This window comes from Stappia sediminis, assembly GCF_009826895.1.
In the GTDB taxonomy this organism is placed as follows: Bacteria; Pseudomonadota; Alphaproteobacteria; order Rhizobiales; family Stappiaceae; genus Hongsoonwoonella; species Hongsoonwoonella sediminis.
In genome coordinates, this window is the sequence record NZ_WUMV01000006.1 from 54954 (window position 1) to 285639 (window position 230686).

Genomic DNA, 230686 nt, shown 5'->3' on the forward strand with positions numbered 1-230686 from the left:
TTTGCGCTTACAAGGCCTGAAAGGCGCAAACGCGCAAGTGAACGGCACTGTTGCGAAGTCATGATAATCTTGCGGCTGAACCGGAGATCCGCGGTTATCCCCTTCCCTCATTTCAAGATTTCGTCATGAGCCTGTTTTCACCCTTGCTGTCGCGCCTGCGCTCGCTACTTCTGCCATCTCAAGCATCGTATTCCCCACGAGGAGGCACCATGAACGACACACAAAATACGCCGAAAGTCGTCAAGTCCGACGAGGAATGGCGCGAGATCCTGTCTCCCGATCAGTACCGCATCCTGCGCCAGTCCGGCACGGAGCGGCCCTTTACCGGTCCCTTCCTGGATAACCACAAGCCCGGACTTTATTCCTGCGCGGGCTGCGGACAGGAGCTTTTCCGCTCCAACGCGAAGTTCGATTCGCATTGCGGCTGGCCGAGCTTCTTCGAACCCGCCTCGTCCGAGGCGATGGTGGAACTGCGCGACACCTCCCACGGCATGATCCGCACCGAAATCCGCTGCTCGGGCTGCGACGGACATCTGGGCCACGTCTTCCCGGACGGCCCGAGGCCGACGGGCATGCGCTACTGCATCAACGGTCACGCGCTCACCTTCGACCAGGACGGCTGATCCGACGGCGGCCAGTCCGACCATCCAAAGCGCCGGCACACCTGCCGGCGCTTTTCTTTTTGCCGAACTGGTTCTTCAATTTCGCGGTGGAGTACGGAAACTCGGGGCCGAATTCCTTGACAGCCGGCGTGGGTTGTCGGACGTTCCTCAGCCCGATTGATTTTGTCCGACAATTTACCGGCATTTCTTGCACTTCGGAGACTGTCTTGTCCGTTCAAGCGCATGCCCCTGCGCCGCAGGCGCCCCTCGTCGATGGTCCCTATGCCTGGTTCCGCCTGGCGGTGGCAATCCTTCTGTCGACGGTCGGCAGTGTGGGCATGTGGGCCGTGGTGGTTGTGCTGCCTTCGGTCCAGGCCGAGTTCGGGGTGGAGCGGGCGGAAGCCTCCCTTCCCTACACCGCGACGATGATCGGCTTTGCGCTCGGCAACCTCGTCATGGGCCGCTGGGTGGACCGTTTAGGCATCATGCCGCCATTGATCGGCGCGGCCTTCGCGCTTGGCGCGGGCTTCATGCTCGCCTCGGTGAGCGGCGATATCTGGCAGTTCGCGATCATCCAGGGCGTGCTCATCGGCATCGGCACCGCCGCGACATTCGGCCCGCTGATCGCCGATGTCTCGCACTGGTTCCACAAGCGCCGCGGCATCGCGGTCGCCGCGACCGCCTGCGGCAATTACCTGGCCGGCGCCATCTGGCCGACGCTCATTCAGTGGGGCATGGTCGAGGGTGGCTGGCGTTACAGCTATTTCGGCATCGGCGTCGCCTGTATCGTCCTTATGGTGCCGCTCGCCCTGCTCCTGCGCCGCCGCCTGCCGGAAGAAGAGATCGACATTTCGCCGAGCGGCGCCGTCCGCCTCAACCCCGTCGCGTCGATATCCTTTTCCCCGCGCACGCTTCAAATGATGCTCGCTATCGCAGGCATCGGCTGCTGCGTGGCCATGTCCATGCCGCAGGTCCATATCGTGGCGCTCTGTGTAGACCTTGGCTACGGTGTCGCGCGCGGTGCGGAAATGCTGTCGCTGATGCTTGCCGGCGGCATCGTCAGCCGGCTCATCTCCGGCGTCCTTGCCGACAGGATAGGCGGCGTAAAGACGCTGCTTCTCGGCTCCGTGCTGCAGTGCCTTGCCCTTTTCGCCTATCTCCCGTTCGACGGTCTGGTCTCGCTCTATATCGTGTCGCTGGTCTTCGGCCTTGCGCAAGGCGGCATCGTGCCGAGCTACGCCATCATCGTGCGCGAGTATCTGCCGGCGCGCGAAGCGGGACAAAGGGTTGGCTTCGTCATCATGGCGACGATCTTCGGCATGGCGCTCGGTGGCTGGCTGTCTGGCCTGATCTATGACCTGACGGGCTCTTATGAGGCCGCTTTCTTCAACGGCATCGCCTGGAATTTCCTGAATATCGGCATCATGGCGTTTCTGCTTTTCAACACCCGCAAGCCGCGCGCCGCCATGGCCTGACAGGGGCCCGGCCACCTTCACAATCCCTCGCTCCGGTCGCGCACGGCTTGCCTAAGGCGGGTGGAATCCCTAATTCGGGTTCATGCTCGACAGGAAAGATATCCCCCGCGCGGAAAAGCGCCCCGTAACCGCCGAATATCACGGCATCCCCAAAACCGACGATTACGCGTGGCTACGCGCCGAAAACTGGCAGGAGGTCATGCGCGACCCCGCCGTTCTCGATGCCGATATCCGCGCTTATCTGGAGGCCGAGAACGCCTGGCTCGACGCCGGCATGGCGGACACGCAAACGCTTCAGGAAACCCTCTTCGCCGAGATGAAGGGCCGTATCAAGGAGGACGACAGCTCCGTTCCCTCACCCGACGGTCCTTTTGCCTACGCCATCCGCTACGTGGAAGGCGGCCAGCACCCCAGGCTCGTGCGCACGCCCCGCGACGGCGGAGATGAGGCCGTCATGATCGACGGCGACAGGGAAGCGGAAGGCAAGGCCTACTTCCGGCTTGCCGGTGCCATGCATTCACCCGACCATTCGAAGCTCGCCTGGGCCTATGACGACAAGGGATCGGAGTTCTTCACGCTCAGGATCCGCGATGTTGCGACCGGCGAAGACCTCGCGGATGTGATCGAGGATACGGGCGGCGGCGGTGTCTGGTCCGCGGACGGGCGCTACGTCTTCTACATCCGTCTCGACGAGAACCACCGCCCGTCGAAGCTCTTCCGCCACGAAGTCGGCACCGGCACGGATAGTGACGTACTCGTCTTCGAGGAGCCCGACGCCGGCTTCTTCATGGGGGTCGGAAAGACGCAATCGGGCCGCTTCATCGTCATCGACAGCCACGACCACGAAACCTCGGAAATCCGCCTCATCCCGGCGGACGATCCGACGGCGGAGCCCCGCCTTGTCGCCCCGCGCGTCCAGGCAGAGGAATATTCGCTCGACGACAATGGCGACACGCTCTTCATCCTGACGAATTCGGGCGATGCGGAAGATTTCCGGATCGTCACCGCCCCCCTTGGCGATCCGTCGCGCGAAAACTGGACCGATCTCGTCGCCCACAAACAGGGCCGGCTGATCCTTTCCATGACGCTTTACAAGGATCACATGGTGCGCCTTGAGCGCGAGGATGGCTTGCCGCGTATCGTCATCCGCCATCTTGCGGACGGTGTGGAACACGCGATCGCCTTCGACGAGGAAGCCTATTCGCTGGGCGTTTCCGACGGTTACGAATTCGACACGACGTCGATCCGCTTCACCTATTCGTCCATGACGACGCCCTCGCGCGTCTACGATTATGACGTGAAAACCCGCGAACGCGTGCTTCGCAAGGAGCAGGAGGTTCCCTCCGGCCACGAACCGGGCAACTATGTCACCCGGCGCGTGCATGCGCCCGCCGCCGATGGCGAAACGGTGCCGGTTTCCCTGCTCTACCGCAAGGATACCCCGCTGGACGGATCGGCTCCCTGCCTTCTATACGGCTACGGCTCCTACGGCATCTCGATCCCGGCGAGCTTCAATACCAACTGCCTGTCGCTCGTCGACCGTGGCTTCGTCTACGCCATCGCGCATATTCGCGGCGGCAAGGACAAGGGCTACCGCTGGTATGCCGACGGCCGGCGGGAGAAGAAGAAGAACACCTTCACCGATTTCATCGCCGCAGCCGACTATCTGGCGAAGGAAAACTTCACCTCCCCGGACAGGATCGTGGCACAGGGCGGGTCCGCCGGCGGCATGTTGATGGGCGCTGTCGCCAATATGGCGCCGGAGAAATTCGGCGGCCTCATCGCCGAGGTTCCCTTCGTCGATGTGCTAGACACCATGCTCGACGACACGCTTCCCCTCACCCCGCCGGAGTGGCCGGAATGGGGCAATCCGATCACCGACAAGGCGGCGTTCGAGTATATCGCCAACTATTCGCCTTACGACAACGTGAGCGCAAAGGCCTATCCGGCGATCCTCGCCGTCGGTGGGTTGACGGACCCGCGCGTGACCTATTGGGAACCGGCGAAATGGGTGGCGAAGCTGCGTGAACTCAAGACCAACGACACGCCGCTTTACCTGAAGACCAACATGGAGGCCGGCCACGGCGGCGCATCCGGGCGCTTCGACCGGCTGAAGGAAGTCGCCCTGAATTACGCCTTCGCGTTAAAGGTCGCCGACAGGGCCTGAGGCCGCGGCCAATCCGGCGGCGCGGCGGCTGCGTAGATCGAATGACGAACAATTGGAGGTCGTTCGATGATACCGCTCCGCCGCGCCGCTCTTGCCTTTCTTGCCTGCTTCTTCGTTCTTGCCGCGTCCGGTGAAGCGGCTTTTTCTTCCGCCGGGCCGCTGAAGCTTGAGGAGTTCTTTCGCGGCAAGACCGTCGGCAAGGGCGTTTTCGAAAGCCGTTTTGCAGGTGTCAGGCGCGAATTCACGGTCGTCACGACCGGCACCTGGAACCCGAAAACCTTCACCCTGCGCCTGCGGGAGGATTTCCGTTACGCCGATGGCGAGCGCGACACCAAGGTCTGGTTCTTCCAGAAGGTTGCTCAAGACCGCTATATCGGCCAGCGCTCGGACGTATTGAGTCCGACGAACGTTCGCACCGTCGGCAACGATCTCAAGTTTTCCTACGCAGCCGAGGTAGAAACGAGGGACGGGCCGGTGGCGCTGCGTTTCAACGACACGCTGACGCGCGTGAAACCGGGCGTGGTCCGCAATACGGCACGTGTCGTCAAATACGGTCTCACCATCGGCACCGTCGACCTTACATTCCGCAAGGCGCGATAACAGCGGCCACTTGCGCCTTCAAAAGGTCTCTGTTCGGGCCTTCAGGCGCTCTTGCAGGTCTTGATGCCCAAAATCTTGTAGGCCGGGCACCAGCCGATCAGGGCGGTTACAATCGGCACGAGGCCGATCCAGCCGATCCAGTTCCATGCGGATCCCGCCGGCCCGAACACCGCTAAAAGCACCAGTGCAATCCCTGCGACCATACGGATTATACGGTCGGTCGAGCCCATGTTGGTCGTCATCGAGAAGTCTCCGTGCACACTGAAGTTTTCGGCCGGCGATCCGGCTCGTTTATTGGTTTCATTATTATGAAAATAATGCGTGTTTGTCGCTGATCCAGATCAAACCTAAACACGCCAGCCGGCACGACACGAGCGTCTCACCTGACGTAATATTTGCGCCCCATACGCGATCCGGCGCATGGCGGAATATGCGCAAAGCACTTACGATGATATTGATCGCCGTGAATCAAACGACCGCTTCGAGGTTCATCATGTTCCGCGTAATCGCAGCCGCTTCCGCCCTGTCGCTCGCCCTCGCCACTGCCGGCTGCAACTCGGCGAACCCTCCGACGACCGTGGGAGGAGTTCTCGACTACATTCTCTTCGCGCCGACTTATGACGCAAATTACGTGCCCCAAACCTACGGCACGCCATATGACTGCAAGACGGCCGCAGCGACCTACGGCGGGGCAAACGTCTGGCGCGGAAATATCGGCGGAAAGAAATTCGATTTCGACAAGAGCCGTTCCGTCGGGCGCGAAGGCTGCTTCCAGACGCGCGCCGAATGCGAGGCCTTCCTGACCCTGATGGAAGGCTATATCGATCAGGTCATGGGCCGCACTTGCACAAAGGGCTACGGTTGACGCTTTGGAAATACAGGTCGAATCGGCACGATTTCCATCGTCCTTAACAGAAGCTGGAAACGTCAGATCGCTTTTTTCGTGTATTAACACGTTTTTTATCAGCCGTGATCAACTCTTTAAGTGAAAGCTTGAGAGAGGTGGTCCGCCATGCATGCATTCCTGCCCGGCTTCGTCCGTAACAGCGTCGCAAGACAGTTGATCCTGCCTGTACCGATCATCGCACTTGTCGGACTTGCCGCCGTCTGGCTTTTCCTGCCCTACATGATCGACCGCAATACGCAGGAAGACGCGGTGCGAAATGCAATCCAGACCGCAAACCAGTTCAAGACGATACGCGGCTACTACACGAAGAACGTGATTTCCAAGGTGCTGGACAACGGCGGCGTCAGCCCGTCCATCGACCACAAGGCGGAAAGCGACGGCATACCTCTTCCGGCAACCTTCATCCACGATATCAGCGAGTTGCTGGCCGAGGAAAACACCCGCATCCGCCTTTACAGCCCGTATCCCTTCCCGAACCGAAGCGACCGTAAACTCGACGGTTTCCAGCAGGAAGCCTGGGCAGCCCTCGAGAAAGACCCGGACGCGGTTTTCTCCCGCGAAGAAATTCGTGACGGACAGCACTTCCTGCGGGTCGGCATCGGCGACAAGATGGTCGCGGACGCTTGCGTGAATTGCCACAACTCCCACCCCGACACGCCGAAAGCGGACTGGAAGCTGGGCGACCTTCGCGGGATCCTCGAAATCGAGACGCTCATCGACGGTCAGCTTGCCAATGGCGCCATGCTCGGCAAACTGGTCATCGGCGGCACGGTCCTCGGCTCTCTTGTCCTTATCCTTGTGACCGCGTTCGTGGTTCGCGGCTTCACGGGGCCTCTGGGGCGGATGACCGCTTCGATGCGCTCGCTTGCCGGCGGCGATCTTGAGGCGGAGATCCCCGCCAGGGAACGGGCGGACGAGCTTGGCTCCATGGCCGCCGCGCTCGAAGTCTTCAAGGAGAACGCTCGGGAGCGTTCGCGCCTGATGGAGGAAAGCGAAGCCGCCAAGGTTCTTGAAGCCGGCAAGGCATCGTCGATGGCCAGCGCGATCGGCGACTTCGAGGCGACGACGAAGGACGTTGTCGACGGCGTCTTCGCCACTTCCGAGCAGCTTCGGGAAGCGGCATCGTCCCTTGCCACGCTTGCCGATGAGGCCGGCGCATTGTCGCAGACGATCGGCCAGTCCACCAGGAACGCGTCGGACGGCGTGATCACCGTATCGAGCGCGGCGGATGAGCTTGCCGCCTCCATGGGCGAGATCAATCGCCAGATCAACCAGTCGACGCAGATAACGGAGTCCGCCGGCGAGCAGGTGTCGAAGACGATCCAACAGGTCGAGGCGCTCGTCTCCTCCGCCAATCGCATCGGCGAGGTCGTCACCCTGATTTCGGAAATCGCGGAGCAGACGAACCTGCTCGCGCTCAACGCGACGATCGAATCCGCGCGCGCCGGCGAGGCCGGCAAGGGCTTCGCGGTGGTCGCGAACGAGGTCAAGCAACTCGCGGGGCAGACGGCGAACGCCACGCAGGAAATCAGCGCACAGGTCGCGCAGATCCAGAAGGCGACCGGCGATGCCGCCTCCTCCATCCATGAGATCGGCAGGACGATAGGCTCCATCCGCGAGGCTTCCGGCGCTGTTGCGACCGCCACGCATCAGCAAAGTGCTGCAACCCAGGAAATCGCCTCCAGCATCGCTCACGTAGCCGAAGGCACCAGGGAAGTGGACCAGGGCGTTGCGGGTATCGGCAAATCGACAAGCGGTATCCAGTCGTCCACCGAGCTGGTGGCGAATTCGGCGGAGGAACTTTTCAGGAAATCCGAGCAATTGCGCGGCCAGGTCACGAGCTTCCTGGATGTGGTTCGTAATGGCCGTAAGCAGGATGCTGCCTGAGGCGCAAGCCCAGGCGCCAAAAAAAGGCGGGCCATCAGGCCCGCCTTTTGCATTTCGCTCTCGTTTCGCCGGCCTTACGACGCGGCCTGCAAAAGCTCGTCGACGTATTCCCAGTTGACGAGGCTGTCGAACCAGGCCTCCAGATACTTCGGGCGCGCGTTGCGGTAGTCGATGTAGTAGGAGTGCTCCCACACATCGCAGCCCAGAAGCGGGGCTGCGCCATGCACCAGCGGGTTTTCGCCGTTCGGCGTCTTCATGACGACGAGCTTGCCGTCCTTCAGCGCCAGCCATGCCCAGCCGGAGCCGAACTGTGTAACGCCGGCGTTGATGAAGTCGGCGCGGAACTTGTCGAAACCGCCGAGGTCGGAGTCGATCTTCGAAGCCAGCCCGCCGGGCAGCGACTTGCCGCCGCCGTTCGGCTTCATCCATTTCCAGAAGTGGATGTGGTTGTAGTGCTGGCCGGCGTTGTTGAAGAGCCCGGCGTTCTTGCCGTAGCTTTCCTTGACGACGTCCTCGAGCGACTTGCCCTCAAGGCCGCTGTCCTTCAGCAGGTTGTTGCCGTTGGTGACATAGGCCTGATGGTGCTTGTCGTGGTGGTACTCCAGCGTCTCGGCCGACATATACGGCCCGAGCGCGTCATAAGCATAGGGAAGATCGGGAAGTTCGAAAGCCATCGGACGCCTCCTGTTATGGTCTCATGAAAAATTCGCGAGACTTCCGTCTCGTGGGGGAACCTTCAAGCGCGAACATAAGGGCCTCGCCACTCTACGGCAATGCCCGCGGATCGGAATTTGGAAATATTTTTCTTGTTATTTTCCGGCTTCGGTGCTTCACCCTTTGAACGCTTGAAAACCGCATTATGTTCCGGCCCGTCAGGGAGAAATGTCCAACATGAAGCCAGCCCCGGGATCGCCCGTTCTGCTTGCCCTGGCCGGCTTTCTGGCGCTGGCGACTGCCATGGGCATCGGCCGCTTCGCGCTGACACCGATCCTGCCCTTCATGATCGAGGGCATTCCCCTTTCGACCGCCGATGCCGGCTTCATCGCATCGGCCAATTATCTTGGCTATCTCATCGGCGCGCTTGGCGCTTCCGCGCTCCCTTCATTTGGCGACGGGCGTGGCTGGTTCTTCTTAGGGCTCGTGCTCACCGTGCTTCTAGCCGCCGGCATGGGGGTGAGTGGAGACCTGACCTACCTTGCGGTGGACCGTTTCATCGCAGGCCTTGCAAGCGCGCTTGTTCTCGTCTTCTCCGCAACGCTCATCATCGAGCCGGTGACGCGGATGGGCCGGCCGGAGCTTGTCGCCGTCCAGTTCGGGGGTGTCGGCTTCGGCATCATGCTTTCGGCCGGGCTCGTCGGCTTGCTTGGGGCGCATCAGGCCGGCTGGGACACGATGTGGTTGCTGAGCGGCGCGCTCGCGCTTGTCGCCGTTGCGCTGATCGCATTCCTCGTTCCCGCGCGGGAAAAAGCAGCACCATCCCCCGCTCGCCCGGTTGATACCGCGAACGGCAGGCACCGCTCGGCCCTTTTGAAGCTCACGCTCGCCTATGGGCTTTTCGGCTTCGGCTACATCATCACAGGCACGTTTTTGACGACCATCCTGCGCGGATCGTCGCACCTTCGCCACCTTGAAGCACCGGTCTGGGCGATGGTCGGTTTCGCGGCCTCCTTCTCGCTCTGGTTCTGGGGCAGGGTCGCCGCCCGCATCGGCAACTCGCGCGCTTTCGCGATCGCCTGCATGGTGGAGGCCGTCGCCGTGCTGCTCACGGTGGTAAGTGCCGCGCCCCTTGCCTTCTTTGTCGCCGCTTTCCTGTTCGGCGGCACATTCGTCGGCATCACCGGCGTCGGCCTTGTCGAGGCGCGGCGCATGTCACGCGCAAACCCCGCGCGCTCCTTCGGGCTGATGACGTCGTCTTTCGGCCTCGGCCAGGCGCTCGGCCCGACGGCCGCCGGCATAGGCGCGGAAATGACCGGAAGCTTCGCCCTTCCCTCGCTCGCCGCCGTGGCGACGCTGGTCGTCGCCACGTTGCTTACGTTCAATCTGCCGAGGGATTGAAACTGTCTGAGACGATCAACGGGTTTGAAGCTGTCTTGCGGAAAACATCGATATACGAAGAACGTCATCCCGGTCCGCGTGCGCTTTGGCGCATCGCGAGAACCGGGATCCAGCGCATCTGCTGCGCGCAAGCGCACTTAAAATCTGTTTCGTACGGGCTTCGCCCGCAACTGATTTCTGGCCCCCCGATCAGGCCGAGGGCAGGCCCCGGATCGGCGCTCGGCTTCGCCTCACTGGTCCGGGGTGAGGCCAATATCCGCTCCAAAGTGTAAGTCTCCTCACCCGTGGGCGAATTCCCAATAAAGTTCGCGGGCGCGCGCGGCGAAGGGGCCCGGCTGCAGGTCGCGTGTCTCGATCCGGTTGATCGGCACCACCTTGTTGTAGTTGCCGGTGGAGAAGATCTCGTCGGCCTCCTGGAACTCGCGGTAAGAGAGCGTGCGCTCCACCACCTCCACGCCGGACTTGCGCAAAAGCCCGATGATCCGCTGGCGCGTGATCCCGTTCAGGAAGGTTCCGTTCGGAGCTGGCGTATGCACCACCCCGTCCTTCGCCATGAAGACGTTGGAGGTCGTCAGTTCCGCGACATTTCCCAGCATGTCGAGCACGATGGCATTGTCGAAGCCGCGCGCCTTTGCCTCGACGATGGCGCGCGCGTTGTTCGGATAAAGGCAGCCCGCCTTGGCGTTCACCGGCATGCATTCCATCGTCGGACGGCGGAACGGCGACAGCGTGACGCTCATCGACGCGTCCTTGGGCGCGATCGCCGCCTCGAACAGGCACAGGCAAAAGCGCGTCGTCTCCGGATCGCCGGCGATGGTGCCGATGCCGTCTCCTTCCGCCCAGTACATCGGCTTGATGTAAACGGGCGTGCCGGGGCCGAATTTGCCAAGGCCCTCGCTCGTCAGTTCCATCATCTCGCCGACGGATTTCGTCGCTTTCAGGCCGAGTGCAACGGCGGAATCGTTCACGCGCTGGCAGTGCAGGTCGAGGTCGGGCGTCACGCCCTCAAAGGCCCTTGCGCCGTCGAAAACGCTCGATCCGAGCCATGCGGCATGGGTGCGCGGGCCCATGATAGGCGGATTGCCCTCATGCCACGCGCCGTCGAACCAGGTCCATGTCGTCGACCACTCGGCCATTTCCTTCTCCCGAATATTTTTTGGTGAATTTCTGCGATCGAACGCTGTTAGCGCTTCAAGGTCAAGCCTTTGCTACATCGGATGAAAAATCCGGAATGAATATACCGCTAGACAATTATGTTCCTGTTATGTTCACATACATGGAGCGACAACCGGAAAAATTTTCCCGCAGAGCTCACATCGCCAAAGGTGCATCCCATGGAACAGAGAATTTCGCTCATCACCCTCGGCGTCGACGATATGGCCGAGGCGAGGCGCTTCTTCGAAGACGGCCTCGGCTGGCGCCCCACGCCTTTCGACAGTGACGAGGTGGCCTTTTATCAGGCCGGTTCCTGCGTGCTCGGTCTCTTCGGGCGCGAGGATCTTGCGAAGGATGCCGGAGTCTCGCCAGAAGGGTCCGGGTTCGCTCCGTTTTCCGTTGCCTGGAACGGCCGCAGCGAGGCGGAGGTCGATGCTGCCTTCGCCAAAGCCGTCGATGCAGGAGCGGAAGTCGTGAAACGCCCGGAAAAGGTCTTCTGGGGCGGATATTCAGGCTATGTGCGCATACCCGGCGGCCACCTCCTGGAGATTGCCTACAACCCCTTCTGGGAGATGGGCGAAGACGGCTCGATCAGGCTTCCCCCGCCTTCTGAAAGCTGAGGGCGAAGCGGCCAACGCCTTTCAGTCCGGTTGACGGCGCGCGCGCTTGGCTGTTTTCTCTGCGGCGAGTTCTTGCGAGAAACAACAAGAGGCGCACCATGGCCCTTTCCCCTTCAAAGCCCATTTCCGTTTATGTGTTCGATGCTTACGGCACGCTGTTCGATGTGCATGCCGCCGTGCGCAAGAACGCGGAAGGGCTCGGGCCCGATGCCCAGCGCCTGTCGGAACTTTGGCGGCAGAAGCAGCTCGAATATTCCTGGATCCGGGCGATGATGAACCGGTATCAGGATTTCTGGACCTTGACCGAGCAGGCGCTCGACACGGCCTTCGCCATGGTCGGCACGGCGGACAAGTCGATGCGCCAGACGCTGCTTGACGCCTATTGGCAGCTCGACTGCTATCCGGAAGTGCCCATCGTCCTGAAAGGCTTGAAGGACCGGGGCGCCAAACTCGCGATTCTTTCGAACGGCAGCCCCGCCATGCTGGAAGGTGCCGTAAAGGCCGCCGGCCTCGATGAGGTTTTCGACGCCGTCCTGTCGGTGGATGCGCTGAAGACCTACAAGACCAACATGGAGGTCTACGAGATGGCGACGACGGAGTTCCGCGTCTTTCCCGAAGCCATCTCCTTCCAGTCTTCCAACCGGTGGGACGTGGCAGGCGCGACCGCCTTCGGCTTCCGCACGGTCTGGATCAACCGTACCGGCAATCCGGATGAATATTCCGACCTTGCACCCGCCGCCGTGCTGCAGGACCTGAACGGCCTGCTGACGCTGGCGTGATCTCTCACGTCTCTTCGCGCTTGATCCATTTGGGCGTTTTCGGCGGCTCATAGGCCTCGAAGGCGTCGATCATGCGCCTCGGGTCGTTTTCGACCAGAAGCATTGCGTGCATTTCCGGCTTCACGAATTCCTGCGTCACCGTATGGCGCAGGAAAGCGAGCAGGTTGTCGTAATAGCCGCCGATATTGAGCAGCCCACAGGGCTTTTCGTGATAGCCGAGCTGGCCCCACGTCCAGACCTCGAAAAGCTCTTCCATCGTACCCGTCCCGCCCGGAAGCGAGACGAAAGCGTCGGAAAGGTCGGCCATCAGCGCCTTGCGTTCGTGCATGGAGCCGACGACATGAAGCTCGGCAAGCCCTTCGTGCGCCAGCTCCTTTTCCTGCAAGGCCTTCGGGAGAACGCCGATGACTTCGCCACCCTGGGCGACGGCGGCGTCGGCCACCGCCCCCATCAGCCCGACCTTCGCCCCGCCGTAGACGAGCCTGCGGCCCGAGGCGGCGATTTCCCGCCCCATGGCTTCGGCTGCTGACTTGTACTCGTCGGAGCGGCCGAAGCTTGAGCCGCAGAACACGCAAATGGAACGCATGGACGCCGTCATCCCTTCGAAAGCTCGTCAAGCACCCGCGCCCATGAGCGGATGCCGCCGTGGAAGCTTGAAAGGTTGTACTTCTCGTTCGGCGAATGCACCTGGTCGTCGTCGAGGCCGAAGCCGATGAGAAGCGAATCCATGCCGAGCATGGTCTTGAAATCGCCGACGATCGGGATCGAGCCGCCGCAGCCGATCAGCGCGGCCTCCGCGTTCCATTCGTCCGTTAGCACCTTGCGCGCCTTGGTCAGTGCCGGGCTGTCGAAGGCAAGGCGGATCGCCGGGCTGCCGCCGTGCTCGGCGAATTCGACGGAACAATCCGCCGGTATCTTCGAACGCACATAGGCGCGGAATGCTTCGCGGATCTTTTCAGGCTCCTGGTCGCCGACAAGACGGAAGGAGATCTTTGCCTGCGCCTTGGACGGGATCACGGTCTTGAAGCCGGCCCCCGTATAGCCGCCCCACATGCCGTTGACCTCGCAGGTCGGCCGCGTCCAGATGTGCTCAAGCGCGGTACGGTCGCTCTCGCCGGCAGGGTCGGCAAGGTCCACGCCGCCGAGGAACGCCGAGTGGTCGAATCCGAGCTTGTCCCACAGCGCCTTCACGTCGTCGGGCATTTCGATGACGCCGTCATAGAAGCCGGGCAGCGTCACCCGGCCTTCGCTGTCGTGCAGGCCGGCGATGATTTCGGCCAGCACATGGTTCGGGTTGCGCGCCGCCCCGCCGAACATGCCGGAATGCAGGTCCTTGTCGGCGGCCGTCACGGTAATTTCCTCACCCACGAGGCCGCGCAGCATGGTAGTGATCGCGGGCGTCTTTGCGTCCCACATGCCTGTGTCGCATACGAGCGCGAGGTCGCAGGAAAGCTCCTCGCTGTTCGCTTCAAGGAACGGATGAAGCGACGGAGAACCGGACTCCTCCTCGCCCTCCAGCAGCACGGAGACATTGATCGGCAGGTCCCCGGTCTCCGCGATCCACGCGCGCGCGGCTTCCAGGAACGTCATGAGCTGGCCCTTGTCGTCCGCCGCACCGCGCGCGACGATCACCTTGCTTCCGTCAGGACGCGTCACGATGCGCGGCGCGAACGGGTCTTCTTCCCATAGTTCGATCGGATCGACGGGCTGCACGTCGTAGTGACCGTAGAAGAGCACATGCGGGCCGGGCTTGCTCTCGCCGGCGCGGTGTCCGACGACCATCGGGTGGCCTTCGGTGTCGCGCACGCTTGCCGAAATACCGAAGTCGCTCATCTCGCGCGCCAGCCAGTCGGCGGCGGCGCGGCAGTCCCCCTTGAAGGCCGGATCGGTCGAAATGCTCTTGATCTTTACGAGGTCGAACAGGCGCTCAACGCTTTTGTCGAGGTTTGCATCGATGCGGGCAAGGACGTTGTCGAGGCGGGACATATGAAACTCCGGGATGCGAATGAATTGCGCTCAATTGGCCATAAGTCGCATGGCGCGGCAAGGCCTCTTCTTGCCGCGGCGATGCCGTCATCGGCCGGTATGGCGAAAGCGTACGCGGTGGAACGCAGCGTCATCCTGTATTTGCGGTCCGCCGTTCAAAACCCACGCTTGATCGAGCCCAGGATCCCGCGCGCGAGCGCCCTCCCGAGCTGGGTTCCGACCGAGCGCGCGATCGACTTCACCGCCGCGTCGAATGTCGTGTCCCGGTTCGAGCGTCTGCCCGAGCTCCGGCTCTTCGGCTGCGGGCGGTCGTCGCGCCCGAAGTCCGGCAGGCGGAAACCGGTTCGCGAATATTCGGGCTCGCGCCCGCCTTCTCGCTCCGCTTCCTCCTGCATGCGCTGAAGCTCTTCCTTGCGCGCCTGCTCCTCGGCGCGCCGGGCCAGAACCTCCTGAGCCGAATCGCGGTCGACAGGCTCGTCGTATCGCCGCCCCACCGGGCTTTCGGCCAGGATCGTCGCGCGCTCGCCCTCGTCGATCGGCCCGAGGCGGGATGACGGCGGGCGGATCAGCGTACGCTGGACGATTGAAGGCACCCCCTTTTTCTCAAGCGTGGAGACCAGCGCCTCGCCGACGCCGAGTTCGGTGATCACCCGTTCCGTGTCGAGATCCGGGTTGGGGCGGAAGGTTTCGGCGGCCGCGCGCACGGCCTTCTGCTCGCGCGGGGTGAATGCGCGCAGCGCGTGCTGGATGCGGTTGCCGAGTTGCGAGAGAACGGTATCGGGCACATCCAGCGGGTTTTGGGTGACGAAATAGACGCCCACCCCCTTGGATCGGATGAGGCGCACCACCTGCTCCACCTTTTCAAGAAGCGCTTTCGGCGCCTCGTCGAACAGAAGATGCGCTTCATCGAAGAAGAACACGAGCTTCGGCTTCTCCGGGTCGCCGACTTCGGGAAGTTCCTCGAAAAGCTCCGACAAGAGCCAGAGCAGGAAGGTCGCGTAAAGGCGTGGCGCGCCCATCAGTCTGTCGGCGGCAAGCACGTTGACCACGCCGCGCCCGTCTCGGGCCACCCTCATCAGGTCTCGGATGTCGAGCGCAGGCTCGCCGAAGAATTCCTCCCCTCCCTGGCGTTCGAGCACCAGAAGCTGACGCTGGATCGCCCCGACGGAGGCCTTGGACACATTGCCGTAGAGTTTCGAAAGTTCCGAGGCGCGTTCGGCGACATGGGCAAGCAGGGCCTGCAGGTCATTCAGGTCGAGAAGCAGAAGCCCCTCGTCGTCGGCCAGTTCGAAAGCGACGTTGAGCACGCCCTCCTGCGTGTCGTTCAGGTCCATCAGCCTTGCCAGCAGCAGCGGCCCCATCTCCGAAACGGTGGTGCGCACGGGATGCCCCTTTTCGCCGAAAAGGTCCCAGAACACGGCCGGAAATGCATCGAAGGCATATTCCTTGTCGAAACCGATGGTTTCCGCGCGCTTCAGCAGGAAATCCTTCGCCTCGCCCTTCGCGGCGATGCCGGAAAGGTCCCCTTTCACATCGGCGCAGAACACGGGAACGCCGGCTTGCGAAAATCCTTCGGCGAGGATTTGCAGGCTCACGGTCTTTCCGGTGCCCGTGGCACCGGTGATCAGCCCGTGCCGGTTGGCGAGCTTGAGCGTAAGATATTCGGGCTTGCCCGATGCACCGAGGAAAATACCGTCATCCGCCAAAACCATCGCCCACCTGCCGTTGTTCCTGAACGCATCCTAGAATATCAGTTTATCGACTAACGTAGAGTTTCACCATTTCGATGCGTTTTTCATAAGCTTATATCGGTTGCGAACTATGGATATGTGTTGTCAGATATCCTTATGTCCTAACTGAAAGCGAGTCTTGAAAAATGGACGCTCTAGTATCCGGCGTCGCGAGTGCCGCAAAAATCGAAGTCTCACGCGCCCGCAAGGCGGTTGCCATTCTCCTGATGATCCTGAACCGGGACGGACCGCGCGATGCGACCAGACAACTCATCGATGCCTTGCCGGGAGGCCGCTCGCTGATCGCTTCCCAGGGCGAAAGCGGCGCCAGTTCCTATTGGGGCGGCTTTTCCGATGTTACCAGCGGCGGCATGGGCGTGATGGGCGCTCTTGGCGAAATGACCGAAGCCGGCCTCGACATGGGCCAGGTTCAGATCGTGACGCGGGAAGTCATCGCCTACGCACGCAAGCGTGCCGGCGATGAGATCGTCGACCAGGTCGTCGACGGTATCCCGGGCTTGAGAAAATTCACATAGGCAACCGGATCGTCCCTGCGCCTTCGCGCTGCGGGACCAGCCAGGAGGAAGCGCATGTCTTATTCAATCGCCGAGATCGAGGGCATCGGCCCGGCTTATGCGGAAAAGCTGCAGGCGGTCGGCATCCGCACGACCGATGCCTATCTCGAGCGCGCCAGGGACCCGAAGGGGCGCAAGGCGCTGGCGGAAGAAACGGGTATAGACGACAAGCGCATCCTGAAATGGGCGAATATGGCCGATCTCATGCGCATCAAGGGTGTGGGCGAGGAATATTCGGAATTGCTTGAGGCAGCCGGCGTCGACACCGTGAAGGAACTCAGGAACCGGAATGCGGAGAACCTTGCGGCGAAGATGCGCGAGGTGAACGAGACGAAGAAGCTCGTCCGCCAGGTTCCAGCCGATTCGGCCGTGGCCGGCTGGGTGGAGCAGGCCAAGAAACTGCCGCCCATGATGACCTACTGACCAGAGCGCTTTCCACGAAAGCGGGATCGCTTTTTCGATAGGAATTCGCTCAAGGGTCATGGACCCATAAAATCGACGGATGGCGGAGCGATGCGGGCGGCGCGCGATCGGACCGCCCGTTTTCTCCTGCTCACATGTTGATCTGGCCGTAGCGCAGCGCTTCCACCACCGTATGCGTCTTGTTGGACGCATTGAGCTTGACGCTCGCGTTTTGCAGGTGCGCATGCACGGTCCGCTGCGAAATATCGAGAAGCTCCGCAATTTCATTGGCCGTCTTGCCGAGCGCGGTAAGCTCGAGGACGCGGCGTTCGCGCGTTGAAAGTTCGCCGGGGCGCTGGTTGGAAATGCATCCCATCTCGATCAGGCGGCGGAACGCGGTCCCGCAGACGATCGAGAGATTGGCGAGGTCGACACTGGTGCAGCGCAAGGCCCCTCCGGCGCCAAGCACAAGCGCCTGAAAGGGGTGGATTTCGCAAATCGGAACGACCACCATCTGCGTTCCGGGGCGCGCGGCGCCGCATAGCTCGGAATGTTCGGCATCGCCCTCGGGGATATCCCAGATGAAGGGCCGGCTGCGCATGAGCCCCATCGTGAGCGCGCCGTCGTTTGCCGAAAGCGTGGCTGCCTCGATGCCGCCATTGCGCTCGTCCGGCCAGCGGAAACGCTGCACGAGGTTGTCGATCGGCCGGTTGGGCATGGGCAGCCCGGTTATGAGGATATGCGTTGCCCCGAGTCTCCGCAGATACGCCTCGACCACGTCAAGAACATGACGGCGCGTTTCAGCTTCCGTAATTGCCGATATCTTCCCCTGAATATTGATGCTTTCCATGGTTAATTCCTGCCCCTGCCACAAAAGCGGCGACCGCTACCCAGCCAAACCATACGGCTATTCGAGAGAGTTGCCGTCGCCATACTGACGAAAATTCCAAAGTCAAATCTTCCAAGCGGATGATAGCCCATTAGTTTTTCTATTTCTACTTGTAAATATCGTTAATTACCACTCTTTCACATCTCGCCCCGGAGATTCCGCTACGAAAGGCTTTAAACGATTCGACGAAGCACCGGATCTTAGTCGGAAAATCTCCTCCCGTCCCCAACGCAAGCAAGAACAATGCGACGGCAGCCGTTCTCTGTCCTGTCGATAACCCATCCTTCATCCTCGCCATCCGCATAGCTTGCCTATCGTGAGCCCGCGCTCCTATAACCGGATCAGGAGACCGATCATGGCCGAATTCGAACTGGACCTGCCGCCTGAGTTCCTGACCGCCAGCCGCGAAGACTGGCAGGCCGCCGTCGAGCGGGCGCTCAAGGGAGCGTCTTTCGAGCGGCTTCGCTCGCACACCTACGACGGATTGGTGATCGAGCCGCTTTACGGCCGGGAGCGCGATGCCCCTGCTCTAAAGGCAAGGCAGGCGGGCCTTCCCTGGAGGGTCGTGCAGCGCGTCGATCATCCCGAATCCGGAGAAGCCAATGCGCTTCTGCTGCAGGATCTGGAAGGCGGAGCCACAGGTATCGAGCTTGTCTTTTCGTCCTCCGCGCGCGCTCGCGGCTGCGGCCTTTCCGCCGACAATGTGGAAAGGCTCGACAAGGTGCTGGATGGCGTCCTTCTCGATCTCGCCGAGTTTCGCATCGATGCGGGCTATGAAACGACTGCGGCGCTTGCCCTCTTCCTGGCGTTGGCGGAAAGGCGCGGCGTCGCGCCTTCGGCGCTGAAGCTCGTCGGCACGTCGGACTATGTCGGCAAGCTCGCCCTCACCGGCGTTTTGCGCAATCCTCCTTCCGTGCTGCGCCCGCGCCTTGGCGATCTTGGGCATTTCGCGCGCGGCCACGGGCTCGATATGCCGGTCGTTCATTGCGACGGGCGCGTGTGGCATGACGGCGGCGCGTCGAAGGCGCAGGAGCTTGCCTATGTATTCGCAACGGCGATCCACTATCTTCGCGACCTGGATGCCTGCGGCATAGCGGCGGAAGATCTTGCGGGCATGATCGGCTTCACGCTTGCCGCCGATACCGATCAGGTCGGCACCATCGCCAAGGCGCGCGCCGCCCGCCGGATGTGGGCGCGCCTGCTCGAGGCGAGCAACCTGCCGCAAAGGCCGATGCATCTTCACATGCAGACGTCCTGGCGGATGATGAGCCGGCGGGACCCCTGGGTAAATCTTCTGCGGACCACCATCGCGTCGTTTTCGGCCGGCATCGGCGGCGCCGACAGCGTCACCGCACTGCCCTTTTCCTCCGCACTTGGATTGCCGGACGCCTTCGCAAGGCGGATTGCCCGCAACACCCAGTCGATCCTGCTTGAGGAATCGAACCTTCACCGGGTCTGCGACCCGAGCGCGGGGTCCGGCGCCATCGAGGCGCGCACCTCAGACCTTGCAGAAGCCGCGTGGCGCCTCATGCAGGATATCGAGCGCGGCGGCGGCATCGTCGAAGCGCTCAGGTCCGGCAAGGCGCAAGGGGCGATCGGCGAGGTGCGCGATGCGCGCGCGCGCGACATCGCGACCCGGCGCTACCGCATCACCGGCACGAGTGCCTTCCCGGATATCCACGAAAAGCCCGTTTCCGTGCTCGCCGCCAGGCCCGATGACGTAAGCGAGGCGGGCCAGCACGTGGAACTTCGCGCACCCGGCAAGGGCGAACTCATGCGGGCCTTGCTCGACGCCGCGCGCAAGGGCGCTTCGCTTGCGGATATTCTTGTCTCGCGCAAGCGCGGCGAGGCCGTCACTGCCGAAGCGATTCTCCCTCACCGGGATGCGGAACCGTTCGAGGCGCTGCGCGACGCGGCTGACGAGGCGAAAGTACGGCCCGCCGTGTTCCTTGCGACGCTTGGCCGCCTGTCCGAGTTCACGGCGCGCGCCACCTGGGCCAAGAACTTCTTCGAGGTCGGCGGCATCGAAGCGCAAGGCTCGGAACAGTACGACGATATCGCCGCCGCCGTCGCCGCATGGAAGGCGGCCGGTTCTCCCCTCGTCTGCCTTTGCTCCTCGGATCGCACCTATGAGACACTCGCCGAAGAAGCCGTGAAGGCGTTCCGCGAGGCTGGCGCGGGAAAGGTCTACATGGCGGGCCGCCCCGGTGAATCGGAGCGCCGCAAGGCGCTTTCGAATGCCGGCGTGGAGACGTTCCTTTATGAAGGCTGCGATGCGCTCGCCCTGCTGCGCGCAGCCCATGAACACCTCGGCCTTGGCCCCGCGGCCAGCCGCAAGGACGCTTGAGAGGAAGGGTAGATGAGCCGTATCCCGGACTTCTCGAAGATCGATTTCAAACCTGCCGGAGAACGTGCCGTGGCTGGCGATGCCGCGCCGTGGGAAACGCCGGAAGGGATCACGGTCAAGCCCGTCTACGGCGGGGAGGACACGGCTGCTCTTGCCCATATCGACACATGGCCCGGCCTGCCGCCGTTCCTGCGCGGTCCTTATCCGACCATGTACGTCCAGCAGCCCTGGACGGTGCGCCAGTACGCCGGATTTTCGACGGCTGAGGATTCCAACGCCTTTTACCGGCGCAATCTCGCGGCAGGCCAGAAGGGGCTATCGGTCGCCTTCGACCTTGCCACCCACCGCGGCTATGACAGCGACCATCCGCGCGTTGCGGGCGACGTCGGCATGGCCGGAGTCGCAATCGATTCCATCTTCGACATGCGCACGCTTTTTTCGGGCATTCCGCTCGACAGGATGAGCGTGTCGATGACCATGAACGGCGCTGTCCTGCCCGTCATGGCGCTTTATATCGCGGCGGCCGAAGAACAGGGCGTTTCGCAGGAACAGCTTTCCGGGACCATCCAGAACGACATCCTCAAGGAGTTCATGGTCCGAAACACCTACATCTATCCGCCGCAGCCTTCGATGCGGATCATCTCCGACATTTTCGCCTACACCTCCTCGCATATGCCGAAGTTCAATTCGATCTCGATCTCCGGCTATCACATGCAGGAAGCGGGCGCGACGGCGGACCTTGAGCTTGCCTACACCATTGCCGACGGCATCGAATACGCGCGCGCCGGTGTCGCGGCCGGCCTCGGGATCGATGCCTTCGCCCCCCGCCTGTCCTTCTTCTGGGCGATTGGCATGAACTTCTTCATGGAGGTGGCGAAGCTTCGCGCCGCGCGCCTCATCTGGGCGAAGCTCATGAAGGAGAATTTTGCGCCGGAGAACGCAAAGTCGCTGTCGCTGCGCACGCACTCGCAAACCTCCGGCTGGTCGCTGACCGCGCAGGACGTTTACAACAACGTCGCCAGAACCTGCGTGGAAGCCATGGCGGCAACCCAGGGCCACACCCAGTCGCTGCACACCAACGCGCTTGACGAGGCGCTTGCCCTGCCTAGCGATTTTTCCGCCCGCATTGCCCGCAACACGCAGCTTTTCCTGCAGCAGGAATCGGAGACGACGAAGACGATCGATATCTGGGGCGGCTCGCACTATGTAGAGCGGCTGACCGCCGACCTCGCCGAAAAGGCGCTCGCCCATATCGCCGAGGTCGAGGGGCTCGGCGGCATGGCGAAAGCGATCGAGAAGGGCGTGCCGAAGCTTCGCATCGAGGAGGCCGCCGCCAAGACCCAGGCGCGCATCGACGGCGGTTCGCAGACGGTCGTCGGCGTCAACAGGTACCGGCCCGAGACCGAAGACATGATCGACGTCCTGAAAGTCGACAATGCCGAGGTTCGCGCAAGGCAGATCGAAAAGCTTCAAAGTCTCAAGGCGGAGCGAGACGAGAAAGAGACGCAAGCCGCGCTCGATGCGCTTCGCCAGGGTGCCGCGTCGAACGGCAACCTGCTCGACCTCAGCATCAAGGCGGCGCGCGCGAAGGCGACCGTCGGCGAGATCAGCCAGGCGATGGAAGACGTCTTCGGGCGTCACAAGGCCGAGATCAAGACGATCTCCGGCGTCTACAAGCGGGAGGCCGGCACCATGTCCGACCAGATCGCCAGGCTTCACAAGCTTGTCGAGACCTTTGAGGAAAACGAAGGCCGCAGGCCCCGCATCCTTGTCGCCAAAATGGGACAGGACGGTCACGACCGCGGCCAGAAGGTGATCGCCTCGGCCTTCGCCGACCTCGGCTTCGACGTCGACATCGGCCCGCTTTTCGCGACGCCTGAGGAGGCCGCCCGCCAGGCGGTCGAAAACGACGTTCACATCGTCGGCGTGTCGTCGCTCGCCGCCGGTCACCTCACCCTCGTTCCGGCGTTGAAGAAGGCTCTGGAGGATCAAGGCCGCGGGGATATCATGATCGTCGTCGGTGGGGTTATCCCCCCTCAGGATTTCGATGCGCTGCACAAGGCAGGCGCATCGGCTATCTTCCCGCCCGGCACCGTGATCGCCAAGGCGGCGGAGGACCTGATCGCCGAACTCAACCGCACTCTCGGACATGACCCTGCGGAAGCCGCGGAGTAATTCGATCGGACAAAAAAAGCGGCCGTGGAGTTCGCTCCACGGCCGCTTTCGCATTCTGAGTTACCTTTTTCGGCAGCTTTGGAAGCCGGTTTGCCGCGTTTGGAATTACCCTCGCCGCCTGCCGGCACCTGTCAGAAGCGGTATTTCGCCTCCGCGATCAGGCCGTAGCGTTCGCTCGTCACTTCTGTTTTGGAGGACTTCAAAAGCGGAAATACCGTCGAGGCGGCATAGGTCGTCGGCACTTCTCCGCTGTTGAACCACCAGTATCGCCCGCCGGCACCGATGGTAAAATTCTCCGTCACGTCGTAGGTCAGTATCCCTTCGGCCTGAAAACCATAGGCGCCCGTACCGTCACTCACGACATTTGGCGCAGGCCCGAGGGCCGGCGCCTGGTATATAATGGTGGCTTCCGCATCGTAATACCCGGCCGGTATGGCCACGGCTTCCCCTTGGAAGTAAAATCCGTTTCCAATGTCTGCATCGACACCAAGGCCCAGTCGAAAAAGGTGCCAATTCGCATCGATATCATAGGCTTTTCTTGAATCGGGGTAGGGTGAGCATTTCGAAACGCCCTGTTGAACGGGATTGCACCTCAGTCCGTCTGCCACGTAGTTCTCGTTGACGTATTGATACCCGGCGAAGGCCGTCGTTTTCACGCGCCCTCCCCAGAAATCTCCCCAATGCACGCCTGCATCGATATTGGCGTAGCTGATCGTCCCGTCACCGCCATCCGATGAGCTGTCCTAGATCGACTGACTCGTAAAGGAATCGTAGTCGACCTCGCGAAAATCACCGCCCGTAAGCACCCCCAATGCCGCGGCACCTTTCAGGAAAGCCCCGGAATCGTCGTCCTGAAGCGTGAAAAACACTTCCGCCGACGCGGAATCGGACTGGGTGAAATCATAATCTGCCAGGGTCGCCCCGGCCCCGCTTTTCAGTTTTTGCCTCAGTTCGGAGCGGCTGATCCACGTCCTCACGCCGATGCTTCCCCTCAGCGCCGTCGTTTCTTCAAGGAACAGCTCCCGTTCCTGGCCCAGGACCGGCAGACCTCTCAAATCATCGGCTGCCCTGGTTTCTCCGGTGTGTGCAATTACGGCCAGCGCTAGGCCGGAGATATGAACGATGGGTCTCATGGATTGCCCCTTGGAAACCAATTGAGGTTGCAACTTAAGAGTGATTTTGCCTGATCATTTCTTGTTAAGGTTAATGCAATGTAAATGCGATTGCATTTATTCAATCAGTAGTAGTTCTTTTGCTGATTTCTACACCTGACCCTTGTTGAAGGCCACTTCCCCTACGAATGCACCTTTGCTATTCGGTGCGGGAAATTGAACGAACGGTCAAAGGACGATTCATGCGCCGCACTGCCGCCGCTCTTGTGCTCATGCTCGCATTCGCGACTGCATCCTGTTCCTCCGCATTCGATGATGGCCCGGTACTTTCCTCGCGAAATCAAGGCGCGACCCTTGTGGAGATTTCGCGCGAGAGCGTGGGCGGCATCGACGGATCGACCGCTTATTCGGCGCGGGCGATCGAGGCTGCCCTGCCCGGCTTTACGACCGAAGGCCTGCAGTCGGCCACCGAAACGAACACCGAATGGGTGACCGGAGCATTCGATGCGGAAGGCTTTCAGATCCTTCAGGTCTACAAGGGAAGTAACGGAAAGATACGTGAGGTTCACGGTGTCAGTGACCGGCTGAAGGGCCCGAACGGCGAGCGGATCGGCATGAGTTTCGCCCAGTCCGGCATCAGCCGTTCGAATTGCCGCGTCGGGCGCGACCTGTGGCGGGGGATGGCGATCTGCCCGGCTCGCGGGGCGGAGAATGTCAGCCTGCTCTTTGCCATTTCGCAATACGACGGGCCTTACGACAGGCTTGCGCCGAACTCCGAACTCAAGCAGGCGGAACTTCAGCGCATCGTCTGGACACCGCCTGGAAATTGAATTTGCCCCTGCGTCTCCAATAATCATTTCCGCGAATGGCAACGGTGACCCGGCCCGCATTTTCCGATAATCGATAGGCATGATGCCGAATCCGACCGCCAGCCGCCGCGATATCGATATCGAAGCTCTTGCCGAAAAGCTCCGGCAGGGAGACAGGGCGTCCCTTGCCCGGGCCATCACCCTGGTCGAATCGCGCAAGGAGGCGCATCGGGCAAAGGCGCGCGAGCTTTTGCAGCTCCTCCTTCCCGAAACGGGAAACGCGCTGCGTGTCGGCATTACGGGCGTTCCGGGTGTGGGAAAATCGACCACGATAGACACGCTCGGCTCCAATCTGACGGCGGCGGGACACAAGATCGCGGTACTTGCCGTCGATCCGTCCTCGACGCGCACGGGCGGCTCCATCCTTGGCGACAAGACCCGCATGGCCCGTCTTTCGGTCGATGAGAACGCCTTCATCCGCCCCTCCCCGTCCTCCGGCACGCTTGGCGGCGTCGCCTCGAAAACGCGCGAAACCATGCTTTTGTGCGAGGCTGCCGGCTTCGATGTAATCCTTGTCGAAACCGTCGGTATCGGCCAGTCGGAGACGACGGTCGCCGATATGGTCGATTTCTTTCTCGTGCTCATGCTCCCCGGTGCGGGCGACGAACTGCAGGGCATCAAGAAGGGCGTTCTGGAAATCGCCGACATGATCGCGGTCAACAAGGCAGAGGGCGAGGGCGAGATCCGCGCCCGGTCGGCGGCAGCGGACTATCGCGGTGCTCTTCATATTCTGGCCCCACGGTCTCCGACATGGTCGCCCCCGGTGATCACCGTCTCGGGCCTTGCCAACCAGGGCCTGGACGAGCTTTGGGAAAAGATCGAGCTATACCGCGACAAGATGACCGCGAGCGGCGAATTGCAGGAAAAGCGCGCCCGCCAGCAAGTGGCCTGGATGTGGTCGATGTTGGAGGAGCGCCTTCTCGAAGCGCTCAAATCCCACCCTGAGGTCAAGGCACGGCTGGGATCGATCGAGACGGCGGTGGCCAAGGGCGATCTTGCGGCCTCCGTCGCCGTTGAAGAACTATCCGCGCTTTTCGGCCTGAAGACCTGAGTCCCTGTTCAAGCGCTTGTTTTCCCGGACAATTCGTCCTTGTGCTCTTTCATGAAGTGCCGCAGGACCGCCAGAAGATCCTTGGCATGAGCCTTGTCGCCCCTTGCCATGGCCTCGCGGATATCGTCCTCGATCATCTGCCTGATTTTCTGCGGCCCCTTCTTGCGGTGCAGGAGATAGGTGCCAAGCGCCGCCGCAACGACCTCGGGAATGTGCTCATGCTCGGCCAGCGCCAGAATTTCAGCCTCGTCCAGGCCGCTCATGGCGATGCAGTCTTCGATGCTGATCATGGGCGTCCCCCTCCGCTATTTCCGTAACGTAAATTTAGCCGGCACGGCGACCGTAACCATGACACGGATCAAGTTGGACGGGGATATGTTTCGAAGTGGGACATGATTTTCGGCATGGCTCTTGCGACGAAAGGGTCGATCGACCACCGCCGAGGGCCACATGCGCCACGACGATACATCGAACGGCCATCAGGGCCTGAACCTCACCCGCCGGGGATTATTTCTCGGCGCCGCTGTGCTTGCCGCCGCGAGACCCGCTTCCGCCGCGACGAAGGTCGCGGACCTTCGCGGCACCATTGACGGTGCGGAATTCGGCCTGAGGCCCGGCGCGATCGATGACCAGAGCGCGCTGATGCAGTCGGCGATCGACAAGGCGGCCGCGCGTGGCCGCGCGCTGTTCATTCCGGGCGGACGCTACCCTGTTGCCAACCTCAATCTCCCCTCCGGCGCAAGACTCGTCGGCTTGCCGGGACAAACGCACTTCGTCTATCAGGGCGGCGGCGGACATCTCGTCTATTCGGAAAACAGTGAAAACGTCGGTGTCGACGGGATTCACTTTGACGGTGCCAACAAGTCGCTCGGCGAATACACGCCGGGCCTGCTTCATTTCTCCAACGTCAAGCGGCTTTCCATCCAGGAATGCGATGTCACGGGAAGCGTGAAGAACGGGATCGCGCTCGACCGGTCTTCCGGCCGGATCAACGCGAACAATATCTCCGGCAGCGCCGAGGCCGGCATCCGCTCCATCGAAGCGTCGAGCCTTTCGATCACCGACAATGCCGTGACGGATTGCGCCAACGGTGGCATCCTCGTCTACCGATGGCAGGAGGGCGAGGACGGGACGATCGTTACCGGCAACCGGGTGGAACGCATCGCCGCGCATGCGGGCGGCACCGGGCAATACGGCAACGGCATCAACGTGTTCCGCGCGCATGGGGTGATCGTTTCCAACAACCGCCTGGCGGATTGCGCCTTTTCGGCAATCCGCTCCAACGCCGGATCGAACGTGACGATCCAGGCCAACTCCTGCCTGAGGTCAGGCGAAACGGCGATCTATTCGGAATTCGGTTTTGAAGGGGCGATCGTCTCCGACAACATCGTCGACGGCGCGACGATGGGGATATCGATCGCGAACTTCAAGGAAGGCGGCAGGCTCGCAGTCTGCTCCGGCAATCTTATCCGCAATCTCAAGACGCAAGCCCCTTATCCGCAGGAAGTCCAGGGCTTCGGCATCGGGATCAGTGTGGAAGCCGACACGAGCGTGACCGGAAACGTGATCGAAAACGCTCCCCTTTTCGGGATGATGCTCGGCTGGGGGCCGTATCTTCGCGACGTCATCGCCAGCCAGAACGTGATCCGGAATTGCGGCACGGGCATTGCCGTTTCCGTCGTCGAGGAGGCCGGTCCCGCCATGATCGTCGACAACATGATCGGCGGGGCGAAGAACGGCGCGATCGTCGGCTATCGCTGGCGCGAGGCCGCGACGGGCGACCTCGCCGGCGAAGGAGCCAGGCGGTTCGCCCATCTCGACGTGCGCGGCAATCGCGTGCGCGCCTGAACGATCACATTCGCCCCAGAAATCCGGAAAATTCCTCGACCGGAAGGATGTCCCCGACATGGGCGCCGCGACGGTCGGAAATCTCGGGACGAAGAAGGCGCTGCAGCCCTTTCGCCTCGTCCTCGTCCTGTTCCACGAGAGCGTCCACGATCGCCGCCATCATGACTTCCGAAGCACGCGTCGCGCCGTCGTCGCACTTGAGCGCGATGCCGAGGCCAAGTTCCGGGATCGAGGCGCAGAAAACGCCCTCGGCTCCAGTTTTCGCGTAAACGCGATCTCCGAAAACCGTCATGATATTGGTGCAGAAACGCTCGGTTCCCGCCACCATGTAGGGGTTATCGACGTTGGCGTCGTAAAGCGCTTCGACCGCCGCCGCACGGCCCGGTTCAAGCCCCTCGCCCGTTCCGAACCTTGCAAAGGCATGGGCGAGATTGCGCAAGGGCACGGCATAGGTCGGGATGGAGCAGCCGTCGGTTCCGCATACGTCCTGGCCGAGAACGGCTCCCGTCATGCTTTCCACCGCGGCCTTGATTTCAAGCTGAACCGGGTGATCGGGCAGGACATAACCCTTTGTCGGCACGCCCATCACCTTGGCAAGGCCCAGGAACCCCGCGTGCTTGCCGGAGCAGTTGTTATGGATCGGGCACGGCATTTCGTCGGCCCGGTGCAAAACGGCGACATCCTCCATGCGCGCGGGCCACTGCGGCCCGCATTCAAGGGAATCTTCCTCGAGCCCGGCCTTCAAAAGCATGACGCGGGCGGCATTCACGTGCCGCTCCTCGCCATTATGGGAGGAACAGGCAAGCGCCAGTTCCGGCGCCTCTAAACCCAGAGCTTCGGCCGCACCCGATTCCACAAGCGGCAGCGCCTGCAGCGCCTTGATGGCGGAACGAGGGTAGACGGGACGTGCGATATCGCCGATGGAGGCGACGATATTTCCCTCAGGATCAACCACCGCGAACGCGCCTCGATGCCTGCTTTCGACAAGGGGGCCACGCGTGACTTCCACAAGAACCGGATTATCCATCAATGACTCCAAATGCGCATGATCTGCGCCCTTACCCCGTGTATTTTCCGACCCAGCCGGACAGCCGTTCCAACGCCCCGTCGATCACCTCGTCGCGCTTGCAAAAGCAGAAACGGATAAAATCGCTCGGCGCATCGGCGATATAAAAGGCCGAGACGGGAACCGCCGCCACGCCCGCTTCCTCGACCATGCGTTTGCAGACCTCGACATCGCCGCCCTCAAGCCCAAGCGCGGTGATGTCGCATGTCGCGAAGTAGGTTCCCTCGCACGGCAGCACGCCGAAGCCGATTTCCTTCAGCCCCTTCACGATCCGGTCGCGTTTTTCCTGCATTTCAGAAGCAAGGCCGGTGAAATAGCCGTCCTCCTTGCCAAGCCCGTAGGCAACGGCCTTTTGAAGATTCGGCGGGGTCGTGAAGGTAACAAACTGATGCGCCTTGGCGATCGGGTCGAGCAGCTTCGGGCTTGCCGTGATGTAACCGACCTTCCATCCGGTAAGCGAGAAGGTCTTGCCGGCGGAGCCTATCTTCACCGAACGATCGCGCATGCCGGGGTAGCTCATCAGCGGCCTGTGCCGCCGCCCGTCGAAAAGAAGATGCTCGTAGACCTCGTCGCAGATCGCGAAGACATCGTATTCCCGGCACATCGCTGCGATTTCGCCAAGTTCCTCCTCGGAAAACACCTTGCCGGCCGGGTTCATCGGGTTGTTGAGAAGCACGGCCTTGGTGTTTTCGGTAAAGGCGGCGCGGAAGGCGTCGATATCGAGGCGCCATTCCGGCGGGGTAACCCGCACCCTGACGGGGATGCCCCCGGCACGCTTCACCAGCGGCAGGTAGCAATCGTACAGGGGCTCGATGAGGATGACCTCGTCGCCCGGCTCCAGAAGCGCCATCAGCGTATCGGCCAACGCTTCCGTCGCGCCGGAAGTCACCATCACCTCGCTCGTCCAGTCGATGTCGAGGTCGTAGAACCGCTTCTCGTGGTCGGCCACCGCGCGGCGCAGGTCAGGCAGCCCCAGCATCGGCGGATACTGGTTGGGTCCGGCCATCAGCGCTTCGGCGGCCGCGCGGCGCACATCTTCGGGCCCGTCCACGTCCGGGAAGCCCTGGCCGAGGTTGATAGCATTCGCCGCGATCGCCATGCGCGACATCGTCTCGAACACGGTCGTCGCAAGACCGGTGAATACAGGATTGGTTGGCTTCATGCCCGCCGGCTTCCTCCGCGCTTCCACGCTTTTTACAAAGCCCTGGTTAGTTTATCGCTTTTTAGTCCTTTGCAATCGCGCCGTCGAGAACGAAACACCCGCACCAGCGGGAGTGTTCAACGCGCCATTTTCGAGTCAATCGCGCGGAATGTGACCCCGGTCACAGGGAAGATCGCACAGAGCGCCTATGTTGGGATCATCGGGATCAACCAACGGATCGCCAGCGGCGGTCGCCGGATCCAAAGGGGCAAAACAAATGTTCAGGAAAACGACGATCGCCGATGCCACCTCAATCCGCGGCTATTGCGCAGGCGCATCCCATGATGAGCGTTCCGACCGGTCCCGTTGCCGGGTGAACCGCTTCCGCGAATGGGACCCCTTGCGCCGCCGCTGGATACTCTATCGCGAGCGCGCCTGCTACTGACGCCTCGCTCAAAGATCGGCCCGGTCCCGTTCGCCTCAACCTGCTCACGAACGGGCTTCGCGAAGCCGATCCGCAGACCCCCGGCAAGTTGCGTACCGCCGGGGGTCTGTGGTTTCTGGAGTCCGCCAAACGGCTGGTTCAAAAAACTACCAATCCATCCGGCACGACTTCACTTTCGCCTGACCCCGCTTCCCCTTCCGTCGAGGATCCCGAGATCTCTTTTCAGGTGATCGGAAGCGCTACGCGGGTCGAGCAAGGGCCGGCGCCGCATTCCTTGTCTGGTCAGCATTCGCCAGAACCGAGCTATCAAACCAGGCGTCGCTTTCTTCCCGGCAAGATCGGGCATGCACGCACACTCGTCCATCGATGGATGCCTCCAGTTGATGCGTCTTCAGTCCATGTGCGCTATATTTTCCTTGATTTCCAATCGAATGAGCGGCCTCATACATAAGGATTTTTTATTCATATGCCCTCCACCCTTCCTCCTCTCGCCGCTCTTCGCGCGTTCGAGGCCGCCGCCCGTCACCAAAGCTTCACCCGCGCGGGCGAGGAACTGGGCATGACCCAGGCGGCGGTGAGCTATCAGATCAAGGTGCTTGAGGACCGGCTGGGCGCGCCGCTGTTTCATCGCCGCCCAAGGCAGGTCACGTTGACGGAGACCGGACAAAGGCTCGCGCCGGAGATCTCCAGGGCATTCGCGATCCTTGCCGACGCATTCACCGAAGCGCGCGGCGTCGTGGAAGGCACGCTGACGATCAGCACCATGCACACGTTCGCCGCGCATTGGCTGGTGCAGCGGCTGGGAGCTTTTCAGCTACAAAACCCCTCGCTGGCGGTGCGGCTCGATCCATCTTCCGATCTGGCGGATTTTTCACGCGACCCGATCGATGTCGCAATCCGCTCGGGTGACGGCAAGTGGCCGGGTTTGATATCCCATCTCATCATGAAAGCCGACTTTACACCGATGTTGAACCCCGGCCTTGCCGAACGCCAAGGCGGATTAAATGCGCCTAATGATCTGCTAAGCCTGCCGATCCTGGATCCGAGCGATCCGTGGTGGCCGAAGTGGTTTGCAGCGGCTGGCGTAGACGCGGAAGAAAGGCTTTCGCGCCAGCGTGGCAGCTACTACACAGTCCAGACGCTTGAAGCTGGCGCGGCAATAGCGGGCACCGGTGTTGCGATACTCACGCCTGCCTTCTACAAGGCGGAATTGGCCTCGGGCAGGCTCGTCCAGCCATTCGATCTCGTCGCCGAGGACGGGCGGGGATACTGGCTCGTCTACCCCGAAACTCGCACCAATTCTCCGAAAATCCGGGCATTCCGGGACTGGATCCTGTCCGAAGCCACAGCTTCAGCCGACTGATTGCAGGAATGGCCCGGCGGGGCCGGTTCCATAAAATAACGCACGGTTCAACTATTGTTGACCCGACGTTGTTTCGCTTTCCGATCGTCATACTTGCCGTTTATGAAATGGCGAGACGCATGCTCGCCGGCCTTTGGGATGCCGGACGGGAATGGTGTGTTGCGAGAGCGAATATCGGTTCCCCGCGCCGCTTGCGTCTCCGGCAAGGTCGTGGATTCAGCCGGTTCGCTTTCCGACACGGGCGACAAAACGGGAGCGACGATCGATGGCAAGCCCCACCGCAATGAAAGCCGATACGGCCCTTCAGGAGTTTCCTGCCGAGCGGCTTTTCGAAACGCGCAAGCAAAGCCTCCGGTTGACGGAGAACCTTTCGGACGCGGATCAGACCGTCCAGTCGATGGACGACGCAAGCCCCGCCAAATGGCATCTCGCGCATACGACATGGTTCTTCGAGGCGTTCATACTGCGCGACCACGCACCCGGATATCAGCCCTATTCCGACGATTTCTTCTACCTCTTCAATTCCTATTACGAGAATGAAGGCGAGCGTCACCCGCGCCCCTTCCGTGGCATGATCACCCGGCCCAGCGCTTCCGAGGTGCGCGACTACCGCGCCCACGTCGACGAGGCGCTGGAAAAGCTCGTAGCCACGGCGGACGAAGGTCTGACGGAAAAACTCGCGCCGCTCGTTGAACTCGGCATCAATCACGAGCAGCAGCATCAGGAACTTCTGCTGACGGATATTCTGCATCTCTTCGCGCAGAACCCGCTCTACCCCTCCTATTCGGTGACCGAGCCGAAGACCGCGCCACACGAGGCTACCGGCGATACGTGGTCGTCCTTCGACGGCGGGATACGGCGCGTCGGTCACGACGGGGCGGGATTTTTCTACGACAACGAAGGTCCGGCGCATGATGCGCTCATCCGCCCGTTCCGCCTTGCCGACAGGCTGGTGACGAACCGCGACTGGCTGGAGTTCATGGCCGACGGCGCTTACTCCATCGCCACGCTCTGGCTTTCCGACGGCTGGGCGAGCGTCAATCGCGAAGGCTGGCGCGCGCCGCTTTACTGGCGCGAACGCGAAGATGGCTGGCACCAGATGTCGCTTTACGGCCTGCGCCCGATCGACCCTGACGCACCTGTCTGCCATGTCAGCTACTACGAGGCGGAGGCTTTCGCCCGCTGGGCCGGAAAGCGCCTGCCGACGGAAACAGAGTGGGAAGTCGCCACCGAAGGCCTGAGCCCGCGCGGCAATACAGTCGGCACCGGCGCGCTGCGTGCGCTACCGGCAGGCCATCCCCTTGGCGGCGAGCGTCAGATGTTTGGCGACCTCTGGGAATGGACGGCTTCCGCCTACAGCCCCTATCCCGGCTTCAGGCCGGCGGAAGGCGCCGTCGGCGAATACAACGGCAAGTTCATGATCAGCCAGATGGTGCTGCGCGGCGGCTCCTGCGCCACGCCCGAAGGCCATATCCGCGCGACGTACCGCAATTTCTTCTACCCCCACCACCGCTGGCAGTTCATGGGCCTGCGGCTTGCGGAGGATGCGTAAGACCATGTCCGTCGTCATGCTGAAAGACCGAGCGGCAGCCTTTGAGGCGATCGACGGCGTTGAGGAGGGCGGCTTTCGCGACGCCGTCCTGCGCGGCCTCGCGCTTCCGCACAAGATGATCCCGAGTCGCTTCTTCTACGACGAGCGGGGCTCCGCGCTTTTCGAGGATATAACCCGCCTTGAGGCCTATTATCCAACGCGCTCGGAAATGGCTATTTTCGAAGGTCATGGTGCGGATATCGCGGCACATTTGCCCGAAACCCGCGCGCTCGTCGAATTCGGATCGGGTTCGAGCCTCAAGATCCGCGCGATGCTGAAGGCGATGCCGCAGCTGACCCACTACGCGCCGATCGACATCTCCGGGGAAATGCTCACCCGGGAGGCGCAAGCCCTTTCCGCGGATTTTCCCGATCTTGAAGTGGTACCGATCCATGCGGACTTCATGAGTCCGGTCGAACTCCCGAAGGAATTGAGGGAGATCGGCAAGCTTGCCTTCTTCCCCGGCTCAACCATCGGCAACCTGGAACCCTACGAAGCGCTGGAGTTCCTTGCCCGCGTGCGTGACACCGTCGGCACCGGCGGGCACCTTCTGATCGGCGTCGACCGGAAGAAGGACACCGAAACGCTGGTCCGCGCCTATGACGACCCTGAAGGCGTGACGGCGGCCTTCAACCTCAACCTGCTTGCGCGCGCGAACCGCGAGCTCGAAGCGGATTTCGACCTCTCGGGCTTTGCCCATGAGGCGCGCTACAACGCGGATCGCGGCCGCATCGAAATGCATTTGAAAAGCCTGAAGGAACAAGCCGTTTCAATCGGCGCCTGTCGTTTCGATTTTACCGAAGGCGAGACAATCCACACGGAAAATTCCTACAAATACGCCCCGGATGAATTCCGCCTGTTGGCAAGGGCGGCACGTTTCGAACCGGTCGCGACCTGGACGGATGCGAACGAACGGTTCGCGGTGTACCTCCTTCAGAGCGAGGGCTGAACCACGAATATATCCCGCCAAATCTGAGCCGGATTTGGCGGGATATGCTCAAGAGATTGACCCTGGAGTGCTTTCTTGTCGACCGGATAGTCTCATTCGGTCGGAAAGCGTTGCAGTATTTTATTTTCCAACATCACGCCTCATCGACGGGCAGCGTGACCCGCGCCGAAAGCCCCCTGCCCTTGCCGTTTTCCAGCTCCAGCGTTCCGCCGTGTGCATGGACGATCGATCGGGCGATCGAAAGACCGAGCCCGATGCCGCCGGTTTCCTCGCTGCGCGACTCCTCGAGCCTGACGAAGGGTTCGAAGACATCCTTCAGTTTGTCCTGCGGAATGCCCGGACCCTCGTCGGATATGACGATGACCGCGGCATGATCGCCCGCGGACAGCGAAACCCGCGCTTTTTCGCCGTAACGCACGGCATTGTCGACAAGGTTACGCAGGGCTCTGCGCAGGCTGTCAGGGCGGCACGAAAGCACGATGCGTTCATCCGGCGGGTCGAATTGCACATCCGCTCCCATATCCCTGTAGTCCTGCGCGATCGCATCGAGATACTCGCCAAGGTCCACCTTCGAGGGCGGTTCGTTCGCCGCTTCGTCGCGCGCGAAAGCAAGGGTCGCCTCCGTCATGCGCTGCATCTCGTCGAGCGTGGCGATAATGCGCTCCCGGTTCTCCTCGTCCTCGATGAATTCCGCGCGTATCCGCAGCGACGTGATCGGCGTCCTGAGATCATGACTGATCGCCGCCAGCATCTTGGTACGGTCCTTCACGAAGCGCGTCAGCCGCTCCTGCATGACGTTGAAGGCCGCAACGGTGCCCCTCACTTCGGACGGGCCGGTTTCCGGCAACCGTTCCACATCCTCGCCGCGGCCCAGCCGGTCGGCGGCGCCGGCAAGATCCCGCAACGGGCGCGTGAGCCTGCGGACCGTCAGCGCGACGACGATGATGATCGCCAGCGCCATCACCCCGATAGACGCCAGCACCGGCATGAACGATCGTTGCGGCAGCCTGAACCTGCCGGCAAGGTTGAGCCACTGCCCGCCGGCCAGTTCCACCGAAACGTTCAGGCTAAGCGCCTCCCGCCAACGGCGTTCGGGAGAATACCATCGCCGGCGCGGGCGATCCCCGCCCCTCCCTTCCGCGGGCCTTTCGACACGCGCTTCATCGCCGACATCCCGCTCCGCCGGCCGTTCCGCCCGCTCACCCTCGCCGTTTCCTCCTTCGGGGGGGGCTCCGGCCTGCTCACCATCGTCGCCATCATGACCGCGCCGGCCTTCCGGCCGCCCTCCCTCGCGATCGCGCGGAGGCCGCGGCATGTGAATGCGGGACACATTGGCGAAGATTCTACGGCCTTCGCCGAGTTCATCGTACATGTAGCCCAGCAGCTGCCGGTCGGCCCAGCCTTCGCCGCTTTTCCCGAGCGCCGGAGCGTTGGAGATCCAGTAGCGCAGGAACGGGCTGGAAACCGTTTCGGTCAACCGTTCCTGAAGATCGGATGGCGCAGCCTCCAGCAGTTCGACCAGAGATGCCGTGCGCTGGGCAATGCCGACGCGCGCCTGGGCGACCAGTGCACCATGGCGTTCACCGGCGAATATCCACAGGCTGACGAATTGCGAGATGACGAGAGCGGCCAGCAGGAGCGCGATCAGCTGGCCACCCAGGCTTTTCGGCCAGAGTTTCATTCGCCCGCTTCCCTGACCTCGGCCGTGAACGTGTAACCCCCGCCCCAGACTGTCTTGATCAGCTCGGGAGATTTCGGATCGCGCTCGATTTTCCGGCGCAGGCGGCTTACCTGGTTGTCTATCGACCTGTCGAAGATATTCGGCGTGCGCCCCGATGTGAGATCGAGCAACTGATCGCGCGAAAGCACCATCTGCGGGCGTTTGAGCAGCGCGACCAGAAGCTGGTATTCGCCCGTTGAGAGGGCGACCGACACGCCGTCCTCGCCGATGAGCTGGCGTTTCGACACGTCGAGCGTCCATCTGTCGAAGGCGAGTTTTCCCGATTCCACCGGATCGCGCTCCTTCGGCACGAGCGATGTTCGCCGAAGGACGGCGCGGATACGGGCCAGAAGCTCGCGCGGGTTGAACGGCTTGGTGACATAGTCGTCGGCGCCGATTTCAAGCCCCACGACGCGGTCCGTATCCTCCGCCATGGCGGTCAGCATGATCACCGGCGTCGAACTGGTTTCCACCAGATGGCGGCAGAGCGAAAGCCCATCCTCGCCCGGCATCATGATATCGAGCACAACGAGATCGATCGCCGCCGCCTTCAGGACCTTTCGCGCCTGGGCGGCGCTTTCGGCAGCCGTTGCTCGCATTCCGTTCTTGACGAGATAGCGCGCCAGCGTCTCGCGGATGTCCCGGTGGTCGTCGACGACAAGGATATGCGGGTTCGGTTCGCTCATGTCCGTCGATTTCGCTTTTTGAATTGATTCGTCTTTCAATGAAGTAATCGGACTCGCGCCCCAATTGGACGGTAAATTGTATCAGGATGTAACAAGAGCGCTTTTCAGCAACCCTTGCGACACAATCGTGCCCTTCAAGGTGAATTTCTGCGACAAACTACGCGTATCTCTGATGCGGTGAATTTGAAATACGCCCAGGAGAATTTACGATGAAAATCTTCAAGACCTTGACGATCGCCCTTCTTACGACGGCCGTCGTCGGCGCGGCGGCATTGCCTGCGGCTGCCGGTCGCGGCGAAGGCCGGGGCTGGCGGGGCGACAGCCACCACGGCTTGTATCATCGCGGCGAACGCCGCGGAGAACGCCATCACGGCGGAAGGCGTGGCGAAGGGCATCATGGCGGCATGGAATACGCCATGATGTTCATGGAACGCTTCGATACGAATTCGGACGGCAAGGTCACGCAGGACGAGATCGATGCGGTCGTCGCCGAGCGTTTCGCATCGGCGGACGGCAATGGTGATGGCGGCATCGACCTGGCGGAATTCAAGGCCGCCTACGCCGAGGAATTCGCGTTGCGCAAGGTCCGCGAGTTCCAGCGGCTCGACCGCGATGGCGACGGCAACGTCACGGAAGAAGAATTCAGCCGCCGGACCGGACGCCGTTTCGACCGCCTGGACCGCAACGATGACGACGTCCTTGACCGCCGTCGCCGTGGTGGAGATGGAGAACGCGGCGAGATGCGCGGGCGGCGCGGCGGAGATGGAGAGCGCGGCGAGATGCACGGGCGGCGCGGAGGAGACGGCGAGCGAGGCGAAAGGCGCCGACTGCGCGGCGGCATGTTCGAGGAGTTGGACACCGACGGCGACGGCAGCATTTCGCGCGAGGAGTTCACCGCCAGAACCGCCGGGCGATTTGCTTCCGCCGACACGGACAACAACGGCTCCATCACCCTTGAGGAATTCGGGGCCATCTGGCTCGATCGCGCCGACAGGCGGATGGTGCGCGCCTTCCAGCGCTTCGACCGCGACGGCGATCTGAAGATCAGCAGGCAAGAAGCCGACCGTTTCTTCGGCAACCTCGTGGCCCGGATGGACCGCAACGGGGACGGTGCGCTTTCCATCGCCGACCACCCGAGGGGTGATCGCGGCGACCGTCACCACCGCTGGAGAGAACGAGACGGCGACCGGCCGGTTGAAGGCGCAAGCCCTGAGGAGGCAGGCCCCGAAAGCGGCGAAGGCCCGGCGGAAGTCGAGCGCGAAGGCGAAAACTGATTCGCCGCGAGGTCGGCGTTCGAAAGGTGGCGGGCGACCGCCGCCTTTTGCGTTCTCGCCGCATTTGGCGATGCCTGGAAGAGCTTGAAGTATTGTCGAAATCGCTCACGGCGGAAAAAAATTCATAAACATCAAATTTCCTCTTGATCATGACGCCAATATACGCCATCTCCGTCTTGCCCAAATTCGCACGTGCCCGTGGTCGTCCATGAATTGTGTGGCAGCCGCTTGGTCCAACCCGGAGACGGTTCCGGCAAGGCGGCAAAACCGGACGGCTTAAAGCAACGACGTAAGAGGGCTTTTTTGGTCTCTGCCGGGGTCTCCAACCTCCGGGGTTACTGAAGAGGCACTTGTTACATCCTTGCCGGCCGTGCGGTTCGGGGCTCCCGATCCAATCCAAGGCATCACACGCGGGAAGCGATTCCGGCGATAGCCGTTTTGCGCACCCGTTCGCGTTGACGCGATATGAGCCGCCGTCTCCACAGCGGGGGAGGTCTCGTATCCGTTTGCGCGCCCTGCGACGTGAACTTGAACGGGAGCAACCCGATGACTGAGCGTATCCGCGAATTCCTCCGTACCCGACGAGACGAAGGCCCCTGCGTCGTCGTCGATCTCGATGTCGTGCGCGACAACTATCAGGCGTTCGCGCATTCGCTGCCCGATACCCGCGTGTTCTATGCGGTCAAGGCGAATCCCGCGCCCGAGATCCTGAACCTCCTGGCCGAGTTGGGCTCCTGCTTCGACTGCGCGTCCACGCAGGAGATCGAGATGGCGCTTGCGACCGGCGCCGGGCCGGAGCGCATCTCCTTCGGCAACACGATCAAGAAGGAGCGCGACATTGCCCGCGCATACGAACTTGGCGTGCGCCTTTTCGCCGTCGACTGCGAGGCGGAAGTGGAAAAGATCGCCCGCGTGGCGCCGCGCGCGCGCGTCTTCTGCCGCATCCTGTGCGACGGCGCCGGCGCCGACTGGCCGCTTTCGCGCAAGTTCGGCTGCGCGCCGGAAATGGCGCCGCGCGTACTTGAACATGCCCACACCCTCGGCCTGGTCGCCTATGGCGTCTCGTTCCACGTCGGCTCGCAGCAGGGCAATGTCGACGCATGGGATTCCGCGCTTGCTTCGGCTTCCGGCATCTTCCGCGAATTGGCCGAGCGTGGCATCCAGCTTTCCATGGTCAACATGGGCGGCGGTTTTCCGGCGAAATACCTGAAGGAAATGCCGGGCGTACCGTCCTACGGCGATGCGATCTTCCGCGCCCTCACCCGTCATTTCGGCAACCGCCTGCCGGAGACGATCATCGAGCCCGGCCGCGGCATGGTCGGCAACGCCGGCGTGATCGAGGCAGAGGTCGTCCTTATCTCGAAGAAGTCCGACGACGACGAGATGCGCTGGGTCTATCTCGACATCGGCAAGTTCAACGGCCTTGCGGAGACGATGGACGAAGCGATCCGCTATCCGATCCGTACCGAGCGCGACCATGACCGCAAGGAAGCTTGCGTGCTGGCCGGTCCGACTTGCGACAGCGTCGACGTGCTCTACGAGAAGGAGCCGTATGAGCTTCCCGTTTCGCTCTCGATTGGCGACAAGGTGCTGATCGAGGCATGCGGCGCCTATACGACGACCTACTCGTCCGTCGCGTTCAACGGCTTTCCGCCACTCACCTCCTACGTGATTTGAGGAGGCCGCCATGATCGAAATTCGCGACGAGGCGCTGTGGGATCACGACGCCCGCGAGGAACTGCTTGACCGGGCGTTTGGCCTGTCCCGCTTCGAAAAGACGTCGGAGCGGCTGCGCGAAGGCCGTGTGCCCGCAATCGCGCTCAGTGCTTTCAGGCATGATGGTGACGGCAGGGAAACCCTTGTCGCCTCCGTCCGTCTGTGGAACGCTGAAACCGCTGACGGCCGCCCCGTGCTCCTGCTCGGGCCGCTCGCCGTCGACGAGAGCTGCCGCGGATTCGGCATTGGCGCGCGGCTTATGCGCACCGCGCTGAACAGGGCCGCCGTTGCAGGCCATTCGGCGGTCGTCCTGGTCGGGGATGCGCCCTATTACGGCCGTTTCGGCTTCTCGTCGGCTTTGACGCTTGGGCTCGACCTGCCGGGTCCCGTCGAGCGCGAGCGTTTCCTCGCGCTGGAGCTTGCCGAGGGTGCCCTTGACGGTGCGATGGGTTGCCTTTGCCCAACCGGCCTGTTGGGCGATGCCTCCGTCGCCGCCAGCGACGAAGATTTCGACGCGCTTTTCGTTCGGCCCTGGCCGCCCGCGCGTTGATATCGCCGACTTCGCATTAGAATTGCCGTGAGAACTCTCGGCCATAGAAAAAGAAGGATCGATCCATGACCGAAGAGATCGCCAGCAAGCCCGCCGCAACCGCCAAGACGAAGGCTGCGGAAAAGAAAGCAGCGGCAGGTTCCGCCGCTGCGAAGCATCCCGTCCACGCAACGATCACCGGGCCGATCGTCATGATCGGCTTCGGCTCCATTGGCAAGGGCACGCTTCCGCTCATCGAACGGCATTTCGACTACGACAAGAACCGCTTCACGGTTATCGACCCGGTGGATGCCGACCGCAAGCTCGTGGACGATCGCGGCTATCGCTTCGAGAAAGTGGAAATCACGCGCGAGAACTATCGCGACGTGCTCACGCCCCTGCTGACGGAGGGCGAGGGTCAGGGATTTTGCGTCAATCTTTCGGTCGACACCTCCTCGCTCGATATCATGAAGCTCTGCCGCGAGCTTGGCGTGCTCTACATCGACACGGTGGTCGAGCCGTGGCTCGGGTTTTACTTCGACCATGACGCCGGCATGGAAGCGCGCACGAACTATGCGCTGCGCGAAACCGTGCGCCGGGAAAAGCGCAAGAACCGGGGCGGCACGACCGCCGTTTCCTGCTGCGGCGCGAACCCCGGCATGGTCTCCTGGTTCGTGAAGAAGGCGTTGGTCGATATCGCCACCGATACCGGCCTAAAGTTCGAGGAACCGACCACCCGCAAGGACTGGGCCAAGCTCATGAAGAAGGTGGGTGTCAAAGGCATCCACATCGCCGAGCGAGACACCCAGCGCGCGAAGAAACCGAAGCCGATGGGCGTCTTCTGGAACACCTGGTCGGTCGAGGGCTTTCTGTCGGAAGGCTTCCAGCCCGCCGAACTCGGCTGGGGAACGCATGAGATGTGGAAGCCGAAGAACGCACGCAAGCACAAGAAGGGCTGCAAGGCGGCGATTTTCCTGGAGCAGCCGGGCGCCAACACGCGCGTGCGCACCTGGTGCCCGACGCCGGGCGCTCAGTTCGGCTTCCTTGTCACGCACAACGAGTCGATCTCGATTGCCGACTATTTCACGGTCGAAAAAGACGGCAAGGCCGTCTATCGCCCGACCTGCCACTACGCCTACCACCCGGCGAACGACGCGGTGCTTTCCCTGCATGAGCTTTTCGGTGCGGCCGGCAAAATCCAGGAAGAGCTTCACGTGCTCGATGAAAGCGAAATCGCCGACGGTATCGATGAGCTTGGCGTACTTCTTTATGGCCACGAGAAAAACGCCTATTGGTATGGCTCGCAGCTTTCCGTGGAAGAGACCCGCGACCTTGCGCCCTACCAGAATGCCACCGGCCTTCAGGTAACCTCCGCCGTGCTTGCCGGCATGGTCTGGGCGCTGGAAAACCCCGAAGCCGGCATCGTCGAGACCGACGAGATGGATTACAAGCGTTGCCTTGAAATCCAGATGCCTTACCTCGGCCCGGTGAAAGGCTATTACACCGACTGGACGCCGCTTGACGACCGTCCGGGCTTCTTCCCCGAAGACCTGGATACGGACGATCCCTGGCAGTTCCGCAATATCCTCGTGCGTTGAAATCAGGAAGGGCGGCCCGATCGGCCGCCCTTTTTTGTTTGACGGGAAAGACCCGCCCCGCCAGCGCTTATCAACGATCCACGGTATCGACCTGCAGATAGGCTTGCGGAGTTTTGCCTGCCACTCCTTGCAGGATGCCGTAGGAGGCGGACAACGCCTTCAACGCGGAATAGACCAGCCGCTCGGAATCCTTCCGGCTCGCCGGAAGCGTCAGTGCCGCCGCAAGAGCGAGTATCGACGCTTTGACCGTGTTCAAGGCAACCTTTGGAAGATACCTGCGGATCGATGCCCATCTGCCGAACCGCCGCCGATGGATCGAAACGTTGTTCGCGGATATTCGCTGCTGCCTGGCCAGCTGAGAACGCTTGGTAAGACGGGGCTCGATCACTTTTTCATAGACCACCGCGTCCGCCACCCAGCGGATGGAGGCCCCGCGATCCGACACGCGATAGAAATATTCGGAATCTTCGCCGCCGGAAAAGCGCATTTGCTCCCGAAACCGGATAGCCATGCCATCGGGTGCAAAAACCGAACGCCGAATGAGCGTATTGTTGGTTGCCGCGGTCTTGAGAACGTCGCCCGTTCTTCGGGGAGTATCGAGATCCCCGTCGTACCAATGCGGGCGCGATGTCTCGTAGGTGAAAGCCACGGGGCCGGTTAGCACATCGGCGTCGAAGCGCTTCGCCGCCTCCATCATGGCGCTCAGCCAATTCGGGTCGATACGCTCATCATCGTCGACGAAACCCAGCCAGTCGACGGACTTCCCGAGCGCGATATCGATTGCCATGTTCCGTGCAAACGGAATTCCGATCTCACGCTGAAGATAATATTCAACGGAGATATCTCCTGTTTGCGAAGTCGTGGACACTTCCGCCTTGCTGTATTCGCCATCATCGTTCTCGATAACAGCGACTTCCAACTCAACGCCTGGCACACTAGTCATCGCCGCGAAGGATGAAAGACATTCTCGTAATTGAAGTCGCCTTTGCCGCGTACAAACGGCAACAAGTATTTTCATTTTTTACTATACGTTACTATTTTTATGACAAACTACATTATTTACTTATTTTTGATTCTTCAATTGAGATTTGATTCTATCACCTCCTGTTGAATGGCAGTTTTATACAATCTATTTCAAATATATTACTTACGTAGCGTGATGTCTTTAAATCCGGAAACAGGACCGGCGCTCCCAGCCAAAAAATGAAAAAGCCCGACAATGCCGGGCTTTCGCAATCACTCGGTTCCGTCAGGACGGTCAGCCACTGGCTGCCGCCTTCACCTCCAGCCGGCGGCGGTGCAGCACAGGCTCGGTATAGCCCGAAGGCTGCTCGCGCCCCTTGAAGACGAGGTCGCAAGCCGCCTTGAAGGCGATCGAACCGCCAAAATCCTCCGCCATCGGCCTGTAGGCCGGATCGCCGGCGTTCTGGCCGTCGACGACCTTCGCCATGCGCTTCATCGTCTCCATGACCTGCTCCCTGGAGCAGACACCGTGATGCAGCCAGTTGGCGATGTGCTGGGAGGAGATGCGCAGCGTCGCCCGGTCTTCCATCAGGCCGACGTCGTTGATGTCCGGCACCTTCGAGCAACCGACACCCTGGTCGACCCAGCGCACGACATAGCCAAGAATTCCTTGCGCGTTGTTGTCGAGTTCGGCCTGGATTTCCTCCTCCGTCCAGTTCGGGCGCTCGGCGACCGGGATCGAGAGGATGTCATCAAGCTTGGCCCGCCCGCGCGACTTCAACTCCTCCTGCCGCGCCTTCACATCCACCTTGTGGTAGTGCAGCGCATGCAGGGTCGCCGCCGTCGGTGAGGGAACCCAGGCGGTGTTGGCGCCGGCCATCGGGTGCCCGATCTTCTGCTCCAGCATCGCGTTCATCAGGTCCGGCATCGCCCACATGCCCTTGCCGATCTGCGCATGGCCCGGCAGGCCGCACTCAAGGCCGATGTCGACATTCTGGTTCTCGTAGGCCTGAATCCAGGCTGCTCCCTTCATGTCGCCCTTGCGGATCATCGCTCCGGCTTCCATGGAGGTGTGGATCTCGTCGCCCGTACGGTCGAGGAAACCGGTATTGATGAAGAAGACGCGGGCCGATGCCTCCCGGATACACTCCTTGAGGTTGACCGTGGTTCGCCGCTCCTCGTCCATGATGCCCATTTTCAGCGTGTTTTGCGAAAGGCCCAGCGCCTTTTCCACGCGCGCGAACAGCTTGTTGGCGAAGGCGACTTCTTCCGGCCCGTGCATCTTCGGCTTGACGATATAGACCGAGCCAGCGCGGCTGTTCTTCCGGTTCCCGCCCCCGTTCGCACCGCCTGTGCCGACGTCATGCATGGCAATCGCCGACGTGACCATGCAGTCGAGGATGCCTTCCGGCACTTCGTTGCCTTCGGCGTCCAGGACGGCCGGATTGGTCATCAGGTGGCCGACGTTGCGAACCAGCATCAGCGAACGGCCATGCAGAGCGATTTCGCCCTTGCCGTCGGCGGCTGTGTAGATACGGTCCGGGTTGAGCGTGCGCTCCACCGTCTTGCCGCCCTTTTCGAACGCCTCCTTGAGGTCGCCCTTTACAAGGCCAAGCCAGTTTCGATAGGCGAGAACCTTGTCCTCGGCATCGACGGCGGCAACCGAATCCTCGCAGTCCATGATGGTGGAAAGTGCTGCTTCGACGATGACATCGGCAATCCCCGCCTTGTCCGTCCTGCCGACCGGCGTCGTCGGATCGATCACGATCTCCAGATGCAGCCCGTTCTGCCGCAGGAGCACCGCATCGGGTTTATCCGGGGATCCCTTGTAACCGACGAACTGGGCCGGGTCCTTGAGCACCGTCTTGCCGTCGGGAAGCGAGACCGCAAGTTGTCCGTCCAGGACGACGATCGCCCCGACCTCTTCCCAAACACCGGTTTCCAACGGCACGCTCTCGTTCAGCACCTTGCGGGCATAGGCGATCACCTCAGCCCCGCGCGCCTGATCGTATCCGCCCGCCTTCGGCAGCGAGCCCATGGCGTCGGTGCCGTAAAGCGCATCGTAGAGCGAGCCCCAGCGCGCGTTCGCCGCGTTGAGCGCGTAACGCGCGTTCATGATGGGCACGACGAGTTGCGGACCGGCGATCGACGCGATTTCGGGGTCGACATCGGCGGTCGTGACCTTGAACGCGCCGCCTTCGTCCCGCAGGTAGCCAATGTCTTTCAAAAAGGCCTTGTAGGCATCGAGATCGACCGGTCCGGAATTCTCCCGGTGCCATGTGTCGATCTTCATCTGAAGATCGTCGCGCTTTTCGAGGAGCCGCCGGTTTTCCGGCGCCAGATCGCCAACGATCGCCGCAAATGCGCTCCAGAAGGCGCCCGCTTCAACGCCGGTTCCTGGAAGTACCTCTGTTTCCAAGAACTTATGAAGTTCTGCTGCGACCTTCAGTCCCGCGACTTCGACCCGATCCATGATTTCGACAACTCCTTGATCCAACGCGAACAACGAACGGTTCGGCACAGCGAAGAACCAAACCATTCGATACCGTATTTTGGCGGGAAACTGTCAAAATCAACAGAGCCTGGTCAATACGTCATAAATAGAAATCACTTTTTCCGTTTTGGAATTACTCAAGGTCGGACCCCGCAGTTGCAAGGCCCAGCCCCCTTCATGCGCATCGCGAATGCCTGCCCCTCGATTGATCATACGAATATCCGCCGCTATAGACGGCAGGAAGAAGGCTGACGCCACCTGCCAGATCGAACGTCTTTTACCGCCCGCCCCGGCAATTCGGATATTTCATGATCGCCTTACTGAATTCCCAGCCTGTCCTGCTCCTGACACTGACAGCCCTGCTCTGGGCCGGCAATACGATCGCGGGCCGCCTTGCGGTCGGCGAGGTGTCGCCCTTCGCTGTAGTGCTGTTGCGCTGGGTCATCGTCGCCGGGCTTCTGGTTGTTATCTACGGACGTCAGGTCGTGGCGGAATGGGCGACGCTCAAGCGCCACCTCATTCTCATCGTGCTGTCGGCCACTTTCGGCTTTACGGCGTTCAATTCGCTTTTTTATCTGGCCGCACATTCCACAACCGCCCTGAACCTCGGCATCATCCAGGGCTCGATGCCCATGTTCGTGCTCCTGGGCGCGCTGATTTTCTACCGCACGCCAATAACCCCGCTACAGATGGCCGGCGTTCTGATCACGATTTTCGGAGTGGTCTATATTTCCTCGCGCGGAGAGCTATCGCGCCTTGCGGAGCTTGAGATCAACCCCGGCGACGGTCTCATGATCGTCGCCTGCTTCTTCTATTCGGCCTATGCGGTCACGCTCAGGAACCGGCCGAAGGTTCCGGGCATCGTCTTCTTCACCGTACTGGCAGTCGTTGCCGCAGTAACTTCGGTTCCCGCTGTCCTGGTCGAGGCGTCAAACGGCAGTCTGCAATGGCCAACGGCAATGGGCTGGGCCGTCGTCGCCTATATAGCGCTTGGTCCCTCTTTCATCTCGCAAATCTTCTTCATGCGCGCCATCGAGCTGATAGGCCCTGGCCGCGCTGGCGTGTTCATCAACCTGGTGCCGATCTTTTCCTCGATCATGGCCGTATTGCTGCTGTCGGAACCCTTCAGGGCGTATCACGCGGTCGCACTTGCGCTGGTGCTTGCCGGCATCTGGCTCTCGGAACGCAAATCGTCGGAAAAAGCCAAACAAGGCTGAATTCAAAATTCCTGATGAGCCAGAGCGCATCCCGCCGGATCCCGACCGGAATTGACGGCTGGGACGTGCTCAAGGTATTGATATTGGAGCAATTTCCAAGCACGAAAGCGTTTGCGCTTTCATGGAATGCGCCCTGGGAACCCGAGCGTCCAGGCTTATTTTCGCCTTGCGCTTGCCGCTAAGTCATTGGATGACGGTGCAATGGAAGCACCACTGATCATAGCGGCGGTCGCCGGCCTGCTGGTGGTTATCAGCCTGATTCAGCCGCTTGCGGCCCGCCTCGGGCTTGCACCTTCGGTTCTGCTTGCCGTCGTGGGTGTCGCCATTGGCACGGTCGCGACCCAGCTTCTGTTCACGACCAAAACGGACGCCTTCAACGAGATCGCCCGGATATTCGTCTTTCTACCAGTCGATTCCCAGACGATCCTCTTCACATTCCTGCCGATCCTGCTTTTCCAGACGACGCTCACGCTCGACGTGCGCCGGATGGCGGAAGACGCCGGTGTGATCTTCGTTCTCGCGGTCGTGGCCGTCCTGATCGCAACGGCCTTCATCGGTGTTGCGCTTTACCCGCTTGCCGGGGTGCCGCTGGTCGCTTGCCTATTGCTGGGCGCAATCGTCGCCACGACCGATCCTGTCGCCGTTGTCGCCATTTTTCGCGACATCGGCGCTCCGGCTCGCCTCGGCCGGCTGGTGGAAGGCGAAAGCCTGCTCAACGACGCCGCCGCGATCGCCGTCTTCGCGATCCTGTTCGGAATTCTCACCGGCACGGAATCCCGCCAGCCTGCCATGGCTTTCCTCGCCTTCGTCAACGATTTCGTCGGCGGCATGCTTCTGGGTTATCTCGGCGGGCAGCTCTTGGTGCGCCTCTTTCCGCTGGTACGCGAGCACCGCCTGGCACATGTGACGCTGAGCGTCGCCTTCCCCTACCTCATCTACATTTTCGCCGACCAGTTTGCGGGCGTCTCTGGCGTCGTGGCCGTGGTCGCCGCCGGGATGGTTATCAACGTCATGGGGCCATCCCGCATTACGCCGGACGGCTGGAGCTATCTCCAGGATGTTTGGGAGCAGATCGCCTTTTGGGCCTCATCGCTGATTTTCGTTATCGCCTCCATCGTCGTTCCGCGCCTGATGGTGGATATGACATGGTTCGACGTCGCTCTCGTCGGCGTGGTGATCCTTGCCGCGCTCGCTGCCAGGGCGGTCGTACTCTTCGGCGTTCTGCCGTTCTTGAGCGTATTGCGCATCAGCCAGCCGGTATCGACACCCTACAAGGTCGTCATGCTTTGGGGCGGGATGCGCGGCGCCGTAACACTGACACTGGCCCTCGGCATTACCGAGCACGTGTCTCTTGCCCCGGCCATCAAGAGCTTCATCACGGTCGGCGCGACCGGCTTCACGTTCTTTACGCTGCTCGTCTACGGCACGACGCTGAAGCCGCTGATCCGCGTTCTGAAACTCGACAGGCTATCGCCGATTGACGCCGCGCTCAGGAACCAGGTGCTGGCGCTTGCGCTCGAAGATGTCCGCGAAGGCGTATCGCAGGCGGCAGGAGCGTATCGTATTGCGCCATCAATTGCCGAGACGGTCGCAAGTCCCTATCACACCCGCGCGGAAACCGCCGCGCAGGCCAACGAGTTGGCGGAAGGCGTTCTCGACCGCGACCGTATTACGCTTGGCCTCGTCGCGGTGACAAACCGTGAGCGGGAAGCGGTACTTCGCCATTTCCGCGAGCGAACAGCCTCGACCCAGTCCGTACAGACACTCGTGGCCCAAATCGGCCGGCTGGGCGATCGGGCGCGCGCCGGCGGGCGGCTCGAATACAACCGTGCCGCACGCCAGATTCTCGCCTTCCCCTTAAGCTTTCGCCTGGCGCAGGCGATCCATCGATGGTTCAAGCGGGACCGCTGGCTCGCCGGCCTCATCGCCGACCGCTATGAAACGCTGCTGCTGAGCCACATCGTGCTAAGCGAGATCGCGGAGTTCATTCCGCAGAAGATATCGCCCCTTCTTGGAGCTCGTGTCGGCGAAATCCTTGGCGAAATCATCGACCAGCGCATGGAAGCGACCGCACTCGCGCTCAAGGCGGTGCGTTTGCAGTATCCCGACTATGCCGACCGGCTGGACCAGCGCTTCCTGAAGAAGGCGGCCCTGCGCCTCGAGGAAAACACCTATCGCTCTCTTTTGCAGCAAAACGTCATCGGTGCCGAACTGCACAACGACCTGCAGAACGCAGTGAGCGAAGCGCGCGAGGAAGCGGACCGGCGCCCCCGCCTCGACCTCGGGCTCAATACCGAAACACTAGCCGCACAGCTGCCGTTCTTCTCCGATCTTCCGCCTGACCAAATCAGGGCGATTACAAAGCTCATGCGCCCGCGTTTCGCGGTGCCGGGCGAAGTGCTGATCCGTAAGGGAGAGAGGGGAGATGCGGCCTACTTCATCTCTTCAGGCGCCGTGGAAGTGAAAACACAGTCCATGAGCATCCCGCTCGGGCGAGGCGAGGTTTTCGGTGAAATCGCCCTTATCAAGGGCACGCCGCGCACCGCCGATGTGGTTGCGCTCGGCTATTGCCGGCTGCTCGTCCTTTCCACCCATGACTTCAAGCAGCTCCTGTCCGGAGATGAACATCTACGGACCCACATCGATGCCGTCGTCAATGAACGCCTGTCGATGAACGAGGATCGAACGGACAGTCGCCAATTCGGCGAAGAGCCGGATGAAGAAGGAAAATCCATTGCCGCTTCGGGCCACGATTGATGGCTCGCGAAGCGGCTTATTTCCCGTTTTCGCGCCTTGGCTGCCGATCCGTCGTCTCTTCCTGCGTCTGGAGCCTGCGATAGATCGTGGAGGGGCTCACCTTCAGGGCCGCTGCCGCCTTGGGAATGCTGCCTCCGCACCGGTCGATCGCACGCTCTATCGCCGTGCGTATCACGAGGTCGAGCGGAAGGATCGCGCTCTCCCGGCGCTCCGCTTCCGGCCCCGACGCTTCCGCGGCGGATGACGGCGCTTGCGAGGAAGAAATCCGGCCGACAGAAGCGCCCGCCGATCCCGCGCCTGCAAGGGCGCGCAGCTCTCCCGGCAACATCGACAATTCCAGCCGATCCGCATCGTTCAACACCACGGCCGTGCGTATGACATTTTGAAGCTGGCGCACGTTGCCGGGCCACGAATAACTCAGGAACGCGGCTTCGACGTCGGAAGAAAGCTCCTTGAAACGCTTGCCGTCTTCCAGTGCGAATTCGTTCAGGAACTTGTGTGCGATGAGCAGTACATCATCGTCACGCTCACGCAAGGGCGGAAGCTCCACCGGAACCACATGCAGACGGTAGTAAAGATCCTCGCGAAACCGCCCGCTCGCCACCTCCTGCAAGGGATCGCGGTTGGAGGCGCAGACGATGCGCACATCGGCGGAGCGGGCATGGTCTTCCCCGACCCGCCGGATGCTGCGTTCCTGAAGAAAGCGCAGCATCTTCGATTGCAGCGCGAGGTCCATCTCGCAGACCTCATCCAGAAAAAGCGTGCCGCCATCGGCGCTCAATACCGCGCCCTTTCGCTCCGAAACGGCGCCGGTAAACGCGCCGCGGGCATGGCCGAAAATTTCGCTCTCCAGCAGGTCGCGCGGTATGGCGGCACAATTGAGCGTGATGAACGGGCCGCCACGCCGCTTGCCGAGATCGTGGAGTGCGCGCGCGCAAAGCTCTTTTCCCGTCCCGCTCTCGCCGGTGAGGAACACGGTCGCATCCGTCGGTGCCGCATTTTGAAGGACGCGATAGATCGTCTGCATGGCGAAGGAACGACCGATCAAGCCCTGGAACCGGTCCCTGTCGAATGCTTCGCCGATTTCCTCGATACGATCGCTGAGCTTGCGATGCTTGATCGCATTCGTCACCGTCACTCTGAGCCGGTCGGCCGAAAAGGGCTTCATGATGAAGTCGAATGCGCCCTTGCGCATGGCCTCGACCGCCAGATTGACCGATGCCTGCCCGGTAATGACGACGACTTCCGCCGCGACGCCATCCGCCTTGATCCTGCCGAGCAACTCAAGACCATCCATATCCGGCAGCTTCACATCAAGCACGATGACATCCGGCGCCGGGCCCGACAGGGCGGATAGCGCCCCGGCGGCCGTTCCGGCTATTTCGATTTCCACGGCCTCCGCCTCCAGATAACCGGCATAGGTTGCCGCGAGGGATACCGTGTCTTCAACAAGCAAGACTTTCGCGCGTGCCGTTGCCATGCGGGCTGTTGCTCTCGTCAATTTCACTTCCAGGGCGATTCCCGGTTGGAATAGATTGGCCTGAAGGTTCCAGGAGACCGAGATCGCGATCCCCAAGACCTTCCCGCCCGCTGCCTGGCGTTGTATGGGCCGAACGCTCCCACTCTTCAAGGCCAAGCATCGCACCTATGCCCGACCCTGCCTATTCCCAATTCGGGAGCTGTTCAGCTCGCAAGAGTTGCCACGTCGCGATAGTTATCAGAAGACAAAAGAGAAAATAACGAAGAAATAACGATGGATTTACGCCACATAAAAAGTATTCACACTAATATAACGTTCACTTGACGGGCATTGTGCCGGTATCTCACTCAAGAATTCAAGAGGTGTCGAACATGCACAGCGCATCGACCAAGCAATCTCTTTCCTCTTTTATTGCCCGTTATAACGCTAAAAAGCGTTCCGAAAAGGCTACGGGCTTCGGGGAAACCACAACACCTCCACTCGTCCCGGAAGAAATATACGTGGGAGTGGAAAAAGCCGACGGCAGCGGCGAGATCGACGAAGCTCGTACCAAACGCCTGTTCGCCGCCCTGACGAAGAAGATCGAGCGAACACGCTTTCCCTTTGCCGACAATATAGGCCACATCAATCCGCATATTCCGGCCGGCTACACGTATCTTGCGCAATTCATCGCCCACGACCTGACAATCAACAGCGGGCTCGACGAGGGTCTTGAACCGGATACAAAACCTATAAACCTGCGCAGCCACCCGCTTCATCTTGATTGTCTTTACGGATACGGGCCATCGATCGAGCCCGCCTGCTACGAACTTTTCACCAGGCGGCCTCTCCCGCAGCGCATCGGCTGGCCGAGGACGCGTTTTCGCCTCGACGGCATGTCGGATGATAATTTCATGAGGCCGGCGGACCCAGCACGCCATCCGCGGCGCGATATCGGCCGCCTGGTCGAGCCGCGAGGCGCGAACACCGCGGGGATTGCGTTGATAGCGGACCTGCGTAACGACGACAATGCCGTGATTTCGCAGCTTACCGCTCTTCTTCAGCTCGCTCACAACACCGCGATGGACAAACTGGAAGGGGGAAAGGACCCGGCAACGCCGGAAGCAAGCTTCCGCAACTTTTCCAAGGTCCGCAGCGCCCTCACCTGCGTTTACCGGCAAATCATAAGCCAGGATCTTTTGCCGCGCCTCCTGAACGGCGAGGTGGTCGCGCATTATGAAGCGAACGACAGCCCGTTTTTCGACACGCGCGATGGGGACGATTTCGTTACGCCCGAATTCGCGCATGCCGCCTACCGTGCCGGACACGCGATGGTCCGCGAATCCTACTTCTTCAACAGCGAACCGCCGGTCGAGCATAACTTGATGGACGTCCTGCGGCGCAATTCGGAACGCAACCCGCCGAAAACACCGCACAATCGCGACTGGATCATCGCATGGTCCTATTTCTTCGACCTCGGCATTCGCGAGGCCCGCGCCTCCGGCCGGCTGGAACCGCGTTTCGAAACGCCGCTGCATGACGACACGCTTTTTCCCGCGATGGAGGAAAACGAGCCCGCCGGGCTTGCCTATCGCGACCTCGTCAGGAGCGCGACGACGAGCGTGCGAAAGATCGACACCCTTGCCGAACAGATCGCCTACCGCCAGCCGGAGCTCGCTGCCGCAAGTCCCTGGATCAACTCGCCGGCCATCAGGCAGGAGGCGATGCGCCGTTGGATCGAAGCCGATACGACGGTCGACCTTGGCGAGTTGAAGGAAGAAGCGATCAGCAACCCTCCGCCGATGGTCTACTTCCTCGTAGAGGCCGCAGCCGCCGAGGACGGCTTTCGCCTAGGCCCGCTCGGCTCGGTCGTTTTGGCCGAAACCTTCTATCGCGCGCTATCGCACCGCCGCTCCGTTCCATTTGACGAAAGGGAGCCGCGCGAAGACGCCGAGAAGATATTCGGCATGCCCACACCCGCGAGCATGCCAGACCTGATCCGTTGGGTGGACGAGAACATGTCATTGGAAGACAAGACATTTCTCGAAGCGGATATTCCATTGATCTAATTTCGAGCCACCCGCAACATTGAAGGAGACTATTTGATGACCAAGCAACTCGAACGCATTCAGATTTTCGACCATAAGGCCTTCGGGCGCCTGATCGCAGATTACGCCACCGGCAGGAAACCCTGGCCCGCTTCGATCGAGGAATTCAGGGCGGAGGTCGAAGGCCCGAATATCGCGAAAATTCCCAGCCACATGAAGGCCATCCAAGTGGTGCAGCCGTCGGACGAAATCTTCTTCCTGCGCTTGCCGCCGAAGACACTCTTCTCGCAATCGCTGGAACGTTACGCGGCGAACGATGCGAACGGAACCACCGAGCCCTATCCGGCGCCCCCCTTCTATTCCGACATGGTTTGCCGGGAAGAGCGCCTGACGCATACCGACTTCTTCCTGAGCCGCGTTGCCGACTACACGATCTCCGTTTGCTCTTAAGCGCCGGAACCCGTCTGAAAGACTTGCCCCCGGATCGTGGATCCGGGGGCTTTTTCTTGCGCTCAACTTCAGTTCGCGATCAGGCTGCCGCGTGCCGCGAACGGAGGAAAGTCCATCCCGGCCAGCCTGAGCCCTTCGCGAAGCCTTTGCCAGCCTTCCCTGTCGTTCAACGGGAAACACTGACCAAGCCAATGCGCGATCTCTTCACGGGTGGGTTCGTCTGCTCCGGTCCAGCGTGACACCAGATAACTTTCCATCGTCGAAAGGCATTTTCGAGCTCCCTGCAGATCGCCCGTGTGGGCAAGGGCAGCGATGTACCACGCCTCGACCCCCGGATAGCCGGCGCTGAAATGCGGAAACGCTTCGAGCACGGCTCCATAGTCGCCGCACAGGAACATGACGCCGATAAAGTAGCTCCAGTAGATCGGCGAGGTCAGCATGCCGGCATCATGAAGTTGCCTTGCCAGCACCGTCGCTTCTTCCCGGCGACCGTAAAACGCGAAAGCATGCGCCACCGAAAGCACCGTCCAAGGATCATTGTTATTGAGATCGAGCGCAAGGCGATGCTGCTCCTCCGCCGCCTCGTAGTTTCCCTGTAGCGCGAGCGTCCAGCCGGCGCACAGATAAGCTCGCGAATCGAACGGATCCAACCCTATCGCCGTACGGGCAAGTTCCGTGGCGCGGGCTATATTCTGCGCGGTGCGCGGCTGTCCGGGAAAGATTATGTGGCGGGAGTTCAGGATTTGCGCAAGCGTGCAATATGCCGGCCCGAACTGGGGATCCTGCTCGATGATCGCCTCGAGGATCGCCTGAGCCCGGTGAGAATCCTCCAGCTTCCAGGTGTAGTGCAGTTGCTGACCCTTGAGCAGGCGGTCATAGGACATCAATGATGCGACCGGCACCTTGGAAAGCTGCGCGAGACGCTCGGCCGAAATATTGACGTTCATCGCCATGGCGATATTGCTGACCAGTTGACCTTGCAGCTCGAAGAATTGAGCCGCATCGAGCTTGAAATCCCGGCCCCAGATGTAGGCGTTGGACCGTGAATTTCGCACGGCGACCGAAATGGAAGCCTGCTCCCGGGAACTGACGCTGCTGATCGATACCTTGTAGACGGGGGTTCCCGAACGCACGAGTTCCTCGGTTTCAGCTTCCACGACCGACCATTCACGAAAGCGGACCAGACGGGAGATTAGATCGTGCCGAAAGACCTGCGCCATGCGAATACTGCGCGCGGGTTCATCAAGTTGGAGAACCTGCTCGACAATGATGACCGGCCATACCTCGCCCGGCCAGGGCGAGATCCTTTGCGCTCCGCCTGCCTGGGAGACGGCGGGCTTTTCCCTTTCGGCGAAACCTGCCTCCGCACGGCCCGCGGCTTCCGTCGATTGCGGGTATCTTTCCAGCTTGATGTTTACGACAAGCGCCTGTGTCCGCTCGGAAGGCTGCGTATCGAATTCCTCGTCGAGAACACGCCAGAGGTCTTCATATGCCCTAACCGCACCGGCAAAGTCTCCCGAGGCCGCGCGCGCGTTCATCAAGGCCCGGCAGGCCGGCTCATGCGTGGGATCCAGGTTAAGAAGAGCTATCGCCGCGTCCTGGTTCGAGGCCTGGTCACGCGCCCCGTTCAAACGGTCCTCAAGCGATGTGCGCAACCGGTCCTGGAGGTGCTGACGCCTGACCCGAAGCCAGCCGATGAAGCTTTCCTCGTTCAGCGCCTCGAAACCTTCAAGCAAGCGATCGGGAAGGCGTTTCTCGTTCAACAGGGATGGCGGTGTCTTCTCACCTTTGGCAAGCTCGTCCAGCAGGGCGTCGACATCCGTCGCGACACGCGTCTTGTCGAGATAAATGGTGAGTTTATCGGGATGAAGGCCTTCGAAACCTGCCGCTTCCAGCTCTCGTCTCAGAATAAGCAGCGTCTGACGCAGCGACGAGCGCGCCCGGTCTTCCGAACTTTCACCCCAGAGCAACCCCGCCGCCATTTCGCGCGTGAGGCGTCCGTCGGTCGTCAGGCACATATAGGAAAGCAGCGCCTCGGCCTTGCGGGAACGGAACCTCAGCGCGTGTCCGGCAACGGTGAATCCCGGCAAACCGAACAGCGTGGCCTGAAGCTCCGCACCTCCGCCTGCCAGTCCAGCCCCGTTGCGTTCGTCCCTGGGCACCTTGTTCTCCGGTAATGCCATTTCAGTAGAGCTCAACCCGGTCTCCGGGTATTTCGTCCGTAGCGGCCAGTGTTCGTTGATGGGACAGGCGCTTCGAAATCAGTTCGGACGGATCCGGCTGCAGCCCGGAAACAATCGCCCGCGCGACCGGAATATCGAAATCGGATCGGGTCAAGTCTATAACGCGAACCGCATGTCCGCGACTGTCAAGGCGCGTTGCGAGAAGATTGAGGCGCACGGCCTGATCGTCATTGGCCGAAGACACCGTTTCGTAAGGTGAAATGCGGGTCGGCTGAAGGTTGACCCAATCACTTCGCACCATCGCTGCACGGGCAATATGCTTGCGATCCGTCTCGTTCAGTCCTTGATCCCCCCGTTCCGCCCGCTTAGCCGCGACGACCCGGTCGGCAAGCTCGATCTGTAGCAGTTCCTCAATGGCGCCGCGCAGCGCCTCCTCCATCGATCCGCCTGCCGCAAATCCATAAGCCACTTTTGTCCCGGCAGGTTCCGATGAAAGTGCGGCCGCGACCGGAATGCCAAGGTCGTTCGTCAGGTTCAAGAACCAGGAACACCTGTCATCGCGACCGTTGCGGTAGCGTTTGAGCAGTTCGGCGACGCCGCTTGCGGCCAATGTTTCCAGAGTGATAGCGCCTGGACGCCGTCCCCCCTTCCACCAAAGCGCGACCGCGTCGCGTTCCACCCATTCCAGGATAGCCCTGTACGCCGCATCTTCGCGGCTGCGGCCAGCGGCAACGCCGATCCCCATGAGATATGGCAACCCGTTGGGCCTGCGCCCGGGCGTCCTGCGCCAGCAAAGATCTGCCGGAGCAGCGTCTTTCGCCCCCTGCGGCAATCGGACGGTTTCCACCCAGTCCAACGCTTTGCCGCATTCGCCCCCGCGCAATTCATGAAACTCGCAGCCGTCGACCCCATCCGCATCAATACCGCCACGCTCGATAGCGTGAACGCGCGGATCGTCCGGCATCTCGAATTGGCTCACGAATTCACATGCTTCCGCCACACAAGCGCGAAACGCCGCGAGCCGGGTGAGACCGACCCCGGAAACGGAGGTGCCTGCATCCACTTTGGTGCCATAGGCCAAAGTGGACACTGAAGCACCAAAACAAGAAAGGCCCGGTGCATCGGGCGCCGGCAGTTCGAAAACACGATCGAGGCCGGCCGCAAATCGCAGGAGCTTCGCAAGGTCGCGCTTGTCCGCTCCCTCGAGAGCCGGCGTCGCGCCGAGCCATTTCAAAAAGTCCGCCCCCGGGCCGCCAGCCTCCGGAAAATTGGCGCTGCTAACAAGATCGGCCGCGGAAACAAGCGTTTGCCTTGCTTCCGATTGCATGGTCATGTGCTGACATCCCCTTCCACCCCATTCAACAATTGCGACGCGATAGCAGGTGACGTCAAGTGCAACCGGGCACGCTTTTTCGTAGATAACGCTGCGTATTCCCCTGCTGATATGACCAATTTCCGAAAAAAGCCTACCTTTCTTGCCTGATGCAATGGCCGCAGAGAAAATCACGCAAAAATAACGCGATTTTTGATGTCATTCACCTGTCGTTTTTTCCGATTGAGCGAAATTCCGCAGAGGAGCGACACTGGGGGGACAATTAAAATCACCGGTTGTGATGAATTTCCAGTTGAACGCCGACTTGTAAGCGTACTGGGTGCCTGGAGAAGAACGGTCGAGGCGCGCATTGGAGGATTCGCGAAACCGATCTTTGCTGCCGTTCAACTCCGCACTTGCGAAGCCACGGTGGGTATCGCCCGTCGGAAACGCACGTGACCCAACTTGACCGGGTCCCGCGCCGGCCCGGTTCCCTTTGGGTATCACCATCTTCTTGAATGCCAATGGCTCAGGAAAACAGACCGGTTCGATATTGCAGTTATGTTCCGAAAATCACTGCTTCCAAGATATTCGCGCAAACCTGTTGGCGCGAGCCGGGATTTAAGCACCAAGTCCTATTAAAGGTCTTTTAAAAAATTGGCCATCCATACGTTTCATTCGCGTGGGTCGTATGGATGGCCTTTTATTTTTTGCTGCGTAATCAATCAAGGCGTTTCTTCATCACACTCGAACAAACAACTTGTGATCTCTGTGGTGGACTCGAAACCGCCGGCTTCCCTTCAACATTTCCGGCACTATTTCAAGACAGCTTTTGTCAATTCGCTCTGGCGAGCTTATGAACGGTCCAGTCTATGCTTCGCATCAGGGATCCAGCGAATTGAATTCCATACCACCGATCGATCTTGCCGATCTCAGGGTGTTGGTGGCCTTGGCCGATTTTCGTCATTTCGCCAAAGCAGCAGATGCCTGCAACCTGTCCCAGCCCGCTCTTTCCGCACGCATCCGAAAAATGGAGCATGCCCTGAAAACACCGCTCGTGGAGCGAAGCAGGCGCTTCGAAGGATTCACGGCTGCCGGCGAGCGAGTGCTCGCGCGCGCCAGGCAGCTTCTGAACGATGTCGACGGACTGGTGCAGGATGCCAAATCCGGCGAGACGCTGAGCGGGCTCCTTCGTATCGGCGTTATTCCGACCGCAACGCCGCTCGCCGGCCGGCTTGCCTCCTCGCTTTCCACCGTTCACCCGAACATTCGCCTGCGCGCATCCAGCCTGTCTTCGCGCGCGATCGAACAGGGGCTGAAGGAATTCGCGCTCGATGCCGGCATTACCTATCTCAACACCGAGCCCAATCCTGACATGAAGACACTCCCTCTCGCGAGAGAGCGATACTGTCTTGTCGGCACGGCCCAGCTTCCGGGGAACGGCACGATACCCTTGGACTGGAAAGACCTTGCGGGTGTCCCCCTCGCGCTCATGACGCCGGACATGCAGAACAGGCGCATTCTCAATCGCGCGTTTGCAGCCGCAGGCGTCGAGCCGAACGTCGGCTTCGAAGCCAACAGTTTCCTCGCGATCGTGAGCCGGGCAAGCGCAGGCGATGTCGCGGCGATCCTTCCCCGGACGATGGCCGACATGGTCTGCATGGACGGACTGGCGCGGCGCGATCTCGCGGAGCTTGCCGCACCGCCGGTTATCGGCCTGATCGCGGCACGGCGCGTACCGCTTTTGCCCCTCGTCGCGGCACTCTGGTCTCACGCTGCCGCCTGCATCGCCGAATCCGACCTTGCGTCTGATAACCCGACATGATCGAGTGATCGGCAAATACGATTTGCCATTTGGTTACTTAAAGATTTTTTTGGCTTCCGGCCAATTCGGGAGGATCGAAGGCAATGCTTGGAGGCAGCCGGGCGGACATCATAAAGAAGTCGTCGCGTCCGAAGGGACGGCAATTGAGCGAGGACGCGGTCGAGGACGTGCGCGACCTCCTCGGCGATGAGCCGCTCCGACGCGATCTGTTGATCGAATATTTGCACCGCATTCAGGACCGTCACGGCCAATTAAGCGCGGCTCACCTTAAGGCGCTCGCGATGGAAATGCGCCTTTCGGAGGCGGAGGTCTTCGAAGTGGCAAGCTTCTATCATCACTTCGATATAGTGAAGGATGACGAGCAAGCGCCGGCTCCCGTAACGGTGAGGGTATGCGACTCGCTTTCCTGCGAACTGGCAGGTGCCGACGAGCTTGTCGCAGCACTGGAGGCCGGCTGCGACCCGGCCAACGTGCGCATCGTGCGCGCGCCGTGCCAGGGGCGCTGCGCGGAAGCGCCGTCAGCTTGCGTCGGCCAGCGCGAGGTCGGCTATGCGACCGCCGATGCCATCGGCCAGATCATTGAAGACAACGCGACCGGCGCGGTCGTTCCCGGCTACATCGACCTTGAACAATACCGCGCTGAGGGCGGCTATTCGCTTTACGGGGCCTGCCTGAAAGGCGAGCGTACGCCGGAAGAGCTTATCGATATGCTGTCTGACGCCGGGCTGCGCGGGCTGGGAGGAGCAGGCTTTCCCGCCGGCAAAAAGTGGCAGATCGTTCGTTCCTTCGACGGGCCGCGCCTGATGACCGTGAACGGTGACGAGGGCGAACCAGGCACATTCAAGGATCGCTACTATCTTGAGCGCGATCCGCACCGAACGCTCGAAGGAGCGCTTATCGCCGCATGGGCGGTGGAGGCGGAGCGCATCTATATCTACATGCGCGACGAATATCAGGGCGTCCTGGAAATCCTGAGGCGCGAGGTCGAGGCGCTCACCGAAGCCGGGCTTTGCGATCTCTGCCCGATCGAGATTCGCCGCGGCGCTGGCGCCTATATCTGTGGCGAGGAAAGCGCCATGATCGAATCGATCGAAGGCAAGCGCGGCCTGCCCCGCCATCGTCCGCCGTACATTGCAGAGGTTGGCCTGTTCGGCCGTCCGACGCTCAATCACAATGTTGAAACGCTCCACTGGATAAGGACGATCGCGGAAAAAGGGCCCGGCTGGTTCGCGGATCAGGGCAAGGAAGGTCACAAGGGCCTGCGCTCTTTTTCCGTTTCGGGCCGGGTTGCCGAACCGGGCGTGAAAATCGTTCCCGCCGGCACGTCGGTCGATGAACTGATCGAGGCTTGCGGCGGCATGGCGGAAGGCCATGAATTCCGTGCGTTCCTGCCCGGCGGCGCATCCGGAGGCATCTTTCCGGCATCCATGGGCGATCTGCCGCTCGACTTCGGAACTTTCGAACCGCACGGCGGCTTCGTTGGCTCCCACGCGGTGGTGATCCTTTCCGACAAGGACGATCTCAAGAAGGCCGCGCTCAATCTGTTGCGTTTCTTCAAGCACGAAAGCTGCGGTCAATGTACGCCCTGCCGCGCCGGCACTGAGAAAATGGTCGCCATGCTCGAGGCGGACAATTGGGACGACGGCCTTCTCGCCGACCTGGAGCAGGTCATGCGCGATGCCTCGATCTGCGGACTTGGCCAGGCCGCGTCGAACCCAGTTCGTTCGGTTCTCAAGATAATGCAGAAGGAAGCAGGCCGATGAGCGACAAGATCCGCTTTACGCTCGATGGCCGCGAGGTCGAGGCGAACCCCGGCGAAAGCATCTGGGAAGTCGCCAAGCGCGAGGGAATCGCGATTCCCCATCTCTGCCACAAGGACGCGCCGGGCTACCGCTCCGACGGCAATTGCCGCGCCTGTATGGTGGAGATCGCGGGTGAACGCGTTCTTGCCGCCTCCTGCCAGAGGAAAGCTGCCGAAGGCCTGAACGTCACCACGGCGAGCGAACGTGCTTCGAAGGCGCGCGAGATGGTGTTCGAACTTCTGATCGCCGACATGCCACAGAAGGATACCGCGCCGGATCCTGAAGCCGACTTCTGGAAATGGTCCGACCGCGTAGGCGTTGCCGGTTCTCGCTATTCGAGCCGATTTGGCGAGGCTGATACTGCCGGGTCCGACCGCGAACATGGCCTGATCCTGCGTGAAACGCGGATCGACGCGAGCCATCCGGCGATCGCCGTCAATCTCGACGCCTGTATCGCCTGCGGACTTTGCGAGCGCGCCTGCCGCGAGGTTCAGGTCAATGACGTCATTGGCATGGGCTTCCGGGGCGGGGAAACGCGCCCGATATTCGATCTTTCCGACCCGATGGGCGCTTCGACCTGCGTTGCCTGCGGGGAATGCGTTCAGGCCTGTCCGACGGGAGCGCTCTTCGAAAAAAGTCTGATGGACAATGATGCGCGAAAGCGCGCGATCTACCCCGACAAGGTGGTGGATACACTCTGCCCGTTCTGCGGCGTCGGTTGCCAGACGCGCGTCTATGTCAAGGATGACGAGATCGTTCAGGTGGATGGGCGCAACGGTCCGGCGAACGAAAACCGGCTTTGCGTAAAGGGCCGCTTCGGTTTCGACTACGTGCGCCATCCCCAACGGCTGACAAAGCCGCTGATCCGCCGTGACGATGCGCCAAAGGACGGCGCAATGATGCTGAACCCGGCAAACCCGTGGGAGGTATTTCGCGAGGCAAGCTGGGAAGAAGCGCTGGATCATGCCGCCCTCGGCCTGTCGAAAACGATCAATAGTCGCGGCGGGAGCGCCCTTGCCGGCTTTGGCTCGGCAAAGGGTTCCAACGAAGAAGCCTATCTTTTCCAGAAACTCGTGCGCCAGGGTTTCGGCACCAACAATGTCGACCACTGCACGCGGCTATGCCATGCCTCGTCCGTCGCCGCCCTGATGGAAGGGGTGGGATCCGGCGCTGTTTCCGCACCGTTCAACGCGGCGGATGAAGCCGACTGCATGATCGTCATCGGCGCAAGACCCGCGCAGAACCATCCCGTTGCCGCAACCTATTTCAAGCAGGCCGCCAAGCGTGGCGCGACCCTGATCGTCATGGATCCGCGCGGCCAGAACCTGATGCGTCATGCGAAATACGGCCTTCAATTCAAGCCGGGCACCGATGTCGCGATGCTCAACGCGATGATCCACACGATCATCGAGGAAAATCTCTACGACGAGCAATACATCCAGGCGAATGTGGAGGGTTTCGAGGCGCTGAAGGAGAAGGTCAAGGATTTCTCCCCCGAAGCCATGGCCGCCGTCTGCGGCATCGAAGCGGATACGTTGCGCTCCGTCGCCCGGGAATATGCGACAAGCCCGCGGTCCATCATCTTCTGGGGAATGGGCGTTTCGCAGCATGTCCACGGAACGGACAATGCCCGCTGCCTGATCGCGCTTGCGCTGATCACCGGACAGGTGGGGCGTCCCGGAACGGGCCTTCACCCCTTGCGCGGGCAGAACAACGTGCAAGGCGCGTCCGATGCGGGGCTCATTCCCATGGTCTTTCCGGACTACAAGTCCGTGGAAGATGCTGATATCCGGGCGAAATACGAGGATGCCTGGGGCCGGACGCTCGATCCGGCACGAGGTCTGACCGTCGTTGAAATCATGGATGCGATCCATGAAGGCAAGATCAGCGCCATGTATATCATGGGCGAAAACCCCGCCATGTCCGATCCCGACCAGATTCACGCCCGCGAGGCCTTGGCCAAGCTCGATCATCTGGTCGTGCAGGATATCTTCCTCACGGAAACCGCCTGGCATGCCGATGTGGTGCTGCCGGCTTCCGCCCATGCGGAAAAGACAGGCACCTTCACGAATACGAATCGACAGGTGCAACTTGGCCGTCCGGCGCTCGACCTTCCGGGCGAAGCGCGCCAGGACTGGGAACTGATCGTGGAGATCGCCAGGCGGATCGGGCTTGACTGGAACTATGCCGATGTCGGCGAAGTCTACACCGAGATGGCGTCGATGATGCCCTCGCTCGACCATATCTCCTGGGAGCGGCTGCTCAGGGAAGAATGCGTCACCTATCCGGCGACCTCGGACGACGGTCCAGGGACGGAAATCCTGTTTGCACGGGGCTTCCCGACAAAATCAGGCAAGGGAAAGATCGTTCCGGCCGACCTGCTCCCGCCGGACGAAGTCCCCGATGACACATATCCGCTGGTATTGACCACGGGACGCTTGCTCGAACATTGGCACACCGGCGCGATGACACGGCGCTCCGCAATGCTGTCGGCGATAGAGCCGGAAGCGATTGCCGTCATGAACCCGCACGAAATCCGCAAGCAGGATTTGCGGGCGGGCGAACCTGTCACGGTCACCACACGGCGCGGCTCGATCACCGCTCTCCTGCGCGAAGACCGGGAGGTCGCGGACGGGATGGTGTTCGTTCCCTTCTGCTTCGTTGAAGCGCCGGCCAACCGATTGACAAACCCGCAGCTTGACCCCTTCGGCAAGATACCGGAATTCAAATTTTGCGCGGTTCGCGTCGATCAGTTGAAGGCGGAAGCGGCGGAATAGTCTATAAGCGACCGTAGTCAGTTTAGCCCGTGACCGGGCGGGATCACTCCGGCCGGTCACGGTTTCGATGCTCAATCAAGCGTGAATGAGATCTTCGCATTGATGCGATAGGTCTTGATCTGGTTGGCGTCGACGGACGCTTCGAAATTCTTGATGTAGATCGATTTGATGCCGCGTACCGTTTTCGCCGCATCCGAAACCGCGTTTTGCGCGGCGTCTTCCCAGCTCTTGTTGGATTCGGCAAGAACTTCGATCACCTTCAGCATGGACATGGCGCTCTCCTTTCGAGTGTCCCCCGGCCCTGCTCTGCGACTTTACCTTCGTCATCCAGTTCCAAACGCTGATCGTAACTGTGCAAGGTTCTGTTCGGCAACAGCGCGCCGTGACAGATCTCAAAATCCGCTTCGGCGCAACTGCGCCAAGGAGCACAAATCCACTCGCTAAAATTTCGTCACGCGACGGCTCTAATAAGTTAAATCTAATGGCAACCAGATCGAATTCAGCGGAAAAATGATGCAATCGCCACGAACTAGCGGAAAATCCGGCTTTGCAAAGATCTTGTTTTTTTCATTGCTTGTAGGGTTTCTTGCGTCCTTTTCATTGCCGGGCGTCGCGCACGCCCAACTCCTGCCCACCCAGTCATCCAGCGAACAAGAGCAGGATGTGAGTGACGGCGAGGTCATGCAGCAATTCATTGACGTGCTGCGGGACGACCAGAAACGTCAGGTCCTGATAGAGAGCCTGGAAGCCGCGACCAGCGGAGATACGGCAAAGGACGCCGGGCCAACAAAGATCGAGGAAGTGCCGCTGACGTTCGGCCGGAAGATCGCCGACTATACCCAGCAAGCCTCCGAAACCGCGCTCGCACAGGCACATTCCTTCTGGCAGCACCTGAAGGGCGCACCGGCAGCGCTTTCCGCGCTCGACAGCGACCAGATCGGCGTGATCCTCGATGCGCTGAAAGACCTTGCCCTTGTCATCATCACGACCTACGCGATCTTCATCGCCCTCAGGACTTTGGCAAAGCGCATTTACCAGTCGATCGGCCGGGTAGCCTCGTCCTACGATGCTTTGAAGACACTCGCGCTCGCGCTGGGATCGACTGTCATAGACATTGGCGTCGTCATCCTTGCCTGGGCGGGCGGTTATCTGATCACGCTTCTGTTTTTCGGCGAATTCGGCTCGATCGGCATCCGACAGACGCTCTACCTGAATGCGTTCCTGATCGTCGAACTCATCAAGGTTGCACTTCGCTTCGTGCTGTCGCCGACGACCGGCGACCTTCGCCTCATTCCCGTCGGCGATGCGGCCGCAAGAACCATGACGCGTGGATTTACCGCCATCATCTCCATTCTCGGTTACGGGCAACTGCTCGTCGTGCCGATCTTCAACCAGAATGTCTCCTTCGCGGCCGGGCGTGCCGTCTCGGTGCTGCTTGCGCTCGCCGCAATAAGTGTCGCGGCAACGATGACCCTTCGTTTCCGCCGCGAGGTAACCGCTTGGCTCATCGAGAAATCCGAAGGCATGGTGCGAAGCGGTTTCCTGCGCGCGCTCGCCAGGCGCTGGCATTGGGGGGCACTCGCCTATCTTGCGTTTCTGGCCGCGATCGTGCTCGCCCAACCGGGCGGCGTGTTGATCCCGGTGCTATACGCCAGCTTTCAGGTGCTTGCGGGCTTCATCGTAGGCTTTGCCCTTTCGGGCTGGATAGCCGGAACAGTCAGCCGCGGCATAGAGCTTCCGCAATCGCTTAACGAGCGCCTGCCGCTCCTCGAGCGCCGGCTGAACACTTTCATCCCCCAGGCGCTGACCGTACTGAGGTTCATGATCCTGATCGGCGTCACCGTGTTCGCCCTTCACACCATCGGCCTTATCGATGCGACCGGCTGGCTGCAATCCCAGATCGGCGTGCGTGCGACCTCCGCGCTTGTTACCGTGGCGATGATCCTGATCGTGGCTTTTGCCGTCTGGCTGGCGTTGTCCTCCTGGGTGGACTACCGCACCAATCCGGAGTTCGGCACTGTACCGTCGGCACGGGAACAGACGCTTCTCACGTTGCTCAAGAACGCGGCGACAATCGCCATTATCGTGATGACGCTGATGTTCGCCCTTTCGGAGATCGGCATCAACATCGCGCCCCTCATCGCTTCGGCCGGCGTTCTCGGCCTTGCGATCGGTTTCGGTGCGCAGAAACTGGTGCAGGACATCATCACCGGTGTTTTCATCCAGCTCGACAACGCAATCAACGTGGGCGACGTCATAACCGTCGGCGGCATGACCGGCACCGTGGAGAAGCTTTCGGTCCGTGCGGTTGGCCTGCGAGACGTGCATGGCTCCTATCACATCATTCCCTTCTCCTCGGTGGATATGGTGACGAACTTCATGCGAGATTATGCCTACCATGTCTGCGACATGGGGGTTGCCTACCGCGAGGACCACGACGAGGCGCGTCAGGCGATGTTCGACGCTTTCGAAATATTGCGCGACGACCGGGAATATTCTCACGAAGTGCTGGGCGACATGGAATGGTTCGGTGTGCAGGCCCTTGGTGACAGCGCCGTCGTCCTTCGGTCGCGCATAAAGACGCGGCCTGGCAAGCAATGGGCGATCGGCCGCGCCTACAACGGGATCCTGAAGAAGGTTTTCGACGAACGCGGTATCGAGATCCCCTTCCCGCATCAGACGATCTATTTTGGCGAGGACAAAAAGGGCAAGGCTCCGCCGGCGCACATTCGCTTTTCCGAAGAAAACGCCGAGGCAAGATTACCGGAAAAGGAAGGAAGCGCGTCCGGCACAATCAAGGAACCCCGCGTGGAGGATGCATCGCCCGCGGAAGAGGATGCGCATCAATAGCGATAAGGCGCTCCGCCTGTTTTTTGGGCATATCGAGCCAAAATTATGCAAATCGCACGTACAGGTGCTGCAGATCCCCGCGCCTGCATCGGGAATTCGGAACGGATAGCTTGAACTCGCAGCGGTAGCTTGGAACCGGCAAGAAATTTGCTCAACATGCCCCGGGTTGAGGATAATAAGCGGGAACACCGCGACAGATCGGGGAGCGCATGCAGCAAGCGGCCATCAAAATCGCCGGAGAACAGGCACCTGAAGAACGGGACACGGCAGCGACGGCCGTGCCCGCGCTTCAGCGCGCTTTTGGCGAGGCGCGCATCTCCTTTAAGAAGCGGGGGGAACGAAGCGCTCTTGGGGAGCTTTATCAGGCGGGCTGCTGCAAGGTGCGCCTGCCGCGCATCGGTAACGCCGGGCCTGAGGCCGTTCTCATCAACACGTCCGGTGGCCTGACCGATGGCGACAGGTATTCCGTGGACGCGAGCTGGCAAACATCCTCTCACGCGACGATCACGACACAGGCATGCGAACGGATCTACCGCGCCCGGCAAGGAAATGCGGAAGTCGTCAACACCTTGCGCGTCGCGGATCAAGCCATCGCGCACTGGCTCCCCCAGGAGACGATCCTGTTCGACGGTGGCCGGCTGACACGCCAAGCAACCGTCCATCTGCAAGGTTCCGCCCGTTTCCTGGGGCTCGAGGCGTTTATCCTCGGACGGCCCGCCATGGGCGAGAGGGTACGTTCCGGGCGCTTCAGCGACAGCTGGCGAATTGAACGCGATGGCGAGCTTTTGTTTATCGACCGTATTTCCCTTTGCGGAGATATCGAGGCAAAGCTCGACCGGCCGGGGTGCGGAAACGGAGCCCGCGCCTTCGCGACGCTTCTTTACGCAGGGCCGGACAGCGAAGCGAAATGCGCGTTGCTGCGCGATATCCATCCCGGTTCGAGCATTACATTCGGCTGCACAGATCTTGATGGCGTCGTCCTTGCCCGCTTCCTGGCGCCGGACGGACAGTCTCTGCGGTCGGCGCTCAGGCCTGTGTTGGAGAAGCTGCGTGGCGGCGAAGGCTTGCCGCGCGTCTGGATGACATGAATAGATTGAAGGAAAGAGGCGAACGATGAACCTCACCCCCCGGGAAAAGGACAAGCTTCTGGTCAGCATGGCCGCCATGGTCGCCCGCCGCAGGCTGGAGCGGGGCGTCAAGCTGAACCATCCCGAAGCCATCGCGCTTATTACCGATTTCGTGGTGGAAGGCGCGCGCGATGGACGTTCCGTCGCCGACCTCATGGCCGATGGCGCGAAGGTCATTACCCGTGCTCAGGTGATGGAAGGCGTTGCGGAAATGATCCACGACGTTCAGGTCGAGGCGACCTTTCCCGATGGCACGAAGCTCGTCACCGTCCACGAGCCGATCAGATAGGAGCGTGTCATGATCCCCGGCGAAATCATCACGGCAAGCGGCGAAATCGAGCTTAACGCAGGCCAGCCGACCGTAACCCTGTCGGTCGCCAACACCGGCGACCGTCCGGTTCAGGTCGGCAGCCACTACCATTTTTACGAGACCAATCCGGCACTCGATTTCGACCGCGAGAAGGCGCGCGGCATGCGCCTCGACATCGCCGCCGGCACCGCCGTCCGCTTCGAGCCCGGCCAGACGCGCGACGTCACGCTGGTTCCGGTCGCCGGAGCGCGCACCATCTACGGCTTCAACGCCAGGGTCATGGGGGAACTCGACTGATGCCGGCACGCATTTCCCGCGACACTTATGCCGCAATGTATGGCCCGACCGTCGGCGACAAGGTTCGACTTGCCGATACGGAACTTTTCATCGAGGTTGAAAAAGACCTGACAACCTACGGCGAGGAAGTGAAATTCGGCGGCGGCAAGGTCATTCGTGACGGCATGGGCCAGAGCCAGCTTTCGCGCTCGGATGGCGCTGTCGACACGGTGATTACCAACGCGCTGATCGTCGATCACACCGGCATCTACAAGGCCGACGTCGGCCTCAAGAACGGACGCATCGCCGGTATCGGCAAGGCAGGCAACCCCGACACGCAGCCGGGGGTGGACATCATCGTCGGCCCAGGCACGGAGGCCATAGCCGGCGAAGGCAAGATCCTGACCGCCGGCGGGTTCGATGCGCATATCCACTTCATTTGCCCGCAGCAGATCGACGAGGCGCTTTATTCCGGCGTCACCACGATGCTTGGCGGCGGAACGGGCCCCGCGACCGGCACCAACGCGACCACCTGCACTCCCGGCCCCTGGCATATCTCGCGCATGCTGGAGGCTGCCGAAGCTTTCCCGATGAACCTTGCCTTTGCCGGCAAGGGCAATGCATCGCTGCCCGATGGCCTTCTGGAGCAGGTCAGGGCCGGTGCCTGCGCGCTCAAGCTGCACGAGGACTGGGGCACGACGCCGGCGGCCATCGACAATTGCCTTTCCGTTGCCGACGATACCGGCGTTCAGGTGATGATCCACACCGACACGCTGAACGAGTCCGGCTTTGTCGAAAACACCGTCGCCGCCTTCAGGAACCGGACGATCCACGCCTTTCATACCGAAGGAGCGGGCGGCGGCCATGCGCCAGACATCATCAAGGTCTGCGGCGAGGCGAACGTTCTTCCCTCCTCCACCAATCCGACGCGGCCCTATACCGTAAACACGGTCGACGAACATCTCGACATGCTGATGGTCTGCCACCATCTCGACCCGTCGATCCCGGAAGATATCGCCTTTGCCGAAAGCCGCATCCGCAAGGAAACGATCGCGGCGGAGGATATCCTGCACGACATCGGCGCCTTTTCGATCATCGCGTCGGACAGCCAGGCGATGGGCCGCGTTGGCGAGGTGCTGATCCGTACATGGCAGACGGCGGACAAGATGAAGCGGCAGCGTGGGCCTCTGCCGGATGAAACCGGCGACAACGACAATTTCCGCGTCCGCCGCTACATCGCCAAATACACGATCAACCCTGCCATTGCCCACGGTATGTCGGCGCACATCGGCTCCGTCGAAACCGGCAAGCTCGCAGATCTGGTTTTATGGTCGCCGGCCTTCTTCGGCGTAAAGCCCGATCTCGTCCTCAAGATGGGCTCTATCGCCGCCGCACCGATGGGCGATCCGAACGCGTCGATCCCCACGCCTCAGCCCGTTCACTACCGGCCGATGTTCGCAAGCTTCGGCAAGATGCTCACGCGCAGCCGTGTCAGCTTCGTCTCGCAAGCGGCTGTCGAGGCGGGCATCGCCGAAAAGCTCGGCCTTGAGAGCGAGGTTCTGGCCGTGGACAACACGCGATCGGTGACGAAACGCGACATGGTGTTGAACGACAGCCTGCCGAAGATCGAAGTCGATCCGGAAACATATGAAGTGCGCGCGGACGGCGAATTGCTTACTTGCGAGCCGGCAGCCGTCCTGCCTATGGCGCAGAGATATTTTCTGTTTTAAGGACCGTGAAGTGCCAATTGATATTCAAATTGCCAATGCATCATTCAACCGTTGGGAGGATGTATATCGCCTCCTTATGGAAAACTTTGCCTATATGGCAGAACGCATCGACCCACCCTCTTCCCTCCTCGCGATGAGCGTGGAAGACATTGCCGCGAAGGCCCGTGACGAAAAGCTTCTGCTGGCGATGGATGGACCTCAAGTCGTCGGCTGCGCATTTCTGCGTTTCGATCCAGCGTCAGCCTACATTGGCAAGGTCGCGGTAGATGCCTCCAGGCGCGGCCGGGGTATCACGCGCCGGTTGTTTGCTCTTGCAGAGAAACTGGCGCGCGAACGTGGCCTTGACGCGATCGAACTGCAGACCCGCATCGAGTTGACCGAAAACCACGCGGCGTTCGCGAAACTGGGCTTCGATATCGTGGGCGAGACGGCGCATGAAGGTTTCGATCGACCGACAAGCATAACCATGCGTCGCTCCCTTGCGGCGGAGACCACGGCATGATCCGCGCGACAGCCATCATCAGCCATGTTCATCAAACCGATGACACGATTACGCTCGATGAACATGCCCGATTTCGCCGCCGCATCGCAATGACATCCGACAATGGCATCGAATTCCTGCTCGATCTACCGGAGGCGACGCTGCTTCGTCATGGCGACGGTTTGAAGCTCGATGACGGACGCATCATCGAGGTACGCGCCGTTCCCGAGCCGCTTCTGGAGGTGCGCGGTTCATCTCCCTTGCACCTCCTGCAGCTTGCCTGGCACCTCGGCAACCGGCACCTGGAAGCGCAGATCGAGGAAAACCGCATCCTGATCCGCCGCGACCATGTGATCGCCGACATGCTTGAAAAGCTTGGCGCGACAACGGCGGAAGTCGTCGAACCGTTCGACCCGGAAGGCGGTGCCTATGCCGGCGGTCATGGTCACGGCCACTCCCATCACCACGGGCACGGCCATGACCACTGACGCCGCTCTCTACCGCCTGCTCACCTGGCTCTCGCCGTCCTATCCCGTCGGCGCCTTCGCCTACAGCCAGGGGCTGGAAAGCGCGATTGCCGACGGTGGCGTACGGAACGCGGACGCCGTCAGGTGCTGGCTTCTCGACGGACTGGAGTTCGGCGCGCTCTGGAGCGACGCAGTGATCTTCGCCCGCAGCCATGAAGCATCGATAGCCGGCGACCGGGATGCGCTTCTCGAGATCAACACCTTCGCCCGCGCCTTTCAGCCAACGCGCGAGTTGCGCCTCGAAACGCTCGCCCAGGGCCGCGCCTTTATGGAAGTCACCTCGAAGGCATGGAACTGCGAGCTTTTGGCCTTTCTTTCCGGATTGAAGCGGGAAATCGCCTATCCGGTCGCCGTGGCAAGTGCCGCCGCCGGGCACTGGGTGGCTTGCGAAGCAGCACTCGACGCGTGGCTTCATGCTGCCGTTTCCACTCTCGTCTCGGCGGCGATCCGCCTCGTGCCGCTTGGCCAGACGGAAGGGCAATGCATTATCGCCGCGCTTGAGGCCGAGCTGCACAAAACCAGGAACCGCGCAGTCGATACACCGCTCGATATGCTCTCAACGGCTTGTCTTTCCATGGAAATCGCATCAATGAACCACGAAACGCAGGATACGAGGCTCTTCCGCTCATGACTTCGCAGCATGGCCCCCTTCGCGTCGGCATCGGCGGCCCGGTCGGCTCCGGCAAGACCACCCTCACCCAGCGCCTTTGCGAGGCGATGCGCGGCCGGTTCTCGCTCGGCGTCGTCACCAACGACATCTACACCCGAGAAGACGCCCTTTACCTTGCCCGCCATCAGGCGCTTTCGGAAGACCGTATCATCGGCGTGGAAACCGGCGGCTGCCCACATACCGCGATCCGCGAGGATGCTTCCATCAACCTGGCCGCAATCGCCGATCTCACCCGCCGCCACCCCGATCTCGACATGGTCTTCATCGAATCCGGGGGCGACAATCTCGCTGCGACTTTCTCCCCGGAACTGGCGGACCTGTCGATTTACGTGATCAGCGTCTGTCAGGGCGAGGATATTCCGCGAAAAGGGGGGCCGGGCATCACAAGGTCCGATCTTCTCATCATCAACAAGGCGGATCTTGCGCCTCATGTCGGCGTCGATCTTGAGGCGATGGCGCAGGACGCCGAAGCATCCCGCAAAGGCGGGCAATTCATCTTCACCGACCTGAAGCGCGGCGAACGCGTCGGTGAGATAATCGACTTCATCGTCCGGCACGGTGGCCTCGTCGCGCATGAACCGGCGAATTGATGGCACCGCACCGATTTTCCTTCACCAGTAGCCCTGCCCTCACCGCGCGGGCTATCGTCGCCGCAGGATTCTGATGCGCGACGATTCGGGGACGGGTGATGGCGAAAAGGTTGAGGGTAGCGGTTCTATTCGGCGGACGCTCGCATGAGCACGAGGTATCGCTCCTTTCGGCCCGCAATGTTGTCGCAAGCCTTGATCCTTCGAAATACGAGGTCGTGCCGATCGCGGTAACCCGTTCCGGTCGCTGGATTCCGGTGGGTTTCGACGCCCGGAAATTTCCCGAAAAATCCCCCGAAGACGGCGACGAAATGTGCCTGCTTCCCGGTGGAAACGGAAGGACCCTTCTGGTTCCTCGCGGTGGAACGCCAAGCGAGGTGCCGCCGATCGATATCCTTTTCCCGGTCCTGCATGGCCTTCATGGTGAGGACGGTACGATACAAGGTGCTGCGGAAGTCGCCGGCGTTCCCCTCGCCGGTTGCGGTCTTGCGGGTTCGGCATGCGCGATCGACAAGGATATCGCCAAGCGACTCTTGCGCGAGGCGGGATTGCCGGTGGCAAGGTCGGTTACGATCCGATCCGGCGAGAAACCGTCGTTCGAAGAGATTGCCGGAGCACTCGGGACGCCCGTGTTTCTTAAGCCCGCGCGGCAGGGCTCATCCGTCGGCGTTGCCAAGGCAAGCACGGCGGAAGAGTTCAAAAACGCACTGGCGGAGGCATTCCGTTGCGACAGAAAAGTACTTGCAGAAGAGTTCGTCCAGGGCCGGGAGATCGAATTCGGCGTTCTCGAAAAGCCCGACGGGTCTGTCCTTGTCTCGCTTCCTGGCGAGATCGCTCCCGCCGATACGCATCGTTTCTACACCTACGAGGCAAAATACGTTGATGCAAAAGGCGCAATCCTGAATGCGCCGGCCGATCTTCCAGGTGAAGTGACAGAAAGGCTCCAGTCTGCCGCACTCTCGGCCTTCACGGCTCTTGAGTGCGACGGCATGGCCCGTGTCGATTTCTTCGTGCGGCCGGATATGAGCTTCGTCGTCAACGAGGTCAACACGATCCCGGGCTTTACCGACATCAGCATGTACGCAAGGGCCTTCGCCGCGAGCGGGGTTTCCTATCCGGAAATCCTCGATCACCTGATCGAATTCGGCCTTGCGCGGGCGGAAAAAACTATAGTTGTCCCTCGACCGGCAGAACCCCGATGAAGCCCGTCAACGCACGTTGCCCGAAGCTGGTATTCGGGTCATTGGTAAACTGCGCGACTTGTCCATCTATCTCCGTCGTCCAGACGATATTTCCGTCTTCATCCAGTTCGAGCCGATAGCTGTTTCCCGGTGTAACGCCTTCGTTCATGAAGGCCGTCAGTTGCCGCGCCAGTTTGGGACTTTCCACATAAAGCCCGATTTCGGTATTCAGGTTGGCCGATCGCGGATCGAGATTGAAACTTCCTATGAAAACAGACTCTCCGTCGAAAACGGTAGCCTTCGTATGCAGCGCCGCTTTCGACTCGCCTGACAGCAACGTCTGCTGAACCTTTGCAGAATCAGCCCGCACCTCAAAAAGCTCCACCCCCGCCTGAAGAAGTGGCTTTCGGTATTTCGAATAGCCGGCATGAACCGCGACAACATCATTCGAACTAAGCGAGTTGGTGAGAATGCGAACCTTCACGCCGCGTTCGCTCAATTGCGCCAATGCTTCCGTCCCGCGCTCCCGGGGGACGAAATAGGCGTTCTCCATAAGAAGTTCCTTGTCGACCGTCTGAAGCTTTCCAGCCAGGGCCTTTATGATCTTGCCGTGCTCCTCGCGCGCGGCGAAATCGGCTGGATCATCCCAGACCACATATGTCGGCGCCCATACAAAACGCTTCGCTATATCACCGATGCTTCGCCGCCATACCGCAGATTCTTCGTTGACAGGATGAGGATATCCTTCCGTATCGATGGTCTCGGCCAACGTTTGCCGGGCGGTTTTCAGATCTTCCTCGCTGAAGGGACGATCGACCAGAGCAGCGATCGGGATCGACCATTCGCTATTCCAGAAATAATCGAAAACCGCGGATGCATCGCGAACGACCGGACCGGCGGCGGCAATATCCAGATCCCTGTAATTCGCCTCTTCCGAAACGTCGAAATAATGATCGCCGATATTCCGCCCGCCGAGCAAAGCCAGCGCATTGTCGGCAATCATCAACTTGTTATGCATGCGATGATTGAGGCGCTCGAAATCGCCAAGGAATTCGAACGCCCTGACGCCGCGATTGGCAAACGGATTGAACAAACGGATCTCGATATTCGGGTGGGCGTCCAGCGCCGCCACGGCGTCGTCGCGGCCGTAGGCGCTGATATCGTCGACCAGCAGGCGCACGCGAACGCCGCGATCCGCGCTATCGAGAAGCTCCTGCGCCAGCAGACGCCCGCTCTGATCCGCATCCCAGATGTAATATTGAAGATCCAGGCTGCGCTCAGCCAGTTCGGACATCGCGACCCTTGCGGTGAAGGCGTTCCGCCCCGCGATCACAAGGGTCGTGCCTGACTTTCCGGGGTTGTTCCGTTCCTCTGCCCGGAAAAGCCGCCCCAGATACGTTTCGCCATAGGAAGAAAAAGCCGACGTCTCCGTTCGCGGATAATCGAAATTGCTCGTTGCACAGGCAGCGAGGAACACCGTCAAGGAGCAAATGCCGGCTACGGCGGCGAGTAAGGTTTTGCGCATGGCCCGGATCTGTGAAGTGTCTAGATCAAGACACCTTACTTTCGAAAAACCAAAGCCGCAAAAACTCTATGAGCAGGCGCGCTAATTTCGGAAAGATCGATCCGAAGACACCGGGACAAGTATGCTTAGCCGATAATTGCTTGCCGGATGGCTGGGGCGGCAGGATTCGAACCTGCGCATGCCGGTACCAAAAACCGGTGCCTTACCGCTTGGCTACGCCCCATCGCGGAATGAACGCCTGTATAGCGAGCGGCCCGCGCCCATGCAAGTGGGCCGTCAGTGCGTCGCCTTCGACGATCCACAACCTCTCCGTCCGCTTCGACGTAACGAGTGTGATCGTCATCCACAACCGCGCGAAAAAAGCATGACGGGCAGGGTTGCTAAGGTGAATGGCGGGTGATATTAGACCGCCTCACGACGCGAGCGGAAGCTTCATGGATTGCCATGAAATCAAGCCCCGTGGCGCCAATGTCGGAGTGTAGCGCAGCCTGGTAGCGCACCTCGTTCGGGACGAGGGGGTCGCAGGTTCGAATCCTGCCACTCCGACCATTAAAATCAATTTGCTTATCTAATTTCCACTTCCCTGTTCTGGCTTGCACACCAATTCCACATCGTTTCGATCATGGAACGGGCAGTCGATCCAGGCAGTTCGCCGAATTTTCTGGATTAAGGTCTTCAAGCGCGGCAAAAAATCTCCCTCGATAGCATTCGCATTGGCGGGCAGTACCCCGAATCCGGAGCCTGCCGTTTCCAGTCGAATGACCGGTATTTGATCAAGCTGTCTCCGATGTCCGCGTTCCTTGGAAACGCCCAAGGCAATATTGGCGGATTATCCGTTCAGGTCGAGCGTTGTCCCGCCATGCGCTTTCCAGATAGCTACGAGGTTTGCCAAGGCCTTGTCGGGTGGCGGGCTTGCTCCCTTCTCCACCAGGCCGACTTCCGACAGAAATGCATTCAGGTTCTTCATCGATGTCAGGTGCGACTCCAATGAAGTTCCCGCATCATCGACCTTCGCGCGATAATCGTCATCGCTTTCATAAGTCGTCCAATCGCAGGTCTGCAGAGTGGTTTGTGCGATCATCACCCTTTCAGGGTGGAGAAGATGCATCATGTCCAGACCGAAGAAAGGCTCGATCCGTGGGCAGCCGAGCGTCTTTTCCTGTTCCGCTTCGACGCCCGCCCTCAACGGAACGCCTTGCAGGGCCATATAGGCTTTCTTCGCCCTGTCCCGCCCCGGTCCGTCCAGGTCCTGTGGCAGGCCCTGGGTAACGGTGGTGACCCACTCGCCGACGGTTATCACCAGCTTGGGCCTGGCGACGTCAATCTCGCGCACGAGATTGCGCTTCCAGCACACATCGGCAGCGGAATAGACCTTGGTGTAGGACTCTTCCACCTGAATGTCCGTCCAGCCAAGAGCCCGGTACGCGTCCACGTTTTGCTGGTGAAAGAGATAGCATTTGATCAGATTGGTCATCCAGACGGATGTCTGAGGCCCAAGACCGGCAGGATCCATGTAGTGGCGCGCGAAATATGTGCCCGATGCGACGGCGCGTACCTTGTAGCCGTCGAAATAGGACGCATCCTGCATGGGCGCCCATATGTCCGCGATCGGAACGAAGAACTGGTTGCCGTCGGGCCCGCCATCGCCCTCGTCAAAACCGATGGGCGTATTTCCCTTCCCCCGCGCCGTGAAACGCGCTGTCGGATAGTCGCCGATGACCATCAGGCCGCCGACGTCCGTCTGCACCGGAACAACAGGCATGCAGGGCACGCGCGCCGCCTGGGGTTCGCCGGGCGGCACCAGCACTTCGGCATGGTAGTAGGGGTGAAGCTTCGGAACGGGACAGCGCCCGTCCCGGCAAGGGCCGATGTAATCGAGTACCTCGCGCACGTCCGCCGCCATGGGCGGATACATCCACCCCGCTTCTCCCGGCGCGAGATCGGAAGCCGCTTCCGGAGGGGCTTTCTTTGCATCCGTCATGATCTACGCCACCTTTCTCATGAACCGCCGCAGGTTGTCGTAAAGTTCCTCCAGGGTCTGCGCCCCTTCGGAAATGGCGCTCGCGGTCATTTGCAGGTCGCGGTCGGCCAGATGTCCGCGGCCGGCCGTTTCGATAAGGCGGCGCGCCACCGACCGGTGCAGGTCGTGCACACCGGTCGTACGCGGCATCTCTCCGTTCGCCGGATGGTCCTTGTCGTAGGGCGGCGTGAAGCTCGGCGAACTGCTGCGCGCCGCGACGGCCCTGATCGCGCTTTCGAATGTCGGGGCATGATGCGTTCGTTCGCCCAGGCCCCATCGGGCCTTGGGAATGCCGAACCAGTGAAGCAGCGTCGCCAGAAAGGATGTGGCGCAGAACGCGGTATCCGTCTCGCTGCGAAACAGCGTCTTTTCCTCGATCATGGGCGAGACGAGGATGGTTGGGACCCTGACCCCCATGATATCGAAATGGAAGCCGTCGTTCACATCGTTCGGCCAGGGGTTCCTGGCTCTTGGCGGCGGAACGTGATCGAAAATTCCCCCGTGCTCGTCGAAGGTGATGACCAGCAGGGTTTCGTTCCAGTGGGGCCCGGCCTTCAACGCCTCGTAGATGTCGTTGAGGGTCCTTTCGCCGGGCACGAGATCCGCGCCGGGGTGATAGGAGGTCGTGCCCGTCTTTGCGATCCATACCGGCTCCAGGAAGCTGAAGGCCGGCAGGTTGCCCGTGCGGGCATCTTCCTTGAAGCGGGCGAGCGGCGCCACGTATTCGGACGTCGTTCCCGCTTTTCGGGCCGCGTCGACCTCGGCATCGACCGTCGGGATCTGCCCGCGCAGGAACAGGTGATAGGTGAAGACGAAGTCCATCCACTCCGTTGAATTGTAGATTTTCCAGTCGGTTATTCCGTTCGACCAGAGCACCTTCCAGATCGACGGACGGTGCGTTGATGACGCCCAGTTCTTGTATTCCGCCCCGTTCTGGAAATTGTTGAGCATGCCGAGCGAAGATCCGCCGACTGAAAAGGCGCGGTTGACGTCCGTACCTCCCGGCATGGAGCAGAACCATTCGTCGGAAATGGCGAAATGCTTGGCCAACCCGTTCAGCACCGGAACCTGGGTGGGCGTATAGGTCTGCATGACCTCCGGATAGCCATTGTTGACGACGAAGCCGCCCATGTTTGGCGTTTCGCCTTTCTCGTAGCCTTCCATATTCTCGAAAAACATCTGACGCATCACGTCGGAGTTCTCGTGATACGGATCTTCGGGCAAAAGCTCGAGATTGAAGTCGTCGCCGAGCTGGCCGTGTTTGTATAGCGACAGGTGAACCGGCTCGCCCTTGTCGTTGACGTTGGAGAATTCCTCGCTCGCCCCCATGAACGGCTGCTTGTTGCGGCCGATGATATGGGCCGGCTTGTCGTTCTTGCTGTATAGCCAGCCGCAGATATGATCGAACGACCGGTTTTCGACCATGTAGTAGACGACGTGCTTTATCTTGGAACGCATGTAGTCGAGCGAGCCTGGTATTGCCGCAACTTGCGTACTCGCCTTGTGACGTGGCTGGAATCCGGTCAGCACGGTTTCCCCGGTAATCGCTTCAGGCAATGTCCCTGAAGCGATCGGGCGGTCACCCAACGGATTCGGCGAGTCCGGATCGAATTGCCACAGCCGGTATTTTCGGCTTGCCTGCTCCCATTCCAGAACCTTGTCGCCGACCGGAACGAGATCGTGGCCCTCGCCGATATCCTTCCAGATCCCTTTTTGAAGGATGGGCTGCTTCAGGGGCTGCTTGCCCTGGGGGTCGAAGCTCCACAGCGCGTAGGCACCGGTCGCCGGGGCCCAGTCGATAACGTAGTCACGCAAGGGGATCAGCCTGTGCCCCAGTTCGATCAACCCGAACGAGCTTTCCGGGCACACAGGCTCGGGCAAGGGATCGGGGCTCTTCGGATCGAAGTTCCATAGCCGGAAAGTGCCTCGGCCGGGGTTGGGGATCCACGCCAGAACGAAGCTGCCGAAGGGTACGAATTGCATGACATTGGCGTCCAGATGCCGCTTGTAGCGATCGCCGAAATGGCCGAAGTCGAGGCGCCCGCGCGTGAATTTCTGGGCGCTCCAGTACCAGGCGCTCACCGGCCTGTCGCCGAGCGGCGTTTTGCTTGTCGGATCGAATTCCCAAAGCTTGTAGACCAGCGTGTTCGCGACATCCGCGCTCGGCCCCCATTCGAGGATGTAGTTGCCGACAGGCGTAATGCGATGACCGTCGCCGAACTTCTGATCGGCATCGATTTCGACTTCCTCCAGCAGATGTCCCGCATCCGGATCGATGCGCCAGAGCCCGAAGGTTTCTGTGCCGGGTTTCCGGCTTACTACGAAATCGGCGGATTGCGGGCTCATCGACATCATCCTCCTTGTTGTGGTCAGCGGGTCGAAAACAGGTGCCTGGGGGCATGCCGTTGCAGCCTGTTTCTCATTCTCCAGCGATAGCGTGCCGCAGAGATAATTGTCGTGCACCAGAGGCAGTTTGCGCGAAAGGCGCGCGGCCGATACCGAAGGCCCGGGGTCCAGACCCTAATTCAAACGCCGAAGATCCTGCCGAACGTCGCCGCATATTCTTCCCTTGCCGTATCGATCAGCGGCTCGCCATGGCCGCAGAAGACATGGCGGAAGGGAAGCTCCTTCAGCCTTGCGAAATCATCCGCGCCCGGCTCGGCGGCCTGAAGCCACACAGGCCCGACGTTCGCACGGGTGAAAAAGCCCATTTTCGTCATGAGTTCGGCCGTCTCGCCGCTGAAGAACTCGTCCGGCGCAAGGTAGTTTTGCAATGCATCGCAGGCGATCAGCACTCCGTCGTGCCGTTGGAGATGCACGATCGCTTCCGGAACCCTGGTCGTCTTGAAGACGAACAGCGAGGCATCGGCTACCGGAAGGTCGCCGCCTTCCACCAATTGCCGATCCGCCGGAACGCCTTCCTGCCCGGCGCCCGGCTGGGCCCAGTAGCTTGCGGAATAGCGGTCGCGGTAGAAGGCGTCGTCCAGGCCGTGCAGTCCTCCCACCTGGACGACATTCGCCACATCGCCCAGGGCGTCGAGCGCCGCAAGGCCCTCGTCGTCAAGACGGACGGCGTTGAAAAGCGTGAGCTGCCGACCGTCGCGAACCACGGTCATATTGCGGCTGAATTGCCAGTGAAAATCCTGGAAATGCCATTGCCGGCTACCTTTGACGAAGAATATGTCCGGCAGAACCTCAACAATGGGACCATGCGGCAGAGCAGGAGCATGACGGCTATCAACATGCGACATCGATAAACTCCCTCGTCTGCCGGGCTCAGCTTGTCACTTCACGCCCTTTATCGCAAGAAGCGGCATCATTACGTAGTAAATTGCCGACATATTCGTATTCCTGTGAAAATGCATGCAGGTAATCCGTAAGGTACTGCCGTTGCCATTGCGTGAGCCTGCCGGCGGCCACGTCATCCAGTGTTTCCGAACCGTCCGACGTGTCGAGACGCCTGAGGTGAAAAAGCGTGACATCCCTACCGCCGAACCAGTCCCAGAGGATGCGGTGTCGCGGGCGGCAGGAACTCATGTCGAAAACCGCGCCAGCCAGTGCAGTCATCTTCGGGCGGGAAGCCAGATCCTTCTCCGAAAAATTCGGCGCTCCCTGTCGTGGTGGGCGCCACATGGGCAGGCCAGGCGGCGGCAGAACCTCCAGGCCGGCCAGGTTTTCCAGATATTCGCTATCCACGCCGGCCGCCTTGGCGCCCCGCATCAGGATATTCAGATAACGCCGTGTCGGCAGGCAGCCGTCATTTATGGAGTCCGGGAGGCCTACATAGGCAAGCGCCTCCGCCCGACCGTCAGCTGTCTCGACGAGAACCTCCTTGCGGTCATACCCGATGCCATAGGCCTCCACCTTGTCGAGAGCGCGCAAATCGCTCTGCCTGCATAGATGCAGGACTCCTTCCACACGGTCGGAAGGGTTGCCCGTCGCAACGATGTTCCCCATTCCGCCTTCATGCGGGAAGAAATGCTCCACATTGAAGTGGAGGCGCCACCCCCTCAGCGAAGCGCGCTGGGAACGCAGGGGCTCGACGCCCTTGGCGCGCATCGACACCAGATCCATATTGGAGCCATAGCCGAAATATGGGATCAAAGCTTCGCCCCCGGGAGATACTGCTTCTTAAGAAAACCATGCATCTTCATCTTTTACTACCGTAGAGTTGCATGCAATAATCGGTTTCTTATTTCTGGCGATATGAGGCTTCGATGGATTCCGTCATTGCCGGGTACGATGTCGCCGAGCATCTGGAAGAATTCTTCGCCAGTTCGCTTTCGCTGGGCGTAAACCGTTCGGATGGCGCTGTTGCGCTGATAAAATCCCTGACCGCCCCATATCCGCGCAACGAGGATATCGCGCGCCTCAAGCGTGAATTTCAGGTGCTCGACAAATTGCGCGGCACCGCGGGCGTGATCGATGTAAGCGGGCTCGAGATTGGCTCAAGCGGCCTGCCCGCCATCCTGATGAAGCCTTTCGGGCGCCCTCTGTCCCATTTGATGAGGCAGCATGGCGGCAAGCCATGGCCGGTCGATAAGACGATAGAAATTGCAATCAGCCTGGTGCGGGCCCTTGAGGCGGTCCATGCGCGCGACGTCGTTCATAAGAACCTGTCTCCTCAGAATATCCTACTCGATGAAAAAACAAGCGAGGTGAGACTGCTGAATTTCGAGATCGCCTCGGAGCTCACGCGTGAACGGCAGGGCATAAAGGTTTCGAAGCGCCTCGAAGGCTCCGTGCCATATATTTCTCCGGAACAGACGGGGCGAATGAACCGCGATCTCGACTATCGCTCGGACTATTACTCGCTTGGCGTCGTTCTCTATGAGCTCCTCACCGGCCGCTTGCCGTTCGAGGCGTCGGGAACCCTGGAGTGGATACACGCGCACATCAGCAAGGTTCCTCCTCCGCCCCGGCACGGCGAGGATGAATTGCCGGTGCCACTTGCGGGCATCGTGCTGAAACTGCTCTCCAAAAGCCCGGATGACCGGTATCAGAGCAGCTACGGGTTGCTGGCGGACCTTCAGGAATGCCGGCGGCAACTCAAGGCCAGCGGCGCAATCGTTTATTTTCCGCTCGCGGCGCACGATCTGTCCGAACAGTTCCGGATCCCCCAGGTGCTATTCGGTCGCGAGGCCGAGGTCGCGAAGCTGTTGGAGCTGTTTGAACAGGTTGCGCATGGGTCGACGGAAATCTGCCTCATTTCCGGGTATTCCGGGGTTGGCAAGTCGTCGCTCGTCGCGGAGATGAACAAGCCGCTCGTCAGAACGCGCGGCTATATCGTTCAGGGCAAGTTCGATCAATTCGGCAGGAACACGCCTTACGCCGCCATTTCTTCAGCGCTTGCGGGTCTTGTCGATCAGTTGATCGCCGAGCCTGCGGAGCGGCTCGAAAACTGGCGTGAAGCCATAGTCGCAGCACTTGGCGCCAATGCGCGCGTGCTGATCGATATCGTTCCGGATCTTGAAAAGATAACGGGTCCCCAGCCGCCGGTGCCCGAACTTCCCCCAGCCGAGACCCAAAACAGGCTGCAGATCGTATTCCTGAATTTCATCAAGATGATGGCCCGGCCCGACCGGCCTCTCGTCATTTTCCTCGATGACCTTCAATGGGCGGACGGCCCAACGCTATCGCTTCTTCAGCGCCTGGCGACTTCGCGCGACACCGGGCATCTCTTCATCATCGGCGCCTACCGTTCCAATGAAGTGGAAAGCGGCCACCTGCTCCTGCTTACGCTTGAGGAGATTGCGAAAGTACGCCCCCCGCATGAACTGGCGATCGAACCGCTCGGACCGGAGGCCGTCGGCCAGCTCGTGGCCGATGCCCTCAAGACGACGCCCGAAGAGGCGGCCTCGCTCTCCGGCCTGATATTCCGGAAAACGGAAGGAAATCCCTTCTTCGTCATCGAGCTTCTCAAATCGTTGGAAGAAGAAAGGCTGATCCGCTTCGACCGCGCAAGGGGCAAATGGACATGGGACATCGAGGAAGTCGCCCAGGCGGCCATAAGCGAAAGCATTGTGGACTTCATGCTGGAAAGCCTCAAGAAGCTCCCAGATGAAACGCGCAATGCACTTCAGCTCGCAGCCTGCATAGGCAGCTTGTTCGATCTTCGAACGCTTTCCGTGATCTATGAGCGCCCGATGGCAGCGGTGCTCGATGTCTTGATGAGCGCCTTGCGCCGGAATGTCATCGTCCCCCTCGACGACACCTACCGGTATGTGAACGATGCCCAGGAAGATGGAGCGAACCCTGTCTTCCGGTTCCAGCATGACCGAATTCAGCAGGCCGCTTACGCGCTGATTGGCGAGGAACACAGGCAAGCGGTGCATCTTTCGATCGGACGCCTGATTGAAAAGGACGCCGGCGAGGAGAAACTCGATGAATGCCTGATCGACATCGTCCGTCACCTCGATGAGGGGCGCGCCCTTGTGACGGAGCGCTCCGATCAGATAACCCTTGCCCGATACAACCTTGAGGCCGCACGCCGCGCGCACAATGCATCGGCCTATCATGCGGCACTTCAATACCTTGAAGTCGGCCGCGAGTTGCTGGGTCCCGATGCCTGGGCGGACCATTACGAACTGGCCAAGGCGCTTTCGGCGGAATTCGCGCAATGCGCCTATCTGACCGGCCGGTATGAAGACGCCGAAGCGGAAATAGAAGCCTCGCTTGCCGCCGTCGGGTCCTCGCTGGAAAAAGCTGAAATCCTTGCCATGCGCACCCGGCAATATTCGACAATGGGCCGGATGGAGGGTTCGATCCGCGCCGCGATCGAGGGCCTGCATCTTCTGGGGATCGCCATTAGCATAGATCTGGACGATGAGACGCTGTCCCGGGAGGTGTCGGCGGTCAGGGAAAATCTCGCCGGGCGCCCGATCGCGTCGCTCATCGACGCTCCGAAAATGAGCGACCCGGAAGTCAAGATCGCGATCGGATTGTTGATGGAAATCTTTCCCGCCGCCTTTCTCTCCGGTGCGGGAAACCTTTTTCAATACCTGGTCGTCAAATCCGTGAATCTCTCACTGCGGCACGGCAACAGCCCGGAAACCGCCTTTGCCTACGCCACCTACGGCATGCTCCTGTGCGGCGCGCTGAACGACCCTCGCACAGGTTACGAATATGGCCGCCTGGCGCTGGCGATGAATGAACGTTTCGACGATATCGCCCTGAAATCGCGCATAATTTACGTCTATGCGATGTTCATTCATCACTGGTCCAACCACTGGACGACCATGACCGAATGGTTCCGAAAAGGCATCGAGGCGGGCACGCAATCCGGCGATATGCTTTACCTCGCCTATAGCGCGCAGGACTGCATCATTTGGGATCCCACGCTCGATCTGGAGACCGCCAGTCAGGAGCAGCGAAAATATCTTCAGATCGTCCGCGACTGCGAATACGAGGATTCGTTCGATTCCGGCTCTCTGTTCCTGCAGATGCAGTTGAACTTTCTGGGCCGGACGGAAAGCCGCTTTTCATTGAACGCCGATGGCTTCGACGAGGCTGCCTGCTACGAAAGAATGCGCAAGCGCGGGTTTATGACGGGCGTTGCCAACTATCATATCTACAAGACCGAAATTCATACGTTTTACGGCGACTGGCAGGGGGCACTCGGGCACATAGAAATACAGGACCGGCAACTCGCCAGTGTCATGTCCCTGCCCCAGTTGGTGCGTTACCGCTTCGCGGCCTTTCTCGCACTGGCGCAACTCCTGCCCGGGATGCCTGGGGACAGTGCGAATGCAACGCTGGAACGCCTGCGGGCCGATCACCGGCAGATGAAGCATTGGGCAGAGAATTGTCCGGACAATTTCCGGCACATCGAAAGGGCGATGGCCGGAGAACTCGCCCGGGTTTCAGGCGATATCGCGGCGGCACTGAAGCTTTATTCGCAAGCGATCGCATCCGCGCATGAATATGGATTTCAGCGCGACGAGGCGGTGATAGGCGAACTGGCCGGAAAGACGCTGCTCTCGCTCGGGCTCAAGGAGGCGGCGCGTGCGCATATCGCGGGCGCGAGATACCTTTTCTACAGATGGGGCGCCTATCGCAAGGTCGAGGTCATGGACGAGCAATATGCCGAGCTCGATCTCGCGAATTTCACGAACTCCGACATTTCCGGACCCGATCCGCAGAACAATGCGGGTTCCGGCGTTGCACAGGAGACACTGGACCTCGCCTCGGTCATGAAGGCCGCCCGCGCTATTTCCGGGGAAATCGTGCTTGAAAACCTCTGGACGCGGGTAATGCACATCCTGCTGGAAAATGCCGGAGCCGAACGCGGCGTATTGCTGACACGCCGCGGCGGACGATTGCATATCGAGGTCGAGGGCCGGGCGGATCGTGAGGTGTCCGGCGGCGCCGATAAGGCCACCGCCGGTTTCCCTGAATCGATCGTCAGTTATGCCCTTCGCGCCCGCCGGCCGGTTGTGCTTGACGACGCCGCACGCTCCAAGCGCTTCGCTGCCGATCCCTTTGTCGCGGAACACCGTACGAAATCGGTAATCTGCGTTCCCGTTGTCCGCTCCGAAAAATTCGAAGGAGCGATCTATCTGGAAAACAATTTGATCGAGGGCGCATTTACCCGGGACCGCGTCGAAATCGTTGAACTGCTGGCTGCACAGGCTTCGATCTCGATCGAAAATGCGGAGCTTTATGTCGATCTGGAACGAAAAGTGGAAGAACGGACAGAAGAGCTTTCGCAGAAGACCGTAGCGCTCGAAAAGCTGTCGAACCAACTGGCCAAATACCTCTCGCCGCAGGTCTACCGCTCGATTTTCGACCGAAAGCAGGAAGTGAAACTCGCCAGCGAAAGGAAGCGCCTCACCGTTTTCTTCTCCGATATCGTTGGCTTTACCGATATGGCCGACAGGCTTGAATCGGAAGAACTTACCCAGGTCCTGAACCAGTATCTGACCGAGATGTCGGAAATCGCGCTCGCCTATGGCGCTACGATCGACAAGTTCGTGGGCGATGCGATCATCGTTTTCTTCGGTGATCCCGAAACGAGAGGCACCCGTGAGGATGCACTTGCCTGCGTGAAAATGGCCATCGCCATGCGCAAGCGCCTGACGGAACTGCGCACTGGTTGGAAATCGAAAGGCATAGAAAATCCTCTCGACTGCCGGATCGGCATCCATACAGGGTACTGCACCGTGGGTAACTTCGGTTCGGAAAGCCGGATGGACTACACGATCATCGGCGGCACGGTGAACCTGGCCTCGCGCCTCGAACACACCGCGCAACCCGGCGAAATCCTGATTTCCTACGAAACCTGGGCGAACGTGAAGGACGAGATCGCCTGTGAGGAGCGCGGCCATATTTCCGTTCGTGGCATCGCGCACCCGGTCGGCACCTTCCAGGTCATCGACCTTTACGAATGTCTCGAAACGCCCGCGGACACCATCGTAACGGACAGTCCGAACTTCCGGTTGAACGTCGATCTGAAAAAAATGTCCGCCGAAGAACGCATGCGTGCGGCCGAGTTGCTGCGCGACGCCGTGCGCCGTCTGGAAACGAGCGCGTCCGCGGACGAGCAGGCGGATGATCCGGGGCCGGCCACGCGCGATTTGCCGCAGGAAGATTGACCCTGCCTACCCTGCCCCACAGCCGCAGGAAGGCCCGATTTTCGAACCGCACGGCTCGTTTCCCGCCTTCGCGCATCGCTCCATCGCTTCCTTGAAGCTGTAGACGGGATGCGGCTTCGGCTTGTCGGCGAAAAAGAGATCCATTTGGGCAAGGGCGCAGATGACCTGGCGGTCGCGTTCGTCCGGTGCGCAAGGCGGGCCATCGCCGTTGTCATTGCCAAACCAGCGCCGGCATGCGCGCCGCTTCGCGTCCTCCGGGTCGAGATCGGGTTCATTGGCATAGGAGGTCAGAAACGAAGCCGCCACAAGATCCTGGCCTTCGTATTTGCGGATGTCCGGAATTTCGCCGGGCGATTTCGTGCAGCGCCCCGTCACGCCGGCTGCGATCATGTGGTTCGCGATCATATAGGGGGTTTTGCGCTTGCTTTCGGGGCGTATCTTGAAACAGCCCGTCTGAAGCACGTCCACCAGAGGCTCCCCGTTTTCGTTTTGCGGCAGGATGTCGGTATAGGCGGTGCGGAACCATCCCGGTGCCTGCGGGTCGTACAACGGCGAACCGCAGATGATGAGCGGCAAGGTGTATTCCTCGCCCCTCGCCTCCGGCCCGTTCAGGTAAAGCTCCAGCATGGTCCGGATATAATCGAGGTCGCCGTCCCCATCGAAGAAGGCGGACGCCATCATGATCGGCAGATAATCGTTCGGATATTCGCTCTGCCCGGAACCGGGCGCGGCAACCGGGTTAACGTCCACGATCGTGCGGTAGCGGCTGATCTCGCTGGCCTCCAGGCCGGAGGCCTCAAGCACAGTCGACCATCTGAACATCGTCATGACTTGAAGAAACGTCGCATCCTGCAGCACCTGCCAGGGCGGGTAGTGCATGAGCAGCAGGCCCTTCTGCCCGATGACATTGAGCCCGAGCGGCGGAAACAGGTGCCACTTGCAAAGCCCGTCTGCAGGGCTGGCATTGACATGGTAGCCATCCATGGGATTCCACACGCCAAGCTTGCGCATCAGGTCGCGTCCGGCGATCGCCCTGCCCCCGGCATCGGGCGAGAAGATGTGCCGATGCTGGGCGGCGAAGCTTTCAAGCCGTTCCTGGTCGCCCTGCGTATCTATGGCGATTGAATAACCGCTTTCATCCGCCTCGACCGCGACGCCTGGTGAAGCAAAGCCGTCGGCAATGAGCGAATTTCTCGTATAATGCGCAATGACGTCGCACTGGTTCTTGAGCTCGACGTCCTTGTTGGCGAGTTTCGCTGGAGGAAAAAGCTCATCCAGAATTCGCTTATGGCCCAGCCGATACCGTATTTCAGCCATAACTCGCCCCTTGTTTTTTTCGTAAATCAACGGATCTTCACATGCGGAAATTTGTTCCAAGGTCCATTGCATCAAAAAACTTTACGGCAATCCAATTGGAATAATACATAAATTCGACGCCACATGATCTTGACACAAGTGCACTCTCAGGTCCGGCAGGACAGGCAAGCCTATGAAGCAGCATTCGTTGTCACCCGCTTCGCGCTTGGCCAATTCATCCAAAACTTCCTTTTCGCGGCGGAAGATATTTTCATACGGAACGATTTTCTTAATTTTCCAATCCGGTCGCGGTAGTCTTGCCGTAAACGGACGACAAATCGAAACAGGCCTTCGGAGACGAGCCGATGCACCGCTGTCTGATTGCCGCTGCCGGTCTGGCCGTTCTCCTCTCATCTCCCGAAGCGCGCGCCCAGGCCCGCCCCGACACGCGCTCCATGACCTGTGCCCAGGCGCAGGCCTTCGTTCAGCAGCGCGGCGCCGTCGTCATGTCGACCGGCCAATACACCTACGACCGTTTCGTCGCCTCACGCGCCTTCTGCATGCGAGATGAGATTCTGAAGCCGCTTTATGCGCCGACGCGCGACACGGCCCAGTGCCCCGTCGCTTATGAATGCAGGCAGATCTTCCGCCCGACACATTAAGGTCGGAACCCGTTGGCGCCGGCGGGGCATTTGCGGCCATGATTGTCGAATCCGAAGAGACAGCGCCTGTCTGCAACAAGCCGCATTGGCCCACAATTCAGACAATTGACGACGGGACTTTCCCTGATACGACTTCGTAAAATTTACAATTGACGTTAGGTAATTATAGCGAGACGATCTACTAAGGGCTTTCATATGTTTGATTATTGGATGACCAGCGAGGTACTTCCATGTTGTATAGGCCCAGTTCTTTTGCAACCCAGCTAACCGTTGGAATTCTGGCATTCTTGCTTGCTCAGGCTCAAGCAGGTGCTCAGACTCTTCCGGATACCCGATCGATGACATGTGCACAGGCGCAGGATTTCGTGCTGCAAAGAGGTGCGGTGGTCATGGCGACCGGCCAATTTACCTATGACCGGTTCGTCAGTTCACACGCCTACTGCACGCCGGAGCTGAATATCACGGCATTCTACGCCCCGACCGCGGACGTGTACGAATGTCCGGTCGCCTATCGCTGCGCGGATATCTTCCACGGAAACGGGGATCGGGGCGGCAAGGGCCGTCACTGATTTCCGCAATCGCCTCATGAGGGCGCACTCGCAGCCGCTAGTGCGCACTTAGCCGGCCGCGCGTCCTGCAACGGTTGACGTCTGCCAGCCAAGGTCCGGCAGCGTGACGATACGGTTGCCGCGCAAATCGCTCGCGCAGACGATGAAGCCGCGCTCTTCCAGGTGCGTCAGCAGCCAGCGCGCGCGCCCGAGCGAGCGCGTGCCGTAAGCGCGCGCGATCTCTTCCTCCGACGGGCAAGGTTCGCCCCGCGCGGCAGCTTCCGCGATCAGCAGGAAGATGCCGCGCATGTCTTCGCTGACACTTTCGGCGATGAGTTCGGCCTGCGCCCATTCGGCCTCGTCGATCTCGCCTGCCCCCACACCGGCACGTGCCAGGGTCACAAGCCTGCGGAATTCCGAAAGATCCGGCGGTGGCGCGCTGACGCGGGCGATCCTGAGCCTCACCTGAAAATCCTGATAAAGCTGCGCGATCGGCTGGTAGGCGGCTTCCGGTTCCGACATGAGGCCCGCCAGAACCGCCTGAAGCGCTGCTTGCTGTTCCGCCGCGTCCTCCGGCTCCGCCTCCCCGTCTTCGCGCACTTCGCCCTGCCGCTGCCTGCGGCTCAGCTGCTCCAGTATCTCGGCGGGCGCCGCCTGGGGCGCGGGCCTTCGCTGCATCTCGCTTCGTTCATCGTCGCTTGCTGGCTGGAAGAGAAGGTCCTCCACGTTTTCCGGCGCTGTCTCGGGAAGCGGCGTCAGCTTGGGTCCGCCGCCGCGTGCCGCCGTTTCCACATCGCCGATAACGAGCTTCACCGGGCGTCGGTAGAGCGCGGGGCCAAGCGCCACGAACTGCCCGCGCGCGAGATCGCGGAAGGTTTCGGCCTGCCGTTTCTCCATGCCCAGAAGATCGGCAGCGCGCGCCATGTCGATATCGAGGAAGGTACGGCCCATCAGAAAGTTGGAGGCTTCCGCCGCAACGTTCTTGGCGAGCTTGGCAAGGCGCTGCGTGGCGATGACGCCTGCCAGCCCGCGTTTTCTGCCCCGGCACATCAGGTTCGTCATCGCGCCCAGTGCCACGCGCCGCGCCTCCTCGCCCGCGTCTCCGGAGGCTGCGGGCGCGAAAAGCTGCGCCTCGTCGACGACGACCAGCATCGGATACCAGTGGTCGCGCTCGATCTCGAAAAGCGCGTTCAAAAAGACGGACGCCGCCTTCATCTGGCGGTCAACGTCGAGCCCTTCGAGGTTGAGGACGACGGAAATGCGGTGCTTGCGCACCCTTGCGCCGATCACGGCAAGCTCGCGCTCGCACGCTGCCGCGTCGATGACGACCTGCCCGAACTTGTCGGCAAGAGTTACGAAATCCCCTTCCGGGTCGATCACCGCCTGCTGGACCCAGCTGGAGCTTTGCTCCAGGAGACGGCGCAGAAGATGCGACTTTCCGGACCCCGAATTGCCCTGCACAAGCAGGCGGGTCGCCAGAAGCTCTTCCAGATCGAGCACGGCCGCCTCGCCAGAGACGGTCCGGCCCATGTCGATACTCACCGTCATGGTTTGGGAGTGCTTTCGAGAATTCGCCGATTTCCGCGAGTTTGAACGATTCGGCGGATCGGTTCAAAGCGAAGAGCAAGGCGCGTGTGGACAAGGGCGCGAGCGCCCCCATCCCCCGCCCCTATTCCGGGCCCTATCCCGCGCCCCTACCCCGCGAAGGTATCCTTGTAGGTATCGCGCAGCACGTTCTTCTGGATCTTGCCCATGGTGTTGCGCGGCAGCTGGTCGACCATGTAAACGGTCTTCGGCTGCTTGAACTTGGCAAGCCTGTCGGCAAGCGCGCCCCTTACCGCATCCCCGTTCAGATCCGAACCGGGTTTCCTCGCCACCACCGCGACGACGCCTTCGCCGAAATCTGGGTGTGCGACGCCGATCACCGCGTTCTCGGCCACCCCCGGGATCTCGTCGATCAGTGCTTCCACTTCCGCCGGATAGACGTTGAAGCCGCCGGAGATGATCAAGTCCTTCGCCCGGCCGACGATCGACACGTAGCCGCGCTTGTCGACGACGCCCATGTCGCCGGTAATGAAGAAGCCGTCGGCGCGGAATTCCTCCGCCGTCTTTTCCGGCATCCGCCAGTAACCCTTGAAGACGTTCGGCCCCTTGACCTCGATCACGCCGACCTCGCCGTCCTCAAGCACCTTTCCGGTCTCCGGATCGGCGATGCGCAGGTCCACGCCCGGCAGCGGGAAGCCGACCGTTCCGGGCCTCCTGTCGCCGTCATAGGGGTTGGAGGTATTCATGTTGGTTTCGGTCATGCCGTAGCGTTCGAGGATCGCATGGCCCGTCCGTTCGCTGAATTCCTTGTGTACCTCGGCCGAAAGCGGCGCGGAGCCGGAAATGAAAAGCCGCATGTGCGCCACGAGATCCTTGGTGAAATCGCCCGAGGAAAGAAGCCTCGTATAGAACGTCGGCACCCCCATCATCGAGGTTGCGCGCGGCAACAGGCGAAGCACGTCGCCAAGGTCGAACTTCGGCAGGAAAAGAAGCGACCCGCCGGCCATCAGCGTCACGTTGGTCGCGACGAAAAGCCCATGCGTGTGGAAGATCGGCAGAGCGTGTAAAAGGACGTCGTTCTCGCTAAAGCGCCAGTAGTCGACAAGCGTTCTGGCATTGGAGGCAAGGTTTTCGTGCGAAAGCATTGCCCCCTTGGACCGTCCCGTTGTGCCGGAGGTATAGAGGATCGCCGCAAGATCGTCTGGTCCGCGCGCGACATCGTCGAATGCGGAAGAAGCGGCATCCGCCTTGTCGCGAAGGCTGCCGTGGCCGCTTGCGTCCAGCGTTTCCACCTTCGCGCCGACGCCGCTTGCAATATCGGAAAGCGCGGCAACGCGCGCGGGGTCGCAGACCAGCGCCTTCGGCTCCGCATCGCCCACGAAATAGCCGATTTCGGCAGGCGTATAGGCGGTGTTGAGCGGCAGGAAGATCGCCCCGGCCCGCACGGTGCCGAGGTATAGCAGCAGTGCCTCGGGCGATTTCTCCACCTGCACCGCCACCCTGTCGCCCGGCTCCACGCCCAGCGCCTGCAGCGCATTGGCGAACTGGCCCGAGCGCGCGATCGCCTGCCCGTAGGTCAGCTTCTGCCCCTCGGGCGTTTCCAGAAATACTCTGGCTTCATCGGATATGCGCGAGCGGATTTCGTTGAGGAGATGGTTCGTCATGCTGCTGGCACCACGGTCTTTTTCTTGTCCGGTACGGCCTTCAGCAGACGGCTTACGGACGACGATGTCGCCACCGTTCCGTGTGCCGCGAAGGCCTCATGATTCTTCTCGATGTCGCCGAGGTCATAGAGGTAATTCACCATGACGCCAAACGATTGGCGGACGCCGTTGGCCGACGGATCGCCGAACCAGTTCACGCGTTCGAGCCGAGCGCCGTTGCCAAGGTGGAACCGCGCGACCGGATCGAGCGGACGATCCGAGTTTCCGCGCTTTTCGCGCACGAGGTAGTGGGCGCAAAGGGCACGCAGAGGCTCCGCGATGGTGTTGCGCGTCTCCTCGTCGTGCTCGAAGGCGTCATTGCCGATAGCCTCCACCTGATCCTGGGAAAGGGCCCTGCGCGCAACGCTCTCCTCGCTTTCCATGTCCTTTGCCAGCCATGTCCGGAAACCCGGCACCGGCGAAAGCGTCACGAAGGTCTTGAGGTTGGGCAGTTCGCGGCGCAGCTCCTCCACCACCTGCTTGATCAGGAAGTTGCCGAAGGAAATGCCGCGCAAGCCCTTCTGGCAGTTGGAGATGGAATAGAAAGTTGCCGTCGTCGCCTCTTCGGCCGAAATTTCCGCCCGCTCTTCGGCCAGGATCGGCGGGATCGCCGCTGGTATCTCGCGCGTCAGCGCCACTTCCACGAAGATCAGCGGATCGTCGACGAGGGCCGGATGGAAGAAGGCGTAAAGCCTGCGGTCGGCAAGGTCGATGCGCCGGCGCAAATCCTCCCAGTCGCGGATCTCATGCACCGCCTCGTAGCGGATGATCTTCGACAGGATCGAGGCGGGCGTCGACCAGTCGATCCGGCGCATGACGAGAAACCCCCTGTTGAACCACGACGAGAAGAGATGCTCGAAGTCGCGGTCGACTTCGTCAAGCTCCGGCTTGTCCTTCAGGCGCTGGAGCAGCTCCGCGCGCATGGCGACAAGCCCGCTCGTTCCTCCCGGCGCGAGGTTCAGCCGGCGGATCAGTTCCTGCCGCTTCGGCTCGGACGCCATGTGCATGCGCCGCACCAGCTTCTCGTCTCCGGGGTTTTGAGCGATTTCGCGCGCAAGGCGCTCGATCTCTTCGCGGTCGGTACCGAAGCGCGTGAACAGCTCCTCGAAAAACTCCGTGCGCGCCTCCTCGCTCAAGGCGCGGTAGCTCGCCAGCACGTCGCCCGCCAGCGCAACGCCCGAAGCTTCGCCGCGCCCGGACAAAAGCGCCTCGCAGATATCGCCGACGGCGCGCCCGCTCGCGCTCCTGTCGCGGCGGCGCTCGAGCAGGCTTCGCCCCTGCTCGGCGATGGAGGACAGCATCTCGTTGAAGAAACTCGTGTTCATAGGCCGGGTCCCATCAGGAGGTCTGGAAGCCAGGTCGCTATACCCGGTACGAGGCACAGCAATATGATACCGACAACCATACATCCGACATACGGCAGGGCGCCCCTGAGAATCTCACTTAAGGTTATTTTCGGCGCTATGCCGTTGATCACATAGAGGTTCAGCCCCACCGGCGGGGTGATCAGCCCGATCTCCATGTTGATGGTGAAGACGACGGCGAACCAATAGGGGTCGAAGCCCGCCTGCGTGATGATCGGCAGCAGGATCGGCGCCGTCATCAGGATCACCGCGACGGGCGGCAGGAAGAAGCCTGCGAACAGCAGGAACACGTTGATGATCGCCATCAGGACCCAGCGGTTCACATCGAGATTGGCGATCCATTCGGCGATCGACTGGGTGATGAAGAGCGAGGAAAGCGTGAAGGAGAAAAGCTCCGATGCGCCGATGATCATCATGATCATGACGCTCTCCTTCAGCGTATCGCGAAAGAGCCCGGTATAGAGCGACGGCTTCCAGAGCCGGTAGATCACCGCGACGAAGAGGAGACAGATGATCGCGCCCACGCCCGCGGCTTCGGACGGCGTGGCGATGCCGCCGTAAAGCACGTAGAGGATAGCGACGATGATCGCCAGGAACGGCAGCACGCGCGGAAGCGCGCTGAGGCGCTCGCGCATGGAATAGGCGCGCGTGATTTCGCTTAGGCCGATGCCCTGCCGCTTGCAGGAGTAGACCGTCCAGACCATGAAGAGCGCGGTCAGCATCGCGCCGGGCAGGAGGCCCGCCAGGAAAAGCCGCCCGATAGAGGTTTCCGTCGCAATCCCGTAGACGATCATGGTGATCGACGGCGGAATGAGAATGCCGAGCGTACCGCCGGCCGCGATGGAACCCGCCGCGATCTCGTTCGGGTAGCCGCGCTTCGTCATTTCCGGAATGCCCATCTTGCCGATGGCCGCGCACGTCGCGGGCGATGAGCCGGAAAGGGCTGCGAAGATGGAACACGCGCCGAGATTGGAGAGCACCAGCCCGCCCGGAACGCGGTTGAGCCAGCGGTCGAGCGCTTCGTAAAGGTCCTTGCCGGCTGGCGAGGAGGCGACCGCCGCCCCCATCAGGATGAACATCGGGATGGAGACGAGGCTGAAGGAGGCAAGCCCGCCGAAGAACGTCTCGCCCAGGATGCTGAGTGAGCCCGAGCCTTCGGCCATCATCAGCACGACGATCGACACGAAGCCGAGCGCAAAGGCAATAGGCGTACCAAGCGCAAGCAGCGCCATCAGGAACACCAGAACGAAGCCTCCCCATAGAAGCGGCGTCATGCGTCTTCTCCGAAAAGCTTCATGATTTCAGCGATATATTGCAGCACGAGAAGACCGATCCCGAGCGGCAGCGGCAGAAGCGGGATCCACAGCGGGATCGCCCATACCGTTTCGGTCCTCCAGCCGCCCTCCCAGGCTTCGTGGAAATACATCCACCCCGAATAGGCAAGCAGCGCGCAAAACGCGATACCGACGAGGCCCGAGAGAAGCTTCATGGTCCGCTTGACGTTTTCAGGAGCGCCTGTCTGCAGAAGGTCGACGTTCACATGCCCCTTTTCCAGAAGCACGTAGGGCGAGCCGATGAAGGTCGCGGCGACAAGCGCATAGATCACATACTCGGTCTGCCAGACGGTCGAGGCGTTCAGCACGTAGCGCATGAAGACCATCTGCGTGACGACAAGTGCAGCGGACGCCGTCAGCAGAATGGCGAAGACGCCGCCAAGCCGCGAAAGCGCTGTGACCAGACGGATATAGAGTGACATCTTGATGCTGTCTCTACGAAATTTCCGAAGCCGGCAAACGGGGCGAAAAAGGGCGCGGAACCGCTCGCCGCGCCCTTTCGATCAAGGCAGGATGCCGCGGATCAGTCGACGGCCAGCGCCTTTGCGATCAGTTCGTCACCGCCTTCGACGTTTTCGGAGAAGTTCTTGTAGGACGTCTCCTTGGCGATCGCGAGCCACGCCTGATAGTCGTCAGGCGACATTTCGACCACCTCGACACCCGCCTTCTTGTAGGTATCGACGAGCGTCTGGTCGAGCTTCTTGGCCTCGCCGACGAAATAGTCCTGGGCCACCTTGCCGGCTGCCATCAGCGCGTCCTGCTGTTCCTTGGAAAGCCCGTCCCAGGTCTTCTTGGAGATCAGGATCGGCTCATACATGAACCACAGCGCGTTTTCGCCGGGCGCCGTCAGGCAGGTCGCCTGCTCGTAGAGGCGGTAGGAAACGAAGGAGCCGGACGAGGTGTTGGCCGCGTCCAGAACGCCCGTCTGCATCCCGGTGTAGATTTCGGAAGACGGCATGGAGGCGATGGAAGCGCCCGCGCCCACCAGCATCTGCTCGAACGCCGGGCCGGCCGCGCGCGTCACCTGCCCCTGCATCGTCTCGGGCGACGTGATGCACTGCTTCTTGGAGGCGAATGCGCCGGCAAGCCAGGCGTCGGCAATCACCTTTACGCCCGCGTCCTCGATGACCTTCTTGATATCGTCCATGAACGGGGAATCGTTCAGCCGGAGCGCACGGTCGTGGTTCTGCACGAGGCCCGGCATCAGCGTTGCCGAAAACTGCGGATGGCGGCCCGAGGCATAGTCGAGCGGGAAGGCCGAGATATCGAGCTGGCCCTTCACCATCGCGCCCCATTGCTCTCTCGGCTTGAAGAGCGAGGCACCCGGATAGACCTGGATCTTCAGGTCCACGCCGGCATTGTCCACTTCACGCGCGAGGATCTGGACCATCTCGTCGCGCACGTCGCCCTTGCCGCCCGGCCACTGATGCGAAGCTTTCAGCACGGTTTCGGCCTGGGCAGCGGGTACGGTGACCGCCATTGCAACGCCGAGGCAAAGAGCCGCCTTGGTAAAAGTCTTGAGCATTCTTTCCTCCCATCGCCCGCCATCAGCCGGCAGGTCTGATCCAACTTGTTTCCGGCCGCGCCCGGTTGCGGGTCGTCTTGCCGGTAAAAGCATGCCAGTGCCGCCGCCCCGCTTCCACCGGGTTTTTCAAGCCGGATGGCGCGGTCAGCCTTTCACTGCAGCTGACATGAAGGCAATCACGGTCCGTGCATCCAAGTCAATTGTTTTTGTATACAAGCGAAGTGGTTTTGCATAAATTCAAGGCATGATGGAGGTAAAGACCCGCCCACGGACCGCACAAACCCTGCGTGAAGCGCTGGAAGACGATATCGCCGTCGGGCGTTATCCGCCCGGCTCGCGGCTTGACGAGGTGACGCTCGCCACGCGTTTCGCCGTTTCTCGCACGCCCATCCGCGAGGCGCTGATCGAGCTTTCGGTCGCCGGCCTCGTCGAGATCCGCCCACGCCGGGGCGCCTTCGTGCGCGACATCGGCATCTCGCGCCTTGTCGAGATGTTTCAGGTCATGGCGGAGCTCGAGGCCATGTGCGTACGCCTCGCCTGCCGGCGCATGACGGCGGAAGAGCAGGCCGTGCTCGTCGCCGCGCATGAGGCCTGCATCCTGGCGGCGGACCAGCAGACGCCGGACGATTATTTCCACGCCAACGAGCGCTTTCACGAGGCGATCTATGCCGCCAGCCACAACGGCTTCCTGGCGGAGCAGGCCCGTGCGCTGCAAAACCGGCTGAAGGCCTATCGCCGCCTGCAGCTTCGCGTGCGCAACCGGGTCAAGGGTTCGCTCGCCGAACATCAGGCCATCGTCGACGCCGTTCTGGAGGGCGATGCCGAAAAGGCGGAAAACGTGCTGCGCTCGCACATTCTCATTCAGGGCGAACGCTTCAACGACTTCGTCGCCTCGCTCGACGGCGCGAAAGCGAGTTTGCTTTCGTGACAGGAAACGCCCCGGATATCAGGCCTGATTAACCCTCATGACAGGCAAATTTTCGGCGCCACAATCCTGTATTGAACTTCGCTATTCCGGCACTTACCCTCCCCCGATACCAATACGTTCGATATTTCAGGGGCTTGATTTATGCCGGATACGTTCTTGAGCTTCCTTCTTCTCGAAGCGCTGAAGCCGGTCGATGCCGCAAGGTATACCGCAAGATTACAGGATAAACTCGGGCCATTAGGTCTCAATGTAAGGGCATATGGCGGCGAAGACGACGGCGACCCGTTCATCGTCGAGGCGGGGCCGATCAAGCTCTCCGTGCTGTTCGTCGACAAGCCGCTGCCGGCAGGCACGCTCGACAATGCGATTGCGGGGAACCGCACGTGGCCGGATGCGGCCACCGCACTTGCAAAATCGCGGGCGCACGCCATCGTCGCCTGCATGGATGAAGCGGGTGATCACAACATGGCGCTGAATTACGCCGCCGTGCTGACGCTTGCCGCGGGTGCGCTTGCGGAGGAACTTCCAGCCATTGGCGTCTACTGGTCGACCGGCCAGACGGTGACAGAGGCGTCCCGTTTTATATCCGCCGCCGACGGCATCCTGCAGAAGAATCTTCCGCTCACCGTTTGGGCGCAGGCTTTGTTTCTCGACGGCCCTCCGGCGGATGATGGCGGGCGAACGACAGCCTGCGTGACGACCGGCCTCGTGCCCTTCGTCGGCCGCGAGATCGAGTTCATGCCTGTCTCGCTCGACCCCTCGACGATTGCTCAGCGTGTCTTCGGCACCATGCAATATCTGCTGGCGCAAGGGCCGGTGCTGAAGGATGGCGAAACCCTCGGCGTGAGCGAGGCGGAGCGTATCCGCATCCGCCACTCGGACCAGGGGTATCACCCCGGCGTGCTGGTGCTGCAGCTCTTCCTCGAAAATCTCGACAATGCCGGCGCCGCGCCGTCCGCCTCAGCCGGACAATCCCCGCGCCAATCCGCGCCTGCCCCTTCCGCCGGGCGCCCCTTCGGCAAACGCGGCACGAACTGAGGAGCAGGGAATGCCTTATCTAGTCGAATCACTCCTACTTCCTCAGTACACGGTTCCAATCAAGTTCGAGCACGATATCACCGAAGAACTCAAGCAAGATTTCCAGTATGGTAGCGACTGGCTGCATGTTTCCAATCAGAACGGCGTCCCGATTGACCCTAATATCGTGCCGCGCCGCGCCTTCATTCAGACAAAGGCCAAGCGGCTGATGGATTTTGTCAGCTTGAGGTTTCGCTACGGCGTGACCGAACCTTTCCGGCAGAAGGTGGAAGAGCTGGAACCGGGCATTCATCAGTTTATCCCGGTCGAAATCTTCACCCGCGATGGCGAGCCGGTGGAGAAGACCTACTACCTGATGAATGTCTGCCACCGGGTGGATGCCATCGATGAAGAGAAATCGATCGTAACGTGGAAAGAGGGGGCGGGCAATGAAGCGAGGCGCAAATGTATAATGTGGGGCCTTCCGGAGGGATATACCAAAGAAACCTGGCATAAGAACTATCGCCTCGTGTTCAAAAAGGAATTGATTGAGGGAATGTGTATGTGGATCGATCGCCGTTATTCCGGAATGTTTTTTTCCGACGAGCTCTTTGAATTTGTCGAGAAGACGAAGCTGAAGAAATTGAAAGGGACAAAAGTCTACGCGGAATAGCGCCTCCCCTTCCCCAACGACACCGTTGCATCGCCGCGCCGGACCGTCCAATTTGACAATGGTTCAACGGAAAGGGACGGCTCGCATATCATGATGACCCGCGCGGAATATATCGCCGACAGCGTAATTCACGTGATCGGCATTGCTCTGGGGCTCGCCGCCGCCGTCACGCTGGCGATCCTCACATGGCCCGGAATGGACGGCGGGCGCATCGCCAGCGTCACGGTTTACAGTGCCTGCCTGATCATGATGCTCACCGCCTCCGCGCTCTACAACATGACCGCCAAGGACGACAAGACGGGCGTTCTTCGACGGCTCGACCATGCGGCGATCTTCCTGATGATCGCCGGCACCTACACCCCCTTTTCGACGATGGTGATCGGCGGGCGGATCGGCAATATCATCCTCACCGTCGTCTGGGCGGGAGCGGCTGCCGGCGCGCTGATCAAGCTTTTCGCGTTCAAACGCCTTGAAAAACTCACCGTGCCTATCTGCCTCGCGCTCGGCTGGGTGATCGTCTTCGCCTATGAACCGCTGTTGATGAACGCCTCCACGGTCGGCTTCTGGTTCCTCGTCGCGGGCGGGCTGCTCTATACGGCGGGCACAGCGTTCTACGCGTGGAAATCGCTGCCCTTCCAGAACGCGATCTGGCACGGCTTCGTGCTCGCCGCCGCCATCTGCCACTTCGTCGCGGTCGTATCGGACGTTGCCCTGCCGGGCATTGCGTGAGGTTGGGAAACGCGGCACCGCTTCCCGGTCGTCATACGCGGGCTTGACCCGCGTACCCATGGAGCCTCAACGCTTTTCGCCAACGGCCAATTGGTTGCCGGGTCAGGCCCGGCAATGACGAGCCGATGGTTTTGTGCCCCGGTAAAACGCCCGCTTCACGCCGTCTCGGACGCGTCGTCCTTCGTCAGCACCACCACCTTCGTATGCAGCGGTACCCGGTCGTAGAGGTCCATCACGTCCTGGTGCCACATGCGTATGCAGCCGCTCGAAACGCTCCGCCCGATGGACTTCGGATCGGGCGTTCCGTGGATGCGGTAGAGCGTGTCGGTGCTGCCCTGCCAAAGGTCCATGGCGCGCGCACCGAGCGGGTTCTTCGGCCCGCGCGGATAGCCCTCTTCCCAGTATTTGGCAAGCGACGGCTTGCGCTCGATCATCTCCTGCGGAGGGCGCCAGATCGGCCATGGCCGCTTCACGCGCACCTTGGCATCGCCCGACCACGCGTAACCCGCGCGCCCGACACCGATGCCGTAGCGCAGCGCCCTGTCGCGTCCGAGCGTCCAGTAAAGGAAGTTGTTGTACGGGTCGACGACGATGGTGCCCGCCCGCTCGCGCGTGTCGTAGTCCACCACCTGGCGCCAGTATTTCTGGTCGAAGGCCTTGTAGTTGATCGCCGGAACCTTGAACTCGTCCTCCTGCTTCGCCGCATAGGCAAGCTCGTAGTCGAATTCGTCGTCCGGCAGCGGCGGCTGGTTGGAAAGCCCCACCAGCGCCGTCTGGCAAGCCGTCAGCGCAAGCGGCGCTCCGATAATGAGCGCGCGCCGCGAAAGCTGCAGCCCGGTCCCGGTCCTGTCGTCTTGCCGCTCGATCCCCGCCATTGGCGATAACTCCCGAATGCAGGCAGCCCCCGCCCGCGTCCCTCGCTTGTCGCGGAGGATTTCGCCAATTTCAAGCGCCAAACGCTCAATTTCCGCTAATCGGCTCCAGATTTTGCCACGCTGCGGCAATTAGCTCACGGGTGTAGTCCTTCACCGGGTGCTCGAAGATCGCCTCCGTCTCCCCGGCCTCGACGATCCTGCCATGCTGCATGACCATCACCTGGTCGGCGAGCGCGCGCACGACCGCGAGATCATGGCTGATAAAAAGGTAGGTGAGCCCGTGGTCGGCCTGCAACTTGCGCAAGAGTTCGACGATCTGCTTCTGGATCGTGCGGTCGAGCGCGGATGTCGGCTCGTCGAGCACGACGAGCTTCGGTTTCAGCACCATGGTCCGGGCAATGGCGATGCGCTGGCGCTGGCCGCCGGAAAACTCGTGCGGATAGCGGTTGCGCATCACAGGATCGAGGGAGACCTCCTCCAGCACCTTGCAGGCGCGCTTGTCCCGCTCCTTTGCGGACAGACCAGGCTCGTGCACCAGCAGGCCTTCGGTCACGATCTGCCCGACGGTCATGCGCGGGGAAAGCGAGCCGAAGGGGTCCTGGAACACGAGTTGCATTTCCCTTCGCAGCGGGCGCATCTCGCGCTTGCCGGCGTTGGAGATGTCGTGGCCTGAAAACCGCACCCGGCCCTGATGCGGCAAAAGCTGCAGCAGCGCGCGGCCCAGCGTCGACTTGCCGGACCCGCTTTCGCCGACGATGCCGAGCGTCTGCCCTTCCCTCACCGTCAGCGTCACGTCGTCGACGGCCTTCAGCACCTGCGGCGCCTTCAGGAAGCCGCCGCCGATGTCGAAGGCGACGGACAGCTTCTGCCCTTCCAGCACGATCGGGCGGTTGTCGGGCACGGCGTCTTTGCGCCCCTCCGGTTCCGCGTCGAGCAGCATCTTCGTGTAAGGGTGCTTCGGCGACGTCAGAAGGCTTTCCGCCTCGCCCTCTTCCACGACCTCGCCGTCCTTCATCACATAGACCCGGTCCGCGATCTGGCGCACGATGCCAAGGTCGTGGGTGATGAACACGACCGCCATGCCGAGGCGCTTTTGCAGGTCGGCCAGAAGTTCCAGGATGCGCGCCTGCGTGGTCACATCCAACGCCGTCGTCGGTTCGTCGGCGATCAGCACGTCCGGGTCGTTTGCAAGCGACATGGCGATCATCACGCGCTGGCGCTGCCCCCCGGAAAGCTCGTGCGGATAGCCCTTGAGCTTTCCTTCGGGCGACGGGATCTGCACGAGCTGCAAAAGCTCCAGCGCCCGCTTCTTCGCAGCCGACCAGGAATAACCGCCGTGTTCCACCATCGGCTCGCAGAGCTGGCGCTCGATGGTATAGAGCGGGTCGAGCGAGGTCATCGGCTCCTGGAAGATCATGGTGATCTTCGCGCCGCGGATGCGGTTGAGCCGCTTCGCCGGCAGGCCGAGGATATCGTCGCCGCGATAGAGCACTTCGCCCTTCGTGCGTCCGTTTTCGGCCAGAAGGCCCATCGCAGCCATCATCGTCTGGCTCTTGCCGGAGCCACTTTCGCCGACGATCGCCACCGTCTCGCCCTTGGAAACGGAGATATCGACGCCCCTGACGGCCTTCACCGTGCCCGTCGGCGTGTCGAAATCGACTGTAAGCCGCCGGATGTCGAGGACGGCGCCTCTGTCGTTCGTGTCTTTCACCGTCATCTCTCAGCGATCCTTCGGGTCGAGCGCATCGCGCAGTCCGTCGCCGATGAAGTTCAGCGCGAAAAGCGTCGACGTCAGGAAGATCGACGGGAAGATCAGCATCCAGGCGGCCCCTTGCACGTTGCGCGATCCTTCGGAAATCAGAACGCCCCAGCTCGTCATCGGCTCCTGCACGCCAAGCCCCAGGAACGACAGGAAACTTTCGAGCAGGATCACCTTCGGGACGAGCAGCGTCATGTAGATGACCACCTGCCCGAGCGTGTTCGGGATGATGTGGCGTTTGAGAACGCCTGCGTTGTCGACGCCGAGCGCTTCGGCCGCTTGCACGAACTCCTGCCGTTTCAGGCTCAGCGTCTGTCCGCGCACGATACGCGCCATGTCGAGCCACTCCACCGCGCCCACGGCAATGAACATCAGCACGAAGTTCCGCCCGAAGAAGACGACAAGCAGGATGACGAAGAAGATGAAGGGCAGCGAATAGAGGATATCGACGATGCGCATCATCAAGAGATCGACACGCCCGCCGAGGTAGCCCGACACCGCCCCGTAGACGACGCCGATGGCGATCGCGACGAAGGTGGCGAGCAATCCGATGGTAAGGGAAACCCGGCCCGCGATCAGCGTTCTCGTCATCAGGTCGCGGCCGTTTGAATCGGTACCGAAGAAGAAATAGAGCGTCTTCACGTCGGCGCGCACCGTGGCTGATTTTTCATCCGCCGAGAAATCGTAGATCTCCGCGTTCTCGAACAGGTCGGACCGGTCGATGTAGCGGGTCACGCGCGGGTCGATCTTGCGCGGGGAAGAGATCCTCGCGGTAAAATTGCCGCTTTCCACCGTAAGTTCGTCGACCGTCACCCGCGCGCGGCGGAGCACGCTCTCGATTTCCGGCGTCACCTGGTCGGCACGCGGATAAGGTTCAAGGCTCGCCGGCACCTTCACGTATTCGCGGTAGACCTCGTCGTAGTCGTGCGGAGACAGGAGCGGGCCGATAAAACAGGCGATAGCGACCGCCACCAGCACGACCATGCTGGTCACCGCCGCCTTGTTGGCGAGAAGCCGGTCGCGCGCATCGTCCCAGAGCGAACGCCCGCGCACCGCGGATGCCGCCTTGAGGTCTCTTTCGTCCGTCGTGCTGGTCATTAGGGTCAGGACCTATTGAATTGACGGAAATGGCACCTGAAACGGCAAAGAGATGCAAGGAGAAGCGCGCGGGGCGGGTTGACTACCCGGCCAAGCGCTTCGACAAGGCAGGTCAAAGCCGTTTCGGTGTCTGAACAGATATGGCCGATCTGGCCGGCTACATTGTCGAAAAACCTTGAAAACCAGATGGTTTCCTGCGTCCTTGCTCCTCGTATCCAAGCAAATCGGCTCATACCATTTCCCTCAATTCAATAGGTCCTGACCCTTGGACCTCAGTCGTAGCGCACGCGCGGATCGAGGAGCGCGTAGAGCACGTCGACGATCAGGTTGAAGACGATGACGAAGACGGCGACCATCACCACCGTCCCCATGACGAGCGTGTAGTCGCGGTTGAGCGCGCCCTGCACGAAGTATCGTCCGACGCCGGGAATTCCGAAAATCGTCTCGATGACGACGGAACCGGTCAGCAGTGCCGCCGCCGCGGGCCCGAGATAGGAAATCACCGGCAGGATCGCGCCTCTGAGCGAATGCACCACCACGACCGCGTAGTTCGACAGCCCGTAGGCGCGCGCCGTCCTCACGTGGTTGGAGCGCAGCGCCTCGATCATGGAGCCGCGTGTCAGCCGCGCCACCACGGCGATTTGCGGCAATGCGAGCGTTATGATCGGCAGGATCATGTTTTGTGCCGCCCCGTTGTTCCACCCGCCGACGGGCAGCAGGCCGAGCCAGACACCGAAGAAGAGCGTCAGCAAGGGGGCGACCACGAAATTCGGGATCGTCACGCCGATGGTCGCCGCCGCCATCATGGCGTAGTCGGTGCTTCTGTTCTGCCGGAGCGCGGCGATCATGCCCATGAAGCCGCCGGCGACGAGCGCGAGCAGCAGGGCGGATGCGCCAAGCTTGATGGAGATCGGCAGGGAAGCGGCGAACAGCTCGTTGATGGAGAAATCGCGGAAATAGAAGCTCGGGCCGAAATCGCCGGAGGCGACGCTTTTGAGGTAAAGCAGGTACTGCTGCCACAGCGGCTTGTCGAGCTGGTAGATGCGCTGGAGGTTTTCCATCACCTTCGCCTCCAGCGGCCGTTCCAGGTCGAACGGCCCGCCGGGCGCGACCCGGATCAGGAAAAACGAGATCGTCACGATCAGAAAAAGCGTCGGGATCGCGCTGAGCAGTCGGCCCAGTATATATCGCGCCATCGTCGTTTACGCCTTTCTCGGTTGGCTGCTCGCCACACAATTCCGTTCAAGTTGACTACGCATGCGGCAAGGAAACACAACGGCCCTCCGTGCCCCCCAAGCATGCAATATCCGCCCCCTCACCCGGCGCTGACGCGCCGACCTCTCCCACCAGGGGAGAGGTGGGAGTCTGGTGCGACGCCAAGCGGATCCCGAAACTCGGAATACTGCGCAAATTGCCCGTTGACACTTTCTGTCAGTGCGATTGGGAGCGCAAATAATCGATGCAGAGAGGCGCCGCCGTCGTCCCCTCTCCCTTGAAGGGAGAGGGCTAGGTCACGGACCCATAAATAAGGCCGGAATGGCGCTACAAACGGCAAAGAGATGCCAGGAGAAATGCGCCGGGCGGGTCGGCCACCCGGCCAAGCACTTCGACGTGGCAGGTCGAAGCCGTTTTCGCGTCCTTTCAGGATATGGCGGATTTGCCCGGTAACACCGTTGCAAACCTTTGAAAACCGGATGGTTTCCTGCAGGCTTGCGCCTCGTATCCAAACAAATCCGCGCATACCATTTCAGTCTTATTTATGAGTCCGTGACCTGAGGTGAGGGTGGCATCGCAAAGGATGACCCGCGAAAAGATGAAGAATGACGCTGACCGCGATTGTTTCGCGGCCAGCGGTTTCATTACTCCGAAATGCTCATGTAGCGGCTCGGATGGACGTTCAGGAGGTTGTCCTCCCAGCCGTGCAGCTTGTTGGACACAAGGCTGCGCGATCCGTAGTAGAGCATCGGGATATACGGCAGGTCGCGCATGAAGATCGCTTCCGCCTGCTTCAGGATGGCGGCACGCTTTTCAAGGTCCGTCTCGGCGGCGGCGTCGTCCATCAGCTTGTCGTATTCCGGGTTGGCGTAATTGGCGTAGTTGAAGCCGTCATTGTCGGATTCCACGAGGAACAGGAAGTTCTGCGGGTCCGAATAGTCGCCGATCCAGCCTGCGCGCGCGACGTCGAAGTCGCCTTTCTCGCGAAGATACGCATAGTGCGTCTTCGTATCGGTATTGACGAGGCTCACGTTGACGCCAAGCGGCTTCCACATGTCGGCGACGGCAACCGCCGTGTTCTTGTTGTTTTCCGAGGTGTTGTAGCGCAGCTCCAGCGAAAGCGGATTGTCGGGGCCGTATCCGGCCTTCTCCAGCAGTTCGATCGCCTTGTCCTCGCGGTCGATCTGGGCCATGTCCTTGTAGTCGGCATAGGCCGGCTCGCCGTAGTTGCCGATGCCCGGCGGCACGAAGGAATAGCCGGCGACCATGGCCGCGCCCCAGATTTCTTCCGCCAGGAACTCGCGGTCGATGGCCATGGAAAGCGCCCGGCGAACGTCCGGGTTCTTCAGCGCCTCGTCCTTGTGGTTCAGCGCGTAATAATAGGTGCCGAGATAAGGCGCGACGCGGAACTGGTCGCCCAGGGTCTCGCGCATGAATTTCGTCTGCTCGGCCGGCGCCTCGTTGTTGGAGTGCAGTTCGCCCGCCTGGAAGCGGCGAAGTGCTGCGCCCTGGTCTTCCGTCGGGTAGAACATCACGGTGTCGATCGCGACGTCATCGGCATCGTGGAAATTCGGGTTCTTCGTCACCTTCACGTGGCTGTTCGGCACGAATTCGGCCAGCACATATGCGCCGTTGGTGACAATGTTTTCGGGCTTCACGAAATCGGTGCCGTACTTCTCGACGCTCGCCGGGTGGACGGGAAGTCCGGTCTGGTGCGTCAAAAGGTCGAGGAAGTAAGGCGTCGCCGCTTCCAGCGTGATTTCCAGCGTGTGGTCGTCCACCGCATTGACGCCGAGGTCCTCCACCTTCGCCTTGCCGGAATTGATGGCTTCCGCATTCTTGATCGGGTAAAGGATGCTTGCGTATTTCGCGCCCGTCTCCGGGTTCATGATACGGCGCAGCGAATAGACGAAATCGCCTGCCGTCACCGGGTCGCCGTTGGACCATTTGGCATCATCGCGCAGCTTGAAGGTATAGACCGTGCCGTCGTCGGAGAGTTCCCAGCTTTCGGCAACGCCGGGCACCGTCTCGCCCTTGGCGTTGAAGGCGGTCAGGCCTTCGTAGATATCGCGCAGGATATGGCCTTCGTAAACGGTCGAGGTCTTGTGCTGGTCGAGCGTTTCCGGGTCGGCGTTATTGCCGCGATGGTAGACGACTTCGGCAGCCGCCGTCAGCGATGTGGCCGCGACGAGCGCTGCCGCGAGCAGGCCCGTCCTGAATGACTTGTACATATAGTCCTCCTCCCCTTGGCGAGACCGGGGTTTGAACGAATTGCCATGAAGCCTGCGTGGCGGAATGCCCCGCAGCAGTCCATGAGGTGCCGGATTGGGCGGCTTACGTATTATTTATTTCCTCACCGCGCCAGCCCGGTGCGTGAAAAATATTTCACCGTCTGAGGCATTTCGCAATGACGGGAACAGGTCTTTCACCGCCAATGCACGAAAAAGCTGAAAATTTTTTCGTGTAAGCGGATTACGGGAAAATCCTTGCGAAATATCGCAGTTTTGATCGATTTTTCCTTATCCGCCGCGGCATCCGGCCCCTTGTTTCACAGGACTTTTCCAAGTTTTCGACATAAAGTTGAAGGCTGACGGCTTGCATTCGGGCGGCTTCGCTGTCTCTTGCATCAGTCGTATCACTTGTTTTTGAAGTACCCGGCCGCAGAAACGGGGCTCATGAGGGACACAGGGCGGAGACTTGCGTGACGACACAAAAGCTTAAGGACGTGGTCGCGGAGAAGATCGCGCTCAAGATTATCGACGGAACCTATCCGCAAGGCGCTGTGCTGCCGACGGAGACCGAGCTCCTGAACGAGCATGGCGTCAGCCGCACCTGCCTGCGCGAGGCGCTTCAGGTCCTGTCGGGCAAGGGACTCATTTCCTCCAAGCCCAAGCGCGGCACGATCGTTCGTCCCGATGTCGACTGGAACTTTCTGGATGCGGCCATGCTCGAATGGCGCCAGAAGGTCATCCCGGCCGACATGATCCTCGCAGAACTCACCGCCATTCGCGCCATGGTCGAGCCGGAAGCCGCCGCGCTTTCGGCGCTCAACGCCTCCGACGAGCAGATCGAGGAGATGGGCCGCGCGCTTGACGACATGCGCGTTGCCGAGGGCCGCCGCACCCCACAGACGATGGAGGCGGACGTGCGCTTCCACCGGCTGATGCTGGCCGCCAGCGGCAATCTGCTTCTTTCCGGCCTCGGCGCCTGCGTGGAAGGTGCGCTCAGGGCGTCGATCGCCGTCACCTCCCGGCCCGAGGTGGAGGATCCGATAGCCCTTGCCCAGCACGCGAACGTGTTCGACGCGATTCGCGATCGCGACCCGGAAAAGGCGCGTCACGAGGCCAAGGTTCTCCTGCAGATGACGCGCGAACTTCTGAGGAAGGCGAAAGCGGTGGCGTGAGCGCGCACTGCGAGCGCCTGTCCTGATAGCGGAATAAGCCCTACGAGCCGAAAAGCAGGCGTGTCACCCAGGCGGGCGGCCAACCCGCCGCCGACAATTCCGTCTTGGAAAAGAGAACCGGCAGGTCCTGGCCGGAATCGAATTCGACGCGCACGATCTGCGCGCGCGTGACCGGCTTGAAGGTGTTCTGGAATTCTCTGGGCAGTTTTCCCGCCACCGGATATAGCCGCTTGACGGTGCCTCGATAGCTCTTGAACCCGACGCTCACCTTGATCGGGTCTCCCGGCTCAAGCCGGTAGAGTGCGCCTTCCGGTACATAGGCAAGCACGAAAGGATCGCCCTTGAAGAGTTCCAGGATCTCCTCTCCCGCCCGCACGACGCTGCCTTGGGAGGCGTGCAGATAGCCGACGACGCCGCTCTCCGGAGCCCGCAGGATACCGCCGGCATAGATGTCGCGGAGCCGGGCCACCGCGTCCCTGGACGCCGAGACGGCCGCCACCAGGTCGGGCAGGTTGCCTTCCATCGTTTCCCGTTCGGCGTCGATGCGGGTCAGGTCCTCGAAGCTGTCCAGTTCGTGATTGACGATTTCCGCCCGCCGGTCGACGCGCAGCAGCGCCTTGTCGCGCAGCTTTTCGCTGAGCAGCCGCGCTTGGCGCGCCTCGTCGGAGCGCCGCGTCACCAGGGGATAGATCGCGTCGTAGACCCGGGCGCGCGTCTTGAGCTCGGTCGCCCGGCCAATGCTTTGCGCCATGTCGGTGTAGAGACGCGCCAGCGTCTGCTCCACCTCCTGCGAGCGAACCTGCGCGAGGATTTCGCCCTTCTGCACCCGCGACCCTTCCTCCACGTTGAGTTCCTTCAACAGGGCGGGATATTCGGTCGCGATCACCACCCGGTCGCGCATCACCAGGCCCTCGGCGCGGAAGTAGACCATGTTTCCGACGAACGTATCGGCGATCCACAAGAACAGGCCGCAAAGCAGCCCAAGGTATACCCAGCGCCCCCAGGACCGTCCCCGGGCCCGGATCTCGTTTTGCAGCGTGTCGTAGCGCGGTCTCCGGCGTAGACGCATCGGAATATCCCCTGCTTGTCCGGATTTCGGACCCGGACCTAGAACTTGTCGGCCTGTTTCAGGACCCTGCTCGGGACATAGGTGTCCTGGTACGATTTTCTGAACATGAGCTCGTCCAGATAGGCGTAAACGCTCACCGCGCGCAGCACGTAGGCGTTGAAGAGCGCATATCCTGGAACGTAAGGAAGCAGGCGCAGGTCGCCGTAGTGACCGGCAACCGACACCGCGGCGATGAACGAAACGGTCGACGCGATGATATAGGCCATCGATACGACGAGGATTATCGTCCAGGCGAAGACGCCGTAATACCCGAAGAGCCAGATCAGGTAGACGAAGAATCCCGCCGGCAACAACGCCTGGAAGAAGAGGATATCAGCCGTGCCGAGCACGTTCTTGAGCGAGAAGTTCGGCAGGAACGGATTGAACATGCCGCGGAACTTGCGCACGCGGATGCGGATCAGGCTTCTGTTCCAGCGCAGCCTCTGGCGCACCAGCGCCCCAAGCGTCTCCGGCACGTCGGTCAACGCCCAGGCGTCCGGCTGAAAGCGCACGGCCCACCCGGCCCGGCGCAGCTTGATCGTGATGTCGGCATCTTCGCCCGGCCCCACTTCCCAGCCGCCGATGGAAACCAGGGCTTCCTTGCGAAAGGCTGCGAAAGCGCCGGAGGCGATGAAAACCGTATCGAGCATGTTGGTGACCATGCGGCCGAGCGATATAGACTGGAGATACTGGATCGCCTGGAACCTCGAGAGAAGCGAGGCGCGCTTGTTGCGAACCGCGATATTTCCGGAAACCGCCCCAACCCTTGGATCGCTGAATGGAGCGACGATCTGCTCGATCGCGTCGCGGTCGAAGCTCGTGTCGATATCGGCGATGATGATGATATCGCCCGAGGTATGGATCAGGCCGAGGTTCGCCGCCGCGCTCTTGCCTCCCCTCAGGCCGGTCGAGAGGAAACACTGCACGGTGCCTTCGCGCTGAAGCTGGCGCCCGACGGTGGCCATGTCGTCGGTGGAACCGTCGTCGACGACGACCATCTGCGCATCGCCGAGCGTTTGCTCGCGAAGGCCCTCGACCGTCTTGCGCAGGGATGCGCCTTCATTGTGCCCCGGCAGGAGGATACTGATTTTATGGGAACGCTGGCCCTGCAGACGCGGCGGGCGCATGCACCTTGCTCCGGCAACCACGAGGACCGAGACGAAAAAGCGCGGGATCTCGAAAATGACGGCATGCCAGAACATGGCGAGAAACATCGGCAGGCTCAACTCGCTGAACAGCGAGACACTGTCGCTCAGCATCCGCAAAGCTCCTTGAGCAATCCGTCGATCTGTTCGCCCTCGAAAACCTTCGTGTCGATATTCATCGTCACGCCGACGGCCGCGCGCAGTTTCGCCATGATGCCTTCGCCGACATCGGCCGCCCCGGCCGCGTCGGTATCGGCAAGACAGACGGCGAGCCCCCTCGGCAGGCTTGTGGTGACGTCGCTCTCGTGGAAATCCTGCACGGCGATCTCCAGCGCGAATGCGCACACGTTGAGCATGCCGCGCCTGCCGATCCGCTCCTCCAGGTCGGCCGTGTCGAAGTCGAGCTTGAGTACCGACATCGGCCGCCCGTGGCGGCGCATGTCCCGCAGCCGGCTTTGCGTGATCAGCTTGAAGTCGCGCAAGGAAAGCCTGCCGCTCTGTCCGTCGTCGAAGCCCGTGCGGGGCAGCTTGCCCGCGCGCAACGCCGCCAGCCCGTCGGGTAGCAGCGAGTAGTGATACCAGTCGCGCGTTTCGCTCTCCTCGCCGCATGTGTATCCGCCGCAGCCGGAGCAGGTGAAGCCGACGTCGGGCTCCGCCATCGACGCGCCGCAGCACCCGCAGGAAAAGACCGCCCCGGGCTTGTCGTAGTCCACGCCGTAGTGGCGCAGCTTCTTGTTGCACTTCGGGCAGACGTACCCCTCGCGTTGCTCGAAATCGGTCTGGCTTGCCTGCGTGCCGCAGGCGTAGTGATGGACGAGCGCGCTTTCGGTGAGGTTGCTCGACCGGCAGGAGATGCAGACCTCCCTTGCGAATATGCGCGAGGAATTGCAGTGGCGGCACAAATGCAGTCTCTGGCAGAATTGCCTTTCCAGCAGCCCGGCGTCGGCAAGGCGTTCCAGTACCGGACGGGGGTTGTCCATCCCGCGCAGGAGCGGATAGCCGATGGCTTCTGCGTGCTCCGGCCGCCATTCGGCGCCGATCTTGCGCTCGCGCGTATAGGCCAGCGAAAGGGCAAGCAACCCGTTCCGATCCACTCCCCTGGGAATGGCGGGCAACTCGACCAGCCGCGCATAGATCGGCAGCAGGCTCGTGATCGCCGAGACGAGCGCATTCGGCGAAGGGTCTTTCAGGACGAAGTCCGCCCTTTCGCCGAAGTCTTGCGAAAATGCGATCAAGGGAGCGGCGGGATTGCCGCTTTGCGCCACGAACGTTTCGAAATCGCCGATGTCGTCTTCCGTCTCCGCGATGATCAGGTCGAAGTGCGATGCCCGGTCGGTGACGAAACGCAACCGTCCGAATGTCGGCAGGCTGGCCGCCAGCCGCTCCGGTGCGAAACAGAGGATTTTCGCATCGTCCAGAATTTTTGCATGGGCGCTGGAATCTTTGGGCCGCGCAGAATTCGCCGCTGTCACGGCGCCTTGTACTGCATCCTGGGTCTCGTAAATCGCGTATGCGTTTACCGCTTCACTCTTACTCATCGACCCACCAGCAGCGTTACGCGCTATAATACGTTGCTCTTATTGTGGTGAATTAAGTTAAAATAAGATTATTAATGATGTTTTTAACAATAACCTTAGGATACATCCTGCCAAACCAGCATTGGATTTGGCGACAGGGATATGCTCAAGATATTGATACTTGAGCGATTTCCGATCGCTTGATCGGTCCCTGTCGTAGTGCGGATTACAAGCCAACCGTTCGGGAAGGCGAAGGCGGCAGCCTGGCTGCATTCATGTGCGTTCAGCCGAAGAGGCGCGCGAACACGCGTTTGCTGACGGCGAAAGATCGTACCCGTTCGATGCGCGTTTCGAACTGTCCGGAATAGACTTCGCGCACCATCGCCAGCTTGGAGGCGAAGGTGTGGTCGATCTCCAAGGCGAATTCGCGTTTGCCGTTCCGCACGATCCGTCCGGACATATCCTGGCCGTTGATGCGGAAGTTGACCGTGCTGCCGACGGCGGCGCCGCAGTTCCCGGCAAACCGGATGCCGGATATCGAGATATCGAGCATCTGGAAATCCGCCGCCCGGTCGCCGAAGAGGAGTTCGACGGTTCCCCTTGCCCGCATCCTTTCGCTCTTGCGCATCCTCGGGCGCTCCACGCAGCAGGCGATGGCGATCAGGAGAACGGTAATGTTGTACCAGCTCCAGAACAGCGCCACGACGCTGGAACTTTGCAGCGGGCCGTTGGGATCGGCATAGAAGGAATAGCCGATGGAGGCGAGCGTCGCGGCCAGCATCACGCCGAAGAAGCGGATCAATCGCCACTGGACGACCGTCTTGCTCCGGTCCCCGCCCTTGGCCGTCACCGCGAACTTGTGCCCCTTCGGCTTGACGATGCCGAGCGCCACCGAAAGGAGGACTTCCCGCATCGTAAGAAGCTGGGCGACATCGGTCAGGATCGGCAGGATGCGCGTGCCCGAAAGCCAGCCGATCACGCCGACATGGCCGACGAAATAGGGCACGAAATACGAGATCCCGTCCGAGAGGGAGACGTCGATCGCCTTCAGGTCGAACAGGAAATAGGCGATCGGAACGACAAGGCTGGCGAAACGGAAGAGATAGGTGCCGGCCCAGTAGAGAAAGCTCTCGACGAGAGCCAGCCTGTCTACGACCCCCAGTCCGCTGGCGGGGTTCAAAGGCCCGTCGCGGCTGGCGAGGATTTGCATGAAGCCCAGGCACCAGCGGCTTCGCTGTGTAACGTATTCGTTGAGCCCCTCCGGCGCGAGGCCGAGCGACAGCCGCTCGTTCAGATAGGCGGTCTGGTAGCCATGCTGCTTCAGGCGGAGCGTCAGCAGGTAGTCCTCGGTGATTGAGGTGACCGGAAAGCCGCCAGCCGCCTCCAGCGCCTGCCAGCGGATGACGGAAGACGTGCCGCAGCAAAACGCCGTGCCCCATGCATCCTTGGAGGGCATCAGCACGTCGAAGAAGAAGCGCTGCTCGTCCGGCCACACGTCGGCGGCACCCAGGTTCGACTGGATCGGATCGGGGTTGATGAAGTGCTGCGGCGTCTGCACGATGCCGACTTGCCCGTCGCGAAAGAGCGTGAGGCAGCGTTTCAGGAACGCGCGCGTCGGCACGAAATCGGCATCCAGGATCGATACGAATTCCGGTGGCTCCGGCAGGTTCGCCACACGCGCCAGCGCATGGTTGATATTGCCTGCCTTGGCGTGCGCGTTGTCGGTGCGCGTGAGATAGAGGCAGCCGAGGTCGCGGCAAAGATCGGCCAGCCATTCTCGCCGCCCGTCGTCCAGCACCCAGACCCTGAAGTTTTCATGGTCCATGCCGAGCGCGCCGGCGATGGTGCGTTCAAGGATTTCCCGTTCCTCGTTGAAGGTGCAGATGAAAACGTCGACGAGAGGCGCGCGTTCGCGTCCGCCCACCGCATCGCTCCGGCCTTCGGCAAGCGCTGCATCCACGAAGGGGGTGCGGTCCTTGACCCTGGAAAGGGTGATCAGCGTCAGGATCGAGCCGATGGACGCCAATCCCTCGATAGCCAGAAAGCCGACCGCGAAAACGAAATCCTCCGTGTCGGCGGATGACGGCAGCGTCTCGGTTACCCGCCAGTGGAGGTATCTGAGCGTCAGGAAGATGATCGCGTAGACGGCAAGCCACCGCCAGCGTCCTTCCGGGCGCATCCAGGGCAATATCAGCAGGCAGCAGCCGAAGACGACAAGCCCCGGCCCGATGCCGTCCTGTATCGCGGTCAAAAGGGGGTTCATTTTCCGCCCTTCACCCCGGCGCTTTTACCGCTTTCGAAGATGACGCGGCCCGTCTTGCCGACCATGCAACTCTCGCCGCCGCCAAGCCCCGTAACGCTCACCGTGGCGCGGTAGGGTTCCTTCTCAAGCGCGGAAGGAAGAATCGCAAGGTTCGCCGGCGCGGAGGCGACGCCGCTCAACTGGACGATCCTCGCCGGATATTTCCGCCCCCCCTCGCGCAGGATGAAGGTCGCGGCATCGCCGAGCGAGAGCTTGTTGTAGACCTGCTCGTTCACCGCCGTCGTCACCACCGCCTGGCTGCAATCGAGCAGCCGGGCGATGTCCTGCCCGCGCACCACCTGCTCCCCGTCCGCGACCAGCGGCTCCCAGATCCGCCCGCCGATGGGGGCTGCGACGGATGCGAAGGATGCCCGGCGATAGTTCGCCTGTTCGTTCTTGCGCGCACGCTCAAGAGCTTCTATGCGCCGGCTCTTCGCCTCGATCGCGACCTCAAGGTCGGCGATCCTGATCGTGATGTCGTCGAGTTCCTGCATGGACTGCGGGCGGTCGTTGTAGTTGTCGCCGATGAAGACGCCCTTGCGCAGCGCCTCGATCTCGACGCCGATCTGGTTTCGCCGCGCCGCGGCTTGCGCCTTCCTGCCCTCATGCACCTTGAGGGCCGCGGTGGCGTCCTCCGTTTCCGCCTTTGCCACGACCGAGCGTTCGAAAAGGGTGTTTCGCCGCTCCAGATGCGCCCTGGCGCGGTCGATCTCGGCTTCGATGGTGGCGATTTCCGCATCGGCTTCATCGAGCCGGGCCTGAAGCTCCGCGATCCGGCCCTGTCGGAAATCTTCCACCTGGCGGCGAAAGGTCGCCTGCGCGTGCAGGAGCGGTTCCTTCGAGGCGGCCAGCGCGTCGCGCTCGATCCTTGCCGTGTCGATTTCCCGGCCGAAGTCGATCAGCCGCCGGCGGTCGGCGTGCGGATCTGAAATCGTGGCAAGAACCGTTTCCTTCGCGAAAACGCCGTTCAGGTCGTTCAGATCCGCCTTGAAGTCGACCACGCCCTCGATGGGTGCGCGGATCGTGACGAGACGCGCATTCACCAGCGCCTGCGTGCTGGATACCTGGAAGAGGCGCATCGCCGGTCCCCAGCCGGCCAGGATCACAAGCGCGATGCCGAGCGCGCTCTTGATGAGCCTGCTCCAGATCCTGCGTGGCTTTTTGGCGGGCTCCGGCTTGCGAAGGTCCGGAGCGGGCTCGGCGGTTTTCGTTTCAGGGACGTCGCGCGGTTTGCCGGGCAAGGGCCGGGCAAGCTGCTCGCACTCCTCAAGGGCGAGCTGCACCAGTTCCTTCACATTGCGCTGGTCGAGGCCGGCAGGATTCTGCGGCCTTCTTTCGCGACTATCGTTTGCAGCCGTTCTTACCGGCTGAATTCTCAGCTTTCTTGCAGCCATAGAACCACCCTGCGATCAATCCAAGGATTGACTTCGCCCCCTTTGTTGACGCAGGTGTATCCGAATTGAATGAAATCGCCTTTAATAATCAAAGTTAAGATTGCTTATATATACTGTAAAGGAAATATTATAGAATTCTTCTTTCTCAAAATTATATCAAGTTGTTTTTAAGTAAAAATTGTATGAATATTCAAACATGCTGCCAGAAATGCAGGAACTTCAAAATCCGACCGGACGTTGCCAATTGCGTTCCCTCTCCCTCGAAGGGAGAGGGTCAGGGTGAGGGTGAAAAACAAAAAACCGCAGCCCCTACCCAGCAAAACCATCCCGTTCCAGCCTGTAGACGCGGCAGTCGTCATTGCCGAGGCGTTTTCGTTCGATGAAACGGAAGCCGAGGCGTTCATAGAAGCGGTGGGCGCGTATATTCGCAACGGTCGGGTCCAGCAGCACCGCCTTCACGTGTGGATCGGCGAAACACTTCTCCAAAGCGAGCCGCATCATAATTCCGCCGAGCCCACGGCCGAGGTCGGCCTCCTCGCCGATCCATATGTCGACGGCGCGCAAGTCCGCTTCCACGTCGCCCCAATAGTGCGTTTCCTCGCGTGCCGGGTCGATGATCCGGATAAAGCCGACGGGTCGCCCCTTTTCCTCCGCGATCATGCACTCGCCCCAGTCGGCGTCGTTTTGGAGTTCCGCTTCCCAGTTCCCGTCGTGGTTGGCGCCCAATCCTTCGCGCACATGCGCCTTGGTGTCCCAATAGCGCAGCATCGGAACATCCGTCATCGTGGCAGGGCGTAATATCATGGAAAGAAATCCCGTTTTCTTTGGTCTGTGCGTGAAACCGACCATCGCCAGGGAATGCCGGCGGCTCAACTATCATCCAGCGTAGCTTAAACAACTTCCCGGCATAGAAGCTTCGACTCCCCTCCAGCCTCGCAAATGTGCTAGACGATGCCGCCTTGGCTTTCGAGTTTCCAATCAGATACGGTCAATGGCCCCGCCCCTACTGCATATCCGCGACATCGCGCTCACCTTCGGCGGCACGCCGCTTCTCACCTCCGCCGAACTTCAGGTGATGGAGGGAGACCGCATTGCGCTCGTCGGGCGCAACGGTTCCGGCAAGTCGACGCTTTTGAAGATCGCCGCCGGCCTTATCGAGCCCGACGCGGGAGAGCGTTTCCTGCAGCCGGGCCGCACCGTGCGCTACCTGCCGCAGGAACCGGTTCTGACCGGCTTCGATACCGTTCTCGATTATGTGCGCGAGGGGCTGGCGCCGGGCGATGACGCCTATCGCGCCGATTATCTGCTGGAGGTTCTGGGCTTGTCCGGCGATGCCGACCCGTCCAGCCTGTCCGGCGGTGAGGCGCGCCGCGCCGCCCTTGCCCGCACGCTTGCGCCCGAACCCGACATTCTCCTTCTGGATGAGCCGACGAACCATCTCGACCTGCCGGCGATCGAGTGGCTGGAAGGCGAGCTAGCCTCGCTCAAATCCGCCGTCGTTCTGATCTCGCACGACCGCCGTTTCCTGGAAAATCTGTCGCGCGCCACCGTCTGGATGGATCGTGGCGTCTCGCGGCGGCTCGACAAGGGCTTCAGGCATTTCGAGGAATGGCGCGACGACGTCTATGCGGAGGAGGAGCGCGAGCAGGCGCGCCTTGCCCAGAAAATCCGCCGTGAAGAGCACTGGATGACCTACGGCGTGACGGCGCGGCGCAAGCGCAACATGCGCCGCGTGCGGGAGCTTGCCGACTTGCGCGACAAGGCGCGAAGCTATCGCGGCCCGCAAGGCTCCGTCACGATGAGCGCGACGGAGGCCGAGGTTTCCGGCAAGCTCGTTATCGAGGCGAAATCGATATCGAAGTCCTACGGTGCGGATCCGGTCGTGAAGGAATTCTCGACCCGCATCAACCGGGGTGATCGCGTCGGGTTTGTCGGCCGCAACGGTGCCGGCAAGACGACGCTCATTCGCCTGCTGACGGGCGATCTTGACCCTGACAGCGGCTCCGTGCGCCTCGGTGCGAACCTCGAGATGGTGACGCTCGACCAGAAGCGCGAGCACCTGAAATCCGAAGATACGCTCATGGAGGTTCTGACCGGCGGGCGCGGCGATACGGTGGTACTCGGCAACGAGACCAAACATGTCATGAGTTACATGAAGGACTTCCTGTTTCAGCCCGAGCAGGCGCGCACGCCCGTCGGCGTGCTTTCCGGCGGCGAGCGTGGCCGGCTGATGCTCGCAAGGGCGCTCGCCCGACCATCAAACCTTCTCGTGCTGGACGAGCCGACCAACGATCTCGACCTTGAAACGCTCGATCTCCTTCAGGAGCTTCTGGCCGATTACGCCGGCACCGTGCTTCTCGTCAGCCATGACCGCGATTTTCTGGATCGGGTCGCGACCTCCGTGGTCGTCTCGGAAGATGGCGGCATCTGGCGCGAATATGCCGGCGGCTATTCCGACATGGTCGCCCAGCGCGGCGAAGGCGTGACGGCGAAGCGCATCGAAAAGACGCAGCGTAAGTCGGATGACGCAGCCAAGAAGCAGAAACCCGCCCCGGCGGCGAAAGCGCCTTCGAAGTCGAAGCTGACATTTACGCAGGCGCACCTTCTCAAGACCCTGCCGGAAACGATTGCCGGTCTTGAGAAAAAGCTCTCCAGCCTCCAGTCCCGGATGGACGATCCGGACCTCTACAGCCGGGAGCCGCAAAAATTCGCAAGGCTCAGCGACGAGATCACAAAGCTTCAGGGCGAACTCGACGCCGCCGAAGAGCAGTGGCTGGAACTGGAGATGCTGAAGGAGGAGAGCTAGAGCGCTTTCCGGTCAGGCGGAATCGCCTGACCGACAAGAATTCGCTCAGTCGATCCTCAGAACGCACTTTCCTTGACGATAGTTTCGCCATCCAGCGTGATCCGCAAGGGAGCGGATATCCCCGCCTCGGTCAGCGCTACGACGAGCCTCATTTTCTCCCGGTCGGTATTTTCAAGGATTTCTCCTTTACCCTCCTGGATATAAAAAGCGTCGAGATCGTACGCGATGGATATTTCCTCGCCGCGCGGGCTGGCGCTTACCCGGCCTCGGATCGCGAGCGCATCGTCCTGCGGGCGCTCCTTCGAAATGGCAACGGCGCGGGCCGTCCCCTCCCCGTCCCGCTCCAGCGAAACATAGACGGTGTCACCACGCGCAAGCTCTTGGCCGGGCACCAGCAAATCCGCCGGAACGCGCTCGATTTCAAGGCTCACGATCACATAGTCGCCGCGCAGAAGATCGCGCGGGTCGACGGGCCGCATGGCGAGGACCACCTCCTCGCCGGTCATGTGAACGCGGATGCGCTCGGCAAGAGGTGTCGCAACGAGGCCGAGCTGGATGAGCGCGACGAGACCCCATTTGAGATAAGCCTTGCGGTCGCCCGGTCTGCTCATGCCGCGCCCTCCGTCCCGGTGCTACGCCTGCGGATGTGCCAGGCGCTTAAAGCCGCAACGGCAATCAGCAGGATACCGGCAATCAGGAAGAACAGCGACTGGCCGATCAGCGAGCCAATCGTCTCGTTCAAGAGCCAAAGCACCACCGCCGCCGTGCCGATATGACCGAAGACGGTCCATGTTCCGAACCCGGCCACAGCGCCCGCCGCGCTCACCCCGACAGTAGCCGCAAGGGAAAGTGCCGCGACAAGCACGACCGTATCCGGCGCGATCGCGCCCGCGAAAACGGCGAGAACAGCCACGCTTACGGCGGCGCCGGCCGCCAGCGTCTCGAACCGGTCGGCAGAGCGGGCCAAAGCGGGGATAAACCCGGCCGCCGCCAGCAATATCATGATGGGAACCGGCCAGAACCCGAGCACCGCGCCTGCCGGAAGCCCGCTTCCCACATCCGACATCGCAAGGATCAGCGAGAGAACGACAAGGCCGATCAGCACCACCGCACCAGCATCGAGGGCGGACCTTGCGAAGAGGAAAACACCATCCTTTTCAGCGGCTTCAGGTAGCCTGCTTTCTGAATGCCGCAGCAGCGCAAGACCCCAGACCGAAAGCGCGGCGGAAAAGACCGAAAACGCGAAAATTATCGCGTTTTCGAATTCGGAGTGCATGCCTCCCGCTTCCATCAGAACACGCAGGAAGACGGCGAAAACGAGCGCCAGGACAGCCCAACGGCCAAGCCGGGACGGATGACGGACCACATGCGCAATCATCGCGGCGACCAAAAGCAACGCGACGCCGGTTTCCGTCGCATTCAAGGCAACCGGATCGCCGCGGGCGAAGACCCAGGAAATCGCCGAAATTGCCGCCACGACAAGGGCGGCGCGCGATTGTGCCAGCCATGCGGCGGCAAATGCGCCGAGCGTGGCGAGCATCGCGCCCGCCGGCCAGTCCTGCGGCAAATGGTAGATCTGACCCACAAGCGCGAGCCCCGAGATGAAGACCAGCACCGCGAACAAGGTCGCAAGATCCGCGATCACCTCGCGCCCTCTGGCAGCTGCATATGCGGCAAGAAAGTTCGCTCCAGCGATCGCGACAGCAATTCCGGCAAGCTTTGCGACACGGGGGATAAACGTCCAGTTTGCCGCGACGAATGCAGCGACGGCAAGCGCAAGGCAGATCACGCCTATGATCGCGAAAACGGCGGGAAGACGGCTGCGTCCTTGCGCCCGCGAGGCCACATCGGCGCGAATTCTGCCAGCCGCGCCCTCGTCCAGATAGCCTTTTGCGACCCAGTCCTTCAGGTCGTTGTCGAGCCGGCGGCGGTAGTTGGCATCGAGGATCAAGACATGCATCTCCCTTGCGCCAATTCATACCATGAAGGAGCAAGGCCGGGGATTTTTCAATCTTAACCGAACGCCGCAAAAAGCCGGTACAGCACGCCGGCAAGCAGCGCGGAGACAGGCACCGTGACCACCCAGGCCGCCAGGATCGTCGTGAGATGGGCACGGCGGACAAGCTTGCGCCGTTTCGCCTCGATCACCGACTTGTCGCCGAAATCTGACCTGACATCCGAATGAGATGGCGATTCAGATACGGCCCGCAACCTCCTGCGGCCGTTGTACCATTCGCGAAACAGGCCGACGCCGAAAACCGCACCGACGACGATGTGGGTGGAACTCACCGGAAGCCCGAACCACGACGCGATAATGACAGTGATCGCGGCGGAAAGCGCGACGCAAAAAGCGCGCATGGGATTGAGCTTGGTGATCTCGCCACCCACCATCCTGACCAGTTTCGGGCCGAAGAACAGCAAGCCGAAGGAAATGCCGAAGGCCCCGATCACCATCACCCAGATGGGAATCGGCACGACGATCGAGAGGAAATCGCCCTCCACGGATCGAACGATCGCCGCGAGCGGTCCGACGGCATTCGCGACGTCATTTGCGCCATGGGCGAACGAAAGAAGCACCGCTGAAAGGATCAGCGGCAGATGGAAAACCTGACGCAACGACCGGTTCGAATTGTCGAGGCCCTGAAGCCTTGAGGCGACATAGGGCCGCGCCAGCAGGAACACAGCGACCGCAACGGCGAAACTGACGGCGAACATCATGGGAAATTCGAGCCCGAACCCGTGATGCACTCCCTTCAACATGAGATAGAAAGCGAATGCGCCCGCCATCACGGCGATCAATACAGGCACCCAGCGACGCGCGGCCGCCAGTTTGTCGTCCCTGTAGATGATGTTTTCCTTGATGAACGCCAGGAACAGGACGGCAATCAATGCACCGAGGAATGGAGACGCCACCCAGCTTGCCGCGATCGCCGTCACCCCGGGCCAATTGACGACCGAAAGACCGGCGGCGGAAACGCCGGCCCCGAGAACGCCGCCGACGACGGAATGCGTGGTGGAAATCGGCGCGCCGACCCAAGTCGCGAAATTGATCCAGAGCGCGGAGGAAAGAAGCGCCGCCATCATTGCCAGTGCGAAGGTGCGATGGTCCGTCATGATCATCGGATCGACGATGCCGCCGGCGACCGTTTCGACAACGCTGCCGCCGGCGATCAGGGCGCCCGCGCTTTCCGCAATCGCGGCAAGGACGAGTGCGCTCATCATGGTCATCGCGCGTGCGCCCACGGCCGGGCCGACATTGTTCGCGATGTCGTTGGCGCCTATGTTGATCGCCATGTAGCCGCCGATTGCGGAGGCCGCCGCCACAAGCAGCCAGTCCGGTTGATCGACGAAGAAAAGCCCCGAAAGGGCCGCCGAGAACCCGAGGAAAAGCAGCGCGAGACCGGGCCCGACAAGCGTTTTCGCCAGCAGCGAGGTCGCTTCCTCGACGCTTGTCAGCTTGTCCAGATCCTTGTCGAGAGTGGCCTTGACGGACGCCTGGTCGGAAATCGGCATGTCGCCTGTTACCATGAATGCGAAATGTTTGTTGTGGAGCTTGCCGACAAGCTTTTTGGTGAGTGGCCGCGATGCCGTAACATCAATCGGAAAACTGACGGTTTTACGTCACTTCGCCTGGAAATTTCCGCAAGAGAGCCGCGAGTTCCGGCTCATCGACACGGCCTGCCGCGATTTCGCATGTAGTCCAGTGGATCTCGCGTTGGCCCTGCTCCGGCCATACATCGCATTCTTCACTGACCTCAAGCGGAAATACGGAAACGCGCACGCGCCGATTAAGCCCCGATTCAAGCCATTTCAGATAGCTGTAGTGGCCGAATTCCCTTGGCGTCAAACGGCCGCGAACGCCCACCTCTTCGTAGGCTTCCCGGGACGCGGATTCGCCGAGCGTCCTGCCCTTTTGGGGCCAGCCTTTCGGCAGGACCCAACGACCGGTATCACGGCTGGTCGCCAGCAGCACTTCAACTGTGCCGTCCGGCCTGAGGCGCCAGGGAAGGGCCGCAGTCTGGATGGCCGGCGGTTTGCCACCGAGGAATAGACGAATTCTTTCAATCAGCCGCAAGGCAAGCGCCTGAACATCGGGAGCAAAGCCAACCGGCCTCCCGAGTTCACCGGCCGCCTGCCGCTTCAGATTGGGGTCGAAAATCGTCAATTTCCGTCAGTCTCCAGTTCAGGTCTCATATTCGTTGCGCTCTGCGGCGAATCACCAATAGCGCACTCATTGCACTTATATGGGCCTGTTTGATAATTTTCAATGGAACGCGCACAAATTACGCCTTTGTGAGATTCTCAACAAATATTACGCTACGGAATCAATCTACGGGCACCCGAATATGCCCGCAGATCAACAACTTCGCGGCGTCGGCTCGCGTTCGGATTCAATTCGTCCGTAACGTCACATTTCGTCGGTGTGAACGATTTCACGGGTCTCGCGAAAGCGAATATCAGGATTCTTTTCGCTGATGTAATTCACTTCCCAAGCACTTTTGAACAGGAACACGGGCTTGTCGTCGCGGTCGTTCGCCACATTCACGCGGTTGGCTTCCAGGAATTTCTTGAGCACCAGATCATCGTCCGCCTCGACCCAGCGCGCGGTGTTGTACTGAACCGCGTCGAAGCCGATTTCCGTCGAATATTCCTGACGCAGCCGCTCCACCACGACATCGAGCTGAAGCACGCCGACGACGCCGACGATCCAGTTCGATCCGATCGCAGGCTTGAAGATCTGCACGAGGCCCTCCTCGGCCAGATCCTCAAGGCCCTGACGCATCTGCTTGACGCGCATGGTGTCTGACAGGCGCACGCGGCGCAGAACTTCCGGCGCAAACGCGGGAAGACCCGTGACGTGAATGTCCTCACCTTCCGTAAGCGTATCGCCGACGCGAAGCTGGCCGTGGTTGGGAATGCCGATAACGTCCCCGGGATAGGCCGTTTCCGCGATTTCCCGCTCCTCGGCGAAGAAGAATATCGGCGCGGTAACCGCGATCTGCTTGCTGGCGCGAACATGCTTCAGCTTCATGCCGCGCTTGAAGGTGCCCGAGCAAAGCCTGACGAAAGCGATCCGGTCCCGGTGCTTGGGATCCATATTCGCCTGCACCTTGAAGACGAAGCCGGAAACCTTGTCCTCACCGGGCAAAATCCGCCGTCCCGTAGCGGGCTGCGAATGCGGCGAAGGCCCGTGCCTGGCGATAAAGGATATGACCTCGTCGATCCCGTAATCGCGCAGGGCGGAACCAAAGAAAACGGGCGTCATGTGGCCCTCGAGGAAGGCCTCGCGATCGAATTCCGGATAGGCTTCCGAGCCGAGTTCCACGTTCTCGGTCAATTCTTCCATGACCCGGTCGAAGACCACGCCCGTCAGTTGTTCGTCATCCAGGCCGGTGACCGGTTTTACGGTATCGAACGGACCCCCGCGATCGCCGCTCGAAGTGCGGAAAAGCTTGTTCTTCCAGTCATAAACGCCAAAGAAATCGGACCCCATGCCGACGGGCCACGTCATCGGCGTGACGTCGAGTGCCAGCGCCTCCTGTATTTCGTCAAGCGCTTCCAGCGGATGACGCCCCTCACGGTCGATCTTGTTGACGAAGGTGATAATCGGGATATCGCGCAAGCGGCAGACTTCGAAGAGCTTGCGGGTCTGGGCCTCGATGCCCTTTGCCGCGTCGATGACCATGATCGCGGCATCCACCGCCGTCAGCGTGCGGTAGGTATCTTCGGAGAAGTCTTCGTGGCCGGGTGTGTCGAGCAGGTTGAAGACGATGCCGTCGCGTTCGAACGTCATGACCGAGGACGAAACGGAAATGCCGCGTTCCTGCTCGATCTTCATCCAGTCGGAGCGTGCCCTGCGCCGTTCGCCGCGCGCGCGCACCTGCCCCGCCGCGCGGATAGCGCCGCCGGAAAGCAGCAGCTTTTCCGTAAGCGTCGTCTTACCGGCGTCCGGATGCGAGATGATGGCGAAGGTGCGCCGGTTCTCATACGGAATCGCGCTCGCTTTCGCCACTGGTTCGGCGTCGATGACGCTCATGATGCCTCCTGAGACATTGAAAAAGGCAACGCCGGACGGAATTCGAATGAGAATACGTCCCGCGCAGGGAACTTTGCTGCCACATATGGCGCTTCGTTGGGCGCCGTCATAGTGGAGAGCGGCGAAAAATGCCAGCCCCGCCTATTTGACGCAGCCGCCAATTGACCTAACGTCGACCCACTTGCCACGTTCCAAAGCCGGGATTCCCTTGAAGTTGAGCCAGCCCGCCGAGACGAACCGTTTACTGACCGTCGTGCTGGCGGTGCTCGCCCTGCTTGCCCTGACCGCCGCCGTCCTGCTTGCCATGGGCCGCGTGCCGATCTGCACTTGCGGCGAAGTAAAGCTATGGACCAACGATGTAACCTCTTCGGACAATTCCCAGCATATCGCCGACTGGTACACTCCCTCCCATATCATTCACGGCTTTCTGTTCTATTGGTTCGCCTGGCTGATTTTGCCGAAAATGGCCGTTGGCTGGCGTCTGATCCTGTCGATCATTGTCGAGGCTTCATGGGAAATCGTCGAAAACAGCCCGATGATCATCGACCGCTACAGGGAGGCGACGATTGCTCTGGGGTATACCGGCGACAGCGTGCTGAATTCCATTTTCGATATTGTCTGGATGATCGTCGGCTTCGCGCTTGCCTGGCGACTGCCGGTCTGGCTGACGGTTGCAATCGCGCTTTTTTTCGAGGTGCTGACGGCGGTCCTCATCAGGGACAATCTGACCCTTAACGTGATCATGCTCATCTGGCCCGTCGAAACGATCAAGGCGTGGCAGACCGCCGTCTGAGGCTTATGAATCGCCGCCGAAGACTTCATCCACGACGTTGACGACAAGCGCCGTCGTCCAGCCGAACATGATGAGGCCGACCGACGCCTGAAACGATGCGACGAGCCGCCAGTCGTCTTCCAGAACGATGTCGCCATAGCCGAGAGTAGTGAACGTTACCATCGAGAAGTAGAGCGCCGTCGCAAGACCCTGGATCGCCCCCTGCCCCGCGTAAACCAGCGCCCAGATCAGGGCCTCCAGAACGCTTGCGACGAACATGAGGAAAACGAACAGGGCCACGATCAGTGTGCCGCGCAGTTTTTTGGGTCGGTTGCGCGTATGACGATGAACGAAGGAGAGGCCGGCGAACATGAAACCGGCGTGGATGAATGTCGTAGCAAGGATCATTCCGGCTATAAAGCCCGCAATGTTGACCATCGAGCGCTCCCGACGAAGAAATAAGGGCGATGTTCCGCCGCTTTGGAACATCGCCCTTTCTTTCTAACCGAGATTTCGAAAGATCATATACCGCCGAGGCACATGTATTTGATTTCAAGGAAGTCGTCGACGCCGTATTTCGACCCTTCACGGCCAAGTCCGGATTGTTTGACGCCACCAAACGGCGCAACTTCCGTTGAGATAAGCCCGGTGTTCACGCCGACCATGCCGTATTCAAGCGCTTCCGCCACCTTCCAGACCCGCGACAAGTCACGGGCGTAGAAGTAGGAGGCGAGGCCGAATTCGGTGTCATTGGCCTGGGCTATCACTTCATCCACCGTCTCGAAGCGGAAAAGCGGCGCAACGGGGCCGAAAGTCTCTTCGCGCGCGACCTTCATTTCACTGGTCACCTGGGTCAGCACCGTCGGCTGGAAGAAGGTACCGCCACGCTCGTCCGGCTTTCCGCCTGTGACGACCCTTGCACCTTTCGACAGCGCATCCTCGATGTGATCCTTCACCTTCTCAAGGCCCTGCTCGTCGATGAGCGGCCCCGTCGTCACGCCATCCTCAAAGCCGCTGCCGACCTTCAGGCTCTCGGAGACCTTCTTCGCGAGCTTTTCGGCGAACTCGTCATAAACGCCGGCCTGGACATAGAGCCTGTTCGCGCAAACGCAGGTCTGGCCCGCATTGCGGTATTTGGAGATCATCGCCCCTTCGACGGCGGCATCCACATCCGCATCGTCGAATACGATGAACGGCGCATTGCCGCCAAGCTCAAGCGAGACCTTCTTGATCTGATCCGCGCTCTGGCGCATCAGGATGCGGCCGACCTCGGTGGAACCGGTGAAGGTGATCTTGCGCACCTTGTCGTTGCCGCAAAGCTCCTTGCCGATCGCCGGCCCGTCCGTACCGATGATGACATTGAACACCCCTCCCGGAATGCCGGCACGTTCCGCCAGGACCGCAATCGCGATGGCCGAAAGCGGGGTCTGCTCGGCCGGCTTGGAAATCACTGTGCAGCCAACCGCAATGGCCGGCGCGACCTTGCGGGTGATCATCGCGTTCGGGAAATTCCACGGCGTGATCGCGCCGACGACGCCGACCGGCTGCTTCAGAACGACGATCCGCTTGTCCGCCTGGTGGCCGGGGATGGTGTCGCCGTAAACGCGCTTGGCTTCTTCGGCGAACCATTCGATGAAGGAGGCACCATAGGCGATTTCGCCCTTCGCCTCGGCAAGCGGCTTGCCCATTTCCGCCGTCAGGATCAGCGCGAGGTCATCCGCATTGGCAAGCAGCAGGTCGTTCCACTTGCGCATGGCCACGGAACGTTCCTTCGCGGTTTTCGCCGCCCACTCCTTCTGCGTTTCATAGGCGGCATCGATCGCCCGCGTCGTCTCTTCGACGCCCAGGTCAGGCAATTCGGCCAGCACGGCGCCGGTCGCCGGGTCGGTCACCTCAAAGGTCTTGCCGGAGGCCGCCTCCGACACCCATTTCCCCCCGATATAGCCCTTGGCGGTCAGCAACTCGGGATCTTTCAGGCGGGCGAGAAGTTCGCTGGAAATCGACATCTTTGCTTTCTCCCCGGCGCGCCGTCGGCCGAGCGACAATTGTTTGCTCGCGGCACGTCGTTTCGTGTTCAACTCATCGGATGAGATAGGGTGAAGCACCCGCCGGCCAATGCGTCAAGCACCAAGCCGTTGCGTTATTCAGGAAAAACAGCCGTTTGGTATCATAACGGAATTTCCAGGTGGAAAGTCGCACCCCGCCCCTTGCCCTCGCTCTCCGCCCAAACGCGCCCCCCGTGCGCTTCGGCAATCTCGCGAACATTGGAAAGGCCCAGCCCAACCGACGCTTCACCCGCGGTGGGTTTGGCCGAAAGCGGCTGAAAAGGCTGGAACGCCCGTTCCAGATCTTCCTTCGTCAGGCCTTGCCCCTGATCGCGCACCGAAATGCAAAGGCGCTCGCCGGCCATGCCCCATTCGATTTCGACACCTGAACCCGAGTGGGAATATTTGATCGCATTGCTGACGAGATTGTCGACCGCATCGAGCAGCAGGTCTTCATCGCACGAACAAAGTCTGCAAGCGCCATCCTTCGTGCTGATGGATATCTTCTTGCGGTCCGCCGCCGGCCGGTTCACTTCGACGGCGGTCGACACCAGCACGCCGATATCGACGCTGACCGGATTGATCGCCAATGAGGAGGTTTCCCGGCGCACTTCCTGCAAGGTCGATCCAATCCGCGCCGACATGCGATCGGCGCTGGCGACCACCCTTTCGGCATTTGCCACCGCCCGCTCGATATTGGGTTCCTTGCCGCAGAGATGCGTCTTGATCAGTTCCGCCTGGCTCGTGATCGCGGCAAGCGGATTACGCAGGTCATGCGCTATCATGCCGAGCAGGCGCGTCTTGAAGGCATTCGCCGCCCGCAGTGCCTGATAACGCCTGCGAAGCCGCGTCGAATTCTCGCGCAGGTCGTCAATCAGGCGCTCACGCATTTCCGCTGCCGCCGCCTGACGACGCTCAGCCTCCACGCGCTGTCCGAATATCCTTACCAGGCTTTCGGCGAACGCCGGGTCCTCTATCGGCGTTACGGAAAATACGGCCAGATGCCCGCCTACCGTCTCGCCTTCGGAAAAAAGCGGCACTCCGACGTAGCTGCTGAACCCTTCTTCCCGCGGAAATCGTTCGGCAAGATCACAGGGAATGACGATGCGCTGACCGGAATAAACTACACCGCAAGGCGTCCCTGCCAGATCGTAGGAGATATCCTCGACTTCTTCTCCTTCCCTGAGCGCAAAGATTGCCCGCGCACGGTTTGTCGGGTGGCCTTCGCCCACGGTGATCAGGGCGAGCGAAACGTCCATCGTTTCCTGAAGAGCCGCCACGAGCGCCTTCAGAAACGAAACGCCAACCTCGCCCGAAATGCTTTCCGCAATACGCAGCAGCAGATCCGTCCGCGATGTCGCAAGCGCTGAAGTAGGTGTGGACACCAATGCTCCCGGTCGCTCGTCAGCCGATTGATTTCTCAGGACCTTACGACGCGCCGCGCCATCGGTAAATTCTTTATCGTCAATTTTCACAAGACGATGAGGTTGCAGCGCAGCAATACTCATGCGTCAGGAAAACAGTCATCCGTCCGGATTTGCGCGCAGTTCGCTCAGATACGGGTTCTGTTCCCGGCAGGCCTTATAAGCGCCTGCGTCCAGTTCGGCGCGGATGATCTTCGCGCCAGCCTCGCTTGCCTGCGCAAGCAACGACCCGTCCGGCGCGGCGATGCAGGACAAGCCTTGATAGGAAAACCGTGCGTCGCGGCCCGCATGGTTCGCGTAGACCACGAAAACCTGATTTTCAAAGGCGCGAACGGGTATAACGGACGTGGCGATAAAGCGCCCGCCATCGATCCTCGGCAAGGCGGTCGGGACGAGAATGGCCTCAGCACCGCGTAGCGCCAGATCGCGCACGCGCTCGGGAAACTCCACATCGAAGCAGATCAGCAGGCCGAATCGCATGCCCCTATAGTCGAATATGGGAGGCATGGCGCAGCCGGGCCGAAAGAGCGCCTTTTCGTAATCGCCGTAAAGCTGGATCTTGCTGTAGGTCGAAACCGCGCCGTCGGGAGCGATGAAAGCGCAGGCATTGTAGGCAATGCCATCTTCGATAAGCGGCAGACCGACGACAAGCGCAACGCCGCACTCGGATGAAACAGCCTTCAGGCGAGCGATGGTCGGGCCGTCGGCAGGCTCCGCGAGAGCGCGAATATCATCTCCCAATCCGTAACCGGTTGTCGCCAGTTCGGGAAAGACCGCGATATCCGTCCCCTTGGAACCAGCCTGCCGCGCAGCGTCCGCAATCGCCGCAAGGCGCGCCTCCACCCCTTTGAGTTCGGCCGGCATCTGGCAGGCGGCGAGTTTCACCCCTTGTCTCCTTCCGACCATGCGCCCAGAAGCTTCGGGAGGTCGCCGAAGCGCGCAACCAGCCCGAAGACGACGACCGCGACCAGAACGAAGAAGACAGACACGCTCGCCATCGTGGGCGTATAGCCATAGCGAAGCGCGTTGAAAATCTTGATCGGGATCGTCTCAAGCGTGAAGCCGACCGTCATATAGGCCACGATATATTCGTTGAGCGACAGGACGAAGGCGAAGGCGAAGCCTGAGATGATGTAAGGTCGCACAAGCGGGAAGACGACAGTTTTCAGCAGCGTACGATCGTCCGCGCCCATCGTCATCCCGGCCTCGATGATCTCCCGGTCGATGGTGGCGAAGCCGAGCGTAACAGTCACGAGCGGCAGGCTGACGAAGAAGATGCCGTGGCTGATGACGACCGTCCACGGCTGGCCGTAAAAGCCGGTCGTAGCCCAGAAGCTGAGCGCGCCGAGGGCCGTTATCACCGGCGGCAGGATGAAGGGCGCAAGGCCCAGCACCTCCACGATGCGTGCCCAGGGCGCTACCCGCCGCCACAGGAACCAGGCGATCGGCACCGCTATCGAGACGCTGATCGCCGCCGCCGCAGTCGCTACAAGAACCGAATGAACGAGTGCAGCACGCCAGCCTTCATCTGTGAAGACCTGCGCATACCAGCCGAGCGAGAAGCCTTCAGGCGGGAAAGCAAGCGTCTTCTTCTCGTTAAGCGCAACGCCTGCGATCACGATGATCGGCAGCGCCAGAAACACCGCCAGCGCCGAAAGAAAGAGACGCTTCGGCCAGTGCGCACTCATTGCCCTGCACCCTTCCTGTTAAGCGCTGCGACCACGAGAACGAGAGACAGGCTCGCCACCACGAGGAAAACGGCCATGGCGGCGGCAAAGGGCATGTTCGACTGATAAACCGCCTGATCGGTGATCAGCACCGAAAGCGTCCAATGCTGCGGGCGCCCGAGGATCTGCGGCAGCAGATAGGCACCGAGCGCAAAGATGAAGACGATGATGAAGGTCGCGATCAACGTCTTGCGCAAGACCGGCAGAACTACGGTGAAGAACGCTTTCAAGGGCGATGCGCCAAGGGTTCTCGACGCTTCCATGAGCGAGGGGTCAAGCCGCGAGAAAGACGGATAAAGCACGAGTACGGTATAGGGAAACGCCTGATAGACAAGGCCGGTCAACACGGCTCCGAAGCCGGGCGTCCATGCATCAGGACGATCCATAAACCCGATTGCGACCAGTAGATTGGAAAGCCCGGCGGTGCGGCTCAAAAGCGTCGACCACGCAAAACCGATGATGACCTCCGAAAGCGACAGCACGCCAAGCAGCGCGACCAGCCAGAAGACCTGCGCCTTTCTGGAAAGCTTCGTCAGGAAATAGGTGAAGGGAACGCCGAGCAGAAGACAAACGGCGGAAACAAGGGCTGCGAGCACCAGCGAAAAGACCAGCACCTCGCCGAAGAACACGGAGAGGAAACGCCCGTAATTGGCAAAAGTGAAGGCCGGTTCGTAAAAGCCGCCCTGCACCCTTTGAAAGAACGATATTGCCAGCATGATGGCGAAGGGGACGACGAAAAAGAGCCCGAGCATTAACGCCGGATAGGCGATCGGATAATAATCGGCGGCGCGTTCGGGAGGCATACGGCGCATGGGCTTACCCCTTCCCGCTCTCGAAGACGACGCAAGCCTCGGCGGGGATCGACAGGCCGACCGTATCACCGACCCTGCAATCGGGCCGCGCCTGCGGCGAGGCGATTGCCACGTAGCGCACCCCCTCACCGTCGAGATGAATCTCGATGCTCGCGCCCATATCCCGGATGAAGCCGACCCTTGCGCGGATCGACCCGTTCTCGGCGGTCGTCACCACGACATCCTCGGGACGCACGGATATTCTCGATCCCGGACAAGCCAGGGAAAGCCCCGGAATACGCCCGCCCGGCACCAGCGCATCGGGTCCATCGGCCCTGGCGTCGATCAGGTTAGCCTGGCCGAGGAAGTCGGCGACGAACGCATTGGCCGGATTGCGGTACATGTCGATAGGTCTCGCCATCTGCTGGATGCGGCCTTCCGACATGACGACGATCTGGTCCGACATGCTCATCGCCTCGCGCTGATCATGCGTGACGACGATCGTCGTGATCCCGAGTTGCTGCTGAAGCTGGCGAAGTTCGACCTGCATGGCCTCGCGCAACTTGGCGTCAAGCGCGGATAGCGGCTCATCGAGCAGGAAAAGCTTCGGCGAGACCGCAAGCGCGCGGGCAATGGCGACCCGCTGGCGCTGACCGCCGGAAAGCTGGGTGACGGCACGCTTCTCGATGCCCGGCAGGTGCACGAGTTCGAGCAATTCCTTCACGCGCGACGCCTGTTCGGAAGACGGCCGACCGCGAATGCGCAAGGGATAAGCAATGTTTTCGCCCACGGACAAATGCGGGAAAAGCGCCAGCGACTGAAACACCATGCCGAAATCGCGCTTGTGCGCTGGCGTATCGTTGAGCGGTTCTCCATCGATGGAGATTTCGCCGGATGTCGGGTCTTCAAGACCTGCGATCATGCGCAGGAGCGTGGTCTTGCCACAGCCCGAAGGGCCGAGAAGGCACACGAACGTCCCCTGAGGTACCGTCAGGCTGACGTCGTCGACAGCGGCGACAGCCCCGAACCGCTTGGTGATACGATTGAGTTCAAGACCCGACATTCGAAATTCCGTTCTTCACGCGTTACCGCGGTTCCGATCGCCCGGCATGGCTGTTTCGCCAGCCGGCCGGGAGATCGGTCATTCAGTTCGCTTCCAACCCTCAGTTGACGATCAGTTCCGTCCACTTCTGGTTCAGCCAGTCGGCCTTGGTCGTATAGAGGTCGTATCGCGGAATGATCGGGTCGATATCCGAGGAGACTGCCGCGAACTCCTCGTCGGTCAGGTCAAGCACCGAGCGCTTCATCGTCGGCGCGGTGCCGACTTTCCGCGACATGAGCGACTGGATTTCCGGCTGCGTCATGAAGTCGATGAAGATTTGCGCCTCGTCCGCCTTGTCGGAAGCGCGCGAAAGCGCCCAACAACCTGAATCGGAAATACCCCCCTCCTTCGGGAAAGTGGAGCGAACCGGGAAGCCGTCCGCCGCCGCGAGACCGGTAACGTCATGATAATATTGACCCATCGGGATTTCGCCCGACTTCAGCGCCTGCTCGAACTGAGCCTCGTCGCGGTACCAGAGCTGAACGTTCGGCTTAACCTCGGCAAGCTTGTCCATCACCTTGAGGATACCCTCTTCGGTGTCGAGAATGCCCGTTCCGCCGAAATACGTCTTCGCCGTAACTTCCAGGAGGAAGGAGTTGGAGACGAGTGCGAGCAGGCCGAGGCGCTCCTTGTTGGCCGGATCCCAAAAGGCTCCCCAGGAGGTTGGCGCTTCCGGATAAACGTCCGTGTTCGTTACCAGCGTGATGTACCAGGCGACGGCACCGACACCGGCCACGCGACCGTCCGGATACTTGTTGATGAACTGCGGCAGCAGGTCATCCGCCTTGGCGATCTTGGAAAGATCGATCGGCGCCCAGAGATCCGTCGACTGCCCCTTGAGCATGGCGACCTGCGACATCATGGATAGGTCTGCGGGGGCTGCGCCCGCACGAGCCGCCTGTTCCAGCTGCACGAGCCAGGCCTCGCCGGTCGGCTCGGCGACGGACTCGACGGCGATACCGGTCGCGTTGGTGAATTCGGGGAAGACATGCTTGTCGAAGCTGTCCTTGAAGTAGCCGCCGTAGACGCCGACCTTGATCGTGCGGTCCTGGGCTCTCAAAACATTCGGCATTGCCAGAACGGACGCGCCTGCCGCCGCGCCGGCAAGGAGCGTGCGCCGTGTAAGTGTGAATTTCGTTTCTTTCGTCATTATCGTTCCCCTTGGTTTCGGACTTTCGTTATTCGCCGTTTTGTACCGGCCTTTCGATTGTCGATATTTATTCACCCGCCCCGATCGATGGACTGAAAACCATCAGCGAAAGGATTTCGAACAGCATCTGCGCGCCGGCATGCGCGGTATTCGTCGTCGCATCATACTGGGGCGCCACTTCCACGACATCCCCGCCGACAAGATTGACACCCTTGAGACCGCGCAGGATTTCCTGCGCCTCTCTCGTCGTAAGCCCGCCGATTTCCGGAGTTCCCGTTCCCGGCGCAAACGCCGGATCGAGACTATCGATGTCGAAGGAAAGATAGACCGGGCCGTCACCGACCTTCTCACGCGCCATTTCGGCGATACGATCCGTACCCATCCGCGAAATCTCTTCGGCATGGATAACCGTCATGCCGGACTCCGTCGAAAACTCCCAGAGATAGTCCGACGAACCGCGAATGCCGATCTGGATCGTGCGCTCCGGATCGAGCACGCCATCGAGCACCGCCTGACGGAACGGGCCGCCGTGATGAAAGCGACTTCCGTCAAACGGCCCGGCAGTATCGCAATGCGCATCGATGTGGATCATTCCCACCGGCCTGTCACGCCCAACCGCGCGCAGGATCGGCAGCGTCATGGAATGATCGCCACCGGCAGAAAGCGGCGCAACGCCCGCTGCAACAAGCTTTGAAACCGCCGTCGCGATATCCTCATGCGACTGCTCGAGGAAAAAGCGGCTGCGGAACGGCACATCGCCGATATCCGCGATCCCCAGATCCGCGGAGGGCATGCACTTCAACACATGATGGAAGGGGCCTACACGCTCGATCGCGCGAAGCGCACGCGGGCCGAAGCGGCAGCCGTTGCGGTTGGTGATGCCGAGGTCCATCGGCACACCGAGAAGTGCTACATCGAGGTCGGAGAAATCAGGTGCCGACCAGTCGACCGGCCGATAAGGCGCATCGAGCAGCGTCGGAACGCCGGAATAGGGCGCAACGCGCGTGCCTTTTTCATCGAAGAGCTTGTCGACAGCGCCCTTGAACAAGGGATCGTAGATCGCCGTTTCGTTCTTCCCACCGAAACGCTTGCGAAGTTCGTCAAGCTTGTCGCTATCCATGGCCCACCTCATTTGCTCGCGATATTGGCCGGAATTGAAAGAGCACCCGCCGCTGCGAATCGTTCGCCGAGCCCCGAAAGCGTCTCCGCATCCACATTGGCAAATGCCACGCGAAGATGATTTTCCTGACCCGGTCCGAAATAGCTGCCGGGAAGCGTGAGCACGCCTGTCTCACGCGCAAGCGCTGCCGCCACATCCCGCGCCGCCACCTCGCGGAAAGGGGGGCGCAGATAAGCGAAATAGGCGCCGATCTGATCGATCCGCCATTCCGGAAACGGCTGAAGTGCTGCGCGGAACGCTTCTATGCGCTCAAGGATCGTCGCGCGCGTTTCCTCCCGCCAGTTCTTCAACTCGCGGATCGCCCAGGGAAGCGCCAGTTGCGGAACACGCGGCGGAGAAATCTGTACGCAGTCCAGAATCTTGCCAGCCTCCCTTACGAAATCGCTGGAAGCGACAATCGCTCCCACACGGTGGCCGGGAATGGCATAGGCTTTCGAGAAACTGTAAAGGCTGATGACCGCTTCTTGCCAGGCCGGCGCAGAAAAAAGAGAATGCGGCGCCTTTCCCCCTTCGGGCAGGAAATCCCGATAGGTTTCATCGACGATCAGCCAAATGCCGCGAGCTTCGCAAAGTTCCCTGAATGCTTGAAGCGTCGCGTCCGGATAGACGGCGCCGGTCGGGTTGTTGGGCGTGACAAGAACGATTGCCTTGACCTTGCCGTCGACCAGTTCCGCCGTTTGCGCGGCGTCCGGCAAGAAGCCTTCTTCAGCAGAAAGAGGCAGCGGGCGCGCCTCGATGCCCAGCATGTCCAGCGTCATCTTGTGGTTGAAATACCAAGGTACAGGCAGGAGTACGGCATCACCCGCCTTCGCCACGGCCATCACGCTTACGAAAAACGCCTGATTGCAGCCGGCGGTAATTGCCGTCTCATTCGCCGATATCCGCGCTCCATAAAGCGTATTGACGTCTTCGGCAAAAGCGTCGCGCAAGCCGCGGTCGCCGAAGATATCGCCATATTTCGCCGCCTCGGGCAAAGCGGCGGCAGCGGAAAGCCTGTCGAAGAAGGATTGCGGCGGCGGATCGCCGGGCACTGCCTGGCTAAGATTGACGGACGGCCCATACGCACCCGAATAGCCCGCAAGCCAGCCTTGCGCTTCGGGAATCGGCGGCGTCGCGGTATCGACGATCAGGCGGTTGACCTCGGCCATGAAAATTTCCGCTCTGCTTCACTGTGGGCGCCCGGGCAAACTGCCCAGACTATAGACATGCCCATTCAGCAACCATAGCCGGAACTCCCTACGCTTGAAGAATAGGAAAGTTTCAAAGATAACATTGAGAAATATCAAACTGAACTGGCGATACCATGCGTCTGTCTGGCAGTGACCTGCATCTTCTTCGCGTCTTCGACGCCGTCGTGCGAAATGGTGGTTTCGCGGCGGCGGAAGTCGAGTTGAACCTCAGCCAGTCGACAATCTCCAACCACATGAGCGCACTGGAGCAACGACTTGGCGTCACTCTTTGCCAGCGCGGCCGCCGCGGATTTCGCCTGACCGACCACGGACGCGCGGTGCATGAAGCAGCGCGACGCCTCGACAAGGCCCTGTACGACTTCTCGGCCGAAGTGGGAGCGGTGCGCGGCGAACTCAGCGGCGAGTTGCGCATCGCCATTCTCGATGCGGTTGCGGACGACCAGGAAAACCGCTTTCCGCAAGCGATCGCCGGATTTCGGAAGACCGCCGCCAAGGTGAAGCTCTTCGTCGCGCAAGAGCGCGCGCAGGATCTTCAGCAAAAGGTTCGCGACGGGGTCTACCACTGCGGTATCGGCGTCAAGTTGAACCGCGTCGACGGCCTCGACGAGCGGGTGCTTTACCGTGAAAGCCACGGCCTTTATTGCGGGCGAACGCATCCGCTGTTCGATGCCGACGACGCGACGCTATCGCGCGACGCGTTGAACGCCTATCCATTCGTCCAGCGCGGCTATTGGCGTGATCGCGAGGCAAGGCATACCGCCCTCGGCCCCATCGAGGCGACGGTTCATCAGATCGAACCGCAATTGCTTCTCATCCTGTCGGGAAAGTTCATCGGCTTCCTGCCCACGCATTTCGCCGAAGCTCGCGTGCGCTCTGGCGCGCTGCGCCGCCTTGCGCCGGACACCTTCGGCTACACCTCCGATTTCTGCCTTTTCACCGCGAAATCCGAGCGGGCGACCGACGTGGTGACGGCTTTCATCGAAGCGTCGCTCGACGCGTGGCGCAACGCCATATAACGTAACGTTGGCAAAGACTTTGATTTTCTCAACGCCGCTGTTTGTGACGCTCAATCTTTAAACCGCGTGCAAGCAAAACGCGATTTGACAATCACAAATCAGGGAGGATCCGATGCTGACGATTTCGCCCGACACCCAATGCCAGACCGTTATCAGCACATTCGAAGTTACCCCCGGCACCTGCCATGACCTTCTGGATGCGCTGAATGACGCCTATGACAGTTTCATCCGCCACCAGCCGGGCTTTATCGCCGGCGCCATTCATGTGAACGACGCCCAGATCCGTATCGCGACATATTCGCAATGGCGCCGCCGGGAAGATTTTCAGGCAATGCTGCGCACTGAGGAAATGCGAAAGCGCAACCGGCACATCAACGATCTCTGCAAGAGCTTCGAACCGGTGATGTATGAGGTCGTGGCCGGCTATTGATCGACGCAGCCGAACCGGCCGCAGCTTCGGCTCCACCATCCGTGCCGACCCGTTGAGGCGGAGGGAGAGACGGCATCATGGCAAGCAGGGTTCTCATTCTCCTTGGCACCAACAAGGGGGCTTTCGTTCTTCAGGGCGACGAGAGGCGTTCCGACTGGACAATTCGAGGCCCCTATTGCGACCACTGGCCCATCCATCACGTAATCGCCGACCCGCGAACGCAGACGATCTATGCAGGCGGCGGCAACGGATGGACCGGGGCTGGCGTCTGGAAATCCGAAGACCTTGGGAACAGCTGGACGCAGTCGGGCGAAGGGCTTTCCTACGGGGATGGAGAAGCGCCGGTTACATCCGTATGGAGCCTCGCACCAACCAACGGACGCCTCCTTGCAGGCGTGGAGCCCGCCGGACTATTCGAAAGCAGGGACGATGGCGCCAGCTTTACGCACGTTGCGGGCCTCAGGGATCATCCCTCCCGACCCCAATGGCAAAGTGGCGGCGGCGGCATGATGGTCCATTCGATCGTTCCCGACCCCACCGACAAGGATCGGACATGGGTCGGTATTTCCGTCGCTGGCGTATTTTGTTCGGAAGATGGGCGCAAAACCTGGACCGCGCGAAATCGCGGAACACGGGCTGACTACAATCCGGAAGAAGATCGCTATCCCGAGTATGGCCAATGCGTGCACTGCCTCGTCCGCGCGCCGGGCGAAAGGCCCCTCCTTTACCAGCAAAATCACTGCGGCATGTACCGAAGCGACGATGGCGGCCTCAACTGGCAAAGCATCGAGGATGGACTGCCCTCAAGCTTCGGCTTCCCGGCAGCGCCACACCCGCGCGACCCGGACACGCTCTTTCTCGTGCCGCTGAATGGAGATACGGAAGGCCGTTACGTGCCCGACGGCAAGGCAGCGGTCTGGCGAACGCGCGACGGAGGACGAAACTGGACGGCGCTACGAAAGGGCCTGCCGCAGGAAAATGCTTACCTGTGTATTCTGCGCCAGGCACTGACGACCGACACGCTGGAGCCTGCGGGCGTTTATTTCGGCACCAACTCGGGCTCGCTCTTCGCAAGCTCCGATGAAGGAGAAAGCTGGTCGCTAATTGCCCAGCACCTGCCGATCATCTTCTCCGTCGAGACGATGGTGGTTGATGCGTAATTGCAGCAATCGATTCCTAAGCGACATCGATTGCTTGAGTTGCCCCGATCGCGCCTCTCATTCACCTCGCGGATAGCGCTGGTTTTCCTCCAGCACGTTGAGGTCCATGTGGTTGCGCATATAGCGCTCGGACGCCTTCTGAAGCGGCTGAAAATCCCACGGATAATATGCACCATTGCGCAAGGCTTGATATACGATCAGGCGCCGGGCCTGGCTCATTCGCACATCGGCATCGAACGCCGGAATATCCCAACGCGAGCGCATATCAGCCGACATCCGGTCGAGAATATCCCTGGCTCCCGGCTCAGCGGCCAGGTTGCGCAACTCATGCGGATCATCCTCCAGATCGAAAAGTTGCGGGGGATCGAGATCGCACAACACAAGCTTGAAACGGCCATCGCGAAGCGCAACCAGCGGAGCGTACGAGCCCTCCGCCGCATATTCGATCGGGACCGCACCCCGCTCGTTTTCGCCGCTCATGATCCCGGCGAGACTTTTCCCGTCCGTCCAAGGCAAGATCGCTTCAAGATCGATCCCGGCCAGGTCGGCAAGAGTCGGTGTGACATCGAGCGTCGAAACCGGCATGTCAAAACGCCCGGCTTTGCCTCCTGGAACGGAAATCATGAGCGGCACGCGCGACGAACCTTCGAAGAAGCTCATCTTGAACCAGAGCCCCCTCTCGCCCAGCATGTCGCCGTGATCGGAAGTGAAGATGACGATCGTGTTCTCGTCCATCCGCCCCCGCCTCAACACGTCGAGGATCTCGCCGATCTTCTCGTCGAGGTAGGAGATATTTGCGAAATAGGCCCGCCTGGACCGGCGAATGTCTTCCGGCGCGATGTCGAATGACATGTAGTCGCACGCCAGCATCAGGCGTTTTGAATGCGGATCCTGCTCGGTAAACGGTATGGCAGGGATCGTTGGTTCAAGCGCCTGACAATCTTCATAAAGATCCCAGAAACGCCTGCGCGCGACATAAGGGTCGTGGGGATGCGTGAAGCTCACTGTCAGGCACCACGGGCGGTCGTCCTGACGGCGGGAAAGATCGTAAAGCTTGCGCGTCGCGTGATAGGCGACTTCGTCGTCATATTCCAGCTGGTTGGTGATTTCGGCAAGGCCGGCGCCCGTCACCGAGCCCAGGTTATGATACCACCAGTCGATACGCTCACCCGGTTTCGTGTAGTCCGGCGTCCAACCGAAGTCGGCCGGATAGACATCGGTCGTAAGACGTTCCTCGAAACCGTGCAGTTGATCCGGCCCGACGAAATGCATCTTGCCGGACAGGCAAGTGTGATAGCCCGCGCGGCGGAGGTGGTGTGCATAGGTCGGGATGTCCGAAGCGAATTCCGCCGCATTGTCGTAAACACGCGTCCGGCTCGGCAATTGCCCTGACATGAAGGACGCCCGGCCAGGAGCGCAAAGCGGACTGGCCGTATAGGTATTGGCAAATCGCGCCGATCTTTCCGCCAGCTTCTTCAGGTTCGGCGCATGAAGAAATTCGGCCGGGCCATCCGGAAAGAGCGTTCCGTTGAGCTGATCGACCATCAGAATAAGGATGTTCGGGCGAGACATGGCAGCGGCCTTCCTGCTGCGGCGTGGTGAAAGATCGGAAGCCTTCGGCAGAACGGCCACGATCAGGCGATCGCGACCGTTCATTCGATTCAGTCGTGGCGTTAAAGGCCCAGCGCACCCTTCACGGCATCAAAACCCGGCTCGCCGCCAATTGTCGTGACGCCATCAACCCAGGGAGCAAGAGTATCAGGGTTGCCCTTGATCCAGCTTTCGGCAGCGTCCTTCGGCTCCATGCCATCCTGCAGGATCATGCCCATGATCTCGTTTTCCATTTCGACGGTGAACTGCAGGTTCTTGAAGAACTTCGCAGCATTCGGGCACTCGCCCGCCCAGCCTTTCCGCGCAAGCGTGAAAACCTCGGCACCACCGAAATTCGGACCGAAGTAGTCATCGCCTCCCGAAAGATAGGTGAGATCATGATCGGCATTCATCGGATGCGGGGCCCACGCAAGGAAGACGATCCAGTCCTTCGACCTTGCGGCGCGCGTGACCTGGCTCAACATGGCCTGCTCGCCGGATTCCACGACCTCCCAGCCGTCCAGCCCGAAATCGCCTGACTCGATCATTTTCAAGATGTTGGCATTCGCCGGCGCGCCCGGTTCGATGCCATAGATTTCCTTGTTGAACTCTTCTGGATGTTTCGAGAGGTCCGCGAAATCCGTAACCCCTTGCTCGGATACGTAAGTCGGCACCGCGAGCGTGAATTTCGCGCCGGTAAGGTTCCTGGTCAGAACTTCGGCGGCGTCGGCCTCGTTAAGATCGTCGATGTAGTTCTTCTGTGCTGGCATCCAGTTGCCGAGGAACACGTCTATGTCGCCATTTTTGATGGACTGGTATCCAATGGGGACGGACAGCGTCTTTATATCCGCTTCGTACCCCAACCCATCGAGCAGGACGCTTGCGACGGCATTGGTGGAATTGATGTCCGTCCAGCCCGGATCCGACATGCGGATGGTTTGGCAGGCTTGCGGGTCGGTGGCATAGGCCGGGGAGCTCGCGAACACGGAAAGCGCGAAAAGCGCGGCGATGCGGTGGCGTTTCATTTCTCTTCCCCTCTTCCGGAATTTTCTGTCGACACAGATGTTTCTCGCCTCAGGAATTTCCCCGTAACCCAAAGCGGCATCGAAGGTCGGATGCATTAAAACTTTAAATCGGGCATTCTTTGAACTCGCCGATTTTTAATGGCAGCCATAAAGGAATTGAATGCCAGATCGTAAACTGGACATCGGTTGGCCACGCATATTCGCCAGCGTCGCACGGCTTGGCAGCATTACGCATGCTGCGGCGGAACTCGGCCTTAGCCAGCCGGCGGTAAGTTACCAGATAAAGCGGCTGGAGGAAGAGGTCGGCGTTCGGCTTCTGCACCGTCTGCATCGTGGAATCGCGCTGACCGAAGAAGGTGAGATCCTCTTCAAGGCCGCCCGTGCCGGCGTCGAACTGATAGATGAGGCAGCAAAGGAAATTCGCAAGAAATCCAGACTGCCGGCCGTTCGCCTTTTCACGGACTATGGCTTTGCATCCTTCTGGCTGATGCCGCGCGTTGCCGAATTCCGGCGTCGCCACTCCGACTTCGAAGTTCATATCATCGCGTCCCAGGCGATCGAGAGCGACATCGACGGAACGGCTGAAATCGCCGTTATGTTCGGTCAGGCCGATGAATTCAGCGGCGATGCGCAGTTGTTGATGCCGGAGCGTGTCGTCCCGGTCTGCGCACCCAATTTCAAGGAACGCTTCGCTCCATTCGACACCGCAGATGCAATCGCGACCGCTCCACTTCTACACCTCGACACGAACGCGGAACCGCGCTGGCTTTCCTGGGAGGACTGGCTCGCCGCACAAGGCGTTTCTCGAAAGCCATCGCATGGAGACCTTGGCCTGAACACCTATAGCCTCGTCATTCAGGCAGCCCTTGCCGAACAGGGGATAGCGCTCGGCTGGCTTGGTCTCGTCGATTCGTTCCTGGAAAACGGCAGCCTCGTCAGGCTCGGTCCGGAACTTGAAAGGAAAGACAGCGGATACTGGCTAATCACCAATCCGCCAGCCAGCAACGTTACGGAAAAACTAAGCGCCTGGCTGGTCGAGGAATGCCAGTGAAGCGGCTACCGATTTCGGAAGGGTGAATTCGAGTATCAAACGAAAGGCGCACGGAGAGCTTCTTCTCCGTGCGCCTTTCAAGGCTTGCATTGTCTCCTTCAGCCGAGGCCACGCCAAAAAGCCCGGGCCCGCGACTGATCGACATTCACCTGGAACGCTTATTCACCCAGATCAGGAAAGATCGAAGCGATCCGCGTTCATCACCTTCGTCCAGGCCGCAACGAAGTCTTTGACAAACTTCTCTGCATTGTCGTCCTGGGCATAGACCTCGGCATAGGCGCGCAGCACCGAGTTGGAACCGAAGACAAGGTCCATGCGCGTCGCGGTCCATTTCACCGATCCGGTCTTGCGGTCACGAATCTCATAGAGACCGTCGCCCGAAGGCATCCACTTGTTGGCCATGTCGGTGAGGTTGACGAAGAAGTCGTTCGTCAGAGCGCCCTCGCGATCGGTGAACACACCATGCTTCGTGCCGCCGTGATTGGTGCCGAGAACGCGCATTCCACCGACCAGGACGGTCATTTCATGCGCGGTAAGGCCCATAAGCTGGGTACGGTCGAGCATCAGTTCTTCCGGGCTGACGACATAATCCTTCTTGAGCCAGTTGCGGTAGCCATCGGCCAGCGGCTCCAGCACGTCGAAAGATTCGGCATCGGTCATCTCGTCGGTCGCGTCGCCACGGCCCGGAGCGAACGGAACCGAGATATCGAAACCGGCTGCCTTGGCGGCCTGCTCGATGCCGACACTACCCGCCAGAACGATCACATCTGCGATGCTGGCGCCGGCTTCAGCGGCAATCGGCTCCAGAATACCTAGCACCTTCGCAAGGCGAGCCGGCTCGTTGCCTTCCCAGTCCTTTTGCGGAGCCAGACGAATACGGGCACCGTTGGCGCCGCCGCGATTGTCGGAGCCACGGAACGTCCGCGCGCTATCCCAGGCGGTGGAGACCAGTTCAGAGACGGAAAGGCCGCTTTCAGCGATTTTCCGCTTCACCGCGCCAATGTCGTAGTTGATCGCACCCGCAGGGATCGGATCCTGCCAGATCAGATCTTCCCCGGGCACATCCGGTCCGACGTAACGCGCCTTCGGTCCCATGTCGCGGTGGGTCAGCTTGAACCAGGCACGGGCGAAAGTGTCCTTGAAATACTCAGGATCCGCCATGAACTTTTCGCAGATCGCGCGATAGGCCGGGTCCACCTTCATGGCCATGTCGGCATCGGTCATGATCGGGTTGCGACGAACCGAGGGATCGCTGGCATCGACCGGCTTGTCCTCTTCCTTGATGTCGATCGGCTCCCACTGGTTGGCACCTGCCGGGCTCTTCCTCAACTCCCACTCGTAGCCGAACAGGAGATCGAAGTAGCCCATGTCGAAGACCGTCGGATGCGTGGTCCAGGCACCTTCCAGACCGGAGGTTACGGCATTGGAGGCCTTGCCGCCCATGTTCGGGTTCGCCCAACCAAGACCCTGCTCTTCGACACCCGCCGCCTCGGGATCCGGGCCCAGCGCGCCGGCATCACCATTGCCATGGGTCTTGCCGACGGTATGGCCCCCGGCGGTCAGCGCCGCGGTTTCCTCGTCGTTCATCGCCATCCGGGCGAAGGTTTCGCGCACCTGCGCCGCGGTCTTCAGCGGATCGGGTTTCCCGTTCACTCCCTCGGGATTGACGTAGATGAGACCCATCTGCACCGCCGCCAACGGGTTTTCCATCGTCGAGGGATCGTCGACGCTTTCATAACGGTTGTCGCTGGGCGCAAGCCATTCCTTCTCGGCACCCCAGTAAATATCGATTTCCGGATGCCAGATGTCCTCGCGGCCAAAACCGAAGCCAAAAGTCTTCAGGCCCATGGATTCATAGGCAACGTTACCGGCCAGGATGAGCAGATCGGCCCAGGAGAGCTTGTTGCCGTATTTCTTCTTGATAGGCCACAGCAGGCGGCGCGCCTTGTCGAGGCTGGTATTGTCCGGCCAGGAATCCAGCGGCGCAAAACGCTGGTTGCCTGTGCCGCCACCACCGCGCCCATCGGCCAGGCGATAGGTGCCGGCAGCGTGCCACGCCATGCGGATCATAAGCCCGCCGTAGTGCCCGTAGTCGGCCGGCCACCAGTCCTGGCTGTCGGTCATCAGCGCGTGCAGGTCTTTCTTGAGTGCTTCCACGTCGAGCTTCTTCAGCTCTTCACGATAGTTGAAGCCCTTGCCCATCGGGTTGGTCTTCGTGTCGTGCTGATGAAGGATGTCGAGGTTGAGCGCATTGGGCCACCAATCCATGACATTCGTTCCCATGGCGGTGTTGCCGCCATGCATAACCGGGCATTTGCCTGTGCCTTCGTCAGTCATTGCGTCCATAACTATCTCCTGTTCTGGATGATTTTTGTGTTCTTTCCGAGTGATGAAATCATGGAATATTCGGAGAGTGTCCCGTCCCGGCGGACATGACTATGGCAGTGTCCATCTCAAGCGAACCGCTCGACTCCCTATCCATTTTTCTCGTTTTTGCTTGCTCGCTACCGAAACCAAGTCGTCGACGCCATCTCGCCGCTCACCCCGCTCATATGCAACCGGTAAACCATGCGACTTCATGATGCAGGGCGTTCAGGACAAACATTCATCCTCGGACCGTGCAGAGTATTTATCAAACCCGACGAATAAGTTGAAATCGCAATATCCAGCGCAGCGATCAGCTTTCCTTATGGCGCCTTAAGGATTTGAGCGGCCTCGCCTCCACGCCTTCACCGACAATGACGATACGCTTTCAAGCAGGGAAACCGGCCTGCCGCAATGCATCCTCCAGAACGGCCAGCTTCCCGGCGTCGGGCGAGCTTCTTGTCAGGGCACTCCAGCGGGAGATTGTGAACCCGGGATGGCGTTCCATGTATCGACGAGCCGTCAATCGGGCTTCTTCGACCCGGCCCAGTTGAACCAGGCAGACGATCTTGAGGACAATGAAATATTGAATTTTGGGAGCTTTCCTCAAACTTTCTTCCGCATATGAGAGGCAATCCTCAAAGCGGTCGAGATTGAAATACGCGCCGGCAATTGCCATCTCGGCGCGAAAGCTTTGCGGGTCACGCGGGCTGAGACGAAGCGCAATCTTGCCGAGTTCTATCGCTTTCTCAGGACTGCGATAATAGAGGTGCAGCAAGGCGAGTGACGCCCAGGCCCACGCAAAACTGGGACATTGCTCCGTCGCGTCTTGCACCAGCCTTATTCCGCGTTCAATCGATCCTTGCATGAACGCAATCGTGTATCCGGCATATGCGGACGACTCTGCGTCCGCATTCGGACTGGCCAAAGCTTCCTCGGCTAACCGGATCGCCAAATCGCGATTGTCTTCAATCGAGAGAGCATCGCGCCAACCATATAGTGTAAAACACCATGCCCTTACGGCCTTGGCCTTGGCATAATCCGAAGATGCATTGATAGCTTTGTCGAGGAAGTCCGCCGCTTCCCCAATTTGAAGGTTGTTGAGTGCAGCACGTGCCTTCAGATAGTGATCGTAGGCCGTGAGGCTATCGGGACGCTTGCGCGATGCACGCTCGATTTCAGCGGAAGTAATCTTCGGGGCTATGGCGCTAACGACGGCATGGGTGATCGTATCCTGCAATTCGAAGATATCCTTCAAATCGCCATCGTAGTGGTCGGCCCAGATGTGATTGACCGTATCAGCGTCGACCAACTGCGCGTTCACGCGTACGCGAGAACCCGCCCGGCGGACACGACCCTCAAGAAGATAGCGAACGCCAAGTTCGGCGGCGATTTTCCGAACATCCGCCGAGAGCCCCTTGTAGGAGAAGGATGAGTTGCGGGCGATCACGAAGATCCACGGCACATGTGCCAGTGCGGTGATCAGGTCTTCGCTAAGCCCGTCGGCGAAGTATTCCTGGTCGGGATCGCTGGACATATTTTCGAAGGGAAGCACGGCCACAGAAGGTTTATCCGGACGATCCGGCGTCACATATGCAGGCACTTGCGTTTCGACCACAGCCTCGTAGACGTGCACCGGCCTTGGAATATTTTTCAGCGTCTGGCGGCCTGCATCCATGAAAGCGAGATCGAGCTTGTTTTCCACGTCGTCGAAAACACGGGCGGAAACGGCAACCCCACCCGGCTTTGCAATACTTTCCAGCCGGACCGCGATATTCACCCCGTCGCCAAGAATATCGTCGTTGTCCACAATGACATCGCCAACATGCACGCCCATGCGAAACACCATTCGCTTGACGTCAGGTTCGTCAGCATTGCGTTCGACGATCCGTCTTTGCATGGCGACCGCGCATGAAACGGCATCGACCACCGAGCCGAACTCCACCAGGAATCCATCACCCATCATTTTGAACAAACGCCCGGAATGGGCACCGATAATTGGACGCAAAGCCGAAATGTGTGCATTGAACGACCGGAAAGCCGCTTCCTCATCCTGATAGACAAGAGCGCTGTAGCCTGAGACGTCGGCAGCCAGGATGGCTGCGAGTTTTCGTTCAATCCGTGTCACAAGATCTCCTCGCGAAACGGTCACAACGGTCAAATTGAATTATTACGCTATTTCGGGCGAACGCAATGAACTCACGCTCTTGTCGAGAAAACCGGAAGCAGTTCGTGGTGGAGGCCGGCAAGAGCCTTTCAAGGGAAAACCCGGAGAACGAAACTCCCCGTACCCCAATCCTAAGTGCGGGGAAACCGCGAAAGACACTTGATAATCAATGCGCTAGGAAGATGATGGTGCCCAGGGGCGGAATCGAACCACCGACACGCGGATTTTCAATCCGCTGCTCTACCAACTGAGCTACCTGGGCAAGGGCGGTTGAGGCTGCCGTAAGCAGTTTTCCGCCTGAAGTGCGGGTCTTATAAAAGCTCGCATGTCGTCTGTCCAGCAGGTCTTTTCCAGTTTTTCACAGCCTGGAAAAGAACCCCTATATGCCCCTTACACCGATACGGCACACGCCTGCCGCTCCTCTCGGAAAAATCGCCTTCAGAACGTCTTGACGACAGAGACCATTCCTAGCCCATTGGAGTACTGGCGGGTCTCGTAGTTGGATTGCAGCCTGTGGAATTCGCTGGTGAAAGCGAATGCCACATCTTCGCGAACAAGCAGGGTAAGGACACCGCGAAGCCAGAACTCGTTATCGCGCTCCGCCTGGGTGAAACTGTTGAAATTGTCGGGGTCGGCATATTCGCGGCGTATGTAACCGGCTTCGAGATCGAACGCCCAAGGATAGTTCAACGTATTGATTGGCGATGCGAAGGTTACCGTTCCCCCAGCCACGACGCCGAGCTCCCAACTTTCCTCGTATCCGACTTCGGCGCTCTCGTAGTCGCCCATCACCTGAGCGCGAAGTTGGAGCATTTCCGTTAACTGATAGAAGTAGGTCAGCTTGCCAAGCATTTGATATCCGTCACGATCGGAAACGGTCGGATAGTTGAAGCTGTCGTAGAACCAGCGGCGGCGAATTTCCGCGCGTGCGTTCAATGACGACTTGATATCCGGCAGATATTCGAACTTCGCACCACCGCCAAGTTGGCCATAGTAATTCTCATTGTCGAGACGCGCGCCGCCGACAATGCCATAAACTCCGAGCCGCGCATTGTAGAGATCAAAGCGCGCCATGTTGAAAGTCGGTCCGAAATTCAGCTCCGCGAGTTCATTGTCCAAGCGGTGTATGTCGGCGTAACGCGAGCCGTAAAAGAGCAGATCCGTCTCGAACAAATCGCCTTGGTTGCCAAGGTCGAGCGAGCCATGCACGCCGCCGGAAATAAAGGCGTTCCAGTCTGGAGTACCGCTCGCATCCTGATTAAGCAGAACGGGAAAGCCGTTCAGATTCAGCAGACTGTCTCCCGGCCCCGCATTGGCGTTTGTCTGATAGCGTCCGCCCACAACGATAGCCCCGCCAAATTTCGCAGGCTCCTCCGCTTTTTCGATGGCCTCCAGATAGGTGGAGGCCTTGTCGCCTAGTTCTGAGTTTGCAGCCGCTTCTTCCCGAACGACTTCCAAATGCACGCGAGCGGTATCGAAAGATCCCAACCGAAAATAAAGGACGCCAAGCTCAAGCCTGACCTGAGCGAGGTCAGGCGCGAAGACCAGCATGCGTTCGAATGTCCCGATCGCCGCCTCGAAATCTTCAAGCTCCACGGAAACGGTTGCGTATTCGAAAGCGAGCTGCATGTTGTCGGGCTCGCGGAGCATCTTCTGCAACAGCCGCGCCTGGCGGGCCACGAGATCCTCTTCGGCGTATTCGAGCGGATCGAATACTTGCGCATCGGCCGGTGCGGATATCATGCAGGCGAATGCGATGATCACGACGGAAATTACCGACGCCGAAATACCATCCATCGTCCTGCTTTTCGATATCCGGCTCACTTGAAAAGGCCCACCCACGTATCGTAGCGGCACCTTAAAGAATTAGCCGTCCGGAGTCGTCGGCACTGGCAATTCAGACAGGATTCAAAGGTCAATTGTTGCGCAGCGGCAACAAGTTGATCTCATAAAAAACGGCGCGCCATTCAGGCGCGCCGCCATAACCTTCCCAATGCCTTGGGTCACTCGACTTCGCGGACGCGCTCGTCAAGATAGGGCTGATACGGCTCTTCAAGAGCCGCAATATAATCCGCTACGACTTGCTCCAGTCCGGGCCCGTAGTCATAAGCATCCGTCGCATTCGAGGCGAAGATCTTATAACCATCGCCGCCACCGCGCATGTAATTGTTGCTGACGACGCCGTAGGTCTTTTCCGGATCGAGCGGAACCCAGTTCCCGTCTTCTTCGACCTCAACCTTTATGATCCTGCCATCGAGCGGTTTTTTCGCACGGGTCCAGATGTAGCGAATGCCTGCGACTTGCGGGAAGCGTCCTGCGCCTTCCTCGACCTGAGAAACGCCGTTCTCCAGCGCCGCAATGATATCCGCTCCCTTGAGCTGGAAGGTGGAAAGCGTATTCTGGAAAGGAAGTACGGTGAGGACCTCGCCCATCGTAACTTGGCCATCGTCGATCGAAGCCCGAAGTCCGCCACCGTTCTGGATGGCGATATCGATCCCCTGCCCCTTGACGCGTTGAAGCATGGCATCGGCAACGAGATTTCCCATCTCGCATTCGCGAGCGCGGCAGCTGTCACGAGAGCCGTCGATTACGGCCGCGGATGCGCCGACGATCTGGTTTTTGAGTTCCTCCAGCGGGCCGGCAAGTTCCTTCACCCGTGCCGCGACGTCCTTATCAGCCGCAATAGACGCGTCAAGCAGGACAGGATCGCCCGTGGCGGACAGCACGTTTCCGTCGTCGTCGAACACGATCTCGATTTCACCCAGGTATTTTCCGAAGGCATACGCCTGGACGATCGGCACCTGCTTTCCGGCCGGGTTCTGTACGATGACCGGGTAAGGTCCCGCGGCACCCTCATGCGTATTGGACAACAGCGTGTGGGAATGCCCGCCGACGATGACGTCGATCCCCGGAACTTTGGCGGCGATCTGCATGTCACGCGGGAGGCCCATATGCGTCAGCGCGATGATCTTGTCGACGCCGGCCGCTTCGAGACCTTCCACAGCCCCTTTCAGATAATCTTCGGCATTGATGAAGCGAACATTCTCGCCCGGGGACGATGTTTCGGACGTATCCTCCGCAAGGGCAGAAACGACGCCAATTTTCTCTCCGCCGACCTCAAGCACCAGCGTACCTGGCACTTTCCCTTTCAGGGTCGGTTCATTTTCGACCTCGATGTTTCCGGAAATAACCGGAAACTCGACCATATCAATAAAACCCGAGAGACCTTGGGGACCGTCGTCAAATTCATGATTGCCCACCGCCATGGCGTCAAAGCCGATCACGTTCATGAATTCCGCAGCGGCCTTGCCCTTGTAGGTTGAATAGAAGAGCGACCCCTGGAACTGATCACCGGCATCGAGCGTAATCATGTTCTTTCCGGTCTTGCCCAATGCCTCGCGCCGCTCGTCCAGCTTCGCCTTGAGGCGGGCAACGCCGCCGAAGCATTCACCTTTCTCGTCGTCCTCGGCCGAGCAGGTTGCGTCGTATTTATTAATTGGTTCAATGCGTGAGTGGAGATCGTTGATGTGAAGAATCGTCAATGCGTATTCCGCATAGGCCGCAGTCGGAATCATACCGCCCGACAGCGCCATAGCTATCACGCTCGCTCCCAGAAAGAATCGCTTCATGCTCTGTCCCCGTCCGAATGGCCACCGTTGCTTCGGGTGGACACTGTGACGCGCATCCTGTGAAGCCGGGAGCCTCTCAACCCTTGGTGATCGACGAAAAACAAACCGACGATCCATGGACAAGAGATTGCCAGTCGGCTGGCGAGCCGTCCAGTTTTCCGGACATTACAAATTCAAAGTCGTGTGAATATCGCGCAAAACCGCTGGAGACGGAAAAATTCCCGCCAAATTCGCGATCCCCTTCAGCAGTTTGAAGGCGGATAGCAATAGCGGGAACTGTGCCCCGGCCCGCGAATGTAATCCGCATTGGCATCGGGAATATCGAGCTTGCGGTCGAGCGGCTCCTGCGGGTTGCCCGTCAGGACGGGTGCCGGAATGGGCGATCGGTATTTCGGCGCAAGCCCGGAGTTGATCTGGCCGAATGCCTGAAGCTGGTTTTCGCCAGGCCTGGAGGATGTTCCGCCGTTCTTTCCGCGCTTTCCCGACAGATTGGCGACAATCTGGCGGTAAGTCGCCGGCGGAGTGCGCCCCACGCGCCCCAGGCCGCCCGAGGCGAAAATCGAAAATCCAGGGCGATAGATCCGTTCGCTACCCCCCGCCTTTCCGTTGAATGTCAGATCCTTTCCGTAAACGAATGAATAGATCGATTGGCTGCCCTGCTCGAGCAAGGTTGCGATCCCGCCTCGAATGCCGACGGTTCCTTGCCTCGTATTGATCGTTACGCCGCCCTTTTTCTTCGAAAGGCGTCCACCGACGAAACGGGCCACGCCTTTTGAAAAGGTAGCCACCAGTTCTCCGGAATCCGAGGCTGGATCGTAGACAAAGGAGTCGATCACGAGGTTTGACCCCGGTCCGACAGTGAATGTCGAGCCATCGACGAGCAGCACCTGCAAAAGACCTGAATTGCTGGTGCGTATTCGCTCATTATAGAAAACGGACTGACCAAGCCGGATCGTGCGAATCTTGCCGCCTCCAAGCTGGCCCTGCGCCGATTGGTTGACCGCGCTCGTAACGCCGACGCCCTCGGCTGCCGCGCAATTTGCAAAGGAGGCTGCGATAATCGCGCTCGCCGCAATGAATGTACGGATCGGCTGCATGATCAGGCGTTCCCCGGTTTAATGATCTTGCCGACGCCCGCCCTGCGACAGCGCCTTCCGGCCGGCGTCATTCACAGAAGACGTCGGCTCAGGCGCGAAGTCTGTGTTTTAGATCACTTAACGTCAATTGCAGTGCTGCAACAGGTTACTTGCGATCGCGATCCTGCATCCGCTCCAATTCGTCGTAGTCTTCCGGCTCCATTTCCACGACCGGCGTGGAATAGCCCCCGGAAAGCCACCGGTTCAGGTCCACATCTGCACACCGTTTGGAGCAAAACGGGTAGTAAGCGTCGACCGAGAGTTTTTGGCAGATCGGACAGGGCCGCGGCCGGCGCGGCATTTTCTCGCCCGCATTCGAAGTATCGCTTGCCATTTCATTTTCCGTATTAGCTGTATTTCAGCGTGATGCCTCCATCGACGACCAGTTCAATGCCCGTGACGTATTTGGATTCGTCGCTGGCAAGGAAAAGTGCCGCGTGGGCTACGTCCCAGGCATCCCCCATATGGCCCATGGGCACCTGAGCATCGCGCACCCGCCACATCTCTTCCACGTCGCCTTCGGCATAAGCATCGGCAAGGCCCGCCGCCTTTTCCACCATCGGGGTTTTCATCAGGCCCGGCAGGACAGCATTCACGCGTATATGTTCACCGGCATATTGCACGGCGGTCGTTCGCGTCAAATGGTTCACAGCAGCCTTTGTCGCATAATAGGTCGCGTATGGAACGCCCGTATAGCGGATCGAGGCGATGGAGGAGATATTGACGATCGATCCGCCACCGGCCGTTCGCATGACCGGAATAACGTGCTTCATCGTGAGGAAAACGCTTTTCAGGTTGACCGCATTGACCCTGTCCCATTCCTTCTCGGGCAGTTCCACCACACCTCCGACTTCGGCAATACCGACATTGTTGTCGAGAATATCTATTGTTCCGTAGATATCGACCGTCCGCGCGACCATCGCCTCGACATCGGAGGATTTCGTCACATCGCATCTTACCGAAATCGCGCTGCCGCCTTCGCCTTCGATAATTGAGCGCGTCTCTTCTGCGGCAGCCTCGTCGATATCGGCGCAAACAACCCTGGCGCCTTCGCGTGCGAACAGAACCGCCGCGGCCTTTCCATTACCCCATCCCGGCCCAATGGACCCGGCCCCCACCACGAGCGCTACCTTGTCGGCAAGCCGTCCGGCCATCTGCCACCTCCCAATGGTTTTCGCATATTGCGGTTTTCAGCAGCCCGAGCCGGGCTTGCCGGCGCGTTTTTCGTCCGCTTCGCGCAGTTCAGTCTTGAGAATCTTGCCGTAGTTGTTTTTCGGCAGGCTATCTACCCTGATGTAGTCCTTCGGCCGCTTGAAACGCGCTATCCGGCCGAGGCAAAGCTCGTCGAGCTCGCCCGGCTCGGCCCCACCCGAATAGTAGGCAATAACCACTTCACCCCACTCCGGATCTCTCCTGCCGATCACTGATACTTCTCTCACGCCCGGATGCGACAGAAGCACTTCTTCGACTTCCCGAGGGTAGATGTTGCTGCCACCGGATATAATGACATCCTTGGAGCGGTCCTTGAGCGTCACATAGCCTTCCTCATCGACCGCGCCGACATCGCCCGTATGCAACCAGCCACCGCGTAGAGTTTCCGTCGTGGCTTGCGGATTGTTCCAATAACCGAGCATTACCGCATCGCCGCGAACGAGGATTTCACCGGTCTCGCCCACTGGTAATGTCTCGTCGTTCTCTCCGCCGATACGAACCTCCACCGCGGAGTTGACGATGCCTGCCGACCCCAGGCGCTCAAGCCAGCGAGGATGATCGCGGTCGGCGATATCCGCCCTGGAAAGCACGGTTGCCGTCATGGGCGTTTCGCCCTGGCCGTAGATTTGCGCGAAATGAGGTCCAAAACGGTCAAGCGCGCGCCGGATATCCGCCACATGCATCGGCGCTCCGCCCCAAATGACGGTGCGGATGTTATCGTTGACGGTCTCACATGGACAATCGACCAACCGCTTGATCATTGTGGGGGCTGCGAACATGGATATACCGGGCATTTCCGCGAATGCCGACAGCACCTCAACCGGTTCGAAACCACCCGATTCGGCAACCGCATTTACTCCGAAACGACCCACATGCGCCATGATGTAGATGCCCGATCCGTGGCTCATAGGAGCGGCGTGCAGCAACGTGTCACCGGGATTGGTCGGATCGACGTCGGTCAGATAACCGTAAGACGCAGAGAATAGATTGCGATGGCTCAGCATCGCGCCCTTCGGGCGCCCCGTCGTGCCGGACGTATAGAACAGCCAGGCAAGATCGTCGGGCTCTGCATGTGCAAGCGGCGCGGCATCGCCGGAGAACAATTTTTCATAGGCAGGCGAGCGGATGGTGACGAGGTGCCTCAGCGTTTCGGGCGCCCGGGCACCCATTTCCGCCTCGACGCCCGCTCCCACGAATGCCACGCTCGCGGCAGAATGCTCCAGAATCCAGGCCGCTTCGGCGGCGTGAAGCTTGGCATTTATCGGCACCGCGGCAAGCCCCGCCCACCAGATGCCGTACAGGATCTCCAGATACTCCGTGCAGTTCTTGGAAAAGATCGCAACGCGGTCCCCTGCCGCAACGCCCGGCAAGCCTCGCAGCCCGTCCGCGAGCCGCGCAGCCCTCAACGCGAACCCGGAATATGTCGCCACCGCTCTGGTGCCCACGGCGATCGCCGGGCTTTCCGGCCGCGCGCGCCCGGCACGCTGCAACCAGGCTGCGAGGTTCATGGCGTCTCCTCCTCCGGACAAGATCCATGCCTGGCAGGTTGGACTGACCAGGCACCAATAATTCTTTCGAATTATTGCAATCCTATCGAGGATGGGAAGTGCGTAAACTCCGCCACAAGTTCAAGGGAGCTTTATTCGCTCGACTTTTCAAGCCGAAAGAGCGGCGGGATCCGCCCAATGGGCGGTCGCCGGATAGCCCACGCCCGAAAGCAGGGTCGCCGTTTCGTAGAGCGGAAGGCCAACCACATTCGGGTAGGAACCGACCAGCTTGGCAACGAAACTTCCGGCAAGGCCCTGAATGGCGTAGCCGCCTGCCTTGCCGCGCCATTCTCCGGAGGCCAGATAATCCCTAATCTCCTGCCGGGAAAGCCGTTTGAAGCGTACCCGCGATTCGATCACCCGCTGGCGAAAAACGCCCTTCGGCGCGCTAACGCATATGCTCGTGTAAACGCGGTGCGCGCGGCCGGACAGAAGCTGCAGGCAGGCATCGGCCTGATCCGACGTCTCAGCCTTCGGCAAGACACGCCGACCGACCGCCACAACCGTATCCGCTGCCAGAATCACTGCATCGCCCCACCGCTCCAGCCTGTCGGCATCGCGGCGAGCAACCTCGGCCTTGGTTCGCGCAAGCCTGGTCGCAAGCGCACGCGGAGATTCGCCCCGATGCTGGCTTTCGTCGATATCGGCAGGCAGCAATTTGTCCGGATCGATGCCTATCTGCTGCAATAGCGCCAGACGACGCGGCGAGCCGGAAGCCAGAATAAGTGTCGGGCGTATTTTCATTGGAAGCCGGTCATAGGCACGCGGATCGGCCGAAGAGCTTGTGTCACGCGATCATTTGAAACGATAGGTGATACGGCCCTTGGTCAGGTCGTAGGGCGTCATCTCCACGAGAACCTTGTCACCCGCCAGAACGCGAATACGATTCTTCCGCATGCGACCTGCCGTGTGAGCGATGATTTCGTGGTCGTTTTCGAGCTTTACGCGAAAAGTTGCGTTTGGGAGCAGCTCGGTAACCACTCCGGGAAATTCTAATACTTCTTCCTTCGCCATATGGTGTCCTGGTTGTGGGTGCCTGTGCGCGCCCGTCACTTCGAAGCCCGACAGTCGAGACGAAACGACGACGCTTCAGCTTTATTGTCCTGATCGCATGGTATGCATTCGGAATTATTCAAATCTGAATGCAAGACGCGTCCGCGTGGCGCGAAACTAGCGGATCGCGAAGGAAATGTGAACAGGGCGTATCCGACTGTGGCAAATTCCCTGAGTTGGGGAAAATAACGTATCGGAATCAACACAAATTCCGCCATGAACGATGATCGGCCTCAACCACTCGGAGCCGGCGACCATGCGAAACGCTTTTTGATGCGCGCCATGAGAAGATCCCGAACGCCGCGATAGGAATCGAGAATCTGATCGCGCGAGCCGGTCGCCAGCGTGGGGTCGGGCGTTGGCCAGTACTCCACCTCCACAGCCTCCGTCCGCGTCATTTCGAGCGCCTTGTGATGGGCTTCGGGTGCAAGCGAGATGATGAGATCGAAGCCGGATTCATCGAGTTCCTCGAAAGTCTTCGGGCGATGACGCGAAATATCGCAGCCGATTTCCTGCATAACCGCGTCGACGAACGGATCGGGCGCGCCGCTGCGCGCACCGCAGGAACGCACGTAAATCTGATTGGGAAATAGCTGCCTCGCAATACAGGCGGCCATGGGCGAGCGCACCGCATTCATGCCGCAGGCAAACAAGACCGCTCCCGGACGCGCGCCGCCCACCGGCGTCAGCCTTTCCAGTGCAGTGCGCAGATCAACGTGAACAGGCGCCGCGCCGTCTGCATGTCGACACGAACCTTTCCCTCAAGCCGCTCCATCAGGATACGCGATCCGTCGTTGTGGACGCCGCGACGTCCCATGTCGATCGCCTCGATCTGGCTCGGACTCGAGTGGCGGATCGCCTCGAAGTAGCTTTCGCAGATCAGGAAATAGTCCTTTATGATCTTTCTTAATGGCGTGAGTGACAGCACATGGGTGATGGCGGGCGCACCGTCTTCCTGCGCGATTTCAAATACGAGTTTCTTCTCGACGATGGAAAGGCGCAGCCGGAAAGGGCCGTCGAAGTCACCAACCGGTTCGAATTCGTTTTCCTCTATGAGGTCGTAGATGGCGACCGCGCGTTCATGCTCGACATCCGGCGTCGACCGGGCGATCGAGGCTTCGTCGAGTTCCACCTCCACGAGGCGCCCGTTCGACATTGTCGAGCCCCCCTGCCCTTCCGCCATGAACCCTTCACCCCTTCTTGCGGCTGGCGGCCGCCTCTGCACTAAAGATTGAGGCGGATCGCCACGGAACGACCGTGCGCATCGAGCCCCTCGGCTTTCGCAAGCGCAATCGCCGAAGGACCCAATTGCCTGAGGTTATCCGCATTGCACTTCAGGATCGAGGTACGTTTAACGAAATCAAGAACCGACAGGCCGGAGGAAAACCTCGCCGAACGGGCAGTCGGCAACACATGATTGGACCCACCGACATAGTCGCCAATCGCTTCCGGCGTATATCTGCCCAGAAACACGGCGCCCGCATTGGCGATGCGCGAAAGCATATCCTCCGGATCGTCGACGGCAAGCTCCAGATGTTCCGGCGCGATCCTGTCAACGAGCGCCGGTGCCTCTTCAAGACTTTCGGTCACGATAATCGCCCCGAAGTCTCGCCAGCTCGCACTCGCGACATCGCTGCGGGGCAGCGTGCGAAGCTGTGTTGCAACGGCCCGGTCGACCCTTTCGGCGAAATCGGCATCGTCGGTAATCAGGATCGACTGCGCGCTTTCATCATGTTCGGCCTGCGATAGCAGATCGGCTGCGATCCAGTCCGGATCGTTTCGTCCATCCGCGACCACGAGGATCTCCGACGGTCCGGCGATCATATCGATACCGACCGTTCCGAACACTCGCCGTTTCGCCGCCGCTACATAAGCGTTGCCGGGGCCGACGATCTTGAAAACCGGCGCAATAGTCTCCGTACCAAAGGCCAGCGCGCCTATAGCCTGCGCCCCGCCGACGCGATAAATCTCCTCAACACCAGCAAGCCGGGCGGCAACGAGAACAAGCGGGTTCAAAATTCCATCCGGGCTCGGCACCACCATGGCTATACGCTCTACGCCCGCAACCTTTGCAGGCACCGCATTCATCAATACGGAAGAGGGATAATTCGCCGTTCCGCCGGGAACATAAAGGCCCACAGCCCCGATCGCAGTCCATCGCGAACCGAGTTCGACACCAATGGAGTCCGTGTATCGGTCGTCCTTCGGAATCTGCCGGGCGTGATGGCTGGCAATCCGGTCTCGCGCCAGCTCCAGCGCTTTCAGCGTTTCCGGATCGACGCTCTCCATTGCCGCGTCGATTTCGGCTTTCGTGATCCGCAGTTCCTCGACCGAACCTGCCGTCACCCGGTCGAAACGAACGGTATAGTCCAAAAGAGCTGCATCGCCCCGCGCTCGCACATCTTCCAGAATGCTGCGTACGATTTCGTCTACGTCGACCGATGCCTCGCGTTTGCTGTCGAGAAGGGACCTGAAATCCCGCTCGAAGGCCGGACTTGCGGAAGAAAGCTTGACCGCCAAAGGCTTTGTCCTCGTCGTAAAGTGATCCAATCCCTGCCGGCCGGCAGGTCATCATGCTTCGTGGTGGGGCATATGTTCGGTCGCCCAGGCCGCACCCAGATCGGCCAATTGAGCCTCAATGCATTCCACGTCAAACCCGATTGCCGCCCCGCCTGAGAAATGGAGCGTGACTTGGCCGGCGGGCGCTTCGGTCTCAGAGAAATCTATCGCAAGAAGCGAAAGAACCGCATCCTTGTTGTGCTGACCGATGCGGATGGACTTTACATTCGACACGCGCGCGAAAGAAAGCGCAGCCCTTCGACGTTCCAGATTTCGCGCCTGCCTGCCCAATGCCTTGTCCCACGCGAAGCGGTTCATGACGAGAAGCAGACGCCCCTCACGGGGCAGAAAGCGTATATCGCCGACCTTGAGAACCGCATCCTGAACCTGCGCGGAAATAACCGCGAGATCTTCCTGATCCAAGGCTGCGAGTTTCAGCTGATCCATGCCCGACTGTCCCATCAGCAAGGGCGGTACTTCACCGCCCGAACGCCAATCCCATTGCGGCATAGACGTAATGATCCGCGCCCGCCAAAGCAATAGCCGGCCAAGGCTTCACATCAGGCCGAGATACGCTCGATCTGCGCTCCGCAGCGCGAGAGCTTCTCTTCCAGGCGCTCGAAACCACGGTCGAGATGATAGACGCGGTTGACCGTCGTCTCGCCCTCCGCCGCTAGGCCCGCGATGACCAGAGAAACCGAAGCTCTGAGGTCGGTTGCCATTACCGGTGCACCGCGAAGGCTGCTCGTACCTTCCACGACTGCCGTGCGGCCATCAACACTGATCTTCGCACCCAGGCGCACAAGCTCCTGAACGTGCATGAAGCGATTTTCGAAGATCGTCTCCGTGATTCGCGACGTCCCTCCGGAGCGCGTCATAAGCGCCATGAACTGAGCCTGCAGGTCGGTCGGGAAGCCGGGATAGGGAGCCGTCGTTATGTCGACCGGCGCGATTCCGTTGCCATTGCGGTAAACCCTGATCCCGCCGCTTGTTTCTTCTATATGTATTCCGCCCTCACGCATTGACTCGAGAGCCGATGAAAGCAGGTCCGCCCTTGCGCCTTCCAGGAATACATCCCCACCGGTCATCGCCACCGCCATGGCGTAAGTGCCGGTCTCGATGCGATCGGGTATCACGCGATGTCTATGGCCATGCAGGCACGGAACGCCCTGAATATGGATCGTTTCCGTTCCAGCGCCTTCGATCTTCGCGCCCATGCCGACCAGGCAGTCGGCCAGATCCTTGACCTCCGGCTCGCACGCCGCGTTTTCAATCACGCTTTCGCCTTTTGCCAAGGAAGCCGCCATCATCACGGTGTGCGTCGCACCGACAGAAACCTTCGGGAAACGCACGCGATTGCCGATCAAACCTTTCGGCGCACGGGTGACCACGTATCCCTGGTCGATCGTCGTCTCCGCGCCCAACGCCTGAAGTCCCTGTATAAAAAAGTCGACTGGCCTGGTACCAATCGCGCAACCGCCGGGCAGCGAAACACGCGCCTCGCCCGCTCGCGCCAGCAACGGCCCGACCACCCAAAAACTCGCCCGCATCTTGGAAACAAGCTCGTAAGGTGCCGTCGTATCGACGATTTCCGCAGCATTCAGATGCAGCGTCTGGCCCGTCATCGGGTTCTCACCCTGCCTGCGACCGGCAACCGTATAGTCGACGCCATGATTTGAAAGGATGTGCAGAAGCTGTGCGACATCTCGCAGCCGAGGCACATTTTCCAGCGTGAGCGTATCAGGCGTCAGAAGTGACGCAATCATCAGCGGTAAAGTGGCGTTCTTCGCACCCGAAATCGGCAGCGTGCCGTTGAGTTCGTTACCACCAATGATCTTGATACTGTCCATGCGTTGAGAACCTGTCGATCGAACAAGAATTGGAGCCGCCGGGCAAAAGCGACCGCACCGTGTAGCACCATGCTCTCCGGCGGTGCAAGCTGGGGAATCGGCGTAGGCAGTGCTTGAAACGATCAATCGTCCGAGTCTTCGCCGGTTGAGTCTTCCCTCACACCGCCGAATTCAATTGACCCCGGCTTTTTGGCGGCTTTGCGGCGGCGAAGGTTCGCGCGCAATGCTTCGGAAAGGCGTTTTTCCTTTTCCGCATTGGCTTTCTGTTGCGCCTTCTTTTTCCCGCCGTCTCCATCCATCGGCATCGCATTGCTCCGTAGCGCAGAAATTACGCGCAATCACTACATCAAACGGGTGCTCGCCTGAAAGATCGTTAGTGAAAGCACGCGCTCATGGCGGCGCTATCCTTCATAACCAGAATGTCCACAATTCACACCCATCCGGGCTTGCGCCGCATCGGGCGTTGTGGCAAAAGCGCTTGCGTTCGGTGGATCATCGTCGTCGACAGCTATTTACGCTGGTCCGAAACAGATCCGTCACGCCAAGCACATCGCACCCGAATGGCGATTGCAACGCTGCCGTAGCTCAGGGGTAGAGCACTCCCTTGGTAAGGGAGAGGTCGAGAGTTCAAATCTCTCCGGCAGCACCAGTTAACCCACCGAAATTGTTGATGTTTCCCTCGTTCTGTTCATGTTTATGGTGCATTGCATTGCCTGCAATTTGCTGACAATGCACTGCACCATGACAAATTCTGTTCTTCCTTTCTCCCTGTTTTTGGGAGGGATTGTTTTGCCTTTGTTCCACCGTTCAGCGCTGTATATCGTTACTAATTCCACCCAAAAAGCGCCCACAGTACCCCGTCCCACATCGACGGACGCGCCCCGCGCGATCCCAGTGCATTGGTCTTATAGGCCGGTACCACCTTCCGCACGCGCCAGCCCGTATTCCTGATTTGGTCCGGAAATCTCCAGCCCGCCCCGAGGGCGCGTTGGGTAGCACTGCACACCGTGAACAGAGCCAACTTATAAACGAGGACATTCAGGGGAGCAGATCAATATGACCTGCCTTTTCATCTGCGGCGGCGGAATCACCGGCGCGGTCGCCGCCCTTCGCGACCTCAAGCCTGGAAAGCACTTCGTCAGCGTAGGATAAGAACTGATCGACATGACCCGATCCTCCCTCATCGACGGTGTACTGACCATGGCCATCTGCCACCCGATGAAAGCCATAACTCAGGAAACGACCGCCGCTGGTCGGATTTAAAGAGAACGGGCCCGGATACAGACGCTCAAAATGTGTTTCTTGGATTTGAAATTTATACTTCAGAGAATGTCTGGAGCATCTCCCGCCAACCTGAATCGTATTTATTTCAGAAAATTTCCTCAAGATATTGATTATGAGTCAATTTCTTTCCCCAGCACACGGTTTGAGACCTATCTGCCTCGCCATTCGGAAAATCCATTCTTGAACTTGCAAGGTCAGATTCCGATTTTGTCGCGCAAGCGATAGAGCAAGACCGAGGGTGCAAGAAACCAGGGATTTCCGCCGTAAAGCGGACGGGTCGGGAAAGAAATCCTTTCGAGGGCGGATGGAGCCGCTTCACGCCCCGCCGCCTTGAGGCCAATTCGCATTCCAAGATAGCTTGCCATGCCGACACCCGAACCGCAGTAGCCCATGGCGTAGTAAAGGCCACGGTCCTCGCCGCAATGCGCAAGCGCATCGAATGTGTAGCCGACGAAGCCCATCCAGGAGTGGCTCACCCTGATGTCCCTCAACTCGGGAAAAAGTGCCACCATGTCCCGATGCAGTTTGACGGCGCTTTTCCTTGGGTCCGTTTCGTTCAGCGACACGCGGCCGCCGAACAGTACGCGCTTGCGGTCCGGCGAGAGGCGATAATAGTAGACCAGTTTGCGGGTATCGGAGATGACGCGGTTGGTGGGGAAGAGCCTGTCCATCACAGCCTTGGAAATTTCTTCCGTGGCGATGACATATGATCCGATCGGGATGATCCGTCTGCGGTGGTGAGGGGATAATGGCCCTGAATATCCGTTCGTGGCCAAAATGACTTTGCCGGCTTTAAACCGGCGGGCTTGCGTTTGAACAACGAAACCGCTCTTGAGGCGTTCGATCGAAACCACGGGAGAATGGCTTTGCACAAGCGCGCCGGCTTCCACGACCCGCTTCAACAATGCCGGATGATATTTCCCCACATCGATACTGCAATGCCGGGGAAACACCATACCCCCATGGTATGCATCGGTTCCAAGTTCCGCAGCCATCTCAGCTTTGGGCACCATGAAGGCATCCGTATTCCATACCGGATGCCCGGCCTCGCATTCCTTTGCCAGTTTGTCATAGAGGTGGGGCAGATGGGCTCCGTGAAATCGTCCAACCTCCCTGAAACCGCAATCCAGCCGCTCATCGCCAACGAGCCGATGCATATAGTCGAGAGAGGCCTGACCTTCCTTCAGAATATCCGTGGCGATTTCGGAACCGTAGCGTCGCTCAAGCACTGAAAAAGAGGGTTTTATACTGGTTGAGACCTGGCCGCCGTTGCGTGTGCTGCAGCCCCATCCTGCAGCCTCTGCGTCCAGGATGAGGGTAGAAAAGCCTTCCCGGGCGGTCTGAAGTGCAGCGTTGAGGCCGGTATATCCCGCTCCGATGACGATGACGTCTGATTCCTCCGGCGGGTTGGCTATCCGCTGGTCGACGGGCTCAGCCGTCTCCCACCAATAGGGTTCGGGCTTGAAGTCTTCTGTAAACAGATCCGCACCCTTCATGTGCCTCGCCTCTAAATATCCCGATGATCCTGCAAGATGAGGTCTGCACCCTTTTCTCCGACCATGATTGCCGGAGCATTGGTATTTCCCGAAGTTACCGTCGGAAAGATGGAGGCATCGATTACGCGCAAGCCGTCCACGCCGTAAACGCGCAGCCTCGCATCAACTACATCTTCGTCCGGATCGGGGCCCATACGGCACGTGCTGACAGGGTGGAATACCGTCGAACACCTGTTTCGTATGTCTTCCTGCATCTCCTCATCGCTTTGCACTATTGGGCCAGGGACGATCTCTTCTTCGATCACTGCCTGCATCGCAGGGGCCGAGGCGATCATCCGCATGACCTTGCAACCCTCGATCATTTCAGTGAGGTCGCGGTTGGTGCTGAGGGAATTGGGATGAATTTCCGGTGCATCGAGTGGGTCGGCGGATCGCAAGGCGATCCGTCCGCGGCTCGTCGGTCGCGTCGGCTGGATGCCAAGCAAAAACCCGGGAAACGGATCGGGGTTCATGAGCGGCCGCTTGCCCACCGGCGCCTTTGTGTAGCTAACCGGTGAAAAATAAAGCTGCATGTTCGGCCTGTTTTCCCCCAGGCTGGTTTTCACGAATCCGCCGGCCTGATTGACGCTGAGCGAAAGCGGCCCGCGCCGTGTCGCGACGTAGCGCATGCCTTGAAGCAGTTTTCCCCACCAGGGGTGCAGTTGATTGTTCAGCGTCGGCACCTTCGACCGATAGAGGTAATCAAGTCCCAGATGATCCTGAAGGTGCCGCCCCACGCCTTTTCGTTCCACAGCAACATCGATGCCATGGGCTTTCAGGTCTTGCTCTCGACCGATACCTGAAAGCATCAAGAGCTGCGGAGAATTCACCGCACCAGCGCTGAGAATAACTTCACGACGCGCTCCGACCCTCATCTCTTTTCCGCCGCGAAGATAGACGACGCCGACCGCACGGTTTCCCTCCATAAGCACCCGCGTCGTATGGGCGTGGGTCAGGATCGTCACGTTGGGCCGCTTCTTCGCCTTGGCGAGATAGGCGCGCGCGGCGGACATCCTGAGGCCGCCTTTTGCCGTGATCTGGTAGCAGCCGACGCCTTCCTGCTCCGCACCGTTAAAATCGGCGTTGAGCCTGAAACCGGCCTGCTGGCCCGCCTCCAGGAAGACGTCGCATAGCGGATGCAGATCCCGCTTCATGGTTGAAACGTAAAGCGGACCGTTGCCTCCGCGAAACTTCGTTTCTCCCGCGTCATTCGTTTCGGATCGCTTGAAGTAGGGCAAGACGTCTTCCCAGCCCCACCCCGGATTGCCCATCGCCTTCCAGTCGTTGAAGTCGTCATGCTGTCCGCGGATATAGACCATGGCATTTATCGAACTGGATCCGCCGAGGACTTTGCCGCGCGGCCAATACCCTTTGCGGCCGTTCAGCCCAGGGTCCGCCTCGGTGCGGTACATCCAGTTGATCTTGGGGTTGTAGAACGCCTTGCCGTAGCCGATCGGCATCCAGATCCAGAAGTTCAGATCGGAGCCGCCAGCTTCGAGCAGACAAACTGTGAACTTGCCGTTTTCGGAAAGCCTGTCTGCAAGGACCGAGCCTGCGGAGCCGGCCCCGACGATGACAAAATCGAATTCGCGCATTCGAAGCCTACCGGGATGACTTGTCTCGCTGGACAAGAATGGAAAGGAGCGCGAGCAGACCGGAGCCGACCATCAGGAAGAAGGAAACGGCGTTAAGTACCGGTGTCGAGCCGACCTTCGCCATGCGGTCGTACATGGTGATCGTCAATGGTGCCTCGGATCCGACCAGGAACAGCGTCGTGTTGAAGTTCTCGAAAGAGACAAGAAAAGCCACGATGCCTGCCGCGATCATCGCGGGACGCAGGAACGGCAGCGTGATCGTGCGCATAACGCGCGCGCGGCTCGCGCCGAGGTTCAATGCCGCCTCCTCCATCGTTTCATCGAATTTCTTGAGGCGCGCCGTGATAACCAGCGATGTGATGGTCGTGATGAAGGAAAATTGACCTAACACAACAAGAAAAATGCCCGGACGCAGGAACTCCAGTTCAAGGTTGAACCCATCTTCCAGATAGTTCGCCGTATCGCTTGCCAGCACCAGAATGGAGATGCCGAGTATGACACCCGGGATCACAAGCGGAATTACCATCACGATATAGAAGAAGTTCTTTGCCGGAAACTGCCCGCGCACGAACAGGAAAGCGTTTGTCGTCCCGACGAAAACCGACAGGGACGAAACCATGACCGCGATCACGAAAGAATAGTAAAGCCCGCGTAACAGGCGCCGGTCATGGAACATGCCGAGCTTTGGTTCGGTATCGTTGAAGAACCAGTCAAGCGTGAAACCCTGCCACGGCAGAGCGGGAAACAGACTGTCGTTGAAGGCGAATGCGCCCGCGGCAACGAGGGGTGCCGCAAGGAAGACGAAGAACGCCGCAACATAGAGACGATAGCCCCAGAGGAACGGCGTGGATCTGTTTTGTGCCAGCATCGCTCGTCCTCCTCAACTCTTGGCAACGGTATTGGCAAGAGTCTGGCCGCTCAGTTTCAGGCCAAGCCAGATGACGGTCGATGTGAAGAGCAGCAGCAGAATGCCAAAGGCCGCACCCGCCTCCCAGTTGAATCGCGTAATGAACTGATTGTAGATCTGTTCCGTGAACCAGCTTGAGTTCTTTCCGCCAAGTAGGATCGGGGTAAGATAAGACCCGGCGGTCAGCATGAAGACGACGATGCAGCCGGAGACGATGCCCGGCATCGCATAGGGGATGATGATCCGGCGGAGTACGGTGAAGCCATTACCGCCAAGATTGTATCCCGCCTCGATCATCGAGTTGTCCATGCCGTCGAGCGTCGAGACGAGCGGTACGATCATGAAAAGCATGACCGTGTAGACCAGACCGACAATCACGGTAACGTCGTTGTAAAGAAACTCCACCGGCTGATCGACAATGCCCGACCACTGCAGGAACGAAGAGACGACGCCGGTTTCCCGCAACAGCAGAATCCAGCCGAAGGCACGTATCAGGTCGCTCACCCATAGCGGGATAAGGCAGATCAGGAAAAGCGCCCCACGGGTTCGGTTGCTCGCAAGTTTTGCAATGTAATAGGCGATCGGAAATCCGATCAGCAGCGCAAGCGCCGTCACCAGGAGCGACATGGACCCCGTGCGCAGCAAGGTGTTCCAGTAAATCGGCTCGTTCACGAAATCCAGATAGTTCGCGAACCCGAATTCATAAACGCGCGGAGCCACTTTCTCGCGCAGGGAAAGGCGGATCATGCCTATATGCGGCAGCACGACCAGCAGAACGATCCACAGCGCAAAGGGCGCAAACAGAAGGATCATCGCAAGGCGCTTGAAATCTTTTTGCAGCATCAGGCCGCCCCCCGGGAAGCGAAGCACATGGCCTGCCTGGAGGACCAGAAGAGATAGACATTTTCACCCGGCTTTATGTCATCATCGCCCGTTAGCGTGACATCTGCCTCGATGAGTTCGCCCTGCGGGCCGCGCACGAGAACGCGGCTGTTGGCGCCGTTGAAAAGCAGGCTGTCGACAATTCCTTCCATCCGGTTGTCGCCTGTCGCGGAAGCACTTTCGGCATCGGTTTGGCGAACCGCGTGGATGAACTCCGGGCGCACGAAAATATCAACGCCTGCACCCTCCGGGATTTTTAACCCGCCGGCGGCCGTAAACGCCATTTCAAGGCCCTGCTCGGTTTGAACCTTGCCGCCGCTGCCGTCGCTTGATTTGACCTTGCCCGACCAGCGGTTGCTGTCGCCGACGAAGCCGGCAACGAACGCTGTCTTCGGGTGATGATAAAGCTCTTGCGGCTTGCCGATCTGTTCGAACTGACCCTGGTTCATGATGGCGACATGATCCGACATCACCAGGGCTTCCGACTGGTCGTGCGTGATGTAGATGAATGTCGTGTTGAACTGATGCTGCAAAAGCTTGAGTTCGATTTTCATCGCCTCGCGCAGCTTCAGGTCGAGCGCACCCAACGGCTCGTCCAGCAGCAGAACATCCGGATCGAGCACCATGCAGCGCGCGATCGCGATCCGCTGCTTCTGGCCGCCCGACAGCTGGTGGATTTCCCGATCCGCCACATCAGGCAACGCAATACGCTCCAGAACGTCATGTACCTTGCGCTTGATTTCGGTATTGCTCACGCCGTTGCAGCGCAAACCGTAGGCGATGTTCTCGTAGACGTTCATCATCGGGAATAGGGCAAGGTGCTGGAACACCATCTTCACGTTGCGCTTGTTCGGCGGAGTGCCGAGAACGGAACGGCCCTTGATCTTGATGTCCCCGGCACTCGGTTCCTCAAAACCCGCGATCATGCGCATCAATGTGGTCTTGCCGCAGCCCGAGGGGCCGAGAATCGAGAAGAAAGAGCCGCTCGGGATGTCGAAGGAAACGTCATCCACGGCCCTGATGGAACCGAAGGACTTGGCAATATTGATGCATTCAAGATCGTACATCGGGGAATTCGTCATGAGTTGGTGCCACTTGGATGGGGACAGGTAGTATTGGGGGACGCCGCCTGGCGGCGGCGCCCCCCATTTGAAAGGGTCCGGCGATCTACCGTCAGACCGCCCGATCGCACCAATGCCCGCCCGCAAGAGCGGGCCGGCAATGCGGCTGAAGTTCAGCCTCCGGTTGCCGCCTTGATCTTCTCAAGCGTGCGGCCTTCCATGTCCTCGACACCGGGAGGAATGTTGGCGAAAAACTTGAGGTTGTCGATGTCGGCATCGGTAAAGGCGGCGTTCACAGCAGCCTTCTTGTCTTCCGGAAGCAGATCCTTTGCGCCCTTGATGGATGCGATCGCCCCGGTGCTCGCGGACATGATCGTCACGTTTTCCGGGCGCAGCACGAAGTTGATCCACTTGTAGGCGGCATCATCCGCCTTGCCTTTTGCCGGAATGGCGAATGTGTCGATCCAGGCAAGCGCGCCGGTCTCCGGCGGAATGAATACGATGTTCTGGTTCTGGTCGTAGAGCTTGTAGGCGGTGGAATCCCAGGTTTCGGAAGCCACGATTTCCCCTGACAACATCATCGCCGACAGGTCATCGCCGCTGTTCCAGTAGGCTTTGATGTTATCTTTGCACTCAATCAGCTTGTCCGCGACCCTGTCGAGAATCTGCTGGTATTTCTCAAGATCCGAATAAGCGGCGAACGGGTCTTCCCCCATGGCGAAGGCTGTTCCGAGCAGGATCGTGCGCTTCAGGCGCATCGACGTCTTGCCCTTGTACTGCGGGTCGCAGAGATCGTCCCACCCCTTGAAGTCGGGTGCCTTGGTCTTGTCGGCCATCAGGCCCGACGTGCCCCACTGGTGCGGGACGGCATAGACTTCGCCGTTTATTGTCGTGTTCGCCTTTACGCCGTCAAGCAGCTTGGCCTGCATGGCGTCCGTGTTGATCTTTGAAAGATCGAGCGGCTTGTAGATATCGTATTCCAGTTGTGCTGCGTAGATACGGTCATGGCTCGGCTGTGCGAGGTCATATCCCGCGCCTCCCGTAGCACGCAGCTTGGCGATCATTTCCTCGTTGTTCGAGAACGTGACCTCAACCTCGATACCCGGGTTTTCTTCTTCGAATTTCTGGATCAGTTCTTCCGGAGCATAGGAGCCCCACGTCAAAAGGCGCAGCGTTTCCGCCTGTGCAGTGCCGGCTCCCGCCAGCATCGTCGCAGCCAGCAAACTGGCGACAGTCATCTTGATCCGCATTGTTTCCTCCCTTTAAGGCAATCCGTACCGTCAGTCTGTTATGGACAAAAAGCTTAGGTCTCGATTGGACTGCGAAATATATCCATTGCAGATAAACTTTCAGTCCAATTCATTCAGCCGCACCGCCGGTCGGGGCGATGAACCGGTTCGTATCAAAGCAGGATTTTTCGAAGTGTGCATACACCTTTTCGTATGTCATCGGGCGAAGTACTGCCGAAGCCGAGAACGATGCCCTGCCTTGCAAGAGGCGCAAGCGCATATCGGCCGAGGCCTGACGTTATGACGCCCGCCGCCTCCGCTCTTTTTACGATGTCTTGCTCCGACAGCTCGTTCGCCAAAAATCCAACGGCATGGAAACCGCTTCTGCACGCCTGAACCTTCATCGCTCCTTCGAGTTCTTTGGCGGCCTCAAGCAATGTGTCGTGACGCTCCCTGTAGATTTGGCGCATCGTCCTGATGTGCGTGGCGAACATTCCCTCATCCATGAAATCGGCGACGATCGCCTGCGAGGCGGTGGGCACGCCGCTGTGCCATGCGCTGAACATGCGTTCGAAACTTCCGACCAGGCTTGATGGCGAAAGAACGAAACCGAGTCTCAATGAGGGAAAAAGAGATTTGGAGAACGTGCCTACATAAATGACACGGTCTTGCGTATCTATGCTTTTCAGTGTCGGCGGAGGTTGGTCTCCGTAATAGAATTCGCCGTCATAGTCGTCTTCTACAATCATCGCGTCGGCGTCTTTCGCTGCTTGCAGGAGCGCAAGGCGACGGCTGAGGCTCATAACATGGCCCAGCGGCTGCTGATGGGACGGCGTCACGAACGCCAGGCGAAAGTAGGGAGCCTTCGCGAGGCCATCCTCGACACAAATACCTTCCTCATCCACATCTACCGGAACCAGTGCGGCCCCTGTCGCAATGAAAGCATTTCGGGCGCCGATAGCGCCGGGATTTTCAAACCATACTGGCTCGCCGGGGTTTACCAGCATGGAGCTGATCATCGCGAATGCATGTTGCGCACCGTTAAAGATGAAAATCTGCTCCGGATCGCATTTGATTCCGCGGGACGCATTAAGCTGCCGCGCTATGGCGGATCTTAGCCTGCTCAAACCATAAGGCTCGCCATAGCCCGTGACATGATCGCGATCCTTGCGCCAATGTCGGGCCGAAAGACGTGCCCATTGCGCCATCGGAAACGCATCGAGCGCGGGAAGCGCTGTAATGAACGCCGCGGACTTGTGAGGCAGCCTGCTGCGCGGGGCGAAGGCCGGTACGGCATGCGTCGCCGCGTGAGACAGTCGGGGTTTCGCAACGCGCCGGTCACTGCCGGGGGATGTCGAAGAAAGATTACGCTGTGCTGCCAATACATTGCTGACATAGGTCCCGGCCCCTACGCGGGATTCCAGCAACCCTTCCGAGACGAGCCTGTCGATGGCATCGATCACGGTCGTTCGGGAAACGCCGATCTCCGACGCCAGCGTTCGGGTGGCCGGCAGGCGGTCGCCCGGACTGAGAGCGCCGGAAAGCAGCAATTCGCGCAATCCCATATAAAGTTGGACGGAAACCCGCCGGTCGGCGGCCTTGTCGATTCGGATCGAGGAAAGCAGGGCACCGGCACGACGTTTCATCGGACCTCATAATTGGTATGGCAATTTACACAAACCGGACCTTCATTGAAGGCCAATTTCGAATACTTTGGCAAGGCTGAACGCATCTCGCGCAAGATTGCGCCAAAGTAGCCCGGAACAGCCATGAAAATCCGCTCGATAGAAACATTCACCAATGAGTTCGTTTGTTTTGTCCGGGTGACGACGGATACGAACGCGCAAGGTTGGGGTCAGGTCGCACCGTATTACGCGGATATCACCGCGGAAGTCGTTCATCGCCAGGTCGCGCCATATGCACTCGGGCAAGATGCGTTCGGCATCGCGCACCTGATGGACATCATCCCGGAGCGAGAGCACAAATTTCCAGGCTCCTACTTGCGACGCGCCATGGGCGGTCTCGATACCGCGCTTTTCGACCTTCGCGGCAAGCTGGAAGGCAAACCGGTTTGCGAGTTGCTTGGGGGAACGCCCGGCAGGATTCGAGCCTATGGATCATCCATGAAAAGGGACATTACACCAACGGACGAAGCGGTTCGGCTCAAAAGGCTGCAGGACGAATTCGGCTTTACCGCGTTCAAGTTCCGCATTGGTGCCGAGTGCGGCCGCAACCAGGACGAATGGCCGGGCCGGACAGAGGAAATCGTACCGACGATGCGCAAGGCTTTCGCTGACGATACGGCCCTGCTTGTCGATGCCAATTCCTGCTACTCGCCGGAAAAGGCTATCGAGATCGGACGGTTTCTGCAGGACAACGGCATTAGCCACTACGAGGAACCCTGCCCATACTGGCACTACGATCAGACGAAGCAGGTTACCGATGCGCTTGAAATCGACGTCACCGGCGGCGAGCAGGACTGTTCGCTGGTGGATTGGAAACGCATGATCGACGAACGCATCGTCGACGTCATCCAGCCGGATGTCTGCTATCTGGGCGGCATGGTGAGAACCATGAAGGTAGCGCGGATGGCGCATGAGGCCGGGCTGCCCTGCACGCCCCATTCCGCCAATTTGTCGCTCGTAACGCTTTTCACGATGCATCTTCTCAGGGCGATCCCGAATCCGGGCAAATATCTGGAGTTCTCGATCGAGGGCGAAGATTACTATCCGTGGCAGGATGGCCTCTTCGTATCCTCGCCCTACGACATCGAGGACGGTCACGCGGTCGTGACGGATGCCCCCGGCTGGGGCATTGAAATAAATCCCGAGTGGCTTGCCCGTTCCACCTACAAGATCAGCGAGGCTCAGGCGTAATCATGTCGAGCGCGAAATCTCTCGCAGCCGAGGTGCTGCGCTCCGGTTCCATGCGCGGTTTGCCGGAAGGCCATTTCATTGACGGAGGCTTCACGAAGCCCGCTCACAACCGGACTATGGAAAGCTTCGACCCGGGACGCGGAGAGGTTTTCGCATCCTTCGCCGCCGGCAATGCGGACGATGTTAATGATGCCGTTGAAAGTGCACGGACAGCCTTCGAAAAGGTCTGGCGCGACACCCCTCAGGTAGAGCGCGCGCGTATCTTGCGGCGTGCCTCCGACCTGATACTGGAAAATCTGGATCGCCTTGCCGTCGCAGAAAGCCTTGATAGCGGCAAGCCGCTCCAGGAAGCCTTGGGCGACGTTCGCGGGGCCTCTCGCACGTTCGAATATTACGCGGGCGCCTGCGACAAACTGCAGGGAGACAGCTTTCCCATCGGGCCGGACTATATGGGTTATTCCATCCATGAACCGGTCGGCGTGACCGCGCATATCATCCCCTGGAATTTTCCGATTTCGACAATCGCCCGCGGAATAGCGCCGGCACTCGCGGCAGGCTGCTCAGTCGTCGCCAAACCGGCGGAGCAAACGCCCTTTACCGCGCTGCTGCTTGCGGAACTGCTGGTAAAGGCCGGGCTGCCGGCCGGCGTATGCAATGTGGTAACGGGAACGGGCGCGGATGTCGGCGCTCCGCTTACCCATCATCCCCAGGTCGACCACATCACCTTCACGGGCTCGGTTCAAACGGGACGAGCGGTCATGAAAGCGGCGGCGGACGACATTACCCGCGTCGTCCTCGAGCTTGGCGGTAAGTCTCCCGTCGTGGTGCTGAAGGATTGCGACCGCGAGCAGGCACTCGCCGGGGTCATGGGTGCGATCTTCGAAAACGCGGGCCAGATTTGTTCCGCCGGGTCTCGCCTTGTAATCGAACGCGCCATCCATGCGGAATTCGTAAAGGAGCTTGTCGCGCGCACGAAACGCCTCAAGTTGGGACATGGACTTCGCGAACCGGATCTCGGTCCGGTCAATTCCGCGCAACACCTTGAAAAGATCGCCGGCTTCGTCGAACGCGCGCGAGCGGCGGGTGCCGATATTGCTACAGGCGGTTCGGTGACGAGCGATCCGGAAACCGGGAAAGGATGGTTTTTCGAACCCACCATTATCGACGGCGCGGCCCCTTCCGACGAGGTGGTCCAGGAAGAGATATTCGGCCCCGTTCTCACCGTTCAGGTTGCGGATGATGCAGATCACGCGCTGGAACTCGCCAACGATTGCCAATATGGCCTGGTAGCCGGTATTTACACGCGCGACTTCTCCAAAGCTCATCAACTCGCGCGGAAGATCGACGCCGGCCAGATTTATATCAACGAATATTTTGCTGGCGGCATCGAAGTTCCCTTTGGAGGCAACAAGAAATCCGGCTTCGGACGGGAAAAAGGTATCGAGGGGCTAAGATCCTACTGCAAGACCAAGAGCGTTGCGGCAAAAATCTCCTGACGAAAGCAATCGAGGTTCTTTCTTCGACCGCGGAGATATTTAAGCACATCCTATTGAATCACACATATTTAAAGGAAAGTCCTCACACCACATGCTAACCGCGGTATCTGCACCGGAACCTGAGGCTCGTAGACTACACTTCAATCGCGTTTGAGACGCTGCCGAATCAGTTCATGCCGAGGATTTCGCGCACATCATCCGCTGTTGCCGGCTTGCGGCCAAAGCGCGTGGCTACCTGCACAGCCATGTGCACGAGCTGCGCATTGTTTTCAGCCGTGGCGCCATCGGGCAGCATGGTGTTGTTTTCAAATCCCACACGCGTATGCCCTCCCAGGATTGCGGATAGAACCGTAGCCTTGTGTTCAAGGTCCTGAAAGGCGCAGACGGACCAGACATCACGCTGGTCGGCAACCTGCAGGAAATCGACAAGGTCGTGCGCCGAGGCCGAACCCGGCTCGGTATATCGTCCCAGGACGAAGAGCAGGAAGGCTTTCTCGAAGGGAACCAGTCCTCTATCACGCAGATGGTAGAACCGCTTCAGGTCGTTTGTGTCGTAGACGATGAATTGCGGAGCCACCTGGTTGTCACGCATCCACATGAAAAACTTCGCGGCGTCCTCTTCATGCGCCTCGTCGGGAACGATCTCGCGGACAGCAAGGGAAACCGCTTCCGGGCGCACATCGCGCACAAGCTTTACCTGTTCGACGGTGGAATAAACCCCAACGGCTTCCGTCGTGATCTGAACGACGAGCCTTTCGCCCACCTCACGGCGGATAGCTTGCGTTACATCATTGTAAGCGTGAGCGTCGAGAAGATGGGCACCTGCCCTGTCGCGTACATGCACGTGGATCATCGACGCGCCCGCGTCGCAGACCTCGGCGGCGGTGCGCGCTATATCGCTGACCGTGATCGGCAGCGCGGGGTGATCGCTCGGCATCTTGCGGGCGCCGTTCGGCGCCGACATTACGATCATGCGCGGTTCGCCCGTCCGCATTGTTTCGCCAGCCATTTCCAGGATCCATCCGTTCGTAGCGCCTGATGCGTATCGATACCGGACATTAATCCCGTTGCATCACGCTCCTCAACCCGCAGCTTGCGAGCCTCCGCTATTATAAAGGGTATCGGCGAGTCAGGTCGGCATCACCCCAGTGCCAGGCGTTGGCCGTCCTGACCTTCCACGCCCTGCCAGATCTTCTGGCGATTGCGGATTTCGCGTGGCGCAGGGCCGAAATAGCTTGGCGTCTTCACAAAGTCGCGCGGGTGCATGATGACGCTCGATACACGTTGATAGAGCGCCTTTGCCGAAATCGGCTTGGATAGAAGCTCGTGCACGCCGAGCCGGCGCGCCTCGACGATACGGCTTCGCTCCGTATGGCCTGTGACCATGATTATCGGGATATAGGCGAATGGATTTTGCGGACTGCGGATCATGCGCACCATATCCGCGCCGTCCAGGATCGGCATGACCCAGTCGAGGATGAGTATATCCGGGTTTGCGCGTTCCATAGCCTCAAGGCCCGACGCGCCGTCCTCGGCCTCGACGATCCGTCTTGCGCCGAATCCCTGCAGCATCGTACGCAGGATCGTGCGCATGTAGGCACTGTCCTCAACGAGCAGAAACGTCAGAGATGCGAGATCCAGACTCAACGCGAGCATCCTCCTTTAGCGAGGAACATGGCATCTAAGTCTGAAAAAGCGGTTATCCGGCCCAAGGAAAATTCGAAGACCCGCATAATTTTTTTCCAAGCGGCTTCAGGGTTGACGCGAAGACTTCAAGGATGATCGCCGCCGTTCGATGCAAGCCTGTACCGCCCGCCGTTAACAGCGGGTTTTCATTTATGCAGGCGCTCGACAGGCCGCGACCACCCTTTCACCGCGCGCGACCGCCATCGCGAGCCGGGTGTTGGCTGTCATTTTTTTCTTCGGCGTCTGGCAGGTCTTCATCGCTGAGGATGCGCCATTTCGCACCTTCCAGGTCATCGAACTGGCCCGACTTTAGCGACCACAGGAATGCGCCGAGCCCGAGCAGCCCGAGGAAAAGCGCAATCGGAATCAGGTAGATCAGAACATCCATCAGCCGCGGTCTCCGCGCGCGGCCTGGCCGAAGCGAAGACGAAGCGCATTAGCCGTCACCACGATCGAGGAAGCCGACATGGCGAGTGCGGCGATCAGCGGTGTAACGAAACCAAGAACGGCAAACGGTACCGCAATCACGTTGTAAAGCCCGGAGAATCCAAGATTTTCGACCATGGCACGCTTCGAATTTCCGGCAATGTGAAGAGCGTCGGCAATGGGGTGAAGGTGCTTTCCGAGGAATACGGCATCGGAAGCGGACTGGCTGATATGCACGGCCGTAACCGGCGATATCGAAACATGCGCTGCTGCAAGTGCCGGCGCGTCGTTGAGACCGTCGCCGACCATAAGAACCGTCCGTCCCTCCCGCGCAAGTTCTTCAAGACGGGAAATCTTGTCCTTGGGAGATTGTTCCGCCTTCCAGCGCGTGACACCAAGCGCTTTCGCGGCCGTCTCGACGGGGGCCGCACGGTCTCCGGAAAGGATCTCGATTTCCAGACCCATGCGCTTGAGGCGATCGATCGTCTCGCGAGCGTCCTCGCGCAATTGCTGCTGCAGCCAGAAGACATGACACTTCCCGCCACCATCGCGGTAAACGATCAGCGATGCGCCCGCCTGTGCCTCGGCCCGGTCGGCCGTCATCGCCGGATCGATCCCGCAAAAAAGCGCGCTGCCGAGACGAACCTCCCGCCCCTGCCGATCGAAAGCGCTTACGCCGCTTCCGGGTTCTTCGCGGGCATCGGCAAGCGGATGTTCGGCCCCGCTTGCTGCGGCGAGCGCGGCAGCCAGCGGATGGCGACTCGAAAGAGCGAGCCGACCGGCTTCTTCAAGTACGTGCGGCGGAAAGTCGTCCTTGTTGGCGAGTTCAGGCACGGCAAGCGTTAGCGTGCCCGTCTTGTCGAAGACGACCGTATCCGCATCGGCCAGACGCTCGATCGCATCGCCAGAGTTCAGCAATACCCCGGAGCGGAACAGCAATCCGGAGGCGACCACCTGAACGGCAGGGATAGCCAGTCCAAGAGCGCAAGGGCAGGTGATGATGAGAACGGATATCGCAACGACGAGCGATTGCTGCCATCCCGCACCGATCAAGAGCCACCCGGCGAACGTCAGCCCAGCCGCCAGATGCACGACAGGCGCGTAAAGGCCGGCCGCACGATCCGCAAGCCGCACATAGGCCGATTTCGCTTGAGTTGCCGTTTCAAGCAGCCGGTTGACTTCATCCAGCAGCGTTTCGCCGGAGGCCGCGGTCACCCTCACGGTCAAATTGCCCGAAGCGTTCAGCGTGCCGGCGTAGACGGTTTGCCCCGCACCGACGGCCTTGAGCGCCGTTTCCCCGGTGACGAGGCTCTGGTCGATCTCTGAGACCCCCTCCTCCACCACCCCGTCGAGAGGCACCCGTTCGCCGGCACGCACGAGCACACGCTCGCCCGGCTCAACTTTTGAAAGGGGCACTTCCCGCACCGTCCCGTCGTCAAGCAACCTTGCCGCACGCTCGGCCTTGAGCGCGGCGATATTTTCCGCGAACGCCCGCGTACGCCGCCTCATGCCATGGTCGAGATAACGTCCGATCAGCAGAAAGAAGAGCAACATCACCGCGGATTCGAAATAGGCGTGTTCGGCGTGCTGGAGCGTCTGGACGATGGAAAGAAACAGCGCCAGCAACACCCCAAGGACGATCGGCACATCCATGTTAAGCCGCCGCGCGTTGATCGCCGACCATGCGGAGCGGAAGAAAGGGCGGCCCGCGTAAGCCGTTGCCGGGAGGGCTATCAGCGCGGAAAGCCAGTGAAAGAAGTCGCGTGTTTCCACCGTAATGTCCGTTGCGTTTCCGGACCAGACGGAAACCGAAAGCAGCATGATGTTCATCGCCGCGAACCCGGCGACAGCCAGGCAGCGCAAAAGCTCGCGGCCTTGGGCGTCGCCTCGATCGCGAACCTCCGCGGGGTCAAACGGATGCGCCGCGTAACCGAGTCCCGACAGCCGGTCGATGATTGTCTGTGGAGCAGTTTCGCCTTCGCTCCAATCGACGGAAAGCCGGTGGCTCGTCAGGTTCAGCCTGGCATTCGTCACGCCCGGCAGTCCGGAGAGCCCGCGTTCGATCTCCACCATGCAGGCGGCACAGGTTACGCCTTCCACCGCAAGATCCATATGCATCGAGCCGTCATCGGCCATGCTGACGAAAGAGTCCCAATCGCGCTCGTGCACACTCATGAAATCCGCCTCACGGGCGCCGGTCACTCGGCGGAAAGGAACATTCGGTTGCGGGAGCGGAAGACAATCCCCTGCGCACCGTCCGCCTCCAGTTCGAGAATCCACCGCCCTTCGCTCAGACCGGATGCGATGCCGGTGTAGCGCCCGCTCTCGCCTTCGCTCAACGCGACGACGCGGTAGGCTTCCGCGCTTGCGGGCCGGATGAGGGTCGCGGTGAAGACAAGCCCGCTCAAGGGCGCGCCGGCTTCGTCATGGGCGGCGACGGTAATGTCCGCCGTGCCGTCGCCTCGTCGTGCGACCTTCGCTTCAACATCCCAGTGCCGGTCCGCCTGCACCTTGGATGCGGCGATTTCCTCGTTATAGGCAAGCCCGGCCTTATAAGAGCTTTCAACGGCAACGCCGGGGAAAGAGCCAAGCGCCAGCCAGATGAACACTGCGTTCGCCGCGAAGATCGCGCCGAAGAATCCGAAAAGCCATATCAGGACGGTACGTCCCGTCACGCGTTTTTCCGTGGTTTTCAAGCGGGGTGCCGTGTTTGCCTGCATGGTCGGTTCCGTAAATCCTTGGCCCCTTCAAGGCGCCCCTCAGGGCGCCTTGAAGAAATCGTTTGCCGTCGCCTCATCGCCCGAGGCAAGCTCGAAGATGCGGAACGTAACGGGCGTCGATTTCGGCATGGTGACACCTTCGGGCGAGAAGACAAGCACGCGCACTTCGCGGGTCTGGTCGCGGCCGACGGTAACCACCGGCTTTCCGTCGACGGTCTTGTCCACGCCGACCACCTCAATCCTGCTTTCCTTCGGCATTCCGTCCACCGACAGGACGAAATCGCGCTCAGACGGCTCCTTGTTGAGGAAGCGCACGGTATAGCCATTTCGCACCGTGCCATCGGACAGCTCCACGTAGATCGGGTTGCGGTCGTGCAGCACGTTGATGCCTGCAACGTCTCGCGTAGCGAGCGCAAAGGCCATGATCGCGGCAACACCGAGGATGATCACCGCGTAGACGATCGTGCGCGGACGGATGATGCGATAGGACGTCGGAAGCCCCTCGGCACGGCGCTTGATATTATCGTCGGTGTCGTAACCGATAAGGCCCGTCGGCTTGCCGATCTTGGTCATCACCGTGTCGCAGGCATCGATGCACAAGCCGCATTGTATGCAATCGAGTTGCAGGCCGTTGCGAATGTCCACGCCGGTCGGGCAGGCATGGAGACATTGATAGCAGTCGATGCAATCGCCCGCGGGCAGGCCCTCAAGCGTCAGTTTCTTGTTTTCCTTGAGCGAGCCGCGCGGTTCGCCGCGGTCCCAGCGGTAGGCGACGTTAAGTGCATCATCGTCGGTCAGTGCCGCCTGGATCCGCGGCCACGGGCACATGAAGACGCAGACCTGCTCACGCATGTGGCCTGCAAGCGTGTAGGTCGTGAACGTCAGAATCGCGATCCACGCGTAGGCCGCCAAGGCTGCCTGGCCAGTAGCGAGATCTACCACCAGCGTCGGCGCATCGGCGAAATAGAGCACCCAGGCGCCGCCCGTCCACCAGGCGATCATAAGCCAGAGGAAGTGTTTCACCCCTTTGCGCGCAACCTTATTGGCCGTCCATGGCTCCTTGTCGCGAATTATCCGTTCGCGCCGGTCGCCTTCCACGTGCCGCTCGACCCACAGGAACAGGTCGGTCCAGACCGTTTGCGGGCAAAGGTATCCGCACCAGAGCCGGCCCGCCACGGCGTTCATGAGGAAAAGCGCCATCGCGGCAAGGATCAGGAGCCCGGTGATGTAGTAGACTTCCTGCGGCCATATCTCGATGAAGAAGAAGTATGCGCGCCGCCCGGCAAGGTCGATCAGCACCGCCTGGTCGGGCGCTTCGGGCCCTCGGTCCCAGCGAATGAACGGCGTGAAATAGTATATCCCCAGAGTGACGAAAAGCAGCGCCCACTTGATCTTGCGGAAGGTGCCTTCCACGGCCATCGGGTATATCTTCTTGGCCGAGGCAAACCAGGCATCCTCATCTTGAGGTGCGGCGACCGGTTTCATCTGAGCGTTCATCGTACCGTCCGTTCTTCGCTCTGTCGGCAACGTGCCCCTCGCACGCCACCATTGAGATGGTGAGAGCGCCCTTCTCCGATCTACCGGCACCCTTCCGCACCGGTAAATACCTTTGTCGGAAAGGATTTGCCGTGCGACAGGTTGGCCGCGCGACGATCCGCCACGGCCCGAAAACCTCTCCAGCCGCCGCCATGCATTCGACAAGGCACTCCGTTGCCGCGATGACTATTCGAGCGTACATGCCGCGGCATTGACAAGTGTCAATCCATGGCGATCGGGCCGGTCACACACGCGTTATCGATCTGAACCCAGGCTTAATACAAGGCCTTGAGATTACACGTTTTATCTTCCGGTCCGATGTCCCGCGCGGGCGTCGTCAACCGCGTGCGCCAATTTGGCTGAAAATGCTCCCGATCCAACGTGGCGTTAGGATACCATGGAACCCATTCGGGGATCGAACCTCAGAAGTTCGAACCCGGGCGAAAACGACTGCAAAAACGGGAGGGTCTTCCATGAGGCTTCATCACAAAGGGACAAATATCGCGGCATGCGCGGCGCTACTGGCTTTTTCGGGCGCCTATGCTTCCGCCCATCCGCTCGAAGGCCTTAGCGAAACCGAAATCTCAAAAGCGGTTCAGCTTCTGAGAGACAGCGGCAATGCAGGCGACGACACGCTCTTTCCATATATTACCTTGAAGGAGCCGGAAAAGTCGGTGGTTCTTGCCTGGAACGAAGGCGATCCGGAGCCGCGTGCGGCGACCGTTCACTTCAAGACGCCCGACGGTGCCTTCGTCGCCGAGGTCGATCTCGCCGGCGACAGCGTTGTCTCGGTCGAACCCGCTCCGGGCGAGACGATGATCCTGCTCGCCGAATTCCTGACCGCGATGGAGCTTGCAACCGGCGCACCGGAGTTCGTCGCGGGGCTCGAAAAGCGCGGGCTGACGGCTGACCAGGTATTCTGCCTTCCGCTGACTGCGGGTCGCTTCGGCCTGCCGGAGGAGGAAGGGCGCCGGCTCATGAAGGTCCCCTGCTATCTCCTGCCCGAAGGCTCCAATTTTTACGCCAAGCCTATCGAGGGGCTTTATGCGGTCGTGGATCTCAATGCACGCGAGGTTGTGGAGGTCTTCGACACCGGCGCCGTGCCCGTCCCCGAAGACGCTTGGGGCTATACGGATGACGAGGTCGAAAAGCGCACCGGCAAGCTGCGGCCGGAGATGAACGCCGCAAAGCTTTCCCAGCCCGAGGGCGCGAATTTCACCGTCGAGAACGGCTTCGTAAACTGGGACATCTGGCGCTTTCGCGTACGGGTCGACAAACGCCCCGGCGTCGTCGTTTCCAATATCGAGGTGAACGACGACGGAGACTGGCGCTCCGTCATCTATCAGGCTCATTTGTCGGAGGTTTTCGTTCCTTACATGGATCCGGACGAGGGCTGGTTCTGGCGCACATATATGGACAGCGGCGAATATGGTTTCGGCATCTTCCTGACGCCGCTTCGCGCCGGCGTGGACTGTCCGGCCCATGGCACCTATCTGCCGGCGGTGGTTCACCAGGACGATGGCTCGCCTCTTTCCATACCTGATGCGATCTGCATCTTCGAGCGAAACATCGGCGATCCCGCATGGCGCCATTATGAAATCTTCGCCCAGTCGGAAGATCAGGCCGTGCCGGCGGAAGGCCGCCCCGCCACCCAGCTTGTGGTGCGCTCGGCATCCGAAGTCGGCAACTACGATTATCTCGTCGACTATGTCTTTCATCAGGACGGGCGGATCGACGTGATGGTCGGTTCCACCGGGCTGGACGCCGTCAAGGGCGCGGCCGCGAAATCCATGAACGACGAAGGAGCTGAGGACGAGACCCGCTTCGGTACGCTAATCGCGCCGAACCTGATCGCGCCCAACCACGATCACTACTTCAACTTCAAGCTCGACTTCGACGTTGACGGGCGTGAGAACACTTTCATGCGCACCGGGCTCGTGGCCGGCAGTCCGCATGACGAAGCGCTTCGCCGCTCGTTCTGGGTGACGGAGACTATCCCCGCGAAAACGGAGATGGAGGGGCGCTACAAGATCAACCCGAACACGCCGGCCATGTACCACGTCATGAACATGAACGTGGAAGGGCCGCTTGGCCACAAGCCGGGCTACATGATCGTACCCAACAACAGCGTCGCCTACGGCCCATTGGACTTCGCCAATGACCCGCCAATGAAGCGCAATGCCTACATCGAATACACGATCTGGAACACGCCCTATAACCGAAACGAGCGTTATGCGGGCGGTGAATTCGCCTTCCAAAGCGATGGATCGGACGCGCTATCGGCCTGGGCCGAGCAAGACCGGCCGATCGAAAACGCCGATGTCGTGACCTGGTACACGATGGGCTTCCATCACGTGCCCCACACGGAGGACTGGCCGGTCATGTCCACCATGTGGAAGGGCTTCATGCTGCGGCCCTTCAACTTCTTCGATCACAATCCGGCACTGACAATCAGGACGCCTCGGTGAGGAGGCGATGAAGCGTCGGTTTCCGACCAAAAAGAAAGGGCGCCGTCCGGCGCCCTTTCGCGTGTCCCGCAGCTGATGGAAGCTACTGGCCGCCACCCAACGAGTGGACATAAACCGCAAGCGACTTGACGGTCGAGGGCTCAAGGCGTGGAGCCCAGGCCGGCATGACGCCGTTGCGCGGGTTGTTCACCTGGTTCTTGATGGCCTCGATGGATTTTCCATAGAGGTAATTGGATCCGGTCAGATCCGGGGCGCCAAGTTCCTGCATTCCCTTGCCGTCCTCGCCATGGCATGAGGCGCAATTGTCGATGAAGACGGTCTTGCCGGCTTCCAGATCGACGCCGTCTTCGGCCTCCAACCCTGCGATCGATCCAACGTAGTTGGCGACTTGCGTCACCTGCTCCTCGTCCAGAATTCCATCGCGGCCGAACGCCGGCATGTCGCCGAAGCGCGCTTCGTCGTTGCCGTTGCGGATGCCGTAGCTGATTGTCTGGTGGATATCGTCGAGCGTACCGCCCCAGATCCATTTGTCGTCCTGGAGGTTCGGATACCCGATCGCGCCCGTCGCGCCCGATCCGTGACAGGGCGCACAATTGTCGCCGAATGCGGCCTGGCCGCTTGCCATGGCAAATTCAAGGAGTTCCGGCGTCGAACGGATGTCCTCGAGAGAAGCGTCGATCAGTTGCTCGCCCGTCTTCGCGCGGTTCTCAAGCCCGGCGTCATAGGCGGCAAGCGCATCCGCGCGCTGAGAGTCGCCGAGCACGCCAGACGTGTAGCTGGAGATCAACGGCCAGGATGGATAGACCACCCAGTAGCCGATCGCCCACACAACCGTTGCATAGAAGATGTAAAGCCACCATTTGGGCAGCGGATTGTTGAGCTCCTTGAGCCCGTCCCACTCGTGCCCCGTTGTTTCCACCCCGGAGATGGTATCGATTTCCTTGGAATGTGCATCAGCCATCGATCAATCCTCCCGCAGGGGGATGTGTGCGGCCTCGTCGAAGCGCTTGCGGTTCTTCGGCCACAAGGCATAGGCAAGGACGCAGAGGAAAATGATTACGAAGTAGACAAGGCCCCAGGTCTGCGCGAAGGAGGCCATGGTGGTATAGGATTCGTTCATTGCCCCCTCCTCAGCGCAGGTTCGCTTTGTCGTCGTAGATGGAGAAGTCGACCAGCGTGCCCAGCATCTGCAGATAGGCGATGAGCGCGTCCATCTCGGTCACTTCTCCCGGGTTCCCGTCGAAGTCGCGAACGATGGCATTCGGATAGCGCTCCAGGAAGGCGTCGACATCGTCTCCCTCCGGGTCGGCCTGCGCGCGAAGGTCGAGCCTGGCGTTCTTGATCTGCTCTTCCGTGTAGGGGACGCCCGCAACCACGTTCGCCTCAAGGTGCGCCGCGATCTCCCGGTCTTCCACTCTTTCCCCGGTGAGGAAGGGATAGCCCGGCATGATCGATTCAGGCACGACCGAACGCGGATCGACCAGATGGTCGTGATGCCATTCGTCGGAGTATTTGCCACCGACGCGGGCAAGATCCGGCCCCGTGCGCTTGGACCCCCACTGGAACGGATGGTCGTACATGGATTCCGCCGCCAGCGAGAAATGACCGTAGCGCTCGATCTCGTCGCGCATCGGGCGGATCATCTGCGAATGGCAGAGGTAGCAGCCTTCGCGGATGTAGACATTGCGCCCGGCCAGCTCCAGCGGGGTATAGGGGCGCATGCCCTCCACCTTCTCGATCGTGCTCTTCAGGTAAAAGAGGGGCACGATTTCCACCAGGCCGCCGATCGCAATGACGATGACGATGCCGACGAGCAGGACGAAGGACTTCTTTTCGAAGATTTCGTGCTTTTTCCAAAGCGACATGTTCTTGCTCCCCGTCTTCACTCGGCCGGAGCCAGGGCTTCGCCGGAAGCCGTTTCGGCTTCTTCGGCTTCGCCGTAGCGGACGGTCATATAGAGGTTGTAGGCCATGATCAGGCTGCCGATGACGAAGAGCGCTCCGCCCAGTGCCCGGATCACGTAGAAGGGATGCATCGCCTCCACGGTCTCGATGAAGGAATATTCAAGGAAACCCAGCCGGTCGTAGGCGCGCCACATCAGGCCCTGCATGATGCCGGACACCCACATGGCGCAGATGTAGAGCACGATGCCGATGGTGGAGATCCAGAAGTGCCAGTTGACGAGCTTGAGGGAATAGACCTGACGCTTGTTCCACAGCCACGGGATGAGGCAGTAGAGCGCGCCGAAGGAGATGTAGCCCACCCAGCCGAGCGCGCCTGAATGCACATGCCCGATGGTCCAGTCCGTGTAATGCGACAGGGAGTTGACGGAGCGAAGCGACATCAGCGGCCCTTCGAAGGTCGACATGCCGTAGAAGGCGACCGAGACCACCATCATGCGCAACACCGGGTCGGTGCGTAGCTTGTCCCAGGCGCCCGAAAGCGTCATCAGGCCGTTGATCATGCCGCCCCATGAAGGCATCCAGAGCATGATCGAGAAGGTCGCACCAAGCGTCGATGCCCATTGCGGCAGAGCCGTGTAGTGCAGATGGTGCGGGCCCGCCCAGATGTAGAGGAAGATCAGCGCCCAGAAGTGCACGATCGACAGGCGGTAGGAATAGACCGGCCGGTCGGCGCGCTTGGGAATGAAGTAGTACATGATGGCGAGGAAGCCGGCGGTCAGGAAAAAGCCGACGGCGTTATGGCCGTACCACCACTGCACCATGGCGTCCTGCACGCCGGCCCACAGGATGTAGGACTTTGTACCGAACACCGAGACCGGGATCGTCAGGTTGTTGAAGATGTGCAGCATCGCGATCGTGACGATGAAGGCAAGGTAGAACCAGTTCGCGACGTAGATGTGCGGCTCCTTGCGCTTCCACAGCGTGCCCATGAAGACGAAGAGATAGACCACCCAGACGATTGTCAGCCATAGGTCGGCGTACCATTCCGGCTCCGCGTATTCCTTGGATTGGGTCGCGCCTAGCAGATAGCCCGTGCCGGCGATCACGATGAAGGCGTTGTAGCCCAGAATGACGAACCATGGCGCGATTCGGCCTGGCATGCGCGCGCGGCATGTGCGCTGTACGACGTAGAATGACGACGCCAGAAGAACGTTGCCGCCAAAGGCGAAGATCACCGCCGATGTATGCAGCGGGCGCAATCGCCCAAAGTTGGTCCAGGGCAGATCGAAATTCAGCACCGGATAGGCAAGCTGAAGCGCGATGATCAGGCCCACCGTGAAACCCGCAACGCCCCAGAAAACGGCAGCCCACGCGCCGAACTTGATCGGCCCGAGGTTGTAGTTCGGCTTGCCGCCGATTTCCTGCGGTATCTCTATCCCGCCGTCGTTGAAATAGTTCTTGAAGATGACGAACGCGCCGACGGCGGCGAAAAGCGCGCCGATCGACGTGTGAAACGCCATCACCTGATCGTATGTCTTGCCGGCGATGATCACACAGGCAAATGCGAGCACGAAGAGGAAGGCTGCGAAGAAGCCCTCCTCGATCGTGAGATATTTGGCTTTTGTTTGAGCCATTTTCGCGCCCCAGGTCCGTTGGTTCGTCCAATCCCGAATGGATCAGGCCGACTTATGGCCGAGCGGTGCGAACCCGCCTTGATCCAGGTCAACTTGTTTATGTCCGAATGGCTACATCTGCAGGAATGCCATTCGCCTCTGCGACGATATGCGCGTCCCGAAACACGAACGATACGAACGGGATACGCACTTGCCCCAAGGGTATGGAACTATCGCCGAGAAACGTTCCGCCCGCAACTGGAGCTCTGCCCGGGAAGGCCGGATCGCTTTCGCAATCGCAATTCGCTCCAGGTTTTGTTGGAAAGGCTGAGCGAAGCCATCAGGCCCCGGCCGTTTGCCTCGGTCCCAGTACGATGCGGGTGACAAAGGGAAGAAGCAGGACCATGCCGATATAACGGGCGAGCTGATGGCTTGCGACGAACGCCGGGTCGAAATTCAGGATGAAGGAAAGCAGTGTCATCGCCTCCAGCCCTCCCGGCGCATAAGCCAGCAGCATCTGGCCGAACGGCAGCCCGAATGCCTGGGAAACCGCGTAGGAGGCGACCACGGAAATTCCGAAGCCGACGATGAATGCGCCTACGGAGGCGGCGAGCAGCTTCATGAACATTGAAAGATTGGTATTGCCGAAACGCGCACCCACCATGGAACCTAGCGCGATATAGCAGGGGATAACCATCCACTGCGGGAGCGCCACCGGAAATACGCCGAAGGCGTTAAGCCCGGAACTCATGAAAAACGCGCCCGTCAGCCAGCCTCCAGGCAGGCGGAGCCTGACTGCGACAATGCTTGCGACGATGCATAGCGCGAATATGACGATCATTTCGCCCGCGCCCGGGTACAAGGGTGGTGCAGGCGCCGTCATGGGGTGTTCCGCGGTTCCGGCGATCAGCGAGGGCAGAAGCGCGATCAGCACGAAAAGACGGAAAGATTGCGATACCGCGATACGCGAAAGATCGGCCGAACGGTCCGACGCCAGAGCGAAAACGAAAGACAAGGCTCCCGGAATCGCGCCGAAATATGCGGCTTCCCGATCCCATTTTCCGACGAAGTGAAGAAAGGCATATGTTGCGGCGGTGATCGCGAATACGACCACCACCAGGACCGCCATTGTAACCGGCCATTCGCTGACACGCTCGACCACATCCGGCCTGACGCCTGCTCCCATGGACACGCCAAGCACCACGAACATTCCGTTTCGCAAGTTGTCCGGGATCATCGTCGGCACTTTCGAGAAAGTCCCGACCGCAACGAAGATCATCGCCCCCGAAAGCCAGGCAGCCGGCAGACCGGCGAGATCGAAAACAAAACCTCCAAGCGTGCCGAGAAGCAGCGTTGCTGCGACGCGGGCGAGAATGGATGATGAGGGCAGCGAGAGCGACAACTTCGGAAACCGGTTCATGAGTGTGACGGCGCCTCTATATCGCGCTCTTTCCTCAAAGGCATTATTGATTCATATAATCAATATATGGAAACATTGATTTTCGTTTTCTTCTCCCTACGAACCGCTCACCCCAGCACTGCGGCCAAATCCGTTTCCGGCATCTTCGGGTGCAGCAGAACATTACCCTTTATGGATTCGCGCTCCGCCGAATGCCTGACGGACGCGCGTTCCTGCAGCGCTTTCAGGAAGGCAACGAGATGGCGATGCTGCGAAAGGTCCTGCTCATAACCCGTTGGGTAGAGCTGCGCCCAGCGCGCGCATGCCGCAAGATAGAAATCCGCGACGGTGAAGGTTTCTGCGATCAGGTATTTTCCACCACCCTTGGCAAGTTCGGCATCCAGCAGCGCGAAATGGCTTTGAACGCGCCGCAGCACGGATTTTCTGAGCGTATCCGCGTCTTTCTCGCCTTCGACATACCGGTGAACGTAGAAGGCGACGCGTAAATCCGCATGCAGAGTGTTCGAGATATAGAACAGCCATTTCAGAAGGCTCCCGCGCGACGGTGAGTTGGGCGCCGGCGCCAACCGGCCGGCGCGGTCGGCAAGGTGAAGGATGATGGCGCCGGTCTCGAACATCGGCGCATCCTGCTCCGCATCGACCAGCACCGGGATAAGTCCTTGCGGATTGAGGGCTCTGTACTCCGGCTTCATGTGTTCCCTGGAAGACCGGTCGAGGAGAACGTCTTCATAGGCAAGTTCCAGTTCCTCAAGCACGAACCGGACGACGAGATTCGCGCTGTCCGGGGAGTAAAAGAGTTTAAGTGGCTTGCTCATAACGGGTGATCGTCGCTCCATAGAGGATAAAAAATTCCGGTGAACTGATCCGACTTGAGCAAAATCAAGGCACGGTGCGCATACGCATGTCACCTCAGCGGCATGAGCACGCTAGAACAGAAATACGCAACCAGAAACGTCCCGCGCTATACCAGCTATCCGACGGCCCCGCACTTTCATGCGGGCATCGACGGCGCAGCCTACGGCAAATGGCTCGATGAACTCGATGCCGGGCTGGACCTTTCGATTTACCTGCATGTGCCCTATTGCCGGCACATCTGCCACTATTGCGGCTGTCACACCAAGGCGGCAAGGCGCGACGATCCGGTTATCGCCTACGCAGAGACCATGGTGAAGGAAATCGCACTCACGGCAAAAAAACTCGGGTCAAGGCGACGCGTCGCCCATGTCCACTGGGGCGGTGGCACGCCAAGCCTCCTGCCGCGAAATGCGTTTCTCAAGGTGGTTCGTGCACTACAGAACGCCTTCGAATTCGCGCCTGACCTTGAACATGCGATCGAACTTGACCCCCGCACGGTCTCGCCGGAGCTTGTTGAAACGCTCGCCGATGCAGGCATTACCCGCGCAAGTCTCGGCGTGCAGGATTTCGACGCAAAGGTGCAAACGGCAATCGGCCGCTTTCAGCCGTTCAAGGTTGTTGCCCGCTCGGTGGAGCTTTTGCGCGGCGTTGGAATAACGGCGATCAATTTCGACCTGATGTATGGCCTACCGCACCAGAATCGCGACACGATCCTGCACACGATCGAACTCACAAGCCGGCTCGCTCCCGGGCGCATCGCGCTTTTCGGCTACGCCCATGTACCATGGATGAAGAAGCATCAGCGGCTCATCGACGAAGCAGCCCTTCCCGGCGCCAATGAACGTATCGAGCTTGCCGATTGTGCACGCCACGCACTCGTGGAGGCCGGCTATGAGGAGATCGGCCTCGACCATTTTGCCTTGCCCGGCGACTCGATGGCCCTGGCCCTGAATGCCGGCACATTGCGCCGCAATTTCCAGGGCTACACCACCGATACGGCGCAGGTCCTGATCGGATTCGGCGCCTCGTCCATCGGGTTTCTCCCGCAAGGCTACGTTCAAAACGCACCGGACGTCGGCAGATGGGCGCGATTGATCGAAGGCGGCGTTTTGCCGATCGTGCGCGGCATCGCGCTTGATGCCGACGATCGCATGCGTGCCGCGATAATCGAATCTTTGATGACCGACTACGCCGTCAGCGTGCATGAAGTCGCACCCCACTTCGGCTTGGCCGATTACGACTTCACGCAGGAATTCGAGGCGCTGGAGGAGCTCGTCCGCGACGGTATCGTCACGATCGACAAGGGCCACGTCGAGATGACCAAGGCCGGGCGGCCCTTCGTTCGCGTGGCGGCAGCCGCTTTTGACGCGTATCTCGAGCGCGGGGTGGCGCGCCATTCGATGGCCGTTTGATCGCAAGAACTCGAAAAAAAAGCCCCGACCGAAAGGCCGGGGCCAGAACACAGAGAGAGATTTGCAATCTCTTCCACCAGCAAGAAACAGGCGAATGCCGCAACTTGTCAAGTGCGCCCGGAATTTGTAGCCGCACCGCCCGGGCGGTTAATGAATGCCGGTCATCTGACACATGCGGCAGACGTTGACGATCCTTATCTGGTCCTGACGCTCGATGCAGATCAGGCCCCTGCGCTTCATCTCCGAGATTACCCGGCTAACTGTTTCGATCGTCAGGCCGAGATAATCGGCAATTTCCTGCCGTGTCATATGCAAGGTAACGCTGCGACTGTCGTCGGTTCCGTCTTCTGCGGGGCCGGCGCATGCGAAGCCGCCGCGGTTGGGCACCATGCGCATCAGGAAAGTGGAGACACGCTCCATCGCAGACTTGCGGCCGAGAAGAACCGCATGATCGTGCAGCGTTTCCATCTGCGTCAGCAGGCAGCGCGTCACATACTGCTGGAGCGAGGGTGAGGCTTCCAGGGAATTTCGATCCAGCGTGCTGACCTTGACCGGCGTCAGGGACTCTGCCGTGCAGTCGTACACCTCTCCTGCAGACAGACCGAATACCGAACCCGCGTTCAGAATTTCCACCACCTGCCGGCGTCCGTCGGGCAAAAGCTTAAAGAGCATCACGACGCCTTCGTCGAGCTCGTAGAGCCGCTCCGCCTTGTCGCCTTCGTAAAAAAGCACGGAATGCTGCGGGTGACGCATCGGACGCAGAGTGCAGTCGTTTTGGATGCCAACCCTTGGAAACTCGGAATTTGCCGGCGCTGCGCGTCCGCCGCCCGAATTGAAACCACGATCAACGTAAGCCATGCCACCCTCCTGTAAACGGCATGAAGATTTGGAATGAAGCGGCGACCCGGCCATATTGGCCAGTTCCTTCGGCAAACCGGCGCCCCGTCCGACGCCGCTCTCCCCATCGCTTCGCCAGCACCCTAGCTTTTTGATTGATCTGGATAAATTCGGTCGTTTCCGTACGTCATCCTACCTATCAAAAATGTCGCGCCCCGGCACCGTGTCGTCCGGCTCGGCGGCAATACAGGTCGAGATATTCGCTTAAAGATGCCGTAGCAGCGTTTCCTCCTGCAATGGCTTTCGCAGCAAAACATCCGCGGTCTCACCGTCGAGAAGCCTGTCGATCGCCCTGCTCGATTGTCCGGAAATAGCGATAACTCTCGGCTGGTGCTTGAGGCGCTTGACCCATCTGATCACCTGAATCCCCGTAAGCCCCGGCAGTCCCAGGTCGACAATCACCGTATCGCGGTCACCCGGAGGGTTTACCTCGAAGAACGACTCGGCATCCGGGTAGGTAGCCGTCTCATGGCCTATTGAGGCGAGAAGCAACGCGAGTGCGTCTGACACGCCCGGATCGTCTTCAACGATATGGATCGTCACGAGCAGTCTGGTCCATTTTCTTCACTGAAAGGAACCGTGAAACTATAGCTCTTTATCGCCGCGGTAGAACTACGGACAAACGCGTAAGACCTTATCCTGTCAGCGATTCCGCCTGGGAAAGCCCGCTGCGGCGCCAATGGGAGACGATTGCTCAGAAAATCGTGAACGCCCGGCGGCCTTGCGCCCCGTCGGCTTCAGCCTTCGGGGGCCTCGCCGGTCAATACGATGCGCACAAGGTCGGCGGCGTTGCGCGCGCCTAGCTTTTCCATGATGCGTGCGCGATGCACTTCAATCGTGCGCGGGCTTATGCCGAGTACGCGTCCGGCTTCCTTGTTGGAGGCACCTGCCGTGATCTGTTCCAGCACTTCCCGCTCGCGCGGCGTAAGTTGCTCCGCGCCGGGAAATTCTCCCGGCTCCGGCGCACCCTTTTCATCGTTTCGCTTGCGTGCATCGATTGCTTCGCGAAGCCTGCCGACCACGGTTTCTGCATCGAACGGCTTCTCGATGAAGTCGTGCGCTCCCTGTTTGATGGCTTCCACGGCCATCGGGATGTCGCCCTGACCCGAGATGACGAAAACTGGCCTGTCGAAATTCCTGTTGTGAAGGATGCTAAGGATTTCGATGCCCGAGCGTCCCGGCATATGAACGTCTATGATGACGCTATCAGGCGTCGTCTGGGATATCCGCTCGAGAAAATCGTCGCCGGTTTCGAACGTCTCCACGTCGAATCCGTCCAGTTCGAACACGACGGACAGCGCATCGCGAACCGCTGGATCATCATCCACGATATGGATCGACGGGGATGGCTCTGACATTCAGTTATCCTTTCAGATAGTTTCGGCACGCTCTGCCGGCTGCGCCTCGCCCGCCGCGAGCAGCGGAAGCTTCAGGTTGAAGACGGCACCGCCCTGCTCGCCGCCAGGTTCCACGATCAAGTCTCCGCCGTGGTTTTGCGCAAGCGACTTGGAGATCGCAAGCCCGAGGCCAAGGCCCCGCCGCTTCGACCCGGAAAATGGCTTGAAAAGATCCGGCACGAGTTCGGGAGGGACACCGGGGCCGGAATCGCGAACGGCAATCACCAGATGTGTATCGGTCTTGTTTGCCGAAACCTTCACTGCCCGGTACGAAGCGCATTTCACGGCTTCCATGGCATTTCGCATCAGGTTGACCACAACCTGTTGAATCTGCACCGGGTCGGCATGAAGCATGGGAAGGTCGTCCTCGACCTCGAGGCTCAGTTCGATTTCCTGCGAGGCATCGCCAAGGCTGGCGAGCTCAAGGCATTCCTTGAGCAGTTCGGACACATCGACGGGCTTGCGTTCCGGATCGCGCTTTTCCACGAACTGGCGCATGCGCTGGATAATCTGGCTTGCCCTCTCCGCCTCCTTGACGGTTTTCTCGATCACACTGGCGAATGTATCGTCCAGGCTGTTGATATTATCTGTCTTGCGCTTGATGGCCTGCAGATAGAGCATGATCGCCGTAAGCGGCTGGTTCAGCTCGTGGGCGATCGCAGCGCCCATTTCGTCAAGCGCGTTGATCCGCGTCATGTTGACGAGTTGGGCCTGCGCCTGGGCCAGGCGCTTTTCCACCGCCTTTCGGGCCCTGATGTCGCGCATGATGCCGATGAACTGCCGGCCTTCGGGCGTATGCGCCTCGCCAACGGAAAGCTCGATCGGAAATTCCGTACCGTCGCGATGGCGCGCCCTCACCTCGCGCCCGATGCCTATGATGCGCCTTTCTCCGGTGTCGAGATAGTGTTTCACATAGCCGTCGTGGCGCCTGGCATAATCTTCGGGCATCAGCATCTTGACGTTGCGCCCCCGCACTTCTTCGGCGGAATAGCCGAACAGCCGCTCGCATGCCTTGTTGTAGAGGATGATGCGCGCCCGGTCGTCCATCACGACGATGCCGTCCACCGCCGTATCGAGCACGCTATGCAGGCGGGCCTTCGAAACGCTGGCATCTGTCGAGAGGCTCTCGCTGTGATCCTCGCGCATGGTAAAGGGGCCCGAACTCATCTCCTGAAGGAGAATGTTATTTCACGATCTACGAAAAAATCCGTACCCCATCGGATTGCGTTTCGTCAACGCGACAGCCAGCCTTGAAGCCGCTCCGCCGCTTGCGCCAGATCGTTTCTGCTTCGGGCAAAGCAAAGCCGCAGATACCCTTCGCCCGCCGGGCCGAAAGCCGCACCCGGCGCAAGGCCGACGCCGGTCTCCGACACGATCTTTTTGGCCGTCTCACGGCTGTTATCGAAGCCCATCACTTTGAAAAACAAATAGAATGCGCCTTCCGGCGGGGCGTATATGACCTGTTCGGCGTCATCGAGAACCTCCCGGATCAGCGCCTGTCCAGTCTTTGCACGGGCAACCTGTTCCTCAACGAAACCATCCCCGTGATTTAACGCAGCGATGGCCGCTCGTTGCATGAAACCGGCAACGCCGGACGTTGAATACTGGATCAGATTTTCGATGACCTGGCCTAGTTCCGCGGGCGCGCCGAGCCAGCCGATTCGCCAGCCCGTCATCGCCCAATTCTTCGAAAACGTATTGACGTAAAGGATCCTGTCCCCCTCCTCCGCCACATCGTGGAACGACGGAGCACGGGCTTCGGCGCCATAGACGAAACGGCTGTAAACCTCGTCGGCGATAACCCAGAGCCCGCGTTGACGGGCTTTATCCAGCACCGCCTTCAGCGTTTCGCGGTCCGCCACCCAGCCGGTCGGATTGCATGGCGAATTGAGATAGATCGCCGTGGTGCGCGGGGTCACCGCATCGAACATGCGATCGACGTCGAGGCTCCAGCCATTGGGCGAAAACCGCATTGGCACACGCACCGCCTTCGCACCCATGACGCCCACGGCCGCAGCCAGGTTCGGCCACGCCGGATCGTGGAGGATGACCTCGTCTCCCTCACCCGCCACGCACTGGATCGCAATCTGCATGGCTTGCATGCCCGATCCGGTGACGTAGAACTCCTCCGCCGTAAGATTCCCGCCGTACTGGTGTGAATGATAATCGGCAAGCGCTTGGCGCAACTCGGGGATGCCGCGCTGATAGGTGTAGAAGGTCTCGCCCGCTTCAAGCCCGCGGTTTGCCGCCTGGCGAATGAATTCGGGCGTCTTGAGGTCTCCCTCTCCAACCCAAAGGGGGATCAGGTCTTCGCGTTCGCGCGCGAAATTCATCACCTCCACGATTCCGCTTTCAGGCGCGTCGCGGGCTTGCTTGCGCAATGATGGCAGCAGTTCGGTCACGTCCTTGGCTTTCCCGGCAATACGATTCGGCTCGACACTATATGCGCGCTTCGCCCGCGCCGTCTCCAGTCACGTTTTCGACCACGGCGGATTCTCTCCATCCGCTCGCGCCATCCACGATCGAAAAAGCCTTCGCACAAGGCAGAATGGACAGGCCAGCCCAAACATGCTCCGATCTTGCGGAAAACAAGTGAAGCTGGAGGAAACGCAAGGTCATGCTTGAGGGATGGGTCGTCATCCTGTCTGCGCTCGGCTATGTGATCCTGCTGTTTGCGATCGCAAGCTACGGCGACCGTGTTTCGCGCCATATCGTACCTGGCCGCGGGCGTCCCCTCATCTACGCGCTTTCGCTATCCGTTTACTGCACGTCCTGGACATTTTTCGGTTCGGTCGGCGGGGCGACACGCAACGGCATCGAATTCCTGACGATCTATATCGGCCCTGTCATCGTCTTTGCCCTCGGTTATCCGCTCTTGCGCCGCATTATCCGGCTTGCCAAGACCGAGCGCATAACCTCGATTGCGGATTTCATCGGCGCGCGTTACGGCAAGAACCAGTCGGTCGCCGCCGTCGTCACCATCATCGCCGTCGTCGGCATCATTCCATATATCGCCTTGCAGCTTAAGGCCGTTTCGCTTTCGGTCACGACCATGATCGCGGAGCTAAGCGTACCGGCTGGCGAAGCGAATGTCCCGGTCTTCGGCGATATCGCGCTTCTGATTGCCGTATGCATGGCGGTCTTTGCCTGGTTATTCGGCACACGCCATATCGATGCGACGGAGCATCAGGAAGGCATGATGCTCGCCATCGCTTCGGAGGCGGTCGTCAAGCTCGCCGCCTTCCTCGCGGTCGGCATCTGGGTGACGTTTTTTCTCTATGACGGGCCGGGCGAGGTATTCAGCGCAATCGCGAGCAGTCCCGCCGTTACGGACAATTTCACGCAGCCGCTTCGCGGCGGCAACTGGATCGTGATGTCGATGCTGTCGCTGTTTGCGATCCTCATGCTGCCGCGCCAGTTCCATGTGACGGTGACCGAAAACAACTCGGACGCGGAGCTTCGCCGCGCGACATGGCTTTTTCCGCTTTATCTCGTAGCCATCAATATTTTCGTCGTTCCGATCGCGGCTGCCGGCATGATTCTCATCAACGACGGCACCAACCCGGACACCTATGTGCTTGCCCTGCCGCTTGCCATGGAAAAGCCGTGGCTTGCCCTGTTCGCCTTCATTGGCGGGCTGTCGGCGGCAACCGCGATGGTCATCGTGGCCACGGTTGCCCTTGCGATCATGATTTCGAACGACCTCGTCATGCCCTTCATCCTCCGGCAAAGTTCGGAGGATGCGGTCATTTCGTCGTCGGGCGACGACATGAGCCGGCTGCTTTTGCGCATCAGGCGTGTCGCGATCTTCTTCATTCTTATCCTGGCCTATGCCTACTACCGTGCGGCGGGCGATACGGCGGCACTGTCTTCCATCGGCCTTCTGTCCTTCGCCGCGATTGCGCAGTTCGCACCCGCCTTCTTCGGCGGCCTGCTATGGCGACGCGGCACGGCGCGCGGCGCGATCGCCGGCATGACGGTGGGCTTCGCGGTCTGGATCTATACCCTTCTTCTGCCCACATTCGCGCAGTCGGGGATCATTTCCGGCGACTTCATGACGACGGGTCCCTTCGGGTTGTGGCTCTTCCGCCCGCAGGCGCTCTTCTCGCTTTCGTTCGACCCCTTCATTCATGGTGTCTTCTGGAGCCTGGCGCTCAACCTGATCGCCTATACGCTCGTCTCCATCACCCGCGCTCCTGAACCGATCGAACGGCTCCAGGCCAATATCTTCGTACCTTCCGAGCTGTCGCCGGCGCCCTCCCTGCGGCTGTGGCGTACGTCCGTCACTGTGGGTGATCTGAAGTCGACGATTGCCCGCTATCTCGGCGAAGAACGAACCGAGCGCTCCTTTACCCGCTTCGCCCGCGAGCACAATCAGGAGATGGACGAGGCGGAGCTCGCCGATCCGCAGATCCTTCGCTTTTCGGAGCAGCTGCTTGCAAGCGCCATCGGCGCGGCATCGTCGCGGCTTGTCCTTTCGCTGCTCGTCAAGCGGCGGGATCCTTCGGGCAAGGGCGCGATGAAGCTGCTCGACGATGCGACCGCCGCCATTCAGTACAATCGAGACCTGCTCCAGACCGCGCTCGACCAGGTGCGCCAGGGCATCAGCGTGTTCGACCGGGATTTGCGGCTCATCTGCTGGAACCGGCAGTTCCGTGAACTTCTCGGCTTGCCGGCGGAATACGGTCAGGTCGGCACGCCGCTTGACGCCGTCATCCGTTTCAATGCCGAGCGCGGCGAATATGGCTCCGGCCCGGTGCCCGCTCTCATTGCGGATCGTATCGACAAGCTCGTCGTTCATCAGGAAACCTTTCAGGAACGGCTCACCTCCTCGGGAACCGTGCTGGAAGTACGCACCAATCCGATGCCGGATGGCGGCATCGTGACCACATACACCGACATTACCGAAAGGGTGATGGCCGAAGAGGCGCTTGCCCGCGCCAATGAAACGCTGGAGCGGCGCGTGCGCGAGCGCACGCAGGAACTGACCCGCGTCAACGAGGAACTGGTGCGCGCCAAGCGGGAGGCGGACGAGGCGAACATCGGCAAGACCCGTTTTCTGGCCGCTGCCGGACACGACATCCTCCAGCCGCTTAACGCTGCACGCCTTTACGCATCGAGCCTGGTTGAAAGGTTCGCCGACAGCGAGAACCGCGATCTCGTGCGCAACGTCGAATCCTCGCTTGAATCGGTGGAGGAGATCATCGGCGCGGTCCTCGACATTTCCCGTCTCGATACCGGCGCGCTGAAGCCGGAGTATTCGGTTTTCCGCCTTGAGGAGATTTTGGACCCGCTTCGGAAGGACTTCGGCCCCATTGCCCGGGAAAAGGAACTCGACCTCAAGATTCTGCCGACGGATATTTCGGTTCGTTCGGACCGCAGGCTCCTCCGCCGCCTCCTCCAGAACCTCGTCTCCAACGGCATCAAGTACACTGCGAGCGGCCGGGTTCTCGTCGGCGTTCGGCGGCGCGCCAACAAGGCGGTGGTCGAAATCCACGATACGGGCATGGGCATTCCCAGCTCGAAGAGGAAACTGATCTTTCTGGAGTTCCACCGCCTGGACGACGGTGCGCGGGTAGCGCGCGGTCTCGGGCTCGGCCTTTCGATTGTCGAACGCATATCCCGGGTGCTCGATCACCCGGTCGAACTCGTCTCAACCGTTGGCAAAGGCTCCATTTTCCGCGTCGATTTGCCGATAGCAGCGGCAATTCCCGCCGATCAGCCTGCCCCGCAGCCGGCGATTGCGGCCAATCAGCTTGACGACATGCTGGTCCTCGCCATCGACAACGAGCCGAACATCCTCGCTGGAATGTCCGTGCTCCTGACCGGGTGGAATTGCCGGGTCATTACCGCAGCCGATGCGAAAGAAGCGGCCGCGAAAATACAGGAAATCGGCGAACGGCCGGACATCCTGCTAGTCGATTATCATCTCGATGAAGGTACGGGCGTCGATGCGGTCGTATCCCTGCGCTGGAAGTTCGGCGCGGACCTCCCGGCAATCCTGATTACGGCGGACCGTTCACGTGCCGTACGCGCGGAAGCGGAAGACAAGGACATCGAATTGCTCAACAAGCCGGTCAAGCCCGCGGTGTTGCGCGCGCGCCTGTCCCGCCACCACAGCAGTCCGCAGGCTGCCGAATAGTAAACGGCCGCCGCCTGCGGACCGCCTCCGGCTGTTTCGGGCAAGGCTTACGCTCCAAGAGCTGCCTGCCACTGCCCCTGTTCGATCTTGGATGCCGCGATCACGGCCTGCGTGCGGCTTTCGACGCCCAGTTTCTGCAGGATAGCGGAAACATGCGCCTTCACGGTCGCTTCCGAAACGCTGAGTTCATAGGCAATCTGCTTGTTCAAAAGCCCTTCCGAAAGCATCATCAGCACACGCACTTGCTGCGGTGTGAGCGTGGAAAGCCTTTGCACCATTCCGGCCACGGCATCGTCTTCGCTGGTCAGGTCCACATCCGGCGGCGTCCAAGTACCACCTTCCATGACCATTTTCACAGCCTCGCGGATGACGTCGATGCCGAGCGATTTCGGGATAAAGCCGGAAGCTCCGAACTCCATGCAGCGCCGGATCGCGGAATGATCCTCGTTTGCGGAGACGATCACCACCGGCACCGACGGATACTGCGCGCGAAGGTACATCAGCCCGGAAAATCCGCGCATTCCCGGCATCGAGAGGTCGAGCAGCACGAGGTCGACTTCCTCGCGTTTGTCGAGTTCCGCCACCGCATCTTCAAGTGTGCCGACCTCGGATATGCCCGCATCGGCATAAAGCATCTCCAGCGTCCGTCTCAGCGCGCCGCGAAACAACGGATGGTCGTCGGCGATTACGAAGTGATATGAAGCGTTTTCCGCCACGCTACTCCTCCCATGGCGCCGATTTCCACCGGCTGCATAGACCGGGCAAGACCGCTGGTCGTCAGCGAGTATAACTGCCCGTCCCGTCTTCATAAAAGACGGAATTCCCCTCGACAAAAGAGTGCACCGAATGCGGGCCTGCGGCAAGCTGTGCGCCGCCGGCTTGGCGCCGAGGCATCCCGGTCCAGGCAAAAGCGGATTGAACAAGCATGGACGACTGCGCCAAATGCCTGTCGTCTTCGCGGCTATGAAGCCGTAATCCTTGTAAGCATCGCCAAGGTGCCGGTAAAAGGTCTGGAGGACGGTGGGAAGGACGAGATGGCCCAGACCATACGATTAGGTTTCAATCCTCGGGCTGCGTGGCGCACCCGCACGAGGCTGCTGACGTTGATTGCGGTTGCCCTCTTGTTGGTGGCCGGTATCGGGCCGCTTGCTTCGGTCATCATCCGTGGCCCTATCGAAATCGCAGGCTTCATGATCGATGAGGCGGGCGCCGCAATCTTGTGCATGGGCGTCCTTACGCTCATTTCCTTCCGTCTTTGCACGACTTTTGAATATATCGACAGGCTGATCGCCGACGAGCCCGGGGAAGGCCCGTTCGCCGTTCCCGGCAAGGGAGAAGCCGAATCGTGAAGATCATTGGCCCCGTCGAACAAGCTCCGAGCAATCGCCGCTATGTGGCATTCGCAGCCGGGCTCGTGGCACTCATGACGGTGCTTGCGGCTCTGGACCGTCTCGGCGTGCCGGAAACGCTGATTCGCTTCGTGATGTTCGCCAGCCCCCTTGTCGCCTTCATCTTCGTAGGTCTTGCCTATGGCACGGTTTCTCCCAACGGCTATCTCGTGGGCGACCGGAACGTGCCTGCCGGGCTAAACGGCCTTGCCATCGGCGCCAGCATCATCGGCGGTTCGCTTTTCATCGGGCTCGCGGACGCTTTGCGTTTGTGGGGAGCGGAAGGTTATTTCATTCTTGCTGCATTGACCGGCGGTCTCTATCTGGCCGGCTTTGTCTTCGCGCCTTACCTCAGACGTACGCAAGCTCTTACTCTTCCCGATTTTTTCGGCCGAAAATACAACAGCAGCACCCTCAGGCTTCTGGGTGCGCTCGTTCTCGTTGGCGCTTTGTTGCCGCTTTTTCTGGCGGAGGTCGAAATCGCAGGCTGGCTGTTCGGCGCGCTCTTCGGGCTTTCCCGTCAAGCCGGCGTTTTCTCGGTGCTCGCCATCCTCCTGCTTACTGTTCTTCTGGGAGGAATGCGCTCGCTCACCTGGGGACAGGCGGCCCAGGCGGTCACCCTGGCCGCGGCGTTCGCGCTGCCTGCCTTCTATCTGTGGCTGAACGGCGATGAAGGCTCGTCTTTCGCCGCATCGGTATCGGATGCCGGCATCGCCGCCAGATACCTTCCGGCCGCATTTCAGGGCATGCTTTCATCGTTGTCCTTCGTAGAACTTGGAACGTTGACGGCAAGCATTCTTCTGGGCACCGCGTGTCTGCCTCACATTCTGACCCGCAGCCTTGTCGCTGCAAGCCCCGGCGTTGCCCGTCGTTCCTTCGCCTGGGGCCTTGCGTTTCTCGCCGCGTTTTTCGCGGTTGCAATTGTCTATTCCCGGCAAATCCAATGGCAGCCAACGGCGGAAGAACCGCTCTTGTGGGGAAATGCCGTCGGTGGAATTCCGCCAGCACTTTCCGGTCTCGTATGGATCGGTGCCTTTGCAGCAACGCTGTCCACGGCAGCGGGAACGCTCGTCATCCTGGGCGGCACGCTCGCGCATGACGTTTATTCCCATGCGATCGATCGCATGACGCCGGCAAGCCGCAAGGTTTTCGCCGCCCGTCTGGCCGTTGTAGGGCTTTGCCTTTTCGCAGGCTGGTTCGCACTCAAGCGTCCCGTGGAGCTGGCAACACTCGTGGCCATGTCCTTCTCGCTTGCGGCAAGCGGGTATTTCCCGGTTCTCGTCCTGTCCATCTGGACACGCGGCATTTCGTGGACCGCGGCCCTGGCCGGAATGGTCGCCGGAATTGCCGGTTCGGGCGGATATTTCGCAGGCGTTGAGTATTTGGGAATGGACGAATTGCTCGGCGTCTCGCCATTGGCCAGCGCGGCATTTGGAGTGCCGGCCGGCTTCCTCGCGTCATTGTTCTTCCACGCCGGCGAATGGGCACACAGGTTTTCAATACGTGGCCGCCCGCCGAAGACAGCCGCCAAATCGATTTGACGTACGAGCTACCAATCCATCCCACCTGCCGGAGTGTAGCCATTGTCGGAGTTTCTTTTTCCAGCGATCGCCCCTCATCGCAGCGGCAGGTTGAAGGTTGGCGGCATGCACGAAATCTACTGGGAGGAAAGCGGCAATTCCGCGGGCAAACCCGTTGTCATGCTGCATGGCGGCCCGGGCGGCGGCTCCAATCCGGCGATGCACCGCTTTCACGACCCTGACGTCTATCGCATCATCGTGTTCGACCAGCGTGGCTGTGGCCGCTCCACCCCTCACGCGGAACTTGCGGACAATACCACCTGGCATCTCGTCGCCGATATCGAAACCTTGCGCGAACATCTCGGCATCGAGCGCTGGCAGGTTTTCGGCGGCTCGTGGGGTTCCGCCCTTGCGCTTGCCTATGCCCAGACCCATCCCGGCCGCGTGTCGGAGTTGGTGTTGCGCGGTATTTTCACGCTGCGCCGGGCGGAGTTGCAGTGGTTCTATCAGTGCGGCGCAAGCTGGCTTTTCCCGGATCTCTTCGCCCTGTTTCGCGACCACATTCCGCGAGACGAGCGCGAAGACCTGATCGCCGCTTACCATCGCCGCCTCACGGGACCGGATGCCGATGTTCGCCTCGAAGCGGCCAAACGCTGGGCGCAATGGGAAGGGGCGACACTTTCGGTAAGGCCCGACCCCGCCCGCGTGGAACACTTCGCGGAAGACGACTTCGCCCTCGCCTTCGCGTCGATCGAAGCCCATTATTTCGTGAATGGCGGTTTTTTCGAAAGCGACGACCAACTCCTGAAGAATATAGACCGGATTCGCCATATTCCGGGCGTCATCGTGCAGGGCCGCTACGATGTCGTAACACCCGCCCGGACGGCGTTCGATCTGGCGGCTGCCTGGCCGGAAGCGGAACTGAAGATCATCGACGTCGCCGGCCATACGGCAACGGAGCCCGGCATTTCCGAAGCGCTCATTGCCGCTACCGATTCCTTCAAGAGCCGGCCTGCCTGATCAGACGCCGAAGGCGCAGCGCAAGCCACAGCGCTGAAGCGATATTTCCGAAGAAGAACAGCGCCACGATCCACGCGGCGGCTGAAATCCGGCTGTGCTCCACCACTGCGATCACGATCGCCGCAACCAGGAAGCCCAGATAGAGGTCTGCAAGGCCTACGAAGCCCCATGGATTTGCCGCAACCGCACCGAAGCTTTCCCAGAACGGCGCGCCCGAGGCGAACGCCTTGATTATCAGCAGTGCGAGCGCGACTGCTGCGGCTGCAAGCGTTGAACGAATGATGATCTCCATGCACGGCCCTTCTCATTTCCGGCGCTTCAGAGCGCTTGTCCTGAAAGCGGGATCGCTTTCGTGGATCAAGAATTCGCTCCAGAATCAATATCTTGAGAATACGGCCACGGGGTAACTGCGGATTGCGCTTTCCCCGCTCAGGTTCCGTGATAATGCAGGGTAAGGCTGCGCTGATGGCCGACCGCGCGGTGCTCGATCACATAGATCTCCTGCCACGTGCCAAGGTCGAGCTGCCGGTCGACGACTGGAACCTGCAGGCTCACGCCGGTCAGCGCCGTCTTGACATGCGCGGGCATATCGTCCGGCCCCTCGAGGGAATGTCGCCAGCCGAAGTCGGCGGGCGCCAATCTGTCGAGCGCGTCAAGGATATCCGCCTGGACGTCCGGGTCTGTGTTTTCCTGAACGGTGAGCGAAGCCGAGGTATGCCGAAGAAAAAGCGTCAGCAGCCCGTCACAGGCATCGACCGTTGCCAGCCATTGATTGATACTTGCCGAGATTCCCAGCAAGGAGCGCCCTTGCGTTGAAACGAGCAGCCGCCCCATATGCTGCTTGAGTTCGCGCGCTTCCTCGTCAAGCGTCCATGCGCCAATACCGGCGCCACCGCCTCTCCTTGGCATGATCCCCACCCCCCGCAGGTTTTGGCCCCGGAGCATATCACGCAAAATCCGGATCGGATTTCGCGACAAGGATATGCTCAAGACATTGATTCTGTGCCATTTTCCACCAAAGCGATTCCGCTTTCTTGGAAAGCGCTCCAGAGGAAACTATGCGGTTCGTCCGCTCAATGTGCAAGGCACGGGCTTGAACCCCGCACTTGTGGAAAGTTACCAAAGGGGAGACACTTGACTGCCGCGAAGCCGAATGGGCTTGCGGCCCGAGAGTACGGTTGGATACTGCGACGCCATGGCCGATCTTGACCCTGACCTTTTCCTGAACGAGGCGATCTCGCCCGAGACGAGAGAGTTCAACGCAGAACTCGTCGCCCGGCTTACGGCACTGCCGGATCAGTGGGCCTATCCTCCGGCGTTGATACGCGAGCGGCGCGCACAAGGTCTCGGCCCCTTCCCGCTGCCGCCCAAGAGCGAGCGGGCGGAAACGATATCGATATCCGGGCCGCATGGCGATATTCCCCTGCGCATTATTCCGCCTGGCGGGCGGGCGCCCGTCGGCGCGTATCTCCATATTCACGGAGGCGGCTGGACGCTCGGCGCGGCCGACCAGCAGGACCCCCGCCTTGTCGAGATCGCCGACAACACCGGGCTCGTCATCGTCTCGGTGGACTATCGGCTTGCGCCCGAACACCCCTATCCGGAAGGCCCTGACGATTGCGAGGCTGCCGCTCTCTGGCTCTTGTCCGAAGGGGCACTCAGGTTCGGCATTGAATGGTTTTCGATAGGCGGCGATTCGGCCGGCGCCAATCTGACGGCGGCAACTTTGCTGCGGCTTCGCAAGTCGTACGGGCGGTCCCCCTTTTCGGCTGCCGTCTTCATTTGCGGCTGCTTCGACCTGACGATGACGCCGAGCGTGCGCTCCTGGGGTACGGAAAAGCTCGTGCTGAACACACGTGATATCGAAATGTTCGCACGCCACTACCTCACGCGTGGCGGCGACCCGGCGAACCCCGACATCTCCCCGCTATATGCCGACCTGTCGGATTTGCCGCCCGCGCATTTCGTTGTCGGCACGCGCGATCCCCTGCTGGACGATACGCTCTTCATGGCAAGCCGCTGGCGCGCCGCAGGCAACGCTTGCGAGCTGGCGGTCTTTCCCGGCGGGTGCCATGTGTTCCAGCATTTCCCGATCGGGATCGCGGAACAAAGCAACGCAGCGATAGATCGGTTCCTGACGTCGCGCTTGAGCAGATCGTGACCGGCATCAACAGCTGGCAAGAATAACGAACCACTGTGCACACCGGGCAGCTCACGTCCGGAGACAAGGAATGAAGACATGTCTGCCGTGGAGACGCTGTTTTCCTTCGTGAACCGGTGGGAGTGCGACGAAAACGACCACCTCAACGTCCAGTTCTATTTCTCCCGCTTCGACGAGGCCGACCGTCAGTTTCGCCTCGTCACGGGACTGAGCGATGCGCTGGTGGGCACGCGCCGTGTGCGCCATGTACGCTATCACAGCGAGCTCGTGACTGGGGATGTGCTCATCGTGCGTTCGTTCGTCGCCTTCGACGGACCGCACATGCTCACCGTGGTTCACGAGATGTGCACGGACGAGGGCAACCTCAGCGCGACGGCGATCGACGGCTACGAAGTTGCCGAAACCGCCATCCGCGAGTTGAGGCGCCGTTTCAAGGCGTTCGAGCGGGAGATGCCGGACGAGGCGCTGCCGCGCGGTCTCTCCGCCGCACAACCCTCCTTCAAGGTCAATCCCGATGCGCTGATGAAGGCGGGGGCCAGGATCGTCAACCGTTCGACCATCACGGCGCGAAATCTCGGGCCGGACGGCCGCGCCGACGATGAACTGGCGCTGGCCCGCTTTACCGAAGGCGCGCCGCATGTCTGGAACCTGACCCCCATGACCAGCCGCTGGCTCGCCGAGCGCGGGCTCGGCCGTGTCGCGGTGGAAATGAAGCTCGCCTGGGCGGGGCCCATAAAGGCCGGAGACCCGGTCATCGTCATCAGCGGCCCGGTGGCGGCGGCAAAGTCCACCTTCACCTTCCGCCATCACCTGTTCGAAGCGCGGGCGAGCCGGCTTGCGGCGATCTGCGATGTCGTGGCGTTGACCATGGGCCTTGAGACACGCAAGGCGGTGCCGCTCGAAGACGACATCCGCAAGTCGATCTCCGAAATGTCAATCGCGTAGGGAGGCGCTCTCCGGCGGCGCCTACTGGTCGGAACTTTCGAATTCGTCGCGCAGATCCTTCATCAGGCCGAAGAACCGTCGCATCGCCTTTTCGGTAAAGTCCAGCGCGCGGTCGATCTGCTCTTCGTCGTTTTGGGTCAGGGCGCCGGAGGGAGCGTCCGTCTTCGGCATCACGTCTTCTTTAGATATTCCGTTCAGCGCCTCGTCCGCCGCCCGGCTGATGGCAAGTATCTTCGCCTCCAGTTCGTCGTTGCGCGCGGAGAGCTTCTCGACTTCGCTTCTGAGTTCGTCGATTTCGTCTTCCAACGCGCGCTGCGCATCCGGAACGGGCGCGCAGCGCCAGGCGTCGTTCACATTCTGGCACAGTGAAACGAGACCGCTCTCCCGGTCGACCCGAAGAAAACCCCCGTCCGTTTCCTCCAGGCCGTAGCGGTCCCGGTCGAGCACATCTTCCTGGGCAAAGGCCGTTTGCGCCAGCAGCATGCCAAGCAGTAACGCAATCACCCTTGGAATCATCTTGGTATCCTCGCGGCAAGCCATTGAGATACAATCATAACGGCTTTGAAGCTCGAGGGCATCAAGCGAGCGGCGATTTGTCGCCGGTTATTCCGCGCTATAGGGCTCCCGGTCGCTTTTCAGCGCGTCTTCCAGAAGTTCAAGGCTGTCTTGTCCCCAGAACACTTCGCCCTTCCAGACGTAGCTTGGCGAGCCGAACACACCCGCCTCGACCGCCTCTTGCCGATGAGCTTCATATCGCTCGGCGATTTCGCTTCCGTCCGCTGCGGTCAGGATCTGCTCGCCATCGACGCCGAGATCGTCGAGAATCGCCTTCAGCACGTCACGCTCGGCGATATCGCGCTCCTCGGCCCAGCAAGCCCGGAAGACGCGATCGGAAAATGCGCTTATCGGCCCTCCTTCGCGTGCAAGCACGATCACGACGCGATCGGCCAGTCCTGCATTCGTCGGAAAATGTTTGGGGTGAAGGTTCAGCGGAAGGTCACGCTTTTCCCGCCAGCGCTGCAGATCGAGAAGTCGATAAGCCTGACGTGCGGGGTGGCGCTTGCCAAGTGGCAGCCCACCCGTTTCTGCAAACACCTGGCCAAGGTTTACGGGCTTGAAACGCACGGCATAACCGTATTCGTCCGCAAGCTTCAAAAACGCCTGGTGGCCGATATAGGCCCACGGCGAAACCTGGGTGAAGTAATAATCGATAACGCGCTGCATTGAGCGATCTCCGCTGAGAATTTTCGGCGGCTACCCTGCGCGCGCATGGCCCGTGTTTCAAGCCTTCTCGTCTTCGTTCACCAAAGCTTCAAGAAGATCGATGCGGTCGGCTTCCGCAGGCGGCTTGTCCCATCTAAGGCGCGCTACACGCGGAAAGCGCATGGCAAGGCCCGATTTATGCCGCTTCGAGCGCGCAATTCCTTCAAACGCGACCTCCAGTACAAGTCCGTTTTCCTTCGTGTGGACAACCTCACGCACGGGGCCGAAGCGGTTCAGCGTATTGTTGCGCACGAAGCGATCTATCTCGAGCAGCTCCTCGTCGGTGAACCCGAAATAGGCCTTGCCGACCGGTACGAGTTCACCTTCACGCCAGACGCCGAACGTGTAATCGGAATAGTAGGACGAGCGTTTGCCGTGCCCGCGCTGCGCGTACATCAGCACCGCATCGACGAGGAACGGATCCCGCTTCCACTTGAACCAAAGTCCTTTCGGCCTGCCCGGAACGTAGGGCGCATCCCGGCGCTTGAGCATGACGCCCTCAATCGCCGCCGCGTCTTCACCAGCCTCGAATTGCGCCGGGTCTTCTCGCGCGTCTGCAAGCTCTTCCCAGCTTGAAAAGCCGACCATGGGCGAAGCATGAAGCGCCGGATGAGCGAGGCGGTCGAGAAATCCCTCCAGCCTGTCGCGCCGCTCCTCGAACGGTCGTTCGCGCAGGTCTTCTCCGTCGAGCGAAAGGAGATCGTAGGCGCGGATGCCGACCGGAGCGGATTTCATCAGCGCCTTCGTCACGGTTTTTCGATTGAGGCGCTGTTGAAGCGCGTTGAAGGACTGAACGCGCCCGTCGACCATGACGAGAAGTTCGCCGTCGATCGCGGCATCGAAGTCGAGTTCGTCGACAAGATCGGGAAAGGCGGCGGAGATATCGTCGCCGGAACGCGAAAAAAGCCTGCGTTTCAACGCGCCGTTCCGCTCCCGCCCGGCGGATGCCTGAACGCGGATGCCGTCCCATTTCCATTCGGCGGCGAAATGCGCAGGGTCGAGACGTTCGAAATCCGCCTCCTCTATCGGATGTGCCAGCATCGGCGGGCGAAAGGGTGCCGGATCATCTGTTTCCGGCTTCTGCGCACGGCCTTCCGCCCAGGCAAAAAGGCCTTCATAGGGTGGCTTGAGGCCATGCCAGACCTGCTCCACATCGTCGGGCGACAGTACCCCCAGGCCGGCCACCGCCGTTTTCGCAAGCCTTGCCGACACGCCGATGCGCATGCCCCCGGTCACGAGCTTCAGGAGTGCCCAGCGCCCGGTCTCGTCCAGCGTGTCGAGCCAGCCGGATACAAACCCCGGCACTTCCGTCTTGCCGGCCTTCGCCAGTGTCTCGACCACTTCGGACAATCTTGGCGGGGCCGCGTTCACGCCTTCCCGCTTCGGCCACATGAGTGCGATGGTCTCGGAAAGGTCGCCCACGAAATCGTAGGAGAGCGCAAACAGCACCGGGTCGGCCCGCTTGCCGATCAGTGCGCGCAGCATCGCGGGCTTGGCGTGCCGGAAGTCGAGTTCATTTGTAAGGGCCGCCAGCGCCAACCCGCGCTCCGGATCGGGCGTGGAGGCGAAATAATCGGTCAGAAGGGCAAGCTTCGCATTGCGCCTCGGCTCGAAGGATAGGCGGTCGAGCAGTCTTGCGAAGTCCCGCATTGCCGCCCGTCCCCGTTTACGCCTCGTTGACGATCATCGCGATGCGCCAGTCCTCGCCTTCCAGCATGAGGTGGTAATGGCAGGTGAACTCAAGGATCGGCTCGTCCTCGCGGTCATCCTGCGACCATGCAAGCGAAACGAGCGCCGTCGTTCCGCTGACATGTGCGGATATCACCTCGAAGTCGGAATGGACAACATCTTCCTTTTCAAGCGCTTCCAGGAGCTTCTCGATGTTTTCCAGAAGCTCTTCCTCATCGGCGAAATGCGTGCCCCGCCCGAATTGCCAGATGGTTACGGGAAAGGCGAAACAATCGGCGATTGCATGCGGATCGTAGTCGTCGAAACCCGCGCGATAGGCCTCGAAGAGTTCGGCGATCGCCGCCTGAGCCTCTTCTTCATACGCGTCTTCCGCGACCTGTATGTTTTCGTGTTCCATCTCAAGCGCCTCCCGCCTAGAGCGCTTTCCACGAAAGCGAGATCGCTTTCGTGACAAGAATTCGCTCCAGGATCAATATCTTGAGCATATCCTTGTAGCCAAGTCCGATCCGGATTTGGCAGGATATGCTCGAGTTTTCCGACAGGTATCGGAAATTGCGGCAATATCACGGTTTTCCTGCTTACGCTCCACTTGATTCAGCTGTTTCGCCGCTGTCTTCATATCCGATCATGTTGAGGGGTCGCGCTTTCAGCCCCGCCGTCTTGCACCAGTGGACAAGCGCCTCTTCCGCCCCGTGCGTGACCCATATTTCCTCGGCCCCCGTTTCCAGGACGGTTGCGCACAGGTCGTCCCAGTCGGCGTGATCGGAGATGATCAGCGGCAGTTCGGCGCCACGCTGGCGCGCGCGTGCCCTCACCCGCATCCAGCCGCTGGCAAGGGCGGTCGCAGGATCGCCGAAGCGCCTTGCCCAGCGGTCGGCTAGCTGGCCGGGCGGCGCGATCACGATTTCGCCCGCCAGTTCCTTGCCGCGCTTGCCGACAGGCTCCAGCGGGCCAAGCTCCACCCCTTCTTCCTCATATAGCCGGCACAGCGTCTCAAGCGCGCCATGCAGGTAGATCGGCTTGTCGTATCCGGCTTGACGAAGCAGCGCGATCACCCGCTGCGCCTTGCCAAGTGCATAGGCCCCAACCAGATGCGTCTTGTCAGGAAAGAGCCGCAACGACTTCAAAAGCTTCGCAATCTCGTCCTCCGCTTTCGGATGGCGAAACACCGGCAGACCGAAAGTCGCTTCGGTGATGAAGATATCGCACGGCAGAAGTTCGAAGGCCGCGCACGTCGGGTCGGCCTGTCGCTTGTAATCGCCCGAGACGACGATCCGGAAGCCTGAGAAATCGAGCCTGATCTGGCAGGAGCCGAGCACGTGGCCTGCCGGGTGGAAGGAAACTTCCACATCGCCCATGCGCAAGCTTTCGCCCATTGTCGCCTTCTCTGACGATCCGGCGAAATCCTCGCCGTAGCGCGCCGCCATGATCTTCAGCGTTTCGCCACTTGCCATCACCGCGCCGTGGCCCGCACGGGCGTGGTCCGCATGGCCGTGCGTTATCAGCGCGCGTTCCACCGGTCGCACGGGGTCGATATGGAACCCGCCGGCGGGGCAGTACAGTCCAGCCTCGGTCAAGGTTAGCCGATCGGTAGGTATGGCTCTTCCCCTGTATGGACTCACCAAGCGATTTCATGCGCTTGGCGACCAAGATAGGTCATCTTCGCCCGCTGTCACGAAAACCGTGAACCGGTTAGTTCCCCACAAGCCTCACCAAAGCAACGCGAGCCCTGCCAGAGACACGCGCGTCGTTCAGTCTCTGTTCAACTCCCTGTCGGAAAATCCCTGCAGCATCGGGCACGCCTTGCGGGTGCCTGAAGGGAGGTACGAATAATGAAGTGGCTTGCCGCATTTCTAGGTGCGACGCTTTTCGCCGTTGTCTGCTTGCCCGTGCCGGCTTTCGCCGACATCGTTCATTTGAAGTCGCTGCGAAGCGGGCGCTATGTCACGCTCGATGTGGACCGCGCGGGCCTTCTTGCCGCCACCGCGCAGAAAAAGCGCAATGCCGCCAAGCTCGAACTTGTGCGCCTTTCCGGCAATCGCATCGCTTTTCGCGTGCCGACGAACAATACGTTCGTGCGTGCGGGCGTTGGCGATCGTACGCTTCTGTCCGCCGGCAGCCCGCGCATCGAGGGCTGGGAAACCTTCGAGATGCATCCTCTCTCCCGCCACCGTTTCGCGCTTCGCTCGCTCCGGAACGGGCGTTATGTGCGGGCTGGCGTCGGCCGCGCTTCGCTGCTTGCCGCAGTCAGCAGGAACATCGGTGAATGGGAAACCTTCGAACTCGTCAAGGCGCAGAGCAGGCCCCATGCCAGAAAGCCTGCGATCCCTTCGCTCCACGGCAACTGGCAAATTCGCATGGTACGTGGAGAGGATGGGCGCCTTGCCCCCGTCGCCCCGGTCCTTGCCCAGGCCGCGAAGATCGAGGTCGGGCGAACGGGCCGCTTCACCGCCTTTACCGGCTGCAACGAGATTGCCGGCCGCCTCTCGCAGGACCGTACCCGCATACGCGTTTCGCGCGTCGTCGCCACGAACAGGGGCTGCTCGGGCAAGCGCGGCGAACTGGAGCGCCGGTTCCTTGGTGCATTGCGCTCCGCCATTCGCGTGAACGGCAACCGCCAGCGGATGACGTTTTACGAACGCGGCGGCCGCCCCCTCATGGTGATCGCTCAAAACTAGACCCGATCTGCTTTCGGGCGGCATCTGCCTTGTTTTCATGTTGCAATCGGCTTTTCGACTTTGACCATGACGGGTCACTCGCGAAGGGACTGCCGAAACATGCCTCAAGCTTCTGCCGCCTCGAACCACGATTTCCTGCAAACCGATTGCAGCACTCGGGTAATGCGCCTCGACTGGCCGCGCATCCTTGCCGATCTCGACGCCTTCGGCTTTGCGACGACGGGCCCGCTTTTGACCCGCGAAGAGTGCAAAGCGCTCGCGGCATCCTACGAAGACGACAGCCTGTTTCGCACGCGCATCGTCATGGCGCGCCACGGCTTCGGCAGCGGGGAATACAAATATCTCGCCTATCCCCTGCCGAACCTTGTCCAGTCCTTGCGCACAAGCCTCTACCCGCATCTGGCCCCGCTTGCGAATTCGTGGTCGCAGATGACCGGGCGGGGAGTTTCCTTCCCCGACCACCATGCCGAATTCCTCAAGCGTTGCCACGACGCCGGCCAGACGCGGCCGACGCCACTCCTGCTTCGCTACGGGCAAGACGATTTCAACTGCCTGCATCAGGATCTTTACGGCGACCACGTCTTCCCCCTGCAGGCAGCCTTTCTCCTGTCCGACCCCGGTTCTGATTTCTCGGGCGGCGAATTCGTTCTGACGGAACAGCGCCCGCGCCAGCAGTCGCGCGCATCCGTCGTGCCGCTAACGCAGGGCGAAGCGGTGATCTTCGCCGTCAACGAGCGTCCTGTGAAAGGAACGAAAGGCACGTACCGGGTCCGCATGCGCCACGGCGTCAGCCGCATCAGGCAAGGCAATCGCCACACGCTGGGCGTCATCTTCCACGACGGGGCCTGATCGATCAGTTCGGCATGACCGAAAAATAGAAAACGTAAAACAGGCACCAGAAGCCGAGCCAAATCGCAGCGGCAAGACGTTCCTTCCTGGCCTTTCGCAATCCGGCAAAGGCGATACGCGCAAGCAGCACAGCCAAAGCGAAACGGGCAAATCGCGCCGCGAAACCGAGCCCCAAGAATGCCGCAGCCGGAATCTGCAGGATTGCCGACTGGACTGCGAATATCTTGAAGGGAACGCCCGTCACCGCACCAACGAAGACTGCGAGTGGCCAATTCTCCGTCATCGCCACACGCGTTTCGGCAATCATTCCTGCCGATATTGCCGGAATGGCATCCAGCAGCTCTGTAACCCCTGCCGCATCATGACCGGCGGCAACAATCATCACCGCCCCACCTGCCACCGCGCCAAGCGCCGCCGATACGCAAAGCGCGAACGCCCTCTTCATGCCGAAGCGGATTGCCGCGTAGGTCAGAAGAACATCGGGAACGATGAAGAAGACGGTCGCCTCGGCAAATCCCCACGCGAAAGCTGCCAAATGCCAGGGCACTGTCAGTCCCACACCGGCAGGTGCAGCTCGCTCGCAAGGCGCTTCATCTTCGCCTCGTAGCGGGCCATGAACGCGGCAATGTCTTCCTCGCCGAAGAGCGCATCGCCCACCGCGATATCGCAGTTGAACGGCACCAGAATGAAGGAGCCTTTCGGCAGCGCCCTTCCCAACCCGTGCATGAAGATCGGGATAACGGGCACCTCGGGGCAACCGCGCGCAAGATGCGCGATCCCCTTCTTGAAGCCGGAAAGGTGCTCCGGTTCGCCGCGCGACCCTTCGGGAAAAAGGATCAGGATATCCCCGCGCGCAAGCGCATCTTCGCAAGCCTGTAGCGGATTTGCGCCTTCTTTCGCCCCGCCCTGCCGATCTATAGGCAGAATGCCGATGATGTTCGTCGCAAACCACGCGAGGAACCGGTTCTTCAGGAAATAGTCCATCGCCGCGACGGGGCGGATACGCGGCAGGTCGCGCAAGGGGAAAAGCGCGATCAGCGTCAGCGTGTCGAGGTGCGAATTGTGGTTGGCGGCAAGCACCGCCGGACCGTGATCGGGAAGCTTCTCCCGCCCGCGCAGGTTCACGCCAAGCAGGATCAGAAGCACGGGGCGGATGACCAGCGCGAAGAAGACGAGGCGAAGAAGCTTCATCGCGCCCTCACGCGTAGAAATAGCGGATGATGTGGAAGAAGGCGGGTGCCGCGTAAGTCAGGCTGTCGACCCGGTCGAGGATACCCCCGTGTCCGGGGATCAGACCGCTAGAATCCTTCACCTTCAGGTCGCGCTTCAGCGCGGAGATCGTCACGTCGCCGATGAAGCCGGCAGCCGCGATCGCGGCACCCGCGAAGGCCGACCAAAGCGGATCCATCACCGTCAAAAACGGCCCGAGAAAGACGGCGAGAAGCGTCGTTGTCGCCAGCCCGCCGAGGAAACCCTCCCACGTCTTCTTCGGGCTCACCTTCGGCACGATCGCGTGCCGCCCGAACATTTTCCCCCAGGTGAACTGTGCGACATCGTTGAACTGCGTCAGGAATACGAGAAAGAGAAGCAGCCCCGCTCCGCCCGCCGGATTGCCGATCTCCCGCCCCAGGAACATCAGTCCCGCCAGATGGCTCAGCGCGAAGACGGTGATCATCAAACCCCATGTGTAGGTGCCGACAGCGCGCAGGAAGCCTTCCGTCTCGCCGCGCAGCGTGATCACCATCGAAAGGAGCAGGAACATCCACACGGGAATGAAGACGATGAACATCCCGTACCAGTTGCTGTAGACCCAGTAGAACTGGATCGGCACGGCAAGATAGGCCCACAGCAGCACTTCCCGGTCGATGCGGCGCGTCGGGATAAGCGAGAAATATTCCTTCAGCGCCAGGAACGACAGGAAACCGAGGAACACAACGGAAGCAGCAGGCCCGATCAGGATCGCGACGGTGAAGACGCCGATCATCCACCACCAGGATTTCACGCGCGCGACCAGTTCGTCCGCTCCGGAAACGCCCTTGCGCGAAAGAACGGCGACGATGCCGCTTGCGACGAGAAGCAACGCATAGATGCCGATCAGCACCTGATGGACGGTCGACAATTCCCCGAACATGCTCATGCGCTTTCCCCTTCGGCCAGGGCCGCCTTTGCCCGGCGGAATATCGTGACTATAGAAAGAACGACGGCGATCCAGCCCGCGAAATCCACGTAAGGGGCCGGATCGAGCCCTAGGCCGATGAAAAAGCCGAGCGCTCCGAAAAGCGCCGCCCGGTCGCTCTTGCCGAACGGCCCGTCATAGCGCCTGCTCGCGCCGATTGTCTGACCCAGCACACCGGTCAGTTCTGCGGCCCCCGCCAGGACGACGAAAAGGATGACGGGAACCGCAGCGCCGTCGGAAAGCAGGGCGAAGGGCAGGTAAAGCGCGGCATCCGCCATCACGTCCGTCAGTTCGTTCAGGATCGCGCCGAGCCAGCTTTTCTGCCCAAACTCGCGCGCCAGCATCCCGTCGATAGCGTTGAGCGCCATGCGCGAGAACAAAAGCACCGGCAGCAACAGGAAGGGCCATCGCGACGCAGGCTGAAGCGCCATCCAGAGGCCGAAGGCAAGGCTCGCGATAAAAGCTGCAAGCGTCACCTGATTTGCCGTCACGCCTCGCCCCTCAAGCCAGCGGCAGAATGGGCGCAGCAGGTTCTGGAAGCGGGGTTTCAGATCGTAGATGGTCATCTGATCTTCAAATCCGATGGCTGCAATCAGTCAAAAAACAAATCCCGAAATGAATAACTTCAGCTGATTAAAGAACCGTAAGACCCATCGCCTGCGGAACAAAAATGGGGCAGCCGAAGCCGCCCCATCAATCAGCAAATAAAGCCGGGCAACGTCACGCCGCCTTCTTGGCCTCTTCCTCCGCCTTGGGCGGGAAGCGGCCGTAGAAGGTCTCGTCGCTCTTGGCCATATCGCGCAGGAGCTTGTTCGGCTTGAAGCGCGGGCCCCACTTCTTGGTGAACTTCTTGAGCATCTCGACAAAGGCGGTCGTGCCCATGTTGTCGATATAGCTCAGCGTTCCGCCCGAATAGGGCGCGAAGCCGAAGCCGAGGATGGAGCCGACATCCGCCTCGCGCACGTCGGTGAGGCAGTTTTCCTCGAAGATGCGCGCCGTCTCCAGCGCCTGCATGCCGAGAAGGCGCTGCTTGAGTTCCTCTATGTTAAAGCTGTCGGCTGGCTTCGCCGGGCCGACAACCTCCGAGATACCGGGCCAGAGCGACTTCTCCTTGCCCTGGTAGTCGTAGAAGCCCTTGCCGTTCTTGCGCCCGAAGCGCTCGCGCTTGACCACCATCGCTTCCAGGATGTTGTCGAGCGGGCCTTCGACATAGTTGACGCCAAGGTCCTTGCGCGTCGCCGAGACGATCTTCCACGCAAGGTCGAGCGCCACCTCGTCGCCGAGCGAAAGCGGCCCGACCGGCATTCCCGCCATGCGGCCCGCGTTCTCGATCATTGCCGGCGGCACGCCATCGGCAAGCATCATCAGCCCTTCGCGGATGTAGGTCATCACCACGCGCGAGGTGTAGAAGCCGCGCGAGTCGTTGACCACGATCGGCGTCTTCTTGATCGCCTTCACATAGTCGAGCGCCATGGCAAGCGCACGGTCGCCCGTCTTCTTGCCCATGATGATTTCGACCAGCATCATCTTGTCGACGGGCGAGAAGAAGTGGATGCCGATGAAGTTCTTCGGGCGCTTCGACGCCTCGGCAAGTGAAGTGATCGGCAGCGTGGAGGTGTTGGAAGCGTAGATCCCGCGCGTTTTCATCGCGGCTTCCGCCTTTTCCGTCACCACGCGCTTGATTTCGCGGTCCTCGAACACGGCCTCGATCACGAGGTCGCAATCGGCAAGCTGGTCGTAGTCGACCGTGGCCGCGATCTTCGAGAGAAGCTTTTCCTTGTCTTCTTCGCTGGCCCGGCCGCGCTTCACCGCCTTCGACATCAGCTCGTCGGAATGCGCCTTGCCCTTGTCGGCTGCTTCCTGGTCGCGGTCGATCAGCACGACGTCAATACCGGCCTTGGCGGTAACATAGGCAATACCCGCTCCCATGAAGCCCGCACCCAGAATGCCGATCTTCCTGATCTTGTTCGGCCGCACGTCCGTCGGGCGTCGCGCGCCCTTGTTCAGTTCCTGCATGGAAACGAAGAGCGAGCGGACCATGTTCGCCGCTTCCTTCGACTGAAGGACGTTGGCGAAGTAGCGGCTTTCCACCGTCAGCGCCTGGTCCATCGGCAGAAGCAGGCCCTCGTAGACGGAATGAAGCACACCGCGCGCGCCGGGGTAGTTGTCATAGGTCTCGCGACGGTAGATCGCATTCGCCGCCGGCCAGAACTGGAAGCCCGCGGGCGAATAGATCGGCCCGTTCGGCAGCTTGAAGCCCTTCTTGTCCCAGGGCTTCACCGGGTCGACGCCGGCTTTCAGCAGCTTCTTCGCCGCCGCGACCAGCTTCTTCGGTGCGGCCAGTTCGTCGACAAGCTTCATGGAAAGTGCCTGGCCGGCGCGCAGCGTCTTGCCCTGCATCAGGAACTGCAGGCCCTGCTGGCCGTCCGCCATGCGCATCACGCGTTGCGTGCCGCCCGCACCGGGGAAAAGGCCGACCTTGACTTCCGGCAGGCCCATCTTGAAGGCGTCGCTCTCGTCCGCCACACGCGCGTGGCAGGCAAGCGCAAGCTCCGTCGCCCCGCCCATACAGGTGCCGTTGATCGCCGCGACGAAGGGTTTGCCGCAGGTTTCGAGCTTGCGGTAGATCAGGGAAAGCCGCCGCGATCCCTCGAAAAGCTCCTTCGCCGCCCCTTCCGGGTCGCTGCTGCGCTTCTTGTGGAACTCCTTCAGCAGCCTTTCGAGCATGGTGAGGTCCGCGCCGCCGGAAAAAGCCGCCTTGCCGGAGGTAATCACCACGCCATTGATCGCCTCATCGGCGACAACGTCGTCGATGATCTGGTCGAGATCGTCCATGACGGACATGTCGATAACGTTCATCGACTTGTCGGCCATGTCCCAGGTGACGAGCGCGATCCCGTCGGCGTCCGTCTCAAGGGTGAAATTCTTGTAGGTCATTCTATCCTCCTGAGACCGAAATCAGACGCGCTCGATGATCGTCGCCGTGCCCATGCCGGCGCCGATGCAAAGCGTCACCAGCGCGGTGTTGAGGTCGCGCCGCTCCAACTCGTCGAGAACCGTGCCGAGGATCATCGCGCCGGTCGCGCCCAGGGGGTGGCCCATGGCGATCGCCCCGCCGTTGACGTTCACCTTCTTCGGGTCGAGGTCGAAGGCCTGATGGTAGCGCAGCACCACGGAAGCGAATGCCTCGTTGATCTCGAAGAGATCGATGTCCGAAAGCTGCATCCTGGCGTTTTTCAGAAGCTTTTCGGTAACGTCCACCGGCCCTGTCAGCATGAGTGCGGGTTCTGAGCCGATGTTTGCGAAGGCCTTGATGCGCGCGCGCGCCGTAAGACCCGCCTTCTTGCCGGCCTTGCGCGAGCCGATGAGCACGGCAGCCGCACCGTCCACGATGCCGGACGAATTGCCGGCGTGGTGCACGTGGCGGATCTTCTCCACCTCCGGATGCGCCTGGATGGCGACCGCGTCGAAACCGCCCATGGAGCCCATGATCTCGAACGAAGGGTTGAGCGAGCCGAGCGCCTGCATGTCGGTATCGGGACGCATGTGCTCGTCACGGTCGAGGATCGTGATACCGTTGATGTCCTTCACCGGCACGACGGACTTCTTGAAATAGCCCTTGTCCCAGGCGTTCGCCGCGCGTTTCTGGCTTTCCACGGCATAGCCGTCGACGTCGTCGCGCGAGAAGCCGTATTTGGTGGCGATCAGGTCGGCGGAAACCCCCTGCGGCATGAAGTAGGAGGGAATCGCCACTTGCGGGTCGACCGGCCATGCTCCGCCGGACGCGCCGATGCCGACCCGGCTCATGCTTTCCACGCCGCCCGCGATCACCATGTCGTGCTGGCCGGACATCACCTGTGCGGCGCCGAAATTCACCGCGTCGAGGCCCGAGGCGCAGAACCGGTTGAGCTGCACGCCCGGCACCGCCCTGTCGTATTTCGCGGCGAAGACGGATGCACGAGCGATATCGCCGCCCGCCTCTCCGACCGGGTCGACACAGCCAAGCACCACGTCGTCGACAAGGTTGGTGTCAAGCTCGTTGCGTGTCCGCACGGCTTCCAGCGCGCTCGCTGCAAGGCGCACCGCCGGCACCTCGTGCAGCGCCCCGTCCTTCTTGCCGCGCCCGCGCGGTGTGCGCACGTGATCGTAGATGAATGCGTCAGGCATATGTGCCTCCTTCAATCGAATTCATGCGTTCAAGTAAGAAAGTGCGGCTCACAGGCTGCGCGCGATCAGCACTTTCATGATCTCGTTCGTTCCCGCGTAGATACGCTGCACGCGTGCGTCCGCATACAGCCGCGCGATCGGATATTCGTTCATGTAGCCGTAGCCGCCATGAAGCTGCAGGCATTCGTCCATCACCTTGCACTGGAGGTCCGTGGTCCAGTATTTGGCCATGGAGGCGGTCACCGTATCGAGCCCGCCTTCCAGGTGCCTGGCGATGCAATCGTTGACGAAGACCTTGCCGATGGTCGCTTCGGTCTTCATTTCGGCAAGCTTGAACTGGGTGTTCTGGAAATCGATGATGGCCTTGCCGAAGGCCTTTCGTTCCTTGACGTAGTCGAGCGTGACGGCGAGCGCGCGCTCGATAGCCGCCATCGCCTGAATGGCCACGATCAGGCGCTCCTGCGGAAGCTGCTCCATCAGCTGATAGAAGCCCTTGCCCTCGTCCTGGCCTAGAAGCGCGTCCGCCGGCACGCGCACGTTGTCGAAGAAAAGCTCCGACGTGTCGTTGCCCTTCAGGCCGATCTTGTCGAGGTTGCGCCCGCGCCGGAAGCCTTCCACCTCGTCCGTCTCGACGATAAAGAGCGAGGTGCCTTTCGCGCCGGCCTTGGGGTCGGTCTTGGCGACGACCACGATGAGGTTGGCAAGCTGGCCGTTGGTAATGAAGGTCTTGGAGCCGTTGATGACGTAGTGATTGCCGTCTTTTTGCGCCGTCGTCTTGATGCCCTGGAGATCGGAGCCCGCGCCCGGCTCCGTCATGGCGATCGCGCCGATGAGATCGCCGGAAACGAGGCCCGGCAGCCAGCGCTTCTTCTGGTCTTCCGAGCCGTAGTGCAGGATGTAGGGCGCGACGATGCCGGAATGGAGCGCAATGCCGAAGTGGTCGAAACCGTCGAGCCCGAGCCGGTTCATGATCGCCGCCTCATGGGCGAAGGAGCCTCCGACCCCGCCGTATTCCTCAGGGATGGCAGGGCACAGGAACCCGCTTTCGCCGGTCTTCTTCCAGGCTTCGCGCGTCACGCATCCCGCCTCGACCCATTCCTCGTAGCCGGGCGCGATTTCCTGCTCCAGGAAGCGGGCGAAAGCGTCGTCGAGGAGCTTCACCTCCTCATCCATCCACTGCGGTTCGGCGACGTCGATTGCGGCCAATTTCGTTTCCTCCCGAATTTTTCGGCTTCGCTTCTTGGTATCGGCTTGCATCACATGCTGATGAACGGTTCAAACTATGCGTGCTTACGTAACTGACTTCATACGCTACCGCTTCGGCGGAACCTCAGGTAGCGGCCACATGCGGGTCCCCTCTCCCTCGAAGGGAGAGGGTTAGGGTGAGGGTGCTCGAATTCCGTTACATGCAAACAACCTCAAATCAAAAAGCCTCGGCGGCAACGCCCATCATGGTGTCCGCGCCGGACGAGATACGCGCCAGATGCGCGCCCGTTTCCGGCATGACACGCTGCATGAAATGCCTGCCGAATGCGAGCTTCGCGTTCAGCCAGTCTTCCTTGCCCTCAGCCCCGGCGGAAATTTTCGCGTTTGCCGCCTTGGCGATCTGCGCCCACATGAAGCCGAGCGCGACCAGCCCGAAAAGATGCATGTAGTCGGTGGAGCCGGCACCTGCGTTGTCGGGGTTCTGCATTGCGTTCTGCATGAACCACATGGTGGCCTTCTGCAGGTCGTCGAGGCCGGATTTCAGCGGGCCGGTAAAATCCTTGAGAGCGTCGTCCTCGCCGTTTTCCTTGATGAACGCCTTGACGTCCTCGAAGAAGGCCATAACGGCGCGCCCGCCGTTCTTCGGCAACTTCCGGCCTACGAGGTCGAGCGCCTGAATGCCGTTCGCACCCTCGTAGATCATGGTGATGCGGGCATCGCGCGCGAACTGCGACATGCCCCATTCCTCGATGTAGCCGTGCCCGCCGTACATCTGCTGCGCCTGGATGGCGTTCTCGAAACCCTTGTCGGTCAAAACGCCCTTGATGACCGGCGTCAGCAGGCCAAGATAGTCGTCGGCCTTCTGGCGCTCACCTTCGTCGGCCGAGCGATGCGCGACGTCGGACTGGAGCGCCGTCCAGAGCACAAGCGCGCGCGCCGCCTCGTTGAAGGAGCGGATGTTGAGCAGCACCCGGCGCACGTCCGGATGCACGATGATCGGGTCGGCCTTGGCATCGGGGTTCTTCGCACCTGTCAGCGCGCGGCCCTGCAGGCGTTCGCGGGCGTATTCCACCGCGTTCTGATAAGCGACTTCGGATTGCGAGAGCCCCTGCACGCCTACGGCGAGCCGCGCCTCGTTCATCATCACGAACATGGCGTTGAGACCGCGGTTTTCCTCGCCGATCAGCCAGCCCGTCGCATCGTCGTAATTCATGACGGCGGTGGAGTTGCCGTGAATGCCCATCTTCTCCTCGATGGAGCCGCAGGAAACGCCATTGCGGTCACCCGCGTTGCCGTCCGCATCGGGCAGGAACTTCGGCACGACGAAGAGCGAGATGCCTTTCACGCCTTCCGGCGCACCCTCGATGCGTGCCAGCACCAGGTGCACGATGTTTTCGGTAAGGTCGTGCTCGCCGGCGGAGATAAAGATCTTCTGGCCGGAAATCTTGTAGCGGCCGTCGCCCTGCGGCACGGCCTTCGTCTTGATCATGCCGAGGTCGGTGCCGCAATGCGGCTCGGTCAGGTTCATCGTGCCGGACCATTCTCCGGAGGCGAGCTTCGGCAGGTAAAGCGCCTTTTGCTCCTCGCTTCCATGCACGAGAAGGGCGGCCGCCGCCCCTTGCGAAAGGCCTGGGTACATGGCCCATGCCAGGTTGGCGCTGGACATGAATTCGCCGATGATGGCGTTGAGCGTCGTCGGCAGGCCCTGCCCGCCGTATTCCTCGGGCAGGGAAAGGGCGATCCAGCCGCCTTCCTTGTAGGTGTCGTACGCCGCCTTGAAGCCATCCGGCGTCGTCACGCTGCCGTCGTCGTTGCGTTTGCAGCCCTCTCTGTCGCCGACCACGTTCAGCGGCTGCAACACTTCCTCGCAGAATTTGGCGCCCTCGCCCAGGATAGCCTCGACGAGATCCGGCGTCGCTTCGCCGAAGCCCGGCAGATTGGAATAACGCTGATAGCCCAGTACGTCCTCAAGCAGGAACATCACGTCTTCGACTGGGGCCTTGTAGCTCGGCATCTGAAGCACCTCCCGGCAGTTGTCTCGTCGGATACGCTATTCAGCTATCCAGACCTTACGTTTGCGTAAACGTCACCTTGGGTGGTATATACGCCACGGACCAGCACACGGCAACCTGTATCCTATGAGCAGCGCTTGGATAATCGGGATCAATTTCGTGATTTTGAAGAATAATCGAGCGGATTCGGCAACGAAATGCTCTGGCCCCGATGGGATCAGGTCAATCCTTGCGGAACACCACGCCCGCCAGCCAGCCGGTCAAAAGCGCAAGCATCACGGCGGCAGCCCCGTATATCGGAGCGTAGCGGTGCGCCAATGAAAAGGTAAGCTGCTCGAACCCCGTCTTGGCTATCGTCAGGTTCTGTTCCTGTGCGGCAAGCAGTGCTCCTCCCCTCAAAAGGTAGGTCGTCACCTTGTATTCGCCGACCGGCACGTTCGACGGCAGCGGGATCGTCGTGCGAAACAGGTTCTGGCTCAGGAACTCGATGGAATGAATGCGTTCCGCGTAAAGCGCGTTCTGTATCCTGAGCCGCAGGAACGCGTCCCGGAAGTCGTCCCGGTCGGAAAACGGCACATTCGATTTGCCGACGATCGGGAGATTGACGTTGTGCAGGCCGATCTGGAGTTTTTCCAGTACGGGCCTGGTGGCCATGTCGACGGAAGGCCGGGTCAGGTGGGCGGCGTAAAAGCCCGGCACCTGCCTGTAGTCTTCAGCGTCGCGGTTGACCCACAACCCCAGAAAACGTCCTTTCCGCCGGACTGTCGTGCGTTGCGGCGGGCCGGTGACGATGATCGCGAGATCGTAAGGTTCGGCTCTTGCGACGGTTGCCGCATCGCGTGCGATTTCGCCGAAGACGACGATTTCCGTACCGGTAAAGTTCGATTCGATCTTCACCTTGTCGGATGAAAGGGCGGCGATCAGGCTTTCCGCTTTGGCAGCACTCGCGCACGCCAGCAAGGCGGCAGCGATGACAAGCCCTCCTGCAAGCCGTCTCATGGCAACCTCCCGGACACCACGGACACGGAGTAAAGCTCCTCCGGCTGGACGATCAGTCCGACGGCGAAACGCACGCCGACGGCGAGCACCAGCAGCGCAAGCAGCAGCCTCAGTTGGTCGCCGCGAAGTTTCTGTCCGGTACGCGCGCCGAATTGCGCCCCGATCACGCCGCCCACCATCAGGATCATCGCCAACACGATATCGACCGACTGCGTGGAGACGGCGTGCAGAAAGGTCGCAGCCGCCATGGTGACGAGAATTTGCAGGAGCGACGTCCCGATGACGATATTCGTCGGAACCCTGAGGATATAGATCAGCGCCGGCACCATCATGAACCCGCCGCCGATGCCGAGCACCGCGCCCAAAAAGCCGATCGACGAGCCCAGGAAGATGATCGGTATGACGCTGACATAGAGCCTGGACTGGCGAAAGCGCATCTTCAGCGGCAGGCCGTGGATCCAGTTGTGCTTGCCCGGCATACGCGTGTGATGCGCGCCCCCCGCCCGCCTGCGCGACATGGCGCGGGCGGATTCGATGAGCATCAGAACGCCGATGGTTCCCAGAAACGTAACGTAGGACAGCGAGATGACGAGATCGAGCTGGCCGAGGCTTCGCAGGATATCGAAAATCCAGACGCCGAGCGCGGAGCCGACAACGCCCGAGGCGAGCAGCATTCCCGCAAGCTTGAAGTCGATTGCCTTGCGCCGCCAGTACGACAGTACGCCGGAGGCTGAGGAGGCGACGATCTGCGTCGTTACCGTCGCGACCGATACCGCGGGCGGAATGCCGGAGAAGATCAGGAGCGGCGTCAGAAGGAACCCGCCGCCGATGCCGAAAAGTCCGGACAGGAAGCCGACTGCACCGCCCATGCCGAACACGGTGAACATGTTCACCGGAAGCTCAGCGATGGGAAGGTAGATCTGCACGATATACCACTACGACCTAGTTACAGGCTTTGCAAAGCACCATGCAAAACATGGTGCCAATCGGATAAGGCTTCAGTCACGGCAATGCTGTCAACGCTGAATACGCCGCCGTAGTCATATTGTATGAGAACGTGGCGAACCGGTCGAAACTTCAGATCGAGCGGCCAAGCAGCGTCCTCAGAAGCGTGCTGTCGATTTCGCCCGTCACCGGCAGTCCCGCTTCCTTCTGGAATGCGCTCACCGCCGCCCTGGTCCGCGGGCCCATCTGCCCGTCGGCGGCACCGGGATCGAAGCCCAGCGTCGCCAGCATCTTCTGGGCGCGGCGCACCATTTCCGCCGGATCTTCGGTAAGCGAGGCCTCCGACACATTCCCGGCGGGCGCCGACCAGGTCGGATCGGATGCGACTTCATTCGCCGCCGGATCCACGGGGCTCGGCTTCCAGGTATCGACCGCAAGGCTCGCTTCGGCCATTTCCTCCTTGGAAAGGATGTTCGCCACCTCGTCGCGTTTCTTGGCAGCTTCCTGGTCGCCTTGCTTGGCCGCAAGCGCGAACCACTTGTAACTTTCGATCAGGTTCTTCTCGGTACCGAGGCCGCGTGCATAGAGAATGCCGAGGTTGTATTGGCTGTCGCGCACGCCAAAGTTCGCGGCACGCTCGAACCAGTCGGCCGCGACGTCGAAATCCGGATCGCCGGAAATCCCCTCCGCATGCAGCACGGCGAGATTGTGGGTCGCCTTGGCGCTGCCCTTGTCCGCGGCGCGGCGATACCACAGCCGTGCCGTTTCCAGGTTCTTTTCGACCCCCTGGCCTTTTTCGTAGAGGCTGCCGAGGCGGTACTGCGCGGGCGCGAGCCCGCCTGCCGCCGCCCGTTCGTAGTATTTGACGGCCTTGGAAAGGTCGGGGGCAACTCCCTTGCCCTCGGAATAGCGCACCGCCACTTCGAAAAGTGCCTTGGGATCACCATTTTCAGCCGCCTGGCGCAGGGTGATCGGACCAATCGTTTCCGGCAATTCATCGGATCCCGGGGACGCTTTGGCCGCATCGCCGGCCGTGATGTTGGCGGGCTTCTGCTGGATCGTTCCCGGTGGAATTGCCGGAACCGAAGACCCGAAGGCGTTGGCAACGCCGCTCGGCGGTGCGAACGCCAGGTTTTCGCCGCCGGCGCTTGCCGGTGCGGATGGCTTGGCCGTAGCGGGGGCTTCGGGCGCCTGCGGCACTGTCTTCGGCGCTTCAACCGCCGCCGGAGCCTGCGCAATCGCAACCTCCGTCTCGGCTTGCGGCGATTGCACCGCGGATTCCTGCGCCGCGGGAGGGCTTTTCGCCGGCGGTTTGCGGGTGGAAGCTGCCCTGGGCGGCGCGTCCGCTTTTTCTCCCACCGATGCGGAAACGGTCTTGATCGGCGCCTTCTCGCTTGCGGTTGCGGTCGTGGGCGTAGCCACGACCGGCTCGGCCACATCGCTGACGGCGACCTCTCCCCCGGACGGCGCGACAAGACGGAAGACCTGCAGGGTACCGAGCGCGATCACCACTGCGGCTGCGGCAAGCAGGATCGCACGGCGGCGCGAGGGGGTGGGCGCCCCGCCCGCCTTGGCCGGCTTGTCCTCGGCGGCCGGGGCTTCAGGGGCGGCGGCTGTTTCTTTCGCGGGCTCCGGATCGGCGCGAAGTGCTGCCATCGAGGCGGCGATTTCCGCCCGGATTTTTTTGCGGCTTTCGGTATTGCCCGCGTCCTTGCCGTCGTCCGCCTCTGCGGCGGGCTCGGCCTTCTTGCGGCCGATGGCGGGAAGGCGGCCCTTCAGCCAGCCCATCCTTCCGCCGCTTTCCTCTTCACCGCCGTCGGAAGGTTCGGTGCGCCGCGGTTCGTAGGCCGCTTCGGCTGCCGCGGCCTGTGCGGCGCGGCGTGCTGCGGCGATGAAGTCCGCCTTGCGGTTGCGTGCTTCCTCCTGCGGCGAAGCCGGCGTCTTGCGTTCGCGCGAAACTTCCGTCGTGCGCGGCAGGTTGCGCGCGGCCGGAATGCCGGAGCCCGGTTCCAGCGGGCGGTCGGCGTCCGGATCGGCCGTTTTCGCGTCTTGCGATCCGCGCTCGAAGGTTTCCGCCGGTTCCAGCGTTGCCAGCCGGTCGTTGATCGATGCGAGCAATCGCTGGATATCGCCGGTTTCCTGGCGAGAGCGCTGGTCGGTCTCGTCCGCCGCCGAAAGCAGGCGCCTCAGGTCGCCGCGCAGTCCCTCGACGATGGCGTCGGGCACTTGCGCCGCGCCCTCGCCCCCTTGCCCCATGCCGGATACGCGCTTTTCCGCCTCGTCGATCACGGAGGAAAGTCGCGAGACCTTTTCCTCGATGTGCCTCAGCACCTCGTCATCATCGGTGGCGCTACCGCGCCCGACCGCCTCGGCGAGCTCGCGGATGCGCGCTTCCAGATCCTCTCCGGGGCGATCCTCGACGATCGCGCGGCGAAGGCCGGCGATTTCCTCATGGATCCGGCCAAGCGCCTTCGGATCGGAGGAAACTTCGCCGTCGAGCCTTTCGTTGAGCCGCTGGATGCCTTCCTCAAGCCGCAACAGGGCGTCGGCATCGAAGGCGGGCGCATTCGCCTCCCCGTCTATTCTGAATTCCGGCATCTCCAGCGCGTCGATCTTGCCGTCGATCGCGGCCAACCGCTTTTCGAGCAGGGTAAACGCGGCATCGTAGCTCTTGGCCGCGCGGGCGTGCTCGATCCTCTCCAGCCTGTCGACGATATCGTCGAAGCGCGCGTCGACCTCGTCGAATTTCGACGGTTCCTGGCGGCTGCGGTCCTCCGCCAGCATTGCGGTGATCTCTTCGAGCCGCTCCTGCAGCCTGTCGACGGCAACCGCGTCCGGCATGCGGTTTTCCATCGACGTGAGCCGTTCGGAAAAGCGCCGCTGCTCGGCCAGATAACCGTCCACATCGTCGAGCCGGCGCGTCACCTCGCCAAGCCGGTCCTCGATCCCGGTGACGAGTTCGCTCACGTCCATGCGCTCGACGAGGGCGCGAAGACCGCGCACCTCCTCCCCGAGCACCTCCAGGTCCTGGCCGTTGCTGCGCTCGGCAAGCCCCTCCAGGCGCCGGCCGATGTCATGCACGTGCCGGTCGAGCGTTTCGACCTGCTCGGCGCGCGGCATCAGGCGAAAGGCGTTTTCCACCTCGCCAAGCCGCTGTCCGATCCCGTCCAGAAGCGATGGGTCGACGGATGAGCGCGAAAGCTCGTCTAGCCGCTCCACCAGATGGGCGTATCCGCTCTCCAGCGACTTCAGCAGCCCTTCGACGTTGGAGCGGTTGAGGCTCGCGCGCAGATCGGCGATCTCGTTGCGAAGCGCATAGACCAGCCGGTTATCCCCGCGGTCGGACTTCAGGCCTTCGACGGCGCTCGCAAGCCGGTGGAATTCGCGGGTGTCCGATGCATCGGCCTCCGCATCGCGGGTCTTGATCGCCTCGCGCAGGCTCTCGATCTCCCGGCGCATGCAGGCCAGATACTCGTCCTGCGGGCCGCCCATCCGGTCCATTTTGCTGGAGATCTCGCGAAGGAGCGGTTTTATGTCATCATCGCGTTCGCCTGCGCTGGCATGCGCGGGGGCGACTTCGGGCGAAACCGGCCGTGAGTGGGCTGCAGCGCGCGGCGCCTCGGCTCTTCTGGAAGCGTTGTGCGGGCGTTCTTCGTTCGGAAGCGGATTTTCCCTGGCGGCCGGTGGAGCATCGTCTTCCTCCGAGCGGCCGGAAAGGTCCTCCACCCGCCGGTCCAGCCTGTCGAGCGCGCGCAGCACGGATTCGATCCGCCCGGCGCGAGCGTCCGTGTCGCGCGTTTCTTTGCCCCGTCGGCCGTCGCCACGTTCACCTGATCCCTCGCCGGCAAGCCCCGGCACGAGCCGCTCGAGAGCGGCCGCCACGTCTTCCAGTTCCTCGCGCGCGCTGCGGCCGTAGCCGCCGGGGTTGGCCGTCGCAGATCCGGTCAGCCGTTCGGCTTTCCGTCCCGCATCGGCAACGTCGCGCCGCCGGTCGCCAACGTACCAGTCGTCGGTGAACGAGCCGCCATATCCCGCCTCGGGTTCCGGCGCATTGGGGCCTTTCCCATGATCGCGATATCGAACAGTCCGGGACATATGGCTGGCCTCGTGGTCCTGTCGTCCTGCGCCCGCCGCAATCGGGCGCGAAAAATTCGGGGTGGTTCCTTCCGGCCCGGTACGGAGGAACGGGAGCCTGGATTCACCGCGTTAACAATTTGCGACTTAGGGTAAACAGCTGGTTAATTTCCCGGAAAATTGCGTCATTCTGCGAGGTTTTCCGCTCGAGAGGGTTAAAAAAGAAGCTCAACGTTAACCAGGTTTAATCCGGCCCGACGCAGGGAAACATTGACGTTTACGTATGCGTCAAGTAAATCTTCGCCCAATCCAACCACAAGGCATAGGCCGAGTCGCGCTTGCGGCGGGTCTGGCGCGCAAGGCATTTCGGCGCGAAGACCGCCCGATCGCCGGAACACGAAAAGAGACAGAAGATGAGCGAAGCGCTCTCCGTAAACAACAACGACATCGTCGAAGCCGTCGCGGCGAAGGACCAGTCCACCAGGAAGACGCATTTCACCATCGGCGATCTCGCCAAGGAGTTCGGCGTGACGCTGCGCACGCTGCGTTTCTACGAGGACAAGGGCCTGATCAATCCGAAGCGCGAAGGCCTGAACCGCATCTACACCCGCCGCGACCGCGCGCGGCTGAAGCTCGTCCTCATGGGCAAGTCCGTCGGCTTTTCGCTTGCCGAGATCCGCGACATGCTCGACCTTTACGACCTGCGCGACGGTCAGGTGACGCAGCTGAAAGTAGCGCTTTCGAAGTTCAACGAGCAGATCGACGTTCTGAAGAAGCAGCGCTCGGACATCGACCGCGCGATCGAGGAACTCGGCCGCACGGTCGAGATCGTCGGCGGCATGCTCAAGGCCAAGGAAGGTGAAGAAGCCTGAGCGCGGGCAGATCCAGCCGTATTACGAATGTCATCCCGGGCGCGGCGCAGCATGAAATGCTGCTCCGCAGAGCCGGGACCTCCCTCCGCACGCCCTGCCCTCTCTTTTTCCGTCCACGCCGCCTGCCCCCGGCCTGTTCGGGGACGACCCACGCATAGACCGCGCGTCAGTGTATTTCCCTGAAATGAGCGGGCTTCGCCCGCAGCAGATGTCTGGGCCCCGGCTCTCGCGACGTGCGTTCCGCACACGCGGGCCGGGGTGACGTTCTTCGTTTAACTGGGCCTTGCAGCGAATTGCCATCTCTGATTGCAATTGGAGATGGTTGCTTACGTCTACATCCTCGCATCAGCTCGCAATGGAACTCTCTATGTGGGAGTGACTACCGATCTACCCCGAAGAATGTACGAACATTCGCAAGGGCTCCATGACGGCTTTACAAGGCAAAATAACGTCAAACGCCTTGTCTACGCGGAAGCCTTCTCGCAAATAGACGAGGCCATTGCGCACGAAAAACGACTGAAAAAATGGAAGCGTTCGTGGAAGATCGAGCTGATCGAAAAGTCCAATCCCGAGTGGTTGGACCTCAACACGATATGACCTGAGCGACAGAGCTGAATTCACGAAGAACGTCACCCCGGACAAGCGACGGCAAAGCCGAGCGCCGATCCGGGGCCCAGACATCTGTTGCGGGCGAAGCCCGCTCATGTCCTGAGGAAATGTGCTGACTCGAGGGAGAAACGGCGCCTGGGGGAAGCCCCCCTCAATCCGCCAGCAGCTTCGAGGCCGTGAAGGGATAAAGCCGCCCGTCGCCGAGCAGGAAGGCGGAGAAGCGCTTTTCGATGAAAATTCCCGCCCATGCTTCATCGAGCACGTTCAGCCCGCCGGTCAGCACGCCGAAGGCCGGCAGCACCAGACGTTCGCCGTCGGTGGCGAAGCAGGGCCGGCGGATGGAGCGGCCGTAGCGGCGGATGCGCCCTGCCGGGTGCAGGTGGCCCGCCACTTCGGCAAAGCCCTCTGGCCCCGGCTTCGGCTCGTGCCGGAAGGTGAGGCCGGAAAGCCGCACTTCGTCCGCGGTCTCTCCGCACAACTTCAAAGGGGCGATCGGATCGTGATTGCCGGTCACCCAGATCCATTCGCGCCCAAGCTGCAGCGTGGTCAGCATGGCCCGGTAGGCAGCGGGCAGCCGGTCCGATCCGTGCCTGTCGTGGAAGCTGTCGCCAAGCGCGATCACCCGGTGCGGATCGAAGGCGTCGATAGCGAGCTTGAGCTTTTCGAGAGTCGCCGCCGTGTCGTAGGGCGGCAGCATGAGGCCGCGCCGGGCGAAGCTCGATGATTTTTCAAGGTGAAGGTCGGCAACCACAAGCGTGTGTTCGTCCGGCAGCCACAGCGCGCCGCTGTCGTGCAGGCCGACGAGCGCGCCGGCGATCGACATGTCATGACATACCGGCACGAATGGCCGTGCTTTCTTAGCGGCTGCGAAGCCCCTCACCCCATTGCCTCCCTGATCAGGTCGTCCGCCGCTTCGGCGAGCAAAACTTCCTGCGCCTCGCCGTAGACGGGCTCCCGGCCGATTTCCAGCATCACGGGAACCGCCAGCGGCGAGACTTTCTCAAGGGCAGTATGCGTGATTCGACCCTGAATACGTGTAAGAAGTTTGTTCAATCTAGAGATATCCAAAAGTCCTGTCGCCGCATCGTGCCATGTGGCCCGTAAAAGGATGTGGTCGGGCTCGTGAGAACGCAGAACATCGTAAATAAGATCGGATGAAACGGTGATCTGCCTGCCGGATTTCTCCTGTCCGGGATGGCGGCGCTCTATCAGCCCGGCAATGACGGCGCAAGCGCGGAAGGTGCGTTTCATCAGGCTGGATTCGGCAAGCCAGGCATCGAGATCGTCGCCCAGCATGTCCTCGTCAAAGAGTTCCCTTAAGGAAATTTGCCCAGAGGAAACTCGGTGCGACAAATCGCCCAGCCCCCACACCGCCAGTGCATAATCATTGGCGACGAAACCCATCGGTCTTGCGCCCGTTCGCTCCAGCCGCCGGGTCAGCAGCATGCCGAGGGTCTGATGCGCGAGCCTCCCGTCGAAGGGATAGCAGACGAGGTAGTGCTTGCCCGCGCGCGGGAACGTTTCGATCAGCAGTCCGTCGCGGCTTGGCAGCAGCGAGCGGGCTTTCTGGATTTCCAGCCATTCGCGCACCTGCCCCGGCAGGACGCTCCACGAACTGGGGTCGGACAGCGTCTGCCGCACGCGCTCGGCCAGATAGGTCGACAGCGGAAACTTGCCTCCCTGATAGGACGGGATCTGCGGGCTTTCGGCGCGCGAGCGCGAGACATAGACCTCGTTTTCGCGAATACCCTCGAAGCGCAGGATCTCGCCGCCGAAGATGAAAGTGTCGCCCGCCGTCAGTTGCTCGACGAACCATTCCTCGATCTGGCCAAGCATCCGCCCGCCCCGCCCGACCGGCGTGCGCCGCCCGTCCGCCTTGGAGCGTATCAGCCGCACCTTCAGCATCGGCGCCTCGACGATGGTGCCGACGTTAAGGCGGTATTGCTGGGCAAACTTCGGGTGCGCCACGCGCCATGTCCCGTCGGCGGTCTTCTTCAGCCGCGCATAGCGATCGTAAGTCCTGAGCGCATAGCCGCCGGTCGCCACGAAATCGACGACGCGCTCGAAGGTTTCCCAGTCAAGCTTGCGGTACGGTTCGGCGGAAATGATCTCGTCGTACAGGTCATCCGGCCTGAAGGGTGCCGCGCATGCCATGCCGAGCACATGCTGCGCCAGAACGTCGAGCGCGCCTTCGCGCAAGGGCGGCGTGTCCTGCGCGCCCTCTTTTGAGGCTTCGAGCGCCGCTTCGCATTCGATCACCTCGAAGCGGTTCGCCGGCACGAGGATCGCCTTTGACGGCTCGTCCATGCGGTGGTTCGCCCGGCCGATCCGCTGGGCAAGACGGCTTGCCCCCTTCGGCGCGCCGACGTTGACGACAAGGTCGATATCCCCCCAGTCGATGCCGAGGTCGAGCGATGATGTCGACACGATCGCCCGCAAGGATCCCGCCACCATCGCCGCTTCCACCTTGCGCCGCTGGCCGACATCGAGCGAGCCGTGATGCAACGCGATCGGCAGGTTGTCGTCGTTGATGCGCCAAAGCTCCTGAAACAGCATCTCCGCCTGGCTGCGCGTGTTGACGAAGACGAGCGTCATGCGGTGCTCTTTCAGCACCTCGTAAAGGTCGCCCAGCGCATATCGCGCCGAATGGCCGGACCACGGCAGGCGCTCGCCCGTTTCAAGGATCGTGATATCGGGCTCCGCTCCGCCGGCCACCGTTACAAGTTCGGAAAGGTGCCGTTCGTCCCCCTTTGGCTGGGCGACCAGATAGGCGCGCAGGTCGTCGGGCTCGGCAACTGTGGCCGACAGGCCGATGGTCTTGAGCTTCGGCGCGAGCTTTCTCAGCCTTGCAAGCCCGAGAGACAGCAGGTCGCCGCGCTTGGAGGTGACGAGCGCATGCAGCTCGTCGAGGATCACCGTATCGAGGTCGGCGAAAAGCCTTTCGCTCGCCGGATCGGACAGAAGCAGCGCGATCTGTTCCGGCGTCGTCAGCAGGATGTCGGGCGGCATCTGCTTCTGCCGCTGGCGCTTGTGGGAGGGCGTGTCGCCCGTGCGCGTCTCGATGCGGATCGGCAGCCCCATCTCGCTGACGGGCGCTTCCAGGTTTCTGGCAATGTCGACGGCAAGCGCCTTGAGTGGCGAGATATAAAGCGTGTGCACGCCCTGCCTGCCCGCCTCGCCGGGCTTTCGTTGGCCGCGTCTGGTCAGGTCGACAAGGCTCGGCAGAAATCCGGCAAGCGTCTTGCCGGCACCCGTCGGCGCGATCAGCAGCGTCGAGCAACCGGCTCCCGCCCGCTCCAGCAGGTCGAGCTGATGCGCCCTGGGGCTCCAGCCCCGGGCCTTGAACCAGTCCTGAAAAACCTTCGGCAGGGGCTCGTCGGCAGGCGCGTGCATGGGTTCAGAGATAGTCTCGATTTGCCGCCCGGTCGAGGTTCCATCGAACACCGCATTGCAATCGCTTGCCGGACCAGCCATTTAAAAAGCATGTCCCCCAGAAGTGGGCACCGGTTTTGGGACAAGGACATGCGAGCTTCGAATATCGCAAACGGCGAAACGGCAGGACACTTCAGGATATGGCGAACACGTCTTTGGATAAATTTCTCGGCGGCTCACCGGGGCGCGTTGTCCTCCGCCTCGTATTCCTGTCCTTCGCCGTCGGCGTCATCATGTCCGCGCTCAACCTCTACCCGCTCGACCTTCTGGAAGGCGTCGTCGATTTCGTGCGCGAGCTTTGGCGCACGGGCTTCGAGGCGCTTGGCCGCGTCGGCGAATATTTCGTCCTCGGCGCCATGGTCGTCGTGCCCGTCTGGGTGGTGCTCAGGCTTTTGAGCATGGGTAAACGCTGAGGGCCGCGATCACGAAGGACCTCATCCCGGACCAGTGAGGCGAAGCCGAACGCCGATCCGGGATCCAGCGCATCATTCGCGCGCAAGCGCGGCAATTTCAAACATACTCCCCCGCGACCCGATGCAATGTCGCGTGGCGCCGCGCAAGCCGGTCGATATCGGTGAGATATCCCCCTCCGATGACGCCCGCCAGCGGAAAGCCGGCATTGGCAACCGTTCGGATCACGAAGCGGTCACGCGCCTCCAGCCCTTCGTCGGAAAGCGCCAGCCGGCCGAGCCTGTCGTCCTCGTGCGGGTCGAC

At 60.7% G+C, this 230686-nt stretch carries 193 protein-coding genes and 4 tRNA genes (1 of these 197 running past the window's edge); 72 read left to right on the forward strand and 125 right to left on the reverse strand.

Annotated features, from left to right (window positions below; all coding sequences use genetic code 11):
- Nucleotides 1-209: 209 nt before the first annotated feature.
- The 4 genes from msrB to GR183_RS12595 all read left to right on the forward strand — a co-directional run bounded on the left by msrB (nucleotide 210) and on the right by GR183_RS12595 (nucleotide 4844).
- The gene (msrB, locus tag GR183_RS12580; RefSeq protein ID WP_160776001.1) at nucleotides 210-623 is read left to right on the forward strand and encodes a peptide-methionine (R)-S-oxide reductase MsrB; all 414 of its coding nucleotides are present in this window, start codon (nucleotides 210-212) and stop codon (nucleotides 621-623) included.
- Nucleotides 624-829: 206 nt separating this feature from the next.
- Nucleotides 830-2077, forward strand: coding sequence for an MFS transporter (locus GR183_RS12585; RefSeq protein WP_244313729.1), 1248 nt, complete (start codon nucleotides 830-832; stop codon nucleotides 2075-2077).
- Nucleotides 2078-2159: 82 nt separating this feature from the next.
- A complete protein-coding gene (locus GR183_RS12590) occupies nucleotides 2160-4244 on the forward strand; it encodes a S9 family peptidase (protein ID WP_160776002.1) in 2085 nt (694 codons plus the stop codon).
- 66 nt (nucleotides 4245-4310) lie between these two features.
- The gene (locus GR183_RS12595; RefSeq protein ID WP_160776003.1) at nucleotides 4311-4844 is read left to right on the forward strand and encodes a DUF3833 family protein; all 534 of its coding nucleotides are present in this window, start codon (nucleotides 4311-4313) and stop codon (nucleotides 4842-4844) included.
- A 41-nt stretch (nucleotides 4845-4885) separates the two neighbouring features.
- Here GR183_RS12595 and GR183_RS12600 read toward each other — a convergent pair whose 3' ends face one another.
- Complete coding sequence (locus tag GR183_RS12600) at nucleotides 4886-5086, reverse strand: YgaP family membrane protein (protein WP_160776004.1); 201 nt, start codon at nucleotides 5084-5086, stop codon at nucleotides 4886-4888.
- Between the two features lie 251 nt (nucleotides 5087-5337).
- Between GR183_RS12600 and GR183_RS12605 the strand changes: the two genes are divergently transcribed.
- Nucleotides 5338-5709, forward strand: a complete 372-nt coding sequence (locus tag GR183_RS12605; RefSeq protein WP_160776005.1) for a hypothetical protein — start codon at nucleotides 5338-5340, stop codon at nucleotides 5707-5709.
- A gap of 147 nt (nucleotides 5710-5856) precedes the next feature.
- Nucleotides 5857-7638 (forward strand): methyl-accepting chemotaxis protein, encoded by a 1782-nt coding sequence (locus tag GR183_RS12610; RefSeq protein ID WP_160776006.1) that lies wholly within the window; start codon nucleotides 5857-5859, stop codon nucleotides 7636-7638.
- Nucleotides 7639-7712: 74 nt separating this feature from the next.
- Here the strand turns inward: GR183_RS12610 and GR183_RS12615 are convergent, their stop codons facing one another.
- Nucleotides 7713-8312, reverse strand: coding sequence for a superoxide dismutase (locus tag GR183_RS12615; RefSeq protein ID WP_160776007.1), 600 nt, complete (start codon nucleotides 8310-8312; stop codon nucleotides 7713-7715).
- A gap of 217 nt (nucleotides 8313-8529) precedes the next feature.
- Here GR183_RS12615 and GR183_RS12620 point away from each other — a divergent pair, with 217 nt between their 5' ends.
- Nucleotides 8530-9693 carry a YbfB/YjiJ family MFS transporter gene (locus tag GR183_RS12620; protein WP_160776008.1) on the forward strand — a complete coding sequence of 388 codons (1164 nt, stop codon included), beginning with the start codon at nucleotides 8530-8532 and terminating at the stop codon, nucleotides 9691-9693.
- 278 nt (nucleotides 9694-9971) lie between these two features.
- On the opposite strand, the gene GR183_RS12625 is transcribed toward GR183_RS12620, so the two are convergent.
- On the reverse strand, nucleotides 9972-10829 hold the full coding sequence (locus tag GR183_RS12625; protein ID WP_160776009.1) for a branched-chain amino acid aminotransferase: 858 nt from the start codon (nucleotides 10827-10829) through the stop codon (nucleotides 9972-9974).
- Between the two features lie 198 nt (nucleotides 10830-11027).
- Between GR183_RS12625 and GR183_RS12630 the strand changes: the two genes are divergently transcribed.
- Together GR183_RS12630 and GR183_RS12635 are read left to right on the forward strand one after the other, a co-directional pair.
- Nucleotides 11028-11468, forward strand: a complete 441-nt coding sequence (locus tag GR183_RS12630) for a VOC family protein (protein ID WP_160776010.1) — start codon at nucleotides 11028-11030, stop codon at nucleotides 11466-11468.
- A gap of 98 nt (nucleotides 11469-11566) precedes the next feature.
- A complete protein-coding gene (locus tag GR183_RS12635) occupies nucleotides 11567-12247 on the forward strand; it encodes a haloacid dehalogenase type II (RefSeq protein ID WP_160776011.1) in 681 nt (226 codons plus the stop codon).
- Between the two features lie 4 nt (nucleotides 12248-12251).
- Here the strand turns inward: GR183_RS12635 and GR183_RS12640 are convergent, their stop codons facing one another.
- The 3 genes from GR183_RS12640 to GR183_RS12650 form a co-directional block, all read right to left on the reverse strand.
- The gene (locus GR183_RS12640) at nucleotides 12252-12833 is read right to left on the reverse strand and encodes an LOG family protein (RefSeq protein WP_160776012.1); all 582 of its coding nucleotides are present in this window, start codon (nucleotides 12831-12833) and stop codon (nucleotides 12252-12254) included.
- Nucleotides 12834-12841: 8 nt separating this feature from the next.
- Nucleotides 12842-14233: a M20/M25/M40 family metallo-hydrolase gene (locus tag GR183_RS12645; RefSeq protein ID WP_160776013.1), complete on the reverse strand. Its 1392-nt coding sequence runs from the start codon at nucleotides 14231-14233 to the stop codon at nucleotides 12842-12844.
- Nucleotides 14234-14388: 155 nt separating this feature from the next.
- Entirely contained in the window at nucleotides 14389-15945 is a 1557-nt protein-coding gene (locus GR183_RS12650; RefSeq protein WP_160776014.1) for a helicase HerA-like domain-containing protein, read from the reverse strand.
- Nucleotides 15946-16109: 164 nt separating this feature from the next.
- On the opposite strand from GR183_RS12650, the gene GR183_RS12655 reads away from it, so the two are divergent.
- Complete coding sequence (locus GR183_RS12655; RefSeq protein WP_160776015.1) at nucleotides 16110-16499, forward strand: DUF2267 domain-containing protein; 390 nt, start codon at nucleotides 16110-16112, stop codon at nucleotides 16497-16499.
- Between the two features lie 54 nt (nucleotides 16500-16553).
- On the forward strand, nucleotides 16554-16961 hold the full coding sequence (locus GR183_RS12660) for a DUF4332 domain-containing protein (RefSeq protein ID WP_160776016.1): 408 nt from the start codon (nucleotides 16554-16556) through the stop codon (nucleotides 16959-16961).
- Nucleotides 16962-17091: 130 nt separating this feature from the next.
- Here the strand turns inward: GR183_RS12660 and GR183_RS12665 are convergent, their stop codons facing one another.
- Complete coding sequence (locus GR183_RS12665) at nucleotides 17092-17790, reverse strand: response regulator transcription factor (protein WP_160776017.1); 699 nt, start codon at nucleotides 17788-17790, stop codon at nucleotides 17092-17094.
- 394 nt (nucleotides 17791-18184) lie between these two features.
- On the opposite strand from GR183_RS12665, the gene GR183_RS12670 reads away from it, so the two are divergent.
- Both GR183_RS12670 and scpA read left to right on the forward strand, forming a co-directional pair.
- Entirely contained in the window at nucleotides 18185-20176 is a 1992-nt protein-coding gene (locus GR183_RS12670) for a methylmalonyl-CoA mutase family protein (protein ID WP_160776018.1), read from the forward strand.
- A gap of 12 nt (nucleotides 20177-20188) precedes the next feature.
- Nucleotides 20189-22351, forward strand: a complete 2163-nt coding sequence (gene scpA, locus GR183_RS12675) for a methylmalonyl-CoA mutase (RefSeq protein ID WP_160776019.1) — start codon at nucleotides 20189-20191, stop codon at nucleotides 22349-22351.
- A 131-nt stretch (nucleotides 22352-22482) separates the two neighbouring features.
- Here scpA and GR183_RS12680 read toward each other — a convergent pair whose 3' ends face one another.
- Both GR183_RS12680 and GR183_RS12685 read right to left on the reverse strand, forming a co-directional pair.
- Complete coding sequence (locus tag GR183_RS12680; RefSeq protein ID WP_160776020.1) at nucleotides 22483-23007, reverse strand: hypothetical protein; 525 nt, start codon at nucleotides 23005-23007, stop codon at nucleotides 22483-22485.
- 87 nt (nucleotides 23008-23094) lie between these two features.
- Nucleotides 23095-23484 carry a hypothetical protein gene (locus GR183_RS12685; RefSeq protein ID WP_160776021.1) on the reverse strand — a complete coding sequence of 130 codons (390 nt, stop codon included), beginning with the start codon at nucleotides 23482-23484 and terminating at the stop codon, nucleotides 23095-23097.
- A 221-nt stretch (nucleotides 23485-23705) separates the two neighbouring features.
- Here GR183_RS12685 and GR183_RS12690 point away from each other — a divergent pair, with 221 nt between their 5' ends.
- Both GR183_RS12690 and meaB read left to right on the forward strand, forming a co-directional pair.
- Nucleotides 23706-24293 carry a DUF1131 family protein gene (locus GR183_RS12690; RefSeq protein WP_160776022.1) on the forward strand — a complete coding sequence of 196 codons (588 nt, stop codon included), beginning with the start codon at nucleotides 23706-23708 and terminating at the stop codon, nucleotides 24291-24293.
- Between the two features lie 82 nt (nucleotides 24294-24375).
- Nucleotides 24376-25383 carry a methylmalonyl Co-A mutase-associated GTPase MeaB gene (meaB, locus tag GR183_RS12695; RefSeq protein WP_160776023.1) on the forward strand — a complete coding sequence of 336 codons (1008 nt, stop codon included), beginning with the start codon at nucleotides 24376-24378 and terminating at the stop codon, nucleotides 25381-25383.
- Nucleotides 25384-25391: 8 nt separating this feature from the next.
- Here the strand turns inward: meaB and GR183_RS12700 are convergent, their stop codons facing one another.
- On the reverse strand, nucleotides 25392-25673 hold the full coding sequence (locus tag GR183_RS12700; RefSeq protein ID WP_160776024.1) for a hypothetical protein: 282 nt from the start codon (nucleotides 25671-25673) through the stop codon (nucleotides 25392-25394).
- Nucleotides 25674-25833: 160 nt separating this feature from the next.
- Between GR183_RS12700 and GR183_RS12705 the strand changes: the two genes are divergently transcribed.
- Nucleotides 25834-27231: a TIGR03808 family TAT-translocated repetitive protein gene (locus GR183_RS12705; RefSeq protein WP_160776025.1), complete on the forward strand. Its 1398-nt coding sequence runs from the start codon at nucleotides 25834-25836 to the stop codon at nucleotides 27229-27231.
- Nucleotides 27232-27235: 4 nt separating this feature from the next.
- On the opposite strand, the gene GR183_RS12710 is transcribed toward GR183_RS12705, so the two are convergent.
- Nucleotides 27236-28258, reverse strand: coding sequence for an asparaginase (locus GR183_RS12710; RefSeq protein ID WP_160776026.1), 1023 nt, complete (start codon nucleotides 28256-28258; stop codon nucleotides 27236-27238).
- A gap of 31 nt (nucleotides 28259-28289) precedes the next feature.
- On the reverse strand, nucleotides 28290-29459 hold the full coding sequence (locus tag GR183_RS12715; protein ID WP_160776027.1) for an aminotransferase: 1170 nt from the start codon (nucleotides 29457-29459) through the stop codon (nucleotides 28290-28292).
- A gap of 256 nt (nucleotides 29460-29715) precedes the next feature.
- On the opposite strand from GR183_RS12715, the gene GR183_RS12720 reads away from it, so the two are divergent.
- The 4 genes from GR183_RS12720 to egtD all read left to right on the forward strand — a co-directional run bounded on the left by GR183_RS12720 (nucleotide 29716) and on the right by egtD (nucleotide 33786).
- Nucleotides 29716-29883 carry a hypothetical protein gene (locus GR183_RS12720; protein WP_160776028.1) on the forward strand — a complete coding sequence of 56 codons (168 nt, stop codon included), beginning with the start codon at nucleotides 29716-29718 and terminating at the stop codon, nucleotides 29881-29883.
- A 466-nt stretch (nucleotides 29884-30349) separates the two neighbouring features.
- The gene (gcvA, locus tag GR183_RS12725; RefSeq protein WP_160776029.1) at nucleotides 30350-31246 is read left to right on the forward strand and encodes a transcriptional regulator GcvA; all 897 of its coding nucleotides are present in this window, start codon (nucleotides 30350-30352) and stop codon (nucleotides 31244-31246) included.
- 265 nt (nucleotides 31247-31511) lie between these two features.
- Nucleotides 31512-32798 (forward strand): ergothioneine biosynthesis protein EgtB, encoded by a 1287-nt coding sequence (gene egtB / locus GR183_RS12730; protein WP_160776030.1) that lies wholly within the window; start codon nucleotides 31512-31514, stop codon nucleotides 32796-32798.
- 4 nt (nucleotides 32799-32802) lie between these two features.
- A complete protein-coding gene (egtD, locus tag GR183_RS12735) occupies nucleotides 32803-33786 on the forward strand; it encodes an L-histidine N(alpha)-methyltransferase (RefSeq protein ID WP_160776318.1) in 984 nt (327 codons plus the stop codon).
- Between the two features lie 133 nt (nucleotides 33787-33919).
- Here egtD and GR183_RS12740 read toward each other — a convergent pair whose 3' ends face one another.
- Nucleotides 33920-35467: a sensor histidine kinase gene (locus GR183_RS12740; protein WP_160776031.1), complete on the reverse strand. Its 1548-nt coding sequence runs from the start codon at nucleotides 35465-35467 to the stop codon at nucleotides 33920-33922.
- Complete coding sequence (locus GR183_RS12745) at nucleotides 35464-36192, reverse strand: response regulator (RefSeq protein WP_160776032.1); 729 nt, start codon at nucleotides 36190-36192, stop codon at nucleotides 35464-35466. The genes GR183_RS12740 and GR183_RS12745 overlap by 4 nt, the downstream gene beginning before the upstream one ends.
- A 209-nt stretch (nucleotides 36193-36401) precedes the next feature.
- On the opposite strand from GR183_RS12745, the gene GR183_RS12750 reads away from it, so the two are divergent.
- From GR183_RS12750 to GR183_RS12765, 4 genes are all read left to right on the forward strand, one after another.
- Entirely contained in the window at nucleotides 36402-37466 is a 1065-nt protein-coding gene (locus GR183_RS12750) for an EF-hand domain-containing protein (protein WP_160776033.1), read from the forward strand.
- 546 nt (nucleotides 37467-38012) lie between these two features.
- A complete protein-coding gene (locus GR183_RS12755; protein WP_160776034.1) occupies nucleotides 38013-39143 on the forward strand; it encodes a type III PLP-dependent enzyme in 1131 nt (376 codons plus the stop codon).
- 10 nt (nucleotides 39144-39153) lie between these two features.
- Complete coding sequence (locus GR183_RS12760; protein WP_160776035.1) at nucleotides 39154-39732, forward strand: GNAT family N-acetyltransferase; 579 nt, start codon at nucleotides 39154-39156, stop codon at nucleotides 39730-39732.
- A gap of 191 nt (nucleotides 39733-39923) precedes the next feature.
- Nucleotides 39924-41309 (forward strand): homospermidine synthase, encoded by a 1386-nt coding sequence (locus tag GR183_RS12765; protein WP_160776319.1) that lies wholly within the window; start codon nucleotides 39924-39926, stop codon nucleotides 41307-41309.
- 70 nt (nucleotides 41310-41379) lie between these two features.
- Here GR183_RS12765 and GR183_RS12770 read toward each other — a convergent pair whose 3' ends face one another.
- Both GR183_RS12770 and GR183_RS12775 read right to left on the reverse strand, forming a co-directional pair.
- Nucleotides 41380-42327: a glycosyltransferase family 2 protein gene (locus GR183_RS12770; RefSeq protein ID WP_160776036.1), complete on the reverse strand. Its 948-nt coding sequence runs from the start codon at nucleotides 42325-42327 to the stop codon at nucleotides 41380-41382.
- 240 nt (nucleotides 42328-42567) lie between these two features.
- Nucleotides 42568-44748 carry a malate synthase G gene (locus GR183_RS12775; RefSeq protein WP_160776320.1) on the reverse strand — a complete coding sequence of 727 codons (2181 nt, stop codon included), beginning with the start codon at nucleotides 44746-44748 and terminating at the stop codon, nucleotides 42568-42570.
- 326 nt (nucleotides 44749-45074) lie between these two features.
- On the opposite strand from GR183_RS12775, the gene GR183_RS12780 reads away from it, so the two are divergent.
- Together GR183_RS12780 and GR183_RS12785 are read left to right on the forward strand one after the other, a co-directional pair.
- Nucleotides 45075-45983, forward strand: a complete 909-nt coding sequence (locus tag GR183_RS12780) for a DMT family transporter (protein WP_160776037.1) — start codon at nucleotides 45075-45077, stop codon at nucleotides 45981-45983.
- A gap of 201 nt (nucleotides 45984-46184) precedes the next feature.
- A complete protein-coding gene (locus GR183_RS12785; protein ID WP_160776038.1) occupies nucleotides 46185-48740 on the forward strand; it encodes a cation:proton antiporter in 2556 nt (851 codons plus the stop codon).
- Nucleotides 48741-48756: 16 nt separating this feature from the next.
- Here the strand turns inward: GR183_RS12785 and GR183_RS12790 are convergent, their stop codons facing one another.
- On the reverse strand, nucleotides 48757-50241 hold the full coding sequence (locus tag GR183_RS12790) for a sigma-54-dependent transcriptional regulator (protein WP_202396078.1): 1485 nt from the start codon (nucleotides 50239-50241) through the stop codon (nucleotides 48757-48759).
- A gap of 479 nt (nucleotides 50242-50720) precedes the next feature.
- Here GR183_RS12790 and GR183_RS12795 point away from each other — a divergent pair, with 479 nt between their 5' ends.
- Together GR183_RS12795 and GR183_RS12800 are read left to right on the forward strand one after the other, a co-directional pair.
- The gene (locus tag GR183_RS12795) at nucleotides 50721-52268 is read left to right on the forward strand and encodes a peroxidase family protein (RefSeq protein ID WP_160776039.1); all 1548 of its coding nucleotides are present in this window, start codon (nucleotides 50721-50723) and stop codon (nucleotides 52266-52268) included.
- A 36-nt stretch (nucleotides 52269-52304) separates the two neighbouring features.
- The gene (locus GR183_RS12800) at nucleotides 52305-52697 is read left to right on the forward strand and encodes a hypothetical protein (protein ID WP_160776040.1); all 393 of its coding nucleotides are present in this window, start codon (nucleotides 52305-52307) and stop codon (nucleotides 52695-52697) included.
- Nucleotides 52698-52765: 68 nt separating this feature from the next.
- Here the strand turns inward: GR183_RS12800 and GR183_RS12805 are convergent, their stop codons facing one another.
- Together GR183_RS12805 and GR183_RS12810 are read right to left on the reverse strand one after the other, a co-directional pair.
- Nucleotides 52766-54859, reverse strand: coding sequence for an AfsR/SARP family transcriptional regulator (locus GR183_RS12805; protein WP_160776041.1), 2094 nt, complete (start codon nucleotides 54857-54859; stop codon nucleotides 52766-52768).
- A gap of 22 nt (nucleotides 54860-54881) precedes the next feature.
- A complete protein-coding gene (locus GR183_RS12810) occupies nucleotides 54882-56213 on the reverse strand; it encodes a YcaO-like family protein (protein ID WP_160776042.1) in 1332 nt (443 codons plus the stop codon).
- Nucleotides 56214-57090: 877 nt separating this feature from the next.
- On the opposite strand from GR183_RS12810, the gene GR183_RS12815 reads away from it, so the two are divergent.
- The 3 genes from GR183_RS12815 (at nucleotide 57091) to fdhF (ending at nucleotide 62596) form a co-directional block, all read left to right on the forward strand.
- Complete coding sequence (locus tag GR183_RS12815; RefSeq protein ID WP_160776043.1) at nucleotides 57091-58017, forward strand: LysR family transcriptional regulator; 927 nt, start codon at nucleotides 57091-57093, stop codon at nucleotides 58015-58017.
- An 83-nt stretch (nucleotides 58018-58100) separates the two neighbouring features.
- Nucleotides 58101-59780: an NAD(P)H-dependent oxidoreductase subunit E gene (locus GR183_RS12820; protein ID WP_160776044.1), complete on the forward strand. Its 1680-nt coding sequence runs from the start codon at nucleotides 58101-58103 to the stop codon at nucleotides 59778-59780.
- Nucleotides 59777-62596: a formate dehydrogenase subunit alpha gene (fdhF, locus tag GR183_RS12825; RefSeq protein WP_160776045.1), complete on the forward strand. Its 2820-nt coding sequence runs from the start codon at nucleotides 59777-59779 to the stop codon at nucleotides 62594-62596. Before GR183_RS12820 ends, fdhF begins: the two co-directional genes overlap by 4 nt.
- A gap of 71 nt (nucleotides 62597-62667) precedes the next feature.
- On the opposite strand, the gene GR183_RS12830 is transcribed toward fdhF, so the two are convergent.
- Complete coding sequence (locus GR183_RS12830; RefSeq protein ID WP_160776046.1) at nucleotides 62668-62868, reverse strand: dodecin family protein; 201 nt, start codon at nucleotides 62866-62868, stop codon at nucleotides 62668-62670.
- A gap of 409 nt (nucleotides 62869-63277) precedes the next feature.
- Here GR183_RS12830 and GR183_RS12835 point away from each other — a divergent pair, with 409 nt between their 5' ends.
- From GR183_RS12835 to GR183_RS12880, 10 genes are all read left to right on the forward strand, one after another.
- Complete coding sequence (locus GR183_RS12835; RefSeq protein ID WP_208999849.1) at nucleotides 63278-65446, forward strand: mechanosensitive ion channel domain-containing protein; 2169 nt, start codon at nucleotides 63278-63280, stop codon at nucleotides 65444-65446.
- 209 nt (nucleotides 65447-65655) lie between these two features.
- Nucleotides 65656-66534 carry an urease accessory protein UreD gene (locus GR183_RS12840; RefSeq protein ID WP_160776048.1) on the forward strand — a complete coding sequence of 293 codons (879 nt, stop codon included), beginning with the start codon at nucleotides 65656-65658 and terminating at the stop codon, nucleotides 66532-66534.
- A gap of 25 nt (nucleotides 66535-66559) precedes the next feature.
- Nucleotides 66560-66862 (forward strand): urease subunit gamma, encoded by a 303-nt coding sequence (locus tag GR183_RS12845; protein ID WP_160776049.1) that lies wholly within the window; start codon nucleotides 66560-66562, stop codon nucleotides 66860-66862.
- A gap of 9 nt (nucleotides 66863-66871) precedes the next feature.
- Complete coding sequence (locus GR183_RS12850) at nucleotides 66872-67180, forward strand: urease subunit beta (protein WP_160776050.1); 309 nt, start codon at nucleotides 66872-66874, stop codon at nucleotides 67178-67180.
- A complete protein-coding gene (gene ureC, locus GR183_RS12855) occupies nucleotides 67180-68889 on the forward strand; it encodes an urease subunit alpha (RefSeq protein WP_160776051.1) in 1710 nt (569 codons plus the stop codon). Before GR183_RS12850 ends, ureC begins: the two co-directional genes overlap by 1 nt.
- A 10-nt stretch (nucleotides 68890-68899) precedes the next feature.
- Nucleotides 68900-69391 carry a GNAT family N-acetyltransferase gene (locus GR183_RS12860; RefSeq protein ID WP_312846827.1) on the forward strand — a complete coding sequence of 164 codons (492 nt, stop codon included), beginning with the start codon at nucleotides 68900-68902 and terminating at the stop codon, nucleotides 69389-69391.
- Entirely contained in the window at nucleotides 69388-69858 is a 471-nt protein-coding gene (locus GR183_RS12865) for an urease accessory protein UreE (protein ID WP_160776053.1), read from the forward strand. The genes GR183_RS12860 and GR183_RS12865 overlap by 4 nt, the downstream gene beginning before the upstream one ends.
- Complete coding sequence (locus GR183_RS12870) at nucleotides 69848-70528, forward strand: urease accessory protein UreF (protein WP_202396079.1); 681 nt, start codon at nucleotides 69848-69850, stop codon at nucleotides 70526-70528. The genes GR183_RS12865 and GR183_RS12870 overlap by 11 nt, the downstream gene beginning before the upstream one ends.
- Nucleotides 70525-71157: an urease accessory protein UreG gene (gene ureG, locus GR183_RS12875; protein ID WP_160776054.1), complete on the forward strand. Its 633-nt coding sequence runs from the start codon at nucleotides 70525-70527 to the stop codon at nucleotides 71155-71157. Before GR183_RS12870 ends, ureG begins: the two co-directional genes overlap by 4 nt.
- A 98-nt stretch (nucleotides 71158-71255) precedes the next feature.
- Nucleotides 71256-72356, forward strand: coding sequence for a D-alanine--D-alanine ligase family protein (locus GR183_RS12880; protein WP_160776055.1), 1101 nt, complete (start codon nucleotides 71256-71258; stop codon nucleotides 72354-72356).
- Here the strand turns inward: GR183_RS12880 and GR183_RS12885 are convergent.
- On the reverse strand, nucleotides 72322-73860 hold the full coding sequence (locus tag GR183_RS12885; protein ID WP_160776056.1) for a phospholipase D family protein: 1539 nt from the start codon (nucleotides 73858-73860) through the stop codon (nucleotides 72322-72324). The two genes, GR183_RS12880 and GR183_RS12885, sit on opposite strands and share 35 nt — an antisense overlap.
- Nucleotides 73861-74008: 148 nt before the next feature.
- Nucleotides 74009-74083: transfer RNA gene (locus GR183_RS12890), tRNA-Gln, on the reverse strand.
- Between the two features lie 249 nt (nucleotides 74084-74332).
- Here GR183_RS12890 and GR183_RS12895 point away from each other — a divergent pair.
- Nucleotides 74333-74409: transfer RNA gene (locus GR183_RS12895), tRNA-Pro, on the forward strand.
- A 280-nt stretch (nucleotides 74410-74689) separates the two neighbouring features.
- Here GR183_RS12895 and GR183_RS12900 read toward each other — a convergent pair.
- The 4 genes from GR183_RS12900 to GR183_RS12915 all read right to left on the reverse strand — a co-directional run bounded on the left by GR183_RS12900 (nucleotide 74690) and on the right by GR183_RS12915 (nucleotide 79984).
- On the reverse strand, nucleotides 74690-75841 hold the full coding sequence (locus tag GR183_RS12900) for a hypothetical protein (RefSeq protein ID WP_160776057.1): 1152 nt from the start codon (nucleotides 75839-75841) through the stop codon (nucleotides 74690-74692).
- A 3-nt stretch (nucleotides 75842-75844) separates the two neighbouring features.
- Nucleotides 75845-78226, reverse strand: a complete 2382-nt coding sequence (locus tag GR183_RS12905) for an alkaline phosphatase family protein (protein ID WP_160776058.1) — start codon at nucleotides 78224-78226, stop codon at nucleotides 75845-75847.
- Between the two features lie 179 nt (nucleotides 78227-78405).
- A complete protein-coding gene (locus tag GR183_RS12910; RefSeq protein WP_160776059.1) occupies nucleotides 78406-79131 on the reverse strand; it encodes an MBL fold metallo-hydrolase in 726 nt (241 codons plus the stop codon).
- 25 nt (nucleotides 79132-79156) lie between these two features.
- Entirely contained in the window at nucleotides 79157-79984 is an 828-nt protein-coding gene (locus tag GR183_RS12915) for a gamma-glutamylcyclotransferase family protein (RefSeq protein WP_160776060.1), read from the reverse strand.
- Nucleotides 79985-80097: 113 nt separating this feature from the next.
- Here GR183_RS12915 and GR183_RS12920 point away from each other — a divergent pair, with 113 nt between their 5' ends.
- Nucleotides 80098-85473 (forward strand): AAA family ATPase, encoded by a 5376-nt coding sequence (locus GR183_RS12920; RefSeq protein WP_160776061.1) that lies wholly within the window; start codon nucleotides 80098-80100, stop codon nucleotides 85471-85473.
- Between the two features lie 6 nt (nucleotides 85474-85479).
- Here GR183_RS12920 and GR183_RS12925 read toward each other — a convergent pair whose 3' ends face one another.
- Nucleotides 85480-86790: a hypothetical protein gene (locus GR183_RS12925; protein WP_160776062.1), complete on the reverse strand. Its 1311-nt coding sequence runs from the start codon at nucleotides 86788-86790 to the stop codon at nucleotides 85480-85482.
- Nucleotides 86791-87134: 344 nt separating this feature from the next.
- Between GR183_RS12925 and GR183_RS12930 the strand changes: the two genes are divergently transcribed.
- Both GR183_RS12930 and GR183_RS12935 read left to right on the forward strand, forming a co-directional pair.
- The gene (locus GR183_RS12930; protein ID WP_160776063.1) at nucleotides 87135-87431 is read left to right on the forward strand and encodes a hypothetical protein; all 297 of its coding nucleotides are present in this window, start codon (nucleotides 87135-87137) and stop codon (nucleotides 87429-87431) included.
- A 338-nt stretch (nucleotides 87432-87769) separates the two neighbouring features.
- Entirely contained in the window at nucleotides 87770-88000 is a 231-nt protein-coding gene (locus GR183_RS12935) for a hypothetical protein (protein ID WP_160776064.1), read from the forward strand.
- Nucleotides 88001-88048: 48 nt separating this feature from the next.
- Here GR183_RS12935 and GR183_RS12940 read toward each other — a convergent pair whose 3' ends face one another.
- The 6 genes from GR183_RS12940 to GR183_RS12965 form a co-directional block, all read right to left on the reverse strand.
- A complete protein-coding gene (locus tag GR183_RS12940; RefSeq protein ID WP_160776065.1) occupies nucleotides 88049-89527 on the reverse strand; it encodes a helicase HerA domain-containing protein in 1479 nt (492 codons plus the stop codon).
- Nucleotides 89528-89673: 146 nt separating this feature from the next.
- A complete protein-coding gene (locus tag GR183_RS12945) occupies nucleotides 89674-91188 on the reverse strand; it encodes a malonate--CoA ligase (protein ID WP_160776066.1) in 1515 nt (504 codons plus the stop codon).
- The gene (locus GR183_RS12950; RefSeq protein WP_160776067.1) at nucleotides 91185-92552 is read right to left on the reverse strand and encodes a malonyl-CoA decarboxylase; all 1368 of its coding nucleotides are present in this window, start codon (nucleotides 92550-92552) and stop codon (nucleotides 91185-91187) included. Before GR183_RS12950 ends, GR183_RS12945 begins: the two co-directional genes overlap by 4 nt.
- Complete coding sequence (locus GR183_RS12955; protein WP_160776068.1) at nucleotides 92549-93865, reverse strand: TRAP transporter large permease; 1317 nt, start codon at nucleotides 93863-93865, stop codon at nucleotides 92549-92551. The genes GR183_RS12950 and GR183_RS12955 overlap by 4 nt, the downstream gene beginning before the upstream one ends.
- Nucleotides 93862-94347 (reverse strand): TRAP transporter small permease, encoded by a 486-nt coding sequence (locus GR183_RS12960; protein WP_160776069.1) that lies wholly within the window; start codon nucleotides 94345-94347, stop codon nucleotides 93862-93864. Before GR183_RS12960 ends, GR183_RS12955 begins: the two co-directional genes overlap by 4 nt.
- Before the next feature lie 101 nt (nucleotides 94348-94448).
- Entirely contained in the window at nucleotides 94449-95405 is a 957-nt protein-coding gene (locus GR183_RS12965; RefSeq protein WP_244313744.1) for a TRAP transporter substrate-binding protein, read from the reverse strand.
- A gap of 292 nt (nucleotides 95406-95697) precedes the next feature.
- On the opposite strand from GR183_RS12965, the gene GR183_RS12970 reads away from it, so the two are divergent.
- The 4 genes from GR183_RS12970 to trhA all read left to right on the forward strand — a co-directional run bounded on the left by GR183_RS12970 (nucleotide 95698) and on the right by trhA (nucleotide 98797).
- On the forward strand, nucleotides 95698-96378 hold the full coding sequence (locus tag GR183_RS12970) for a GntR family transcriptional regulator (RefSeq protein WP_202396080.1): 681 nt from the start codon (nucleotides 95698-95700) through the stop codon (nucleotides 96376-96378).
- A 156-nt stretch (nucleotides 96379-96534) separates the two neighbouring features.
- Nucleotides 96535-97416: a DUF4261 domain-containing protein gene (locus GR183_RS12975; protein ID WP_160776072.1), complete on the forward strand. Its 882-nt coding sequence runs from the start codon at nucleotides 96535-96537 to the stop codon at nucleotides 97414-97416.
- A 10-nt stretch (nucleotides 97417-97426) separates the two neighbouring features.
- Entirely contained in the window at nucleotides 97427-98068 is a 642-nt protein-coding gene (locus tag GR183_RS12980; RefSeq protein WP_160776073.1) for an imm11 family protein, read from the forward strand.
- A 90-nt stretch (nucleotides 98069-98158) separates the two neighbouring features.
- A complete protein-coding gene (gene trhA, locus GR183_RS12985; RefSeq protein ID WP_160776074.1) occupies nucleotides 98159-98797 on the forward strand; it encodes a PAQR family membrane homeostasis protein TrhA in 639 nt (212 codons plus the stop codon).
- 155 nt (nucleotides 98798-98952) lie between these two features.
- Here trhA and GR183_RS12990 read toward each other — a convergent pair whose 3' ends face one another.
- The 5 genes from GR183_RS12990 to GR183_RS13010 form a co-directional block, all read right to left on the reverse strand.
- Nucleotides 98953-99672: a L,D-transpeptidase gene (locus GR183_RS12990; RefSeq protein WP_160776075.1), complete on the reverse strand. Its 720-nt coding sequence runs from the start codon at nucleotides 99670-99672 to the stop codon at nucleotides 98953-98955.
- A gap of 85 nt (nucleotides 99673-99757) precedes the next feature.
- The gene (locus GR183_RS12995; RefSeq protein ID WP_160776076.1) at nucleotides 99758-101389 is read right to left on the reverse strand and encodes an ABC transporter ATP-binding protein; all 1632 of its coding nucleotides are present in this window, start codon (nucleotides 101387-101389) and stop codon (nucleotides 99758-99760) included.
- Between the two features lie 3 nt (nucleotides 101390-101392).
- Complete coding sequence (locus GR183_RS13000) at nucleotides 101393-102538, reverse strand: ABC transporter permease subunit (RefSeq protein ID WP_376765774.1); 1146 nt, start codon at nucleotides 102536-102538, stop codon at nucleotides 101393-101395.
- Nucleotides 102539-102801: 263 nt separating this feature from the next.
- Nucleotides 102802-103725 carry an oligopeptide ABC transporter permease OppB gene (oppB, locus tag GR183_RS13005; protein WP_160776078.1) on the reverse strand — a complete coding sequence of 308 codons (924 nt, stop codon included), beginning with the start codon at nucleotides 103723-103725 and terminating at the stop codon, nucleotides 102802-102804.
- Between the two features lie 663 nt (nucleotides 103726-104388).
- Nucleotides 104389-105975: a peptide ABC transporter substrate-binding protein gene (locus GR183_RS13010; protein WP_160776079.1), complete on the reverse strand. Its 1587-nt coding sequence runs from the start codon at nucleotides 105973-105975 to the stop codon at nucleotides 104389-104391.
- A 470-nt stretch (nucleotides 105976-106445) separates the two neighbouring features.
- Here GR183_RS13010 and GR183_RS13015 point away from each other — a divergent pair, with 470 nt between their 5' ends.
- Nucleotides 106446-107147 (forward strand): FadR/GntR family transcriptional regulator, encoded by a 702-nt coding sequence (locus tag GR183_RS13015; RefSeq protein ID WP_160776080.1) that lies wholly within the window; start codon nucleotides 106446-106448, stop codon nucleotides 107145-107147.
- A 40-nt stretch (nucleotides 107148-107187) separates the two neighbouring features.
- On the opposite strand, the gene GR183_RS13020 is transcribed toward GR183_RS13015, so the two are convergent.
- The 6 genes from GR183_RS13020 to GR183_RS13045 form a co-directional block, all read right to left on the reverse strand.
- A complete protein-coding gene (locus GR183_RS13020; protein WP_160776081.1) occupies nucleotides 107188-108216 on the reverse strand; it encodes an HlyD family secretion protein in 1029 nt (342 codons plus the stop codon).
- Between the two features lie 38 nt (nucleotides 108217-108254).
- On the reverse strand, nucleotides 108255-109514 hold the full coding sequence (locus GR183_RS13025; protein ID WP_160776082.1) for a glycosyltransferase family 2 protein: 1260 nt from the start codon (nucleotides 109512-109514) through the stop codon (nucleotides 108255-108257).
- On the reverse strand, nucleotides 109508-110938 hold the full coding sequence (locus tag GR183_RS13030) for a TackOD1 domain-containing metal-binding protein (protein ID WP_160776083.1): 1431 nt from the start codon (nucleotides 110936-110938) through the stop codon (nucleotides 109508-109510). The genes GR183_RS13025 and GR183_RS13030 overlap by 7 nt, the downstream gene beginning before the upstream one ends.
- A 262-nt stretch (nucleotides 110939-111200) precedes the next feature.
- On the reverse strand, nucleotides 111201-113180 hold the full coding sequence (locus GR183_RS13035; RefSeq protein ID WP_160776084.1) for a glycosyltransferase: 1980 nt from the start codon (nucleotides 113178-113180) through the stop codon (nucleotides 111201-111203).
- Nucleotides 113177-114613 carry an HlyD family secretion protein gene (locus GR183_RS13040; protein ID WP_160776085.1) on the reverse strand — a complete coding sequence of 479 codons (1437 nt, stop codon included), beginning with the start codon at nucleotides 114611-114613 and terminating at the stop codon, nucleotides 113177-113179. Before GR183_RS13040 ends, GR183_RS13035 begins: the two co-directional genes overlap by 4 nt.
- Before the next feature lie 309 nt (nucleotides 114614-114922).
- The gene (locus tag GR183_RS13045) at nucleotides 114923-115417 is read right to left on the reverse strand and encodes a GNAT family N-acetyltransferase (RefSeq protein WP_160776086.1); all 495 of its coding nucleotides are present in this window, start codon (nucleotides 115415-115417) and stop codon (nucleotides 114923-114925) included.
- 187 nt (nucleotides 115418-115604) lie between these two features.
- On the opposite strand from GR183_RS13045, the gene GR183_RS13050 reads away from it, so the two are divergent.
- Nucleotides 115605-117419 carry an ABC-F family ATP-binding cassette domain-containing protein gene (locus GR183_RS13050; protein WP_160776087.1) on the forward strand — a complete coding sequence of 605 codons (1815 nt, stop codon included), beginning with the start codon at nucleotides 115605-115607 and terminating at the stop codon, nucleotides 117417-117419.
- Nucleotides 117420-117475: 56 nt separating this feature from the next.
- On the opposite strand, the gene GR183_RS13055 is transcribed toward GR183_RS13050, so the two are convergent.
- The 5 genes from GR183_RS13055 to GR183_RS13075 form a co-directional block, all read right to left on the reverse strand.
- Nucleotides 117476-118030, reverse strand: a complete 555-nt coding sequence (locus GR183_RS13055; RefSeq protein WP_160776088.1) for a GDYXXLXY domain-containing protein — start codon at nucleotides 118028-118030, stop codon at nucleotides 117476-117478.
- Nucleotides 118027-119370: a DUF2157 domain-containing protein gene (locus GR183_RS13060; RefSeq protein WP_160776089.1), complete on the reverse strand. Its 1344-nt coding sequence runs from the start codon at nucleotides 119368-119370 to the stop codon at nucleotides 118027-118029. The genes GR183_RS13055 and GR183_RS13060 overlap by 4 nt, the downstream gene beginning before the upstream one ends.
- A 62-nt stretch (nucleotides 119371-119432) precedes the next feature.
- On the reverse strand, nucleotides 119433-120932 hold the full coding sequence (locus GR183_RS13065) for an inorganic phosphate transporter (RefSeq protein ID WP_160776090.1): 1500 nt from the start codon (nucleotides 120930-120932) through the stop codon (nucleotides 119433-119435).
- Nucleotides 120933-121035: 103 nt separating this feature from the next.
- Entirely contained in the window at nucleotides 121036-121584 is a 549-nt protein-coding gene (locus GR183_RS13070) for an NUDIX hydrolase (protein WP_244313731.1), read from the reverse strand.
- Nucleotides 121585-121827: 243 nt separating this feature from the next.
- A complete protein-coding gene (locus GR183_RS13075) occupies nucleotides 121828-123456 on the reverse strand; it encodes a peptide chain release factor 3 (RefSeq protein ID WP_160776091.1) in 1629 nt (542 codons plus the stop codon).
- A 160-nt stretch (nucleotides 123457-123616) separates the two neighbouring features.
- Here GR183_RS13075 and GR183_RS13080 point away from each other — a divergent pair, with 160 nt between their 5' ends.
- Nucleotides 123617-124249 carry a DUF2585 domain-containing protein gene (locus tag GR183_RS13080; protein ID WP_160776324.1) on the forward strand — a complete coding sequence of 211 codons (633 nt, stop codon included), beginning with the start codon at nucleotides 123617-123619 and terminating at the stop codon, nucleotides 124247-124249.
- A 3-nt stretch (nucleotides 124250-124252) separates the two neighbouring features.
- Here GR183_RS13080 and GR183_RS13085 read toward each other — a convergent pair whose 3' ends face one another.
- The 10 genes from GR183_RS13085 to GR183_RS13130 form a co-directional block, all read right to left on the reverse strand.
- Nucleotides 124253-124666 carry a potassium channel family protein gene (locus GR183_RS13085; RefSeq protein WP_160776092.1) on the reverse strand — a complete coding sequence of 138 codons (414 nt, stop codon included), beginning with the start codon at nucleotides 124664-124666 and terminating at the stop codon, nucleotides 124253-124255.
- An 83-nt stretch (nucleotides 124667-124749) separates the two neighbouring features.
- On the reverse strand, nucleotides 124750-126234 hold the full coding sequence (locus tag GR183_RS13090) for an NAD-dependent succinate-semialdehyde dehydrogenase (RefSeq protein WP_160776093.1): 1485 nt from the start codon (nucleotides 126232-126234) through the stop codon (nucleotides 124750-124752).
- 161 nt (nucleotides 126235-126395) lie between these two features.
- Nucleotides 126396-127658, reverse strand: a complete 1263-nt coding sequence (locus tag GR183_RS22265; protein WP_160776094.1) for a GAF domain-containing sensor histidine kinase — start codon at nucleotides 127656-127658, stop codon at nucleotides 126396-126398.
- Between the two features lie 138 nt (nucleotides 127659-127796).
- On the reverse strand, nucleotides 127797-128582 hold the full coding sequence (locus GR183_RS13100) for a carbon-nitrogen hydrolase family protein (RefSeq protein WP_202396081.1): 786 nt from the start codon (nucleotides 128580-128582) through the stop codon (nucleotides 127797-127799).
- Nucleotides 128579-129385: an ABC transporter permease gene (locus GR183_RS13105; RefSeq protein WP_160776096.1), complete on the reverse strand. Its 807-nt coding sequence runs from the start codon at nucleotides 129383-129385 to the stop codon at nucleotides 128579-128581. Before GR183_RS13105 ends, GR183_RS13100 begins: the two co-directional genes overlap by 4 nt.
- Entirely contained in the window at nucleotides 129382-130236 is an 855-nt protein-coding gene (locus tag GR183_RS13110; RefSeq protein ID WP_160776097.1) for an ABC transporter permease, read from the reverse strand. Before GR183_RS13110 ends, GR183_RS13105 begins: the two co-directional genes overlap by 4 nt.
- 4 nt (nucleotides 130237-130240) lie before the next feature.
- A complete protein-coding gene (locus GR183_RS13115; protein ID WP_160776098.1) occupies nucleotides 130241-131278 on the reverse strand; it encodes an ABC transporter ATP-binding protein in 1038 nt (345 codons plus the stop codon).
- A gap of 100 nt (nucleotides 131279-131378) precedes the next feature.
- Nucleotides 131379-132467, reverse strand: a complete 1089-nt coding sequence (locus GR183_RS13120; protein ID WP_160776099.1) for an ABC transporter substrate-binding protein — start codon at nucleotides 132465-132467, stop codon at nucleotides 131379-131381.
- Nucleotides 132468-132534: 67 nt separating this feature from the next.
- Nucleotides 132535-133587 carry an agmatinase gene (gene speB / locus GR183_RS13125; RefSeq protein WP_376765771.1) on the reverse strand — a complete coding sequence of 351 codons (1053 nt, stop codon included), beginning with the start codon at nucleotides 133585-133587 and terminating at the stop codon, nucleotides 132535-132537.
- 8 nt (nucleotides 133588-133595) lie between these two features.
- Entirely contained in the window at nucleotides 133596-134795 is a 1200-nt protein-coding gene (locus GR183_RS13130; protein ID WP_160776101.1) for an aminotransferase, read from the reverse strand.
- Between the two features lie 155 nt (nucleotides 134796-134950).
- Between GR183_RS13130 and GR183_RS13135 the strand changes: the two genes are divergently transcribed.
- The 3 genes from GR183_RS13135 (at nucleotide 134951) to GR183_RS13145 (ending at nucleotide 137443) form a co-directional block, all read left to right on the forward strand.
- Nucleotides 134951-135853 carry a LysR family transcriptional regulator gene (locus tag GR183_RS13135; protein ID WP_160776102.1) on the forward strand — a complete coding sequence of 301 codons (903 nt, stop codon included), beginning with the start codon at nucleotides 134951-134953 and terminating at the stop codon, nucleotides 135851-135853.
- Between the two features lie 112 nt (nucleotides 135854-135965).
- A complete protein-coding gene (locus tag GR183_RS13140; protein ID WP_160776103.1) occupies nucleotides 135966-136283 on the forward strand; it encodes an antibiotic biosynthesis monooxygenase family protein in 318 nt (105 codons plus the stop codon).
- A gap of 77 nt (nucleotides 136284-136360) precedes the next feature.
- Nucleotides 136361-137443 (forward strand): WD40/YVTN/BNR-like repeat-containing protein, encoded by a 1083-nt coding sequence (locus GR183_RS13145; RefSeq protein WP_160776104.1) that lies wholly within the window; start codon nucleotides 136361-136363, stop codon nucleotides 137441-137443.
- 57 nt (nucleotides 137444-137500) lie between these two features.
- On the opposite strand, the gene betC is transcribed toward GR183_RS13145, so the two are convergent.
- Entirely contained in the window at nucleotides 137501-139015 is a 1515-nt protein-coding gene (betC, locus tag GR183_RS13150; RefSeq protein ID WP_160776325.1) for a choline-sulfatase, read from the reverse strand.
- Nucleotides 139016-139116: 101 nt separating this feature from the next.
- A complete protein-coding gene (locus tag GR183_RS13155) occupies nucleotides 139117-140058 on the reverse strand; it encodes a choline ABC transporter substrate-binding protein (RefSeq protein ID WP_160776105.1) in 942 nt (313 codons plus the stop codon).
- Nucleotides 140059-140218: 160 nt separating this feature from the next.
- Between GR183_RS13155 and GR183_RS13160 the strand changes: the two genes are divergently transcribed.
- Nucleotides 140219-141109 carry a choline sulfate utilization transcriptional regulator gene (locus GR183_RS13160; protein ID WP_160776106.1) on the forward strand — a complete coding sequence of 297 codons (891 nt, stop codon included), beginning with the start codon at nucleotides 140219-140221 and terminating at the stop codon, nucleotides 141107-141109.
- Between the two features lie 171 nt (nucleotides 141110-141280).
- Here GR183_RS13160 and katG read toward each other — a convergent pair whose 3' ends face one another.
- The 17 genes from katG to GR183_RS21675 all read right to left on the reverse strand — a co-directional run bounded on the left by katG (nucleotide 141281) and on the right by GR183_RS21675 (nucleotide 158925).
- Nucleotides 141281-143455, reverse strand: coding sequence for a catalase/peroxidase HPI (gene katG / locus GR183_RS13165; protein ID WP_160776107.1), 2175 nt, complete (start codon nucleotides 143453-143455; stop codon nucleotides 141281-141283).
- A gap of 406 nt (nucleotides 143456-143861) precedes the next feature.
- The gene (locus GR183_RS13170; protein ID WP_160776108.1) at nucleotides 143862-145601 is read right to left on the reverse strand and encodes an adenylate/guanylate cyclase domain-containing protein; all 1740 of its coding nucleotides are present in this window, start codon (nucleotides 145599-145601) and stop codon (nucleotides 143862-143864) included.
- A 225-nt stretch (nucleotides 145602-145826) separates the two neighbouring features.
- Nucleotides 145827-145902 (reverse strand) — tRNA-Phe (locus tag GR183_RS13175).
- A gap of 176 nt (nucleotides 145903-146078) precedes the next feature.
- A complete protein-coding gene (locus GR183_RS13180) occupies nucleotides 146079-147437 on the reverse strand; it encodes a tetratricopeptide repeat protein (protein ID WP_160776109.1) in 1359 nt (452 codons plus the stop codon).
- Nucleotides 147438-147643: 206 nt separating this feature from the next.
- On the reverse strand, nucleotides 147644-149269 hold the full coding sequence (locus GR183_RS13185; protein ID WP_160776110.1) for a bifunctional metallophosphatase/5'-nucleotidase: 1626 nt from the start codon (nucleotides 149267-149269) through the stop codon (nucleotides 147644-147646).
- A gap of 242 nt (nucleotides 149270-149511) precedes the next feature.
- Complete coding sequence (locus GR183_RS13190; RefSeq protein ID WP_160776111.1) at nucleotides 149512-150366, reverse strand: FecR family protein; 855 nt, start codon at nucleotides 150364-150366, stop codon at nucleotides 149512-149514.
- Nucleotides 150367-150511: 145 nt separating this feature from the next.
- Complete coding sequence (yacG, locus tag GR183_RS13195; RefSeq protein WP_160776112.1) at nucleotides 150512-150739, reverse strand: DNA gyrase inhibitor YacG; 228 nt, start codon at nucleotides 150737-150739, stop codon at nucleotides 150512-150514.
- Between the two features lie 13 nt (nucleotides 150740-150752).
- On the reverse strand, nucleotides 150753-151559 hold the full coding sequence (locus tag GR183_RS13200; protein WP_160776113.1) for an SDR family NAD(P)-dependent oxidoreductase: 807 nt from the start codon (nucleotides 151557-151559) through the stop codon (nucleotides 150753-150755).
- Between the two features lie 36 nt (nucleotides 151560-151595).
- Nucleotides 151596-153125 carry an AMP-binding protein gene (locus GR183_RS13205; RefSeq protein WP_160776114.1) on the reverse strand — a complete coding sequence of 510 codons (1530 nt, stop codon included), beginning with the start codon at nucleotides 153123-153125 and terminating at the stop codon, nucleotides 151596-151598.
- A 147-nt stretch (nucleotides 153126-153272) separates the two neighbouring features.
- Nucleotides 153273-153908 (reverse strand): Maf-like protein, encoded by a 636-nt coding sequence (locus GR183_RS13210; protein WP_160776115.1) that lies wholly within the window; start codon nucleotides 153906-153908, stop codon nucleotides 153273-153275.
- 51 nt (nucleotides 153909-153959) lie between these two features.
- Nucleotides 153960-154178, reverse strand: a complete 219-nt coding sequence (gene infA / locus GR183_RS13215; RefSeq protein WP_014327290.1) for a translation initiation factor IF-1 — start codon at nucleotides 154176-154178, stop codon at nucleotides 153960-153962.
- Between the two features lie 272 nt (nucleotides 154179-154450).
- Nucleotides 154451-154927, reverse strand: a complete 477-nt coding sequence (locus tag GR183_RS13220) for an arsenate-mycothiol transferase ArsC (RefSeq protein WP_260513782.1) — start codon at nucleotides 154925-154927, stop codon at nucleotides 154451-154453.
- A complete protein-coding gene (locus GR183_RS13225) occupies nucleotides 154903-155400 on the reverse strand; it encodes a UPF0262 family protein (RefSeq protein ID WP_160776116.1) in 498 nt (165 codons plus the stop codon). Before GR183_RS13225 ends, GR183_RS13220 begins: the two co-directional genes overlap by 25 nt.
- A gap of 41 nt (nucleotides 155401-155441) precedes the next feature.
- Nucleotides 155442-156737 (reverse strand): histidinol dehydrogenase, encoded by a 1296-nt coding sequence (gene hisD, locus GR183_RS13230; RefSeq protein WP_160776117.1) that lies wholly within the window; start codon nucleotides 156735-156737, stop codon nucleotides 155442-155444.
- Between the two features lie 51 nt (nucleotides 156738-156788).
- On the reverse strand, nucleotides 156789-157223 hold the full coding sequence (locus GR183_RS13235; protein ID WP_160776118.1) for a DUF2948 family protein: 435 nt from the start codon (nucleotides 157221-157223) through the stop codon (nucleotides 156789-156791).
- A gap of 113 nt (nucleotides 157224-157336) precedes the next feature.
- Nucleotides 157337-158626 carry a UDP-N-acetylglucosamine 1-carboxyvinyltransferase gene (gene murA / locus GR183_RS13240; RefSeq protein ID WP_160776119.1) on the reverse strand — a complete coding sequence of 430 codons (1290 nt, stop codon included), beginning with the start codon at nucleotides 158624-158626 and terminating at the stop codon, nucleotides 157337-157339.
- A 122-nt stretch (nucleotides 158627-158748) separates the two neighbouring features.
- Nucleotides 158749-158925, reverse strand: coding sequence for a hypothetical protein (locus GR183_RS21675; RefSeq protein ID WP_202396082.1), 177 nt, complete (start codon nucleotides 158923-158925; stop codon nucleotides 158749-158751).
- A 275-nt stretch (nucleotides 158926-159200) separates the two neighbouring features.
- Here GR183_RS21675 and GR183_RS13245 point away from each other — a divergent pair.
- Nucleotides 159201-159275 (forward strand) — tRNA-Thr (locus GR183_RS13245).
- A gap of 389 nt (nucleotides 159276-159664) precedes the next feature.
- Here GR183_RS13245 and GR183_RS13250 read toward each other — a convergent pair.
- The 8 genes from GR183_RS13250 to pdxR form a co-directional block, all read right to left on the reverse strand.
- A complete protein-coding gene (locus tag GR183_RS13250; protein WP_160776120.1) occupies nucleotides 159665-160012 on the reverse strand; it encodes a hypothetical protein in 348 nt (115 codons plus the stop codon).
- 92 nt (nucleotides 160013-160104) lie between these two features.
- Entirely contained in the window at nucleotides 160105-161406 is a 1302-nt protein-coding gene (locus tag GR183_RS13255) for an NAD(P)/FAD-dependent oxidoreductase (RefSeq protein ID WP_160776121.1), read from the reverse strand.
- An 11-nt stretch (nucleotides 161407-161417) separates the two neighbouring features.
- The gene (locus GR183_RS13260) at nucleotides 161418-163040 is read right to left on the reverse strand and encodes a GMC family oxidoreductase (protein WP_160776122.1); all 1623 of its coding nucleotides are present in this window, start codon (nucleotides 163038-163040) and stop codon (nucleotides 161418-161420) included.
- A 7-nt stretch (nucleotides 163041-163047) separates the two neighbouring features.
- Nucleotides 163048-163908, reverse strand: coding sequence for an ABC transporter permease (locus tag GR183_RS13265; protein WP_160776123.1), 861 nt, complete (start codon nucleotides 163906-163908; stop codon nucleotides 163048-163050).
- 12 nt (nucleotides 163909-163920) lie between these two features.
- Entirely contained in the window at nucleotides 163921-164790 is an 870-nt protein-coding gene (locus GR183_RS13270; protein ID WP_160776124.1) for an ABC transporter permease, read from the reverse strand.
- The gene (locus GR183_RS13275) at nucleotides 164790-165911 is read right to left on the reverse strand and encodes an ABC transporter ATP-binding protein (protein WP_160776125.1); all 1122 of its coding nucleotides are present in this window, start codon (nucleotides 165909-165911) and stop codon (nucleotides 164790-164792) included. The genes GR183_RS13270 and GR183_RS13275 overlap by 1 nt, the downstream gene beginning before the upstream one ends.
- Nucleotides 165912-166063: 152 nt before the next feature.
- Entirely contained in the window at nucleotides 166064-167140 is a 1077-nt protein-coding gene (locus GR183_RS13280; protein WP_160776126.1) for an extracellular solute-binding protein, read from the reverse strand.
- A 152-nt stretch (nucleotides 167141-167292) separates the two neighbouring features.
- Entirely contained in the window at nucleotides 167293-168765 is a 1473-nt protein-coding gene (pdxR, locus tag GR183_RS13285) for a MocR-like pyridoxine biosynthesis transcription factor PdxR (RefSeq protein ID WP_160776127.1), read from the reverse strand.
- A 123-nt stretch (nucleotides 168766-168888) separates the two neighbouring features.
- Here pdxR and GR183_RS13290 point away from each other — a divergent pair, with 123 nt between their 5' ends.
- Both GR183_RS13290 and GR183_RS13295 read left to right on the forward strand, forming a co-directional pair.
- The gene (locus tag GR183_RS13290; RefSeq protein WP_160776128.1) at nucleotides 168889-169995 is read left to right on the forward strand and encodes a mandelate racemase/muconate lactonizing enzyme family protein; all 1107 of its coding nucleotides are present in this window, start codon (nucleotides 168889-168891) and stop codon (nucleotides 169993-169995) included.
- 2 nt (nucleotides 169996-169997) lie between these two features.
- Nucleotides 169998-171491, forward strand: coding sequence for an aldehyde dehydrogenase family protein (locus tag GR183_RS13295; protein ID WP_160776129.1), 1494 nt, complete (start codon nucleotides 169998-170000; stop codon nucleotides 171489-171491).
- A 166-nt stretch (nucleotides 171492-171657) separates the two neighbouring features.
- On the opposite strand, the gene GR183_RS13300 is transcribed toward GR183_RS13295, so the two are convergent.
- The 6 genes from GR183_RS13300 to ccoG form a co-directional block, all read right to left on the reverse strand.
- Entirely contained in the window at nucleotides 171658-172500 is an 843-nt protein-coding gene (locus tag GR183_RS13300) for a beta-keto acid cleavage family enzyme (protein ID WP_202396083.1), read from the reverse strand.
- Between the two features lie 131 nt (nucleotides 172501-172631).
- Entirely contained in the window at nucleotides 172632-173147 is a 516-nt protein-coding gene (locus tag GR183_RS13305) for a response regulator (protein WP_160776130.1), read from the reverse strand.
- Between the two features lie 214 nt (nucleotides 173148-173361).
- Nucleotides 173362-173565: a cbb3-type cytochrome oxidase assembly protein CcoS gene (gene ccoS / locus GR183_RS13310; RefSeq protein ID WP_160776131.1), complete on the reverse strand. Its 204-nt coding sequence runs from the start codon at nucleotides 173563-173565 to the stop codon at nucleotides 173362-173364.
- Entirely contained in the window at nucleotides 173565-175778 is a 2214-nt protein-coding gene (locus tag GR183_RS13315) for a heavy metal translocating P-type ATPase (RefSeq protein ID WP_160776132.1), read from the reverse strand. Before GR183_RS13315 ends, ccoS begins: the two co-directional genes overlap by 1 nt.
- Nucleotides 175779-175801: 23 nt before the next feature.
- Nucleotides 175802-176278 carry a FixH family protein gene (locus tag GR183_RS13320; RefSeq protein WP_208999851.1) on the reverse strand — a complete coding sequence of 159 codons (477 nt, stop codon included), beginning with the start codon at nucleotides 176276-176278 and terminating at the stop codon, nucleotides 175802-175804.
- 84 nt (nucleotides 176279-176362) lie between these two features.
- Nucleotides 176363-177820, reverse strand: a complete 1458-nt coding sequence (gene ccoG, locus GR183_RS13325) for a cytochrome c oxidase accessory protein CcoG (protein ID WP_208999852.1) — start codon at nucleotides 177818-177820, stop codon at nucleotides 176363-176365.
- Nucleotides 177821-178332: 512 nt separating this feature from the next.
- Between ccoG and GR183_RS13330 the strand changes: the two genes are divergently transcribed.
- Nucleotides 178333-180327: a copper amine oxidase gene (locus tag GR183_RS13330; protein WP_160776134.1), complete on the forward strand. Its 1995-nt coding sequence runs from the start codon at nucleotides 178333-178335 to the stop codon at nucleotides 180325-180327.
- Between the two features lie 82 nt (nucleotides 180328-180409).
- Here GR183_RS13330 and ccoP read toward each other — a convergent pair whose 3' ends face one another.
- The 6 genes from ccoP to GR183_RS13360 form a co-directional block, all read right to left on the reverse strand.
- Nucleotides 180410-181288: a cytochrome-c oxidase, cbb3-type subunit III gene (ccoP, locus tag GR183_RS13335; RefSeq protein ID WP_160776135.1), complete on the reverse strand. Its 879-nt coding sequence runs from the start codon at nucleotides 181286-181288 to the stop codon at nucleotides 180410-180412.
- Between the two features lie 3 nt (nucleotides 181289-181291).
- Nucleotides 181292-181447: a cbb3-type cytochrome c oxidase subunit 3 gene (locus tag GR183_RS13340; protein WP_160776136.1), complete on the reverse strand. Its 156-nt coding sequence runs from the start codon at nucleotides 181445-181447 to the stop codon at nucleotides 181292-181294.
- A 10-nt stretch (nucleotides 181448-181457) separates the two neighbouring features.
- Complete coding sequence (gene ccoO, locus GR183_RS13345) at nucleotides 181458-182192, reverse strand: cytochrome-c oxidase, cbb3-type subunit II (protein ID WP_160776137.1); 735 nt, start codon at nucleotides 182190-182192, stop codon at nucleotides 181458-181460.
- 17 nt (nucleotides 182193-182209) lie between these two features.
- Complete coding sequence (ccoN, locus tag GR183_RS13350) at nucleotides 182210-183865, reverse strand: cytochrome-c oxidase, cbb3-type subunit I (RefSeq protein ID WP_160776138.1); 1656 nt, start codon at nucleotides 183863-183865, stop codon at nucleotides 182210-182212.
- Nucleotides 183866-184184: 319 nt separating this feature from the next.
- Nucleotides 184185-185264: an AbrB family protein gene (locus tag GR183_RS13355; protein ID WP_160776139.1), complete on the reverse strand. Its 1080-nt coding sequence runs from the start codon at nucleotides 185262-185264 to the stop codon at nucleotides 184185-184187.
- A 107-nt stretch (nucleotides 185265-185371) separates the two neighbouring features.
- A complete protein-coding gene (locus GR183_RS13360; RefSeq protein ID WP_160776140.1) occupies nucleotides 185372-186079 on the reverse strand; it encodes a glutathione S-transferase family protein in 708 nt (235 codons plus the stop codon).
- A gap of 102 nt (nucleotides 186080-186181) precedes the next feature.
- Between GR183_RS13360 and hemN the strand changes: the two genes are divergently transcribed.
- On the forward strand, nucleotides 186182-187531 hold the full coding sequence (hemN, locus tag GR183_RS13365; RefSeq protein WP_160776141.1) for an oxygen-independent coproporphyrinogen III oxidase: 1350 nt from the start codon (nucleotides 186182-186184) through the stop codon (nucleotides 187529-187531).
- A 147-nt stretch (nucleotides 187532-187678) separates the two neighbouring features.
- On the opposite strand, the gene GR183_RS13370 is transcribed toward hemN, so the two are convergent.
- The 5 genes from GR183_RS13370 to GR183_RS13390 form a co-directional block, all read right to left on the reverse strand.
- Nucleotides 187679-188389, reverse strand: a complete 711-nt coding sequence (locus GR183_RS13370) for a Crp/Fnr family transcriptional regulator (RefSeq protein ID WP_160776142.1) — start codon at nucleotides 188387-188389, stop codon at nucleotides 187679-187681.
- Between the two features lie 243 nt (nucleotides 188390-188632).
- On the reverse strand, nucleotides 188633-188971 hold the full coding sequence (locus tag GR183_RS13375) for a response regulator (protein ID WP_312846829.1): 339 nt from the start codon (nucleotides 188969-188971) through the stop codon (nucleotides 188633-188635).
- Nucleotides 188972-189165: 194 nt separating this feature from the next.
- Nucleotides 189166-189786 (reverse strand): response regulator transcription factor, encoded by a 621-nt coding sequence (locus GR183_RS13380; RefSeq protein ID WP_160776143.1) that lies wholly within the window; start codon nucleotides 189784-189786, stop codon nucleotides 189166-189168.
- A gap of 12 nt (nucleotides 189787-189798) precedes the next feature.
- Nucleotides 189799-190971, reverse strand: a complete 1173-nt coding sequence (locus GR183_RS13385) for a two-component system sensor histidine kinase NtrB (RefSeq protein ID WP_160776144.1) — start codon at nucleotides 190969-190971, stop codon at nucleotides 189799-189801.
- Nucleotides 190972-191057: 86 nt separating this feature from the next.
- The gene (locus GR183_RS13390; protein ID WP_312846830.1) at nucleotides 191058-192227 is read right to left on the reverse strand and encodes a pyridoxal phosphate-dependent aminotransferase; all 1170 of its coding nucleotides are present in this window, start codon (nucleotides 192225-192227) and stop codon (nucleotides 191058-191060) included.
- A gap of 215 nt (nucleotides 192228-192442) precedes the next feature.
- Here GR183_RS13390 and GR183_RS13395 point away from each other — a divergent pair, with 215 nt between their 5' ends.
- Entirely contained in the window at nucleotides 192443-195967 is a 3525-nt protein-coding gene (locus GR183_RS13395; protein ID WP_160776145.1) for a PAS domain-containing hybrid sensor histidine kinase/response regulator, read from the forward strand.
- A gap of 47 nt (nucleotides 195968-196014) precedes the next feature.
- Here GR183_RS13395 and GR183_RS13400 read toward each other — a convergent pair whose 3' ends face one another.
- Nucleotides 196015-196683: a response regulator gene (locus tag GR183_RS13400; RefSeq protein ID WP_312846831.1), complete on the reverse strand. Its 669-nt coding sequence runs from the start codon at nucleotides 196681-196683 to the stop codon at nucleotides 196015-196017.
- Between the two features lie 318 nt (nucleotides 196684-197001).
- Between GR183_RS13400 and GR183_RS13405 the strand changes: the two genes are divergently transcribed.
- Genes GR183_RS13405 through pip form a run of 3 tightly spaced genes read left to right on the forward strand, consistent with a single transcriptional unit; the run spans nucleotide 197002 to nucleotide 199895 of the window.
- Nucleotides 197002-197316, forward strand: a complete 315-nt coding sequence (locus GR183_RS13405) for a hypothetical protein (RefSeq protein WP_160776147.1) — start codon at nucleotides 197002-197004, stop codon at nucleotides 197314-197316.
- The gene (locus GR183_RS13410; RefSeq protein ID WP_160776148.1) at nucleotides 197313-198896 is read left to right on the forward strand and encodes a sodium:solute symporter family transporter; all 1584 of its coding nucleotides are present in this window, start codon (nucleotides 197313-197315) and stop codon (nucleotides 198894-198896) included. The genes GR183_RS13405 and GR183_RS13410 overlap by 4 nt, the downstream gene beginning before the upstream one ends.
- A 42-nt stretch (nucleotides 198897-198938) precedes the next feature.
- Nucleotides 198939-199895, forward strand: a complete 957-nt coding sequence (gene pip / locus GR183_RS13415; RefSeq protein WP_202396084.1) for a prolyl aminopeptidase — start codon at nucleotides 198939-198941, stop codon at nucleotides 199893-199895.
- Here pip and GR183_RS13420 read toward each other — a convergent pair.
- Together GR183_RS13420 and GR183_RS13425 are read right to left on the reverse strand one after the other, a co-directional pair.
- On the reverse strand, nucleotides 199876-200187 hold the full coding sequence (locus tag GR183_RS13420) for a DUF1475 family protein (RefSeq protein ID WP_160776149.1): 312 nt from the start codon (nucleotides 200185-200187) through the stop codon (nucleotides 199876-199878). The genes pip and GR183_RS13420 overlap by 20 nt on opposite strands.
- A gap of 137 nt (nucleotides 200188-200324) precedes the next feature.
- Entirely contained in the window at nucleotides 200325-200804 is a 480-nt protein-coding gene (locus GR183_RS13425) for a secondary thiamine-phosphate synthase enzyme YjbQ (RefSeq protein WP_208999853.1), read from the reverse strand.
- Nucleotides 200805-201090: 286 nt separating this feature from the next.
- Between GR183_RS13425 and GR183_RS13430 the strand changes: the two genes are divergently transcribed.
- Both GR183_RS13430 and GR183_RS13435 read left to right on the forward strand, forming a co-directional pair.
- Nucleotides 201091-202056 (forward strand): alpha/beta hydrolase, encoded by a 966-nt coding sequence (locus GR183_RS13430; protein ID WP_160776150.1) that lies wholly within the window; start codon nucleotides 201091-201093, stop codon nucleotides 202054-202056.
- Between the two features lie 78 nt (nucleotides 202057-202134).
- Nucleotides 202135-203001, forward strand: a complete 867-nt coding sequence (locus tag GR183_RS13435) for a thioesterase family protein (protein WP_160776151.1) — start codon at nucleotides 202135-202137, stop codon at nucleotides 202999-203001.
- 21 nt (nucleotides 203002-203022) lie between these two features.
- On the opposite strand, the gene GR183_RS13440 is transcribed toward GR183_RS13435, so the two are convergent.
- The 5 genes from GR183_RS13440 to GR183_RS13460 all read right to left on the reverse strand — a co-directional run bounded on the left by GR183_RS13440 (nucleotide 203023) and on the right by GR183_RS13460 (nucleotide 207530).
- Nucleotides 203023-203517 (reverse strand): aspartyl-phosphate phosphatase Spo0E family protein, encoded by a 495-nt coding sequence (locus GR183_RS13440; RefSeq protein WP_160776152.1) that lies wholly within the window; start codon nucleotides 203515-203517, stop codon nucleotides 203023-203025.
- An 87-nt stretch (nucleotides 203518-203604) separates the two neighbouring features.
- Nucleotides 203605-204225, reverse strand: a complete 621-nt coding sequence (locus tag GR183_RS13445) for a 2-hydroxychromene-2-carboxylate isomerase (protein WP_160776153.1) — start codon at nucleotides 204223-204225, stop codon at nucleotides 203605-203607.
- Between the two features lie 57 nt (nucleotides 204226-204282).
- The gene (locus tag GR183_RS13450; protein WP_160776154.1) at nucleotides 204283-205914 is read right to left on the reverse strand and encodes a cisplatin damage response ATP-dependent DNA ligase; all 1632 of its coding nucleotides are present in this window, start codon (nucleotides 205912-205914) and stop codon (nucleotides 204283-204285) included.
- A gap of 16 nt (nucleotides 205915-205930) precedes the next feature.
- Entirely contained in the window at nucleotides 205931-206350 is a 420-nt protein-coding gene (locus GR183_RS13455) for a DUF6841 family protein (protein WP_160776155.1), read from the reverse strand.
- Nucleotides 206351-206531: 181 nt separating this feature from the next.
- Complete coding sequence (locus GR183_RS13460) at nucleotides 206532-207530, reverse strand: ligase-associated DNA damage response exonuclease (protein ID WP_376765772.1); 999 nt, start codon at nucleotides 207528-207530, stop codon at nucleotides 206532-206534.
- A 255-nt stretch (nucleotides 207531-207785) separates the two neighbouring features.
- On the opposite strand from GR183_RS13460, the gene GR183_RS13465 reads away from it, so the two are divergent.
- Together GR183_RS13465 and GR183_RS13470 are read left to right on the forward strand one after the other, a co-directional pair.
- A complete protein-coding gene (locus GR183_RS13465; protein WP_160776157.1) occupies nucleotides 207786-208631 on the forward strand; it encodes an META domain-containing protein in 846 nt (281 codons plus the stop codon).
- A 99-nt stretch (nucleotides 208632-208730) separates the two neighbouring features.
- On the forward strand, nucleotides 208731-209480 hold the full coding sequence (locus GR183_RS13470) for a 2OG-Fe(II) oxygenase (protein WP_160776158.1): 750 nt from the start codon (nucleotides 208731-208733) through the stop codon (nucleotides 209478-209480).
- Nucleotides 209481-209484: 4 nt separating this feature from the next.
- On the opposite strand, the gene GR183_RS13475 is transcribed toward GR183_RS13470, so the two are convergent.
- From GR183_RS13475 to GR183_RS13525, 11 genes are all read right to left on the reverse strand, one after another.
- Nucleotides 209485-210027, reverse strand: coding sequence for a hypothetical protein (locus GR183_RS13475; protein ID WP_160776159.1), 543 nt, complete (start codon nucleotides 210025-210027; stop codon nucleotides 209485-209487).
- 2 nt (nucleotides 210028-210029) lie between these two features.
- Entirely contained in the window at nucleotides 210030-210671 is a 642-nt protein-coding gene (locus GR183_RS13480; protein WP_160776160.1) for a lysophospholipid acyltransferase family protein, read from the reverse strand.
- Between the two features lie 7 nt (nucleotides 210672-210678).
- On the reverse strand, nucleotides 210679-211617 hold the full coding sequence (locus tag GR183_RS13485; RefSeq protein ID WP_208999854.1) for a phosphatidate cytidylyltransferase: 939 nt from the start codon (nucleotides 211615-211617) through the stop codon (nucleotides 210679-210681).
- A complete protein-coding gene (locus GR183_RS13490) occupies nucleotides 211614-212222 on the reverse strand; it encodes a CDP-alcohol phosphatidyltransferase family protein (RefSeq protein ID WP_160776161.1) in 609 nt (202 codons plus the stop codon). Before GR183_RS13490 ends, GR183_RS13485 begins: the two co-directional genes overlap by 4 nt.
- A 154-nt stretch (nucleotides 212223-212376) precedes the next feature.
- Complete coding sequence (locus tag GR183_RS13495) at nucleotides 212377-214593, reverse strand: 3-hydroxyacyl-CoA dehydrogenase NAD-binding domain-containing protein (protein WP_160776162.1); 2217 nt, start codon at nucleotides 214591-214593, stop codon at nucleotides 212377-212379.
- Between the two features lie 21 nt (nucleotides 214594-214614).
- Nucleotides 214615-215823 carry an acetyl-CoA C-acetyltransferase gene (locus tag GR183_RS13500; protein WP_160776163.1) on the reverse strand — a complete coding sequence of 403 codons (1209 nt, stop codon included), beginning with the start codon at nucleotides 215821-215823 and terminating at the stop codon, nucleotides 214615-214617.
- A 48-nt stretch (nucleotides 215824-215871) separates the two neighbouring features.
- Entirely contained in the window at nucleotides 215872-216996 is a 1125-nt protein-coding gene (locus GR183_RS13505) for an acyl-CoA dehydrogenase family protein (protein WP_202396103.1), read from the reverse strand.
- Between the two features lie 250 nt (nucleotides 216997-217246).
- Nucleotides 217247-219043, reverse strand: a complete 1797-nt coding sequence (locus GR183_RS13510; protein WP_160776165.1) for an acyl-CoA dehydrogenase C-terminal domain-containing protein — start codon at nucleotides 219041-219043, stop codon at nucleotides 217247-217249.
- A gap of 220 nt (nucleotides 219044-219263) precedes the next feature.
- The gene (locus tag GR183_RS13515; protein ID WP_160776166.1) at nucleotides 219264-220040 is read right to left on the reverse strand and encodes a TIGR02186 family protein; all 777 of its coding nucleotides are present in this window, start codon (nucleotides 220038-220040) and stop codon (nucleotides 219264-219266) included.
- Nucleotides 220037-220966 carry a sulfite exporter TauE/SafE family protein gene (locus GR183_RS13520; RefSeq protein ID WP_160776167.1) on the reverse strand — a complete coding sequence of 310 codons (930 nt, stop codon included), beginning with the start codon at nucleotides 220964-220966 and terminating at the stop codon, nucleotides 220037-220039. The genes GR183_RS13515 and GR183_RS13520 overlap by 4 nt, the downstream gene beginning before the upstream one ends.
- A gap of 151 nt (nucleotides 220967-221117) precedes the next feature.
- Nucleotides 221118-225080 (reverse strand): SEL1-like repeat protein, encoded by a 3963-nt coding sequence (locus GR183_RS13525; RefSeq protein ID WP_160776168.1) that lies wholly within the window; start codon nucleotides 225078-225080, stop codon nucleotides 221118-221120.
- Between the two features lie 392 nt (nucleotides 225081-225472).
- Here GR183_RS13525 and GR183_RS13530 point away from each other — a divergent pair, with 392 nt between their 5' ends.
- Both GR183_RS13530 and GR183_RS13535 read left to right on the forward strand, forming a co-directional pair.
- Nucleotides 225473-225931 (forward strand): MerR family transcriptional regulator, encoded by a 459-nt coding sequence (locus tag GR183_RS13530; protein WP_160776169.1) that lies wholly within the window; start codon nucleotides 225473-225475, stop codon nucleotides 225929-225931.
- 318 nt (nucleotides 225932-226249) lie between these two features.
- Nucleotides 226250-226528 (forward strand): GIY-YIG nuclease family protein, encoded by a 279-nt coding sequence (locus tag GR183_RS13535; protein WP_160776170.1) that lies wholly within the window; start codon nucleotides 226250-226252, stop codon nucleotides 226526-226528.
- A gap of 163 nt (nucleotides 226529-226691) precedes the next feature.
- On the opposite strand, the gene pdeM is transcribed toward GR183_RS13535, so the two are convergent.
- Together pdeM and GR183_RS13545 are read right to left on the reverse strand one after the other, a co-directional pair.
- On the reverse strand, nucleotides 226692-227363 hold the full coding sequence (gene pdeM / locus GR183_RS13540; RefSeq protein WP_160776171.1) for a ligase-associated DNA damage response endonuclease PdeM: 672 nt from the start codon (nucleotides 227361-227363) through the stop codon (nucleotides 226692-226694).
- Nucleotides 227364-227416: 53 nt separating this feature from the next.
- Nucleotides 227417-229933 (reverse strand): ligase-associated DNA damage response DEXH box helicase, encoded by a 2517-nt coding sequence (locus GR183_RS13545; protein ID WP_160776334.1) that lies wholly within the window; start codon nucleotides 229931-229933, stop codon nucleotides 227417-227419.
- A 194-nt stretch (nucleotides 229934-230127) separates the two neighbouring features.
- On the opposite strand from GR183_RS13545, the gene GR183_RS13550 reads away from it, so the two are divergent.
- Nucleotides 230128-230385 carry a DUF6460 domain-containing protein gene (locus GR183_RS13550; protein ID WP_244313734.1) on the forward strand — a complete coding sequence of 86 codons (258 nt, stop codon included), beginning with the start codon at nucleotides 230128-230130 and terminating at the stop codon, nucleotides 230383-230385.
- Nucleotides 230386-230482: 97 nt separating this feature from the next.
- On the opposite strand, the gene GR183_RS13555 is transcribed toward GR183_RS13550, so the two are convergent.
- Nucleotides 230483-230686 carry the 3' end of a histone deacetylase family protein gene (locus GR183_RS13555; protein ID WP_160776335.1) on the reverse strand. The gene runs 699 nt beyond the window's last position, so the window shows 204 of its 903 coding nt (coding positions 700-903); its start codon lies beyond the right edge, outside the window; its stop codon occupies nucleotides 230483-230485.

Coding starts and splice junctions, on each gene's coding strand:
- msrB (WP_160776001.1), top strand. CDS start 210: ATGAACGACACACAAAATACGCCGAAAGTCGTCAAGTCCGACGAGGAA.
- GR183_RS12590 (WP_160776002.1), top strand. CDS start 2,160: ATGCTCGACAGGAAAGATATCCCCCGCGCGGAAAAGCGCCCCGTAACC.
- GR183_RS12595 (WP_160776003.1), top strand. CDS start 4,311: ATGATACCGCTCCGCCGCGCCGCTCTTGCCTTTCTTGCCTGCTTCTTC.
- GR183_RS12600 (WP_160776004.1), bottom strand. CDS start 5,086: ATGACGACCAACATGGGCTCGACCGACCGTATAATCCGTATGGTCGCA.
- GR183_RS12605 (WP_160776005.1), top strand. CDS start 5,338: ATGTTCCGCGTAATCGCAGCCGCTTCCGCCCTGTCGCTCGCCCTCGCC.
- GR183_RS12610 (WP_160776006.1), top strand. CDS start 5,857: ATGCATGCATTCCTGCCCGGCTTCGTCCGTAACAGCGTCGCAAGACAG.
- GR183_RS12615 (WP_160776007.1), bottom strand. CDS start 8,312: ATGGCTTTCGAACTTCCCGATCTTCCCTATGCTTATGACGCGCTCGGG.
- GR183_RS12620 (WP_160776008.1), top strand. CDS start 8,530: ATGAAGCCAGCCCCGGGATCGCCCGTTCTGCTTGCCCTGGCCGGCTTT.
- GR183_RS12625 (WP_160776009.1), bottom strand. CDS start 10,829: ATGGCCGAGTGGTCGACGACATGGACCTGGTTCGACGGCGCGTGGCAT.
- GR183_RS12630 (WP_160776010.1), top strand. CDS start 11,028: ATGGAACAGAGAATTTCGCTCATCACCCTCGGCGTCGACGATATGGCC.
- GR183_RS12635 (WP_160776011.1), top strand. CDS start 11,567: ATGGCCCTTTCCCCTTCAAAGCCCATTTCCGTTTATGTGTTCGATGCT.
- GR183_RS12640 (WP_160776012.1), bottom strand. CDS start 12,833: ATGCGTTCCATTTGCGTGTTCTGCGGCTCAAGCTTCGGCCGCTCCGAC.
- GR183_RS12645 (WP_160776013.1), bottom strand. CDS start 14,233: ATGTCCCGCCTCGACAACGTCCTTGCCCGCATCGATGCAAACCTCGAC.
- GR183_RS12650 (WP_160776014.1), bottom strand. CDS start 15,945: ATGGTTTTGGCGGATGACGGTATTTTCCTCGGTGCATCGGGCAAGCCC.
- GR183_RS12655 (WP_160776015.1), top strand. CDS start 16,110: ATGGACGCTCTAGTATCCGGCGTCGCGAGTGCCGCAAAAATCGAAGTC.
- GR183_RS12660 (WP_160776016.1), top strand. CDS start 16,554: ATGTCTTATTCAATCGCCGAGATCGAGGGCATCGGCCCGGCTTATGCG.
- GR183_RS12665 (WP_160776017.1), bottom strand. CDS start 17,790: ATGGAAAGCATCAATATTCAGGGGAAGATATCGGCAATTACGGAAGCT.
- GR183_RS12670 (WP_160776018.1), top strand. CDS start 18,185: ATGGCCGAATTCGAACTGGACCTGCCGCCTGAGTTCCTGACCGCCAGC.
- scpA (WP_160776019.1), top strand. CDS start 20,189: ATGAGCCGTATCCCGGACTTCTCGAAGATCGATTTCAAACCTGCCGGA.
- GR183_RS12685 (WP_160776021.1), bottom strand. CDS start 23,484: ATGAGACCCATCGTTCATATCTCCGGCCTAGCGCTGGCCGTAATTGCA.
- GR183_RS12690 (WP_160776022.1), top strand. CDS start 23,706: ATGCGCCGCACTGCCGCCGCTCTTGTGCTCATGCTCGCATTCGCGACT.
- meaB (WP_160776023.1), top strand. CDS start 24,376: ATGCCGAATCCGACCGCCAGCCGCCGCGATATCGATATCGAAGCTCTT.
- GR183_RS12700 (WP_160776024.1), bottom strand. CDS start 25,673: ATGATCAGCATCGAAGACTGCATCGCCATGAGCGGCCTGGACGAGGCT.
- GR183_RS12705 (WP_160776025.1), top strand. CDS start 25,834: ATGCGCCACGACGATACATCGAACGGCCATCAGGGCCTGAACCTCACC.
- GR183_RS12710 (WP_160776026.1), bottom strand. CDS start 28,258: ATGGATAATCCGGTTCTTGTGGAAGTCACGCGTGGCCCCCTTGTCGAA.
- GR183_RS12715 (WP_160776027.1), bottom strand. CDS start 29,459: ATGAAGCCAACCAATCCTGTATTCACCGGTCTTGCGACGACCGTGTTC.
- GR183_RS12720 (WP_160776028.1), top strand. CDS start 29,716: ATGTTCAGGAAAACGACGATCGCCGATGCCACCTCAATCCGCGGCTAT.
- gcvA (WP_160776029.1), top strand. CDS start 30,350: ATGCCCTCCACCCTTCCTCCTCTCGCCGCTCTTCGCGCGTTCGAGGCC.
- egtB (WP_160776030.1), top strand. CDS start 31,512: ATGGCAAGCCCCACCGCAATGAAAGCCGATACGGCCCTTCAGGAGTTT.
- egtD (WP_160776318.1), top strand. CDS start 32,803: ATGTCCGTCGTCATGCTGAAAGACCGAGCGGCAGCCTTTGAGGCGATC.
- GR183_RS12740 (WP_160776031.1), bottom strand. CDS start 35,467: ATGAAACTCTGGCCGAAAAGCCTGGGTGGCCAGCTGATCGCGCTCCTG.
- GR183_RS12745 (WP_160776032.1), bottom strand. CDS start 36,192: ATGAGCGAACCGAACCCGCATATCCTTGTCGTCGACGACCACCGGGAC.
- GR183_RS12750 (WP_160776033.1), top strand. CDS start 36,402: ATGAAAATCTTCAAGACCTTGACGATCGCCCTTCTTACGACGGCCGTC.
- GR183_RS12755 (WP_160776034.1), top strand. CDS start 38,013: ATGACTGAGCGTATCCGCGAATTCCTCCGTACCCGACGAGACGAAGGC.
- GR183_RS12760 (WP_160776035.1), top strand. CDS start 39,154: ATGATCGAAATTCGCGACGAGGCGCTGTGGGATCACGACGCCCGCGAG.
- GR183_RS12765 (WP_160776319.1), top strand. CDS start 39,924: ATGATCGGCTTCGGCTCCATTGGCAAGGGCACGCTTCCGCTCATCGAA.
- GR183_RS12770 (WP_160776036.1), bottom strand. CDS start 42,327: ATGAAAATACTTGTTGCCGTTTGTACGCGGCAAAGGCGACTTCAATTA.
- GR183_RS12780 (WP_160776037.1), top strand. CDS start 45,075: ATGATCGCCTTACTGAATTCCCAGCCTGTCCTGCTCCTGACACTGACA.
- GR183_RS12785 (WP_160776038.1), top strand. CDS start 46,185: ATGGAAGCACCACTGATCATAGCGGCGGTCGCCGGCCTGCTGGTGGTT.
- GR183_RS12800 (WP_160776040.1), top strand. CDS start 52,305: ATGACCAAGCAACTCGAACGCATTCAGATTTTCGACCATAAGGCCTTC.
- GR183_RS12810 (WP_160776042.1), bottom strand. CDS start 56,213: ATGACCATGCAATCGGAAGCAAGGCAAACGCTTGTTTCCGCGGCCGAT.
- GR183_RS12820 (WP_160776044.1), top strand. CDS start 58,101: ATGCTTGGAGGCAGCCGGGCGGACATCATAAAGAAGTCGTCGCGTCCG.
- fdhF (WP_160776045.1), top strand. CDS start 59,777: ATGAGCGACAAGATCCGCTTTACGCTCGATGGCCGCGAGGTCGAGGCG.
- GR183_RS12830 (WP_160776046.1), bottom strand. CDS start 62,868: ATGTCCATGCTGAAGGTGATCGAAGTTCTTGCCGAATCCAACAAGAGC.
- GR183_RS12835 (WP_208999849.1), top strand. CDS start 63,278: ATGCAGCAATTCATTGACGTGCTGCGGGACGACCAGAAACGTCAGGTC.
- GR183_RS12840 (WP_160776048.1), top strand. CDS start 65,656: ATGCAGCAAGCGGCCATCAAAATCGCCGGAGAACAGGCACCTGAAGAA.
- GR183_RS12845 (WP_160776049.1), top strand. CDS start 66,560: ATGAACCTCACCCCCCGGGAAAAGGACAAGCTTCTGGTCAGCATGGCC.
- GR183_RS12850 (WP_160776050.1), top strand. CDS start 66,872: ATGATCCCCGGCGAAATCATCACGGCAAGCGGCGAAATCGAGCTTAAC.
- ureC (WP_160776051.1), top strand. CDS start 67,180: ATGCCGGCACGCATTTCCCGCGACACTTATGCCGCAATGTATGGCCCG.
- GR183_RS12865 (WP_160776053.1), top strand. CDS start 69,388: ATGATCCGCGCGACAGCCATCATCAGCCATGTTCATCAAACCGATGAC.
- GR183_RS12870 (WP_202396079.1), top strand. CDS start 69,848: ATGACCACTGACGCCGCTCTCTACCGCCTGCTCACCTGGCTCTCGCCG.
- ureG (WP_160776054.1), top strand. CDS start 70,525: ATGACTTCGCAGCATGGCCCCCTTCGCGTCGGCATCGGCGGCCCGGTC.
- GR183_RS12880 (WP_160776055.1), top strand. CDS start 71,256: ATGGCGAAAAGGTTGAGGGTAGCGGTTCTATTCGGCGGACGCTCGCAT.
- GR183_RS12885 (WP_160776056.1), bottom strand. CDS start 73,860: ATGCGCAAAACCTTACTCGCCGCCGTAGCCGGCATTTGCTCCTTGACG.
- GR183_RS12900 (WP_160776057.1), bottom strand. CDS start 75,841: ATGACGGATGCAAAGAAAGCCCCTCCGGAAGCGGCTTCCGATCTCGCG.
- GR183_RS12905 (WP_160776058.1), bottom strand. CDS start 78,226: ATGAGCCCGCAATCCGCCGATTTCGTAGTAAGCCGGAAACCCGGCACA.
- GR183_RS12910 (WP_160776059.1), bottom strand. CDS start 79,131: ATGTCGCATGTTGATAGCCGTCATGCTCCTGCTCTGCCGCATGGTCCC.
- GR183_RS12920 (WP_160776061.1), top strand. CDS start 80,098: ATGGATTCCGTCATTGCCGGGTACGATGTCGCCGAGCATCTGGAAGAA.
- GR183_RS12925 (WP_160776062.1), bottom strand. CDS start 86,790: ATGGCTGAAATACGGTATCGGCTGGGCCATAAGCGAATTCTGGATGAG.
- GR183_RS12930 (WP_160776063.1), top strand. CDS start 87,135: ATGCACCGCTGTCTGATTGCCGCTGCCGGTCTGGCCGTTCTCCTCTCA.
- GR183_RS12935 (WP_160776064.1), top strand. CDS start 87,770: ATGACATGTGCACAGGCGCAGGATTTCGTGCTGCAAAGAGGTGCGGTG.
- GR183_RS12940 (WP_160776065.1), bottom strand. CDS start 89,527: ATGACGGTGAGTATCGACATGGGCCGGACCGTCTCTGGCGAGGCGGCC.
- GR183_RS12945 (WP_160776066.1), bottom strand. CDS start 91,188: ATGACGAACCATCTCCTCAACGAAATCCGCTCGCGCATATCCGATGAA.
- GR183_RS12950 (WP_160776067.1), bottom strand. CDS start 92,552: ATGAACACGAGTTTCTTCAACGAGATGCTGTCCTCCATCGCCGAGCAG.
- GR183_RS12955 (WP_160776068.1), bottom strand. CDS start 93,865: ATGACGCCGCTTCTATGGGGAGGCTTCGTTCTGGTGTTCCTGATGGCG.
- GR183_RS12960 (WP_160776069.1), bottom strand. CDS start 94,347: ATGTCACTCTATATCCGTCTGGTCACAGCGCTTTCGCGGCTTGGCGGC.
- GR183_RS12965 (WP_244313744.1), bottom strand. CDS start 95,405: ATGGCGGTCACCGTACCCGCTGCCCAGGCCGAAACCGTGCTGAAAGCT.
- GR183_RS12970 (WP_202396080.1), top strand. CDS start 95,698: ATGGAGGTAAAGACCCGCCCACGGACCGCACAAACCCTGCGTGAAGCG.
- GR183_RS12980 (WP_160776073.1), top strand. CDS start 97,427: ATGCCTTATCTAGTCGAATCACTCCTACTTCCTCAGTACACGGTTCCA.
- trhA (WP_160776074.1), top strand. CDS start 98,159: ATGATGACCCGCGCGGAATATATCGCCGACAGCGTAATTCACGTGATC.
- GR183_RS12990 (WP_160776075.1), bottom strand. CDS start 99,672: ATGGCGGGGATCGAGCGGCAAGACGACAGGACCGGGACCGGGCTGCAG.
- GR183_RS12995 (WP_160776076.1), bottom strand. CDS start 101,389: ATGACGGTGAAAGACACGAACGACAGAGGCGCCGTCCTCGACATCCGG.
- oppB (WP_160776078.1), bottom strand. CDS start 103,725: ATGGCGCGATATATACTGGGCCGACTGCTCAGCGCGATCCCGACGCTT.
- GR183_RS13010 (WP_160776079.1), bottom strand. CDS start 105,975: ATGTACAAGTCATTCAGGACGGGCCTGCTCGCGGCAGCGCTCGTCGCG.
- GR183_RS13020 (WP_160776081.1), bottom strand. CDS start 108,216: ATGCGTCTACGCCGGAGACCGCGCTACGACACGCTGCAAAACGAGATC.
- GR183_RS13025 (WP_160776082.1), bottom strand. CDS start 109,514: ATGCTGAGCGACAGTGTCTCGCTGTTCAGCGAGTTGAGCCTGCCGATG.
- GR183_RS13030 (WP_160776083.1), bottom strand. CDS start 110,938: ATGAGTAAGAGTGAAGCGGTAAACGCATACGCGATTTACGAGACCCAG.
- GR183_RS13035 (WP_160776084.1), bottom strand. CDS start 113,180: ATGAACCCCCTTTTGACCGCGATACAGGACGGCATCGGGCCGGGGCTT.
- GR183_RS13040 (WP_160776085.1), bottom strand. CDS start 114,613: ATGGCTGCAAGAAAGCTGAGAATTCAGCCGGTAAGAACGGCTGCAAAC.
- GR183_RS13045 (WP_160776086.1), bottom strand. CDS start 115,417: ATGATATTACGCCCTGCCACGATGACGGATGTTCCGATGCTGCGCTAT.
- GR183_RS13050 (WP_160776087.1), top strand. CDS start 115,605: ATGGCCCCGCCCCTACTGCATATCCGCGACATCGCGCTCACCTTCGGC.
- GR183_RS13055 (WP_160776088.1), bottom strand. CDS start 118,030: ATGAGCAGACCGGGCGACCGCAAGGCTTATCTCAAATGGGGTCTCGTC.
- GR183_RS13065 (WP_160776090.1), bottom strand. CDS start 120,932: ATGCCGATTTCCGACCAGGCGTCCGTCAAGGCCACTCTCGACAAGGAT.
- GR183_RS13075 (WP_160776091.1), bottom strand. CDS start 123,456: ATGAGCGTCATCGACGCCGAACCAGTGGCGAAAGCGAGCGCGATTCCG.
- GR183_RS13085 (WP_160776092.1), bottom strand. CDS start 124,666: ATGGTCAACATTGCGGGCTTTATAGCCGGAATGATCCTTGCTACGACA.
- GR183_RS13090 (WP_160776093.1), bottom strand. CDS start 126,234: ATGTCGATTTCCAGCGAACTTCTCGCCCGCCTGAAAGATCCCGAGTTG.
- GR183_RS13105 (WP_160776096.1), bottom strand. CDS start 129,385: ATGAGTGCGCACTGGCCGAAGCGTCTCTTTCTTTCGGCGCTGGCGGTG.
- GR183_RS13110 (WP_160776097.1), bottom strand. CDS start 130,236: ATGCGCCGTATGCCTCCCGAACGCGCCGCCGATTATTATCCGATCGCC.
- GR183_RS13115 (WP_160776098.1), bottom strand. CDS start 131,278: ATGTCGGGTCTTGAACTCAATCGTATCACCAAGCGGTTCGGGGCTGTC.
- GR183_RS13120 (WP_160776099.1), bottom strand. CDS start 132,467: ATGACGAAAGAAACGAAATTCACACTTACACGGCGCACGCTCCTTGCC.
- speB (WP_376765771.1), bottom strand. CDS start 133,587: ATGGATAGCGACAAGCTTGACGAACTTCGCAAGCGTTTCGGTGGGAAG.
- GR183_RS13130 (WP_160776101.1), bottom strand. CDS start 134,795: ATGGCCGAGGTCAACCGCCTGATCGTCGATACCGCGACGCCGCCGATT.
- GR183_RS13135 (WP_160776102.1), top strand. CDS start 134,951: ATGCGTCTGTCTGGCAGTGACCTGCATCTTCTTCGCGTCTTCGACGCC.
- GR183_RS13140 (WP_160776103.1), top strand. CDS start 135,966: ATGCTGACGATTTCGCCCGACACCCAATGCCAGACCGTTATCAGCACA.
- GR183_RS13145 (WP_160776104.1), top strand. CDS start 136,361: ATGGCAAGCAGGGTTCTCATTCTCCTTGGCACCAACAAGGGGGCTTTC.
- betC (WP_160776325.1), bottom strand. CDS start 139,015: ATGTCTCGCCCGAACATCCTTATTCTGATGGTCGATCAGCTCAACGGA.
- GR183_RS13155 (WP_160776105.1), bottom strand. CDS start 140,058: ATGAAACGCCACCGCATCGCCGCGCTTTTCGCGCTTTCCGTGTTCGCG.
- GR183_RS13160 (WP_160776106.1), top strand. CDS start 140,219: ATGCCAGATCGTAAACTGGACATCGGTTGGCCACGCATATTCGCCAGC.
- katG (WP_160776107.1), bottom strand. CDS start 143,455: ATGGACGCAATGACTGACGAAGGCACAGGCAAATGCCCGGTTATGCAT.
- GR183_RS13180 (WP_160776109.1), bottom strand. CDS start 147,437: ATGGATGGTATTTCGGCGTCGGTAATTTCCGTCGTGATCATCGCATTC.
- GR183_RS13185 (WP_160776110.1), bottom strand. CDS start 149,269: ATGAAGCGATTCTTTCTGGGAGCGAGCGTGATAGCTATGGCGCTGTCG.
- GR183_RS13190 (WP_160776111.1), bottom strand. CDS start 150,366: ATGCAGCCGATCCGTACATTCATTGCGGCGAGCGCGATTATCGCAGCC.
- yacG (WP_160776112.1), bottom strand. CDS start 150,739: ATGGCAAGCGATACTTCGAATGCGGGCGAGAAAATGCCGCGCCGGCCG.
- GR183_RS13200 (WP_160776113.1), bottom strand. CDS start 151,559: ATGGCCGGACGGCTTGCCGACAAGGTAGCGCTCGTGGTGGGGGCCGGG.
- GR183_RS13205 (WP_160776114.1), bottom strand. CDS start 153,125: ATGAACCTCGCAGCCTGGTTGCAGCGTGCCGGGCGCGCGCGGCCGGAA.
- GR183_RS13210 (WP_160776115.1), bottom strand. CDS start 153,908: ATGAAAATACGCCCGACACTTATTCTGGCTTCCGGCTCGCCGCGTCGT.
- infA (WP_014327290.1), bottom strand. CDS start 154,178: ATGGCGAAGGAAGAAGTATTAGAATTTCCCGGAGTGGTTACCGAGCTG.
- GR183_RS13225 (WP_160776116.1), bottom strand. CDS start 155,400: ATGGCGGAAGGGCAGGGGGGCTCGACAATGTCGAACGGGCGCCTCGTG.
- GR183_RS13235 (WP_160776118.1), bottom strand. CDS start 157,223: ATGGATCAGCTGAAACTCGCAGCCTTGGATCAGGAAGATCTCGCGGTT.
- murA (WP_160776119.1), bottom strand. CDS start 158,626: ATGGACAGTATCAAGATCATTGGTGGTAACGAACTCAACGGCACGCTG.
- GR183_RS21675 (WP_202396082.1), bottom strand. CDS start 158,925: ATGGATGGAGACGGCGGGAAAAAGAAGGCGCAACAGAAAGCCAATGCG.
- GR183_RS13255 (WP_160776121.1), bottom strand. CDS start 161,406: ATGAAGGGTGCGGATCTGTTTACAGAAGACTTCAAGCCCGAACCCTAT.
- GR183_RS13260 (WP_160776122.1), bottom strand. CDS start 163,040: ATGCGCGAATTCGATTTTGTCATCGTCGGGGCCGGCTCCGCAGGCTCG.
- GR183_RS13265 (WP_160776123.1), bottom strand. CDS start 163,908: ATGCTGGCACAAAACAGATCCACGCCGTTCCTCTGGGGCTATCGTCTC.
- GR183_RS13270 (WP_160776124.1), bottom strand. CDS start 164,790: ATGCTGCAAAAAGATTTCAAGCGCCTTGCGATGATCCTTCTGTTTGCG.
- GR183_RS13275 (WP_160776125.1), bottom strand. CDS start 165,911: ATGACGAATTCCCCGATGTACGATCTTGAATGCATCAATATTGCCAAG.
- GR183_RS13280 (WP_160776126.1), bottom strand. CDS start 167,140: ATGCGGATCAAGATGACTGTCGCCAGTTTGCTGGCTGCGACGATGCTG.
- pdxR (WP_160776127.1), bottom strand. CDS start 168,765: ATGAAACGTCGTGCCGGTGCCCTGCTTTCCTCGATCCGAATCGACAAG.
- GR183_RS13290 (WP_160776128.1), top strand. CDS start 168,889: ATGAAAATCCGCTCGATAGAAACATTCACCAATGAGTTCGTTTGTTTT.
- GR183_RS13295 (WP_160776129.1), top strand. CDS start 169,998: ATGTCGAGCGCGAAATCTCTCGCAGCCGAGGTGCTGCGCTCCGGTTCC.
- GR183_RS13300 (WP_202396083.1), bottom strand. CDS start 172,500: ATGGCTGGCGAAACAATGCGGACGGGCGAACCGCGCATGATCGTAATG.
- GR183_RS13305 (WP_160776130.1), bottom strand. CDS start 173,147: ATGCTCGCGTTGAGTCTGGATCTCGCATCTCTGACGTTTCTGCTCGTT.
- ccoS (WP_160776131.1), bottom strand. CDS start 173,565: ATGGATGTTCTGATCTACCTGATTCCGATTGCGCTTTTCCTCGGGCTG.
- GR183_RS13315 (WP_160776132.1), bottom strand. CDS start 175,778: ATGAGTGTGCACGAGCGCGATTGGGACTCTTTCGTCAGCATGGCCGAT.
- ccoG (WP_208999852.1), bottom strand. CDS start 177,820: ATGAACGCTCAGATGAAACCGGTCGCCGCACCTCAAGATGAGGATGCC.
- GR183_RS13330 (WP_160776134.1), top strand. CDS start 178,333: ATGAGGCTTCATCACAAAGGGACAAATATCGCGGCATGCGCGGCGCTA.
- ccoP (WP_160776135.1), bottom strand. CDS start 181,288: ATGGCTGATGCACATTCCAAGGAAATCGATACCATCTCCGGGGTGGAA.
- GR183_RS13340 (WP_160776136.1), bottom strand. CDS start 181,447: ATGAACGAATCCTATACCACCATGGCCTCCTTCGCGCAGACCTGGGGC.
- ccoO (WP_160776137.1), bottom strand. CDS start 182,192: ATGTCGCTTTGGAAAAAGCACGAAATCTTCGAAAAGAAGTCCTTCGTC.
- ccoN (WP_160776138.1), bottom strand. CDS start 183,865: ATGGCTCAAACAAAAGCCAAATATCTCACGATCGAGGAGGGCTTCTTC.
- GR183_RS13355 (WP_160776139.1), bottom strand. CDS start 185,264: ATGAACCGGTTTCCGAAGTTGTCGCTCTCGCTGCCCTCATCATCCATT.
- GR183_RS13360 (WP_160776140.1), bottom strand. CDS start 186,079: ATGAGCAAGCCACTTAAACTCTTTTACTCCCCGGACAGCGCGAATCTC.
- hemN (WP_160776141.1), top strand. CDS start 186,182: ATGAGCACGCTAGAACAGAAATACGCAACCAGAAACGTCCCGCGCTAT.
- GR183_RS13370 (WP_160776142.1), bottom strand. CDS start 188,389: ATGGCTTACGTTGATCGTGGTTTCAATTCGGGCGGCGGACGCGCAGCG.
- GR183_RS13380 (WP_160776143.1), bottom strand. CDS start 189,786: ATGTCAGAGCCATCCCCGTCGATCCATATCGTGGATGATGATCCAGCG.
- GR183_RS13385 (WP_160776144.1), bottom strand. CDS start 190,971: ATGCGCGAGGATCACAGCGAGAGCCTCTCGACAGATGCCAGCGTTTCG.
- GR183_RS13395 (WP_160776145.1), top strand. CDS start 192,443: ATGCTTGAGGGATGGGTCGTCATCCTGTCTGCGCTCGGCTATGTGATC.
- GR183_RS13405 (WP_160776147.1), top strand. CDS start 197,002: ATGGCCCAGACCATACGATTAGGTTTCAATCCTCGGGCTGCGTGGCGC.
- GR183_RS13420 (WP_160776149.1), bottom strand. CDS start 200,187: ATGGAGATCATCATTCGTTCAACGCTTGCAGCCGCAGCAGTCGCGCTC.
- GR183_RS13425 (WP_208999853.1), bottom strand. CDS start 200,804: ATGCCAAGGAGAGGCGGTGGCGCCGGTATTGGCGCATGGACGCTTGAC.
- GR183_RS13430 (WP_160776150.1), top strand. CDS start 201,091: ATGGCCGATCTTGACCCTGACCTTTTCCTGAACGAGGCGATCTCGCCC.
- GR183_RS13435 (WP_160776151.1), top strand. CDS start 202,135: ATGTCTGCCGTGGAGACGCTGTTTTCCTTCGTGAACCGGTGGGAGTGC.
- GR183_RS13440 (WP_160776152.1), bottom strand. CDS start 203,517: ATGATTCCAAGGGTGATTGCGTTACTGCTTGGCATGCTGCTGGCGCAA.
- GR183_RS13445 (WP_160776153.1), bottom strand. CDS start 204,225: ATGCAGCGCGTTATCGATTATTACTTCACCCAGGTTTCGCCGTGGGCC.
- GR183_RS13450 (WP_160776154.1), bottom strand. CDS start 205,914: ATGCGGGACTTCGCAAGACTGCTCGACCGCCTATCCTTCGAGCCGAGG.
- GR183_RS13455 (WP_160776155.1), bottom strand. CDS start 206,350: ATGGAACACGAAAACATACAGGTCGCGGAAGACGCGTATGAAGAAGAG.
- GR183_RS13465 (WP_160776157.1), top strand. CDS start 207,786: ATGAAGTGGCTTGCCGCATTTCTAGGTGCGACGCTTTTCGCCGTTGTC.
- GR183_RS13470 (WP_160776158.1), top strand. CDS start 208,731: ATGCCTCAAGCTTCTGCCGCCTCGAACCACGATTTCCTGCAAACCGAT.
- GR183_RS13480 (WP_160776160.1), bottom strand. CDS start 210,671: ATGAAGCTTCTTCGCCTCGTCTTCTTCGCGCTGGTCATCCGCCCCGTG.
- GR183_RS13485 (WP_208999854.1), bottom strand. CDS start 211,617: ATGAGCATGTTCGGGGAATTGTCGACCGTCCATCAGGTGCTGATCGGC.
- GR183_RS13490 (WP_160776161.1), bottom strand. CDS start 212,222: ATGACCATCTACGATCTGAAACCCCGCTTCCAGAACCTGCTGCGCCCA.
- GR183_RS13495 (WP_160776162.1), bottom strand. CDS start 214,593: ATGACCTACAAGAATTTCACCCTTGAGACGGACGCCGACGGGATCGCG.
- GR183_RS13500 (WP_160776163.1), bottom strand. CDS start 215,823: ATGCCTGACGCATTCATCTACGATCACGTGCGCACACCGCGCGGGCGC.
- GR183_RS13505 (WP_202396103.1), bottom strand. CDS start 216,996: ATGGATGAGGAGGTGAAGCTCCTCGACGACGCTTTCGCCCGCTTCCTG.
- GR183_RS13510 (WP_160776165.1), bottom strand. CDS start 219,043: ATGCCGAGCTACAAGGCCCCAGTCGAAGACGTGATGTTCCTGCTTGAG.
- GR183_RS13515 (WP_160776166.1), bottom strand. CDS start 220,040: ATGAGACGGCTTGCAGGAGGGCTTGTCATCGCTGCCGCCTTGCTGGCG.
- GR183_RS13525 (WP_160776168.1), bottom strand. CDS start 225,080: ATGTCCCGGACTGTTCGATATCGCGATCATGGGAAAGGCCCCAATGCG.
- GR183_RS13530 (WP_160776169.1), top strand. CDS start 225,473: ATGAGCGAAGCGCTCTCCGTAAACAACAACGACATCGTCGAAGCCGTC.
- GR183_RS13535 (WP_160776170.1), top strand. CDS start 226,250: ATGGTTGCTTACGTCTACATCCTCGCATCAGCTCGCAATGGAACTCTC.
- pdeM (WP_160776171.1), bottom strand. CDS start 227,363: ATGTCGATCGCCGGCGCGCTCGTCGGCCTGCACGACAGCGGCGCGCTG.
- GR183_RS13545 (WP_160776334.1), bottom strand. CDS start 229,933: ATGCACGCGCCTGCCGACGAGCCCCTGCCGAAGGTTTTTCAGGACTGG.